212 protein-coding genes, 4 tRNA genes, 1 other RNA gene and 3 pseudogenes (1 of these 220 only partly in view) are annotated in these 225,753 nt (G+C 70.8%); 142 read left to right on the top strand and 78 right to left on the bottom strand.

Annotated elements, in window-relative coordinates; all coding sequences use genetic code 11:
- Positions 1 to 246 precede the first annotated feature (246 nt).
- Positions 247 to 1,446: a pyridoxal phosphate-dependent aminotransferase gene (locus tag M3667_RS13145; protein WP_251508629.1), complete on the bottom strand. Its 1,200-nt coding sequence runs from the start codon at positions 1,444 to 1,446 to the stop codon at positions 247 to 249.
- A 79-nt stretch (positions 1,447 to 1,525) separates the two neighbouring features.
- On the opposite strand from M3667_RS13145, the gene M3667_RS13150 reads away from it, so the two are divergent.
- From M3667_RS13150 to M3667_RS13185, 8 genes are read left to right on the top strand one after another with little or no spacing between them, the layout of a single operon-like run.
- Positions 1,526 to 2,821: a chloride channel protein gene (locus tag M3667_RS13150; RefSeq protein ID WP_251508630.1), complete on the top strand. Its 1,296-nt coding sequence runs from the start codon at positions 1,526 to 1,528 to the stop codon at positions 2,819 to 2,821.
- A gap of 25 nt (positions 2,822 to 2,846) precedes the next feature.
- Complete coding sequence (pnuC, locus tag M3667_RS13155) at positions 2,847 to 3,452, top strand: nicotinamide riboside transporter PnuC (protein WP_251508631.1); 606 nt, start codon at positions 2,847 to 2,849, stop codon at positions 3,450 to 3,452.
- A complete protein-coding gene (locus tag M3667_RS17060) occupies positions 3,445 to 4,515 on the top strand; it encodes an AAA family ATPase (RefSeq protein ID WP_251508634.1) in 1,071 nt (356 codons plus the stop codon). The genes pnuC and M3667_RS17060 overlap by 8 nt, the downstream gene beginning before the upstream one ends.
- A 9-nt stretch (positions 4,516 to 4,524) precedes the next feature.
- Positions 4,525 to 6,096 (top strand): MoxR family ATPase, encoded by a 1,572-nt coding sequence (locus M3667_RS13165; RefSeq protein ID WP_251508636.1) that lies wholly within the window; start codon positions 4,525 to 4,527, stop codon positions 6,094 to 6,096.
- Positions 6,093 to 6,734, top strand: a complete 642-nt coding sequence (locus M3667_RS13170; RefSeq protein WP_251508638.1) for a potassium transporter Kef — start codon at positions 6,093 to 6,095, stop codon at positions 6,732 to 6,734. The genes M3667_RS13165 and M3667_RS13170 overlap by 4 nt, the downstream gene beginning before the upstream one ends.
- A complete protein-coding gene (locus tag M3667_RS13175) occupies positions 6,731 to 8,548 on the top strand; it encodes a VWA domain-containing protein (protein WP_251508639.1) in 1,818 nt (605 codons plus the stop codon). The genes M3667_RS13170 and M3667_RS13175 overlap by 4 nt, the downstream gene beginning before the upstream one ends.
- Positions 8,541 to 9,149 (top strand): phosphohydrolase, encoded by a 609-nt coding sequence (locus M3667_RS13180; RefSeq protein WP_251508641.1) that lies wholly within the window; start codon positions 8,541 to 8,543, stop codon positions 9,147 to 9,149. Before M3667_RS13175 ends, M3667_RS13180 begins: the two co-directional genes overlap by 8 nt.
- Complete coding sequence (locus M3667_RS13185) at positions 9,142 to 10,488, top strand: AMP-binding protein (RefSeq protein WP_251508644.1); 1,347 nt, start codon at positions 9,142 to 9,144, stop codon at positions 10,486 to 10,488. The genes M3667_RS13180 and M3667_RS13185 overlap by 8 nt, the downstream gene beginning before the upstream one ends.
- A gap of 52 nt (positions 10,489 to 10,540) precedes the next feature.
- On the opposite strand, the gene aceB is transcribed toward M3667_RS13185, so the two are convergent.
- Both aceB and aceA read right to left on the bottom strand, forming a co-directional pair.
- Positions 10,541 to 12,238, bottom strand: a complete 1,698-nt coding sequence (gene aceB / locus M3667_RS13190; protein WP_251508646.1) for a malate synthase A — start codon at positions 12,236 to 12,238, stop codon at positions 10,541 to 10,543.
- 266 nt (positions 12,239 to 12,504) lie between these two features.
- Entirely contained in the window at positions 12,505 to 13,821 is a 1,317-nt protein-coding gene (gene aceA / locus M3667_RS13195) for an isocitrate lyase (protein ID WP_251508647.1), read from the bottom strand.
- Positions 13,822 to 13,950: 129 nt separating this feature from the next.
- Here aceA and M3667_RS13200 point away from each other — a divergent pair, with 129 nt between their 5' ends.
- A complete protein-coding gene (locus tag M3667_RS13200) occupies positions 13,951 to 15,429 on the top strand; it encodes an XRE family transcriptional regulator (RefSeq protein WP_251508648.1) in 1,479 nt (492 codons plus the stop codon).
- A 19-nt stretch (positions 15,430 to 15,448) separates the two neighbouring features.
- Here the strand turns inward: M3667_RS13200 and M3667_RS13205 are convergent, their stop codons facing one another.
- Positions 15,449 to 16,984: a PucR family transcriptional regulator gene (locus M3667_RS13205; protein WP_251508650.1), complete on the bottom strand. Its 1,536-nt coding sequence runs from the start codon at positions 16,982 to 16,984 to the stop codon at positions 15,449 to 15,451.
- 92 nt (positions 16,985 to 17,076) lie between these two features.
- Between M3667_RS13205 and gabT the strand changes: the two genes are divergently transcribed.
- From gabT to M3667_RS13275, 14 genes are all read left to right on the top strand, one after another.
- Positions 17,077 to 18,426 carry a 4-aminobutyrate--2-oxoglutarate transaminase gene (gene gabT / locus M3667_RS13210; protein ID WP_251508652.1) on the top strand — a complete coding sequence of 450 codons (1,350 nt, stop codon included), beginning with the start codon at positions 17,077 to 17,079 and terminating at the stop codon, positions 18,424 to 18,426.
- 91 nt (positions 18,427 to 18,517) lie between these two features.
- The gene (locus M3667_RS13215; RefSeq protein WP_251508654.1) at positions 18,518 to 19,978 is read left to right on the top strand and encodes an NAD(P)/FAD-dependent oxidoreductase; all 1,461 of its coding nucleotides are present in this window, start codon (positions 18,518 to 18,520) and stop codon (positions 19,976 to 19,978) included.
- On the top strand, positions 19,975 to 20,847 hold the full coding sequence (locus M3667_RS13220; RefSeq protein WP_251508656.1) for a universal stress protein: 873 nt from the start codon (positions 19,975 to 19,977) through the stop codon (positions 20,845 to 20,847). The genes M3667_RS13215 and M3667_RS13220 overlap by 4 nt, the downstream gene beginning before the upstream one ends.
- Positions 20,844 to 22,403, top strand: coding sequence for an APC family permease (locus tag M3667_RS13225; RefSeq protein WP_251508658.1), 1,560 nt, complete (start codon positions 20,844 to 20,846; stop codon positions 22,401 to 22,403). Before M3667_RS13220 ends, M3667_RS13225 begins: the two co-directional genes overlap by 4 nt.
- 22 nt (positions 22,404 to 22,425) lie before the next feature.
- Entirely contained in the window at positions 22,426 to 23,787 is a 1,362-nt protein-coding gene (locus tag M3667_RS13230) for an NAD-dependent succinate-semialdehyde dehydrogenase (RefSeq protein ID WP_251508660.1), read from the top strand.
- 240 nt (positions 23,788 to 24,027) lie between these two features.
- A tRNA-Trp gene (locus tag M3667_RS13235) sits at positions 24,028 to 24,100 on the top strand.
- Between the two features lie 42 nt (positions 24,101 to 24,142).
- Positions 24,143 to 24,418 carry a preprotein translocase subunit SecE gene (gene secE / locus M3667_RS13240; RefSeq protein ID WP_144832746.1) on the top strand — a complete coding sequence of 92 codons (276 nt, stop codon included), beginning with the start codon at positions 24,143 to 24,145 and terminating at the stop codon, positions 24,416 to 24,418.
- Between the two features lie 59 nt (positions 24,419 to 24,477).
- Entirely contained in the window at positions 24,478 to 25,599 is a 1,122-nt protein-coding gene (gene nusG / locus M3667_RS13245) for a transcription termination/antitermination protein NusG (RefSeq protein WP_251508662.1), read from the top strand.
- A 229-nt stretch (positions 25,600 to 25,828) separates the two neighbouring features.
- Positions 25,829 to 26,260, top strand: coding sequence for a 50S ribosomal protein L11 (gene rplK / locus M3667_RS13250; RefSeq protein WP_013585556.1), 432 nt, complete (start codon positions 25,829 to 25,831; stop codon positions 26,258 to 26,260).
- 11 nt (positions 26,261 to 26,271) lie between these two features.
- The gene (rplA, locus tag M3667_RS13255) at positions 26,272 to 26,964 is read left to right on the top strand and encodes a 50S ribosomal protein L1 (protein ID WP_144832750.1); all 693 of its coding nucleotides are present in this window, start codon (positions 26,272 to 26,274) and stop codon (positions 26,962 to 26,964) included.
- Between the two features lie 199 nt (positions 26,965 to 27,163).
- The gene (locus tag M3667_RS13260; RefSeq protein WP_251508665.1) at positions 27,164 to 27,967 is read left to right on the top strand and encodes an amino acid ABC transporter substrate-binding protein; all 804 of its coding nucleotides are present in this window, start codon (positions 27,164 to 27,166) and stop codon (positions 27,965 to 27,967) included.
- 112 nt (positions 27,968 to 28,079) lie between these two features.
- Complete coding sequence (locus M3667_RS13265; protein ID WP_251508667.1) at positions 28,080 to 28,745, top strand: amino acid ABC transporter permease; 666 nt, start codon at positions 28,080 to 28,082, stop codon at positions 28,743 to 28,745.
- Positions 28,732 to 29,508 (top strand): amino acid ABC transporter ATP-binding protein, encoded by a 777-nt coding sequence (locus M3667_RS13270; protein ID WP_251508669.1) that lies wholly within the window; start codon positions 28,732 to 28,734, stop codon positions 29,506 to 29,508. The genes M3667_RS13265 and M3667_RS13270 overlap by 14 nt, the downstream gene beginning before the upstream one ends.
- Positions 29,509 to 29,510: 2 nt before the next feature.
- Positions 29,511 to 30,554: a nitronate monooxygenase family protein gene (locus M3667_RS13275; RefSeq protein ID WP_251508671.1), complete on the top strand. Its 1,044-nt coding sequence runs from the start codon at positions 29,511 to 29,513 to the stop codon at positions 30,552 to 30,554.
- Here M3667_RS13275 and M3667_RS13280 read toward each other — a convergent pair.
- Together M3667_RS13280 and lysE are read right to left on the bottom strand one after the other, a co-directional pair.
- Entirely contained in the window at positions 30,551 to 30,826 is a 276-nt protein-coding gene (locus M3667_RS13280; protein ID WP_251508672.1) for an acylphosphatase, read from the bottom strand. The two genes, M3667_RS13275 and M3667_RS13280, sit on opposite strands and share 4 nt — an antisense overlap.
- A gap of 58 nt (positions 30,827 to 30,884) precedes the next feature.
- Positions 30,885 to 31,598, bottom strand: coding sequence for an L-lysine exporter (gene lysE, locus M3667_RS13285; RefSeq protein WP_251508674.1), 714 nt, complete (start codon positions 31,596 to 31,598; stop codon positions 30,885 to 30,887).
- Between the two features lie 28 nt (positions 31,599 to 31,626).
- Between lysE and M3667_RS13290 the strand changes: the two genes are divergently transcribed.
- On the top strand, positions 31,627 to 32,514 hold the full coding sequence (locus M3667_RS13290; protein ID WP_144832762.1) for a LysR family transcriptional regulator ArgP: 888 nt from the start codon (positions 31,627 to 31,629) through the stop codon (positions 32,512 to 32,514).
- 25 nt (positions 32,515 to 32,539) lie between these two features.
- Here M3667_RS13290 and M3667_RS13295 read toward each other — a convergent pair whose 3' ends face one another.
- The 4 genes from M3667_RS13295 to M3667_RS13310 form a co-directional block, all read right to left on the bottom strand.
- Positions 32,540 to 33,496 (bottom strand): NADP-dependent oxidoreductase, encoded by a 957-nt coding sequence (locus tag M3667_RS13295; RefSeq protein ID WP_230705189.1) that lies wholly within the window; start codon positions 33,494 to 33,496, stop codon positions 32,540 to 32,542.
- A 241-nt stretch (positions 33,497 to 33,737) separates the two neighbouring features.
- Positions 33,738 to 34,211, bottom strand: coding sequence for a MarR family winged helix-turn-helix transcriptional regulator (locus M3667_RS13300; RefSeq protein WP_144832766.1), 474 nt, complete (start codon positions 34,209 to 34,211; stop codon positions 33,738 to 33,740).
- Positions 34,204 to 35,898 carry an MDR family MFS transporter gene (locus M3667_RS13305; protein WP_251508676.1) on the bottom strand — a complete coding sequence of 565 codons (1,695 nt, stop codon included), beginning with the start codon at positions 35,896 to 35,898 and terminating at the stop codon, positions 34,204 to 34,206. Before M3667_RS13305 ends, M3667_RS13300 begins: the two co-directional genes overlap by 8 nt.
- A gap of 99 nt (positions 35,899 to 35,997) precedes the next feature.
- Positions 35,998 to 36,678: a YqaJ viral recombinase family protein gene (locus M3667_RS13310; protein ID WP_251508678.1), complete on the bottom strand. Its 681-nt coding sequence runs from the start codon at positions 36,676 to 36,678 to the stop codon at positions 35,998 to 36,000.
- A gap of 102 nt (positions 36,679 to 36,780) precedes the next feature.
- Between M3667_RS13310 and M3667_RS13315 the strand changes: the two genes are divergently transcribed.
- The 5 genes from M3667_RS13315 (at position 36,781) to M3667_RS13335 (ending at position 44,601) form a co-directional block, all read left to right on the top strand.
- On the top strand, positions 36,781 to 37,182 hold the full coding sequence (locus M3667_RS13315; protein WP_251508680.1) for a hypothetical protein: 402 nt from the start codon (positions 36,781 to 36,783) through the stop codon (positions 37,180 to 37,182).
- Positions 37,183 to 37,377: 195 nt separating this feature from the next.
- Positions 37,378 to 38,364, top strand: a complete 987-nt coding sequence (locus M3667_RS13320) for a hypothetical protein (RefSeq protein WP_251508682.1) — start codon at positions 37,378 to 37,380, stop codon at positions 38,362 to 38,364.
- 360 nt (positions 38,365 to 38,724) lie between these two features.
- Positions 38,725 to 39,240 (top strand): 50S ribosomal protein L10, encoded by a 516-nt coding sequence (gene rplJ / locus M3667_RS13325; RefSeq protein ID WP_094735742.1) that lies wholly within the window; start codon positions 38,725 to 38,727, stop codon positions 39,238 to 39,240.
- A gap of 39 nt (positions 39,241 to 39,279) precedes the next feature.
- Positions 39,280 to 39,666 (top strand): 50S ribosomal protein L7/L12, encoded by a 387-nt coding sequence (gene rplL / locus M3667_RS13330; protein WP_251508684.1) that lies wholly within the window; start codon positions 39,280 to 39,282, stop codon positions 39,664 to 39,666.
- 309 nt (positions 39,667 to 39,975) lie between these two features.
- Positions 39,976 to 44,601, top strand: a complete 4,626-nt coding sequence (locus tag M3667_RS13335; RefSeq protein ID WP_251508686.1) for an ExeM/NucH family extracellular endonuclease — start codon at positions 39,976 to 39,978, stop codon at positions 44,599 to 44,601.
- A gap of 82 nt (positions 44,602 to 44,683) precedes the next feature.
- On the opposite strand, the gene M3667_RS13340 is transcribed toward M3667_RS13335, so the two are convergent.
- Positions 44,684 to 45,694: a LacI family DNA-binding transcriptional regulator gene (locus M3667_RS13340; protein WP_251508688.1), complete on the bottom strand. Its 1,011-nt coding sequence runs from the start codon at positions 45,692 to 45,694 to the stop codon at positions 44,684 to 44,686.
- A gap of 237 nt (positions 45,695 to 45,931) precedes the next feature.
- Between M3667_RS13340 and M3667_RS13345 the strand changes: the two genes are divergently transcribed.
- From M3667_RS13345 to M3667_RS13355, 3 genes are all read left to right on the top strand, one after another.
- Positions 45,932 to 47,266, top strand: a complete 1,335-nt coding sequence (locus M3667_RS13345; protein WP_251508690.1) for an ABC transporter substrate-binding protein — start codon at positions 45,932 to 45,934, stop codon at positions 47,264 to 47,266.
- 280 nt (positions 47,267 to 47,546) lie between these two features.
- The gene (locus M3667_RS13350; RefSeq protein ID WP_251508972.1) at positions 47,547 to 48,743 is read left to right on the top strand and encodes a carbohydrate ABC transporter permease; all 1,197 of its coding nucleotides are present in this window, start codon (positions 47,547 to 47,549) and stop codon (positions 48,741 to 48,743) included.
- Positions 48,740 to 49,717, top strand: a complete 978-nt coding sequence (locus tag M3667_RS13355; protein ID WP_251508692.1) for a carbohydrate ABC transporter permease — start codon at positions 48,740 to 48,742, stop codon at positions 49,715 to 49,717. Before M3667_RS13350 ends, M3667_RS13355 begins: the two co-directional genes overlap by 4 nt.
- 268 nt (positions 49,718 to 49,985) lie before the next feature.
- Here the strand turns inward: M3667_RS13355 and M3667_RS13360 are convergent, their stop codons facing one another.
- Both M3667_RS13360 and M3667_RS13365 read right to left on the bottom strand, forming a co-directional pair.
- Positions 49,986 to 50,657, bottom strand: a complete 672-nt coding sequence (locus M3667_RS13360) for a DUF305 domain-containing protein (protein ID WP_251508694.1) — start codon at positions 50,655 to 50,657, stop codon at positions 49,986 to 49,988.
- Positions 50,657 to 51,364: a DUF3105 domain-containing protein gene (locus tag M3667_RS13365; protein ID WP_251508696.1), complete on the bottom strand. Its 708-nt coding sequence runs from the start codon at positions 51,362 to 51,364 to the stop codon at positions 50,657 to 50,659. The genes M3667_RS13360 and M3667_RS13365 overlap by 1 nt, the downstream gene beginning before the upstream one ends.
- 229 nt (positions 51,365 to 51,593) lie before the next feature.
- Between M3667_RS13365 and M3667_RS13370 the strand changes: the two genes are divergently transcribed.
- From M3667_RS13370 to M3667_RS13380, 3 genes are all read left to right on the top strand, one after another.
- Positions 51,594 to 52,931: a multidrug effflux MFS transporter gene (locus M3667_RS13370; protein WP_251508698.1), complete on the top strand. Its 1,338-nt coding sequence runs from the start codon at positions 51,594 to 51,596 to the stop codon at positions 52,929 to 52,931.
- Between the two features lie 103 nt (positions 52,932 to 53,034).
- The gene (locus tag M3667_RS13375; RefSeq protein WP_251508700.1) at positions 53,035 to 53,733 is read left to right on the top strand and encodes a phosphatase PAP2 family protein; all 699 of its coding nucleotides are present in this window, start codon (positions 53,035 to 53,037) and stop codon (positions 53,731 to 53,733) included.
- Positions 53,734 to 53,743: 10 nt separating this feature from the next.
- Positions 53,744 to 55,753, top strand: a complete 2,010-nt coding sequence (locus M3667_RS13380) for a helicase HerA-like domain-containing protein (protein ID WP_251508702.1) — start codon at positions 53,744 to 53,746, stop codon at positions 55,751 to 55,753.
- A 63-nt stretch (positions 55,754 to 55,816) separates the two neighbouring features.
- Here M3667_RS13380 and M3667_RS13385 read toward each other — a convergent pair whose 3' ends face one another.
- On the bottom strand, positions 55,817 to 57,286 hold the full coding sequence (locus tag M3667_RS13385) for an MFS transporter (protein WP_154097368.1): 1,470 nt from the start codon (positions 57,284 to 57,286) through the stop codon (positions 55,817 to 55,819).
- A gap of 141 nt (positions 57,287 to 57,427) precedes the next feature.
- Between M3667_RS13385 and M3667_RS13390 the strand changes: the two genes are divergently transcribed.
- From M3667_RS13390 to M3667_RS13400, 3 genes are read left to right on the top strand one after another with little or no spacing between them, the layout of a single operon-like run.
- Entirely contained in the window at positions 57,428 to 59,041 is a 1,614-nt protein-coding gene (locus M3667_RS13390; protein ID WP_251508703.1) for an SDR family oxidoreductase, read from the top strand.
- A gap of 10 nt (positions 59,042 to 59,051) precedes the next feature.
- Complete coding sequence (locus tag M3667_RS13395; RefSeq protein WP_251508705.1) at positions 59,052 to 59,534, top strand: MogA/MoaB family molybdenum cofactor biosynthesis protein; 483 nt, start codon at positions 59,052 to 59,054, stop codon at positions 59,532 to 59,534.
- Complete coding sequence (locus M3667_RS13400) at positions 59,531 to 59,959, top strand: molybdenum cofactor biosynthesis protein MoaE (RefSeq protein ID WP_251508706.1); 429 nt, start codon at positions 59,531 to 59,533, stop codon at positions 59,957 to 59,959. Before M3667_RS13395 ends, M3667_RS13400 begins: the two co-directional genes overlap by 4 nt.
- A 16-nt stretch (positions 59,960 to 59,975) precedes the next feature.
- Here M3667_RS13400 and M3667_RS13405 read toward each other — a convergent pair whose 3' ends face one another.
- The 6 genes from M3667_RS13405 to moaA all read right to left on the bottom strand — a co-directional run bounded on the left by M3667_RS13405 (position 59,976) and on the right by moaA (position 64,953).
- On the bottom strand, positions 59,976 to 60,974 hold the full coding sequence (locus M3667_RS13405) for an endonuclease/exonuclease/phosphatase family protein (protein WP_251508707.1): 999 nt from the start codon (positions 60,972 to 60,974) through the stop codon (positions 59,976 to 59,978).
- A 77-nt stretch (positions 60,975 to 61,051) separates the two neighbouring features.
- Positions 61,052 to 61,288 carry a MoaD/ThiS family protein gene (locus M3667_RS13410; protein ID WP_251508708.1) on the bottom strand — a complete coding sequence of 79 codons (237 nt, stop codon included), beginning with the start codon at positions 61,286 to 61,288 and terminating at the stop codon, positions 61,052 to 61,054.
- Positions 61,285 to 61,764, bottom strand: a complete 480-nt coding sequence (moaC, locus tag M3667_RS13415; protein WP_251508709.1) for a cyclic pyranopterin monophosphate synthase MoaC — start codon at positions 61,762 to 61,764, stop codon at positions 61,285 to 61,287. Before moaC ends, M3667_RS13410 begins: the two co-directional genes overlap by 4 nt.
- Complete coding sequence (gene glp / locus M3667_RS13420; protein ID WP_251508710.1) at positions 61,761 to 62,984, bottom strand: gephyrin-like molybdotransferase Glp; 1,224 nt, start codon at positions 62,982 to 62,984, stop codon at positions 61,761 to 61,763. Before glp ends, moaC begins: the two co-directional genes overlap by 4 nt.
- A gap of 14 nt (positions 62,985 to 62,998) precedes the next feature.
- Positions 62,999 to 63,781, bottom strand: coding sequence for a HesA/MoeB/ThiF family protein (locus tag M3667_RS13425; RefSeq protein WP_251508711.1), 783 nt, complete (start codon positions 63,779 to 63,781; stop codon positions 62,999 to 63,001).
- On the bottom strand, positions 63,778 to 64,953 hold the full coding sequence (gene moaA / locus M3667_RS13430; RefSeq protein WP_251508712.1) for a GTP 3',8-cyclase MoaA: 1,176 nt from the start codon (positions 64,951 to 64,953) through the stop codon (positions 63,778 to 63,780). Before moaA ends, M3667_RS13425 begins: the two co-directional genes overlap by 4 nt.
- 109 nt (positions 64,954 to 65,062) lie before the next feature.
- On the opposite strand from moaA, the gene M3667_RS13435 reads away from it, so the two are divergent.
- The 4 genes from M3667_RS13435 to M3667_RS13450 all read left to right on the top strand — a co-directional run bounded on the left by M3667_RS13435 (position 65,063) and on the right by M3667_RS13450 (position 68,237).
- A complete protein-coding gene (locus tag M3667_RS13435; protein WP_251508714.1) occupies positions 65,063 to 65,458 on the top strand; it encodes a molybdopterin-binding protein in 396 nt (131 codons plus the stop codon).
- Positions 65,459 to 65,662: 204 nt separating this feature from the next.
- Positions 65,663 to 66,436: a molybdate ABC transporter substrate-binding protein gene (gene modA / locus M3667_RS13440; RefSeq protein WP_251508716.1), complete on the top strand. Its 774-nt coding sequence runs from the start codon at positions 65,663 to 65,665 to the stop codon at positions 66,434 to 66,436.
- The gene (modB, locus tag M3667_RS13445) at positions 66,433 to 67,212 is read left to right on the top strand and encodes a molybdate ABC transporter permease subunit (protein WP_251508718.1); all 780 of its coding nucleotides are present in this window, start codon (positions 66,433 to 66,435) and stop codon (positions 67,210 to 67,212) included. Before modA ends, modB begins: the two co-directional genes overlap by 4 nt.
- Entirely contained in the window at positions 67,209 to 68,237 is a 1,029-nt protein-coding gene (locus tag M3667_RS13450) for a sulfate/molybdate ABC transporter ATP-binding protein (protein WP_251508720.1), read from the top strand. The genes modB and M3667_RS13450 overlap by 4 nt, the downstream gene beginning before the upstream one ends.
- Position 68,238: 1 nt before the next feature.
- Here M3667_RS13450 and cydC read toward each other — a convergent pair whose 3' ends face one another.
- The 4 genes from cydC to M3667_RS13470 are packed head-to-tail and all read right to left on the bottom strand — an operon-like array spanning position 68,239 to position 74,121.
- Positions 68,239 to 69,924, bottom strand: a complete 1,686-nt coding sequence (cydC, locus tag M3667_RS13455; RefSeq protein ID WP_251508722.1) for a thiol reductant ABC exporter subunit CydC — start codon at positions 69,922 to 69,924, stop codon at positions 68,239 to 68,241.
- Complete coding sequence (gene cydD, locus M3667_RS13460) at positions 69,921 to 71,630, bottom strand: thiol reductant ABC exporter subunit CydD (RefSeq protein WP_251508724.1); 1,710 nt, start codon at positions 71,628 to 71,630, stop codon at positions 69,921 to 69,923. Before cydD ends, cydC begins: the two co-directional genes overlap by 4 nt.
- Positions 71,631 to 71,640: 10 nt before the next feature.
- The gene (cydB, locus tag M3667_RS13465; protein ID WP_251508726.1) at positions 71,641 to 72,672 is read right to left on the bottom strand and encodes a cytochrome d ubiquinol oxidase subunit II; all 1,032 of its coding nucleotides are present in this window, start codon (positions 72,670 to 72,672) and stop codon (positions 71,641 to 71,643) included.
- 9 nt (positions 72,673 to 72,681) lie between these two features.
- Positions 72,682 to 74,121, bottom strand: coding sequence for a cytochrome ubiquinol oxidase subunit I (locus M3667_RS13470; RefSeq protein ID WP_154097377.1), 1,440 nt, complete (start codon positions 74,119 to 74,121; stop codon positions 72,682 to 72,684).
- Between the two features lie 155 nt (positions 74,122 to 74,276).
- On the opposite strand from M3667_RS13470, the gene M3667_RS13475 reads away from it, so the two are divergent.
- Together M3667_RS13475 and M3667_RS13480 are read left to right on the top strand one after the other, a co-directional pair.
- Positions 74,277 to 74,822, top strand: coding sequence for a PadR family transcriptional regulator (locus tag M3667_RS13475; RefSeq protein WP_251508728.1), 546 nt, complete (start codon positions 74,277 to 74,279; stop codon positions 74,820 to 74,822).
- Positions 74,823 to 74,920: 98 nt separating this feature from the next.
- Positions 74,921 to 75,265, top strand: a complete 345-nt coding sequence (locus tag M3667_RS13480) for a hypothetical protein (protein ID WP_251508730.1) — start codon at positions 74,921 to 74,923, stop codon at positions 75,263 to 75,265.
- Positions 75,266 to 75,287: 22 nt separating this feature from the next.
- Here M3667_RS13480 and M3667_RS13485 read toward each other — a convergent pair whose 3' ends face one another.
- Together M3667_RS13485 and M3667_RS13490 are read right to left on the bottom strand one after the other, a co-directional pair.
- Positions 75,288 to 75,617, bottom strand: a complete 330-nt coding sequence (locus M3667_RS13485; protein WP_251508732.1) for a heavy-metal-associated domain-containing protein — start codon at positions 75,615 to 75,617, stop codon at positions 75,288 to 75,290.
- Positions 75,618 to 75,627: 10 nt separating this feature from the next.
- The gene (locus tag M3667_RS13490; RefSeq protein WP_144832815.1) at positions 75,628 to 75,909 is read right to left on the bottom strand and encodes a metal-sensitive transcriptional regulator; all 282 of its coding nucleotides are present in this window, start codon (positions 75,907 to 75,909) and stop codon (positions 75,628 to 75,630) included.
- A gap of 230 nt (positions 75,910 to 76,139) precedes the next feature.
- Here M3667_RS13490 and M3667_RS13495 point away from each other — a divergent pair, with 230 nt between their 5' ends.
- Positions 76,140 to 76,502 carry a hypothetical protein gene (locus M3667_RS13495; RefSeq protein WP_251508734.1) on the top strand — a complete coding sequence of 121 codons (363 nt, stop codon included), beginning with the start codon at positions 76,140 to 76,142 and terminating at the stop codon, positions 76,500 to 76,502.
- On the opposite strand, the gene M3667_RS13500 is transcribed toward M3667_RS13495, so the two are convergent.
- Positions 76,483 to 77,178 (bottom strand): ABC transporter ATP-binding protein, encoded by a 696-nt coding sequence (locus M3667_RS13500; RefSeq protein WP_251508736.1) that lies wholly within the window; start codon positions 77,176 to 77,178, stop codon positions 76,483 to 76,485. The two genes, M3667_RS13495 and M3667_RS13500, sit on opposite strands and share 20 nt — an antisense overlap.
- Positions 77,175 to 78,236, bottom strand: coding sequence for an ABC transporter permease (locus M3667_RS13505; RefSeq protein ID WP_251508738.1), 1,062 nt, complete (start codon positions 78,234 to 78,236; stop codon positions 77,175 to 77,177). The genes M3667_RS13500 and M3667_RS13505 overlap by 4 nt, the downstream gene beginning before the upstream one ends.
- Positions 78,237 to 78,382: 146 nt before the next feature.
- Here M3667_RS13505 and M3667_RS13510 point away from each other — a divergent pair, with 146 nt between their 5' ends.
- From M3667_RS13510 to gnd, 4 genes are all read left to right on the top strand, one after another.
- Positions 78,383 to 79,546 carry a sensor histidine kinase gene (locus M3667_RS13510; protein WP_251508740.1) on the top strand — a complete coding sequence of 388 codons (1,164 nt, stop codon included), beginning with the start codon at positions 78,383 to 78,385 and terminating at the stop codon, positions 79,544 to 79,546.
- Positions 79,543 to 80,163: a response regulator transcription factor gene (locus M3667_RS13515; protein WP_144832821.1), complete on the top strand. Its 621-nt coding sequence runs from the start codon at positions 79,543 to 79,545 to the stop codon at positions 80,161 to 80,163. Before M3667_RS13510 ends, M3667_RS13515 begins: the two co-directional genes overlap by 4 nt.
- 34 nt (positions 80,164 to 80,197) lie before the next feature.
- Complete coding sequence (locus tag M3667_RS13520) at positions 80,198 to 80,698, top strand: bifunctional nuclease family protein (protein WP_251508742.1); 501 nt, start codon at positions 80,198 to 80,200, stop codon at positions 80,696 to 80,698.
- 85 nt (positions 80,699 to 80,783) lie between these two features.
- The gene (gene gnd / locus M3667_RS13525; RefSeq protein WP_230705118.1) at positions 80,784 to 81,845 is read left to right on the top strand and encodes a phosphogluconate dehydrogenase (NAD(+)-dependent, decarboxylating); all 1,062 of its coding nucleotides are present in this window, start codon (positions 80,784 to 80,786) and stop codon (positions 81,843 to 81,845) included.
- 27 nt (positions 81,846 to 81,872) lie between these two features.
- Here the strand turns inward: gnd and M3667_RS13530 are convergent, their stop codons facing one another.
- Positions 81,873 to 82,409 (bottom strand): hypothetical protein, encoded by a 537-nt coding sequence (locus M3667_RS13530; RefSeq protein WP_251508744.1) that lies wholly within the window; start codon positions 82,407 to 82,409, stop codon positions 81,873 to 81,875.
- 213 nt (positions 82,410 to 82,622) lie between these two features.
- Between M3667_RS13530 and M3667_RS13535 the strand changes: the two genes are divergently transcribed.
- Entirely contained in the window at positions 82,623 to 83,189 is a 567-nt protein-coding gene (locus M3667_RS13535; protein ID WP_251508746.1) for a ribonuclease H, read from the top strand.
- A gap of 13 nt (positions 83,190 to 83,202) precedes the next feature.
- Here the strand turns inward: M3667_RS13535 and M3667_RS13540 are convergent, their stop codons facing one another.
- Both M3667_RS13540 and M3667_RS13545 read right to left on the bottom strand, forming a co-directional pair.
- Complete coding sequence (locus M3667_RS13540) at positions 83,203 to 84,174, bottom strand: NAD-dependent epimerase/dehydratase family protein (protein WP_251508748.1); 972 nt, start codon at positions 84,172 to 84,174, stop codon at positions 83,203 to 83,205.
- A 250-nt stretch (positions 84,175 to 84,424) separates the two neighbouring features.
- Positions 84,425 to 85,717: pseudogene (locus M3667_RS13545) on the bottom strand (DUF222 domain-containing protein).
- 100 nt (positions 85,718 to 85,817) lie between these two features.
- Between M3667_RS13545 and M3667_RS13550 the strand changes: the two are divergent.
- Positions 85,818 to 86,108 carry a hypothetical protein gene (locus M3667_RS13550; protein WP_251508750.1) on the top strand — a complete coding sequence of 97 codons (291 nt, stop codon included), beginning with the start codon at positions 85,818 to 85,820 and terminating at the stop codon, positions 86,106 to 86,108.
- 137 nt (positions 86,109 to 86,245) lie between these two features.
- A complete protein-coding gene (gene yiaA / locus M3667_RS13555) occupies positions 86,246 to 86,713 on the top strand; it encodes an inner membrane protein YiaA (RefSeq protein WP_251508752.1) in 468 nt (155 codons plus the stop codon).
- A 4-nt stretch (positions 86,714 to 86,717) separates the two neighbouring features.
- Here the strand turns inward: yiaA and M3667_RS17065 are convergent, their stop codons facing one another.
- A complete protein-coding gene (locus M3667_RS17065) occupies positions 86,718 to 87,884 on the bottom strand; it encodes a GNAT family N-acetyltransferase (protein ID WP_308196464.1) in 1,167 nt (388 codons plus the stop codon).
- A gap of 189 nt (positions 87,885 to 88,073) precedes the next feature.
- On the opposite strand from M3667_RS17065, the gene M3667_RS13575 reads away from it, so the two are divergent.
- Entirely contained in the window at positions 88,074 to 88,358 is a 285-nt protein-coding gene (locus M3667_RS13575; RefSeq protein WP_251508754.1) for a hypothetical protein, read from the top strand.
- 52 nt (positions 88,359 to 88,410) lie between these two features.
- Here M3667_RS13575 and M3667_RS13580 read toward each other — a convergent pair whose 3' ends face one another.
- Together M3667_RS13580 and M3667_RS13585 are read right to left on the bottom strand one after the other, a co-directional pair.
- On the bottom strand, positions 88,411 to 88,881 hold the full coding sequence (locus M3667_RS13580; RefSeq protein WP_251508755.1) for a GNAT family N-acetyltransferase: 471 nt from the start codon (positions 88,879 to 88,881) through the stop codon (positions 88,411 to 88,413).
- A 71-nt stretch (positions 88,882 to 88,952) separates the two neighbouring features.
- Entirely contained in the window at positions 88,953 to 89,987 is a 1,035-nt protein-coding gene (locus M3667_RS13585; protein WP_251508758.1) for an LLM class flavin-dependent oxidoreductase, read from the bottom strand.
- An 89-nt stretch (positions 89,988 to 90,076) separates the two neighbouring features.
- Between M3667_RS13585 and M3667_RS13590 the strand changes: the two genes are divergently transcribed.
- Positions 90,077 to 90,922, top strand: coding sequence for a hypothetical protein (locus tag M3667_RS13590; protein ID WP_251508760.1), 846 nt, complete (start codon positions 90,077 to 90,079; stop codon positions 90,920 to 90,922).
- Between the two features lie 44 nt (positions 90,923 to 90,966).
- On the top strand, positions 90,967 to 93,498 hold the full coding sequence (locus tag M3667_RS13595) for a DEAD/DEAH box helicase (RefSeq protein WP_251508762.1): 2,532 nt from the start codon (positions 90,967 to 90,969) through the stop codon (positions 93,496 to 93,498).
- Here M3667_RS13595 and M3667_RS13600 read toward each other — a convergent pair.
- Positions 93,495 to 94,409, bottom strand: coding sequence for a hypothetical protein (locus M3667_RS13600; protein ID WP_251508764.1), 915 nt, complete (start codon positions 94,407 to 94,409; stop codon positions 93,495 to 93,497). The genes M3667_RS13595 and M3667_RS13600 overlap by 4 nt on opposite strands.
- Before the next feature lie 211 nt (positions 94,410 to 94,620).
- On the opposite strand from M3667_RS13600, the gene M3667_RS13605 reads away from it, so the two are divergent.
- Entirely contained in the window at positions 94,621 to 95,052 is a 432-nt protein-coding gene (locus M3667_RS13605; RefSeq protein ID WP_251508766.1) for a hypothetical protein, read from the top strand.
- An 81-nt stretch (positions 95,053 to 95,133) separates the two neighbouring features.
- On the opposite strand, the gene M3667_RS13610 is transcribed toward M3667_RS13605, so the two are convergent.
- Positions 95,134 to 95,694 carry a Dps family protein gene (locus M3667_RS13610; RefSeq protein WP_144832893.1) on the bottom strand — a complete coding sequence of 187 codons (561 nt, stop codon included), beginning with the start codon at positions 95,692 to 95,694 and terminating at the stop codon, positions 95,134 to 95,136.
- Between the two features lie 169 nt (positions 95,695 to 95,863).
- Between M3667_RS13610 and M3667_RS13615 the strand changes: the two are divergent.
- Positions 95,864 to 97,450 (top strand): annotated as a pseudogene (locus tag M3667_RS13615) (glycoside hydrolase family 15 protein); the annotation flags it as partial.
- Here the strand turns inward: M3667_RS13615 and M3667_RS17140 are convergent.
- A complete protein-coding gene (locus M3667_RS17140) occupies positions 97,396 to 97,524 on the bottom strand; it encodes a Vmc-like lipoprotein signal peptide domain-containing protein (RefSeq protein WP_368859157.1) in 129 nt (42 codons plus the stop codon). The pseudogene M3667_RS13615 and the gene M3667_RS17140 overlap by 55 nt on opposite strands.
- A gap of 201 nt (positions 97,525 to 97,725) precedes the next feature.
- Between M3667_RS17140 and M3667_RS13620 the strand changes: the two genes are divergently transcribed.
- Positions 97,726 to 98,619, top strand: coding sequence for an SDR family oxidoreductase (locus M3667_RS13620; protein WP_144785800.1), 894 nt, complete (start codon positions 97,726 to 97,728; stop codon positions 98,617 to 98,619).
- A 130-nt stretch (positions 98,620 to 98,749) separates the two neighbouring features.
- Here the strand turns inward: M3667_RS13620 and M3667_RS13625 are convergent, their stop codons facing one another.
- Positions 98,750 to 99,214 (bottom strand): GNAT family N-acetyltransferase, encoded by a 465-nt coding sequence (locus M3667_RS13625; RefSeq protein ID WP_251508770.1) that lies wholly within the window; start codon positions 99,212 to 99,214, stop codon positions 98,750 to 98,752.
- A gap of 88 nt (positions 99,215 to 99,302) precedes the next feature.
- Here M3667_RS13625 and M3667_RS13630 point away from each other — a divergent pair, with 88 nt between their 5' ends.
- On the top strand, positions 99,303 to 100,232 hold the full coding sequence (locus M3667_RS13630; protein WP_251508772.1) for an AraC family transcriptional regulator: 930 nt from the start codon (positions 99,303 to 99,305) through the stop codon (positions 100,230 to 100,232).
- A 4-nt stretch (positions 100,233 to 100,236) separates the two neighbouring features.
- On the opposite strand, the gene M3667_RS13635 is transcribed toward M3667_RS13630, so the two are convergent.
- Positions 100,237 to 100,533, bottom strand: a complete 297-nt coding sequence (locus M3667_RS13635) for a hypothetical protein (RefSeq protein WP_251508774.1) — start codon at positions 100,531 to 100,533, stop codon at positions 100,237 to 100,239.
- 141 nt (positions 100,534 to 100,674) lie between these two features.
- Between M3667_RS13635 and M3667_RS13640 the strand changes: the two genes are divergently transcribed.
- On the top strand, positions 100,675 to 100,833 hold the full coding sequence (locus tag M3667_RS13640) for a hypothetical protein (protein WP_251508776.1): 159 nt from the start codon (positions 100,675 to 100,677) through the stop codon (positions 100,831 to 100,833).
- A 61-nt stretch (positions 100,834 to 100,894) separates the two neighbouring features.
- On the opposite strand, the gene M3667_RS13645 is transcribed toward M3667_RS13640, so the two are convergent.
- The 4 genes from M3667_RS13645 to M3667_RS13660 are packed head-to-tail and all read right to left on the bottom strand — an operon-like array spanning position 100,895 to position 103,450.
- On the bottom strand, positions 100,895 to 101,917 hold the full coding sequence (locus M3667_RS13645; RefSeq protein WP_251508779.1) for an epimerase: 1,023 nt from the start codon (positions 101,915 to 101,917) through the stop codon (positions 100,895 to 100,897).
- Entirely contained in the window at positions 101,914 to 102,717 is an 804-nt protein-coding gene (locus M3667_RS13650) for a hypothetical protein (RefSeq protein ID WP_251508780.1), read from the bottom strand. Before M3667_RS13650 ends, M3667_RS13645 begins: the two co-directional genes overlap by 4 nt.
- Complete coding sequence (locus M3667_RS13655) at positions 102,714 to 103,046, bottom strand: hypothetical protein (protein ID WP_251508781.1); 333 nt, start codon at positions 103,044 to 103,046, stop codon at positions 102,714 to 102,716. The genes M3667_RS13650 and M3667_RS13655 overlap by 4 nt, the downstream gene beginning before the upstream one ends.
- Positions 103,043 to 103,450, bottom strand: coding sequence for a YbaB/EbfC family nucleoid-associated protein (locus M3667_RS13660; RefSeq protein WP_251508782.1), 408 nt, complete (start codon positions 103,448 to 103,450; stop codon positions 103,043 to 103,045). Before M3667_RS13660 ends, M3667_RS13655 begins: the two co-directional genes overlap by 4 nt.
- A gap of 97 nt (positions 103,451 to 103,547) precedes the next feature.
- On the opposite strand from M3667_RS13660, the gene M3667_RS13665 reads away from it, so the two are divergent.
- Positions 103,548 to 104,459 carry a hypothetical protein gene (locus tag M3667_RS13665; protein ID WP_251508783.1) on the top strand — a complete coding sequence of 304 codons (912 nt, stop codon included), beginning with the start codon at positions 103,548 to 103,550 and terminating at the stop codon, positions 104,457 to 104,459.
- A gap of 92 nt (positions 104,460 to 104,551) precedes the next feature.
- Positions 104,552 to 105,880, top strand: coding sequence for a Cpe/LpqF family protein (locus M3667_RS13670; protein ID WP_251508784.1), 1,329 nt, complete (start codon positions 104,552 to 104,554; stop codon positions 105,878 to 105,880).
- Positions 105,881 to 105,973: 93 nt separating this feature from the next.
- Here M3667_RS13670 and M3667_RS13675 read toward each other — a convergent pair whose 3' ends face one another.
- A complete protein-coding gene (locus M3667_RS13675; protein WP_251508785.1) occupies positions 105,974 to 106,438 on the bottom strand; it encodes a hypothetical protein in 465 nt (154 codons plus the stop codon).
- A 151-nt stretch (positions 106,439 to 106,589) separates the two neighbouring features.
- Between M3667_RS13675 and M3667_RS13680 the strand changes: the two genes are divergently transcribed.
- Positions 106,590 to 107,582, top strand: coding sequence for an aldo/keto reductase (locus M3667_RS13680; RefSeq protein ID WP_251508786.1), 993 nt, complete (start codon positions 106,590 to 106,592; stop codon positions 107,580 to 107,582).
- Positions 107,583 to 107,647: 65 nt separating this feature from the next.
- Here the strand turns inward: M3667_RS13680 and M3667_RS13685 are convergent, their stop codons facing one another.
- Both M3667_RS13685 and M3667_RS13690 read right to left on the bottom strand, forming a co-directional pair.
- Positions 107,648 to 108,100 (bottom strand): SRPBCC family protein, encoded by a 453-nt coding sequence (locus M3667_RS13685; RefSeq protein ID WP_251508787.1) that lies wholly within the window; start codon positions 108,098 to 108,100, stop codon positions 107,648 to 107,650.
- A gap of 115 nt (positions 108,101 to 108,215) precedes the next feature.
- Positions 108,216 to 109,436, bottom strand: coding sequence for an NAD(P)/FAD-dependent oxidoreductase (locus M3667_RS13690; protein WP_251508788.1), 1,221 nt, complete (start codon positions 109,434 to 109,436; stop codon positions 108,216 to 108,218).
- Positions 109,437 to 109,620: 184 nt separating this feature from the next.
- Between M3667_RS13690 and M3667_RS13695 the strand changes: the two genes are divergently transcribed.
- Positions 109,621 to 109,962 (top strand): sugar ABC transporter ATPase, encoded by a 342-nt coding sequence (locus tag M3667_RS13695; protein ID WP_251508790.1) that lies wholly within the window; start codon positions 109,621 to 109,623, stop codon positions 109,960 to 109,962.
- Between the two features lie 68 nt (positions 109,963 to 110,030).
- On the opposite strand, the gene M3667_RS13700 is transcribed toward M3667_RS13695, so the two are convergent.
- Entirely contained in the window at positions 110,031 to 110,486 is a 456-nt protein-coding gene (locus tag M3667_RS13700) for an Hsp20/alpha crystallin family protein (RefSeq protein WP_251508791.1), read from the bottom strand.
- Between the two features lie 262 nt (positions 110,487 to 110,748).
- Between M3667_RS13700 and M3667_RS13705 the strand changes: the two genes are divergently transcribed.
- Entirely contained in the window at positions 110,749 to 111,582 is an 834-nt protein-coding gene (locus M3667_RS13705) for a UbiA family prenyltransferase (RefSeq protein ID WP_251508792.1), read from the top strand.
- A gap of 10 nt (positions 111,583 to 111,592) precedes the next feature.
- Here the strand turns inward: M3667_RS13705 and M3667_RS13710 are convergent, their stop codons facing one another.
- The 5 genes from M3667_RS13710 to M3667_RS13730 form a co-directional block, all read right to left on the bottom strand.
- Entirely contained in the window at positions 111,593 to 112,705 is a 1,113-nt protein-coding gene (locus M3667_RS13710; RefSeq protein WP_251508793.1) for an NAD(P)/FAD-dependent oxidoreductase, read from the bottom strand.
- Complete coding sequence (locus M3667_RS13715; protein ID WP_251508976.1) at positions 112,698 to 113,363, bottom strand: methyltransferase domain-containing protein; 666 nt, start codon at positions 113,361 to 113,363, stop codon at positions 112,698 to 112,700. Before M3667_RS13715 ends, M3667_RS13710 begins: the two co-directional genes overlap by 8 nt.
- A 38-nt stretch (positions 113,364 to 113,401) precedes the next feature.
- The gene (locus tag M3667_RS13720; RefSeq protein ID WP_251508794.1) at positions 113,402 to 114,496 is read right to left on the bottom strand and encodes a type III polyketide synthase; all 1,095 of its coding nucleotides are present in this window, start codon (positions 114,494 to 114,496) and stop codon (positions 113,402 to 113,404) included.
- Between the two features lie 79 nt (positions 114,497 to 114,575).
- On the bottom strand, positions 114,576 to 115,772 hold the full coding sequence (locus tag M3667_RS13725; RefSeq protein ID WP_251508795.1) for a glycosyltransferase: 1,197 nt from the start codon (positions 115,770 to 115,772) through the stop codon (positions 114,576 to 114,578).
- Positions 115,773 to 115,970: 198 nt separating this feature from the next.
- Positions 115,971 to 116,171: a hypothetical protein gene (locus tag M3667_RS13730; RefSeq protein ID WP_251508796.1), complete on the bottom strand. Its 201-nt coding sequence runs from the start codon at positions 116,169 to 116,171 to the stop codon at positions 115,971 to 115,973.
- Between the two features lie 271 nt (positions 116,172 to 116,442).
- Here M3667_RS13730 and M3667_RS13735 point away from each other — a divergent pair, with 271 nt between their 5' ends.
- Positions 116,443 to 116,937: a MarR family transcriptional regulator gene (locus M3667_RS13735; RefSeq protein ID WP_251508797.1), complete on the top strand. Its 495-nt coding sequence runs from the start codon at positions 116,443 to 116,445 to the stop codon at positions 116,935 to 116,937.
- Here M3667_RS13735 and M3667_RS13740 read toward each other — a convergent pair.
- Complete coding sequence (locus M3667_RS13740) at positions 116,934 to 117,275, bottom strand: hypothetical protein (protein WP_251508798.1); 342 nt, start codon at positions 117,273 to 117,275, stop codon at positions 116,934 to 116,936. The genes M3667_RS13735 and M3667_RS13740 overlap by 4 nt on opposite strands.
- Positions 117,276 to 117,578: 303 nt before the next feature.
- Between M3667_RS13740 and M3667_RS17070 the strand changes: the two genes are divergently transcribed.
- Positions 117,579 to 118,514, top strand: a complete 936-nt coding sequence (locus tag M3667_RS17070) for an AraC family transcriptional regulator (RefSeq protein WP_251508799.1) — start codon at positions 117,579 to 117,581, stop codon at positions 118,512 to 118,514.
- Between the two features lie 42 nt (positions 118,515 to 118,556).
- Here M3667_RS17070 and M3667_RS13750 read toward each other — a convergent pair whose 3' ends face one another.
- On the bottom strand, positions 118,557 to 120,050 hold the full coding sequence (locus tag M3667_RS13750) for a SulP family inorganic anion transporter (RefSeq protein WP_251508800.1): 1,494 nt from the start codon (positions 120,048 to 120,050) through the stop codon (positions 118,557 to 118,559).
- A 136-nt stretch (positions 120,051 to 120,186) separates the two neighbouring features.
- Here M3667_RS13750 and M3667_RS13755 point away from each other — a divergent pair, with 136 nt between their 5' ends.
- Both M3667_RS13755 and M3667_RS13760 read left to right on the top strand, forming a co-directional pair.
- Positions 120,187 to 120,540, top strand: coding sequence for a MerR family transcriptional regulator (locus tag M3667_RS13755; RefSeq protein WP_251508801.1), 354 nt, complete (start codon positions 120,187 to 120,189; stop codon positions 120,538 to 120,540).
- Entirely contained in the window at positions 120,537 to 121,124 is a 588-nt protein-coding gene (locus tag M3667_RS13760) for a GNAT family N-acetyltransferase (RefSeq protein WP_251508802.1), read from the top strand. Before M3667_RS13755 ends, M3667_RS13760 begins: the two co-directional genes overlap by 4 nt.
- Before the next feature lie 175 nt (positions 121,125 to 121,299).
- Here the strand turns inward: M3667_RS13760 and M3667_RS13765 are convergent, their stop codons facing one another.
- Complete coding sequence (locus tag M3667_RS13765) at positions 121,300 to 122,043, bottom strand: FadR/GntR family transcriptional regulator (RefSeq protein WP_251508803.1); 744 nt, start codon at positions 122,041 to 122,043, stop codon at positions 121,300 to 121,302.
- 78 nt (positions 122,044 to 122,121) lie between these two features.
- Between M3667_RS13765 and M3667_RS13770 the strand changes: the two genes are divergently transcribed.
- The 4 genes from M3667_RS13770 (at position 122,122) to M3667_RS13785 (ending at position 125,655) form a co-directional block, all read left to right on the top strand.
- Complete coding sequence (locus M3667_RS13770; protein ID WP_251508804.1) at positions 122,122 to 123,024, top strand: proline iminopeptidase-family hydrolase; 903 nt, start codon at positions 122,122 to 122,124, stop codon at positions 123,022 to 123,024.
- A 34-nt stretch (positions 123,025 to 123,058) separates the two neighbouring features.
- Positions 123,059 to 124,483: an APC family permease gene (locus M3667_RS13775; RefSeq protein WP_251508805.1), complete on the top strand. Its 1,425-nt coding sequence runs from the start codon at positions 123,059 to 123,061 to the stop codon at positions 124,481 to 124,483.
- A complete protein-coding gene (locus M3667_RS13780) occupies positions 124,480 to 125,406 on the top strand; it encodes an acetamidase/formamidase family protein (protein WP_251508806.1) in 927 nt (308 codons plus the stop codon). The genes M3667_RS13775 and M3667_RS13780 overlap by 4 nt, the downstream gene beginning before the upstream one ends.
- A 157-nt stretch (positions 125,407 to 125,563) precedes the next feature.
- Positions 125,564 to 125,655 (top strand) — tRNA-Ser (locus M3667_RS13785).
- Between the two features lie 42 nt (positions 125,656 to 125,697).
- On the opposite strand, the gene M3667_RS13790 is transcribed toward M3667_RS13785, so the two are convergent.
- From M3667_RS13790 to M3667_RS13800, 3 genes are read right to left on the bottom strand one after another with little or no spacing between them, the layout of a single operon-like run.
- Positions 125,698 to 127,992: a DUF3488 and transglutaminase-like domain-containing protein gene (locus M3667_RS13790; RefSeq protein ID WP_251508807.1), complete on the bottom strand. Its 2,295-nt coding sequence runs from the start codon at positions 127,990 to 127,992 to the stop codon at positions 125,698 to 125,700.
- A complete protein-coding gene (locus tag M3667_RS13795) occupies positions 127,982 to 129,232 on the bottom strand; it encodes a DUF58 domain-containing protein (protein WP_251508808.1) in 1,251 nt (416 codons plus the stop codon). Before M3667_RS13795 ends, M3667_RS13790 begins: the two co-directional genes overlap by 11 nt.
- Positions 129,233 to 129,240: 8 nt before the next feature.
- Positions 129,241 to 130,284 (bottom strand): MoxR family ATPase, encoded by a 1,044-nt coding sequence (locus M3667_RS13800; RefSeq protein ID WP_251508809.1) that lies wholly within the window; start codon positions 130,282 to 130,284, stop codon positions 129,241 to 129,243.
- A 157-nt stretch (positions 130,285 to 130,441) separates the two neighbouring features.
- Between M3667_RS13800 and M3667_RS13805 the strand changes: the two genes are divergently transcribed.
- Complete coding sequence (locus M3667_RS13805) at positions 130,442 to 131,371, top strand: ROK family protein (RefSeq protein WP_251508810.1); 930 nt, start codon at positions 130,442 to 130,444, stop codon at positions 131,369 to 131,371.
- Positions 131,372 to 131,463: 92 nt separating this feature from the next.
- An RNA gene (ffs, locus tag M3667_RS13810) (signal recognition particle sRNA small type) lies at positions 131,464 to 131,560 on the top strand.
- Positions 131,561 to 131,612: 52 nt separating this feature from the next.
- Here ffs and M3667_RS13815 read toward each other — a convergent pair.
- Positions 131,613 to 132,281 carry an NUDIX domain-containing protein gene (locus tag M3667_RS13815; RefSeq protein ID WP_251508811.1) on the bottom strand — a complete coding sequence of 223 codons (669 nt, stop codon included), beginning with the start codon at positions 132,279 to 132,281 and terminating at the stop codon, positions 131,613 to 131,615.
- Positions 132,282 to 132,322: 41 nt separating this feature from the next.
- Here M3667_RS13815 and M3667_RS13820 point away from each other — a divergent pair, with 41 nt between their 5' ends.
- The 20 genes from M3667_RS13820 (at position 132,323) to M3667_RS13915 (ending at position 160,232) form a co-directional block, all read left to right on the top strand.
- A complete protein-coding gene (locus M3667_RS13820; protein ID WP_251508812.1) occupies positions 132,323 to 133,084 on the top strand; it encodes a DeoR/GlpR family DNA-binding transcription regulator in 762 nt (253 codons plus the stop codon).
- A 58-nt stretch (positions 133,085 to 133,142) separates the two neighbouring features.
- On the top strand, positions 133,143 to 135,287 hold the full coding sequence (pta, locus tag M3667_RS13825) for a phosphate acetyltransferase (protein WP_251508813.1): 2,145 nt from the start codon (positions 133,143 to 133,145) through the stop codon (positions 135,285 to 135,287).
- Entirely contained in the window at positions 135,284 to 136,534 is a 1,251-nt protein-coding gene (locus M3667_RS13830; RefSeq protein ID WP_251508814.1) for an acetate kinase, read from the top strand. The genes pta and M3667_RS13830 overlap by 4 nt, the downstream gene beginning before the upstream one ends.
- Before the next feature lie 68 nt (positions 136,535 to 136,602).
- On the top strand, positions 136,603 to 137,337 hold the full coding sequence (locus tag M3667_RS13835) for an HAD family phosphatase (protein WP_251508815.1): 735 nt from the start codon (positions 136,603 to 136,605) through the stop codon (positions 137,335 to 137,337).
- 73 nt (positions 137,338 to 137,410) lie between these two features.
- Positions 137,411 to 139,948, top strand: coding sequence for a glycoside hydrolase family 65 protein (locus M3667_RS13840; protein ID WP_251508816.1), 2,538 nt, complete (start codon positions 137,411 to 137,413; stop codon positions 139,946 to 139,948).
- A gap of 211 nt (positions 139,949 to 140,159) precedes the next feature.
- Entirely contained in the window at positions 140,160 to 143,258 is a 3,099-nt protein-coding gene (locus M3667_RS13845) for a DNA polymerase III subunit gamma and tau (RefSeq protein WP_308196466.1), read from the top strand.
- On the top strand, positions 143,258 to 143,851 hold the full coding sequence (gene recR, locus M3667_RS13850) for a recombination mediator RecR (RefSeq protein WP_013585718.1): 594 nt from the start codon (positions 143,258 to 143,260) through the stop codon (positions 143,849 to 143,851). The genes M3667_RS13845 and recR overlap by 1 nt, the downstream gene beginning before the upstream one ends.
- A 189-nt stretch (positions 143,852 to 144,040) precedes the next feature.
- Positions 144,041 to 144,583, top strand: a complete 543-nt coding sequence (locus tag M3667_RS13855; protein ID WP_251508817.1) for a hypothetical protein — start codon at positions 144,041 to 144,043, stop codon at positions 144,581 to 144,583.
- Positions 144,576 to 146,207: a serine/threonine-protein kinase gene (locus M3667_RS13860; protein WP_251508818.1), complete on the top strand. Its 1,632-nt coding sequence runs from the start codon at positions 144,576 to 144,578 to the stop codon at positions 146,205 to 146,207. The genes M3667_RS13855 and M3667_RS13860 overlap by 8 nt, the downstream gene beginning before the upstream one ends.
- 175 nt (positions 146,208 to 146,382) lie before the next feature.
- The gene (gene pstC / locus M3667_RS13865) at positions 146,383 to 147,450 is read left to right on the top strand and encodes a phosphate ABC transporter permease subunit PstC (protein ID WP_251508819.1); all 1,068 of its coding nucleotides are present in this window, start codon (positions 146,383 to 146,385) and stop codon (positions 147,448 to 147,450) included.
- A gap of 5 nt (positions 147,451 to 147,455) precedes the next feature.
- A complete protein-coding gene (gene pstA / locus M3667_RS13870; RefSeq protein ID WP_251508820.1) occupies positions 147,456 to 148,718 on the top strand; it encodes a phosphate ABC transporter permease PstA in 1,263 nt (420 codons plus the stop codon).
- Positions 148,715 to 150,367, top strand: coding sequence for a phosphate ABC transporter substrate-binding protein PstS (gene pstS, locus M3667_RS13875; RefSeq protein WP_251508821.1), 1,653 nt, complete (start codon positions 148,715 to 148,717; stop codon positions 150,365 to 150,367). Before pstA ends, pstS begins: the two co-directional genes overlap by 4 nt.
- Positions 150,368 to 150,564: 197 nt before the next feature.
- Positions 150,565 to 153,123 carry a hypothetical protein gene (locus M3667_RS13880; protein WP_251508822.1) on the top strand — a complete coding sequence of 853 codons (2,559 nt, stop codon included), beginning with the start codon at positions 150,565 to 150,567 and terminating at the stop codon, positions 153,121 to 153,123.
- A gap of 57 nt (positions 153,124 to 153,180) precedes the next feature.
- Complete coding sequence (locus M3667_RS13885) at positions 153,181 to 154,311, top strand: hypothetical protein (protein WP_251508823.1); 1,131 nt, start codon at positions 153,181 to 153,183, stop codon at positions 154,309 to 154,311.
- Positions 154,312 to 154,339: 28 nt separating this feature from the next.
- A complete protein-coding gene (locus M3667_RS13890; protein WP_251508824.1) occupies positions 154,340 to 155,395 on the top strand; it encodes a hypothetical protein in 1,056 nt (351 codons plus the stop codon).
- A gap of 111 nt (positions 155,396 to 155,506) precedes the next feature.
- Complete coding sequence (locus tag M3667_RS13895) at positions 155,507 to 156,604, top strand: DUF916 domain-containing protein (RefSeq protein WP_251508825.1); 1,098 nt, start codon at positions 155,507 to 155,509, stop codon at positions 156,602 to 156,604.
- 35 nt (positions 156,605 to 156,639) lie between these two features.
- A complete protein-coding gene (locus M3667_RS13900; protein ID WP_251508826.1) occupies positions 156,640 to 157,443 on the top strand; it encodes a hypothetical protein in 804 nt (267 codons plus the stop codon).
- Positions 157,444 to 157,550: 107 nt separating this feature from the next.
- Entirely contained in the window at positions 157,551 to 158,399 is an 849-nt protein-coding gene (locus M3667_RS13905; RefSeq protein WP_251508827.1) for a sortase, read from the top strand.
- Positions 158,400 to 158,628: 229 nt separating this feature from the next.
- On the top strand, positions 158,629 to 159,405 hold the full coding sequence (locus tag M3667_RS13910; protein ID WP_251508981.1) for a phosphate ABC transporter ATP-binding protein: 777 nt from the start codon (positions 158,629 to 158,631) through the stop codon (positions 159,403 to 159,405).
- A complete protein-coding gene (locus tag M3667_RS13915; RefSeq protein WP_251508828.1) occupies positions 159,402 to 160,232 on the top strand; it encodes a DUF2993 domain-containing protein in 831 nt (276 codons plus the stop codon). The genes M3667_RS13910 and M3667_RS13915 overlap by 4 nt, the downstream gene beginning before the upstream one ends.
- Positions 160,233 to 160,268: 36 nt before the next feature.
- Here the strand turns inward: M3667_RS13915 and M3667_RS13920 are convergent, their stop codons facing one another.
- Positions 160,269 to 161,669 (bottom strand): threonine/serine exporter ThrE family protein, encoded by a 1,401-nt coding sequence (locus tag M3667_RS13920; RefSeq protein ID WP_251508829.1) that lies wholly within the window; start codon positions 161,667 to 161,669, stop codon positions 160,269 to 160,271.
- Positions 161,670 to 161,851: 182 nt separating this feature from the next.
- Here M3667_RS13920 and M3667_RS13925 point away from each other — a divergent pair, with 182 nt between their 5' ends.
- The 7 genes from M3667_RS13925 (at position 161,852) to M3667_RS13955 (ending at position 169,475) form a co-directional block, all read left to right on the top strand.
- Complete coding sequence (locus tag M3667_RS13925; protein WP_251508984.1) at positions 161,852 to 163,138, top strand: aspartate kinase; 1,287 nt, start codon at positions 161,852 to 161,854, stop codon at positions 163,136 to 163,138.
- A gap of 266 nt (positions 163,139 to 163,404) precedes the next feature.
- The gene (locus tag M3667_RS13930; protein WP_251508830.1) at positions 163,405 to 164,475 is read left to right on the top strand and encodes an aspartate-semialdehyde dehydrogenase; all 1,071 of its coding nucleotides are present in this window, start codon (positions 163,405 to 163,407) and stop codon (positions 164,473 to 164,475) included.
- 141 nt (positions 164,476 to 164,616) lie between these two features.
- Positions 164,617 to 166,047, top strand: coding sequence for a malate dehydrogenase (quinone) (gene mqo, locus M3667_RS13935; RefSeq protein ID WP_308196472.1), 1,431 nt, complete (start codon positions 164,617 to 164,619; stop codon positions 166,045 to 166,047).
- A 7-nt stretch (positions 166,048 to 166,054) separates the two neighbouring features.
- The gene (locus M3667_RS13940; protein ID WP_251508831.1) at positions 166,055 to 166,660 is read left to right on the top strand and encodes a thymidine kinase; all 606 of its coding nucleotides are present in this window, start codon (positions 166,055 to 166,057) and stop codon (positions 166,658 to 166,660) included.
- Positions 166,661 to 166,719: 59 nt separating this feature from the next.
- Complete coding sequence (galE, locus tag M3667_RS13945) at positions 166,720 to 167,748, top strand: UDP-glucose 4-epimerase GalE (protein WP_251508832.1); 1,029 nt, start codon at positions 166,720 to 166,722, stop codon at positions 167,746 to 167,748.
- A 53-nt stretch (positions 167,749 to 167,801) separates the two neighbouring features.
- A complete protein-coding gene (locus M3667_RS13950) occupies positions 167,802 to 168,611 on the top strand; it encodes an FCD domain-containing protein (RefSeq protein ID WP_308196467.1) in 810 nt (269 codons plus the stop codon).
- A 42-nt stretch (positions 168,612 to 168,653) separates the two neighbouring features.
- Positions 168,654 to 169,475, top strand: a complete 822-nt coding sequence (locus M3667_RS13955) for a siderophore-interacting protein (protein ID WP_251508833.1) — start codon at positions 168,654 to 168,656, stop codon at positions 169,473 to 169,475.
- A 49-nt stretch (positions 169,476 to 169,524) separates the two neighbouring features.
- Here M3667_RS13955 and M3667_RS13960 read toward each other — a convergent pair whose 3' ends face one another.
- Complete coding sequence (locus M3667_RS13960) at positions 169,525 to 170,319, bottom strand: HAD-IIB family hydrolase (protein WP_251508835.1); 795 nt, start codon at positions 170,317 to 170,319, stop codon at positions 169,525 to 169,527.
- A 374-nt stretch (positions 170,320 to 170,693) separates the two neighbouring features.
- On the opposite strand from M3667_RS13960, the gene M3667_RS13965 reads away from it, so the two are divergent.
- The gene (locus M3667_RS13965; RefSeq protein WP_251508837.1) at positions 170,694 to 172,718 is read left to right on the top strand and encodes an Ig-like domain-containing protein; all 2,025 of its coding nucleotides are present in this window, start codon (positions 170,694 to 170,696) and stop codon (positions 172,716 to 172,718) included.
- 167 nt (positions 172,719 to 172,885) lie between these two features.
- Positions 172,886 to 174,490, top strand: coding sequence for a hypothetical protein (locus tag M3667_RS13970; protein WP_251508839.1), 1,605 nt, complete (start codon positions 172,886 to 172,888; stop codon positions 174,488 to 174,490).
- Positions 174,491 to 174,574: 84 nt separating this feature from the next.
- Here the strand turns inward: M3667_RS13970 and M3667_RS13975 are convergent.
- The 4 genes from M3667_RS13975 to M3667_RS13990 all read right to left on the bottom strand — a co-directional run bounded on the left by M3667_RS13975 (position 174,575) and on the right by M3667_RS13990 (position 180,005).
- Positions 174,575 to 174,651 (bottom strand) — tRNA-Pro (locus M3667_RS13975).
- A 90-nt stretch (positions 174,652 to 174,741) separates the two neighbouring features.
- Entirely contained in the window at positions 174,742 to 176,238 is a 1,497-nt protein-coding gene (locus M3667_RS13980; RefSeq protein ID WP_251508841.1) for a hypothetical protein, read from the bottom strand.
- Positions 176,239 to 176,352: 114 nt separating this feature from the next.
- A complete protein-coding gene (locus M3667_RS13985; RefSeq protein WP_251508843.1) occupies positions 176,353 to 177,276 on the bottom strand; it encodes a metallophosphoesterase in 924 nt (307 codons plus the stop codon).
- Complete coding sequence (locus M3667_RS13990) at positions 177,273 to 180,005, bottom strand: transglycosylase domain-containing protein (RefSeq protein WP_251508845.1); 2,733 nt, start codon at positions 180,003 to 180,005, stop codon at positions 177,273 to 177,275. Before M3667_RS13990 ends, M3667_RS13985 begins: the two co-directional genes overlap by 4 nt.
- Positions 180,006 to 180,121: 116 nt before the next feature.
- Between M3667_RS13990 and M3667_RS13995 the strand changes: the two genes are divergently transcribed.
- The 3 genes from M3667_RS13995 (at position 180,122) to M3667_RS14005 (ending at position 181,645) form a co-directional block, all read left to right on the top strand.
- Positions 180,122 to 180,340 (top strand): hypothetical protein, encoded by a 219-nt coding sequence (locus M3667_RS13995; protein WP_144833146.1) that lies wholly within the window; start codon positions 180,122 to 180,124, stop codon positions 180,338 to 180,340.
- On the top strand, positions 180,337 to 180,804 hold the full coding sequence (locus M3667_RS14000) for a RidA family protein (protein WP_251508848.1): 468 nt from the start codon (positions 180,337 to 180,339) through the stop codon (positions 180,802 to 180,804). Before M3667_RS13995 ends, M3667_RS14000 begins: the two co-directional genes overlap by 4 nt.
- Before the next feature lie 133 nt (positions 180,805 to 180,937).
- Positions 180,938 to 181,645: a phosphatase PAP2 family protein gene (locus M3667_RS14005; RefSeq protein ID WP_251508850.1), complete on the top strand. Its 708-nt coding sequence runs from the start codon at positions 180,938 to 180,940 to the stop codon at positions 181,643 to 181,645.
- A 57-nt stretch (positions 181,646 to 181,702) separates the two neighbouring features.
- Here the strand turns inward: M3667_RS14005 and acs are convergent, their stop codons facing one another.
- Positions 181,703 to 183,670 carry an acetate--CoA ligase gene (acs, locus tag M3667_RS14010; RefSeq protein WP_251508852.1) on the bottom strand — a complete coding sequence of 656 codons (1,968 nt, stop codon included), beginning with the start codon at positions 183,668 to 183,670 and terminating at the stop codon, positions 181,703 to 181,705.
- 433 nt (positions 183,671 to 184,103) lie between these two features.
- On the opposite strand from acs, the gene M3667_RS14015 reads away from it, so the two are divergent.
- The 14 genes from M3667_RS14015 (at position 184,104) to M3667_RS14080 (ending at position 197,746) form a co-directional block, all read left to right on the top strand.
- On the top strand, positions 184,104 to 185,087 hold the full coding sequence (locus tag M3667_RS14015; protein WP_251508854.1) for a TadA family conjugal transfer-associated ATPase: 984 nt from the start codon (positions 184,104 to 184,106) through the stop codon (positions 185,085 to 185,087).
- On the top strand, positions 185,084 to 185,974 hold the full coding sequence (locus M3667_RS14020; protein WP_251508856.1) for a pilus assembly protein TadB: 891 nt from the start codon (positions 185,084 to 185,086) through the stop codon (positions 185,972 to 185,974). The genes M3667_RS14015 and M3667_RS14020 overlap by 4 nt, the downstream gene beginning before the upstream one ends.
- A gap of 83 nt (positions 185,975 to 186,057) precedes the next feature.
- Positions 186,058 to 186,291: a DUF4244 domain-containing protein gene (locus M3667_RS14025; protein ID WP_251508858.1), complete on the top strand. Its 234-nt coding sequence runs from the start codon at positions 186,058 to 186,060 to the stop codon at positions 186,289 to 186,291.
- 38 nt (positions 186,292 to 186,329) lie between these two features.
- Positions 186,330 to 186,680: a TadE family type IV pilus minor pilin gene (locus M3667_RS14030; protein ID WP_251508860.1), complete on the top strand. Its 351-nt coding sequence runs from the start codon at positions 186,330 to 186,332 to the stop codon at positions 186,678 to 186,680.
- Entirely contained in the window at positions 186,680 to 187,000 is a 321-nt protein-coding gene (locus M3667_RS14035; RefSeq protein WP_251508862.1) for an Rv3654c family TadE-like protein, read from the top strand. Before M3667_RS14030 ends, M3667_RS14035 begins: the two co-directional genes overlap by 1 nt.
- A 68-nt stretch (positions 187,001 to 187,068) precedes the next feature.
- Positions 187,069 to 189,963 (top strand): type I DNA topoisomerase, encoded by a 2,895-nt coding sequence (gene topA / locus M3667_RS14040; protein WP_251508863.1) that lies wholly within the window; start codon positions 187,069 to 187,071, stop codon positions 189,961 to 189,963.
- On the top strand, positions 189,960 to 190,634 hold the full coding sequence (gene tmk, locus M3667_RS14045; protein ID WP_251508865.1) for a dTMP kinase: 675 nt from the start codon (positions 189,960 to 189,962) through the stop codon (positions 190,632 to 190,634). Before topA ends, tmk begins: the two co-directional genes overlap by 4 nt.
- Before the next feature lie 70 nt (positions 190,635 to 190,704).
- Positions 190,705 to 191,883: a DNA polymerase III subunit delta' gene (locus tag M3667_RS14050; RefSeq protein ID WP_251508868.1), complete on the top strand. Its 1,179-nt coding sequence runs from the start codon at positions 190,705 to 190,707 to the stop codon at positions 191,881 to 191,883.
- On the top strand, positions 191,880 to 193,421 hold the full coding sequence (locus M3667_RS14055; protein WP_251508869.1) for an alpha/beta hydrolase: 1,542 nt from the start codon (positions 191,880 to 191,882) through the stop codon (positions 193,419 to 193,421). Before M3667_RS14050 ends, M3667_RS14055 begins: the two co-directional genes overlap by 4 nt.
- A 62-nt stretch (positions 193,422 to 193,483) precedes the next feature.
- Positions 193,484 to 194,155, top strand: coding sequence for a deoxyribose-phosphate aldolase (gene deoC, locus M3667_RS14060; RefSeq protein ID WP_144833040.1), 672 nt, complete (start codon positions 193,484 to 193,486; stop codon positions 194,153 to 194,155).
- Between the two features lie 66 nt (positions 194,156 to 194,221).
- Positions 194,222 to 194,294: transfer RNA gene (locus tag M3667_RS14065), tRNA-Thr, on the top strand.
- Between the two features lie 153 nt (positions 194,295 to 194,447).
- Entirely contained in the window at positions 194,448 to 194,843 is a 396-nt protein-coding gene (locus M3667_RS14070; protein ID WP_251508872.1) for a hypothetical protein, read from the top strand.
- Between the two features lie 75 nt (positions 194,844 to 194,918).
- Complete coding sequence (locus tag M3667_RS14075; protein ID WP_251508874.1) at positions 194,919 to 197,171, top strand: efflux RND transporter permease subunit; 2,253 nt, start codon at positions 194,919 to 194,921, stop codon at positions 197,169 to 197,171.
- The gene (locus tag M3667_RS14080; RefSeq protein WP_251508876.1) at positions 197,168 to 197,746 is read left to right on the top strand and encodes an isochorismatase family protein; all 579 of its coding nucleotides are present in this window, start codon (positions 197,168 to 197,170) and stop codon (positions 197,744 to 197,746) included. Before M3667_RS14075 ends, M3667_RS14080 begins: the two co-directional genes overlap by 4 nt.
- A gap of 6 nt (positions 197,747 to 197,752) precedes the next feature.
- On the opposite strand, the gene M3667_RS14085 is transcribed toward M3667_RS14080, so the two are convergent.
- The 3 genes from M3667_RS14085 to M3667_RS14095 all read right to left on the bottom strand — a co-directional run bounded on the left by M3667_RS14085 (position 197,753) and on the right by M3667_RS14095 (position 201,548).
- Complete coding sequence (locus tag M3667_RS14085) at positions 197,753 to 198,859, bottom strand: PAS domain-containing sensor histidine kinase (RefSeq protein ID WP_251508878.1); 1,107 nt, start codon at positions 198,857 to 198,859, stop codon at positions 197,753 to 197,755.
- A gap of 121 nt (positions 198,860 to 198,980) precedes the next feature.
- Positions 198,981 to 200,567 carry a molybdopterin-dependent oxidoreductase gene (locus M3667_RS14090; RefSeq protein ID WP_251508880.1) on the bottom strand — a complete coding sequence of 529 codons (1,587 nt, stop codon included), beginning with the start codon at positions 200,565 to 200,567 and terminating at the stop codon, positions 198,981 to 198,983.
- Positions 200,568 to 200,609: 42 nt separating this feature from the next.
- Positions 200,610 to 201,548 (bottom strand): DMT family transporter, encoded by a 939-nt coding sequence (locus M3667_RS14095; RefSeq protein ID WP_251508883.1) that lies wholly within the window; start codon positions 201,546 to 201,548, stop codon positions 200,610 to 200,612.
- Between the two features lie 80 nt (positions 201,549 to 201,628).
- Here M3667_RS14095 and M3667_RS14100 point away from each other — a divergent pair, with 80 nt between their 5' ends.
- Positions 201,629 to 202,111: an Lrp/AsnC family transcriptional regulator gene (locus M3667_RS14100; protein ID WP_251508885.1), complete on the top strand. Its 483-nt coding sequence runs from the start codon at positions 201,629 to 201,631 to the stop codon at positions 202,109 to 202,111.
- A gap of 21 nt (positions 202,112 to 202,132) precedes the next feature.
- On the opposite strand, the gene M3667_RS14105 is transcribed toward M3667_RS14100, so the two are convergent.
- The 5 genes from M3667_RS14105 to M3667_RS14125 all read right to left on the bottom strand — a co-directional run bounded on the left by M3667_RS14105 (position 202,133) and on the right by M3667_RS14125 (position 206,439).
- The gene (locus M3667_RS14105; protein ID WP_251508887.1) at positions 202,133 to 202,972 is read right to left on the bottom strand and encodes a hypothetical protein; all 840 of its coding nucleotides are present in this window, start codon (positions 202,970 to 202,972) and stop codon (positions 202,133 to 202,135) included.
- Positions 202,973 to 203,025: 53 nt separating this feature from the next.
- Entirely contained in the window at positions 203,026 to 203,223 is a 198-nt protein-coding gene (locus M3667_RS14110) for a hypothetical protein (protein ID WP_251508889.1), read from the bottom strand.
- A gap of 95 nt (positions 203,224 to 203,318) precedes the next feature.
- Positions 203,319 to 204,359, bottom strand: coding sequence for an aldo/keto reductase (locus M3667_RS14115; RefSeq protein WP_251508891.1), 1,041 nt, complete (start codon positions 204,357 to 204,359; stop codon positions 203,319 to 203,321).
- A 35-nt stretch (positions 204,360 to 204,394) separates the two neighbouring features.
- A complete protein-coding gene (locus M3667_RS14120; protein WP_251508893.1) occupies positions 204,395 to 205,432 on the bottom strand; it encodes a methionine synthase in 1,038 nt (345 codons plus the stop codon).
- Positions 205,433 to 205,452: 20 nt separating this feature from the next.
- The gene (locus M3667_RS14125; RefSeq protein WP_251508895.1) at positions 205,453 to 206,439 is read right to left on the bottom strand and encodes a putative oxygenase MesX; all 987 of its coding nucleotides are present in this window, start codon (positions 206,437 to 206,439) and stop codon (positions 205,453 to 205,455) included.
- A 116-nt stretch (positions 206,440 to 206,555) separates the two neighbouring features.
- On the opposite strand from M3667_RS14125, the gene M3667_RS14130 reads away from it, so the two are divergent.
- From M3667_RS14130 to M3667_RS14170, 9 genes are all read left to right on the top strand, one after another.
- On the top strand, positions 206,556 to 207,497 hold the full coding sequence (locus M3667_RS14130) for a LysR family transcriptional regulator (protein WP_251508897.1): 942 nt from the start codon (positions 206,556 to 206,558) through the stop codon (positions 207,495 to 207,497).
- A gap of 218 nt (positions 207,498 to 207,715) precedes the next feature.
- A complete protein-coding gene (locus M3667_RS14135; RefSeq protein WP_251508899.1) occupies positions 207,716 to 209,020 on the top strand; it encodes an extracellular solute-binding protein in 1,305 nt (434 codons plus the stop codon).
- Between the two features lie 7 nt (positions 209,021 to 209,027).
- On the top strand, positions 209,028 to 209,948 hold the full coding sequence (locus M3667_RS14140; RefSeq protein ID WP_251508901.1) for a carbohydrate ABC transporter permease: 921 nt from the start codon (positions 209,028 to 209,030) through the stop codon (positions 209,946 to 209,948).
- On the top strand, positions 209,945 to 210,865 hold the full coding sequence (locus M3667_RS14145) for a carbohydrate ABC transporter permease (protein WP_251508903.1): 921 nt from the start codon (positions 209,945 to 209,947) through the stop codon (positions 210,863 to 210,865). The genes M3667_RS14140 and M3667_RS14145 overlap by 4 nt, the downstream gene beginning before the upstream one ends.
- Entirely contained in the window at positions 210,862 to 212,106 is a 1,245-nt protein-coding gene (locus tag M3667_RS14150) for an ROK family transcriptional regulator (protein WP_251508905.1), read from the top strand. The genes M3667_RS14145 and M3667_RS14150 overlap by 4 nt, the downstream gene beginning before the upstream one ends.
- A complete protein-coding gene (locus M3667_RS14155) occupies positions 212,103 to 213,632 on the top strand; it encodes a GMC oxidoreductase (RefSeq protein WP_251508908.1) in 1,530 nt (509 codons plus the stop codon). Before M3667_RS14150 ends, M3667_RS14155 begins: the two co-directional genes overlap by 4 nt.
- A gap of 32 nt (positions 213,633 to 213,664) precedes the next feature.
- Positions 213,665 to 214,279, top strand: coding sequence for a nucleoside deaminase (locus M3667_RS14160; protein WP_251508910.1), 615 nt, complete (start codon positions 213,665 to 213,667; stop codon positions 214,277 to 214,279).
- Positions 214,276 to 215,229 (top strand): sugar phosphate isomerase/epimerase, encoded by a 954-nt coding sequence (locus M3667_RS14165; protein WP_251508913.1) that lies wholly within the window; start codon positions 214,276 to 214,278, stop codon positions 215,227 to 215,229. The genes M3667_RS14160 and M3667_RS14165 overlap by 4 nt, the downstream gene beginning before the upstream one ends.
- Positions 215,230 to 215,341: 112 nt before the next feature.
- Complete coding sequence (locus M3667_RS14170) at positions 215,342 to 216,535, top strand: low temperature requirement protein A (RefSeq protein WP_251508915.1); 1,194 nt, start codon at positions 215,342 to 215,344, stop codon at positions 216,533 to 216,535.
- A 75-nt stretch (positions 216,536 to 216,610) separates the two neighbouring features.
- Here M3667_RS14170 and M3667_RS14175 read toward each other — a convergent pair whose 3' ends face one another.
- Together M3667_RS14175 and M3667_RS14180 are read right to left on the bottom strand one after the other, a co-directional pair.
- Positions 216,611 to 217,000 carry a type II toxin-antitoxin system PemK/MazF family toxin gene (locus M3667_RS14175; RefSeq protein WP_308196469.1) on the bottom strand — a complete coding sequence of 130 codons (390 nt, stop codon included), beginning with the start codon at positions 216,998 to 217,000 and terminating at the stop codon, positions 216,611 to 216,613.
- Positions 216,925 to 217,182 (bottom strand): hypothetical protein, encoded by a 258-nt coding sequence (locus tag M3667_RS14180; protein ID WP_251508917.1) that lies wholly within the window; start codon positions 217,180 to 217,182, stop codon positions 216,925 to 216,927. The genes M3667_RS14175 and M3667_RS14180 overlap by 76 nt, the downstream gene beginning before the upstream one ends.
- Before the next feature lie 42 nt (positions 217,183 to 217,224).
- On the opposite strand from M3667_RS14180, the gene M3667_RS14185 reads away from it, so the two are divergent.
- The gene (locus M3667_RS14185) at positions 217,225 to 217,596 is read left to right on the top strand and encodes a hypothetical protein (protein WP_251508919.1); all 372 of its coding nucleotides are present in this window, start codon (positions 217,225 to 217,227) and stop codon (positions 217,594 to 217,596) included.
- A 196-nt stretch (positions 217,597 to 217,792) separates the two neighbouring features.
- The gene (locus M3667_RS14190) at positions 217,793 to 218,035 is read left to right on the top strand and encodes a hypothetical protein (protein WP_251508922.1); all 243 of its coding nucleotides are present in this window, start codon (positions 217,793 to 217,795) and stop codon (positions 218,033 to 218,035) included.
- 105 nt (positions 218,036 to 218,140) lie between these two features.
- Here M3667_RS14190 and M3667_RS14195 read toward each other — a convergent pair whose 3' ends face one another.
- Entirely contained in the window at positions 218,141 to 218,332 is a 192-nt protein-coding gene (locus tag M3667_RS14195; protein ID WP_251508924.1) for a hypothetical protein, read from the bottom strand.
- Positions 218,333 to 218,532: 200 nt separating this feature from the next.
- Between M3667_RS14195 and M3667_RS14200 the strand changes: the two genes are divergently transcribed.
- The 7 genes and pseudogenes from M3667_RS14200 (at position 218,533) to M3667_RS14225 (ending at position 223,985) form a co-directional block, all read left to right on the top strand.
- Positions 218,533 to 218,766 carry a hypothetical protein gene (locus tag M3667_RS14200; RefSeq protein WP_251508926.1) on the top strand — a complete coding sequence of 78 codons (234 nt, stop codon included), beginning with the start codon at positions 218,533 to 218,535 and terminating at the stop codon, positions 218,764 to 218,766.
- The gene (locus M3667_RS14205) at positions 218,763 to 219,074 is read left to right on the top strand and encodes a hypothetical protein (RefSeq protein WP_251508928.1); all 312 of its coding nucleotides are present in this window, start codon (positions 218,763 to 218,765) and stop codon (positions 219,072 to 219,074) included. The genes M3667_RS14200 and M3667_RS14205 overlap by 4 nt, the downstream gene beginning before the upstream one ends.
- 13 nt (positions 219,075 to 219,087) lie before the next feature.
- A complete protein-coding gene (locus M3667_RS14210) occupies positions 219,088 to 219,690 on the top strand; it encodes a hypothetical protein (protein WP_251508929.1) in 603 nt (200 codons plus the stop codon).
- Positions 219,691 to 220,558: 868 nt separating this feature from the next.
- Positions 220,559 to 220,795 carry a hypothetical protein gene (locus tag M3667_RS14215; RefSeq protein ID WP_251508931.1) on the top strand — a complete coding sequence of 79 codons (237 nt, stop codon included), beginning with the start codon at positions 220,559 to 220,561 and terminating at the stop codon, positions 220,793 to 220,795.
- 99 nt (positions 220,796 to 220,894) lie between these two features.
- Entirely contained in the window at positions 220,895 to 223,045 is a 2,151-nt protein-coding gene (locus M3667_RS14220) for an AAA family ATPase (RefSeq protein ID WP_251508933.1), read from the top strand.
- Positions 223,046 to 223,214: 169 nt separating this feature from the next.
- Positions 223,215 to 223,331 (top strand): annotated as a pseudogene (locus tag M3667_RS17145) (HGGxSTG domain-containing protein); the annotation flags it as partial.
- A gap of 48 nt (positions 223,332 to 223,379) precedes the next feature.
- The gene (locus tag M3667_RS14225) at positions 223,380 to 223,985 is read left to right on the top strand and encodes a hypothetical protein (protein ID WP_251508935.1); all 606 of its coding nucleotides are present in this window, start codon (positions 223,380 to 223,382) and stop codon (positions 223,983 to 223,985) included.
- Between the two features lie 223 nt (positions 223,986 to 224,208).
- Here the strand turns inward: M3667_RS14225 and M3667_RS14230 are convergent, their stop codons facing one another.
- Complete coding sequence (locus M3667_RS14230) at positions 224,209 to 224,691, bottom strand: hypothetical protein (protein WP_251508937.1); 483 nt, start codon at positions 224,689 to 224,691, stop codon at positions 224,209 to 224,211.
- Between the two features lie 36 nt (positions 224,692 to 224,727).
- Here M3667_RS14230 and M3667_RS17075 point away from each other — a divergent pair, with 36 nt between their 5' ends.
- Positions 224,728 to 225,483 (top strand): recombinase family protein, encoded by a 756-nt coding sequence (locus M3667_RS17075; RefSeq protein ID WP_251508939.1) that lies wholly within the window; start codon positions 224,728 to 224,730, stop codon positions 225,481 to 225,483.
- Between the two features lie 159 nt (positions 225,484 to 225,642).
- On the top strand, positions 225,643 to 225,753 hold the 5' portion of the coding sequence (locus M3667_RS16895) for a hypothetical protein (protein ID WP_285837771.1). The gene runs 15 nt beyond the window's last position; 111 of the gene's 126 nt are visible here — the first part of the coding sequence; its start codon is at positions 225,643 to 225,645; the stop codon falls past the right edge of the window.

Below are 225,753 nucleotides of genomic sequence, written 5' to 3' on the forward strand. Positions count from 1 at the left end.
TCTATCCAAAAGGCACCGATTTCAATACCGTCACCGACGACGACCTCGCCGAAACCCAACGGCTCCTCAACATCCGCCCACGCGAAACCCTCAAGTTCCGCAGCCCACATGCCATGCTGACCGAACTAATCAACGGTGTTGCGCTAGCCACCTGAGACCACCAGAACCTGGGCGACAAGAACTGACCCCTCACGCGAAAAGACGCGGGGGATGGGGAGGAGGGACCGCCCCGACGGACGTGGAGGATCAGGCGAACAGGCGCTGGAGGCGCTGGATGCCCTCGAGCAGCTGGTCGTCGCCCAGGGCGTACGACAAGCGCAGGTATCCGCTCGGGCCGAAGGCCTCGCCGGGAACCACGGCGACCTCGGCCTGCTCGAGGATGAGGTCGGCGAGCTCGAGCGAGGTGGTGGGCGTGACGCCGCCCCAGGTGCGGTTCAGCAGGCCCTGCACGTCGGGGTAGACGTAGAACGCGCCGAGCGGGTTGGGCACCTCGACGCCGTCGATCTTCGACAGCTCCGACACGATCAGCTGACGGCGGCGGTCGAAGGCGAGGCGGAACTGCTCGGCCTCGTCCTGCGGGCCGTTGAGCGCCGCGGCGGCGGCGAGCTGCGCGACGTTGTTGACGTTGCTCGACAGGTGCGACTGCAGGTTGCCGGCGAGCTTCATGGCATCCGCCGGTCCGACCATCCAGCCCACGCGCCACCCGGTCATGGCGTAGGTCTTGGCCACGCCGTTGACCAGGATGGTCTGTCCGGCGAGCTCGGGCACGGCCTCGACGATCGAGACGGCGCGGACACCCTCGTAGGTGAGGTTCTGGTAGATCTCGTCGGTGATGACCCAGATGCCGTGCTCGAGGGCCCAGCGGCCGATCTCGGCGGTCTCTTCGGGCGTGTAGACCGAGCCGGTGGGGTTCGACGGCGAGACGAACACCAGCACCGTGGTCTTGTCGGTGCGCGCGGCCTCGAGCTGGGCGACCGTGACCTTGTAGTCCTGGTCGGCGCCGGCGAACACCTCGACAGGCGTGCCGTCGGCGAGGGCGATGGCCTCGGGGTAGGTCGTCCAGTACGGGGCGGGCAGCAGCACCTCGTCGCCGGGGTTCACCACCGTCTGGAACGCCTGGTACACCGACTGCTTGCCGCCGTTGGTCACGATGACCTGCGAGGGCGCGACCTCGAGGCCGGAGTCGCGGAGGGTCTTCGCGGCGATCGCCTCGCGCAGCACGGGAAGACCCGCGGCGGGGGTGTAGCGGTAGTTCTTCGGGTCGTGCAGCGCCTTCGCTGCAGCATCGACGATGAACGAGGGCGTGGCGAAGTCGGGCTCGCCGGCCGCGTACGAGATGACCGGTCGGCCGGCGGCCTGGAGGGCCTTGGCCTTGGCGTCGACCTTGAGGGTCGCGGACTCGGCGATGGCGGACAGCTTGCGGGAGAGCGGGGCGCGGGAAGTCACGGTTCCGAGCCTACTGTTCGCGCCCGCCCGAGCCGAGGGCCGTGACGACTCCGAAACACGGCTCCACTAGCGTGGCCGGGTGACCGCCGCTCCCGCCTCTCCCGTGCGCTCTCGCCGCGGGGGATTGGCAACGCTCCTCCGCCTCGGTATCGCCACCCTCATCACCGGTGTGGTCACGGGCCTCGCGGTGCTCCTGCTCGTCTGGATCGTGCACAGCCTCGAGCACCTCGTATGGGGGCACCAAGAGGGTCCGTTCCTCGACGGTCTGGCGTACCCGTCGGTGTGGTGGCTGCCCATCGTCACCGTCGGCGGCGCCGGTGTGGTCGCCGCCGTCGGGTGGTATCTGCTGCGCCGCTTCGGCCGCACGCTCGCCACGGTCGAGCAGGGGGTGGACGGGGCCCGGATGCCGTGGTGGGAGACCCTCGCCGACACCGTCATCCAGGTGGGATCGGTCGCCATGGGCGCGTCGATCGGCAAGGAGGTCGCCCCGCGCGAGCTGTCGGCCATGGCGAGCTCGAAGATCGTGCGGTGGTTCCGCCTGGATGCCCGGTGGAGCCGCATCTTGATCGCGTCGGCCGCGGGCGCGGGTCTCGCGGCGGTTTACAACGTCCCGCTGGCCGGTGCGCTGTTCGCCGTCGAGATCCTGCTCGCGCAGTTCAGCGTGGGTGCGGCCGTGGTCGCCCTGACCGTCAGCGCCGTCGCGACGCTCGTCGCGCGCCCTCTCGTCGGCGACGGCTCGCTGTATTCGGTGGGATCTCTCGAGGTGAACGCCTCGCTGATCGTCGCGGCGGTGCTCATCGGCCCCCTCATGGGATGGGGTGCCACGAGCTTCGCGACGATCACCAAGAAGCTGTCGCGCTTCCGCCCTCAGGGCTGGAAGCTGCTGGTCGTCCTGCCCCTGACCTTCACCGCGGTCGGCGCGCTCGGCGCCGCGTTCCCCCTCATCCTCGGCAACGGCCGCGCGCTGGCGACCGCCGGTTTCGACCTCTCGCAGCCGGCCCTGCTGCTCATCGCTCTCGCCGTGCTGAAGTACGTCGCGACGACCGTGTCGCTCGGTTCAGGCGCGATCGGCGGGACGCTGCAGCCGTCGGTCGCGATCGGTGCCGCGCTCGGTGCGGCCGCCGCGGCCGGTTGGGCATTCGTGTGGCCCGGTGCCGACGGCACGGCGCTCGCGATCGTCGCGGCATCCGCGTTCCTCGCCTCGAACATGCGCGCCCCCTTCACCGCGATCGCGCTCATCATCGAGTTCACGAACACCGGGTTCACGCTGCTGCTGCCGATCTTCCTCGCCGTGGCCGGGTCGCTCGTGGCCTCCAAGCTCACCTCGCGCGAGAGCCTGCGCCCGTTCGCGCCGATGGATCCCGCACGACCGTAGCGCCGACGGCCCCTAGGCTCGACGGGTGATCGAGTGGATCTTGGCCGAGTGGATGCAGATCCTGGGGTTCGCGACGGGCGCCGCGTGCGTGGTGCTCGCCGCGCGGCGCAACGTCTGGACCTATCCGATCGGCATCGCCAACAACGTCGTCTTCCTCGCGGTGTTCGTCCCCGCGGGCCTCTACGCCTCGGCCGCGCTGCAGGTGGTCTACCTCGTGCTCGGCGTGCACGGGTGGGTCCGGTGGACTCGTGGCGTCGAGCACGACCGCGGATACGTGGCCCGTACGCCACGTCGAGCGGTGCCCTGGTTGATCGCCGTGGCGATCGTCGGCACCGCCGTGCTGACGTGGGTGCTGGCGACGTTCACCGACTCCCAGGTGGCGGTGGCGGATGCCGCGACCACCTCGGCCAGCCTCGTCGCCCAGTACATGCTCAACCGCAAGTGGATCGAGAACTGGGGCGTGTGGATCGCGGTCGACGTCGCGTTCGTCGGCCTGTCGATCGCGACCGGCCTGTGGATCATCGCCGCGCTCTACGCCCTGTTCGTCGTGCTGTGCATCGGCGGGTGGCGGGGATGGACCCGTGTCCTGCGCGAGAGTCCCGCCGCCGCGCCCGCGGACGCGCGTGTCTGAGCGGCGGTTCCGCCACGGCGTGGTGGTCGGCAAGTTCTACCCCTTCCACGCCGGGCACGCTCATCTGATCCGCTCGGCGGCGCGGGCCTGCGACCGCGTCACGGTCGAGGTGATCGCGGCATCCGTCGAGAACATCCCGCTCGAGCGGAGGGTCGCGTGGATCCGCGAGGGGCACCCGAGCGTGCGCGTGGTCGACCTCGTCGACGACACCCCCGTCGACTTCGCCTCCGCGACCGCGTGGGACGCGCACACCGCGACCATCGCGGGACTGCTCGACGAGCCCGCCGACGTGGTGTTCACCTCCGACGACTACGGCGCGGAGCTCGCGCGGCGCCTGAAGGCCGAGTGGGTGCAGGTCGACCCCGGTCGCGTGATCAACCCCGTCTCGGGCACCGCGATCCGCGCGGATCTCGCGGCGCACTGGTCGGAGCTGTCGCCCGCCACACGGGCCGACCTCGCCGCGCGCATCGTCGTGCTGGGCGCCGAGTCGACGGGGTCGACCACCCTGGCCGAGGCGCTCGCCGCGGAGCTCGGCACGCTGTGGGTGCCGGAGTACGGACGCGAGCTCAGCGAGACGCGCGAGGGCGGGCTCGACGCCCCCTGGCGCAGCGACGAGTTCGACCTCGTCGTCGATCGGCAGATCGCCTGGGAGAACGAGGCGCTGCGGCGGGTCCCCATCCCGGTGCTCGTGTGCGACACCGACGTGCTGGCGACGGCCCTCTGGCACGAGCGGTACGTCGGGTTCGTCGCCGATCGACTGCACGCCCGCGCCGCCGCCCATCCGCCGGCGCTGTACGTGCTGACCGGTGATGAGATTCCCTTCGTACAGGACGGCATGCGCGACGGTGAGCACATCCGCGCCGACATGCAGGAGCGTTTCCGCGAGGTGCTCGCCGCGCAGTCCGTGCCCTGGCTCGAGGTGCGCGGGTCGGTCGCCGAACGGCTCGCCCAGGCCCTGCCCGCCGTCCGCGCCGCGGTGGCGCGGGCGACGTCGTTCACCGCTCCGCTGGAGGGTCGGCCGCTCGCCGAGCAGGAGGAACTCCGCCGCCGGGCCGGCCGTTAGGCTGGCGCGATGGTCGACCGCTGGCACAAGCTCTCCGAGTCACCCACGACATCGAACGCCGCGGACGGGGTCGCCCCGCTCACCGCGGCCGACCTCTTCCGCGAGGCACCCGCCCCGGCCGCGCCGCCGCTCGATGAGAAGCTCCGGCAGACGTACTACTGGATCGTCAATCGCGCAGTGATCTCGCCGTACTACGACGTGGAGTTCTCGTCGGGGCGGCCGCTCACCTTCGAGCTGGGCGATGCCGGTGCCGAGCTCACCCTGCCGAACGAACCGTCGTACTCCTCGAACGTGCTGCTGCCGCTGCTCAGCTTCGCGGTCGGCGGCAAGTGCCTGCTCATCGGCGGCCCGGGCCGCGGCAAGACCACGGTGGCGGTGCTCATGGGAGTGCTCGCCGGGTCGACGCCCGAGGAGGTGCGCCGCGGCGTGCAGCAGGGGCAGCCGCAGCTGTCGATCAGCGACCTCGTCGGCATCCCGCTGCCGCGAGACCTGATGAACGCGTCGAGCCTGGCCGAGATCGGCATCGCGTGGCGCGAGTGGTTGTCGCGTCCGGTCAAGATCGTCGACGAGTACAACCGCATCCCCACCAAGACCCAGTCGGCTCTGCTGACGATGGTGGCCGAGGGCTACGTCGAGAGCCACGATCAGATGCGTCGCACGGCCCCGGACTCGGGCGTGGAGAGCTGGTTCTTCACCGCCAACGACGACGCGGGCGGGGGCACCTTCCCCGTCATCCAGGCGCTGCGCGACCGCATGGATGTCACCGTGCCCGCCGCGGGCTTCAACAGCCGCTTCCTCGACGAGCTCGTCGCCCGGGTCGAAGCGGGCGAGAAGCCCGAGGAGCACGTGCCCGCCGAGCTCGTGTTCGCCCCCGACGAGCAGTCGGCGATGCGCGCGGCGATCCGTGCCGTGCCCGTTCCGGCCGAGGTGCGGCGGCGACTGGAGTTCTTCCTCGGCCACTTCGAGTTCGTGCAGGGCGGCGGACGCCGGTTCGAGTACCGCACGAAAGACACGGTGACCACGGCGGGCGGCCGGGTCGCCGAGGCGATCGAAGCGAACTCCGGCGCCGACCTCATGACGGATCCGGGCGCGCAGACCCTCAACGGCCTGTCGGTGCGGGCGCTGCAGACCCTCATCGTCTACGCCAAGGCCGTCGCCTGGTTCCGGGGCCGTGACGCCGTGTCGGTCGCCGACGTGGGTGCGATGCTGCCGTTCGTGCTGCGCGGCAAGCTGCTGCCCAACCCCACGCATCCGCGCTTCGACGTGGGCGCCGAGCGCGAGCTGAGCACCGACGTGATGAGCTGGCTCGCCGACCTGTTCGCGGAGTCGTGCCGGCAGTTCGACGCCCTCGGTCGCGGGACCGACGATCCCGTCGGCGATCTGCTCGCGCAGCTCGACGCGGGCCTCGACGGCGTCGGGTCGGTGGAGGCCGGTCGGCGCCTCACCGAGATCGAGGCTCGCCTGCGCACCGTCGCGGGAACCGGCAAGCTCTATGGGCGCGACTTCGACGACCTCATGGCGCTCAAGTACCTGCACCAGCGCTACACGGCCTACCTGCGCTGGCTCGAGGGGCGTTCGTGATCCGACGCCCGGGCCACCTCGCCGATCGCACCCCGCCGGTGGGCACTCCGGTGCCGGTCGAGGGGCTCGACCTGGCGCTGGCGGGGCGCAACGTCGAGGCGGCGGGCGGCTCGGCCGAGCGGTTCGCGGTGTCGTTCGCCGCGGGACACGCGGCCGGCGGGGGCTTCGACCCCATCGCCCTCGCGGGTATCGCGGGCTGGCGAGCCGGCGCGCTCGGGCTGCGCGACGACGCCCTGCGCAGCATCGAGCGGGCGCGGTCATCCGGCGAAGGCGCAGCCGCGGCGGCCGCCCTGGGGATGGATGCCGCCGACCTCGGCGCCTTCGTCGACCGGCAGCGCACCGACCGGTACTGGTGGCCCGGCCGCCGCGAGGCCAACGGCTACGTCTGCGCGGTCGGGGGGTTCCGTGGCCTCGGCGGGGCGTGGACGGCGCCTCCGGCCGACGGTCGACCGCTCGACGCCGACGGCGCGTTCGCCGTGCGCACCGGGGAGCGGTGGTGGCGCATCGACGCCGACGCGTGGGGGTCGCGCCTGAGTCCGCTCGACGACGAGCCCGTGCCGGGCGCCGCGGGTGCGGCATCCGTCCTCACCTTCGCCGACTCGTACCTGGCGTGGATCCATGTCGCGGAGCCCGCGTGAGCACGACGACCGCGCCGGTCGGCAGTGACCTGGAGGCGTGGGAGGCGGCGCAGCGGCTGTGGGGCGTGCGGCTGCACGAGGCCCGCATGGCTCCCGGCGCGGGGGAGGAGCAGGGCGCTCCCGCGTGGTTCACCTTTCCGCCGGTGGTCACGGTCGATCCGGTCATGGTCGCGCGGCTCGGGGGAGCCGACGAGATGGAGAGCGTGTTCGCGCACGAACTGGGGCACCACGTGCTCGCCCCCAGCACGCGCCTGGACGCCCTGAAGATCCGGCATCAGATGGCCCGGGCGCTGCAGGCCGCGGGTGCTCCCGCCCTGCGCGACGAGGATCTCGCGCTGATGTCGAACCTGTGGACCGACCTGCTCGTCAACACGCGCGTCGCCATCCTGCAGCGACGGCGCGACGGCGCGGGCGAGCCCGGCATCGTGCGGTTGTCGCGGGAGCTGTACCGCGCGTCGCGCTCGTCGGCGAGCCCGCTGTGGTGGGTCTACCTGCGCACGTACGAGCTGATGTGGAACCTGCCCGGCGGAACCCTCTGCGACCCCGAGCCGCCGGAGCCCGACCGACGCCCGCCGAAGCAGAAGCAGGACCTGCCGTGGACGCGCATCGCCGCGGAGCATCGCGCCGCCGAGAAGGCGCTACGGCAGGCGCGGAAGGCCGCCGAGCGCGTGTCCGACGAACTCGCCGAGGCGACGGTCACGCGTCCCGCCCTCGACGCCGACGTGCTCGCCTCGCTCGTGCGCACCTTCGCGGGCGACGCCGTGGCCGGAGCTCTGCGCTTCGGCGTCGTGGTCGCGCCCTACCTCATCGATCCGCGCACCGACGGCGCGGGCTCGCTCCCCGGCGGCACCTGCGCCGCCGACACCGCCGCCCCGACCCCCTCGGAGCTCGGTCGGGTGCTGTCGGACCGGCGATTGAGCGGCGCCGTCCCCTCCTCCGCGGGGGCCGCGGCCGCGTCGGCGGCGAAGGGCTCGTCCACCGGTCAGGCCCTCGGGATCGCGCAGACCCTCGAGCTGTACGCCGACGCCGACCCGGCCGCCGTGATCGCGGCCTGGTACCGCGCCGAGGCGACGCGGTGGGTGCGTCCGTTCACCCAGCGGTTGCCGCGCGCGGTCTCGGCCGACCTTCCGGGACCGTTCGAGAGCTGGGAGACCGGTGACGACCTCGCCGACCTCGACTGGCCCGCGACGTTGCAGGCGGGCGGGGTGGTCGTCCCGGGGGTGACGACCCTGCGGCGCTCGTACCTGGCCGATGACCCGCCGCCGGTGTCGTCGAGCATCGATCTCGACCTCTACATCGACAGCTCGGGCTCGATGCCGCAGCCGCAGACAGGCTCGCCCGCCGTGCTCGCGGGCACGATCCTCGCGCTGTCGGTGCTGCGCGGAGGGGGACGGGTCCGCGTGACCAGCTTCTCGGGGCCCGGCCAGGTCGCCGGCCACGAGGAGTACTCCCGCGACCCCGCCCGCACGATCGCCGACCTCGCCCACTTCTTCGCCGGTGGCACGACCTTCCCCCTCGACCTGCTCGACGAGAGGTACGCCGGACGGGGAACTCCGGATGCCGCGCACCGCCGTCACCTCGTCGTGCTCTCCGACGACGGGCTGACCTCGCTCTTCGGCGACGGCGACCCCGCCCGGGCCGATGTCGCGCCCCGGGTGCGCGAGACGCTGAGCACGGCGACCCTCGTCGTGCTCGATCGACAGCACCGGGTCGCGGAGCCGGCGCTGCGGGCGGGATACGACGTGATGTACATCGAACGGATGGATGACGCACCCGCGGTGTGCGCCCGACTGGCGGAGGTGCTCGGTGGCTGAGGCGGACGATCTGCTCAGCGCGTGGTCGGCGATCGCGCCGCCCGAAGACACGGCGTGGGCGAGCGCCCGGCCCGGCCCCGGGGTCGACGAGATCGCGGCGCGCCTGTCGAGCGTGCCGCGCCCGTTCCTCGACGACGACGTCTCGCTGCGTGCGCTCGCCGGTGACGTGCTGGGCCGCCCCCTGGCATCCGTCGATCACGCCGACCACGAGCGGGTGCGCACGGGCGCGGCGATCGGTCTGTGGGTGGTGGCGAGCGAAGACCTCGTGCAGCCGTTCGTCCCGTCACTGGCGGGCGGCGACGTGACGCGCGCCATCGACGCCCTCGCCCTGCGCCTCGCGCCCGTGGTCGATCCGCGCGACTGGCTCGCCGACGCCGAGCGGCGGGAAGAGGCGGCGCGCACCTTCCTGCTGTGGGCGGGCTTCCTGCCGGCCGGCGAAGACCGCGAGACCGCACGCGCCCTCCTCGACGCGCGCGACTCGCTGCGCCGAAACGCCGCGCTCGCCGAGGCCTACGCCGCGTACCGCCACCGCGAGGAGATCGCCCGCCGCCTCGCCGAAGCGCGAGCCCGGGAAGCCGCGGCGAGGTACTCGAGTGAGTGACGACGACCCGCTCGCCCTCGGCGAGTACCGGCCGGGGTCGGCGGCGGTGCTGACGGATGCCGAGCGGTGGCCGACCCTCGACGCCGACGGCGCCGCGCGGCTGCAGCGCTGGCGCACGCACCCCGCCGCCCCCGCGTGGGTGCACGCCACGGGGGACCGCCTTTCGGCCGAGGCCGTCGACCGCGCGCGCACGCCGCTGCCGGTCGACGGGTGGCTCGACGCGCACCTCGACACCGCGCGGCGACTTCCGTTCTATCGAGGCATGACCGGGCTGCGGACCCTCGACGATTTCCCGCTGATCGGGCGCGCCGATCTCGTCGCCGACGTCTCGGCATTCGTCCCCCTCGACGCCGACCTCGACCGCATGCTGCACGGCACGAGCTCGGGGTCGACGGGGGCAGCGCTGGTCATCCCCGACGACGTCGAGGAGGTGGCGCGCGGCTTCCACCTGCTCGTCCGCCTCGTCCGCGAGGCGGAAGTGGACTGGGAGCCGGATGCCGAGCGGCTCGCGCTCATGTGGGTGCTGCAGCAGCGCCAGGCCTTCACGTACGTATCGATCATCAGCGGCTTCGCCCAGCGCGCCATGGCGCGGGTCAACCTCGATCGGGGCGCCTGGCGGGCGGCATCCGATCGCTCGACGTTCGTGCGTGACGCTGATCCGCAGGTGATCTCGGGCAACCCCACGAGTCTGTCCGAACTGCTGACCCCCGAGCTGCGGGCCGTCGTGCGCCCGCTCGCCCTGTTCTCGGGGGCGATGGCCCTGTCGGCGCCGCTGCGGGCCGCGCTCGAGGCCGCCTTCTCGTGTCCCGTGTTCGACGTGTACGGCCTGCACGAGACCCGGCCGATCGCGGTGCGCACCGACGACGGACCGTTCCGCGTGCTCGACCGGCGCGTTCACGTGGAGGTGCTCGACGCCGCGGGCGAGCCGGTGTCCGACGGCGCGATGGGCGAGATCACGGTGACCGCGGGCGAGAACCCCCTGCTGCCCCTCGTGCGGTACCGCACCGGCGACTTCGGCCGGCTCGTCGACCTCCCCGGCGGAGGCGTCGGCATCGCCGACCTCGAGGGGCGCGAGCACACCGACTTCGTCAGCGCCGCGGGGGCGCGCGTGCCATCGGTCGACCTCACGCAGCAGCTGCAGAGCCACGGCGCGCACGGCTGGACGGTGGAGCAGAGAGCGGACGGCGGCCTCGAGGTGACGATCGCGGGCGGCGACGGGGCGGCGATCGCAGCGGCGCTGCGGGCCCTGCTCGATCAGCCCGTTCAGCTCGAGCGCGTCGAACGTCTCGCCGACCTCGGCGAGGGCAAGCCCCGACGCTTCCGGTCCGCCGCGCGCTGACGAATGCCGGAGAGGCGGGGCCCGTGGCCCTCGCCCCTCCGGCATGCGGTGATCAGTCCAGGTACCTCGCGTACGCCGGCAGGGTGAGGAACGCGGGGAACTCCTCGCGCAGCGCCACCTCGCGGAACACCGCGGCGGCGTCGTCGAAGCGGTCGCCCGCGAACCGGGGAGCGTCGGCGAGCACCTCGGCCATCAGTTCCTCCACGAAGCCGCGGGTGATCGCGATGCCCTCGGCCGTGGAGTGGTCCTGGTGGATCCACTGCCAGATCTGCGAGCGCGAGATCTCCGCGGTCGCGGCGTCTTCCATGAGGTCGTCGATCGCGACGGCGCCCAGGCCCCGCAACCACGCCTCGATGTAACGGATCGCCACCGAGACGTTGCCCCGCACACCCGCGGTGGTCACCGGCAGACCGATGCGCACGTCGAGCAGGTCGGCGGGGTCGACCGCCACCTCGTCGCGGGTGCGCCCGAGCTGGTTCGGCTCGTCGCCGAGCACCGCGTCGAATTCGGCGCGCGCCACCGGGATGAGGTCGGGATGGGCCACCCACGTGCCGTCGAAGCCGTCGCCGGCCTCGCGCCGCTTGTCGGCGGCCACCTTCTCGAACGCGGCCTCGGTGACCTCGGGGCGCCGACGGTTGGGGATGAACGCGCTCATGCCGCCGATCGCGTAGGCGCCGCGCTTGTGGCACGTCTGCACGAGCAGTTCGGTGTAGGCCCGCATGAACGGCACGGTCATCGTGACCTCGCTGCGGTCGGGGAGCACGAAGCGGGCGCCCCGGCCGCGGTAGGTCTTGATGATCGAGAAGATGTAGTCCCACCGTCCGGCGTTGAGCCCGGCGCAGTGGTCGCGCAGGGCGAAGAGGATCTCCTCCATCTCGAACGCCGCGGGCAGCGTCTCGATCAGCACGGTCGCGCGGATCGTGCCGTGTGCCAGGCCCAGGCGCTCCTCGGTGAACGAGAACACGTCGTCCCAGAGCCGTGCCTCTTCGGCCGACTCGATCTTCGGCAGGTAGAAGTACGGCCCCCGGCCCGCCGCGATCAGCGCGTGCGCGTTGTGGAACACGTACAGCCCGTAGTCGACGAGAGACCCGGATGCCGGGAGCTCCCGCCCCGCGCGATCGATGAAGCTCACGTGCTTCTCGGGCAGGTGCCAGCCGCGCGGGCGCATCACGATCGTGGGCGTGCGCTCGGCGGTGACCTCGTAGCGCTTGCCCTCGGGGCTCGTGAACGACAGCTGCCCGCGGATCGCGTCGAACAGCGACAGCTGCCCGCCGATGACGTTGCTCCAGGTGGGGCTCGTGGCGTCCTCTTGGTCGGCGAGCCACACCCGCGCGCCGGAGTTCAGCGCGTTGATCGTCATCTTCGGGTCGGTGGGACCGGTGATCTCGACGCGGCGGTCCTCCAGCCCCGGGCCGGCGCCCGCCACGCGCCACGACGGGTCGTCACGGATGTGCGCGGTGTCGGCGCGGAAGTGCGGGTCGTCGCCCGTGCCGATCTCGAACCGGCGGCGCAGGCGTGCGGCGAGCCGGTCGTGTCGGCGTCGGGCGAAGCGGTCGTGCAGCTCGGTGACGAAAGCGAGGGCCGCAGGGGTGAGGATCTCGCCCTCGCGCCCGTGCAGGGGCCGCTCGAGGCGCAGGTGCGGGGCGGATGCCGGGGTGCTCGGCATCCGGTGCCCTTCGGCGTTCGCGCGGGTCGTCGTGGTCGGCGGGGTCGCGGCGGTGGGCGGGGGAGAGGTGTCGATGAGGGTCATGATCGTGGCTTTCTGTGGCGCGTCCGCTTCTCGGACCATGTCCCGAAAGTGGCGGCCTGGGGGTGGCCCAAGCAGCCGAAAGGGGGACATGTTCTGCGAGAAGTGGGACGAGGGGTGGGAGGGGGCCCGCGGCGCGGGGTGCGCGCCGGGTCGGGCATCTCGGACCATGTCCCGAAAGTGGCGGCCTGGGGGTGGCCCAGGCAGCCAAAAGTGGGACATGCACAGCGAGAAGTGGGACGAGGGGGTGGGGCGGGAGCGGGCGAGGGTCAGTGGAACTGCGCGGTCTCGGTGGAGCCGGCCAGGGCGAGCGTGGCGCTGTCGGGGTTGAGCGCGGTCGAGACGACGTCGAAGTAGCCGGTGCCTGCTTCGCGCTGGTGGCGCGTGGCGGTGTAGCCGTTCGCTTCGGCGGCGAACTCGGCCTCCTGCAGCTCGACGTACGCGCTCATGGCGCGCTCGGCGTAACCGCGGGCGAGGTCGAACATCGAGTGGTTCACGGCGTGGAAGCCGGCCAGCGTGATGAACTGGAAGGCGTAGCCGAGGGCGGCCAGGTCGGCCTGGAACGTGGCGATCTGGTCGTCGTCGAGGTGGCGCTTCCAGTTGAAGCTCGGCGAGCAGTTGTAGGCGAGCTTCTTGCCCGGGTAGCGGGCGTGGATCGCCTCGGCGAAGCGGCGCGCGAGCTCGATGTCGGGCTCGCCCGTCTCGACCCAGATGAGGTCGGCGTAGGGCGCGAAGGCGAGTCCGCGGGCGATGACCGCGTCGAGGCCCGGGCGCACGCGGTAGAAGCCTTCGCTCGTGCGCTCGCCGGTGAGGAACTCCGCGTCGCGCGGATCGACGTCGCTGGTCAGCAGGTCGGCGGCCAGGGCGTCGGTGCGGGCGATGATGACGGTCGGCACCCCCGCGACGTCGGCGGCCAGGCGCGCGGCGTTGAGGGTGCGGATGTGCTGCTGGATCGGCACCAGCACTTTGCCGCCGAGGTGACCGCACTTCTTCTCGCTCGCGAGCTGGTCTTCCCAGTGGATGCCGGCGGCTCCGGCCGAAATCAGCGACTGGGCCAGTTCGTAGGCGTTGAGCGGACCGCCGAACCCGGCCTCGGCGTCGGCGACGATCGGGGCGAGCCAGTCCTGGGTGATCTCGCCCTCGGCGCGCTCGATCTGGTCCTGCCGCAGCAGCGCGTTGTTGATGCGGCGCACGACCGCGGGCACGCTGTTGGCGGGGTAGAGGCTCTGGTCGGGGTAGGTCTGTCCCGCGAGGTTGCCGTCGGCGGCGACCTGCCAGCCCGAGAGGTAGATGGCCTTCAGTCCCGCGCGCACCTGCTGCACGGCCTGCCCGCCGGTGTAGGCGCCGAGGGCACGGACGTACTCCTCGGTGTGGATGAGGTTCCAGAGGTTCTCGGCCCCGCGACGGGCGAGGGTCGACTCCTCACGGACGCTGCCGCGGAGACGGACGACGTCGTCGGCCGAGTACGTGCGCTCGATGCCGTCCCAGCGGGGGTCGTTCTCCCACGCGGCGCGGATCTCGTCGGCGGTCTCGGTCTGATCGCCGGGGCGCAGGGGCTGCTGGGCGGGGGTGGCCTGGATCGTCATGAGCGTTCTCCTTCGGATGCCGGGGCTGCGGTGCCCCGTGGACACCACTGTCGGCGAAGAACAAGCCCCTCCGAGAGGATTCCTCGTGTGAAGATCGCGCGATCTTCTGTTCCGGTGAGAACATGACGTATGGACACCGGCGTCTCCACCTCTTCGGCATCCCTCCCGTTCGACGATGACGAGGTGGACACCCTCACCATCGGCCGTCGCATCCGCCAGCTGCGCACCGCGCGCGGCCTCACGCTCGACGAGCTCGCCGCGGCGGTCGGTCGCGCGCCCAGCCAGATGTCGATGATCGAGAACGGTCGGCGCGAGCCGAAGCTCACCCTGCTGCAGGCGATCGCGCGGACGCTGAAGTGCAAGCTCGAGCAGATCCTCGACGCCGAGCCCCTCGACGCGCGCGCCGCGCTCGAGATCTCGGTCGAGCGCGCGATGCGCGGGCAGACCTTCCAGGCGCTCGGCATCGAGCCGTTCCGCGTCGGCCGATCGGTCCCCGACGAGGTGCTCTCGGCCATGCTCGCGCTGCAGGGAGAGATCGAGCGCCTCCGCGAGGAGCGCTCCGCGACCCCCGAAGAGGCGCGCCGGGCCAACGTGGCGCTGCGCCGGCTCATGCGCACGCAGGACAACCATTTCCCCGACCTCGAGCGCACGGCATCCGGGATCTTGACCGCGATCGAGCACCCCGGCGGTCCCCTCACCCAGCGCGGGGCGAGCGACATCGCCGCCCACCTCGGCTTCACGCTGCACTACGTGCCCGACCTGCCCTCGTCGACGCGGAGCATCGCCGACGTGAAGAACGGCCGACTGTACCTGTCGACGAAGGTCGCGAAGGGCGACCCCCGTGCGGCGGTGCTGCAGGCGCTGTCGAGCCGCATGCTCGGCCACGGCGAGCCGACGAGCTACGACGAGTTCCTTCGCCAGCGCGTCGAGACGAACTACCTCACCGGGGCCCTGCTCATGCCCGAGGCGCACGTCGTTCCGGCTCTGCGTGAGGCGAAGGAGCGGCGCACGATCAGCATCGAAGACCTGCGCGACGCCTACTCGGTGTCGTACGAGACGGCCGCGCACCGCTTCACGAACCTGGCGACCGTGCACCTCGGCATCCCGGTGCACTTCTTGAAGGTGCACGAGTCGGGCACCATCACGAAGGCCTACGAGAACGACGACGTGAACTTCCCCACCGATCGCCTCGGGTCGATCGAGGGACAGATGTGCTGCCGGCGCTGGACGAGCCGCGTGGTCTTCGACGAGGACGACCGGTTCAACCCGTATTACCAGTACACCGACACGGGTAACGGAACCTACTGGTGCACCGCGCGCGTGGAGCAGTCGAGCGAGGGCGCGCACTCGGTGAGCGTGGGGGTGCGCTTCGACGACACGCGGTGGTTCCGCGGCCGCGACACCCCCAATCGTGGGGTGTCCCGGCACGCCGTCGAGACGTGTTGCCGCCGGGCGCCCGCCTCGTTGGAGAACGCGTGGCGCGGTCAGGCCTGGCCCAACGTGCGCACGCCCCGCACCCTGCTGGCGACCCTGCCGACTGGGGCGTTCCCGGGCGTGGACACGACCGAGATGTACGAGTTCCTCGAGGCGCACGCCCCGCGCGGGTAAGGGGGCTACCCGCCCCGCCCTACTCGGCCAGCCGGAGCGCCGCCCACAGCTCGGCGCGCGCGCCGAACGACGACAGGTCGCGATCGAGCACGCGCTCGGCCTGGGCGACGCGGGCGCGCACGGTGTGACGGTGGATGCCGAGGGCCTGAGCGGTCGCCTCGTGCGAGCAGTCGTGGGCGAGCCAGGCGTCCAGGGTCTCGAGCAGCGCCGAGCCCTGCGCCTCGTCGTAGGTGCGCAACGGAACCAGTGCGCCGGCGGCGACGGCGCGCGCGGCCTCGGAGCCGAGGGCGGCGAGAAGTCCCGCTCGCGCCGTGTCGGCGAAGTCGGCGACGCCGGGCGTGGCCAGCCGGTCGCGCGCGGTGCGGGCCTGGGTCAGGGCGGCCGAGAAGGCGTCGTAGCCGGTGGGCGCCGAGCAGCCGACGACGATCTCGAACCGGTCGGCGACCTCGGCCAGCGTGTCGCGCGCGCCGGCGGGCACGACGATGACGAGGCCGTCGTCGCCGCGGCCGAAGAACACCTCGCCGCGGCGCTCCTGTGCGCGCAGCTCGAGCCACTCGGCGAGGGCGGTGGAGCGGGCGGATGCCGCGGGCGTCACCGCCACCACGACCGGCGCGGTCGGGAGCGGGCCGAACAGGTCGCGGCCCGCGCGTCGGGCCAGCGTGGGATCGTCGGTCGCGAGCGACTGCACGAGCCCGGCGCGGAAGGTGCCGATGGCCCGACCGAGTCCGTCCTGCTGCTCGAGGGCGAGGGCGGCCATCGCGACCACGGCGGTGACGACGCTGCGCGCCTCGTGGTCGAGGTCGTCGGCCGCGAGCGCGAGCACGCCGCGGAGGTGCCCGCCGCGGCCCAGGGTCTGCAGGGTCACCGAGGTGTCGCTCGGGCGCACGGTGGACGCGGCGCGCGTTCCCCGGCGGAGCATCGTGGTGACCTCGGCGGCGACGACGTCGAGGGCGGGGGAGGCGAGTCGCCCCGGAGGGTGCTCGGTGCTCAGGGTGCCGGCCGCGTCGAACAGTCCGACCCAGCAGTCCAGCTGCCGCGAGAGTTCGGCGAGGGTCGCCGACAGGCCGTCGGGGCGGAGGGCCGCGAGCGAGACCGCGCGCTGGGCCGACAGCGACCAGCTGCGCCGGGCGTACGACTCGGCGGCGATGGCCTCGGCGCCGGCGCGAGCCACCGCGATGAAGGGGGTGCGGTAGGGCACCTCGAACAGCGGCATCCCGCCGGCCAGGCACGCCGCCGACAGTCCCGCCGGAATGCCCTCGCGCACGACCTCGGTGCCGAAGCCCAGTCCGCGCACCCCGCGCGCGAGCAGGCGTCCGACGTAGGCGTCGTAGTCGGCGGGGGCGGCGTCGGCGAACTGGGTGCCCGTGGTCAGCAGCACGAGTCCCTCGCTGAGGAACGGCGTGGGATCGGCGAGGTCGCTGGAGTGCACCCACCGCACGGCCCGGTCGATGCTGCCGGCGGGCAGCTCGGCTTCGTCGACGACCAGGCGCAGGCGCAGGTCGGTACGGGCGAGCAGGGCGCGCAGGCTCGGCGGGGCGACGGCGCTGTCGGCCATGGATTCTCCTGTACGAGACGTATATGAGGGCGCATGCGACTGTACAGGCAGGAGAGTGCGGGCCGTGTGGCGGCGTCCGTAGCATCGCCGCCATGAGCCTCGACACCCTTCCCCTCGTCGGCGGTCCGACCCTTCCGCAGGAGCGCCGCCTCGTCACCGCCATCCCCGGCCCGCGCTCGCAGGAGCTCCTCGAGCGCAAGGCCGCCGCCGTGGCATCCGGAGTCGGCCACACCGTGCCGATCCAGGCCGTCGCAGCCGGCGGGGGAGTCGTCGTCGACGCCGACGGCAACTCGCTCATCGACCTCGGCTCGGGCATCGCCGTCACGAGCGTCGGCAACGCCCACCCCGCGGTCGTGAAGGCCGTGCAGGATCAGGTGGCCGCGTTCACCCACACGTGCTTCATGATCTCGCCGTACGACTCGTACGTCTCCGTCGCCGAGGCGCTGAACCGCCTCACCCCCGGTGACCACGCGAAGAAGAGCGCGCTGTTCAACTCCGGCGCCGAGGCGGTCGAGAATGCCGTCAAGATCGCCCGCAAGTTCACCGGTCGTCAGGCGGTCGTCGCGTTCGACCACGCGTACCACGGCCGCACCAACCTCACGATGGCGCTGACGGCGAAGAACATGCCGTACAAGAGCGGCTTCGGCCCCTTCGCCGCCGAGGTCTACCGCGCTCCGCTGTCGTACCCGTTCCGCGACGGGCTTTCGGGACCGGATGCCGCGGCCAAGGCCATCTCGCTGATCGAGAAGCAGGTCGGCGCCGAGAACCTCGCCGCGGTCATCATCGAGCCGATCCAGGGCGAGGGCGGGTTCATCGTCCCCGCCGACGGCTTCCTCAACGCGATCGTCGACTGGTGCCGCGACAACGACGTGGTCTTCATCGCCGACGAGGTGCAGTCGGGCTTCGCCCGCACCGGTGCGATGTTCGCCAGCGAGCACTTCGGCATCGTCCCCGACCTCGTCACCACGGCCAAGGGCATCGCCGGCGGTCTGCCACTGGCGGCGGTCACGGGCCGCGCCGAGATCATGGATGCCACGCACACCGGCGGACTCGGCGGCACCTACGGCGGAAACCCCATCGCCTGCGCCGCCGCCCTGGCCTCGATCGACGCCTTCGAGAACGAAGGGTTCGTCGAGCGCGCCCGCGAGATCGGCGAGGTGCTGCTCGGTCGCCTCCGCGAGATGCAGCAGAACGACCCGCGCATCGGCGACGTGCGCGGCCACGGCGCGATGATCGCGGCCGAGTTCGTCGACCCCGCCACCGGCGCCCCCGACGCCGCCCTCACCTCGGCGGTGGCCAAGGCCGCGATCGCCGAAGGCGTGATCGTGCTCACCTGCGGCACGTACGGCAACGTCATCCGGTTCCTGCCCCCGCTGTCGATCGGCGACGACCTGCTCACCGAGGGCCTCGACGTCGTCGCCGCGGCCCTCGCGCGCAGCTGACAGGCGTCCCGACGGCGGCGGAAGACCCGAGAGCCCGCCGCCGTCGGGGCCACACTTTCCGACTTCGAACGACAAACCTAAGGACGCTTTCATGGACGAGATCACCCGAGACGTGGTCGTCATCGGAGCCGGCGCGGCCGGCCTGACCGCCGCCAACGACCTGCGCACGGCCGGACTGTCGGTCGTCGTGCTCGAGGCGCGCGACCGCGTCGGCGGGCGCCTGTGGACCGACGTGGTCGACGGCGCGATGCTCGAGCTCGGCGGCCAGTGGGTCTCGCCCGACCAGACGGCGCTCATCGACACCGTCGCCGACCTGGGGCTCGAGACCTACAGCCGCTACCGCGAGGGCGACAGCGTCTACGTCGGGCCCGACGGCGAAACCAAGCGTTTCACCGGCGAGATGTTCCCCGTCGCGCCCGAGACCGAGAAGGTGATCGACGACATCACCGCCCGTCTCGATCAGATGGTCGCCGAGATCGACCCCGACAAGCCGTGGGAGCACCCGAACGCCGCCGAGTGGGACAAGATCTCGTGGGACGCGTGGCTGCGCGAGCAGACCGACGACGACGAGGCCGTGCGCAACCTCGCCTTCGCGACCGGCTCGGCGATGCTCACCAAGCCCACGCACACCTTCTCGCTGCTGCAGTCGCTGCTCATGGCGGCCTCCGCCGGCTCGTACTCGAACCTCGTCGACGCCGACTTCATCCTCGACAAGCGCGTCGCCGGCGGCCTCCAGCAGGTTCCCGAGCTGCTCGCCGAGCGCCTCGGCGACGACGTAATCCTCAACCAGCCCGTGCGCCGCATCGTCTGGGGCGCCGCGTCGGCGACCCCCGCGGGCCCCGCCGACGCGGCCACGGGTCAGCGCGTCGCCGACCTGCGCGCGCTGACCGCCCGCGTGGAGGCGGCGAAGTCCTCGACCGACGGGGTCACGGTGGTCGCCGACGGCGTCACGGTGCGTGCCCGCTTCGCGATCCTCGCGCTCGCGCCCGTGCTCTACTCGCGCATCTCGTTCGAGCCGCCCCTGCCGCGCGTGCAGCACCAGATGCATCAGCACATCTCGATGGGCTTCGTCATCAAGGTGCACGCCGTCTACGAGACGCCGTTCTGGCGTGACAAGGGTCTGTCGGGCACCGCGTTCAGCCCCTACGAGCTCGTGCATGAGGCCTACGACAACACCAACCACGGCGACGAGCGCGGCACCCTGGTCGGCTTCGTGTCCGACCAGAACGCCGACGACGTCTTCCGTCTCAGCGCCGAGGAGCGCCGCGAGCGCATCCTCGAGTCGCTGTCGCACTACTACGGACCCGAGGCGAAGAACCCCGTCGTCTACTACGAGAGCGACTGGGGCACCGAGGAGTGGACGCGCGGCGCCTACGCCGCGAGCTTCGACATGGGCGGTCTGCACCGCTACGGCGCCGACCTGCGCGAGCCCGTCGGCGCGATCCACCTCGCCTGCAGTGACATGGCCGGCGCGGGCTACCAGCACGTCGACGGAGCGATCCGTCAGGGTCACCGCGCTGCCGACGAGATCCTCGAGCGGACGCGCGGATGAGCGGCGACCGCGTCGTCGTCGGCTACACGGCGACCGACGCGGGCGCCGACGCCCTCGCCCTCGGGGCGCGACTGGGTGCCGCGCTCGACACCTCCGTCCACGTCGTGGTCGTGCTGCCCTCGGCCGAGAACAACGTGTCGATCCCGACGGATGCCGGCTACGAGCGGCTCGTGCAGGACACCGCCCGCGGCTGGCTGCGCGAAGCGCTGGCGCCGTATCCCGGCATCCGGGGTCACGTGCGTTTCGCGTCGTCCGTCTCCGGCGGCTTGGTCTCGGCGGCGGAGGAGTTCGGTGCGGCCGTGATCGTCGTCGGCACCGGCGGGGGAGGGCCGCGCGGCCGGCACCGCCTCGGCACGACGGCCGAAGAGCTCGTGCACTCCGCTCCCGTCCCCGTCGCCCTCGCGCCCGAGGGTGCGCGCGACGTCGATCCCGCCGGGGGGCTCCCGCGCATCACCGCCGCGATCGGCACCCGTCCCGGAGCCGACGTGCTGCTCGACACCGCGGCATCCGTCTCCCGTCGGGCGAACGTTCCGCTGCGACTCCTCTCGCTCGCGGGGGTCGACCTGCCGGGGCGCGTCGACGCGTCGCTGACCCGGTTGACCGGTCAGGCGCACGCCGAGAGCGTGCTCGAGTCGGTCCGCACGGCCCTCCCGGCCGAGATCGAGGCCGAGGCCGTCGTCGGCGCGGGCTCCGACATCGAAGACGCCGTGTCGCGCATTGAGTGGATGCCGGGCGAAGTCGCCCTCGTGGGCTCCAGCCGGCTGGCCCAGCCGCGCCGGCTGTTCCTCGGCTCCACCGCAGGGCGGATCCTCCGCGCCCTGCCCGTTCCCATGATCGTGGTGCCCCGCACCTCGGAGACCTCCTCATGACCACATCTCGCAACGAGGCGAGCCCCGCACCCGACAGCGCCGTCACCACCGGCATCTCCAACAAGGGGCTCCGGGTCGGCTCGATCGGCATGATCGGCGCCGTCGTCATCGGCATCTCGACCATCGCCCCCGCCTACACCCTCACCGGGGCCCTCGGTCCGACGGTCTCGGCCGTCGGGTTCCAGGTGCCCGCGATCATCCTCGTCGGGTTCATCCCGATGCTGCTGGTGGCCCTCGGCTATCGCGAACTGAATTCGCGGATGCCGGATGCCGGGACCTCGTTCACGTGGGCGACCCGCGCCTTCGGGCCCTGGGTCGGCTGGATGGCCGGATGGGGTCTGATCGCTGCGACCGTGATCGTGCTGTCGAACCTCGCCGGCATCGCGGTGGACTTCCTCTTCCTGCTCATCGCGCAGATCAGCGGCAACGCCGAGATCGCCGAGCTCACGCGGGTCGTGCCGATCAACATCGCCGTGTGCCTGCTGTTCATGCTGCTGGCCACGATCGTGTCGTACCGCGACCTGCAGACCACCCAGCGTCTGCAGTACGGCCTCGTCGGCTTCCAGATCCTCGTGCTGCTGGTGTTCGCCGGGGCCGCGGTCGTCGAGATGACGAACGGCAACGCGTTCGATGCGAGCCCCGTGCAGCTGTCGTGGTTCAACCCGTTCGAGGTCGACTCGTTCAGTGCATTCGCCGCCGGGCTCTCGCTGTCGATCTTCATCTTCTGGGGGTGGGACGTCATCCTCACGATGAACGAGGAGACGAAGGATCCCGACAAGACCCCCGGTCGCGCGGCCACCGTCACGGTGTTCCTGATCGTCGCGCTGTACCTGTTCATCGCCGTCGCGCTGCTGATGTTCGCCGGCAACGGCACGGGCGAACTGGGCCTGGGCAACGAAGACATCCAGGAGAACGTCTTCTTCCACCTCTCGGGTCCGATCCTCGGGCCCCTCGCCTTCCTCGTCTCGCTCGCCGTGCTCACCAGCTCCGCGTCATCGCTGCAGGCGACCTTCGTCGGCCCCGCCCGCACTCTGCTCGCGATGGCGCACTACGACGCTCTGCCGGCGAAGTTCGCGAAGGTCAGCCCGCGCTTCTTCACGCCCGGCTACGCCACCATCGTGTCGGCCATCGTGGCATCCGTGTTCTACGCCGTCATGCGCGTGCTCAGCGAGAACGTGCTCACCGACACCATCACGGCCCTCGGCGCGATGATCTGCTTCTACTACGGCCTCACGGCCTTCGCGTGCGTCTGGTACTTCCGCAAGCAATGGTTCGACTCGGTGCGCAACGTCTTCCTGACGCTGCTCGCGCCGCTGATCGGCGGAGTGATCCTCGCGGTGCTCTTCGTCACGACGCTGATCGACAGCGCGAGCCCCGACTACGGCTCGGGCTCCGAGATCGGGGGAGTGGGCCTGGTCTTCGTCATCACGGTGGTCATCATCGTGGTGGGGATCGTCCTCATGATCGCCCAGCGCGTGAAGAGCCCCGGCTTCTTCCGCGGTGAGACCCTGGGACGCGAGGCGCCCGCCAGCGCCCGCCGTCGCCGCACGACCTGACAACGAAACGAAAAGGAGCACCATGAGCGACTACGCCGTCGTCAATCCCGCCACCGGCGAGACCCTCGCCGAGTACGACACGCTGAGCGACTCCGGGGTCGAAGAGGCCATCGCCTCCGCCCACGAGGGCTACCGCGTGTGGGCGGCGACCGCCCCGGCCGAGCGCGCCACGGCCATCCGCCGCGTCGCCGAGCTGCACCGCGAGCGCCGCGACGAACTCGCCGCGATCATCGTGCGCGAGATGGGCAAGCCGCTGGAGGCCGCCCTCGGCGAGGTCGACTTCGCGGCCGACATCACCGAGTACTACGCCGACAACATCGACAAGATCACCGGCGACACCCCGCTCGACATCCTGGCCGAGGGCACCGCCGTGATCCGCCGCTCGCCGCTGGGCGTGCTGCTGGGCATCATGCCGTGGAACTTCCCCTACTACCAGGTCGCCCGTTTTGCGGCGCCCAACCTGGCGGTCGGCAACACGATCCTCCTCAAGCACGCTCCGCAGTGCCCCGAGTCGGCCGAGGCGCTCCAGGCGATCTACCGCGACGCCGGGCTGCCCGAGGGCGCGTACGTGAACATCCGCGCGACCAACGACCAGGCGGCGAACATCATCGCCGACCGTCGCGTGCAGGGCGTCTCGGTCACCGGTTCCGAGCGCGCCGGTGCCGCCGTCGCCGAGATCGCCGGCCGCAACCTCAAGAAGGTCGCGCTCGAGCTCGGCGGGTCCGACCCGTTCATTCTGCTGTCCACCGACGACCTCGACGCCGCGGTACAGGCGGCCGTCGACGCCCGTCTCGACAACAACGGCCAGTCGTGCAACGCGGCCAAGCGCTTCATCGTCGCCGACGACCTGTACGACGGCTTCCTGTCGAAGTTCACCGCCGCCCTCGGTGAGGCCAAGGTGGGCGACCCGTTCGCCGACGACACCGTGCTCGGGCCCCTCTCGTCGCTCACCGCGGCCGAGCGGCTCGACGAGCAGGTGCAGCGCGCGCAATCGCAGGGCGCCACCGTCGAGGTCGGCGGAAAGCGCGACGGGGCGTTCTACCCCGGCACCGTCCTCACCGGGGTGACCAAGGACATGGACGCCTACGGCGAGGAGTTCTTCGGCCCCGTGGGGGTGGTCTACCGGGTCTCGGGGGAAGATGAGGCCGTTGAACTGGCCAACGACACCGGCTACGGCCTGGGCTCGTACGTGTTCACCACGGATGCCGAGCAGGCCCAGCGCATCGCCGACAAGATCGAGGCCGGCATGGTCTACGTCAACCTCGTGCTCGCCGACTCGCCCGAGTTGCCCTTCGGCGGCGTCAAGCGCAGCGGCACCTCGCGCGAGATGGGCCTGCTGGCGGCCGACGAGTTCGTCAACAAGAAGCTCATCCGCTCGGCGTGACCCCCACCGCACCCCTCGGTCCGCGCGCTCGCATGCGCTGCGACCGAGGGGTGCGGCGCGCTCCGCGACATGCCCGGTGGGCCCGGCTCGGTTCGCCAGGTCCGACCTCATGACATAGACTGGGGAGTGCAGTCGAAATCTGCATTCTTTCGCCGTGCCCCCGGGCACGCGGCATCCCTCCCCGAGAGATTCCAGGCGGAACGCATGTCGGTTTCGAATCCTGGATCCCGTCGGGATCTTAGGGCGGTAGCTCAATTGGCAGAGCAGCGGTCTCCAAAACCGCAGGTTGCAGGTTCGATTCCTGTCCGCCCTGCGCACAGCGCACGCTGGCACACAGACAGACCTAGGTGGTTCGATGACGCAGGAAGAAGCGAAGGGCGAGATCGTCGCAGACCGCGGCGCGCCCCGCGAGAAGAAGCTGAACTTCTTCGCGCGGATCGCTCTCTTCATTCGTCAGGTCTTCGCAGAACTGCGCAAGGTCGTCACGCCGACGCGGCAGGAGCTCCTGAAGTTCACCGCCGTCGTCCTCGGGTTCGTCGTCGTCATGATGGCGATCGTCTACGGCCTCGACGTGCTGTTCGTGTGGATCACCACCGCCGTCTTCGGCGTCCCCGGTACCGCCGGCGCCTGACCGCGTCTGGACGGACGCGCGGCGCCTGGAGCGGCCGCCTCTGAACGGAAGAGATCACAGTGTCTGAAAGATATGTCGACGACGCCGACTGGGCGACGGCAGCCGAGCAGTCCAGCGAGGACGACGAGGCCCAAGAAGGCAACGTGCTCGAATCGCAGGAGCGCGCCTCCGACTCGGCCGAGCACTCCGCCGTGCACGTCGTCGACGAGACCGACACCGACGACGCCGACCTCGGCGACATCGACATCACCGACCCGGAGGCGGACGCGATCGTGAACGACGCTCTCGAGATCGACGAGACCAGCGAGGCCGAGGCCGCCGCCGAGGTGCTCACCGACGCCCTCGCCGAGGAGCAGGCCGAAGAGGCCGCCGAGGCCGCCGACGAGGTCACCCCCTACGACGGTCCCGACATCAACGGCGAGCCCGACGCGCCCGTGCTCGACGAGGACTTCGTCGACGAGGTCACCGCCGCGGCATCCGTCGTCGACGAGGCCGAGGCGTCCGAGTCGCCGGCCGACGCCGCGACCGATGTCGACGCCGAAGAGACCGACGAAGACGCCGACCCGTACGAGGCGTTCCGCGCCGAGTTGCGTTCGCTCCCCGGCAAGTGGTTCGTCATCCACTCCTACGCCGGTTTCGAGCGCAAGGTGAAGGCCAACATCGAGCAGCGCAAGTCGACGCTCGAGGTCGAGGACGACATCTACCAGGTCGAGGTCCCCATGGAGGACGTCGTCGAGATCAAGAACGGCCAGCGCAAGATGGTCAATCGCGTGCGCATCCCCGGCTACGTGCTGGTGCGCATGGACCTCAACGAAGACACCTGGTCGGTCGTGCGTCACACCCCCGGTGTCACGGGCTTCGTGGGCAACGCCCACAACCCGACGCCGCTGCGCTTCGAAGAGGCCTTCAACATGCTGAAGAGCCTCGTCGAGGTCAAAGAAACCGCTCCCGCGAAGGGCGGCGCCGTCAAGGGTGCTCCGACCGCGCAGCGCGTCATCCCGGCCGAGGTCGACTTCGAGACCGGCGAGACGATCACGATCAAGGAAGGCTCGTTCGCGGGTCTTCCCGGCACGATCAGCGAGATCAAGCCCGAGAGCGGCAAGCTCACGGTGCTGGTGTCGCTCTTCGAGCGCGAGACCCCGGTCGAGCTGTCGTTCGACCAGGTCACCAAGATGGTCTGACGCCCACCCGCGTCTTCGCGAACGCCCCGCCCGGCTCGTCCGGCGGGGCGTTCGCCGTTGCCGGCGGGCGCCGCGCTCGTCGCGTCGGGAGGGCGGGATGCCGACGGGCGTCACGTCGCGTATGATGGGTAGGTTGCGTGCGTCAGCGCGCGACGACCGCTGCCCGGAATCCGCCGGGTGTGCGGGAGAGAGGGAGCCGCCACGGCCCCGCTCGAGAGAGGAAAAGGATATGGCACCCAAGAAGAAGGTGACCGGCCTGATCAAGCTCCAGATCAAGGCGGGTGCGGCCAACCCCGCGCCCCCGATCGGTCCGGCGCTCGGTCAGCACGGCGTCAACATCATGGAGTTCTGCAAGGCGTACAACGCGGCGACCGAGGCCCAGCGCGGCAACGTCATCCCCGTCGAGATCACCGTCTACGAGGACCGCAGCTTCACGTTCATCCTGAAGACGCCCCCCGCCGCAGAGCTCATCAAGAAGGCCGCCGGTCTCGCCAAGGGCTCGTCGACGCCCCACACGGTCAAGGTGGGCAAGCTCACCAAGGACCAGGTTCGCGAGATCGCCACCACGAAGCAGCCCGACCTGAACGCGAACGACATCGAGGCCGCCTCGAAGATCATCGCCGGCACCGCCCGTTCCATGGGCATCACGGTCGAGGACTGAGGGAGATAACAATGGCTACCAAGTCCAAGGCATTCCGCGCCGCTGCTGAGAAGATCGCGGCCGACACGTTCTACACCCCGACCGAGGCCGTCGCCCTCGCGAAGGAGACCGGCTCGAAGAAGTTCGACTCGACCGTCGAGGTCGCGCTGAAGCTCGCCGTCGACCCCCGTAAGGCCGACCAGATGGTCCGCGGCACGGTCATCCTGCCCCACGGGACGGGTAAGACCGCGCGCGTCATCGTCTTCGCCAACGGCCCCGCGGCCGAGGCGGCTCTCGCCGCCGGCGCCGACGAGGTCGGTGGCACCGAGCTCATCGAGAAGGTCGCCGGCGGCTACACCGCGTTCGACGCGGCCGTCGCCACGCCCGAGCTCATGGGCCAGGTCGGTCGCCTCGGTAAGGTCCTCGGACCCCGCGGCCTCATGCCGAACCCCAAGACCGGCACCGTGACCCCCAACCCGGCCAAGGCCGTCGAGGAGATCAAGGGCGGAAAGATCGAGTTCCGCGTCGACAAGCACGCCAACGTGCACTTCGTCGTCGGCAAGGCATCGTTCACCGCTGAGCAGCTCGACGAGAACCTCGCCGCCGCTCTCGAGGAGATCGTCCGCCTCAAGCCGTCGAGCTCGAAGGGCCGTTACATCCAGAAGGGCGCCGTGTCGACCACATTCGGCCCCGGCATCCCGCTGGACGTCAACTCCATCATGTGACATCCGTCACTTCGGAAGCCCCGTCGCGCCTTTGCGCGGCGGGGCTTCTGCGTTCCCGGTGCGTGCACGATCGTGCAATACAGCGTCATCCGGGAAGACTCCGCCGCCGCGACGTGTTCTGCTGGAGGGTGCGCTCGCGCACCGACCACGTCCGGCGCCGCACCGCGCCACCCCCACACCACACATGTCTGGAACAGCTATGCCCCGTCGCCGTCTGACCGTCCTCGCCGCCACCCTGGGCCTGAGCGCCCTCGCGCTGACCGCCTGCAGCGGCGGCTCCTCCACGACCGACTCCGCCGCCGGCGCCGACCTCGGTCTGGTCTCGGGCGGCACGCTGACCGTCGCCACCGAGGGCACCTACCGCCCGTTCTCGTACCACGAGGGTGCCGGCGAGCTCACGGGCTTCGACGTCGAGATCGCCAAGGCCGTCGCCGACAAGCTCGGCCTGCAGGTGAAGTTCCAGGAGACCCAGTGGGACGCGATCTTCGCGGGCCTCGATGCGGGTCGCTTCGACGTCATCGCCAACCAGGTCTCGATCAACCCCGACCGTCAGGCGAAGTACGACTTCAGCTCGCCGTACACGGTGTCGCGCGGCGTGATCGTCACCACCGAAGACGACAACGCCATCTCGAGCTTCGCCGACCTGTCGGGCAAGACCACCGCGCAGTCGCTCACCAGCAACTGGTACGAGCTCGCGACCTCGAGCGGCGCTCAGGTCGAAGCCGTCGAGGGATGGGCGCAGGCCGTCGCGCTGCTCAAGCAGGGTCGCGTCGACGCCACGGTCAACGACCAGCTGACCTACCTCGACTACGAGAAGACCAACAGCCCCACGGGCCTGAAGATCGCCGCGCAGACCGACGACACCTCCGAGAGCGCGTTCGCGTTCAAGAAGGGCCAGGACAAGCTGGCGGATGCCGTGGACGGCGCCCTCGACGAGCTTCGCACCGACGGCACTCTCGCGCAGATCAGCGAGAAGTACTTCGGCGAAGACGTCACCCAGTAAGCCCGATGTAAAGCCCCGCGGATCATCTGCCACCCACCCGTAGCGTGGACGGCGGATGATCCGCTGTGGCGTCCGCCGCGGGTGATCCGCGCCCGCGCGAGGAAGGAAGTCCATGAACGACGTCTGGCCGCTCCTGGTCGAATCGTTCTGGCCCATGCTGCTGGCCGGCATCACGGGCACGATCCCCCTCTCGCTCGCCTCGTTCGCGATCGGTCTCGTGATCGCCCTGGCGATGGCGCTCATGCGCCTCTCGCGCAACATCGTGCTGTCGGGCATCGCCCGGTTCTACATCTCCGTCATCCGCGGAACGCCCCTGCTCGTTCAACTGTTCGTGATCTTCTTCGGCCTGCCGTCGGTGGGGCTCACGATCGATCCGTTCCCGGCGGCGGTCATCGCCTTCTCGCTGAACGTCGGCGGCTACGCCGCAGAGATCATCCGCGCTGCGATCCTCTCCGTCCCGCGCGGCCAGTGGGAGGCCGCGCACACCGTCGGCCTGTCGCCGACCAAGACGCTGACCCGCATCATCCTCCCGCAGGCGGCCCGGGTGTCGGTGCCGCCGTTGTCGAACACCTTCATCTCGCTGGTGAAGGACACGTCGCTGGCGTCGGTGATCCTCGTCACCGAGCTCCTTCGTCAGGCGCAGAACATCGCGGCGTTCTCGTACGAATTCCTGGCCGTCTACCTCGAGGCGGCGTTGATCTACTGGTTGTTCTGCCTGGTGCTGTCGTTCGGGCAGAACGCCCTCGAGAAGAGGCTGGACCGCCATGTCGCCCATTGACCCGTCCGCTCCGCTGCTCGCAGCGACCGGGCTGCAGAAGAGTTTCGGAACGAACCGCGTGCTCGACGGCGTCGATCTCGAGGTGCGCCGCGGCGACGTGCTCGTGCTGATCGGCCCATCGGGGTCGGGCAAGACGACGGTGCTGCGCTGCCTGAACGGACTCGAGACCCCGGATGCCGGAGTCGTGGCGTTCGACCAGGGTCCGGTGGTCGAGTTCGGCGGCAAGGTGTCGAAGGCCGACCGCACGGCGCTGCGCGACAAGTCGGCGATGGTCTTCCAGCACCACAACCTGTTCCCGCACCTGACGGTGCTGCAGAACGTGATCGAGGGGCCGACGCAGGCGCACGGCGTCGCGAAGGCCGAAGCCATCGCCCGCGCCGACACCTTGCTGACCCGCTTCGGCCTCGCCGAGAAGCGCGACGCCTATCCCTCTGAGCTCTCCGGTGGCCAGCAGCAACGCGTGGGGATCGTGCGCGCTCTCGCGCTGCAGCCTCAGCTGCTGCTCTTCGACGAGCCCACCAGTGCCCTCGACCCCGAACTCGTGGGCGAGGTGCTGACGGTGCTGCGCGAGCTCGCCGCCGAGGGCTGGACGATGGTCATCGTGACGCACGAGCTCGGTTTCGCCCGTGAAGTCGCCGACGAGGTGCTCTTCTTCGACGGGGGAGTGATCGTCGAGCGGGGCACTCCGTCCGAGATCCTGCGTCAGCCCAAGATGGAGCGCACCAAGCGCTTCCTCGACCGACTCCTGCGACCGATGGACTGATCATGTCGCGTCTGCGGGAGGTGCTCGGCGTCGAGGTGCCGATCGTGCTCGGCCCGTTCGGCGGTCTGTCGTCGGTGGAGCTGACCGCCGCGGTGAGCGAGGGAGGCGGGCTCGGGTCCTTCGGCCTTTACGGCTACGCGCCCGAGCGCATCCGCGACACCGTCGCTGCTCTGCGCGCGGCGACCCAGGGGCCGATCGCCGTCAACCTGTGGATGCCGCGGGGCGACGAGGTCACCCCCGACGACGTCGACGTCCGGCGATACGTCGACGCCGCGGGCGACCTCTTCGCGCGCGCAGGCGTCTCCCGCCCCGCGGCTCCGCGCGCCTTCATCCCGCCCGTGGCCGAGCAGCTCGAGGCCGTCTTCGACGCGCGCCCCGACGTGCTGAGCGTCGTGTTCGGGGTTCCGGATGCCACGACCCTCGCGACCGCGCGAGAGCTCGGCATCCGCGTGATCGGCACGGCCACCTCGGTGGCCGAGGCCCACGCGCTCGAAGCCGCGGGCGTCGACGCGATCGTGGCGACCGGAATGGAGGCGGGCGGTCACCGGGTCTCGTTCCTGCGCGACGCCTCGGCGTCGCTCGTCGGCACGTTCGCCCTCGTGCCCCAGGTCGTCGACGCCGTGGGGGTGCCGGTGATCGCGGCGGGGGGCATCGCCGACCGTCGCGGTGTCGCCGCGGCTTTCGCGCTGGGGGCCGAGGGCGTGCAGGTCGGCACCGCGTTCCTGCGCACGAGGCAGTCGGCGGCGACGCCGGCGCACCGTGAGGCGATCGTCTCGGCTTCCGACACCACCACCGTCCTGACGACGGCGATGAGCGGTCGGCTCGCGCGCGGAGTGCCCAACGAGGCGGTGCGGGCGATCGAGGAGTCCGGCGAGATCGCGCCCTTCCCGGCGCAGAACTGGCTCACGGGAGTGTTCCGTCAGGCCGCCGCGGCGAGCGGAGACGCCGAGTTGCTCTCGCTCTGGGCGGGCCAGGCTGCGGGCCTCGCGCGTCTGGATGATGCCGCCGACGTGCTCGCCGAGCTGCGGGCGGGTCTGTCCGTCTAGGCGGTCGCGCGGATCTCGAACCCGTCGCCGGGATCGGTCGTGCCCTCGATCACATCGACGTCGTCGACGCGGGCCGTCGACGGACCCTCGTGCGCCCAGGCGATGAGGGCTTCGACGGCATCGGGATCGCCGGCCACCTGCGCCTCGACCGAGCCGTCGCGGCGGTTGCGCACCCATCCGCGCACTCCGAGCCGTTGCGCCTCGTCGTGCAGTGCGTAGCGGAAGCCCACGCCCTGTACACGTCCGTTCACCGTGATCGTCGCCGTGCGCATAGGTCCATTCTCGTCGTCCCCGTGGGCCGCGGATGCCTCTCGGCCGGCGAATCGCCGCTCAGTGCGGCAGGACGAGCGAGATCGCGATCGCGAACATCACCACGGCGATCACCGCATCGAGGATGCGCCACGCGCGCGGGGTGTCGAGCCACCGTCCGAGCCAGCGGGCGCCGAAGCCGAGCGAGGTGAACCACAGGACGCTCGCCACGCAGGCGCCCAGAGCGAAGGCCCACCGATCGTCGCCGTGGGTCGAGGCGACCGAGCCCAGCAGGAACACCGTGTCGAGGTACACGTGGGGGTTCAGCCACGTCAGGGCGAGGCACGTCGCGAGGGCCGCGGCCAGGGTCGTTCGAGCCGGACGGGTGCGCACGGCCGTGCCGCCGGTGTCTTCCGTGCGGGGGGAGGGGGCGGATGCCGCGCCCCCGTCGACCCGCAGGGTCTCACCGCTCGGACGCAGGGCGCGCCGCGCGGCCAGCACGCCGTACCCCACGAGGAACGCCGCCCCCGCCCAGCGCACGACCGTGAGCAGCCACGGTGCGGCCTGCAGCACGAGCCCGACGCCCGAGACGCCGAGCACGATGAGGATCGCATCGGACAGAGCGCACACCGCGACCACGGCGAGCAGGTGCTCGCGCCGGATGCCCTGGCGCAGCACGAAGAGGTTCTGGGCGCCGATGGCGACGATGAGCGACAGGCCGAGGCCGAGACCGGCGAAGACGGAGGGGAGCACGACGACGACGCTACGGTCGCCCAGAAGAAAAGAACAGCTCATTATTCTGATGAACCATTAGCATCGCTTCATGCCGGTCCCGCTCGATCTCGCTCGCACCCTCGCCGCCGTCGTCGACGAGGGCACCCTTGACGCCGCCGCCCGACGCCTGCACATCACCCCGTCGGCGGTGAGCCAGCGGCTGCGCGCGCTTGAGGACCAACTCGGACGCGTCGTGCTCGTGCGGTCCAAGCCCGTACGCACGACCGAGGCCGGCGACGCCGTGGTGCGCCTCGCCCGCCAGCTCGCCCTGCTCGAACACGACGCCCTGGCCGCCCTGGGCGCGGAGGAGGGCTCGGTGGCATCCGTCGCCCTCGCCGTCAACGCGGACTCGCTCGCGACGTGGTTCCTGCCCCCGCTGGCGCGCGTGGCGGCGCGCCGCGCGGTGGTGTTCGACCTGCACCGCGACGACCAGGACTTCACGGCCGGGCTTCTCGAGAGCGGCACGGTCATGGCCGCCGTCACCTCGCGCGAGACCCCGGTGGCCGGGTGCCGGGTGCGCTCACTCGGGGTGCTGCGCTACGAAGCGGTGGCGACCGTGGGGTTCGCCGAGCGGTGGTTCGCTCGGGGGGTCGACGCCGACGCGCTCGCGGTGGCGCCGATCGTCGACTTCGACCGACGAGACGACCTGCAGACGCAGTGGCTCCTGCGGCGCGGGGTCTCGCCGGCGGATCCTCCGCGGCACCGCGTGCCCGCCTCGCAGGACTTCGCCGCAGCGGTCGGGCTCGGGCTCGGGTGGGGGCTTCTCCCCGGATTCCAGTCCGCCGAGGGGCTCGCCCAGGGTCGTCTCGTGCGGCTCGGTGCCGATCCGGTCGACGTGCCCCTGTTCTGGCAGCAGTGGAACCTCACCTCTCCCTTGCTCGACGAGGTGGCCGACGAGATCGTCGGCGAGGGGCGGCGGATGCTCGCAGCCGGGTGACCCCCGGCTCCGCGGCATCCGCCGGTCAGTCGTCGCTGACGCAGAGGACGATCTTGCCGCGCGTGTGCCCGCGCTCGAGTTCGACGTGCGCGTCGGCGGCATCGGCGAGGTCGAACACGTGCTCGACGTAGACCCGCACCGCACCCGAATCGAGCAGGCGGGCGATGGTCGCCAGGGCGCCGCCGTCGGGGATCGTCTTGTAGTCCGTCGAACGGATGCCGCGGGCCGCGGCCGCCTCGCGGAAGCCCGGCCATGCGCCGGTCGGCACCTCGATGAGCAGGCCCCCGGGGCGCAGCACCTCGAGGGAGCGCGTGCCGGTGTCGTCGGAGACGTCGCCGATGAGGTCGATGACCACGTCGACGTCGTGGACGACGTCTTCGAAGCGCGTCGCGGTGTAGTCGACGACCTCGGCGGCTCCGAGCTCGCGGAGCCATTCGAGGTTGCGCGTCGAGCCGGTCGCGATGACGTGCGCGCCGAAGTAGGCGGCGAACTGCACGGCGAAGTGCCCCACCCCGCCACTGCCGGCGTGGATGAGGATGCGCTGCCCCTGGTGCGCGAGGGCCGTCTCGACGACGAGTCCCCAGGCGGTCAGCGCGGCCAGGGGGACGGCGGCGGCCTCGACGTGCGAGAGCGAGGCGGGCTTGCGGGCGAGCGAAAGCGTGGGAACGACGGCGTACTCGGCCGAGGTCCCGGGGGTGCGGGGGAAGGCGGCCATGCCGTACACCTCGGTGCCGACGGGGAACGGGTGCGCGTCGAAGGGGGTGCGCACCACCACGCCGCTCACGTCGAACCCCGGCACGGCCGGCCACGCGTCGATGGCAGCCGACATGCCGCGTCCCGCGCGGGTCTTCGCGTCGATCGGGTTGACGCCGGCGGCGATCACCCGCACGAGGACCTCGCTGAGCACCGGAGTGGGGACCGCGACGTCGGCGACCCGGAGCACCTCGGCGGAACCGGGGGCATCGAACACCACCGCTCGCATCGTCTCGGGCAGCGCGGGGGCGGGCTGGAGGGCGGCCTCGGGACGCGTCGATCGGAATCTCATCGGGCGCTCTCTCTCGTGACGTCGCTACGCAGCGACTTCGCTGCGGTCCGCCCAGTCAATCGCGCCATTGTCTCGCCGGTGTTACGCGTCGGTCACCGTGTCGCGAAGCCCGTCGAGGGCCGGGATCCACGGCATCCGGGATCGCCCGATGCCCTCCGCGGTCGGCCCCCGCTGCCGGTCAGTCGCGCGAGGGGACTTCGCCGACGGCGAGGGCGTGCAGCAGCGTCGAGAGGTGACGGATGTCGCCGATGGTCCAATCGGCGATGGCGTCGTAGAGGCGGCTCTCGTGCGGGGCGCGGGCATCGGCCAAGCGGGTGTGCCCGAGCTCGGTGACGGCGATCAGGCGCGAACGACGATCGTTCGGGTCGGGCGTGCGGGTGACGAGTCCGAGATCCTCGAGCTCGCTGATCCCGCGACTGAGGAATCCCTTGTCGGCGGCGAGGCGCTCGGCCAGGGCCGAGAGGGTGAGCGGTCCGAAGCGGCTGACGACCGAGAGGGCCTTGAACGTCGCCGGCAGCATCCCCGGGCTCACGCGTTCCGCCGCTTCGGAGACGAAGCGGCGGAACACGGTCATGAGCTCCGAGAACGACGATTCCAGGGCCTGTACGGCCTCGCGGCGCTCGTCGTCCGTTTCGCTCTTCACGTCAGACATCCTCTCCCATCCCGGCGTCACGACGTGCGCGGCGCGGGGAGGCGGCATCCTGAGTCGGGATCGTTCCCGTGGCCGAGAGCGTCGCCATCGCCTCGGGGACCGAGACCGTGGCGAGGTCGGCTTCGCTCGCGGCGACGCGCTCCGTCGTCGTCATGCGGGTGAGGGGACGGTTCGGCAGGAACACGATCGCGATGAGGCTCACGATCGCCACGGGCACCGCGATGAGGAACGAGTGGGCGATCGACTGGGCGTAGATGTCCTCGACGATCACGCGCACGCTCTCGGGCAGGGTCGACACCTGGGGGATGGCTCCCGACTGCAGCGTCTGGGCGACGGCGGCGCCCTTCTCGCCCAGGCCCATGATCGCGGCCTGCAGGTCGGCCGCGCGGTCGGTGAACAGGCTCGTCGCCATGCTCGCCAGGGCCGCACCCATGACCGAGACGCCGATCGTGCCGCCGAGGCTGCGGAAGAACGTGACTCCCGAGCTGGCCGCACCCATCTGGCTGGGGTTGGCGGTGTTCTGCACGACGAGCACGAGGTTCTGCATCGTCATGCCGACACCGGCACCGAGCAGGGCCATGTACAGCGACACGAGCGCGAAGTTGGTGTCGTAGTGGATCGTCGACAGCAGGAACGTCCCCGCGATCAGCAGCACGCCGCCGGTGATGAGGAACGGCTTCCAGTGGCCGAAGCGCGAGATGAGCGCACCGACGACGATCGACGAGACCAGCAGGCCGCCGATCATCGGGATGGTCATGACGCCGGCCTCGGTGGGCGTGGCGCCGCGGGCCATCTGCATGTACTGGCTGAGGAACACCGAGGTGCCGAACATCGCCAGGCCGGTCGCGATCGAGGCGATCGTGGCGAGGGTGAAGGTGGCGTCGCGGAACAGGGTCAGCGGCACGAGGGGCTCGGAGGAGCGCAGCTCGACGACCACGAACAGGATCGCGGCGAGGACCGCTCCGCCGACCATCAGGATGGTCTCGGTGCTGGCCCACTCGAAGGTGCTGCCGGCGTTGGTCACCCAGACGAGCAGCAGCGAGACGGCGGCCGAGAGCAGCACGATGCCGAGGTAGTCGATCTTGACCTTGCGCGTCGCGCGGGCGGGCAGGTGCAGCGTGCGCTGCTGGATCAGCAGGGCGGCGACGGCGAAGGGAAGGGCGACGAAAAAGTTCCAGCGCCATCCGAAGGCGTCGGTGATGACACCGCCGAGCAGCGGGCCGCCGACGGTGGCGACGGCCATCACGGCGCCGAAGAGGCCCATGTACCGGCCACGCTCGCGCGGGCTGATGATGTCGGCCATGATCACCTGGCTGAGGGCGGCGAGACCGCCGGCGCCGAGGCCCTGCACCGCGCGGAAGCCGATCAGCATGTCGGTGTTCTGCGAGAACCCGGCGGCCGCGGTGGCGAGCACGAAGATCGCGATGGCGATCTGGATGAGCACCTTGCGGTTGAACAGGTCGGCGAGCTTGCCCCAGATCGGGGTCGAGATCGCGGTGGTGAGCAGGGTCGCGGTGATGACCCAGGTGTAGGCGTTCTGGTCGCCCGACAGGTCGTGGACGATGACCGGCAGCGACGTCGAGACGACGGTCGAGGCGAGCATCGACACGAAGGTGCCGAGCAGCAGGCCGATGAGGGCCGGGAGGACGCGCCGCTGTGCGGGCGCCTCGGGGGAAGAGGTTGTCATGCGGGAGCTCCACGAGAGGGGGACGGATGCCGCGACGACGATGGCGCGATTAGTTGACTGATGTCAACGATACGCCTGATGCTTGACTTCCGTCAACTATTAATCGAGGAGTGCGAGAGCGCGGTACCTCTCCGTGGGCTCGGGCCGGACCGGCTCGGGGCGCGGCTGACGCGCACTCGTCGTGCGGCGGTACAGCTCGTCGATCAAGGAGGTGGCGAGACCCACCAGCTTGGCGATCTCGCGCTCGTCGCGGTCGATCCACTGGCACCGCGGTTCGTCGTGCAGGGGCACGAAGCCGTCGTGCTGCTCCCAGGCGACGAGGGTGCGCTCGGCGCCGAGCACGTGCTGCTGCCACCAGATCTGACGCATATAAGTCTTGGGGATCGAGCGCCACGCCTTGTTGGTCGTCTTGATCTCGGCGAGCACGATGCGGCCCTCGCCGTCGACGACCACGCCGTCGGGCGTCGCCAGATGGCGCTTCTCGACGACCGCGTGGTACAGCGCGGAGGAGGGGCGGATGCCGTGAGTCGCCGCCACCCACGCGGCGATCTCGGGCTCGCGACGACGACCGTGCGCCGTGAAGGCGTTGCCCGAGAAGTTCGAGCCCATGAGCTTGGCATCCGCCGCCCGCGCGATGGCGTTGTGGCTGGTCAGCGTCGCGACATCGGTGGCGGTGATGCCCCGGCTGCGCGCGCGGATCCAGGCGACGCGATCCCGCGAGTCCGCGACGATGCGGGCGTCGAGGTCGGCGCTGCGCGATGCGACGAGCTCGGGGGACATGCGTTCGACCCTAACCCCGCTCGCCCGTGGAGCGCATGCGAGGCGCGGCGCGTCGGCATCCGAGGTCTTGTGCCGTAGGTAAGGGTGCCCTAAGTTGTCTGCATGTCTGCCGAACATCACGCCGCGAAGCGCCCCGACGGCGGCCGCTGGTGCGACATCGAGGGCGCCGTGCTGCTCGGGGGAGACGCGCAGAACGTCGCCGAGATGCGTCGGATCGCCGCCGCGCTCTCGCCCTCCGTGCACCTGACCGTCGTCGTCGAGGTGTGCGGCGCCGCCGAGGTCGGCGTCGTCGACGCGGGTGACGGTCGCGTCAGCTGGCTCGACCGCACGATCGACGGCGATCTGCGTCCGCGCGGCGAGAGGCTCGCGCAGGCGATCCACGCGTGGTGCGCGGAGTGGGCGTGCGGAGACGCGCCGGTGTGCACGGTGTGGCTGGGTGCGCGCACCCCGTCGCGCATCGTGCGCATGACCCGCGCTCTGCTGCCCGAGCCCCGCGTCTCCTGACGCGGGCGGATGGGCGCCGTCGCCGGCTGCGGTCGCCGAGGACGCATTCGTCTGCCGACGACGTACCGATCCGTCGCCCCACGGGTGCGTCCTGGGTGATCGGATGCGTCTTCGGTGGCGTGCGCCGCTTCTGCACAGGACCGGGCTTGTGGACAGCGAGCACGGGTGGGTCTTCGAGGGGGGCAGGGTGGGCGGATGCCCTGGGAGTCGAAGGTCGTCATCGCGCGACGATCGCTGTTCACGCGCGCCGAGCTGCGGGATCGTGGGGTGTCGGAGGCGGAGCTGAGGAAGGACGGCGACCGGGCGGCGTGGACGCGCATTCAGCCCGGCGTGTACGTCGCGCGCGACACGTGGGTGTCTGCGCGGCCCGTCGACCGCCATCGCCTCGCCGTGCTGGCGGCTGTCGACAGGGCACGGGGTGCGGAGGGCGTCGTCTCCCACCTCTCCGCTGCGGTGCTCCATGGTCTTCCCCTGTACCGATTCCGCGAGCAGCGCGTGCAGATGGTGGTCCCTCGCTCTGCGCACCCGCCCAGCGGGTCGTACGTCCGCCGGCACACGAGTGCGCTGAGCGAGGACGACGTCGTTGACGTCGACGGCATCCGGTGCACCTCGATCGAGCGGACGGTATTCGACGTCTCTCGGACCGAGGCGCGTGAGATGGCCCTGTCGTGTGTCGACGGGGCTCTTCGACGCGCCGCGGTGGAACGTCGGCGGTTCCGTGCCGATGTGCAGGACGACTGGCGTCAGCGACTGCGGGAGCGGGTCGCCCGTGCGCGGGGGCAGCGGGGTGTGCGCGACGCGAGTTGGGTCGTCGAGTTCGCCGACGGTCGTGCGGAGCTGCCCGGAGAGAGCGTGAGCCGGCTCCAGTTGTACCGGCTCGGCTTCCGTGACTTCGATCTGCAGGTGGTCGTCGCCGGGCCGCGAGGTTCGGACTACTTCGTGGATCTCGGGCTGCGTCAGGTCCGCACATTCTGGGAGTTCGACGGCGAGGTGAAGTACCGCGACGTCGCCATGAGGCAGGGGCGCTCGATCGAGGACGTGATGCTCGAGGAGAAACGGCGCGAAGACTGGATCCGGGGCGTCACGCAATGGCGGCTGTGCCGCGGGGGCTTCGCCGACATCGCCACCCCGGAGACTCTTGCTGCGCGCCTGTCCGCTTTCGGTGTGCATCCGCCGCCGTGACTCCACGACGGTCTGCGACGCCGCCGTCAGGGCGCACTCGTTTGACGGCGGTGCATTCGATTGCAGACGAACGGGTGCGGCCTCGACGATCGGGTGCGGTCACGGTGCGGGGTCGGGTCGGCGGGTTTGGCGTGGGCCTGGGGTATCGGGTAGAGTTGGGCCAAGCCAAAGACCGTCGGTTATCGGAGTGCTCGCATTCCGATCGAAGCGTCTGCCGAGAAGCAGAGGACCTACGCAGGTAAACGAAACTCTTCCGAGCTCCGTGCGCCTGCGCCGGAGCTCTTCTTTTTTGTCCAGACCCCGGTGTCTTCGGCCGGCGCCCCGCCATCGCGGAGCGCCTCGTTCACACAAGGAGTGGCCATGGCGCAGAAGGATGCATCGGTCGCCGAGCTCACGAAGAACTTCGAGAGCTCGACCGCCGTTCTGCTGACCGAGTACCGCGGTCTGACGGTTGCCCAGCTCAAGCAGCTGCGCAACGACATCCGTCAGGACGCGGATTACGCCGTGGTGAAGAACACGCTGACCAAGATCGCCGCGGCTAACGCGGGGGTCACGGGACTGGACGACGAGCTCAAGGGCCCGTCTGCCATCGCGTTCGTGCACGGTGACCCTGTCGCCGTCGCGAAGAGCCTGCGTGCCTTCGCCAAGGCTAACCCTCAGCTCGTGGTGAAGGGCGGCTACTTCGATGGCGCCGCTCTGACCGCGGATGAGGTCAACAAGCTCGCCGATCTCGAAAGCCGTGAAGTCCTGCTGGCGAAGCTCGCCGGTGCGATGAAGGCGACGATGACCAAGGCGGCATACGTCTTCCAGGCGCTTCCGTCGAAGGCCGTTCGCACGGTCGACGCGCTGCGCGAGAAGCAGGACACCGCGGCCTGACCCGGCCCCGGATGATTAACCCGATCAAGGAGATACAACATGGCTAAGCTCAGCACCGAAGAGCTGCTCGACGCGTTCAAGGAGCTCACCCTCATCGAGCTCTCCGAGTTCGTCAAGGCGTTCGAGGAGACCTTCGACGTCACCGCTGCCGCCCCCGTGGCCGTTGCCGGTCCCGCCGCCGGTGGCGCTGCCCCCGCCGAAGAGGTCGAGGAGAAGGACTCGTTCGACGTCGTCCTCGAGGCCGCCGGTGACAAGAAGATCCAGGTCATCAAGGTCGTCCGCGAGCTCACCTCGCTCGGCCTCGGCGAGGCCAAGGCCGTCGTCGATGGCGCTCCCAAGGCCGTGCTCGAGGGCGCGAACAAGGAGACCGCCGAGAAGGCCAAGGCTTCGCTCGAAGAGGCCGGCGCCACGGTGACCCTGAAGTAATAACGCTTCACGGTCGCGGTAACGCGATTCACACGAAGGCCCGGATGCCACGGCATCCGGGCCTTCGTCGTTTCGTCTGCAGGGCCCGAGTTGCCACGGCATCCGGGCCTTCGTCGTTTCATCTTCGGGGCCCGAGTTGCCACGGCATCCGGGGCTTGGCGGTTCCAGGTCGGGGCCTCGGAACGGAGTTCACGCAACCGAAACCTGTGAGTCTGGGAAAAGGGTACGCGGATCGTTTACGGTCGTTGAGAACCCCCGTCGATCCCCCCACGCGACGTCGTTCCGCCGTTCGTCGCTTTCTGGAGACCCATGCCTTCCGATGTGTCGCGCGTGCCCGCACGCCGTTTCACGACCGTCCTGAGTGCCGCCCTCGGCGCGGCTCTGCTCGGTTCCGCCCTCGCTCCGCTCCCCGCCTTCGCGGCCGACGGCCCCCGGGTGGTGATCAACGAGGCCTACCTGAAGGGCGGGAGCGCGAACGCGCCGTTCACGCAGAAGTTCGTCGAGCTCTACAACGCCGGCGACACCGCGCAAGACCTGAGTGGGTGGTCGCTGCAGTACCGCTCGGCTTCCAGTGAGAGCGCGCCGACCGGTGCGAACACGCAGAGCCTGACCGGCTCGATCGCCGCCGGCGGGTACTACCTCATCGCCCTCCCCGGCAACGGCGCCAACGGCGCGGCCCTGCCCGCCGCCGACCTCGCGAGCACGGGGCTGAACCCCTCGGGGACGAACGGCCAGCTGTTCCTCGCCGACGTGGCGGAGTCGCTCGCCCTTCCCGCCGGCTCGGTCGACGACGACCGCGTCGTCGACTTCCTCGGCTACGGCTCGGCGGTCGGCTTCGAGACGGCGGCGGCGACGGTCGACGGGGGCAACTCCGTGCCGAACTCGCTCGTGCGTTCGGGTTTCGTCGACACCGACGACAACTCCGCCGACTTCACCAACGCCACGACCGTCACGCCCCAGGGTTCTGCCGGCGGCACCCCCGCTCCCGAGCCCGAGCCCGACCCCGAGCCGACCGAGGAGCCCTCGGCTCCGGCTCCCGGTGTCGTCACGCCCATCCGCGAGATCCAGGGCACGGGCGCCACGACGCCGCTCGACGGCACGACCGTCACGACCCGCGGCATCGTCACCGCCGCCTACCCCACGGGCGGCTACAACGGGTTCTTCTTGCAGACCCCGGGGACCGGCGGAGCGGTCGACGCCGCGACCCACACGGCATCCGACGCGATCTTCGTCTACGGCTCGGCCGCGACGGCGCTCGTCGCGCAGGGTGACTACGTCGAGGTGACCGGGACGGCGGGCGAGTTCTCCGGACAGACCCAGATCACCGCGGATGCCGCTGCGGTCAGCGTCCTCACCGAGGACGCCGACGCCGTGTCGCCGGCCGAGATCGGCTGGCCCCAGACCGATGAGGAGCGCGAGCGCTTCGAGGGGATGCTGCTGGCGCCTCAGGGCGACTTCACCGTCACCAATTCCTACAGCACCAACCAGTACGCCGAGGTCGGTCTCGCCGCCGGGACCACGCCGCTGCGCACCCCCACAGACGTCGCGCGTCCCGCGACCCCCGAGTACGTGGCGGCGGTCGCCGACAACAACGCCCGCGCCGTGGTGCTCGACGACGGGGCGTCGATCAACTTCCTGAACGACGCGAACAAGGGCATTCCGCTGCCCTACGTCTCGCTCACCGACCCGGTGCGCGTGGGGGCGCCGGTGACGTTCACACAGCCGGTCGTCCTCGATTACCGCAACAACGCGTGGAAGTTCCAGCCGACCCAGCAGCTCACGGTCGACAACGCCTCGACGGTGCAGCCCGCGACCTTCGCGAACACCCGCACCTCGGCTCCCGAGCCGGTCGGCGGCAGCGTGAAGATCTCGAGCTTCAACGTGCTGAACTACTTCACCACCACCGCCGAGAGCGTCGGGTGCACCTCGACCTACGACGACCGCGACGGCAACCCCATCACGGCCGACACGTGCCCCGCCCCCGGTCCTCGCGGTGCCGCGAACGCCGAGAACCTCGAGCGTCAGCAGGCGAAGATCGTCGCTGCGATCAACGGTCTGGGCGCCGACGTCGTCTCGCTCGAGGAGATCGAGAACTCGGCCCAGTTCGGCAAGGACCGCGACGCCGCACTGTCGACGCTGGTCGACGCCCTCAACGACGCCCTCGGAGCCGACGACTGGGCCTTCGTGCCCTCGCCCGCCGCCGTGCCCGCGTCGGAGGACGTCATCCGCACGGCCTTCATCTACAAGAAGGCCGTGGTGACCACGGTGGGCGACAGCGTGATCCTCGACGACGCGGCCTTCGCCAACGCCCGCCAGCCGCTCGCCCAGGCCTTCGCGCCGGTCGACGACGAGGGCGCGAAGATGCTCGCGATCGTCAACCACTTCAAGTCGAAGGGCGACAGCCGCCCCGCCGCCACCGGCGACAACGCCAACGGCGTGCAGGGTGCCTTCAACGGCGACCGCGTGCGACAGGCCGAAGCGCTCGGCGCCTTCGCCGAGGAGCGCTCCGCCCAGGTCGACACCGACGAGGTGTTCCTGCTCGGAGACTTCAACTCCTACACGCAGGAGGACCCGATCGAGACGCTGCGCTCGTTCGGCTACGAGCCGCTGGAAGCGGGCACGGGCAAGTACTCGTACTCGTTCAGCGGGCAGTCCGGGTCGCTCGACCACGTGCTCGCGTCGCCCTCGGCGCGCGACCTCGTGACCGGCGTCGACGTGTGGAACATCAACGCCGTCGAGGCCCTCGCCCTGGAGTACAGCCGCTACAACTACAACGCGCTGAACTTCTACGACGCCTCGCCCTACCGGTCCAGTGACCACGACCCCGTCGTCGTGGGGGTCGACCTGTCGTCGACCACCGAGCTCAACCTTCTCAACATCAACGACTTCCACGGGCGCATCGACGCCAACACCGTGAAGTTCGCGGGCACGATCGAGCAGCTGCGTGCGGAGAGGGGTGACGACAAGACGCTGTTCCTCTCCAACGGCGACAACATCGGCGCCTCGCTGTTCGCGTCGTCGAACACCGGTGACAAGCCGACGATCGACGTGCTGAACGCGCTCGATCTCGCGGCATCCGGAGTCGGAAACCACGAATTCGACAAGGGCGCCGACGACCTGCTCGGGCGCGTCTCCGACCTCGCCGACTTCGAGTACCTCGGAGCGAACGTCTACCGCGACGGTCAGCCGATGCTCCCCGGCTACGAGATCCTCGAGGTCGACGGTCTGCGCGTCGGTGTGATCGGCGCCGTCACCGAGGAGACGGCTTCGCTCGTCACCCCGAGCGGCATCGAGGGCGTCGAATTCCGCGAGCCGGTGGCCGAGGTCAACCGCGTGGTCGACGAGATCCGCGACCAGGTCGACGTCATCGTCGCCGAGTACCACGAGGGTGCCAGCGCGAGCGCGTCGGCGGGCGAGTCTCTCGAGGAGGCCGTCGCCGAGGGCGGCGCCTTCGCGCGGATCGTGACCGAGACGGATGCCGATGTGGATGCGATCTTCACCGGTCACACCCACGAGGAGTACGTGTGGGAGGCACCGATCCCCGGTGGTGAGGGCACGCGTCCGATCCTCCAGACCGGCAGCTACGGCGCCAACATCGGCCAGATCGTGCTCGACGTCGACCGCGAGAGCGGCGAGGTCGTCGGCCACACCGCCCGTAACGTCCCGCGTCTGGCGGCCGAGGCCGTCGAGGACGACCCCGAGAAGACCGCCGAGAACAGCGCGGCGCTGGACGCCGAGCTGATCGCGACCTACCCGCGCGTCGCCGAGGTCGACGGCATCGTCGACGCCGCGCTGGCCGAGGCCGACCGCGTCGGTTCGCAGCCGGTCGGTTCGGTGACGGCCGACATCACCACCGCGTTCACCGGCGGCGCCTACGTCGACGGTGTGTACACCGGTGGCTCGCGCGACGACCGCTCGAGCGCCTCGGCGTTGGGCGGCCTGGTCGCCGATGCGCTGCGCACGACGCTCGCCGACCCCGACCGCGGCGGTGCCGACATCGCCCTGGTGAACCCGGGTGGGCTGCGCGCCGAGCTGCTGCGGGGCGACGACGGAGTGATCACGTTCGCCGAGGCCAACGCGGTCCTGCCGTTCGTGAACAACCTCGGCACGACGACGTTGACCGGCGACCAGCTGCGCCGCCTGCTCGAGCAGCAGTGGGGCGACGAGGCCGGCCGTGCCGCGACGCTCGCGCTCGGGGTGTCCGAGAACGTCCGCTACACCTACGACGCGTCGCTCCCCGCGGGCGAGCGCATCACGGGCATCTGGATCGACGGGGCGGCCGTCACCCCCGAGGCCGAGTACCGGGTGGGCACGTTCAGCTTCCTGCTGCAGGGCGGTGACGCCTTCTCGGTGTTCACCGAGGGCGCCGACACGCGCGACTCCGGCCTCATCGACCGCGACGGCTGGATCGCCTACCTGCAGGCCAACCCGGCGCTCACGCCCGACTTCGCCGCTCGTGCGGTGCAGGTGACGGGGGCTCCGGCCGAGGTGCAGCGCGGGGGTGAGATCAGCTTCGGCGTCTCGAAGCTCGACCTGACCTCGCTAGGCAGCCCCCTCACCACCGAGCTCACCGCGACCGTCGGCTCCGCGGCCCCGGTCACGGTGCCCGTGGTCGACGGCGCGGCTCAGGTGTCGTTGACCGTGCCGTCTGATGCGGGCGAGTCCCTCGAGGTGGTCCTCACCACCGCGACGGGGACGACGGTGACGGTGCCCGTGCGGGTGACGGACGCCGCGGTCGACCCGGGCACCCCGGGACAGCCCGGCACGCCCGGCGAGCCGGGGCAGCCCGCCGGTCCGGGAACCCCGGGACAGCCCGGCGCGCTGCCGCTGACCGGTACCGACACCGCCTGGATGGGTGCCGGCGTGCTCGCCGCGCTCGCTCTGCTGGGTCTCGGCATCGCCGTTCGCCGACGCGCGACGCGCAACGCCGACTGACCTCGAGTCGAACGAAGACCCCGGATGCCGCGGCATCCGGGGTCTTCGTCGTTGCGGGGCCGGTCGTTCGGGCCGGGGTGGCTCAGACCGGTCGCGGGGGAGCGGTGGAGGCGCGCACCACGAGACGGGTCTCGGCGGGCGTGCGCCACGGCGGCTGGCTGGTGCCCTCGATCATCGACAGCAGGAGGCGGGTTGCCTCGACGCCCTGGGCCTCGGGGAACTGCTCGACGGTGGTGAGCGAGAACATCTCGGCGTAGTCGTGGCCGTCGATGCCGACCACGCTCAATTCGGTCGGTACCGAGATGCCCATCCTGCGCGCGGCGATGATGACGCCGATCGCGACCTCGTCGCACGCGGCGACCACCCCGGTGGGACGCGTCGCCGTGTCGGCGAGGAACGACACCGCCGCCGCGTACGCGTCGGTGATGGTGAGCGTCGCGGGCACGCTGCGGATGCGCACGGCCAGGCCGTGGTCGTTCATGGTGTTGCGGTAGCCGATCGAGCGTTCGTCGACGTCTTTCGCGGGCGCATCGGTCGAGGGGGTGCTGCCGACGAAGGCGATGTCGGTGTGGCCGAGCGCGATCAGGTGCTCGGTGATGTTGCGCGTGATCGCGACGTTGTCGAGGCCGAGGGTGGGGACGCCCGTCAGCGGGTTGCCGATGCTGACGACGGGTTTGCCGATGTTGGCGAGACGTTCGAGATCGGCGTCGTCGGGCTCGAGGGCCGCGGCGATGATGCCGTCGAACCGCTTTCTGGCGAGGTAGGTCGAGTACAGCGTCTCGCGATCGTCCGACCCGGGCTCCGCGACGTACAGGGTGACGTCGTAGCCGAGGGGGATGAGGGTGCGTTCGACGCCCTCGACGATCGATCCGAAGTACCAGCGGTTGACCTTCGGCACGATCAGGGCGATCGTGCGCGTGCGTCCGGTGGCGAGGCTCACGGCGCTCGTCGAGGGCACGTAGCCGAGGGATTCCGCGGCGTCCGCGACGCGTCGGCGCGTGCTGTCGGAGACGTAGCCGCCGCCCGTGAGAGCACGGCTCGCGGTCGATTTCGACACCCCGGCGAGGCGTGCCACATCGGCGATTCCGCTCATGCGTGATCTTTCTTCCCGTGGTCGACGTCCGTGTCGACGTCGAAGAAGCGTATCCGAGATCGACCCAAACTGGAACCGGTTTCGCGTCTTCTCCCGGCCGCAATTCCGCGGATTCTCGGGAGTTATCTGTTCGTGATGTGGGACCGGTTGCAACTCTTCGGGTTTGCATCTACGGTTGCCTGGAATCGGTTCCTGACAGGATCCGATGCACCACTGAACTCAAAGAGGAGAGATCACATGGGTATGTCACAGCGGTATCGCCTGCTGGCTCCCGTCGGGCTGCTGGCGGTCGGAGCGATCGCCCTCGCAGGCTGCGCCGAAGGTGACAGCAGCGGCGGCAGCGGCAGCGGCTCGGGAGGCGACACGACCGTCCGCATCTCCGGCGGCATCACCGGTACCGAGGCCGACGCGCTGAACCAGAGCTTCGAGCAGTTCACCAAGGACACCGGCATCAAGGTCGTCTACACCGGCGACAAGAGCTTCGAGGGCAACATCGTCACGAAGGTGTCCGGTGGCGACGCCCCCGACATCGCGATCGTCCCGCAGCCCGGTCTGCTCAAGACCCTCATCGGCACCGGTGACGTCCAGAAGGCGTCCGACACCGTGTCGAAGAACGTCGACCAGTACTGGGGCGAGGACTGGAAGTCCTACGGCACCCAGGACGGCGAGTTCTACGCCGCCCCGATGCTCGCCAACCTCAAGGGCTACGTCTGGTACTCGCCGGCGAAGTTCAAGGAGTGGGGCGTCGAGGTTCCCAAGACCTTCGACGAGCTCATGACCCTGACGCAGACCATCCAGCAGAAGACCGGTGCCGCCCCGTGGTGCGCCGGCTTCGCCTCCGACGCCGCGTCGGGCTGGCCGGGCACCGACTGGATCGAGGACATGGTCCTGCGCCAGTCCGGCCCCGACGTCTACGACCAGTGGGTCGCCAACGAGGTCAAGTTCACCGACCCCCAGATCAAGGAAGCCTTCGACGCGGTCGGCAACATCCTGCTCAACCCCTCGTACGTCAACGCCGGTTTCGGTGACGTCAAGAGCATCAACTCGACCGCGTTCGCCGACGTGGCCGCGAAGGTCGCCGACGGCAGCTGCCCGATGACGCACCAGGCGTCGTTCCTCTCGGCCAACTTCCTCACCGTGAAGACCGCGGCCGGCGCGACCCCGACGATCGCCCCCGACGGCGACGTCTACGCGTTCCTGCTCCCGGGCGTCAAGGAAGGCGAGCTGGCGGTCGAGGGTGGCGGCGAGTTCGTCGCGACCTTCTCCGACAACGAGGCCGTCCAGAAGGTCGCCGAGTTCATGTCGACCCCCGACTTCGCCAACGCTCGCGTGAAGCTCGGCGGCGTCATCTCCGCGAACAAGGGTGCCGACCCGTCGCTCGCCTCCAGCGAGTTCCTCACCGAGGCGATGAAGACGCTGCAGGACCCGAACACCACGCTCCGCTTCGACGCGTCCGACCTCATGCCGGCCACCGTCGGCTCGGGCTCGTTCTGGAAGGGCATGGTCAGCTGGATCGACGGCACGCCCACCGACCAGGTGCTGAGCGACATCCAGGCCGGTTACGACAACTGACCCTGGACGATCAACCGGTGGGCCGTCCGCGACGCGGGCGGCCCACCGGGTCCATACTTCTCATCCGCCCTGTTGCTAACGGGCACTCATCGATGAGCACGAAGGCGTGTTCGGGAGGGACGTCATGACCGACATCAAGAACGCGGAGACGGCGCCGGCGGCGTCGCCACCGCCGCGTGGCGGAGAGGCCCGTGCATCGCGCGGAACTCCGGCCACGAGACGGACCACGACGATCGTGGTCCTCGTGGGCCTCATCCTCGCGGTGGCGCTCTTCCTGTTCATGGTGACGCGCGCTCCCGCCGACACCAAGCCGACCACTCTCGGCTTCTCCCTCAACAGCTTCTTCATCTGGCTGGGCGGCCTGAGCCCCCTCGTGCAGATCCCGCTCGTCATCGTCGTGTTCGGCGTGGTGGTGGCCCTCCTGCTGCTGCTCATCGAGTACGCCCCGCGCGCGGGCAAGGGATACTTCTGGCTCCGCCTGATCGCGTGCTTCGCGATCCCGGTGCTGGCCTTCATGCTGCTGCGCCCGTACCAGAACGCGGTCGTCTACGTGCTCGGCATCGCCGTGCTCCTGGGCGCGATCCTCTTCTACGCCGACTACCGCTCGCGCCAGGGCGCCGGCTACCTGTTCCAGCTCATCCTCTTCGCGGCACCGGCGGCGATCCTCCTGCTGATCGGCCTGGTCTACCCGGCCATCACGACGTTCTTCCAGTCGTTCTTCGACAAGACGGGCGACAACTTCGTCGGCCTCGACAACTACATCTGGACCTTCACGAACCCCGAGGGCTTCTGGTCGGTCATCAACACCCTCATCTGGGTGCTGCTGGCCCCGACCATCGCCACCGCCATCGGTCTCGCCTACGCCGTCTTCATCGACCGGGCCGCCGGCGAGAAGTACCTCAAGGTGCTCATCTTCATGCCGTTCGCGATCTCGTTCGTCGGCGCCGGAATCATCTGGAAGTTCGTCTACGACTTCCGCCAGGGCGACCAGCTCGGCGTCCTGAACGCGATCGTCACGGCGTTCGGCGGTCAGCCGATCTCGTGGCTGTCGGCGGCGCCGCTGGTGAACACCCTTCTGCTGGTCGTGGTCTTCATCTGGAGCCAGACGGGTCTGGCCATGGTGATCCTGTCCGCGGCCATCAAGGCCGTTCCGCCGGAGCAGAACGAGGCCGCCGAGCTCGACGGAGCGAGCGCCTGGGAGCGCTTCATCAACGTCACCGTCCCCGGCATCCGTTCGTCGCTCATCGTCGTGCTGACCACCATCGCGATCGGTGCGCTGAAGATCTACGACATCGTCGCCGTCATGACCGGTGGACGTAACGACTCGACCGTCCTCGCCTTCGAGATGGTCAACCAGCAGCAGCGATTCCAGAGCTACGGGCACTCCGCAGCCCTGGCCGTGGTGCTGTTCATCTTCGTGCTGCCGCTGATCATCTTCAACGTGCGCCAGATCCGGAAGCAGAGGGAAGTGCGATGACCACCTCCACCGTGGTGATCGAGCCCACCACCGACAACCGCTCGGCCCGTCAGGTCGCCCGCGACACGCGCAAGCACGAGGCCATGGCGCGCAAGCGCCTCACCTCGAAGGGCGCGACGATCGCGGCGATCGTGATCGCCTTCTTCTGGACGATCCCGACGTTCGGTCTGTTCATCACGTCGTTCCGTCCGGGTTCCGACACGCAGTCCACCGGCTGGTGGACCGTGTTCGTCGACCCGGCGTTCACACTCGACAACTACCGTCTCGCGCTGACCTCGGGCGGAACCGCCCTGACGCTGGCGCAGTCGTTCGTGAACTCGCTGGCGATCACGATCCCGGTCGTGCTGTTCGCTCTCGCGGTCGCCTCGCTCATCGCGTACGCGTTCGCGTGGATCGACTTCAAGGGTCGCAACTTCTTCTTCATCTTCATCTTCGCGCTGCAGATCGTGCCCCTGCAGATGGCCCTCGTGCCCCTGCTGAGCCTGTTCTCGCGCGGGCTGACGATCAACGAGGTCACGATCTTCCCGGGCTTCGACCTGCGCGGGGTGGAGCACAGCTTCGCCACCGTGTGGATCGCGCACGTGATCTTCGCGATGCCGCTGGCGATCTTCCTGCTGCACAACTTCATCGCCGAGATCCCGGCCGAGGTCATCGAGGCCGCACGCGTCGACGGCGCCGGTCACGGGCAGATCTTCTTCCGCTTGATCCTCCCGCTCGCGGCCCCCGCGCTCGCGTCGTTCGCGGTGCTGGAGTTCATCTGGGTGTGGAACGACCTGCTGGTGGCGACGATCTTCGCGCCATCGTCTTCTCTGCCGTTGACGCAATCGCTGAACTCGCTGTCGGGCACCTGGGGCGACCAGTGGTTCCTGCAGTCCGCGGGCACGTTCATCTCGATCCTCGTGCCGCTGATCGTGTTCTTCCTGCTGCAGCGCTTCTTCGTGCGCGGCCTGCTGGCCGGAGCGACGAAGGGCTGAGCCCGTCACGACCGAAGGGGCGCGGCATCCGCATGGGTGTCGCGCCCCTTCGTCGTTCGCGGCGGTCGGTGGGTGGCGGGGTGCGCCGGGTGGCGGGGTGCCCGGGTGGCGGGGCCGTTCGGCCGCGGGCGCGCGCATGAACGGCATCCGCTCGCATGAAGGCGAGGAGAGAGCGTCTACGTGAGTGGATCGCGTTCACGGGCGGAGTAGGGCGGATGCCGCGGGGCTCGGGCGGTCCGGATCGCGAGGCGCGGCGCGCCGGGGGCGGTCAGGCGCTGCAGCCGAGGCGCGACTGAATGTCGCGCATCGCGTCGAGCTCGGCCGATTGGCCGGTGACGATCGCGCCGGCGACCTCTTTGACGCGGGGGTCGCTGCCGAGCTCGATGACGGCCTGCGCCATGGGGATCGCCCCCTCGTGGTGGCGGATCATGAGCTGCAGGAACAGGCAGTCGGCGGGCTGGCCCTCGGCGCTGCGGAGCTCGTCGAGCTGCGCGTCGGTCGCCATGCCCATCTCATCGAGCAGCTGCTGCTCGGTGAGCGTGGCGGTGTCGCCGTGACTGTGCTCGCCCGACTTCTCCATCCACGTCATGAGCGGCTGCGACGACGACTGGGGGAGCCCCCATTCGACGAGCCACCCGTACATCTCGCCGCGCTGGCCCGACTGGGCGGTGGCGATGTCGTACGAGAGGCTGCGCAGCTCGTCGTCGGAGGTCTTGCGGTAGATCTCCATCGCCATGAGCACCGCCTGCGTGTGGTGCACCTGCATGTCGCGTGCGAAGCCGGCATCCGCCGACGTGTCGGAGGGATGCGCGGGCGTGGCGGTCGCGCCGAACGCCGTGAAGCGTCCGATCGCGAACGCCACGGCCACGATCGCCACGACGACCAGTGCGACGACGGCCCACCGGACGGCGGGGCGCGCGACCGGGGTGTCGTCGGTCATCAGGCCCGGCCCGGGCCGTTCACTCCACCGGAGCACGCGGCGTTCGGCTCGGGGGCGTTCTGGCTGCGCCAGAACTCGGTGAAGAACTCCGAGATGCGCGGGTCGGACGGGTCGTCGACCTTCAGCTGGTGGTTCCACGCGCTGACCGCGACGGGGGTGTCCATGCCGGGGTAGGGCGAGAGCAGGGCGTAGCTCGAGGGCATGACGGCCTTGAGGGCGTCGATGCCTGCCGCGTCGACGCGCTCGGGGTCGTAGGTGATCCAGATGGCGCCGTGCTCCATGGAGTGCACCGCGTTCTCGTTCTGCTGGGGCTCGGTGTAGACACCGCAGTTCAGCCAGATCGGGTTGTGGGGGCCACCCGCGGGAGGGGTCTGCTCGTAGGTGACGGTGCCCTGCACGTGATCGGAGCGGTTCTCGAACGTCTGCACGCCGTCGATCTCGCGGCCGGTGCTGTTGCCCGCCTGGTAGCTGGTGGGGGGAGCGGGGGCGAACGCGAACGAGGCGACGACCAGGCCGATCACCACGATGGCCGCGGTGGAGCCGACGACCCACCACACGAGCTTCCCGCGCTTGCGCTTCGCGACCTGCTTCTGGTACTCCGCGAGCTTCTCCTGGCGCTTCTGCTCGCGCTGCTGCTTCACGGTGAGGTCGATCTGCGCCTGTTTAGCCGGGTTTCCGCTGGCACGTTTGTCGGAGGAAGAGGTCATGCGCTGTGTCGTCTCTCTGGTGGGCGGGACGCATCGGCAGCCGCCGACGGGTCCATTTTATTCGGGTGAATGAGCTGACGGCCTGGGAGGAACCCGCGAGCCCGGATGGTGGCGCAGGGGGTCTGCGCGCTAGTATGAACGAAGTCGAATCGATTCGAGGTTCGATATTCCCCCAAACTTTCTCAGCCCGACCCGTTCGGGCTGTCCGTGCTGCGAAACGAAACCCCCCGTGCTCGATACTGCTTCCGTTCCCGTCGTCTCCTCCGACTCCCGCTCCGCGCAGACGCACACCGGCGCCATTCGCGCGCTCGGCAAGAACCCCGCCACCGCGCCGATCGTGCTGCACCCGGGAGACGCCATCCCGTCGTCGCGCCGCCTGCTCTACATCATCGTGCTCGGTGCGCTGACGGCCCTCGGGCCCTTCACGATCGACCTGTACCTGCCGGCGTTCCCCACCCTCGAGGCCGACTTCCAGACCACCGCGGCCGCGATCCAGCTCACGCTGACCGGCACGATGATCGGCTTCGCACTCGGCCAGCTGATCGTCGGCCCCCTCAGCGACAAGGTCGGTCGCCGCATCCCCCTGCTGTCGGTGACCGCCCTCCACGTCGTCGCGAGCGTGTTCGCCGCTCTCGCCCCGACGCTCGAGACTCTCTCGATCGCGCGCGTGCTCATGGGTGCCGGAGCCGCTGCGGGCGGCGTCGTCGCCGCGGCGATCATCCGCGACCTGTTCGGCGGAAAGCGTCTCGTCGTGATGCTCTCGCGCATGGCGATGGTGTCGGGCGTCGCCCCGGTGCTCGCCCCGCTCGCCGGCTCCGCCCTGCTGCTGGTCATGCCGTGGCGCGGCATCTTCGTGGTGCTCGCCGTCTACGGCGCGGTCATGCTGGTCTCGGCCATCCTGTTCATCCCCGAGACGCTTCCGGCCGCCCGTCGTGGGGGCCCTGGCTCGACCACCGTGTGGCAGCGCTACGGCAGCGTCTTCCGCGACCGCGTCTTCATCGGCGTGCTCGTCATCGGCGCGATGACCTTCTCGGGCCTGTTCTCGTACCTGTCGGCGTCGTCGTTCCTGTTCCAGGTGTCGTACGGCTTCAACGCCCAGCAGTACGGCGTGCTGTTCGCGGCCAACTCGATCGGCGTCGTCGTGGGCGTGCAGATCGCCTCGCGTCTGGCGGCGCGCTTCGGGCCGCAGTGGGTGCTGGCCGTCTCGACGTCGGTGCTCGTGGTCGCCGGTGGGGCGATCGTGCTGACCGACCAGCTGGGGCTCGGCCTGTGGGGCACGATCATTCCGCTGTTCTTCTTCATGACCGCCTGCGGATTCACCTTCCCCTGCGCCCAGGTGCTGGCCCTCGATCGACACGGCAAGGCGGCCGGCACGGCGCAGTCGATCATCGGCGCGGCGAACTTCGGCATCGCCGGCATCATCTCGCCGCTGGTCGGACTGCTGTCGGTCGGCTCGGGCATCACCGCCACGACCATGGCCTCGGTCATGCTGGGCTGCGCGGTCATCGGCGTGCTCTCGCTGTGGCTGCTGGTGCGCCCGCGCACCGTCGAGCGTCTCGCGCCGTAACTTTCGGCTCCGTGGGAGCGCACACAGTAGCAGAATGGCCCCCGCTCGCCCCGCGCCGACGGGGGCCATTCCCTCGGTGGCGCCGACCCGGCATCATGAGGCGATGGATGCCACAGCGACTCAGGACGTGCTCGACACGCGCCCGCAGCGCTTCCGCGCCACCGTCGGCATCGTGCTCGTCGCTCTGGCGTGCGGTCTGGGCGCGTGGGTGTTCTTCCGCGGCCCCAGCCCCTTCGCGATCGACACGTGGTGGAACCAGCTCTTCGCCGCGGCCCCGTCGCAGCCGGTGTACGTCTTCGCGATCTTCATGGACACCGTCGGCGGCCATCTCACGGCGGTGGTCATCGTTCCGCTGCTGGGCGCGGCCGCGTTGTTCCTGTCGCGACGACGATGGTCGGCGCTGTACTTCTTGAGCGCCTCGGTCGGCAGCGCACTGCTGGTGCAGGCGCTCAAGCACACGTTCGGGCGCGCGCGCCCGCAGGACATCCTCATCCTCAGCGACTTCGGCTCGTTCCCCTCGGGGCACGCGGCAAATGCGGCGACGATCGCCGTGGTGGCGGCGGTGCTGTTCCCGAAGGTGTGGGTGCGCATCGTCGGCGTCGCGTGGGTCGTGCTCATGGCGTTCAGCCGCACGTACCTGCACGCGCACTGGCTCTCCGACACCGTGGGCGGCGCCCTGGTCGGCGCCGGGGCCGCGCTGATCCTGGCCGCGGCGTTCTCGCGCCTGCGTGCCCGCGACGAGGACCGACTGGCCATCAGACGCGCGCGCAAGGCGGATGCCGAGGGCGCGACCTCGTCGTAGGCTGACGCGCATGAGCGAGCCCGGTGTCGTGCCCTCCGATCCGACCGCAGCCGATGCCGAGCTGGCGCGACTTCGCGCCGAGGCGGAGGCCGCCGAAGCCGAAGTGAGGCTCGCGCGGGCGCGCGCGGAACTCGCCGCGGCCGAAGCCGCCGCCGCACGGGCCCGATCCGCGTCGGAGCCCCAGTCGACGGATGCCGCGAACAGGGCCTCCGACACCGTGGCGGCATCCGACTCCGAGAACCCACCGGTGTCAACCGGCGGCGCGCCCACCGCGGCGACGCCCGCCGCCCCCGCGGAACCCGCGTTGCCCGCCGCGACCGAAACCGCCGCGGCGCCCCTGACCCCTGCGGCATCCGCACCCCCCGCGGCATCCGGAACCCTCTCGCCCGACGCACCCCTGAGCGAGGCGCAGGTCGCCGGCATCGCCGCCGGGTACGCCGGAACCGGCGCGGCGCTCGATCTCGGCGTGCTCGTGAACGGGGGACCGGTGCCCGCCGTTCCCGTGCGCATTCCGCTCGCCATGACGAACCGCCACGGCCTCGTCGCCGGCGCTACCGGCACGGGCAAGACCCGCACCCTGCAGCTGCTCGCCGAACAGCTGTCGGAGAACGGGGTGCCGGTGTTCGCCGCCGACATCAAGGGCGATCTGTCGGGGCTGGCCGCCGCGGGGACTCCGAGCGAGAAGCTCAGCGCGCGCACCGCCGCCCTCGGGCAGGACTGGTCGGCGCGGGCGTTCCCCGTGGAGTTCTTCGCGCTCGGCGACGACGTGGGTTCGGGCATCCCCGTGCGCGCCACGGTGTCGGGCTTCGGCCCGCTGCTGCTCAGCCGCGTGCTCGGACTCAACGCGACGCAGGAGTCGAGCCTGGGGCTCGTGTTCCACTACGCCGATCAGAAGGGGCTCGCCCTCGTCGACCTGTCCGACCTGCGGGCGGTGCTGACCTTCCTGACCGGCGACGAGGGAAAGGCTGAGCTGAAGGGCATCGGCGGCTTGTCGGCGGCGACCGCGGGCGTGATCCTGCGCGAGCTCGTCGCGTTCTCGGCCGCCGGGGCCGAGACCTTCTTCGGCGAGCCCGAGCTCGACGTGTCGATCTTCCTGCGCACCGACGCCTCGGGCGCGGGCATCGTGAGCCTGCTCGAGGTGCCGAACGTCGCCGCCCGCCCCGAGCTGTACTCCACGTTCCTGATGTACCTGCTCGCGGAGCTTTACGAGGTGCTGCCCGAGGTGGGCGACGTCGACAAGCCGAAGCTGGTGTTCTTCTTCGACGAGGCGCACCTGCTCTTCCGCGACGCGTCGAAGGCGTTCCTCGAGGCGATCACGCAGACCGTGCGGCTCATCCGCTCGAAGGGCGTGGGCGTCTTCTTCGTCACGCAGACGCCGAAGGATGTGCCCGGAGACGTGCTCGCGCAGCTCGGCTCGCGGGTGCAGCACGCCCTGCGCGCCTTCACCCCCGACGACGCCACCGCGCTGCGCGCCTCCGTGCGCACCTACCCCGACTCGGGCTACGACCTCGAGCGGGTGCTGCAGGAGCTCGGTACGGGCGAGGCCATCATCACCGTGATGAGCGAGCGGGGGGCACCCACCCCTGTCGCGTGGACGCGCATCTTCGCACCGCGAGCTTCGATGTCGCCGATCGCCGCGGAGGCGATGGCGGCGACCGTGACGGCATCCGCCCTCTTCTCGACCTACGGCACGCCCATCGACCGCGAGTCGGCTCGCGAGATCCTGGGCGCGCGCATGCAGGCGGCGGCCGAGGCGCGCGAGGCGGAGGAACGCGCCAAGAAGGAAGCAGCCGACGCCGCCGAATACGCCAAGCAGAAGGCCGCGATCGACAAGGCCAACGCCGAGGCGCAGAAGAAGGCGCAGCGGGAGTACGACCGCATCCTGAAGTCGACGGCCGCCCCGCGCAGCCGCACGAGCGCCCCCGCCGCGGGGCTCGACGGCCTGCTCGGTCGCGGGGCCACGAAGAGCATCGTGAACGGCGTCATCCGCGGCCTGTTCGGCAACAGTCGGAGGCGCTGACCCCGCGAACGTGGAAGGGGGCGGATGCCGAGATGTTCGGCATCCGCCCCCCTCACGTCACCGCTACGAACGGCGGATCGCCAGCGGCATGGTCGAGGTGTCGAGGAAGGGGTCTTCGTCCTGTCCCTCGACGAGGGCCTCGGCCTCGGCCGGCGTCTCGACCGTGGGCAGCGAGCCGAGAAGCGGACGCTTGGCCGTCTCGCTCATCGCCAGGAGCGCGACGAGCCCGAGTGCGGCGAAGAACATGATGTAGAACGCCGGCATGAGGGTGTTGCCGGTGAGGTCGATCAGCGCCTGGCTGAACAGCGGCGTCGTGCCGCCGAAGAGCGAGACGGCGATGTTGTAGGCCACGGCCATCGCCCCGAAGCGCGAGGCCGTGGGGAAGAGCGCCGGCAGCGCGGATGCCGAGATGGCGACGTAGAACGCCACCGGCACGGCCGCGAGGCACAGCGCGATCATGACGGCCCACAGCTCGCCGATCTGCATGATGAGGAACGCCGGCACCAGCAGTACCAGGGCCGAGCCCGCGGCGATCGCGTACACGGGCTTGCGGCCGATGCGGTCGCTCAACCGCCCGATGAGCGGGAGGGCGGCCGACATCACCAGCAGCACGGGAACCGTCGCCACCGCCGCCGTGATGTTCGAGACGCCGACCTCCTTCTCGAGGTAGGTGGGCATGTAACTCGTGAGGGCGTAGCCGGCGGTGTTGGTCGCGGCCACGAGCGCGATGCCGATCAGCAGCGCCTTCCAGTGGTGGCGGACGATGCCGACGAGGCCCTGCCGGGCCATGGGGTCGCTCGCATCGATCTCGGTCGATCCGCCCTGCTCGAAGGCGGGCGTCTCGGGGATGCGCAGGCGGAAGTAGATCGCCACGATGCCGAGCGGGATGGCGAGCAGGAACGGGATGCGCCAGCCGTAGTCGATCATCGCGTTCTCGCCCGAGATCGACGTGGTGATCGCGGTGGTGATCGCGACGGCCGAGGCGCCGGCGGCGAAGCCGACATAGGAGCCCACGTCGAGCCACGACGACCAGAAGCCGCGGCGCTTGTCGGGGGAGAACTCCGAGACGTAGGTCGTGGCCCCGGCGTACTCGCCGCCGGTGGAGAAGCCCTGGATCATCTTCAGCAGGTAGAGCGGGATGATCGCCCAGAGCCCGATCTGGGCCGAGGTGGGCAGGAGGCCGATCAGCGCGGTCGCCGACGCCATCATGGCCATCGTCAGGAACAGCACCTTCTGTCGGCCGATGCGGTCACCGAGGGGGCCGAGCACGAACCCGCCGAACGGGCGGACCAGGAACGAGATCGCGAAACCGAGGAGGGTGACGAGTAGGCCCCACGGGGCGGGGACGTCGGAGGCGAAGACCGCCGTCAGCGTCACGGCGAGGTAGCCGTAGATCCCGAAGTCGAACCACTCCATGAAGTTGCCGACCACGGTGCCGCCGATGGCGGTGCGGACGCGTTTGGTGTCGACGACGATGACGTCGTCGACCTCGAGCCGGGGGGCTCCGGATGCCGAGGGGGATTTCTCGTTCATCCTTCTACCGTTACCCCCATCGTGCTCGCGTTTCCAGTCCGGGCGTTGCGCCGGGCGATTTGCTAGCCGCCGGTTCCGAGGACTTCTCCGCGGGAGGTCAAGCCCCCGTCGATGTCGGAGGGGCGGCGTACCGTGACCGGCATGAGCGAGCTCTCCGCCCCCACCGGCCGCGAACCAGCCCTGGTCGCGCAGCCGCGGTCCGACGGGTCTGCACCCCTCGCCCTGGTCCTCGGGGCCACGGGCTATCTGGGCGGGCGGCTCGTGCCGCGGTTGCTCTCGGCGGGCTACCGGGTGAGGGTGCTCGCGCGCGACCCGCGCCGGGTAGGGGCCTTCCCCTGGGGCGACGACGTCGAGACGGCCGCGGGCGACGCGACCGACGCCCACGCCGTGCGCGCCGCGGTCGAGGGCGTCGACGTGCTCTACTACCTCATCCACTCCATGGGCAGCGCCCGCGACTTCGAGGCCACCGACCGGGTCGCGGCTCAGACCGTCGCCGACGCGGCCTCGGCGGCATCCGTCTCGCGCATCGTGTATCTCGGGGGGCTCCACCCCGATGACGCCACGCTCTCGGCCCACCTGCGCTCGCGCGTCGAGGTGGGGCAGATCCTGCTGCGTAGCGGCGTGCCCACCCTCGTGCTGCAGGCGGGTGTCGTGATCGGCTCGGGCTCGGCCTCGTTCGAGATGGTGCGCCACCTCACCGACGTGCTGCCCTACATGCCCGCGCCCAAGTGGGTGCGCAACCACATCCAGCCGATCGCGGTGCGCGACGTGCTGCACTACTTGCTCGGCGCTGCCCGCGTCGCCCCGAACGTCAACCGCGCCGTCGACATCGGCGGTCCCGACGTGCTGCGCTACGGCCAGATGATGAACGGCTACGCCATGGAGGCGGGGCTGCCGCAGCGCGCGATCGCGTCGCTGCCGGTGCTCACGCCGCGCCTCGCCTCGCACTGGGTGAATCTCGTCACCCCGATCCCGAAGGCGATTGCGCGTCCTCTCGTCGAGTCGCTGCAGAACGACTGCGTGGTCAAAGACCGCGCGATCGACGACCTCGTACCGCGCCCCGAGGGCGGGCTCATGCCCTACCGCGAGGCCGTGCGCCGCGCGCTCGGGCGCGTGAACGACGACGCGATCGAGACCAGCTGGCAGGATGCCGAGGTGTCGGGCGCCCCGAGCGACCCGCTGCCCAGCGACCCGGAGTGGTCGGGTCGGCTGGTGTACACCGACATCCGCTCGATGACGACGAAGGCGAGCTCGGCTCAGCTGTGGTCGGTGATCGAGGGGATCGGCGGCGAGAACGGGTGGTACTCCTCGCCGCTGCTGTGGGCGATCCGCGGCTGGATGGACCGCCTCGTCGGTGGCGTGGGCCTCGCCCGCGGCCGGCGCAGCCGCTCGGTCGTGACGGTGGGTGACGCGCTCGACTTCTGGCGCGTCGAAGCCATCGAGCCCGGTCACCTGCTGCGTCTGCGCGCCGAGATGAAGGTGCCGGGCGGGGCCTGGCTCGAGCTGCGCGCCACCCCCGAGGGCGAGGGGGCGCGCTTCGACCAGCGCGCTCTGTTCTTCCCGACCGGGCTCGCGGGGCGGCTCTACTGGCTGTCGGTGCTGCCGTTCCACGGGCTGATCTTCAGCGGCATGGCCCGGCGCATCACCGCCGCCGCCGAGCACGTGCAGCGCGAAGACCTCGAGCCGAAGTCGAAGGCCGGGCGAATCGCGCCGGAGATCGCCGAGGTCGAGACGACCGCGGCACCGTCGGCCTAGGCTGAGCCGCGTGCCTCATCACGCTCGCGTCCTGACCGTCTCGGACCGCTCCGCCGCAGGGCTACGTGAAGACCGCGGAGGACCACTCGCGGTGTCGTTGCTGCGTGAGGCGGGGTTCGACTGCGACGACGCGGTCGTCGTGCCCGATGGGGCCGACAGCGTCGAGACCGCGCTGCGTGCACTGGTGGCGGCGGGGCCGGGGCTCGTCGTCACGACCGGCGGCACGGGCATCGCCCCCACCGACCGCACGCCCGAGGGCACGGCACGCGTGGTCGACCGCGAGATCCCCGGCATCGCCGAGGAATTGCGCCGACGGGGCCTCGCCGACACCCCGATGGCCGTCATCTCGCGGGGTCTCGCGGGGATCGTCGACCCCGGCACCCTGATCGTCAACCTCCCCGGGTCGACCCGCGCCGTGGCATCCGGGATCGCCGTCATCGCCGAGCTCGCCCCCCACGTGCTCGACCAGCTCGCCGGAGGAGACCACGCATGAGCGCCGTCCGCATCGCCCGCCTGTCCGAGACGCCCCTCGACCTCGACGTCCACCTCGACGCGGTCGAGGACTCGTCGTCGGGAGCGGTCACCACCTTCGTCGGACGCGTGCGCGACATCGACCCCGACGCCTCTGGCGCGGTGGTCGCTCTCGAGTACAGCGCGCACCCCGACGCCGCGCAGACCCTGCACCGCATCGCCGAGAACGCGGCCGCCGGCACCGACGCGATCGTGGCCGTCAGCCACCGCGTGGGCCGGCTTGGGGTGGGGGAGGCCGCGGTCGTGATCGCCGTGGCATCCGGTCACCGCGCCGAGGCGTTCGAGGTGTGCCGCACCGTGATCGAGACGATCAAGACCGACCTGCCCGTGTGGAAACGACAGGTCGAGGCCGACGGGACGACGGAGTGGAAGGGCCTGGGCGGCTAGCTCGCCTCCGCGAACGTCAACGGCGCGAGAGCGTCGCGACGATCGGTCGGTGATCGCTCCCGGCGTCGTCGAAGTCGGTGCGGACCTCGAAGGAGCGCACCTCCCACGCCGACCCGACGAGCACGTGGTCGATCGGCGCGGCGAGACCCGTCGGCAGGCGCACGGGCCACGTGCCGAGCGCGGCCGCTCCCGCTTGGGCGGCGGCATCCCGGCATCCGCCCACCGTGCCCCCGCCTTCACCGAGGCCCGCGAGGTGGTCGAGGGTCGAGTTCAGGTCGCCCGCGACGATGACATCGGGGCCCGCGCACTGCGCCGCGACCCAGTCCATCCCCTCCGTCCACTCCGTCATGATGAGCGGCAACGGTGGCAGCGGATGCGCGGCGACGATCGTCGGCCCGTCTCCGCCGACGGGGCGGTACACCCCGCTCGGAACTCCCGGCGTCGAGCCGGCCGACTCGTCGAGGGCGTACGGCCCCATCGACGTGGCCAGCAGGAGCGATGTCGGAATGGGGTCGTCGCCCGGATCGGCTTCTCGCGTGACCGCTGTCATGGCGATGCCGTCGCCGGCCAGGATGTCGACGACGGCCGCCGCCGCCACGGCATCCGTCTCGGGGAGGACGACCACGTCGGCGCCCGTCTCGCGCACCAGCCGCGCGATGCCGTCGGGTGAGGCGCCGCCGCCGTAGGTGTTCCACGCGGCCACGACGACATCGCCGTCGGCAGTCGATCCGCCGAAGCCGCGAGTCAGCAGTACCGCGCCGTTGCCGAGGGATGCCGCCGCGAGCACGATCGCGAGCGCCGCAGACACGGCCCACCGACGTCGGAGCACGGCGACGAGCCCGGCGATGGCCGCGAGCACGGCGAACGCCAGCGCGAGAGGTCCGCGGAACGGGATGAGCTGCGCGACCACCTGCAGCCGCTGCGCACCGACGAGTTGCGGCCACACCGCGATCACGGCGAGAGCCGCACCGAGGACGAGCGTGACGAAGAAGGCCGTGCGGCGGGCGGTCGACATGCGGCCAGTAAAACAGGGCGCGGTGCCGCTTCCCTGCAAGGAAGGATGGCGGCGGGCGGGCGAGGGAGTCCGCGGGCTCAGCCGCCGGCGAAGGGCGGGAGCACGTCGACGTGCGTGACGCCCGCGAGCGGGGCGTCGTCGTCGTGGCGGGTGCCGTCGACGAGCACGGCGCAGCGATCCAGGATCTCGCCGAGAGCGGGGTGGTCGGCGACGACGGCTTCGCGCAGCGCTGTCAGAGACTGTTCGGCGCGGTCCTCGGCATCCGTTCCCGCCGCCTCCGCCGCGGCGGCGAAGTAGCGCACGCGGACGCTCATGCGTCTTCTCCCGGACGCATCCAGTCGCCCGACTTGCCGCCGGTCTTCGACACGATGCGCACGTTCTCGATGACCGTGGCCTTGTCCATGCCCTTCACCATGTCGACGATCGCGAGGGCGGCGACCGAGACGCTCGTGAGCGCCTCCATCTCGACGCCCGTGCGGTCGGCGGTGCCGACGGTGGCTTCGATCTCGACGCCGTCGTCGGTGATCTCGAGGTCGACCGAGGCGCGGTGCACCCCGATCACGTGCGCGAGGGGGAGGAGCGCGGGAGTGGACTTCGCGGCCTGGATGCCGGCGATGCGGGCCACCGCGAGCACATCGCCCTTCGGAGCCGTGCCGTCGCGGAGGGCGGCGACCACCTCGGGAGCGCAGCGCACGAATCCGCGCGCCGTGGCGGTGCGGACGGTGGGCTGCTTGAGGGTGACGTCGACCATGCGGGCGTGGCCCGCGGCATCCAGGTGGGTGAAGGTCATGGAATCAGCATGACATCGAGCGGGTCGCCCACCGACACGGTGGACACCTCGGCGGGGACGATCGCGAACGCTTCGGCGCGCGCGAGAGAGGCGGCCAGGTGCGAACCCGATCCGCCCGCGGTGGCCGGGCGCACGGTGCCGGCCACCAGGTCGATCACCGCGGGGAGGTACTGGCGACGGCCGGGCGGGGTGTTCCAGGTTTCGGATGCCGTGAGCCGGGCGATGCGCCGATCGATCGCGGTGCGGCCCTGCAGGGCGAGAAGGGCGGGGCGTACGAACACCTCGAACGACACCGCGACGCTCACCGGGTTGCCGGGGAGGCCGAAGACGAGCCGGCCGTCGTCGAGCGCGCCGAAGGCCTGCGGCTTGCCGGGCTGCATCGCGACCCTCTCGAAGGCGATGCGCCCCTCGAGAGCCTGGCGCACGGGCTCGTAGGCCCCCGCGCTCACGCCCCCGCTGAAGACGATCACGTCGACGTCGGCCGCGTGCTCGAGCAGGGCATGGATCGCGTTCGCGTCGTCCTGCAGCGACGAGACGACCGTCACGTCGGCGTCGGCGTCGGCGACCAGGCCGGCCAGCAGCGTCGAGTTGGAGTCGGGGGTCTGGCCGCGCCCCGGCACCACGCCGGGGGCGACGAGCTCGCTGCCGGTCGACACGACGGCGACCCGCGGGCGGCGGTGCACCTCGAGCTCGGCCACACCCGCCGCGGCGGCCGCGGCCAGCGCGAACGGCCCCAGGCGCTCGCCTGCCGACAGGACGACCTCTCCCGCGCGGGTGTCGCCGCCGCGGCGTCGGATGAAGGCTCCGGATGCCGCGGGGGCCCGCCGCACCTCGATGGTTCCCAGCGAGTCGGCGAGGCCCCCCGCGGTGTCTTCGAACGGCACGATCGCGTGGGCGTCGGTGGGGACGGGCGCGCCCGTCATGATGCGCACCGCCTCGCCCGCGCCGAACGATGGGTCGTCGGACGACCCGGCCGGCAGATCGGCGACGACGCGCAGGGTCACCGGGTTCTCGGCATCCGCCCCCTCGACGTCGGCGAGGCGCACCGCGAAACCGTCCATCGAGGAGTTGTCGAAGCCCGGCAGGTCGTGGGCGGCGCGCACGGGGGCGGCGAGCGTGCGGCCGGCCGCATCGGCGAGGCGCACGCTTTCGACGGGCAGCACGGTGACGGTGTCGAGCACGCGCGCGCGGTGCTCCTCGACGGTGAGCAGCGGGGTCATCGGGGCCTCCGGGGTCAGGACGAAACGGCGGGGCGGGCGGCGGGCGAGAGCGGGATCACATCGTGGCGGGCACGCAGGGCGTCGATCACGACGAGCCGGCCGAGCAAGGGGTCGCCCGCGCCGGTGACCAGCTTGATCGCCTCGGTGGCCAGCATGCCGCCGACCTGCACGCACAGCGATCCGAGCACGCCGACCTGGGCGCACGTGGGTGGTTCGCCCGCCGAGCCCGTCGGGAAGAGGTCGCCGAGCACGACCGGCGCGTGCCCCTCGGGCGGGGCCGACCAGAACACCGTCACCTGCGCGGCCCACTCCTGCACGGCACCCCAGACGAGGGGGATGCCGAGGCCCTCGGTCGCGGCGGCGACGGCCTCGCGCGTGTCGAAGGTGTCGCTGCCGTCGATGACGAGATGCGCGCCCGCGAAGAGCTCGGAGGCATTGTCGGAGGTCAGTCGTACCGTTCGTTCGTGGACGACGGTGAGGGGCGACAGATCACGCACGGCGCGCGCGGCGGAGGTCGTCTTGGCGGTGCCGATGTCGGTGATGCGGTGCGCCAGCTGGCGCTGCAGGTTGGTGCGCTCGACGGTGTCGTCGTCGATGATCACGAGTTCGCCGACGCCGGCCGCGGCCAGCGCGAGCAGCACGGGGGAGCCGAGACCGCCGGCTCCGACGACCGCGACGCGCGCTGCCGCGAGGCGGCGCTGGCCCTCTTCGCCGATGGCGGCGAGCACGGCGTGACGAGCGGTGCGGATGAGTTCTTCGGGGGCGAGCGAGGCCACCGGCTCGACCAGCGGCTTCATCCGCCGATCGCGCTCATCGTGCGCTCGGGCTGCACGAAGTCGGGGCGCGCGAGTCCCACGCGGTCGGAGCCGTGGGCGCGGGGCTTGGCCCACATGGCCTCCCGCCACACCTGCGCGATACCGGCATCGTCGGCGCCCGCGCGAAGGGTCGAGAGAAGGTCGGTCTCTTCGTGCGAGAAGAGGCACGAGCGCACCTTGCCGTCGGCGGTGACGCGGGTGCGCGTGCAGGCCGCGCAGAAGGGTTCGGTGACCGACGAGATGATGCCGATGTGTCCGGCGACGGCCGTTTCGCCGGGACGGCGGACCTCCCACCGTTCGGCGGGGGCGGCGCCGCGACCGCGCGGATCGGGGGCGAGCGAGAACGCCGTCTCGATCTCGGCGCGGATGTCGCGCGCGGCGATGACGTTCGTCGCCATCCACGAGCGGTCTCCGTCGAGGGGCATGTCTTCGATGAAGCGCATTTCGAAGCCGTTCGTCACGGCCCAGTCCACGAGCGAGACGATCTCGGTGTCGTTGATGCCGCGCAGGAGCACGGCGTTGATCTTGATGGGGCCGAGGCCGGCGGCGCGCGCGGCCTGGAGCCCCGCGAGCACCTTGTCGAGGTGCGGGCGGCGGGTGAGCTCGGCGAAGGTCTCGGGGTGCAGGGTGTCGAGCGAGACGTTGAGGCGGGTGAGTCCCGCGTCCTTCAGTGCCTGGGCACGGCGATCGAGACCCACGGCATTGGTCGTCATCGAGATCGGGAGGTCGGGGTTGTCTTCGCGGATGCCGGCGATGATGAACTCGAGGTCCTTGCGCACGAGGGGCTCACCGCCGGTGAGGCGCAGTTCCTCCGCACCGAGGGAGTGCACCGCGACGCGGACGATGCGCCGGATCTCGTCGGTCGACATCAACTGCGTCTGGGGGAGCCACGGCATCCCGTCGGCCGGCATGCAGTAGGTGCAACGCAGGTTGCACTTGTCGATGACCGAGACGCGCAGGTCGGTGGCGACGCGGCCGAAGCGGTCGAGCAGGCCGCCGTCTTGCGGGGCTCCGGTCGCGGCAAGGGCGGTGGCGCCTGGGGCGGAGGCCGGGGCTCCGGTCGAGGGGAGCGCGGTGGCCCCCGATGACGTCACGGTGGCGCCGAGGGCCACGGCCACCGGCCGTCGCGTCGGGGTCGCGTGCTCGGCATCCATGGGTCGAGCCTAGGTCAGTCCTGGTGGGGTCGGGCGGTGGGCCGGGAAGCCGCCACGGCGGACTGCACTCGCCGGGCGTCCCGGCCGGCGCGGGCGGTACGGTCGTCGCATGACCAACACCTTCCGCATCGCGCAGGCGGCGGGCCTGCTGGGGGTCAGCGACGACACCGTGCGCCGCTGGATCGACCTGGGGCTGCTGCCGACCACGGGCACGACGCCGGTGGAGATCCCCGGGGCCGCTCTCGCGGAGCGGGCCGTGGCGCTCGCCGCCGAGCCCGAAGACCCGACCGGTGTCGCCTCGAGCGCGCGCAATCGCTTCGTCGGGATCGTCACGCGTGTGCAGATCGACGGCGTGATGGCCCAGGTCGACCTGCAGTGCGGGCCGCATCGGGTGGTGTCGTTGATGTCGGCCGAGGCGGCGCGCGACCTCGCGCTCGAGCCGGGATCGCTGGCCGTCGCGTCGGTGAAGGCGACGGTCGTCACGGTCGAGAAGCCGCGCGGCTGACGATCCCGCGTGCGCGGGCCCGCGTCCGCGCCGTCCGCGCTCGCCGCGTCGAGACTGCAGCGCGCTGACAACCCGGTGACATGCTGCAGCGGGGATGTCAGCGAGATGCAGTCTCGCGCTATTTGCGGCTGATTTGACCCCTGTGAGTCCGCACATGCGGAATCATGGAGCGAGAGCGAGCCGCCGGGTCGCCGAAAGGACACCATGCGTCGCCCCCTCCGCCTTCTGACCGTCCTCGGCGCGGTCGCCCTGCTCGCCTCGGGCTGCGCGTCCGCGAGTCCGGCCGCAGACCCGGCCCCCTCGGCATCCGCCGACTCCCTCACCGGAACGGTCGAGGTGTACGCCGCCGCGTCGCTGCAGCGTTCGTTCGACGAGATCGCGACGGCGTTCGAGGCCGCCCACCCCGGAGTCACGGTGAGCGCGGTCTACGACGGGTCGAGCACGCTCGCGACGCAGATCGGTGAAGGCGCCCCCGCCGACGTGTTCGCCTCGGCCGACGAGAAGAACATGGCCAAGGTCGCCGACCAGGCGCCCGACCCGCAGCCGTTTGCGGGCAATACGCTCGTGATCGCCGTGCCGAAGGACAACCCCGGAAAGGTCGCGACGCTCGCCGACCTCGCGCGGGTCACGACGGTGCTGTGCGCCGCCGAGGTGCCGTGCGGTGCCGCCTCGCAGACTCTGCTGTCGAACGCCGGGGTCGCCGTCACTCCGGCGAGCAGCGAGCAGAACGTCACCGCCGTGCTGACCAAGGTCGCCGCCGGCGAGGCCGATGCGGGGCTCGTGTACGCGACCGATGCCAAGGGCAACGGCGACGTCGAGGCGATCGTGCCCGACGGCGCCGACACGGTGGTCAACACCTACCCGATCGCCACTCTCACCGACGCACCGAACCCCCAGGCGGCCGCGGCCTTCACGGCCTTCGTGCTGTCGGACGACGGGCAGAAGATCCTCGCCGACGCGGGATTCCGGGCTCCGTGACCGGCGGTGGCTTCGTTCCCCGCTGGCTGGTCGTGCCGGCGGGTATCGGTCTGCTGTTCCTGCTCGTTCCGCTGACCGCCCTCGTCGCGCGCGTGCAGTGGGCGACGCTGTGGAGCGACGTCACCTCGTCCGCCGCGCTGTCGGCCCTCGGTCTCTCGCTCGGAACGGGGGTGGTGGCCACCGCGGTGTGCGCGGTCGTCGGCATCCCCCTGGCTCTGCTGATCGCGCGCAGTCCCGCGCGCACGGCGGCGGTGCTGCGGGCCCTCGTGACCGTTCCCCTCGTGCTGCCGCCCATGGTCGGCGGCGTGGCGCTGCTGTACCTGTTCGGGCGTACGGGGCCCCTCGGCGCACTGGGCTTGCCCTTCACGACGCCCGCCGTCGTGCTCGCGCAGGTGTTCGTCGCCCTGCCGTTCCTGGTGCTCGCCGTCGAGGGCGCCCTGCGCAGCACCGGGGTGGGTTTCGAGCGCACCGCCGCCTCGCTCGGGGCGTCGCGCGCGACGATCCTGCGGCGCATCACGCTGCCGTTGGCGGCACCGGGCATCGTCGCCGGAGTCGTGCTGTGCTTCGCCCGCGCGATCGGCGAGTTCGGCGCGACGGCCCTGTTCGCCGGCAACCGCCCGGGGGTCACGCAGACGATGCCGCTCGCGATCTACACCGCCTTCAACGGCGCGGGGGTCTCGCAGGGCACCGCCGTGGCGCTATCGCTGCTGCTGCTCGTGACAGCCGTCGCCGTGCTGCTGCTCGTGCGCGGATGGCGGCCGGGGGTGGGGCGATGACGATCCTGGATGCCGCCGCGCTCAGCGCCCGCGTCGTCGTACGCCGACGCGACTTCGCGGTCGACATCGCCCTCGAGGTCGCTCCGGGCGAGACCGTCGCCGTGATGGGGCGGAGCGGAGCGGGCAAGTCGACGCTGCTCGGCGCGCTCGCCGGTCTCACCCCGCTCGACGCGGGGGAGATCTCGGTCGACGGGCGCGTCCTCGACCGCGCGCCACGCCTGCGGACGGCTCCGATGCAGCGCGGGATCGTGCTGCTCGGTCAGGACGCCCGGCTGTTCCCCCACCTCACCGCGCGCGAGAACGTCGCCTTCGGTCCGCGTTCGGCCGGGGTCGCGGCATCCGTCGCCCGTGCCGCCGCCGACGAGTGGATCGAGCGCGTCGGGCTCCCCGGCGCCGGGGATCGCCGCCCCGCCGAGCTGTCGGGCGGAGAGCAGCAGCGCGTCGCGGTGGCCCGCGCGCTCGCCGCCGAACCCCGGGTCGTGCTGCTCGACGAGCCCCTGGTCGCCCTCGACGCCGTCACGGCATCGGAGATCCGCGCGATGCTGCGCGAGCGCCTCGCGGGGGTGACGACGGTGGCCGTCACGCACGACGCGGTGGACGCGGCGGCCCTGGCGGATCGTCTCGTGATCGTCGAGCGGGGCCGCATCACGCAGCAGGGCTCCGTGCGCGAGGTGCTGTCAGCGCCGGCGACGGAGGTGGCGGCGAAGATCGCCGGTCTCGAGCGGCTCATCGGCGAGGCGCGGGGCGGTGCCTGGCAGCGGGGCGACCTGCGGCTCGAGTCGGCGGACGCTGCGCCCGTCGACGGGACGGCCCTGGCCGCGCTCTTCCGCGCGAGCGACGTGCGCCTCGGCGAGGGGCGGACGGCCACGGTGGTCGCCCTCGAACCGACGCCGTCGGGCGTACGTGTGCTCACCGACGAGGTCGTGGCCGAGGTCGCACCGGCCGAGGCGGCGGGCCTGCGCCCGGGAGACGTCGTGCGCTGGAGCCTCGCACCGTCGCGGGTGCGGTTCGCGCCGGCATCCTGACTCAGACCCCGACGACCCGTCCACCCTCCAGCCGCACCTCGCGGTCGACCAGCCCCGCGGGCACCTCGACGTGCGAGACCAGCACCACGGCGCGTTCGCGCCCGACCGCACCGAGAAGGTCGAGAAGAAGAGCATCGGATGCCGCGGGGTCGACGCCCGCGGTCGGCTCGTCGAGCACGATCACCGGGAAATCGTGCAGGAGCGCCCGCGCGAGGGCGAGGCGCTGCGCCTGACCGCCCGAGACGAGACCGCCGCGGTCGCCCACGCGGGCGTCGAGACCGCCGCGCTCGCGAGCCCACTCGGCCAGACCGACGCGGGCGAGCACGTCCCACAGATCGTCGTCGGTCGCGGTGTCGCGCGCGAACAGCAGGTTCTGACGGATCGACTCGTCGAACAGGTACGGCGCCTGGTCGATCAGGCCGATCGTCTGCCGCAGGTCGTCGCCCGACAGCTCCCGCGCCTCGACGCCGCCGAGGCGGAACGACCCCTCGTAGTCGAGGAAGCGCGCGAGCACGTGCGCGAGGGTCGTCTTGCCCGCACCACTGGGTCCCGTCACGAGCACGGTCTCGCCGGGTGCCACGCGCAGCGAGACGTCGGTGAGCCGGCCCGCATCACCGTCGGTCTCGGCCCGGGCAGGCCAGTGGGCGCGGATGCCGTGCAGCTCGAGGCCCGCGCCGAGCGCCGGGGCGGCGCCGGTCGGGGTCGGCTCGTCGCGCGGCAGGCCCGCGGGAACGGTGTCGGGCACGGCCTCGGCGAGGCGTTCCGCCGCGGCGCGCACCTGCCGCCACGACGCGAGGGCGAGGGGCACCGGGCCGAACACGTCGAACACGGCCATCGGCAGCAGCACGACGACCGCCAGGCCGGGGCCGGAGAGCGATCCGGCGGTGACCCCCGACGCCGCGACGATCAGAGCGAGGAGCGAGGCGACACCCGCCAGCACCGACACCGCCCCCGCGGTGAGGCCCTGCGCGCCGCCGCGCCGCACGACCGCCCGGCGCAGCGCCGCGTCGGCGTGCCGAACGCGTTCCCGTGCCGAATCGAGAGCCCCGTAGGCGGTGAGCACGTCGAGGTTCGCGAGCAGGTCGTGCACGGCGTCGGCGACGGCGGCGCGCAAGGGCGCGATCGAGCGTTCCGCCCGGGCTCCGGCGGCCCAGCCCACAGCGACGGCGACCGCGAAGGCCAGCGCGAGGCACAGCAGCAGCACGAGAGCCGCGGGCCACGATACGAACGCGGTGAAGACGACGGCGGCGAGGGCCGTGATCCCCGCGGTCACCAGCGGCAGCACCACGCGCAGGGGAAGGTTCTGCAGTTCTTCGACGTCGTCGACCACGCTCGAGAGCAGCCCGCCGCGGCGCGAGCGGGCGAGTCCGTCGGGCGCGAGGGGGACGAGGTCGCGCACGAGGTCGGCGCGGACCCCCGCGAGCTGGTGCAGCGCGGCGTCGTGACCGGTGAGGCGCTCGAGATAGCGGAACACCCCGCGCGACAGCGCGAACGCGCGCACCCCGACGACGGCGACCGACAGGTACATCACGAGAGGCTGCTCGGCCGCCCGCGTGATGAGCCACGCGCTCGCCGCGAGCAGCGCGACGGCGCTCGCCGCCGAGCCGAAGCCCGACAGGAGGGCGGGTGCGAGGCGGCGCGGGGTCGGCAGGGCCGAGCGCAGGATGCCGCGGACGCGATCGTTCATGAGCGCACCTCCGAACGGCGTGCGCGTGAGGGGTCGGAATCTGTCGCCTGTACCCCCGCTGAAGCGACAGATCTTGACCCCTCACGCGAAGGGCGCGGCGGCGAGAGCTCGATCACCCGATCTGCGATCGTGCGGGCCGACCGGCGGTGCGAGACCAGGAGCACGCCCCGGCCGGCATCGGCTTCGCGGCGCAGGGTGGCCCACAGGTGCGCCTCGGTATCGGCATCCAGAGCGCTCGAGGGCTCGTCGAGCACGAGCACCGGCGCTCCGACGACCCGGCCGCGATACAGGGCGCGCGCGACGGCGACGCGCTGCGCCTCGCCGCCCGACAGACCGGCACCGCCCGCGCCGAGCGGCGTGTCGGGCGAGATGTCGGTCGCCCCCGCATCGGCCAGGGCGACGGCGATCTCGGCGGGATCGGCGGGGGAGCCGAGCGCGACGTTCTCGGCGACGGTGCCCGACACGAGTCCCGGACGCTGGCCCGCCCAGGCGACGGCGGCGCGGGCGTGCGGCACGGCGACCCCGTCGACGCGCACCAGGCCGTCGTGCTCCGCGTAGCCGAGCAGAGCGGCGATCAGCGACGACTTGCCCACACCGCTCGGTCCCGTGACCAGCACCACCTCGCCCGGACCCACCGAGAGCGAGACCGTCGGCAGGGCGTGGCCCTCGCGATGCACCCGCATTCCGTCGAGGGCCACCGTCGATCCGAGCGCCGGGGTCGCGGCATCCGGAGCCTGCCCTTTCCCGGCGGAGCGCGCGGCGTCGAGGGCGTCGAAGATCTCCTCGGTCGCGGCGACTCCCTCGGAGGCCGCGTGGAACTGCACGCCCACCTGACGCAGCGGCAGGTACGCCTCGGGGGCGAGCAGCAGTACGAAGAGCCCCACGAGGAGGCTGAGATCGCCCGAGAGAAGACGGAAGCCGATGGTGACGGCCACGATCGCGACCGAGATCGAGGCCAGGAACTCCAGCGCGAACCCCGAGAGGAACGACACGCGCAGCACCGTCATCGTCTCGCGCTTGTAGTCGCGCGTGATGGTCTCGATCGCGTCGGCCGCGCGGTGTTGGCGTCCGAAGGCCTTCAGCGTGCCGAGCCCCTCGACGGTGTCGGCGAAGCGCGCGGCGAGGCGGCCGAGCGTGCGGTACTGCTTCTGCTGCACGCCGCGGGTGGCGAGACCGATGAGCACCATGAACACGGGGATGAGGGGGATCGTCAGCACGACGATGAGCCCCGAGAGCGGGTCGGTGAGGGTCATCGTGCCGATGAGGATCGGCATGGTGATCGCGGTGGCCACCAGCTGCGGCAGGTAGCGGCCGAAGTACGCATCCAGCGCCTCGAGACCGTGCCCCGCGGTCACGGCGAGACCGGCGGCGTTGCGGGCACCGAGCCATCGCGGGCCGAGGCGCGTCACGGCCGACACGAGGGCGTCGCGCAACTGCAGCGAGGCGGCCGCGGCGCCGCGGGCCGACACCCGCTCGGAGGCGGTGATCAGCGCTCCGCGCACGACGACGAGCGCGGCCGCCATCGCCACGAAGCCCCACACCTCGCTCAGCGCGCGCCCCTCGATCACCCCGACGAGCGCGCTCGTCAGTGCCCACGCGAAGCCCACGATGACCCCCGCCTGCGCGAGCACGATCGCCGCGGTCACGGCGAAGAAGCTCCGCGACGCGGTGGCGTACCGCAGCAGGCGGGGATCGACGGGTTTCATGGGCGGGGTCTCAGTGCGCGACGAGCGCGGCCTTCTCGATGCGGGCGCGGGTCACGCGCTTGCGGAACACCCAGTAGGTCCACCCCTGGTAGGCCAGGATCAGCGGCAGGAAGATCAGCGCTGCCCAGCTCATGATCGTGAGCGTGTAGTCGGTGCTCGAGGCGTTGTCGATCGTGAGGCTCGCGCCCCCGGCGAGGGTCGAGGGCATGACGTTGGGGAACAGGGCGAAGAAGAGCGCGGCGACGGCGGCGACGATCGTGACGGCCCCGAGGGTGAAGGCGGTGCCCTCGCGATCACGGAGGTTCGCGACCCACGACCCGATGAGGGTCAGGGCGGCGACCCCGGCGAGGGCGACGACACCGAGCAGCAGGGGTGCCTCGGCGTTCGCGGCGTTCACGATCGTCCAGACCAGGAAGAGCGCGGCCAGCGCGATCGTCAGCAGGCCCGCCTTCTTCGCGAGCGCCCGTGCGTCGGCCCGCACCTGCCCATCGGTCTTGAGGGCCACGAAGTAGACGCCGTGCAGGAAGAACAGGCTCAGGGTGGTGAGCCCGCCCAGAATGCCGTACGGGTTGAGCAGCGTCAGCACGGTGCCGGCGTACTCGTGGTCGGCATCCAGCGGCACGCCCTGCACGATGTTCGCGAACGCGACACCCCAGAGGAACGCGGGCACGGCCGAGCCGATGACGATCATGCGGTCGAACGAGCGCTTCCACGTGGCGGATTCGCGCTGGTGGCGGTATTCGAACGAGACGCCGCGGGCGATGAGGGCCAGCAGGATCGCCAGCAGCGGCAGGTAGAACCCGCTGAACAGCGTCGCGTACCACTCGGGGAACGACGCGAACAGGGCGGCGCCGGCCACGATGACCCACGTCTCGTTGAGGTCCCACACGGGACCGATGGTGTTGATGATCTGCCGACGGGCGATGTCGTCCTTGCCGAGGAAGGGGAGCGACATGCCGACGCCGAAGTCGAATCCGTCGAGCACGAAGTAGCCGACGAAGAGGAAGGCGACGATCCAGAACCAGAGCTGCGCGAGATCCATTTCCTGCTCCTAGTAGACCGTGGTGGGGGTGTTCTCGATGGAGTCGTCGTGGACGGCATCCGGATCCGGCAGGGGCTCGGGGCCCTTCTGCGCGAACTTCACGATGAGACCGAACTCGACGATCGCGAGGGTGAGGTAGACGAGGGTGAAGGCGACGAGCGAGATCAGCACGCTCCAGCCCGGCACGCTCGGCGAGACGCCGTCCTGCGTGAGCATGAGGCCGAACACGATCCAGGGCTGACGGCCCATCTCGGTGAACACCCACCCGACGAGGCTCGCGAGCATCGGCAGGGGAGCGGCCCAGATCGCGATGCGCCACATCCAGCCGGCGACGGGGCGCTTGGCGTTCTTGCGGGTGACCCACAGGCCCACGACGCTGACGAGCGCCGCGATGCCGCCGAGGGCGATCATCCAGCGGAACGCCCAGTAGGTGACCCACAGCACGGGGGCGAAGTTGCCGTCGACCTGGTCGGCGAACTGCGGGAACATCTGCTGGCTGTAGAGGGTGTTCAGGTCGTTGATGCCCTCGACGCAGCCGTCGAGCGAGTGCGTCGACAGGATGCTGAGCAGGAACGGCACGCGGATGCTGAACAGCTCGCTCGTTCCGTCGGGGGTGCCGAGCGTGAAGATCGAGAACGAGGCGTCCTGCCCGCAGACCGTGTTGAAAGTCGCTTCGGCGGCGGCCATCTTCATGGGCTGGGTCGCGACCATCACCAGGCTCAGCTGGTCGCCGACGATCGCGACGAGCACGAACGACACGAGCGTGCCCCAGAGCCCGAAGCGCAGCGTCTTGCGCATCATGTCGGTGTTGCGTCCGCGCGCCATGTGCCAGGCCGAGACGGCGACGACGACCATGGCCGCGAACATCCAGCCGGCGAAGATGGTGTGCGGGAAGGCCGCGAGGGCGACGGGGTTGGTGAGCATCGCCCAGAAGTCGACGAGCTCGGCGCGGTGCCCGTCGGCCGACATCTGGTAGCCCACCGGGTTCTGCATGAAGGCGTTCGCGGCGATGATGAAGTACGCCGAGAGGGTCGCACCGATGCCGGCCATCCAGATGCTCGCGAGGTGCGCGAGGCGGGGGAGCTTGTCCCACCCGAAGATCCACAGGCCGATGAAGGTCGCCTCGAGGAAGAAGGCGAGTAGCCCCTCGAAGGCGAGCGGGGCGCCGAAGACGTCGCCGACGAAGCGCGAGTAGGCCGACCAGTTCATGCCGAACTGGAACTCCTGCACGATGCCGGTGACCACCCCCATCGCGAAGTTGATGAGGAAGATCTTCCCGAAGAAGCGCGTGATGTGCAGCCAGCGTACGTCTCCCGTGCGGTACCAGACGGTCTGGAAGATCGCCACGATGAGCGACATCCCCAGCGTCAGGGGCACGAAGAGGAAGTGGTACAGCGTCGTCAACCCGAACTGCCAGCGGGCGAGGGCGAGGGGGTCGAGCCACTCCATCAGGAGCCTCCGATCGAACCGGATTATGTGGTCAGACCACATGCTACGCCGCGCCGCCGGAGCGCCGAAGGGCGATGATTCGGCGTCGAACCACCTCGCCGGTCTAGATTGGGGCTTACCGAGCAAGTCTTTTCCCGAACCCGTCCGGAGGCCGCATGTCGGTGCGTCAGAGCCTGCTCGCGATCCTCGATCGCGGCGCCTGCTACGGCTCGCAGCTGCGGGCCGAGTACGAGCGGCGCACGGGGGTCCGCGTGAACGTCGGCCAGGTGTACACGACGCTCGAGCGCCTCGAGCGCGACGGGCTGATTGAGAGCATCGGCGTCGACGACGAGGCCCACGTGCTCTGGCAGCCCACCGCCGCCGGTCGCGACGACGCGCGGTCCTGGCTCGCGGGTGCGTCGCTGGCCGAGGGGCGCGACGAAGTGGCGCTCAAGATCGCCCTCGCCGTCACTCTGCCGGGCGCCGACGTCGACGGCATCCTGTCGGCTCAGCGCGCGGCCGTGCGCGAAGCGCTCGCGCGGGTCGACGAGGAGGGGGCGGATGCCGTGCCGACGGCCATCGTGCGCGCGGCACGGCGGGCGCGGCTCGAGGCCGACCTGCGCTGGCTCGACGAGGTGGAGCAGCTCACGGTGGGAGCCGAGCCGTTCGGGCTGTCGGAGGAGCGTCCGCGGCGCGGTCGACCGGCCCGTTCCGCGGTCTGATCGCGGGTAACGCTGATCGTCGAATCCGTCAACCCCGGCGCCGCTCCGGGGTCTGCGGCGCACTGTGAGAGAACCCGAACGACCCAAGGAGTTCTCACATGGTCATGGAAGCACCGCTCAGTCGCTCGGGTTCTCCGAAAGCCGCCGCTCGCGCCGCCGCGAAGCTCGCCGCTCTCTCCGCGACGACCGTCCCGTCGACACCGGTGTCGGCCCCGTCACAGGTCGCGTCGTCCACGCTTGAGACGATCACCGAGATCCCCTGGACGCGCATCGACCTCGATCTGTACGAGGTCGCCCGCGGCGGATACATCGTCGGATACGTCGAGGTGGTCGGGGCGGTCTTCGTCGCCCTCGGCGGCCCGCGTTACGACCGCGCGGTCGAGGTGTCGCAGCACCTCACGTTCCACGCGGCCGTCGACGTACTCGTGCGCCGCGGCGCCTGACCGCGGCGTCGAAGAGCCGGGATCACGTCGCGAGCGTGTAGCCCGCTTCGTCGATCGCCCCGGCGAGGGCGGCCTCGTCGACCGCGCCGGTCGAGGCGATGCGCACGATCGACGCTCCTCCCACGTGAAGGTCGACGTCGAGCACCTCGACGCCGTTCAACGCGCTGAGCTCCTCGGTCACTGCGCGCACGCAGTGATCGCAGGTCATGCCCTCGACGCGGAGTTCATCTGTGGCGACTCGGTTCGAGGGGGCGGATGCCGCGGCGCCGTGGCCGCAGCCGCATGCGTCGCCGCAGCCGCCCGAGGTCGGGGTGGAGGCGCTCAGGCCGAGGTCGATGCGCTGCTCTGTCATGGGGGACTCCTTACGATCGGACCAGGCGGGCGATCGCCTGGTTGGCTTCTTTGAGCTTCTCTTCGGCCACGGGTCCGCCCTGAGCGGCCGCTTCGGCGACGCAGTGCGAGAGGTGGTCGTCGAGCAGCGAGAGGGCGACGTTCTCGAGGGCCTTGGTCACGGCGGAGACCTGCGTGAGGATGTCGATGCAGTACTTGTCGTCATCGACCATGCGGGCGATGCCGCGCACCTGGCCCTCGGCGCGGCGGAGGCGTTTGAGCAGGTCGTCCTTGTGGCCCTCGTATCCGTGCATGCGCTCAGCATACCCCCGAGGGGTATGGTTAGCACCGTCTTCGATCCTGTCAACCCCCTCGGCCTGACGCCTTCGCTAGCGGATCGTCGAAGCATCAGGAGGTCGACATGTTCGCTCGTCGTACCGGTGGTGGTCCGCGATGACCACCGAACCTTTCCCCACCGGCCCCCATCGCCCCGTGCGCATCCCGGCGATGCCCCCACTGCGCTCGCAGCGGAGACAATCGAAGGATGACGAGAACGCTGGCGGCTCTGCCGGGCGCCGCCCGGAGACTCTGCCTCAGCCGAAGAAACGGCGAGATCTGCACCCGTGAGAACGGCCACCGCGGGCTGCACCACCGCAAGGGCGGTCGCCTGCTGTGGAACGACCTCCAGGCCGACCCGCCCGCGTGCAGCGGGGCCGGAGTCGCGGCCGCCCCCGCGCCGACGCTCGGCGACGGCTTCCCCGACGGTCGGGCCGTGTGCCCGGTGTGCTGGGCGTTCGTCGCGCTGACCACCGAGGGCACGCTCTCGGCGCACGACTCGTGGCGGGGCGACGAGTCGCGCGCCGAGGCGGATCACCGGCGCGAGTGGTTCAACGCGTTCGGCTGGTGACCAGCGCCGCGCGCCCGTCGATCACCTCCACGGTCTCGTCGAGCGCCTCGCGGTGCACGAGGTCGTGCGTCACGAGAAGGGTGGCCGTCTGGCGCTCGTGCGTGAGCCGCGCGAGCAGGGCCATGATCTCGGCGCCGCGTGCGGTGTCGAGGGCGCTGGTGGGCTCGTCGACCAGCAGCACCGACGGCTCATGCACGAGGGCGCGGGCGATCGCCACGCGCTGACGCTGCCCGCCCGACAGCTGCGCCGGGCGGCGATCGGCGAAGGCGGCTAGCCCCACGGCATCCAGCAGCTCGTCGACGCGACCGCGGACGAGGACGCGACGCTCGCGTCGACCGGAACCCCCCAGCTCCGCCATGACGCGCAGCTGCTCGCGCGCGGTGAGGGCGGGCAGCAGCTGCGGTTGCTGGAACACGATGCCGATGCTCTCTCGACGCAGCGTCGTGGCCTGCGAGCGGCTCAGCCGCGTGGCATCCGTTCCCGCGATCATGACGCGGCCGGAGTCGGGCCGCACGAGGGTCGCGGCCAGCGCGAGCAGGCTCGATTTGCCCGAGCCCGACGGACCGGTGATGCCGGTGAGCACCCCGGGCCGCCCCTCGAGCGTGACGTGGTCGACCGCGGTGACGCGGGCGTCGCCGTCGGGGTAGGTGAGGGTGACGTCGTCGAGCAGGATCATCGGGTGCTCCCCAGGGCGGTGAGAGGGTCGGACGAGGTGACGGTGCGCAGCGACACGGCCGCGCCGGCGAGGCCGAGCGCGATCATGATCGCGGCGGGCGCGAGGGTGGTCAGGGGGTTCAGCACGAAGGGCAACGCGCCCCCGGCCAGCGCTCCGAGCAGGGCGGTCAGGCCGATTCCGACGCCGACGCCCAGCACCAGCACGACCAGGGCCTGACCCAGGGCGTCGCGCACGAGGGCCGGGGTGCTGGCGCCGAGCGCCTTGAGCACGGCGACGTCGCCGGCGCGCTGCATGCTCCACACGGTGAAGAACGCCCCCACCACCAGGGCCGAGACGCCGAACAGCATCGCGATCATGAGCGCGAGCGAGCCGATCTCGGAGCGGAACGTGGGCAGCGCCGTGAGGCTCGAGAGCGGGGCGGATGCCGTGGTGCCGGTCTCGGCGGCGACCTCGTCCCACGCGGGGGTGCCCGTGACGGCGAGCACGGTAGCGGCTCCCGTTCCGCCGAGCCGCTCGTCGAGGGCGCTCCACGCCCCGGGAGTCAGGGCGAGGACCGGGGTGTGGCTGTACGACAGGTCTGCGCCGATCGACGACACGCGGAACACGGATCCCGCCACGGTGACGCTGTCGCCGACCGCGGCTCCCAGAGCCGTCGCCGCGGCGGACGACAGGCCCACCTCGTCGTCGCCCGCCGCACTGACGCCGAACGCGGGGGAGTCGAGCCCGAACAGGGCGACGCCCGCCGAGCCGCCGGGACCCTCCGCGCGCGCCTGCGAGATGCCGACCGCGGTGACGCTCTCGACGCCCGGTGCTGCCCGCCAGGCGGCGACGGTGGAGTCGTCGATCGCCGACTCGGCGAACGTGGCCGCCGCGTCTCCCGCGGGCTGCAGCACGAGCCGGTCGCCGGGGAGGGCCAGCACCGCCGAGACGTTCTGCGCGGCGAGGCCGCCGGTGAGGCCGGAGAGGAATCCGACCAGCAGGGTGATGAGGGCGACGACCGCCCCGATGAGGGCGAATCGCCCGCGGGCGAACCGCAGATCGCGCCATGCGACGTACACGTCGCCTCCTTCCGCCGGCGGATCTCACCGGTACCCCTCCAGCGTCGTCAGAGGCCGCGTCCGCGTCATCGGGGCAACGGACGAACCCGCTCTCCACCTTTCGGATGATCCGTCGGGGGCGCGTCTTCCGTAGCCTTGACACCGACATGCCGCACCGCACCCTCGCCCCCGTCTTCGCGGGCCTGCGCGTCGGCCTGCACGTTCTGTTCTGCGGGCTGCTCGCGCTGGTCGTGGTGCGCGTGCTCGTCACGAACGGCTCGCTCGTGGCGCTGGTGCTCTCCGGTGTCCTGGGCCTGGTCTACCTCGCGGGCCTCGTCGTCGCACGGACGCGACGCCGCGCGTGGGGCACCGTGTGGATCGTGGCGCTGACGCTGGTGTGGGCGGCGCTCGTGTGGTTGGTGCCCGAGGCCGCCTACCTCGTCTTCCCGCTGTTCTTCCTCTCCCTGCACCTGCTGCCGCGGGGGGTGGGGCCGATCGCCGTGGTGCTGACCACGGCACTGACCATCGTGGCGTTCGCGGTGCACGGCGGTCTGAGCGTCGGCGGCGTCGTGGGGCCGATCGTGGGCGCCGGGGTGGCCCTGCTGATCGGCCTCGGCTACTCCGCGCTCGAGAAGCGGGCGGCCGAGCGCGAGGCCCTCATGGCCGAGCTGTTGGCCACCCGCGACCGTCTCGCCGCCGCCGAACGCGAGCAGGGCACCCTTGCCGAGCGTTCGCGCCTGGCGCGCGAACTGCACGACACCGTCGCGCAGGGCCTGTCGAGCATCCAGATGCTGCTGCACGCGGCGGAGCGGGCGGATGCCACGGGCCCGGGTATCGCCCACGTGCGCCTCGCCCGCCAGACCGCGGCCGACGGCCTGGCCGAGACCCGCCGGTTCATCCGCGAGCTCGCGCCTCCGAGCCTCGATCGCGGGCTCGCGTCGGCGCTCGAACGTCTCGCGGTCGGGTGGGGGAGCCGCGAGGGCGTGGAGGTCGTCCTCGACCTCGACGCGGAGGTCTCGATGCCGATGGACGCGCAGACGGCCCTGCTGCGCATCGCGCAGGGAGCGCTCGCGAACGTCGGACAGCACGCGCGAGCCCACCGCGTCGGCATCCGTCTCTCGCCCGTCGACGAGGGGGTGCAGCTGACCGTGACCGACGACGGCGTGGGGTTCGACGCTGTGCGGGCGGAGTCCGCGGCATCCGCCACCGATTCCTTCGGGCTGCGCGCCATGCGCGAGCGGGTCGACCAGCTCGACGGGCGCATCGAGGTCGACAGCGCCCCGCACGCGGGCACCACTCTGACCGTGACCCTGCCGGTGGGATCGTCGTGATCCGCGTCGTCATCGCCGACGATCACCCCGTCGTGCGCGCCGGGGTGCGGGCCCTTCTCGACGCCGAGCCCGACATCGCCGTGGTGGGCGAGGCCTCGACCCCCGACGAGGCGGTCGCGCTCGCCGCCGACCTCGCCCCGGAACTCGTGCTGATGGACCTGCAGTTCGGCGACCGTGCCGCGGGGGCCGACGCCACCCGTCGGGTGCGCGCGCTCGCCGCCCCGCCCTACGTGCTGGTGCTGACCAACTACGACACCGACGGCGACATCCTGGGCGCGGTCGAGGCGGGCGCCAGCGGATACCTGCTCAAAGACGCGCCGCCGCACGAGCTGCTCGCCGGCGTTCGCGCCGCCGCCGCCGGGCAGAGCGCCCTGGCCCCGGCCATCGCGGGGCGCCTGCTCGCGCGCCTGCGCGAACCGCGGGTGACGCTGTCGGTCCGCGAGATCGAGGTGCTGCGCCTCGTGTCGCGCGGGGCGTCGAACGCCGACGTCGCGCGGCGCCTGCACATCACCGACGCCACGGTGAAGTCGCACCTCGCGCACGTCTTCTCCAAGCTCGGCGTGACCTCCCGCACCGCGGCGGTGTCGGCGGCCCGATCGCTCGGCATCCTGCGCTGACGACCGGTCGCCGCGTGCCCGTACGATGGGCCCCATGATCCGGGTGCGCGTGGTCGGGGTGGCGCTCGATCCCGCCCAACAGCACGTGATCCTGCTCAAGCCCGTCGATGTCGAGACCCACGGCGACCGCGTCCTGCCGGTGTGGATCGGTCCTCAAGAGGCGATGTCGATCCTGGTCGCGATCGAGGGCTCGGGGTCGCCGCGGCCGCTCGCGCACGACCTGATGACCGCGATGCTCGGTGAGCTGTCGGCCTCGGTCGACCGAGTCGAGGTGACGCACCTCGACGAGGGCACGTTCCACGCGCGGGTGGTGCTGAACACCCCGGTCGGCCCCCGCACCTTCGATGCGCGACCCTCGGATGCCATCGCCCTGGCCGCCCGCGCCGATGCGGCGATCCTCGTGGCCGAGGCGGTCTTCGCCGAGGCCGGGGTTCCCGACGAGGCGGTCGAGCTCGAGGCCGCGGCCGACGAGGACCGGGTCGAGGAGTTCCGCCGCTTCCTCGACGACGTCGATCCCGAGGATTTCCAGGGCTAGCACCGATGCCCGGGGCCCTCGCGCGCTCCTAGACTCGCGGAGGGGCCGCTCGCGGCGGCCGTGATCCACGACGAACGGGGTACCAATGCAACTCGCCATGGTCGGACTCGGACGAATGGGCGCCAACATCGTCCGCAGACTCATGAGAGACGGTCACGACTGCGTCGTCTTCGACGTGAACCAGGACGCCGTGCAGGCCCTCGTGGCCGAGGGGGCCACGGGAGCGACCAGCATCGCCGACCTGGCCTCGAAGCTCGAGAAGCCGCGCGCGATCTGGCTCATGATCCCCGCCGGGCTCACCGGCACGGTCGTCGACGAGGTGGCCGCGGTGCTCGAGCCGGGCGACATCATCATCGACGGCGGCAACTCGAACTACCGCGACGACGTGCGCCGCGCGAAGAAGCTCGACGACAGCGGCATCCACTACGTCGATGTCGGCACCAGCGGCGGGGTCTTCGGTCTCGAGCGTGGCTACTGCCTCATGGTCGGCGGCCACGACGAGGCCGTCGCCCACCTGGAGCCGGTGCTGCGCACGATCGCCCCGGGGCCGGGCGAGGTCGAGCGCACGCCCGGCCGCACCGGCGACTACTCGACCGAGGAGCGCGGCTACCTGCACTGCGGTCCGTCGGGCTCGGGACACTTCGTGAAGATGGTGCACAACGGCATCGAGTACGGCATCATGGCCGCGCTCGCCGAGGGCCTGAACGTGCTCAACAGCGCCGACGCGGGCCTGCACCAGGGTGAGCACTCCGCCGAGGTCGCCCCGCTGGAGGAGCCCGAGTTCTACCAGTTCGACATCGACACCGCCCGGGTCACGGAGCTCTGGCGTCGCGGGTCGGTCATCTCGTCGTGGCTGCTCGACCTCACCGCCGCCGCCCTCTCGCAGAACCCCACGCTCGACGGCCTCGCCGGTCGCGTCTCGGACTCGGGTGAGGGCCGATGGACGGTGAAGGCCGCCGTCGACACCGGCGTGCCCGTGCCCGTGCTGGCAGCGTCGCTGTTCGAGCGCTTCGCCTCGCGCGGCGAGGACCACTTCGCCAACCAGGTGCTCTCGGCGATGCGTCTGCAGTTCGGGGGCCACCAGGAGCTGCCCGCGGGCGACGTGCTCGAGGCCGGCCAGAAGAAGGCCGAGAGCGGCCGCGACTGACGCCCGCCCCGCGGGTCTCGGGCTGCGTCAGCGCTCGAGCAGGATCTGACAGATGTACAGGCCCCCGCCGTCGTTCCACACCTCGACGGCGGGGGCCTCGCACGTGCCGTCTTCGGCGGTGAGCAGATGAATGCCGGCGTCGTCGACGAGCGCGTAGGGGCCGACGGTGCCGCGCACGGGCGCCGAGACCCCCTCGGGGAGCGGGCCCGTCGTCGCCAGTGCCTGCATCAGCGGGGCGCTGGCCTCTTCGGTGTAGAAGGTGTTGCCGTCGTAGTCGCGGCAGTTGGGGGTGCCTCCCGCGCCGACCGGGAAGCCGGTGCCGAGGCAGTACCCGCCGGCGGCGACGTCGGGCAGGCCGCCGTTCTCGTCGCGGTAGGTCTCGAAGACCTGTTGCCATTGCACGAGCTTGTCGGTCGCGGCGGCGTTGGGCGTCGTCTGCCCTGCCGTCAGCAGCCATACGAGGAACGCGATGGCGCCGAGGATGATCACCCCGCCCGTCGCGAGCGCGACGACCGCGGCGGGGTGGAGGCGGGCGCGGGTCGGGGCGGGGGACGACGTCGACATGGCGGGTCGCTTTCTCGAGGGGTGCGCAGGACGCGAGAGCGGACCGCGCAAGGTTCACACGGGCGCGCGGCGCACGGAGCACGTCGTCGCCCGTCGTCCCGGCGGGCCCCTCTCGCGTTCACCCGCCGTTTCGCACGCGTGTGGTGGGGTGCTCACCATGCGGGCCGGATCCCACGGGTGAAGGCGCTCCGTCCGGCAGGGGAGACTAGAGGGATGAGCAGTTCCTCCGCGACCGCACCCTCCGACCGCTACGTCGTCGCCACCGACGGCGCCTGCAAGGGCAATCCGGGGCCGGCGGGCTGGGCGTGGGTCGGCGAAGACGGACACTGGGCCGCGGGGTCGATCCCCGAGGGCACGAACAACATCGGCGAGCTGCTCGGGCTGCTGTACGCGATCACCGACCACTCCGACGTGCGCGAGCTCGTCGTGCAGGCCGACTCGAAGTACGCCATCGACACGTATTCGAAGTGGATGGACGGCCACCGCCGCCGCGGCTGGGTCACGAGCGCGAAGAAGCCGGTCGCCAACCAGGGCATCCTCGAGGCGCTCATCGCCGCGCGCGACGCGCGTCGGGCCGCGGGGCTCCCGGACGTCGTGCTCGAGCACGTGCGCGGCCACTCCGGCCACGTGCTGAACTCGTGGGCCGACGAGCGTGCGGTGCGGGCCTCGCAGCACGCCGCGAAGGGCGAAGAGCTGATCTGGACGTCGCTGCGCGGCCTCGACCGGCTCGAGGTCGCCTCGGCCCCGCCGCGGTCGGCCGCCGATCGGAACGGCCGCTGACCCGCGCGTAGCGCTAGCCCGCGAGCACCTCGACCTCCTCTGCGGGGGTCAGTCCGGCGCGTCTCGGGCGATCGATACCGCGCGCGCGTTCGTCGTCGAGCGTGCGACGCATCGTCTCGGCCAGCGGTCGTCGACGACCCCCGGATGCCACGAAGGCGGCGTCGCTGCGCCGCGAGAAGCCCCGCGCCTCGGCCGGGAGCCACAGCGGCAGCGACCGCGGCCCGGCCCAGTACTGCACCCCCCGCGCCGAGAGGGCCTCGTCGTCGAGCGGCATGCTCTCGCTCACCGGCGCATCGGTGTGCCGCTGGGCGGCCTCGCGAGCGGCGGCGAGCACCGCGGCGAGCGGCAGCTCTTCGCCGACCGCGTTGATCGGCCCCGTCACCCCCGTGCGCCCGGCGAGCTCGATCCACGCGGCGAGGTCGTCGACGTCGATGCCCTGCACGTGCCGACCGGCGGTCTCGGGCACGAGCACGCGGCCGCCGCGGGCGAACCGGGCGGGCCAGTAACCCCAGCGGTCGCTCGGGTCGCCCGGACCGACGATCAGTCCGGCCCGGACGAGCAGAGACCGATCGGGCAGTCGCGCCGCGGTGAGTCGTTCGGCGTGCACCTTGGCATCCGGATACGCGGTCAGATCCTGCGGCTCGACGAGGTCGGCGCTCTCGTCGGCGAACGGGAGGTCGGAGTGGGCGTATACCGAGACACTCGACACGAGGGTCCAGTGCGCGGCGTGGTCGGCCAGGGCGTCGAGGGCGGATGCCACGAACCCGGCGTCCCACGAGAGCTCGACGACGTCGTCCCAGTCACGCCGCACGTCGGCGTAGGCGAGGGGGTCGTTGCGGTCGGCGCGCACGAGCCGCGCACCCGGCGCGGGGTCGCCGGAGTCGCCGCGGGCGAGGCACGTGACCTCGGCGCCCTGCGCGAGGGCCTGGGCGGCGATGGCACGGCCCAGCCACGCCGTTCCGCCGAGGATGAGGAGACGTCGCATGCGGGCCAGCCAACCACCGTCGGGTGGCGAAGGGCGAGGGTGTTCGCGGTGGGCGGAGGACGCGGGGTCGGGCGGTGGTTCGCCTGCGACCTCCTCGATCCCGGCGCGATCCGGGAGCGCACCACGAACGTGGCCGATCGTGGTGGGTAGGCGTGAGCGCGCAACCGGGGACGCGCTCGGGCTCCTTCGGCGGCGGCTCGAGGCTGTCGCGCGTCGGGCGACACCCCGGACGACCCGAGGTGCTTTCGCGTCAGAACGGCGGCGGGTCGGGGTCGGGCGCGAAGGCGACTCGCCGCTCCGGCGGATCAGTGGTGCGACGACCCAGCGGGCTGGTCCACACGATGCTTCCGTCGGGTTGCTGCTCGGCTGTCCACGCGGTCTCGGTCTTGAGCACGTGATGGCGCTTGCACAGGCAGGCGAGATTGCAGAGGTGCGTCGCGCCGCCCTTCGCGTGATCCAGGTTGTGGTCGATCTCGCAGCGTCGGGCGGGCTGGCGGCATCCGGGGAATCGACAGTGCACATCGCGGACACGCACGAAGCGACGCATCGCGGGCGTCGGCCGGTAGCGATCGGCGGCGAGGGCGACGCCGGTCACGGGATCGGTGAGCAGGCGTTCCCACCCGGGTGCCGTCGCCATGAGCTGACGCGCCGTGTCGGCGTCGACGGGAGTGCAGCCGTCGAGCATCGCCGCCCGCTCGCTCGCGCCGACGGCGGTGAGCACCGGGATGACGACCGAGACCTCGGCGCGGATCGCCCCGAGCCCACCCGGGAGGTGCTCCTGGGTCGGATCGACGACGGGTCGGCCGCCCAGAACGAGGTCACACAGCAGGTCGGCGCGGGTCTGATCGATCGATCTCGTGTCGTCGACCCCACCGTCGTCGCCCGCGCGGTGCGCGACCTGGCGCACCGCTCGGGCCTGGCGCGTGAGGCGGTCGAACATCGCCCGGATCTTCGTCGCGCTGTCGAGCACCCCGAGCTGCGCCATACCGTCGACGTCGTCTTCGACCCACACGCGGCGCCGCTGGACGGCCTCGTCGTGGCGTTCGTCGATCGAGCGGGGCTACAGCTCGTCGACCACGGCGCGGGCGAATGCGCGCGTGCCGGCGACGGTGTCGCGTTCGGCCCGCGTGAGCACTCGACGCTCGTACTGCCGCCGGCTCGGCTCGTCGACGAGGCACGCCCCGATCTCGCGCACGACCTCGGCGTGCCGCGCCGAGATGCGCGCCTCGGCCAGAGCCTGGACCGTGGCCGGGAAGTCGTCGACCAGGCTCGCGGCCTCGGACAGACGTCGCTGCGCCGTACGGTCGTGCCACCGGAGCGCTGCGCCGATCTCGGCCGCCGCCGACCGCAGCGCGAGTTCGCGCTCCTGCACGGCCAGCGGCTTGTGACCGGTCCGTGCGGCGGCGATGTCGTAGGCCCGGCCGAGCAGGCGTGCGCGCTCGGCCTCGAGCTTCGCGATCGACGCGTCGACCCGCATCAACGCCTCGACGATCTCGTCGAGCGCGAGCTCGTCCGCATCGTCGGTGACGGGGCGGCTACTCATGTAAACATGCTCTCAACGACCTCCGACATCGACCCGAGACGTCGGCCCGAGACAGCGGCAAGGGCTTCCGCGCGAACCGACCAGCGCGATAGGAAGAGTCGTGCCCGACCAGCCGCAGACGCCGTCCCTCATCCAGCGCATGACCCTCTCGCGCGGTCTGGCGTACCCGATCGTCGCCATCGCCGTGACGGCGTTCAATCTGATGTTCCAGATCGTGCCCCTCGTGGAGTCCGGTGGCACCGTCGGCTGGCGGTGGATTGTCGTCGTCGGCTGGGTGATCCTGCTGACAGCGAGCATCGTGATGCTGGTCAGGGCGCGAGGCGCCATCGTCGCCTTCGAGCGCGAGCACGGCCGCGACGCGGGCAGGCAGAAGCCCGTCGGTCAGCCCTGACGACGCTTCTCCCCAGGCCCCGGCATCCGTAGCTGGTCCACATCGGAGCCGTGTATCCCCCTTTCGACATACAACGTCCGCTAGCTTCTCCGCCACGGCATATGTCCCCGCACGGGGATCGACGAAGGGGTGGAAAGATGACGGACACGCACACGCCGCAGGTGCTCGGTCGGCCGACCGGAGCCTTCGTGGGGGCCTCCTGGGTAGCACTAGGACTCGGCGCCTCGGTGTATTTCATCGGCCTGTACAACGCGCACATGACGCTGGCCGAGAAGGGCTTCTACCTCTCGGTCTTCCTGCTCGGGCTGTTCGCCGCGATTTCGGTGCAGAAGGCCGTGCGCGACCGTGCGGAAGAGATCCCGGTCACCGGCGCGTACCTCGGCGTCGCGTGGAGCATGCTGCTCGTCGCGCTCGCGCTCATGGCCGTCGGTCTGTGGAACGCCGAACTGCTGCTGTCGGAGAAGGGGTTCTACGGCATCGGATTCGCGATGAGCCTGTTCGCCGTCGTCGCCGTGCAGAAGAACGTGCGCGACCTCGCCGCGTTCCGCTCCGTGCACCCCGACCCCGCGCCGAAGGAGCACACGGCCTACCCGACGATGGGCTGAGGCCTCACTCGACCGGCGTCCCCTGGTGGAAGAGGCACCGCGGTGCGGGGTCGCACCGCCAGAGGGATGACCGGCGGCTAACGCGGTCTTCGAACCGCAGCAGGTATGTCAGCAGCACCGTGTCGGGTCCGAGCACCCGGTGCTCCATCTCGCTCAGCGACGGCGAGGGGTCGGTGCCCGGCTCCTCCTGCAGCGCGGCCACGATCTCGTCGCGCGTCCAGCGGCGGCCGGACTGCCCGAACTCGACGAACGAGGGATCGAGCAGTCGGCCCACCTCTTGCGGGTCGGAGCGCACAGACGGATCCAGCAGGTGCCGCTCGGCCACCCAGGCCGCGTCGACGAGGGCCTCGGCATCCCGAACCCGACCGCGGATCACGTACGACCGCTCGATCCCGGCGGTCTCCCGCCCCCAGGTGCTGGCGGCGACGCGTCGCTGATGGGCGTCGAACGCGGCCTCGTCGACGAAGCGCTCCGCCACCCGCCACACCATCTCGTCGTCGGTGGGGCTGACCTCGAACGCCAGGCATCCGAGCTCGGCGCGGGTGAGCGTGACGTGCTCGTCCAGATGGGCGCGCACGCGCTCTGCCTCGTCTGCGTCGGCGCAGCGCAGCTCGCCGGAGAGCGTGACCTCGGGTCCGCGCGGCACCGGCGTGATGGTGCCGGCGGCCCAGTCCCGACGCAGAACGCTGTAGGCGACGGATGCCATGGGCTCGGCGCCCGCGACCGGCCAGCCGTCGCGATAGCGGGCCTCTTGCACCCAGCCGCACCGTTCGAAGATCCGCCGCATCGCGACGTTGTCGACGCGGGTCTGCCCCTCGAATCGCACGACGGCGGGATGGTCGGAGAAGACCCGGTCGGTGGCGGCCGTCAAAGCGGCCGCACCGCGGCCGTGACCGCGTGCGCGCTCGGCGAGGCGCAGATCGACCATCGCCGTGGCATCCGTCACGTCGTCGAGACGGACGACGCCGATCCGGCCATCGTCATCGTCGTCGATCCAGAAGCTCTCGACCTCGTCGCCCGTCCAGACGCCCGCGCGCACGTCGTGCTCCACCTGTTCGATGGTGGGATGTGCACGCACGTGGAACGGGAAGCCGTTCGCGGTGAGGAACGCCGACAACTCCGCGCCGTCGTCGGGATCGCTTGCATCGAGGCGCGTCAGGGAAATGCCCACGAGCCCACCGTAGGCAGGAACGCCCAGCAGAGTCGTATCGCGGCGTCGCTACTCTGGAACCGCCGAGTCGCGTCACCGACTCGCGCGCACCCGAAGGAGACCCCCATCGCCGCTTCGCCCTCTTCGACGAGGATCCGCGCTCTGCGCACCGCCTCCCTCGCGATCGCCGGGATCGGCGCCGCGATCACCATGGGCGCCCTGGGGCCCTGGTTCACGCCGGTGATCCTGCTCGTCGCCACGGCCGGGGCGCTGCTGGTCATCTGGCGCAGCGACGGGGCCACGGTCGGAGCCCGCGCCACGGTGCCGGTGCTCATCGTCGTCGTCGCCCTCACGGTGGCGGCTCTGCTCGGTCTCGCCGGCGTCCTGCCCTCGGGATGGGTGTGGGCCTCGCTCGGTGCGTACGCCGTGGCGTGGGGCGAGTACCTCGTGTCGCAGACCATCGCGCGATCGCAGGGGCTGACGGGCTACCGGTGATCCCCGCGCCGGCGCGCTGACCGGCGAGGCGCGCTGACCGGCGCCGCTCGGATCACCGCAGCTCGAGGCAGACAAGATCGGGCCGCTCGTCCCACGAGGGGACGACCTCGAACCCGGCGCGCGCGTACAGCGAGAGCGCGGGCTCGCGCCATCTCCACACCGACAGGCGCACCGGTCGTGGCGCACCGTCGACGGCGGCCGCCAGCAGCGCTGAACCGACGCCGCGACCGCGGGCGGCCGGGGTGGTCCAGAAGCGGGAGATCTCGCCTCCGTCGGCTGAGTGCGCGACCACGACGACGCCGCAGTCCACATCGTCGACCGCGGCGATGAGCACGCGACGGTCGGCGAAGACGTCGGCCGGGTCGTCGATCTCGCGCGCGTAGCGGGCGGGCATCGCGGCATCCGCATCGATGAGTCCGTGCTCGGCTTTCTCGGCCTCGGTCCGGCGGAGGTAGTCGCCGACCAGCATCGAGACGGAGTCACCGTCGCGCGGGAATCGGGCGGGGCGAATGACGACGCTCACTGCCCCACCGTAAACGGAACGGGCCCGGATGCCGGGGAATCGGCATCCGGGCCCGTTCGGGCACTCACGGATCAGGCGGTGGCGAGAGTCGACTGCCAGCCGAGGGCGGGGGCCACGTGCTTCGCGAAGTTCTCCACGAGGCGGAGGTTGAAGTCGACGCCCATCTGCGAGGGGATCGTGAGCATGAGCGTGTCGGAGCTCATGACCGCGGCGTCGTTCTGCAGCTGCTCCACGAGCACCTCGGGAGGTGCGGCGTAGGTCTTGCCGAAGGTGGAGCGCATGCCGTCGATCACGCCGATCTGGTCGCTGCCGGCCGAACCGCCGAAGTACATCTCGTCTTCGGCTGTGACGATCGGGAAAATGCTGCGGCTGACCGAGGTGCGCGGCTCGCCGGCGTGTCCGGCTTCGCGCCACGCGGCGCGGAAGGCGTCGAGCTGCTGCGCCTGGAGGATGTCGAACGGCGTGCCGTCGGCCTCGGTGAGCAGGGTCGACGACATGAGGTTCACGCCCAGGCGTCCCGCCCACTCGGCGGTCGCGGTGGTGCCGGCGCCCCACCAGATGCGCTGACGCAGACCGGGGGAGTGCGGCTCGATGCGCTGGAGGCCCGTGCCGCCGCCGAAGGGGCTCATCGGGTCGCGCTCGGCGAGACCCTCGCCGTCGATCGCGCGCAGGAACAGGTCGAAGTGCTCGCGGGCGATGTCGCCGCCGCGTGGGTCTTGCGAGCCGGTGTAGCCGAACGCCTCGTAGCCGCGGACGACCGACTCGGGTGACCCACGGCTCACGCCGAGGGCGAGTCGATTGCCGCTGATGAGATCGACGGATGCCGCTTCCTCGGCGAGCATGAGCGGGTTCTCATACCGCATGTCGATGACGCCGGTGCCGACCTCGATGCGCGAGGTGCGGGCGGCGATCGCGGCGAGCAGGGGCATGGGGGCGGCCTGCTGGCGGGCGAAGTGGTGCACGCGGAACGAGACGCCGTTGACCCCGAGGTCGTCCATGCCCTGGGCGAGGTCGATCGCCTGGAGCATCGAGTCGCCGGCGGTCAGCTGACGCCCACCGCCGAGGGGGCCGTAGTGGCCGAAGGAGAGTGTGCCGAAGGAGCGCATGTGGGGTAGAACACCAAACCCGCTGATCTATTCCCGCGCATATACCGGGATCGGCCCCGGGGGCGTCCAGGTGTGGAACCATTCAGAGCATGGACGATGATGTGCTCCAGGAGTTGCACCTCCTGCGCGCACGGGCGTACGGACCCGACGCCGACATCGCCGAAGATCCCGCGGCCCAGCAGCGGCTCGCGCAGCTCGAAGAGCAGGAGCGTCTCGCTCGCGCGGCCCCGGCCCCCGCTCCGGTCGACCCGCCCCCGCTGCCGCCCCGGCCCGCCGTCGAGGCCGCCGCAGCGGCATCCGGAACATCCCGTCCCCTCGCTGCCGAAGGCGCCGAGGAGGCGCCCAGCGACGAAGACGAGGAGGAAACGCCCCGCGAACGCCGCCCGCTCGTGCGGTCGAAGCGCAGCTTCTGGGCGTGGGCCATCTCACTCGCCGCGGTCACCGCCCTCGCCAGCGCCGCCACGGCCTCGGGGCTCGCGCTGGTTCCGGTATCGACGGCGACGGGTGCGGCGCAGGTCGACGTGCTCGTGCCGGATCCCACGGCCACGGTCCCCTCGATCTTCGGAGACCGCGGCCTCGATTCCCGCGGATACCGCGACTACTTCGGCGTGACCGCCTTCGTCGGGTACGTGCAGATCGACGCGAGCGAGAACCGCAGCCCCTGCCTGTACCTTCTCGACACCGACGAGGTCGATCAGGGTGGTTCGCGCGGCTTCCGCGGCAACTTCGTCTACGGCGGGTGCGGCGCGGGAGTGTTTCCCGCGACCGTGCAGTTCGTCGTCGCCGATGGAATGCCCGCGGCCTTCGTCGAGCGCTTCCCCCTCGGCACGAGCGTGCAGTTCGTCTTCGACGGAGAGAATGTCGGGGTCTTCGCGGACCGCGACGGAGAGGACCGACCCGCCGTCGCGGCGGGCGGCATTCAGGGCGCTCCCTGAGCCTGTCGAAGGGTTCGCCCCACCGCGGATGAGAGGCTGGGGGAGTGACCCCCCTTCTCGAGCACGTTCCCGCCGGCGCCGATGCGGATGCCGCGTACCTGGGCTTCGTCGAGTGGGCGAACTCTCGAGGGCTCACGCTCTACCCCGCGCAAGACGAGGCGATCATCGAGATCGTCTCGGGCGCGAACGTGATCCTGTCGACACCGACCGGCACGGGCAAGTCGCTGGTGGCGGTCGCCGCGCACGCCGCCGCGCTCTCCCGCGGCGGGCGCACGTATTACACCGCGCCGATCAAGGCCCTCGTGAGCGAGAAGTTCTTCGCCCTCGTCGACGTCTTCGGCGCCGAGAACGTCGGCATGGTCACGGGTGATTCGTCGGTGAACTCCGACGCCCCGATCATCTGCTGCACCGCGGAGATCCTCGCCAACCTCGCCCTGCGGCAGGGGGCCGACGCGAACGTCGACCAGGTCGTCATGGATGAGTTCCACTACTACGGCGAGGCCGACCGCGGCTGGGCCTGGCAGGTGCCTCTGCTGCTGCTCACGCGTGCGCAGTTCATCCTCATGTCGGCGACCCTCGGTGACGTCACCGACATCGCCGAGGACCTCTCGCGCCGCACCGGTCGGCCCACCGCACGGGTGACCGGCGTCGAGCGCCCCGTGCCACTGCACTTCGAGTACGCGCGCACCCCCGTGCACGAGACGGTGCAGGAGCTGCTCGACACCAAGCAAGCGCCCATCTACGTCGTGCACTTCTCGCAGGCCGCCGCGATGGAGCGCGCCCAAGCGCTGTCGTCGATCCGCATCATCGGGCGCGAGCAGCGCGACGAGATCGCCGAGGCGATCGGCGGGTTCCGCTTCACGACCGGTTTCGGCAAGACGCTGTCGCGCTACGTGCGCGCGGGCATCGGCGTGCACCACGCCGGCATGCTGCCGCGCTACCGCCGCCTGGTCGAGACCCTCGCCCAGCGCGGTCTTCTGCGCGTGATCTGCGGCACCGACACCCTGGGCGTCGGCATCAACGTGCCGATCCGCACCGTGCTCATGACCGCGCTGACCAAGTACGACGGCACGCGCATGCGCCAGCTCTCGGCGCGCGAGTTTCACCAGATCGCCGGTCGCGCGGGGCGTGCGGGCTACGACACCGCCGGAACCGTCGTCGTCATGGCGCCCGATCACGAGATCGAGAACGCCGCTCAGATCCTCAAGGCCGGCGACGACCTCAAGAAGCAGAAGAAGATCGTGCGCAAGAAGGCGCCGCAGGGCTTCGTCAACTGGACCGAGCAGAGCTACGACCGCCTCGTCGCCGCCGAGCCCGAGCCGCTGCAGCCGCAGATGAAGCTGAGCGCGGCGATGCTCATCAACGTCATCGCTCGCGGGGGCGACGTCTTCGGCAACGTCCGCTCGCTCGTCTTCGACAACCACGAGCCGCGCGCCCGTCAGTACGAGCTCGCCCGCAGGGCCCTGGCGATCTTCCGCACCCTCGTGCAGGCCGGTGTCGTCGAGGCGGATGCCGACGGCATCCACCTGACCGTCGATCTGCAGCCGAACTTCGCGCTCAACCAACCCCTCTCGCCGTTCGCGCTCGCCGCGATCGAGATGCTCGACCCCGAGGTCGAGCTCGGGAGGGGTCCGGATGCCGTGCCAGCGGCGTCGTCGGTAGGAACGGGGCACTACGCGCTCGACGTCGTCAGTGTCATCGAGTCGACCCTCGACGACCCGCGCCCGATCCTGTCGCAGCAGCAGTTCCGCGCGCGCGGCGAAGCCGTGGCGGCGATGAAGCGCGAGGGCATCGAGTACGACGAGCGCATGGAGCTGCTCGAGGAGATCACCTGGCCGAAGCCCCTCGACGAGCTGCTCGCGCAGGCGTACGAGGTGTTCGCCTCGAGCCAGCCATGGATCCGCGACTTCGAACTGTCGCCCAAATCGGTCGTGCGTGACATGTACGAACGCGCGTGCTCGTTCGGCGAGTACGTCTCGCTGTACCAGCTCGCCCGCAGCGAGGGTCTCGTGCTGCGGTACCTGAGCGACGCGTTCCGTGCGATCCGCCAGACCGTGCCGGTCGATGCGCAGACCCCCGACCTGCTCGATCTCATCGCGTGGCTCGGCGAGGTCGTGCGTCAGGTCGACTCGAGCCTCGTCGACGAGTGGGAGCAGCTGATCAACCCGGCGGACGACCCCACGGCCCCGGTGGTTCCGCCGGCGCCGCCGTCGATCCTCACCAACCGGCGCGCGTTCGGCGTGCTCGTGCGCAACGAGATGTTCCGTCGCGTGCAGCTGGCCGCCCTGCAGCGCGACGAGGAGCTCGTCGAACTCGACCCCGACGTCGACTGGCCCGCAGCCCTCGACTCCTATTTCGACGAGCACGACGAGATCGGCACCGGGGGAGCGGCGCGCTCTTCGGCCCTCGTCGTCATCGACGAGTCGCCGGCGTCCGACGGCGTCTGGCGCGTCGAGCAGATCATCGACGACCCCGCCGGCGACCACGACTGGCGCATCCGTGCCGAGGTCGACCTCGCCGCCTCTGAGGAGGAGGGCACGGCGATCGTGCGCGTCACCGAGGTGCTGCGGCTTTAGCGCGCGGTTCTCCCCGCGCGGCGCCGACCGACGACGCGGCGGAGCACCAGACCGACCACGGCGATCACGACGGTCGTCACCAGCGGCGGCACGATGATCTCGGGCATGGTGGATGCCGAGACGAAGACGCGAGCACCGAAATCGGCCATACCCGGCAGATCACGGGCGAGCACTCGCGTCCCCGCTGCCGAGGAGAGCGCCGTCGTCAGTGCCGGAACGAGCCACACCAGCACGAGTCCCACGATGCCGGTCAGCACCCGTCCGACCGTCGAGACGCCCGTCCACACGATCGCGAGTCCGACGAGCACCGGCGCGACGTACGGCAGCACCGGCAGCAGGCCCTCGAACGGAGAGGTGTACGAGAACAGCGGGAAGAGGAACGCCGCGATCCACGACCCGCCCGCTGCGGCCCCCACGACGAGGCCGAGACCCGCGCCGGCGCGCGGTGCGGCGGCGAGGAGGACGCACGCGACCCACGCCGTGAGCGCGGCCAGCACGGCTACGGCCGTCAGCAGCACCAGGTAGAGCACCGACTCGTCGCGCTCCTGCAGCACCGAGCGGGTGGTCGCCGCCGTCTGCACGATCGCGACGACCTGCACGATCACGAGCCCGCCCAGCGCGGCGAACGGTCGCGCCAGGCCCGGACGCGATCCGCGCGCGCGGGCGATGATCCCGGCGAAGACGCCCCCGACGACGAGCAGCACGATGATCGTCGCGATCGTGTACTGGCTGTATGGCAGCATCACGACGGGCCCGTTCTTCGCGGGATCCTGGCCCTCGCCGAGGTTCTGCAGCGGCAGGAACGGCCCGGTCAGGAGCCAGGGCAGCAGACCCGCCACGCCACCCGCCGCTCCCAGCAGCACGAACCACGCCGTGCGCGATCGTCGGTGCACGTCGGTGTCGTCGTCCATGAGGCCCCCGTCTCGGTCGATGCTCCGACGCTATCGGAGCGACGCGCGCGCATCGTGTCGCCGAGCCGTCGTCGCCACCCGGCACGCGTGGCGACCACCTTCTTCACAGTGGGCGATCGGGTGAATTCGCGCACAGTCTCACGGCAGCGCCCGGCGGGCAGCCCGCGCCGTGATCTACAGTCGGGGCATCTCCTCGTGAAAGGACCGGCTCATGGAGACGATCCCCCTGCTGTCGACCGCGATCGGATTGCTCGTCACCGGCTCGGCGACGATCCTCGGAGGCACGAAGTGGATGCTCGGTCGTGTCGAGCACCGCACCGACGCACGTTTCGCCGACGTCAGCGCACGCTTCACCCAGATGGACGCACGCTTCACCCAGATGGACGCACGCTTCGACCGGATGGACACACGCTTCGACCGGATGGACGCGCGCTTCGACCGAATGGACGCGCGCATGGACGGGGCCGACGCCCGTTCCACGACCCTCGAGGAATCACTCGTCGGCCTCAAGCTCGACCTCGCGCGCTTCGAGGCGCGCACCGACGAGCGCTTCATCGCCGTCGGTGAAACCCTCGCCGACATCCGAACGACGGTGGCCCGCCTCGAGGGCCCCCACCCGCCGTTCCTCATCGCGCGCGGGTGAGCTGCGGAGCTGCGGGAACTCGCGCACGAACGACGGATGCCGAGGCCCTGAGGCCCCGGCATCCGGTGTGTTCTGCGCGTGTTACGACTTGCGGGCGACGCGGTTCTCGGCGCTGACCATCCACGACAGCTGCTCGAGACGCTCGAGCACACCGTGCAGGATGTCGGCGCTCGTGGGGTCTTCGTCGTCGACGTCGTCGTGCACCTCGCGGACGGTGCCGACCGTCGCGTCGAGACGCTGGGTGATGAGGTCGATGACCTCCGACGTGTCGACCTCGCCCTGGGGGAACTCCGGCAGGGTGGTGGTCTCGGCGATGGTGTCGCTGCGGCCATCAGGCAGGGCGTGCAGAGCCCGCATGCGCTCGGCGACCTCGTCGCTGAACTCACGAGCGGCGTCGATGATCTCATCGAGCTGAAGGTGGGTGTCGCGGAAGTTCTTGCCGACGACGTTCCAGTGGGCCTGCTTGCCCTGGATCGACAGCTCGATCAGGTCGACGAGCACGGCCTGCAGCGAGTCGGTCAGCTTCTCCGACGCCTGAAAGCCCTTCTCGGCGTTCTGCTCGTCGGTGGTCTCCGGACCGCTGCCTCCGCGCGCGGGGCGACGACGGTTCTTGGTGGGGGCGTCCTTGGTGGTGGTGGACATGCGCGTTCCTTTCACTCACGGTCGACATCGACGCTAAGCGCGATGCCCGCAGTCGCAGCGGGGGTTGCGGGGGCCGCGAAGCCGGGGTACCGCCGGTCACCCGTAGCCGTTCATCCGGGGATCGACAACCCCGGCTCCGTTCCGCCGCCGCGTTCCTAGCGTGAGCGTCGTGCCTTTGCATCCGCCCTCGCCTTCTCGCCCCCTCCGCGACTACGCCGCGATCGGCGACGGTCGCACGGTCGCCCTGATCGGCCTCGACGGATCGGTCGACTGGCTGCCGCTGCCCAACATCCACTCGCGGCCCGTCTTCGCGCGCCTCGTCGACGAGTCGGCCGGCGGCTGCATCGAGCTCGCCCCGGTCGGGGAGTACACCGTCACCCGTCGTTACATCCCGCGCACGAACGTGCTCGAGACGACGTTCACGACCGACACCGGGGTCGCCACGGTCACCGATGCGATGGTCACCGGCATTGCCGGTCGCCTGCCGTGGGCGGAGCTCGCCCGCCGCGTCGACGGGGTGAAAGGCGAGGTCGAGTTCGCCTGGTGCGTGCAGCCCGGCACCATGCTGCGCTCCGCCGCCCCGTGGACCGAGCGCATCGACGGCTTCTCGATCATGCGCATCGGACACGTCTCGCTCGCGGTGACGGGCCACGAGCACGGTCTTCACGGCGATCCGGATGCCGGCAACGAGAGCATCGACGGCGGTTTCACGACCGAGAAGGGGTCGCGTCACCTGCTGGTGATCGCCGCGACCGAGGGAGAGCCCCTGCGTGTTCCCGACGCGAAGAACGTCGACCGCGGGATCGACCGCACCATCGGCGGCTGGGAGATGTGGTCGGACGAGTTCTCGTACGACGGCCCCTGGGCCGACGACGTGCAGCGCAGCGCCCTCGCCCTCAAGCTCCTGCTGTTCAGCCCGACCGGTGCGATCGCGGCCGCGGCCACGACGTCGCTTCCCGAGAACCCGCGCGGCGGGAAGAACTGGGACTACCGCTACGCCTGGGTGCGCGACCTCGCCTACACCGCACACGCCTGGGTCGGCTTCGGCCTGCGCGAAGAGACGCACGCCGCGATCTCGTGGCTGCTGCGCACGATCCGCAAGAACGGCCCCGAAGTACAGGTGATGTACACCCTCGACGGCGACGCCGAGATCGGGCTCGAGAAGCACCAGGTGCCGGGATGGAACGGCAATCAGCCCGTCGTCACCGGCAACCCGGCGCAGGGGCAGCTGCAGCTCGGCGTCTACGGCGACCTCATCGCCCTCTGCCGCACCTACGTCGAGGCCGGCAACCGCCTCGACATCCAGACCGGGCGCCTGCTCGCCGACGTCGCCGACCGCACGTGCGACCTGTGGCGTCTCGAGGACTCGGGCATGTGGGAGCTCCCCGAGCTGCGGCACTACACCTCGTCGAAGATGGGCTGCTGGAAGGCGCTCGACGATGCGCAGTGGCTCGCCTCCGGCGGCCACATCCCCGACAACAGCGACCGCTGGCGCGCCGAGCGCGACCGCATCCATCACTGGGTCGACGAGCACTGCTGGTCGGAAGACCTGCAGACGTACACGCTCGCCCCCGGCAGTGAGGACCTCGACGCCTCGGTGCTGCTGCACGCTCCGACGGGCTTCGACCGGGGCGAGCGCATGTCGAAGACGGTGGATGCCATCACCGAGCGCCTCACGACCGAGAACCACCTCGTCTACCGCTATACCGGCATGGACCAGGAGGAGCAGACCTTCGTCGCGTGCGCCTTCTGGCGGGCGACCGCCCTGGCCTGCGTCGGCCGGCACGCCGAGGCGATCGAGGCGATGGACGCCCTCGTCGCCCAGGGCAACGACGTCGGCGTCTACTCCGAGATGATCGCCGAAGACGACGGGGCCTTCTGGGGCAACCTCCCTCAGGCGCTCAGCCACCTCGCCCTCATCAACGCCGCCCTCGTCATCCGCGAAGTCGTCGACCCCGCCGACCTCGGCGGCCACTGACCCTCCGCCGAGGCCCCCGGGTCTCGGCATCCACCCCCCTGAAAGGACTCGCCATGAGCACGCAGTACACGTTCACCGACCCGTCGAAGCTGTACGCCGACATCGACCCGCAGTCGCAGGACCAGAAGGAGCCCGGTCTCGACGCCGAGCTGACGCCCAAGGCCAAGTTGGGCGAGGACACCTACGTCGGCACCGAGCGGCTGAAGGGGCGCAAGGCCCTCATCACCGGCGCCGACTCGGGCATCGGTGCCGCCACCGCGATCGCCTTCGCCCGCGAGGGCGCCTCGGTCGCGATGTCGTACCTGCCGCAGGAGAAGGAGGATGCCGACCGCATCGCCGGAATCCTCCGCGAAGCCGGTGCCACGGTCGTGCAGATCCCCGGCGACCTGCGCGAGCGCGAGTACGCCCGCACGCTCGTGAAGGAAGCGGTCGAGGGCCTCGGCGGCCTCGACATCGTCGTCAACAACGGCGGCAAGCAGATCTTCAACGAAGACGTCACCACCCTGACCGACGAGCAGTTCGACGACACGTTCAAGACCAACGTCTACGCGATGTTCTGGATCTGCAAAGAGGCCGTGCCGCACCTGAAGCCCGGTTCGACCATCATCAACACGACCTCGATCCAGGCCTACTCGCCGGCTCCGATCCTCGTGGACTACGCCTCGACCAAGGCGACCATCAACACCTTCACCAAGGCGCTCGGTCAGCAGCTCGCGCCCAAGGGCATCCGCGTCAACGCCGTGGCTCCCGGCCCCATCTGGACCCCGCTCCAGGTGACCGACGGCCAGCCCGACGAGAAGGTCGACGAGTTCGGCGAGGAGACCCCTCTCGGTCGCATGGGCCAGCCGGCCGAGCTCGCCCCGGCGTACGTCTACCTCGCCTCGGCGGAGTCGAGCTACGTGATCGGTGAGACGCTCAACGTCAACGGCGGCATGCCCACGCCGTAAGCGTCGCGCGCGGGGAGGGCCGTCGTCCGGGGTTCGGACGGCGGCCCTCTGTCGTGCACGGAGCGGGGGTGGCTGAGCTCGTCGAAGCCTCCGGTCCCTTCGACGGGCTCAGGGACCTCGCTACGGCAGGTCAGTCGGTGAGCGACTTGCGGTAGAAGATCTCGCCGTCGGCGGTCTCTTCCGAGCGGTGGTAGCCCTCGCGCTCGTACAGGCGCTGGTTGGCCTCGCTGAGGCCGCCGGTGAAGAGTTCCGCGGTCGTCGCCCCCTCGTCGCGACCGCGCTGCTCGACGGCCGCCAGGAGCGCCGACCCGAGCCCCGCGCCCTGCTGATCGGGCGCGATCGCGAGGCGGCCGATCAGCAGCAGATCCGCGTCGCGGCGCGCGCGGACGGCTCCGACGAGGCGGTATCCGTCGACCGCGACGCACCCGAGATTCTCGACGAGCTCCGCCCGCAGCTCTTCGAGCGTCTGGGTGAGCGGGGGCATGTCGGGGTCGCCGTAGATGAGCGCCTCGCTCGCGAACGCGGCGCGTTGGATGGTCAGCACCTCTCCCGCGTCGTCGGTGGTGATCGGGCGGATGGTGGGCGAGTCGGCCATGGTCGTGTCCTTCTGGGGGGCGTGAGGCTGCGGGTTAACTATCATGGGCTTCAGTGCCGCGTCATTCAGGTGAACGGTATCTCGCACCATGAATGACTTCTACGACACCTCGGTCCGCACCGACGACATCGCCGCGACGGACGCGTGGCTGCGCGCGCAGTACGGTCACGTCGACCTGCAGGCCGACGACGCCGTCTACGCCGAGCGACTCGTCGGCGACGGCGCGTTCGCGCTGAGACGACTCGAGTGGGAGTCCCGCGTCGATCTGGCCTACGAATCCGACCGCTTCTACGTGTGCAGCTCGACTCCCGGGTACGCCTGGCGGATCGGTCGCTGGGACGGTGAGTACAGCGTCGCGCCGGGTGTCATCCAACCCGGTGACGAGCTGCGCGCGCTCGCCGACCACTGCCGTCTCGACGTCGTCTCGTTCGATGCCGAGCGACTGACGCAGACCGCGCGCACCGTCTACGGCGACGAGGAGCTCAGCGTGCGCTTCGCCGGGACCGACCCCGTCACTCCGCGCCTGCGCGATTACTGGCTGGCGACCCAGCGATGGGCCCTGACGCAGGTTCCGGTCCTCGCGGAACCGCTCGTGCGGGCTCACGTGTACCGCGCGCTGTCTGTCGCGGCACTCGAGAGCTTCGCCCTCGTCGGCGATCCGCGCGAGCGTCGCGCGTCGGCCGCTGCCCAGGCGTCGATCTACAACGCCGCCGCCGCGTGGATCGACGATCACGCCTCGCTGCCGGTCACGATCGACGATGCCGCGCGCGCCGCGGGCACCTCGATCGACGGGCTGCGTCGCGCGTTCGCCGCCAACGGGCAGGTGGTCGAGTCGCCCGAGGGCTATCTCGAACTCGCCCGTCTCAGCGCCGCGCACGCCGACCTGCTCGACGCGCACGCCGACGAGACGAGCACCGAGCAGATCGCCGCGCGATGGGGGTACGCCGATCCCGCCGTGTTCGCCACCGCGTACCGGGCGGCCTACGGCGTCTCTCCGCGCACGACGCTCGAACGCTGAGCGCTCAGCGATCGCGGTCGGTGTACTCGCCGGGGTCGCCCACGTCTTCGCCGTCGCGGTCGCCGCTGGGCAGCTGGACGTCGGTGTAGGAGCCCGCCTCGTCGGCACGCGGACGAGAGGTGCTGCCGTCGGCGTTCTCGCGGTCGACGTACTCACCGGGCTGGTCGGAGCTGCCGCGATCCGCGGTGCCGTCCGGCAGCTGCACGTCGGTGTACTCGCCCTCGCCGGGTCCGGTGCCGTGTGCGCCCGCATGTCCGTCGACGTGGTCGCCGTCATGGCCGGGAACGTGGTGATCAGCCATAGCCGCCTCCTCGGGGTCGTGGTGATTCGACGGTAGTCCCCGGATGCCGCGGGGCCGAGGCTCTTGACATGCGTTCTGCCGTGCGCCGTCGACGGTGTCAAGGGCGTGGGCCGGATCGCGGACGCCGGGCAGGGTGGAGACATGCCAGCTCTCGCCATCATCCTCGTCATCGTCGGTCTCGTGCTGCTGTTCCTCGGCGTCTTCGTCGAGGCGGTGAAGTTCCTGCTGTGGATCGGCATCATGATCCTGATCATCGGTGTGATCGCCGCCCTCATGCGCTTCATCCGCCGCAAGGCCTGACGCTCCGCGTCCACCACGCCGCCCCGCGCGACAGACGTCGCGGCGGGCGGCGTTCGTGCGTTCAGGCGAGGAACAGGTCGCGTGCCCGCGGCGGGCGCTGGGCTGCGACGGCCACGAGCGCCGGCCTCAGCGCCTCGTGCCGGAACACGTAGCCGGCCTCCTGCAGGACGCGCGGCACGGCCCAGCGGCTCTTGAGCACGAGTTCGGGCTCGTTGCGCAGCAACGCCATGGCGGGGTCGAGCATCCAGCGGAAGGCCGCGAGCCCGAAGGGCATCCGCGCGATGCGCCGCAGCTCGCGCATCAGCGTGCGGTTGTCGCTCACCTCCGGGGCCGACAGGTTGACGGGACCGGCGAGATCCTCGCGGTCGCGGAGGAACCGCACCGACCCCACGACGTCGTCGATGTGGATCCAACTGAACCGCTGCCGGCCCGAGGTGCGGTGCCACCCCGAGAGCGCCGGGCCCGTGGGGTGCGCGCCGATCCCGCGATAGCGGCGATGCGGGAACCACCAGCTGTCGATCTGCGGCCCGCCGAGCCCGAGGCGGGCCAGGGCGAACAGCATGCGGGTGGCGGGGCCGTCGCCGAGCACGATCGCCATGCGCAGGGCGACCCTCCGTGTGTCGGGGAGGTCGCCGTCGAAGAACGCGCGCTCCCAGCTGGTGGCGACATCCACCGAGAACCCGTCGCCGATCATGCCGTCGATCTCGTCGTTGCCGCTCTCGGTCTCGTGCCGGTAGATGGTCGCGGTGGAGGCGTTCATCCACACGCGGGGTGGTCGCCGCGCGGCGCTCACGGCGCGGTGCAGCGACCTCGTCGTGTCGACGCGCGAGCGCAGGATCTCGTCGCGGTTCGCGTCGGTGTACCGGCACGACACGATCTTTCCGGCGAGGTTCACGAGCACGTCGGCACCGTCGACCGCGCGGGCGATGGCCGCGGTGTCGCCCCAGACGATCGGCCCCGACCGACCGATCGTCACCACCTCGTAGCCCTCCTCCGCGAACGCCGCGCGAAGCGATCCGCCCACGAATCCGCCCGCCCCGGCGATGACGACGCGGGGCCGGTCGGGCGCCTCGTTCGGCGTCATGCGGTGCGCATGTGCGAGCTCAGCGATTCGCTCACGCCGTCATAGACGTCCTTCAGCGACTTCGTCAGGTCGACGTAGGTGCCGGCCGACCGGATGAGGTCTTTCACGAATTTCGCCAGCAGCGCGGCCCAGTCGGCGGCTTTGATCGCGACCTGGGCTGCCACCACGGGAGTCGCGGCGCCCAGCGTGGCCGCGATCTCGACCAGCGCCTGCACGACGTAGCCCACGAGGTCGCTGAGGGCGTCGCGCACCAGGTCGTGGACGGCCTTCACGATGGTGGAGAGCAACTCGACCGCGATGCCGACGCCCTTCGCCATCATCGAGGCCGTGTCGAGCGCCGACGCCATCGTCGTCAGGAACGCCCGGTAGGTGTCGATGGTGAAGCCGCTGAGGCTCTGCAGATCCGGGATGCTCGCCTCGAGGTCGGCACCTGCGGAATGCACGGCTTCGGCGACCCCGGCCCACGTGGCGGCGTAGCTGGTGACCATGTGGTGGTCGCCCGTCAACTGGTCGAGCCAGTCGCTGAGGGGGAACACGTGCTCGAGCACCCAGCCGGCCCCGAGCGAGACCAGCGTCGCGATCGGGTTCATGATGGCCGAGGCCACGTCGAGCGCGATCGAACCCATGTTGAGCGAGGCGCCGACCCAGTCGCCGGTGGACAGGCTCTCGGCGACGTTGAATCCGTCTTCGAACGGCCCCACTCCGTCCATCCACCCCGGCATCTCGGGGGCCACGATCAGCGAGTTCCCGGCGGCCGCCGCGTTCCCGGTGACGACACCGCCCCAGCCGACCGGGGTCATACCGCCACCCCTCCGCCCAGCTGGGCGTCCAGGGTGCGGATGCCGTCGATCGCGGTGGCCTCGCACTCGGCGAAGTCGCGCGTGATGAGCTTCACGATGCGACTCGATCGCTCGAGCAGTTCGCGCGTGGCGGCGAGTGAGGCCCCCGCGCCCACACCCATGAGCGTGGTCGGCGCCGCGGCCGCCGCGCACATGAGCCCGTAGGCGTCGGAGCCCAGGGTCATGTAGCCGATGGCGCCGATCGGGGCCTCGAGCCGCTGCGCGATGGCGCTCACCTTGGCGGCGTGGGCGTCGAGGATGTCGCAGTCGATCGCGATCTCGTGAGTCATGCGTCCCGCCCCTCGCCCTCGTGGGGGAGCGGTGGCATGCGGGTCTCCGCATCGGTGCGGATCTTGGTGACCGTGGGGGAGTCCTCACCGAGCACCTCGGCGGCGAGCTCGACGCTGCGCTCGGAGGCGGAGCGATAGGCCGCGCGCACCGTCGTCAGCAGCACCTCTGCCAGCCGTTCCCGGCCCAGATCGAGGGCCCGATCGCTGAAGGTCACGTCGAGAAGGCGGCCCGCCACATCGACGGTCACCGAAAGCTCGTCGTTGTGCGAGCGCTCGGTCGCGTCGACGGAGGCGATGCTCGCCGCGAGGATCTGCATCCGTTCCGCGTGCACCGCTGCCCCCGCCACCTGCGCATCGATCTTCCGGAGCGCGGCTTCGCGCGCCTCCACATCTGGTTCGATCAAGGTTCCCCACTTCCTTTCGCCGGGTCGATGTTAGTGAGGCGGACTCATCCGGGGTAGTCGCAGCCGAGGGAAAGGGTGCGGCGGGCATGATGTGACGGTGAATGCCCACGAGCAGGACAGCTGGATCGCCCTTCCCACCCCCGTCGCGTACGACGCCCTGGTCGATCCGCCCCATCGCGACCCGAAGCTCAAGCCCGACGCCCAGGCGGTGTCGGCCTTCGCAGCGGCCAACGGATGGCAGTACTTCGTCGGTGCGGGCTCGCAGCCCTTCCCGGGAGTGGTCTTCCGCGACGACCGCGGGCGCAGCCGTCAGCTGCAGCGAGCGGGCGACATCGTGCGCGTTCCCGGGCCGGCCGCCCTCGAGATCGGCAACAGCGCCTCCTCCTTCACGGTCAACCTCAACCAGTTCAGCGTCGAGTGGGGGTACGCAGCCGTGCGCCTGCCCTTCGCCACCCCCGGGCTCATCGTCGAGACGGCACGCGCGCGCGCCGAGACACCGCTGCCGGCGTTGCCCGGCGTCTCGCCGTCGCCGATCGCAGGCCGCCCTGATGCCGGGTCGGTGTACGTCGCGCCCGAGCATGCCGCGTGGGCCGCCGCGGTGGTGACGCCCGAACTGGGAGCCCTGCTCACCGACGACCTCGCGTTCGATCTCGAGATCGTCGACGGCTGGCTGTTCCTCTACCACCCGGGTCGCCTGTCCGTCCCCGATCCGGCTGTGTGGCAGCGCGTCTTCGCGGTGCTCGAGGTCGTCGGCCGTTCGCTCGCGACCGCGGCACCCGCGCTCCCCGCCCTACCCGCCGCCGCCTCACCGGCTGCGGGGGATGGTGTCGCGGCATCCGCCGTGCCGGCGGCGCCCGCACCGGAGCGGGGCGCGACGAGCGGAGCAGGTCTCCCCGTCCGAGACCGTTCCTCGGATGTCACGCGCACGACCAACTGGACCTACTACGGCATCGCCGGAGGCGTCTTCGTGGTGCTGGCGGCGACCGCCTTCCTGTTCGTGGGGCGGTGATCGAGCGCGGCTGATCTCCCTCGACAGGGGGAGGCGATGGGGCGTGGGCGATCCGTAGCGTGGAGGTATCCCCGCCCCCCGGAAGGATCACCGTGACTCTCGCCCGTCGCCTCGCCGCCGCCCTGTCCGTCCTCGCCGTCGCCGCGCTCACCGCGTGCACGAGCGCGGCCCCCGAGTCCCGTTCGAGTCGTGCGGCCTCCGTCGACATCCCTTCCACCGCGGTGGGGGAGCGGATGACGTGGGTTCTCGACCAGCTCGAGGCCGAAAACGACACGACCCCCGGAACCTGGGCCCGCGTCCTGGACGAGGACTTCCAGAAGCAGGTGTCGGCGGAGCAGGTCGCCGAACTGCTGAACGGGCAGATCCGGCCCGCGGCCCCCTTCACCGTCACCGCCTACCAGGGCACCGACACCCAGGCGGTCGCCACCGTCGCCGGGAGCCTGGGCGACCCCTTCGATCTGACGCTCATGATCGACGCGGACGACCGCATCACCGGCATGGTCTTCGGCCCGGTCGCCGCGCCCTGGGAGCCCTCCACCTCGCTCGACCAGGTCGAGGAGCGGCTGCGCGCCCTGCCGGGCGACGTCAGCGCGCTGGTGGTCCGCGGTGACGACGAGATGCTCGAGATCGACAGCGCACGACCGGCCCCGCTCGCTTCGGTGTTCAAGCTGTACGTGTTGCTCGCGGTGACGGATGCCGTGGCATCCGGCGATCTGTCGTGGGACGAGATGCTCGTGCTCGGCGACGCCGACCTCAGCCTCCCCTCCGGCGAGTTGCAGGACGAAGCGACCGGGACCGAGGTGACGGTGCGCGAGGCTGCGTCGGCGATGATCCGCATCAGCGACAACACCGCGACCGACCTCTTGATCGGCCGACTGGGCCGCGAGAGAGTCGAGGCGGCGGTCGCTCGCAGCGGACACGCCGACCCCGCGGTGCTGGTGCCGTTCGTCTCGACGAAGGAGCTGTTCACGCTCGGCTGGGGGGATCCGGCGCCCCGCGAGGAGTGGGCCGCCGCCGACGTCGCGGGCAAGCGTGCTCTGCTCGACCGCATCGACGCCGCGCCGCTCGCCGTCGACGGCGCGGCGGTCGTCGCGCCCATGTGGCAGGACGGCTTCGACTGGTTCGCCTCGGCCGCGGATGTCGCCGGGGTGCACCGAGCGCTGCAGCAGACGGGCGACGCCGAGGTGCTCGGCATCCTGAGCGAGAACCCCGGACAGGGCCTCGACGTGGGCACGTGGCCGTACGTGGCCTTCAAGGGTGGTTCGAGCCGGGGCGTCGTGACCGGCAGCTGGTTCGTGCGCGACGACGACGGCGAGGCGATCGTGGTGCTGATGATGTCGTCGGCGGATGCCGCGGCGGTCACCGGCGCGACGCGCGACTTCTTCCACCTCGCCGAAGACGCCCTGCGCCTCGCGCACTGAGCGCAGCGCCCCGCAGAGGGCCCCTGAGCCCGTCGAAGGGACCGCGCCGCACGCGCGGGGCGACCGGCTCTCCCGGCCGCCCCGCCGCGGTCGTCAGGCCCGGTCGGGGTCGGGCAGCGTCTGCGCGATGCGGCTCGAGGCCGCCGAATCGCGACCGACCCCCGGCTGGAACTTCGCGATCGGGTCGTCGGCGTCGACGTGCGGCTCGGGGCCGTCGTCGCCGGGCGCGGGCGAGGCCGGCGTCTTCTCAGCCGACTCGTCGACCGTGTGGTCGTCGGTGTCTGCGGTGTCGACGTCTTCGGTGTGACGCGAGGTCGAGCCGCCGTCGCCGCCGTGTTCGCGCTCTCCGTCGGCGCCGCGCGTGCCGACCCCCGGCAGGTCGTTCTGGCTGGAGATGCCCTGCACGCGCGCCTCGTCGTCGGGGTCGATGCGCGCGGCTCCCACGGCGCCCGTGTCGGCGCCGGCGGCGCCCGCGGGTACATCGGCGGCGAGACCGTCGGATTCGGGAACGAGGTTCTCCTCGTCGCTTCCGGGCAGGTGGTCGGCGGGGCTGTCCATGGTGTTCCTTCCGTCGGTGTGCCGCCACGCTAGGCGCCGATCCATCGGGGCGGACCGGGGTTGCGCGTCACCGGGTCGCGGCATCCGGAGCGTGCGTCCTGCCATGTCGGAGCCCCTGGGTAGGCTCGGAGCAGCTTCGAAAGGAACCGCAATGCAGCAGCGTCCCCTCTCCCGTACCGGCCGCGAGGTCTCGGCGATCGGCCTCGGCACCTGGCAGCTCGGCCCCGACTGGGGCGGGGTGAGCGAAGACGAGGCCCTGTCGGTGCTCGCGGCCTCGGCCGACGCCGGCGTCACGCTCTTCGACACCGCCGACGTCTACGGCGACGGCCGCAGCGAAGAGATCATCGGCAAATTCCTCCGGAGCACGGCTGCCACGGGCATCACCGTCGCGACGAAGATGGGCCGCCGTGAAGACCAGGTGCCCGAGAACTACACGATCGAGAACTTCCGCGGCTGGCTCGACCGCTCTCGGCGTCTGCTCGGCACCGACACCCTCGACCTCGTCCAGTTGCACTGCCCGCCGTCGGCGGTCATCGACGACGACGCGACCTGGGACGCCCTCGACCAGCTCGTCGCCGAAGGGGTCATCGCCGCGTACGGCGCTTCGGTCGAGACGATGGATCAGGCCCTGTCGGCCCTCCAGCGGCCGAACCTGACCAACCTGCAGATCATCTTCAACCCGTTCCGCCTCAAGCCGCTCGACGAGGTGCTGCCGCTCGCGGCCCAGAAGAACGTGGCCGTGCTCGCGCGCGTGCCCCTGGCGAGCGGTCTGCTGTCGGGCAAATACACGCACGACACCACGTTCGACAAGGACGACCACCGCACGTACAACCGCAACGGCGAGGCGTTCGACAAGGGCGAGACCTTCTCGGGCGTGCCCTTCGACGAGGGAGTGTCGGCCGCCGACGAGCTCAAGAACGCCCTGCCCGAGGGCGTGACGCTGCCGGCGGCGACGCTGGCCTGGATCGCGTCGCGCGAAGGCATCACCTCGGTGATCCCGGGAGCCCGGTCGGTGCAGCAGGCCACCGCGAACGCCGCCGCGGCCGATCTGATCGACGGGGGCTTCGACCTCGCGGCCTTCGACGCGCTCGTGCGCGACGTGTACGACCGGCGTCTGCGGGCGGAGATCCACCCGCAGTGGTGAGACCGGCATGACGAAAGCCGGGCCCGTCCGTGTGGACGAGCCCGGCTTTCGTTCGGAAGGTGACGTCAGCTGACGTCGCCGCGCCAGGCGCCCGACTCGTTTCCGCGCGACTCGATGTACTTCTTGAAGTTGTCGAGATCCTTCTTGACCGAGTGGTCATCGGCGCCGAAGGCGGCACCGAGCTTCTCGAGGACGCCGGTGGGAGCCCAGTCGATCTGCACCGTGACGCGCGTCTCGGTGTCGGACAGGCGGTGGAAGGTCACGACCCCGGCGTGGTTCTCGTCGCCGCCGACGCTGTTCCACGCGACGCGCTCGTCGGGGTGCTGCTCGGTGATCTCGGCGTCGAACTCGCGCTCGGCTCCGGCGATCTTGACCTTCCAGTGCGTGAGCGTGTCGGACTTCTGCGTGATGGACTCCACGAAGCTCATGAAGTGCGGGAACTCTTCGAACTGCGTCCACTGGTTGTAGGCGACGCGAACGGGAACGTCGACGTCGATGGTTTCGATGACCTGGGCCATGGTGTCCTCTTCCTGTGTGTCTTCCGGGGCTGCCCCCAGTCTTCGTGCGCCTCCCCGCCCACGGCCCGGGGGTTGAGGGATCGCGCATCGTGGCCTATACGCGGGGAGACGGCGGTCAGGCGCGGCCGCGCAGGATGAGGTGCCAGTAGACCCACGGCAGCACGCGGCGGTCGGCGATCCACGAGAGTCGCCGTTCGCGGTACAGGGAGCGCCAGAACGGGACGCTGGGCTGCAGGCGCCCCTGGCGGTCGAACTCCGCGAACACGACGGTGCCCCGCGACACCGTGAACGGCACTACGCTGTATCCGTTGTATTTCGCCGTGGGGGTGCGCCCGGCCAGGACGGCCTGCATGTTCTTCACCAGCGCCTGAGCCTGCCGGCGGATCGCCCCGCCCGACCGGCGCGTGGCGACGGTCGCGGCATCGCCGAGGGCCCAGATCTCCGGATGCCGGGTGTGCTGCAGCGTCTCGGGGTCGACGTCGACGAAGCCGTGCGGGTCGTCCGAGGCCGCCAGGCCGCTGCCGGCGATCCACTCGGGAGCCCGCTGCGGAGGCACGGCGTGCAGCAGGTCGTAGGCGATCGTCTCCTCGGCGTCGCCGTGACCGATCGTCGCCGTCCGTGCCGCGGCATCCACCGCTCGAAGCTCCCGGCTGTACCGCACCTCGATGCCGTACTCGTCGAGTTTGCGCTCAAGTTCGCGGTCGATGGCGGGGATGCCGAACGGCACGGGGTCGGGGCACACGAAGACCACCCGGATGGCGCCCCGCACGCCGATCGAGCGCCACCAGTCGCAGGCGAGGTACATCGGCTTCTGCGCCGCGGCTCCGCATGACGCAGGCTCGGGCGGTTGCGTGAACACCACGGTGCCGGCGCGGAAGTCGCGGAGCGCGGGGGAGGCCTTGGCTGCGAGGTCGTAGTCGTAGTTCGAGATGCCCGTGGCATCCGCCATCGCCTCGGGAAGGCCGGGGACCTGCTCCCACGCCATGCGGAGGCCCGCGCACACGACGAGCTGGTCGTAGTCGATACGACCGCCCGACACCAGGTGCACGCGTCGGGCGTCGGCGTCGACCGTGAACGCCTCGTCGCGCAGCCACCTCACCCCCGGCGGGATGACGTCGGCCTGGGGGCGGACGGCCTCCGAGGCGCGGGCGGCGCCCCCGGCGATGTGCGACTGCAGGGGAGCGAACACGTGTTGTTCGCGCGGTTCGATCACGGTGATGTCGCCGAGACGGGCGCGGTGCAGGCGCCCGGCGATCGACAGTCCGGCGTTGCCGCCGCCGATCACGACGATGCGCGGGGTCGCGCGCGCGGGCACGGTGGAACGGGGGTCGGGCATGGGGGATCCTCTCGTCTCCCCTCACCGTGCGTCCTCGACGACGACGGCGCCAGCGCCTTGACAGGGGCCGCGTGCGACGGCGACGGCGACCGCGGGGACCTGTCAAGGGGCACCGGCGGGCGACCGCAGCCCCGTTTGATGAGAGAACCGCCGCCACCCGCGGTCTGCGACGAAAGGATCCCCCATGAGCGACGCATCGATCGACCCCACGCCCTCTGACGCGGCCATGGCAGGCGTGCAGCCGCTGCGCGACGGCGACACCTCCATCGAGCCCGATCCGGCGCTCGACCCCGCCCAGGCGGAGTGGGACGCCACGACCGCCCTCGACGAGGGCGCCGATCCCGCCGACATCAACCCGGCCACCGCGACCGGGGCCGACCCGGCCGAGATCCCGGCCGACGACAGCGACATCCCGCTCGAGGACATCCACCCCGAGTCCACCGGCACCGACTCGCAGGGCATGGACCCGGGCGTGGTCGAGCTGGGTGAAGAGGGCCAGGGCGACCTCGCTCCCGAAGACCTCTGAGAGCTCTCCCGAACACCGCACGATGCCCCGACCCTCGATGAGGGGGTCGGGGCATCGTCGTGTGCGGATTACTGCTCGATGAGCTGAGGCGTGCTCTCGTACGCCTCGATGACACCGTCGCGGTCGTCGGTCGAGACGGCGATGCGGCGGGGCTTCGCCTTCTCGCTGACCGGGATCGTCACGCTCAGCACGCCGTTGCGGTACGACGCGCTGATGCCGTCGGTGTCGATGCCCTGTCCGAGGTTGAGCTGGCGGACGAACGACGCCGTCTCGCGCTCGCGCGTGATCCACTTGACGCCCTCGCCCGAGCCGAGGGTGCGCTCGGCGCGGATCGTGAGCAGCTGACCGTCGACGTCGATGTCGACCGAGCCGGGGTCGACGCCGGGGAGGTCCGCCGCGAGCACGTAGTGGTCGCCGTCGCGGTACAGGTCCATCGGCATCCGTCGCGGACCACCGCCGCGGCGGGCGTCGAGGAGTGTCGACGCGAGGCGGTCGAGGTCGCGGAAGGGGTCGTAGGTGGCCATGGTCGTTCTCCTTTTCGATCGGTCGGGACTCGGCATCCCGGATGTTCTGTGAAGTTGAGTCCATGTGGCTCAACTACGACCAGATTAGCACTCGACACAGGAGAGTGCCAAGACATTTCACGCGTGCACGACGGCGGGCCACCTGGTCGACACGCCGATTCCGGATGCCGGCTCCCGGCGCGTCGCGGAGGATCCCCGCCGTCGTTCACGAGCGGCACCGCCGCGGGCCGGCGGACCGCCGCAGCGCGGTAGCGTCGGACCCGTGACGGATGCCGCGACCACGAGGTCGCCCCTGCGGGCCCTGTGGGGCGCGACCCACCCCGGGCCGACGCTCGTCGTGACCGTCCTCTCCCTCGCGCTGGGCATCGCCGCGGGGCTCGAGCCGTGGCGCCTGGGTCTGCTGGTCGTGGCGGTGTTCGCGGGGCAGGTCTCGGTCGGACTGTCGAACGACGCGATCGACGGCGCTCGCGATGCCACGGTCGGGCGCACCGACAAGCCGATCGCGGGGGGAGCCCTCACGCCCGAGCGCGCCCTGGCCGTGGCCGTCGGAGCCCTCGTGCTCGCCGTGCTGCTGTCCGCGCCGCTGGGGGCTGCCCTCGTCGCGGCGCACGCGATCGCCCTCGCCTCGGCCTGGGCGTACAACGCCGGGCTGAAGTCGACCCCGGTCTCGATCGTGCCGTTCGTGCTGAGCTTCGGTCTCTTCCCCTCGTTCGCGACCCTCGCCGGCCCCGACCCGGAGCTTGCTGCGCCGTGGGCGGCGCTCGCGGGAGCCGCGCTGGGCGCCGCCGTGCACCTCACCAACGTCGTGCGCGACCTCGACGACGACCGCCGCACCGGCGTGCGCGGGCTGCCGCACCGCCTCGGTGCCCGCGCGTCGGTGCTGATCGCCGCGGCCGGGATCGTGGTCGGAGCACTCGCGGTGCTGCTCGGGCCTTCGGGCGGGGCGAATGCCGTCGGGACGGTGTTCTTCACGGCCGTCGTGGTGGTCGCGGTCGTCACCGCGGTGCTCGTGCTGGTGCGGCCTCCGGGCCGCGCGGTGTTCCAGCTGACGATGCTCGCGGCGCTGCTGCTGGCCGCGCAGCTCGTCGTCTCCTAGGAGCCGGTCCTCAGGTTCCGGATGCCGCCCGGTCGAGGCGCATCGCGTAGGCCCGGGTGAACAGCGCGCCACCCGGTCCGCGCAGGGCGGTGCGGAGCGCTGCGGAACGGGCCGCGTGCGCCCGCGGACCGGAGGCGCGGCCCAGCAGGGTGTTGAGGAAGGCGAGGCGCGCGGCGTGCCGGGCCGACGCGAGGCGGTCGCGCTCCCAGCGGTCGACGCCTTCGCCGTCGCCCCCGCGCGCCCACGGGGCGAGCAGCGGGGCGAGCGTCAGGGCGTCGAGCAGTCCGAGGTTCATGCCCTGACCGCCGATCGGGCTCACCTCGTGCGCGGCGTCGCCGACGACGATCACCCGGCCGCGACGGAGTGCGGGAGCCACCGCGCGGCGCACGCCGAAGCTCGACGCCCCGGTGGTGTCGACCTCGACCCCCGTGCGGCGCGCCACCGCCTGGTGCAGGAAGGCCGCGGCATCCGGAACCTCTTCCCGCCCGGCCCACGCGACGAGCCTCCTGCGTCCGTCGGGGAGGGGGAACGACTCGACCACGCCGTCGCGCTCGAGGTGCACGCGGGCGACCGGGCCGCCCGGCGCGGTGACGTCGGCCATGACGTAGCGATCGGGGTAGTGGTGGGAGCGCACGGCGCCGTCGCGGTAGACGAGCGAGCGTCCCGCCCATCCGGATGCCACGACCACGACCTTGGCGCGCAGGTCGTCGGCCCCCGCGATGCCGATCCGCACGCCGTCCGCCTCCTGCCGCAGCGACTCCACGGTCACCCCGCGCCGCACGGGCGGGGCGAGGGCGGTCAGCACCTCGATCGTGTCGGATTGCGGCAGCGCCGCCACGTACGGGTGCCGCGCCCGCAGGCGATCGAAGCGGATCGCGGCGATCAGCCGTCCGTCGGCTCGGGCCTCTCCGCGGGCGATCCGCACCGCTCGCTCGAGGATCCCGTGGGTGGCCCCCGAGGCCTCGAGCAGGGCGAGGGCGGGGGAGTGGATGCCGATCGCCCGCGTTCCCGCTCCGACCTCGGTGCGACGTTCGACGAGGGCCACGTCGACGCCCCGCGCGCGCAGGTCGGCGGCCAACGCCAGCCCGACGGGGCCGGCGCCGACCACGAGCACCTCAGTCATCGGCATCCGCCCGCCCTCGAGCCGCGGCGAGCACCCGGAACGGCGCGGGGGTCTCCACCTGCCAGGGCGAGCCGAGGGCCGCGGCCAGCTCGGGCGCGCGATAGCTCCGACGGATCGAGCGCAGCCCGTCGACCCGCAGGAAGGTGCCGGCGGCCAGAGGGGCGATCCCCGCGGCGTACAGGGCGTAGGCGAGGCGTCCGCGGGCGATGTCGGCGTGCAGCACGCGTCCGCGCGAGAGGGCGAGCGAGTCGTCGGCGAAGCGCCGCAGCCCGTCGGCGTCGAGATGGTGCAGCACGTGGTTCGAGATCACGAGGTCGAACCTCTCGCCCGCGGCCAGCAGGTCGTCCGACCCCTGCGCGACGAACCGCACGCCGGATCGTTCGCGCTCGCGCGCGGCCTCGAGGGCGCGCGGATCGGGGTCGGCTCCGACCCACTCCACCTCGAGTCCGTCTCGCGCGGCCAGCCCCGCGAGCCGCACCACGACGTCGCCGCCCCCGCATCCGAGATCGAGCACGCGCGCCGGCCGGCCCAGGGCCCGCAGCTCGGGGCGCACCCGCGTGCGGTACACGTGCCCCCACGCCGAGACGAGACGGTTCACCACGTCGAACCGCCGATACGTCGCGGCGAGGGCCCGGGGGTCGCAGTCGGGGTCGTCCATCAACTCGGTCAGCGCGGTGTCGCGCCGGGCGAGCGTGCTCACGCGCCGGTGCGGCGCATGGTCAGCCGCGCCGCCTCCACCGTGAGCCCCGGCCCGAACGCGAGGGCGGCCACCCTGTCGCCTTCGACGCGCTCCGCATCGGCCAGCAGGTCGCGCAGGATGAACAGCAGCGTCGCGCTCGACATGTTGCCGTGTCGGCGCAGCACCTCGCGCGAGGGGGCGAGGGCGGCGGCATCCAGACCCAGGGCGTTCTCGACGCGGTCGAGGATGCTGCGCCCGCCCGGGTGCACGGCCCACGCGTCGACGGCGGAGAGATCGCCCAGTACGTCGTCGGCGATGGCCGAGATCTCGCGCCCGATGATCCGGGGCACCTCGGGGGTCAGGGTCATCTCGAACCCCGAGTCGCCGACGGTCCAGGCCATGTCCTTCTCGCCGTCGTCGGTCACGTGGGTGGCGAATCCGTCGAGGTCGAGGCCGTCTCGAGAGGAGTCCCCGGATGCCACGACCGCCGCTCCCGCACCGTCGGCGAACACCGAGGCGGCGACGATCTGGTCGGGGTGCGAGGAGGTCTGCCAGTGCAGGGAGCACAGCTCGCAGCACGCGACGAGCACGACCGCCGCGGGGTCGTCGCCGACGATGCGGGCGGCGAGGCGGAGGGCGGGGATCGCCGCCGCGCAGCCGATGAAGCCGAGGTGGTAGCGCTCGACCGTGGGCGAGAGTCCGAGGTCGCGCACGAGGTGGTAGTCGGGCCCGGGGGCGAACATGCCGGTGCACGACACCGTCACGACGTGGGTCACCTCGTTTGCCCCGTACCCCGACCCCGACAGCGCTCGACCTGCGGCCGCGGCGAAGAGGTCGGGCGCGCGGCGGCGGTACTCGTCATTGCGCGCTCCGGTCGGGGGCATGAGCAGGGTGTCGCCGTCGCGCACCGGGAGCCCCTCGACCTCGGTGCCCGCCAGCTGCGGCAGCACGACGTGGCGGGTGTCGATGGCGGCCGCGTCGAACGCCGCGCCCACGAGGCGTTGACTCTTGCGGTCGAACCCGGGTTGCGCGGCGAACAGGTCGCGCAATGTCGTCTGGGAGACACGGGTATCGGGCAGGGCCGTGCCGATCGACACGATGCGGGCGGTCATGCCTCACCTTGACACGGTTTCACCCGACCGGGCGCGGATCGGGGACCGGTTGTCGTGCGCGGCTTCTCGTGCCAGCGCCTCAGGCGGCGACCAGATCCGGCAACAGCAACCCCGCGATGGCTCCACGGTAGTCGTCGATCATGCGCCGTCGGTCGAGGCGCCCGCGGGCGGCGACGGCCGCGGCGCGCAGGGCGGGCCGGTGGGCGAGGGCGTGGGTCCAGGCCGCCACGATCGACGACTCGTCGCGGGCGGTCACGAGGCCGAACCCGTCGATCATGCGCGCGGCGTCGCCGACGTCGGTGGTGACGGGCACGGCTCCGGATGCCGCTCCCTCGACGAGGCACAGCGGCGAGGCCTCCCCGAAGGCACTCGTGAGGGCGACGATGTCGGCGATCCGGTAGAGCTCGGGCATGTCTTCGCGCAGCCCGAGCGCGTGCAGGTTCACCGCCTCGCCCACCCCGCTTTCGGCCCGCAGGGCGGCGAAGGCCGGGTTGTCGGCCGTCATCCCCGAGCCGCACATGACGTAGTGCGCTCCGGGCGCGCGACGCGCGTGCGCAGCGACGGCGCGGAGGAAGAGCCCTGGGTCCTTCATCGCGTCGAACCGCGCGGCCAGCAGTACGACGGGGGCGGAGTCGGGGATGCCGAGGCCCGCGCGGATGCGTCGGCGCTGCACGCGCGTACCGGGGCGGAAGCGTCGCGTGTCGATGCCGTTGTCGATCACCCGCGCCTCGCGGGCGGCGACACCGGCGCGCGCGTAAGCGAGCGAGGTCGATTCGGCGCACGAGATCGTGGCGGTCACGGCGCCGCTGCCCGTGGCATCCGTCAACCACTCCAGGGCGGGGCCGGAGTGCGTCGGGTCGGAGCGGTGCAGGCACGCGGCGAGCGGGCGGTCGGGGAGCAGACCCGCCCGCTCCAGCGCGACGACGAGGCTGAGCGGCTGCTCCTTGAGCGAGAGCACGACATCGGCCTCGGTGAACAGGGCCGCGGCCCGAGCGAGCTCCGTCGCGGTGAACTCCTCGGGGGCGAGGGGACGATCGCCCGCGATCCGGTCGAACGTGTCGATCACGACGCCCGCCTGCTGCAGGCGGCGGAAGCGCGTGTCGTCGCGGGCGAACTGCAGGGAGGCATCGCGGCGCGCCGCGGAGGTGAGCGAGAGAACGCGGTGCTGCTGGGCCCCGCCCTGCGACAGGCCGGCGACCACATCGGAGTGGAGGATGCGCGCCCCACCGGCGAAGAAGCCCTCGTAGAGCGAGAGCACACGGATGGGTCGAGTCATCGTCAGTCGCCTTCGGGGCCGGGGGTGGGGCACCGCGGACGCGGTCGTCCCATGCTGAAGGCTCGACCCCGAGTGGTGGGTTACGTCCACGAGACCATCGCATGAACGCCGGGACACGACCCGGTTCGCCCCCGTGAACGAGCCGACGCGCCGGCTCCCGGGGGAAGGAACCGACGCGTCGGGTGAAGGGGCGGTCGATCACGCCTGGGGCGCGACCTCCTTCGCCTCACCGGCCTCGTGCGCGCGCGACCAGGGCCACCGCTTCGTCGCGGGCGTCGTCGCCGGCGGCTGGGGCGCCTCATCGATCGAGCGCGGGCCGATGCCGTTGCCCATGGCGGCGGTCATCGCGATGCTCCACACCGAGCCCGTCTGTCGTCCGCTCTGCTGTCCGTAGATCATGGTCGTTCTCCTCGCTCCGTCTCCCGACGGGGATGCCCGTCTCCCGACGGGGTCGTGACCTCAGTCGTAACCCCGCGGTCCGCGGTGCGATGCGCCCTTGACAGCGATGACACGGTGCGCATGCCCGGCGCGGATCGCGTGTTTCGCCACCGGCCCGACCCGCGGGGTGTTCACGAACCTGTGGCCAGCGTGTCCGGACAGCAGGTCACGATGACGGCGCGCGGGCGCAAGCGGGCGGCGCTCTGGGCTGCAGTGAGTACGATCGTGCCTCGTGCAGACGCCTACCGGTGCTTCGACGCCCCCCTCGCCGGGGTCGGACCTGAGCCGCGCACTGCTCGCCTACGGCGAGGCCCGCCGCACGGCGGCCGCAGAAGCGCGGCGCGTGCTCTCGCTCAACGAGCTCGACGCGCGCGCCCTGATGTTCGTCGCCGAGAACCCGGGCGCCCGTCCCTCGCACGTGCGCGACCACCTGGGCATCACCTCGGCGGGCGTCACGACCCTCATCGACCGCCTCGTGCAGCGCGGCGCCGTGCGCCGCGACCTCGACGACGAGGACCGCCGCGTCAACCACATCACCGCGACCGTCGATCTCGACGACGAGCCCTGGTGCCACCTGCGCGCGTTCGACGCGGGCATCGAGAAGGCCGTCGCCGATCTCGACCCCGCCGACGCGGCCGTCGCGGCCCGCGTGATCGACCACCTGCTCGGCGGCGCCGAGCAAGAGAGGTCGCCGACCGTTCCGGCCCCCGCCGAAGACGAGGGCTAGTCGGCGGCGATGAACGCTTCGGAGCGCGCCTGCAGGAACGAGCACAGGGCGCTGAGGGTTGCGAGTTCGCCCGACAGTGCCATCACGCGTCCGGCGGGCAGCGGTGCGGCGTCTTCGCGCGGCTCGAAGGTGACCGCCCACTCCGTGGACCCCTGCTCCGGACCGGGGGCGATGAAGAACGTCGTCGACACGCTGCGCAGCTGCGCAGCGATCAGTCCCGCGTCGGAGCCGTCGTCGCTGTCCTGCGGGATCACGCGCAGCATCTCGGCGTGGTCGTAGCCCATCGCCCGGAAGTCGTCGACCCACGCCTGCAGGGTCGTCATGGTGCGAAACGGCATGGGTGTCCCTTCGGCGGGTCGGGCGCCGGGCGGCGTCACTCCCAATTATGGCCTCGCGCGCGGCCGGTACCCGCTGGTCTAGGAGTACTCGCGCGAATGCGCATTCCGTATCGAGCGCTTCATTTTATGGCTGATCAAGTCGAAATGCGCATGAATGCTCGCGAGAAAGATACGGTGGAAAGCGGATGGGGGGCATCCGCGAGATTTCGCATTCGTCGTGTCGATTGCGTGGGAGCGTTCCCGCATTCACCTGCGCTATCGCGCCGGTAATCGCCGTCGATCCCGGACGAATGAGGACACTTCGTGGAGCATACGAACATCGAGACGCGAGACGCCGAGACCGTCGAGCACCTGTGGCAGACGGTCGTCCCCGGCGCACGCATCTCGCGGGCCGAGGCGATCCAGCCGGCGCTCACCTGGCACGCGGCATCCGAGCCGGGGTTCGCGTTCTGCGACTACACGATCGGCTCCACCATGCTCGTGGAATCCGACCCGCTCGACCAGGTCGTCGTCGGGCGCATCGCCGGGCCCCGGGTCTCGGCGACCTACCGCCGCGAGCGCATCGACGCCGCCGTGCCGTTCATGGTGGTCGATCGTCCCCTCGAGATCGCCTTCACGGGGAGGATCGCCGGCACCGCCGTCTCGTTCTCGCGCACCGACTTCGATGAGGCCGCGCGTCGCCTCTCGGGCGATGACACCCTGCGCGTGCGCGCCACGGGCTACGCCCCCGTGAGCGAGCAGCGCATGCGCTACTGGTCGCGCACGTGGGAGTACACGCGCGACGTGCTGCTGCGCTCGCCCGAGCGCACCCCGCTCATCGAGCAGCAGGCGCGCACCCTCATGCTCGAGGCGTCGCTCCTGGCCTTCCCGACCACTTTCACCGACGCCCTCGCGGCGGGTCGACCCTCGCGGCCGCTGCCCGCTCCCGTGCGCCGCGCCAAGGCGTACGTCGAAGCGCACGCCGCGGAGCCCGTGGTGCTCTCCGACATCGCCCAGGCGGCGCGTCTGTCGCCCCGCGGGCTGCAGTACGCCTTCCGCGCCGCGACGGGTCGTACGCCCATGCAGTACCTGCGTCGGGTGCGTCTCGACGCCGCGCGCGCCGAGCTGCGCAGCGCCGATCCGTCGGTCGACACCGTCGCCGCGATCGCCGCGCGCTGGGGCTTTTCGAACCTCGGCCGGTTCGCGGCGATGTACCGCGGGGAGTTCGGCGAGACGCCCTCCACGACGCTGCGCTCCTGACGCGGGGCGGTCGCTCGCGCCGGGGCGGTCGCCCGCGCCGGGTCAGTGCCCCGCGCCGAGCTCTCCGCTGAGGCGGTCGTGGAAGCGCGAGGCGTGGTCGTTCATGCCCACCAGCTCGACCGTGGTGCCCACGTGCGCGTACTTCGTGCGCACGGCGTCGAGGGCGGCGACCGTCGAGGCGTCCCACACGTGCGAGCGCGACAGGTCGATGACCACCCGCGAGGGGTCGTCGTGGTACGCGAACTTCGTCGTGAGGTCGTTGCTCGAGGCGAAGAACAGCTCGCCCTCCACGGTGTAGCGGGCGACGTCGGCGCCGACTTCGCGCGTGACGCGGGTGAGGCTCGCGACGCGGCGGGCGAAGAGCACGGCGGCGGCGATCACGCCGACACCGACGCCGATGGCGAGGTTGTGCGTCCACACCGTCACGGCGACGGTGAGCACCATGACGATCGTCTCGCTCACCGGCATCCGCCGCAGAGTCGCGGGGCGGATGCTGTGCCAGTCGAAGGTCGCGACCGAGACGACGATCATGACGGCCACGAGCACCGCCATCGGGATGATCGCGACGACATCGCCGAACGCGAGCACGAGGATCAGCAGGAAGACGCCCGCGAGGAAGGTCGAGATGCGCGTGCGGGCCCCCGACGCCTTGACGTTGATCATCGTCTGGCCGATCATCGCGCACCCGCCCATTCCGCCGAACAGGCCCGACAGCACGTTGGCCGCGCCCTGCCCGAGCGACTCGCGCGTCTTCGAGGAGGGGGTGTCGGTGATGTCGTCGACCAGCGCCGCGGTCATGAGCGACTCGAGCAGTCCGACGATGGCCATGGCGATCGCGAACGGGAAGATGATCGCGAGGGTCTCGCCCGTCAGCGGGACGTTCGGCACGAGCAGCGCGGGAAGGCTCTCGGGAAGGGCGCCCTGGTCGCCGACGGTGGGCACTGAGATGCCGAGGACGACGACGGCGCCGGTCAGCAGCACGATCGCCACGAGCGGGGCGGGCACGACCTTGGTCAGGCGCGGCAGCAGGTACATGATCGCGAGTCCCGCGGCGGCGATCGGATAGACCGCCCACGGCACGCCGATCAGCTGCGGCACCTGCGCCGTGAAGATGAGGATCGCGAGCGCATTGACGAAGCCGACCATGACGCTGCGCGGGATGTAGCGCATGAGCTTGGCCACCCCGAGCAGGCCGAGGATCACCTGCAGGATGCCGCCGAGGATCACCGTCGCGAGCAGGTAGTCGACCCCGTGCTCGCGGGCGACGGGGGCGATGACGAGGGCGATCGCGCCGGTGGCGGCCGAGATCATCGCGGGGCGTCCGCCGAGGAACGAGATGGCGACCGCCATGACGAACGACGAGAACAGGCCCAGGCGCGGGTCGACGCCGGCGATGATCGAGAACGCGATCGCCTCGGGGATGAGGGCGATGGCGACGACGAGCCCGGCCAGCACCTCGCGGGTGAGGAGGCGGGGGGAGCGCAGGGCCTGCAGGACGGTGGGCTCGGTGCGCGGGCGCGTAAGGGCAGAGGTCATGGAGAGTCTCCAGGAGGTGGGGGAGGGGACCCGCGTCGGCGCGGGGAAGAATAGGGGGGTCGCGATCGCGACGGAGTGAACTCTACCGTAACGAGAGGGTTGCGGGATCGGGGATGCGATGATCGAGGTGCGACCGATGCAGATCGGCGAGCTCGCCGAGCGGACGGGGCTGTCGATCCGCACGCTCCGTCACTACGACGAGATCGGCCTGTTGCGTCCCTCGGCCCGCAGCGAAGGCGGCTTCCGGCTGTACACCGCCGACGACGAGTCGCGCCTGCTCCTCATCCGCCGCATGAAGCCGCTCGGCTACTCCCTCGAGCAGATGGGGGAGCTGCTCTCGGTGGTCGACGGGCTCGAAGCCGATCCCTCCGACGAGGCGCTGCGTGCGCAGCTCGCCGACATCCGCGACGAGGCGCACCAGCGTCGCGAAGACCTCCGCCGCAAGGTCGCCGCCGCCGACGAGTTCGTGGCTCAGCTGGAGGCGCGATGACCGCGCACGACATCGTCCTGGAGGGCCATGGCATCCGTCTCTCTCCGGCTCGAGCCGACGACGCGGCCGAGGCGTGGCCGCTGACCGACCCGGAGCTGTGGAGTCGCATGACCACGCCCTGGGCGGACTCGGTCGAGGCCTATGCCGCGCGCGTCGAGCAGCAGCGTGCGACGCCCGGTCTGTACGCCTTCACGGTGCGGGATGCCGAGACCGACGAGGTCCGCGGCGCCACGACGTTCTACGAGTACGTGCCCGCGCAGGGGCGGGTCGAGATCGGGACGACCTGGTACGGCCGAGCCTTCCAGGGTGGACCGACCAACCCCGCCGCCAAGCTGCTGCTGCTCACCCACGCGTTCGAGGCGTGGGGCGTCAATCGCGTGGCGCTGCGATGCGATGCCCGCAACGAGCGCAGCGCTCGCGCCATCGAACGCCTCGGCGCAACGCGCGAGGGGCGCCTGCGACAGCACCGGATCGCTCCCGACGGCAGCGTGGCCGACACGCTGTACTTCTCGATCCTGCGCGACGAGTGGCCCACGGTGCGCGCCGGTCTCGAGGAGCGTCTCTCGGGTTCGCCTTCCCTCTGAGGGTTCGCAGCCCCGCTGAGGGTTCGCCTTCCCGCTCAGACTGCATCTCGCTGACAAGACGGCGACAGCCTGCTGCCGCCTCGTCAGCGAGATGCAGTCTCACGTGAGCCCTGCCGCGAGGGCCGGGGCGCGGGGCAGGGGCGCTGGGCAGGGGCGCGAGGCGCGGGGCGCGGGCTCAGCCTGCGGCGGCGTCGGCGGCGCGACGGCGGGCGAACTCGCGCGCCTCGGTGAACAGCTCGAGATCGATCTGCACGTGTCGGCGCGCGAGCTCGGCGGCCTCGTCGGGGACGGCCTGCACGATCGCATCGACGATCGCGTCGTGCTCGCGGGCGGCGCGCGTCTCCATACGGAGGTGACTTCCGCGGTCGCCCCAGGGGTGCGCCGGGGCCGACAGCGAGAGGTGCCGCTCGTGCTCGAGCAGGATGTCGCGTAGGGCGGTGTTGTGCGCGGCGTCGATGATGGCGAGGTGCAGCAGGCTGTCGGCGCGCTGCTTGGGGTCGCCCGACTCCGCTGAGTGGAAGTCGTCGAGGCGGCCCCGCATCGCGGCGATGTCGGCGTCGGTGCGCCGCTCGGCGGCCAGCCGGGCGAGCGAGGAGTGCAGCATCGAGCTCGCCGTGCATGCGTCGACGAGGTCGCTCCAGCGCTCCTCGAACCACCGGTCGACGCCGACCACGATCGAGGCGGGCCAGTCCTCGGCGACGAAGGTGCCGCCGCCCCGGCCGCGGCGCCGCTCGATCAGGCCGCGTGTCGACAGGTCGTCGAGGGCGGCGCGCACCGTGGTGCGTCCCACGCCCAGGAGGGGGGAGAGGTCGCGCTCGGCGGGAAGACGGGTGCCCGGGAGGAACTCGCCCACCGCCACGGCGGTGATCAGTCGCTCGGTCACGCGCTCCACCAGAGAGGCGTCGTCGGTGTCGGCCATGGGCTCCCGTCGTTTCTCCCATGTTAATTCCGCAGAAAAGGTTTGCCAACGCACCTTTAACGGGTCCACGATGACTGCATGCATCGCTCCACGCAACGCGAGATCTCCGTCCCCTTCCGCGACGGCTTCACCTGGGCCCGCCTGACCGAACCGGCCGAGCCCACCGGCGCCGCACCCCTGTTCGTGCTCCACGGGGGCCCCGGGATGGCCCACAACTACGTCTCGAACCTCGACGCCCTCGCCGAGCTGACCGGTCGCACCGTCGTGCACTACGACCAGATCGGCTGCGGCAGGAGCTCGCACCACCCCGACGCCCCGGCCTCCCAGTGGGTGCCGCAGCTGTTCGTCGACGAGTTCCACAACCTGCGCGAAGCGCTCGGCTTCGACGAGTACCACGTGCTCGGTCAGTCGTGGGGCGGCATGCTCGGCGCCGAGATCGCCGTGCGTCAGCCCGCGGGGCTGCGAAGCCTGGAGATCTGCAACTCCCCGGCATCCATGGCCCTCTGGCTCGCGGGCGCAGCGCGGCTGCGCGCCGAGCTCCCCGAAGACGCCCGCGACGCCCTCGACCGGCACGAGGCCGCCGGCACCCTCGACGACCCCGAGTACGCCGAGGCCACCCGCATCTTCTACGAGCGCCACGTGTGCCGCGTCACGCCGATGCCGCAGGACTTCGTCGACAGCGAGCAGCAGATGCTCGCCGACCCCACGGTCTACTTCACGATGAACGGGCCGAACGAGTTCCACGTCGTCGGCACGGGTCGCGACTGGACGATCATCGACCGCCTTCCCCAGGTCGCCGTGCCCACGCTGGTCGTCGCCGGCGAGTTCGACGAGGCCACCCCCGAGACGTGGGAGCCCTTCGTCGCGCACATCCCCGGCGCCCGCTCGCACGTGTTCCCCGGGGCGAGCCATTGCACCCACCTCGAGATGCCCGACGCCTTCCGCGCGGTCATCGCCGACTTCCTCGCGCCCCTTCCCTGACACCCGCCCCACCCCACCCGAACAAGGAGACCCGATGTCGCACCCCGCCCCCGAGGCTCAGCAGTCGCTGGAGTCGTTCGGCTACAAGCAGGAGCTCAAGCGCTCCATGTCCACCTTCGACCTCGTGGTCTACGGTCTCGTCTTCATGGTGCCCATCGCGCCCTGGGCGATCTTCGGCGTGGTGTTCAACGCCGCGAGCGGCATGGTGCCGCTGGTCTACCTCACCGGCGTGATCGCGATGATCTTCACCGCCCTCGCCTACGCGCAGATGTCGAAGGCGTTCCCGATCGCCGGTTCCGTCTTCTCGTACGTCGGTCGCGGTCTGCACCCCACGGTGGGCTTCTTCGCGGGGTGGGCGATCCTGCTCGACTACCTGCTCGTGCCGACGCTGCTGTACGTGTTCGCGGCCTCGTCGATGGCGGGCATCTTCCCCGACGTCCCGCAGTGGATCTGGGCCGTGTCGTTCGTCATCATCAACACCGTCATCAACGTGCTCGGCATCGGCTCGATCAAGATCGCGAACCGGGTCATGCTCGCGATCCAGCTCGCCTTCGTGGTGATCTTCGTCGTGATCGCGATGGTCGCCCTGTCGTCCGGCACGATCCCCGGCGCGGAGTTCACCATGGCTCCGCTGTGGGATGCCGAGAAGGTCAACCCCGCGCTCATCGCCACGGCCCTGTCGATCGCGGTGCTGAGCTTCCTCGGCTTCGACGGCATCTCGACCATGGCCGAGGAGTCCACGGGCGACCGCAGATCGGGCGGCCGCGCCATGATCATCGCGCTGCTCGTGGTCGCGGTGCTCTTCATCGCGCAGACCTGGTTCGCCAGCGCCCTCGCCGCCGGCACGATCGCCTTCGGTGACGACGAGGTCAACAACGCCTTCTTCCTGCTCGTGGCCCAGGCTGCCGGCAGCGGGTGGGCGACCGCCTTCCTCGCGGTCAACGTCATCGCGGTCGGCATCGCCAACGCGGTCGCGGCCCAGGCGGCGACCTCGCGCCTGCTCTACTCGATGAGCCGCGACCGGCGCCTTCCCGCCTTCCTGTCGAGGGTCACCTCGCGCCAGGTGCCGATGGCGGCGATCCTGCTGGTGAGCGCGATCTCGCTCGTGCTGGTGCTGTTCTTCGTCGGTCAGATCGCGGTGATCTCGTCGCTGGTGAACTTCGGTGCCCTGCTCGGCTTCATGCTGCTGCACGTGTCGGTCGCGGCGTACTACCTCGGCAAGAAGAAGTCGAAGAACTACCTGCTCCACCTCGTCGTGCCGCTGGTCGGCTTCCTGATCATCGGGTACGTGCTGCTCAACGCCGACATGACCGCCAAGATCGGCGGCATCCTGTGGCTGGTCGTCGGCGCGATCGTCTACGTGATCTTCGCCCGCAAGAGCGGCGGGGCTACCGGACCCCTGCCCGAGCACGCCACGGCGACCGCCGGAGAGGGCGGCGGAGAGGTGGCGTCCCGATGACCGTCGAGCACCGGCTCGGCAAGGAGCACGGTCGCCCGGGGTACGACGCGTCGGTGCCCCCGGTGCTGCGCATCCGTCCCGGCACCGGCGAGAGGATCGCGTTCGAGACCGACGACGCGGTGTACGCCGAGCTGCACGAGCACGGCGATCTCGCTGCCCTCGAGGCGCCGATCAACCCGGTGACGGGCCCCGTGTACGTCGAGGGGGCGAAGCCGGGCGACGCGCTCGCGGTGCACGTGCACGAGATCCGCCTGGGGGACTACGGCTGGTCGCAGAGCCTCCCCGGCGCCGGAGCGCTGCAGCACCGCATGCCCGATCACGTCGTCAGCCGGCGCATCCCGATCGATGCCGCCGGCGTGCACCTCACCGAGCGGCACGTGGTGCCCGCCCGCCCGATGATCGGGTGCATCGGAACGGCGCCGGCGACGGGGCAGAACTCCACCGTCATGCCCACGACCGCGCTCGGCGGCAACATGGACCTCACCGACGTCGCCCCGGGCGCGACGGTGTACCTGCCCGTGGAGGTCGAGGGGGCTCTGCTGTCGATCGGCGACATCCACGCCGTGATGGCCCGCGGCGAGTCGTCGTTCGTCGCGATCGAGGCGGCGGGGGTGGCCGTCGTCTCGGTCGAGGTGATCCCGGATGCCGCTCTGCGCGCGCCCCGTGTCGAGACCGACGAGGAGTGGATCTTCGTCGGCCTGGGCGACCCCGTGCAGGAGAGCGTCCGGCGCGGCTACGAGGACGTCTTCGACGACCTCGTCGACGAGCGCGGCTGGGACCGGATGGACGCGTACGCGGTCATGAGCGCCCTCGTGCACAGCGAGTTGGGCGGGCCGACGGGGTCGGAAACGCCCGATCCGCTGCATCCGTTCCGCGCCGTGGGTGCGGTGACCCTGCACCGCCTGCCCAAGAGCGTGCTCTGACCCCGGGCCGAATCCCGCTGAGACTGCACCTCGCTGACAAAACGTGCGCAGCCTGCAACCGGCTTGTCAGCGAGATGCAGTCTCGCGGCACCTGCGGGGATGCGGCGACCCGCCGCCGGTTCGAGCGGGGTCGGAGCGCCGTGTAACATCGTCCCTTGGAAGTGTGTCCGAGCGGCCTAAGGAGCATGGCTGGAATCCATGTAGGCGGGGTAACTCGCCTCGCAGGTTCAAATCCTGTCACTTCCGCCACACGAAGAGCGTCACCCCTCAGGGGGTGGCGCTCTTCGCTCGTCAGACGGCGGTGGTCTCGCGCTCCGGAGCCTCGGCCCCCGGCCGCACGATGAGTGAGCGCGGCGCGACGCGCGCCACGAGGCGCCGTGTGCGGGATGCCCCCGACGCCAACTGCGTGCGGACGCGCTCGACCGCGTCGGCGAGCGCGGGTCCCGCTGCGGCATCCGGCGCCGTTCCGGCGTAGCTGACCTCTTCGAGGGCACCGCGGAGCAGATCGACGTCGTCGGCGGCCACGCCGTGCTCGTCGACGAGCTGGGCGGCGTAGGCACGTGGCGACACGCTCGCGGGGGAGGGGATGCCGAGATCGACGGCGTCTTCGCGCATCGCCGTCCAGGCGGCCACCGGGTCTCCCGCCCGCGCGGCGGCGAGTCGACGGCGCCGGACGATGGTGCGCACGACAGATGGTGCGGCGGCCAGCAGCAGCAGTGCCAGCGCGATCACGACGGACGGGATCCACGCCGTGCCGGTGCGGGCGCCCACGCCCGCACCTCCCGCCTCCACCGCCCCGGTGTCTCCGCGATCCGCCGACGACGCCGCCGGCGACGGCGCCGTCGAGGGAACGGCCGCGTCCTCTTCGGGGGTCGTGGGGGCGGCCCCGCCGGTCGTGGAGCTGGAGGCGAAGTTCGTGGGAACGCCGAGGCTGTTGGTCGGCTCGAAGGGCACCCAGCCGATGCCCTGGAAGTACACCTCGGGCCAGGCGTGCAGTTGGCTGGAGGTGACCGTGTACTCGGTTCCCCCCTGCTGCGGGATGCTCGAGGCCGTGCCGGGGAGATACCCGATCACGATGCGCGAGGGCATGCCCAGCGAGCGCGCCATCACCGCGAACGCCGAGGCGTAGTGCACGCAGTAGCCCGCGCGCACCTGCAGGAAGTCGGCGACGGCATCCATCCCCGCCCCGTCGAAGCCCGCCTCGACGGGCGCATCGAGGGAGTAGCGGAACGCGCTGCTGCGGAACCACGTCTGCAGGTCGATCAGCGCGTCGTACGACGTGCTCGCGCCAGCGGTCACCTGCCGGGCGGTGTCGCCGATGACGGCGGGGACGTCGGGGGGCAGCGAGCTCAGCGCCGGGTCGAGGTCGGGACTGCCGACCTGACGGGCGCGGATCTGCTCGAGGGTCGGGCGGGGCACGTTCGCCTGCACCTCGTACACCTGGTTGCGCGTCGAGCCGGCGCGGGTGACGACGGTGCGGTTCTGCGGCATGCCCAGCCAATCGCCCGACAGTCCCGTGACGGTCGAGGCGGGGTAGGGCACGGGCAACCACGGGCTGTCGAGCTGATCGACGGTGACCGTGGTCGACCAGTCGGCCAGCGCGATGTCCTGGTCGACGCCCACACGGTCGAACACGGGCCCGTCGGGGGGCACGGGGACCGTGTCGGAGCTGTCGGGTTGCCACACGGCGCCGTCGAACCGCGAGAGCGTGACAGCACGCAGGTACGGGGCGGTCGGCCCGGTCGTGCGCACGGTCAGCACGTCGACCTCGCGCGGCTGGCGCAGGTCGTTGCCGAGTTCGAGGTTGGGGTTGATCGTCGTCCCGATACCGCCCGTTCCACCGGTCGCGAAGCGCAGGCCCGGCTGCGGCAGAAGCGGGGTGGCGACCACGGCGACGATGACGGCGACGGCGGCGACACCGAGCGCGGTCGAGGAGGCGCCCAGGCGACGCGGGGCAGGATCCCGGTCGGACGCCGCGATCGCCCGAGCACGCGTGTCGACGCGCAGGAGGAACAGCAGCGACGCCGCCAGCAGCACGAAGGCGACGATGTCGACGTCGGAGGGGATCGCGATGGTCGGGATCAACGAGACCGCGACGAGACCGACGCCGGCGAGCAACGGCATCCGGGCCGTGAGCACGACGTGGTCCAGCACCAGGGCGAGCCCGCCGATCGCTCCCACGAGCAGGAACGCCAGGCCGACGGCCGGTTCGACGGGGGCGACGCCGAGGCGGATCTCCTCCGACGCACCCGAGAGCAGACCCGGGACGCTCGCGAAGGTGGCGGGGGTGGGGATGAGCCCGAGGAGCGCCGTCGTGCGACCGAAGATCGCCGTCAGCAGCACGACCCACACGCCGAGCTCGATGGCGCTGGCGAGGATCGCGGGCAGGCGGGCGATGCGCACCAGCAGGCCCGCGCCCAGCACCCCGGCTGTCACGAGGACGGCACCGGCGACCCAGGGGCCCGGCGCGATGACCGAGAACACCGGCAGCATCGCCGAGACGATCGCGGCGAACAGCCCCAGCGTCAGCATCGTGGCGTCGCGACGTCGACGCGGGGTGCGCAGCACCGTGAGATCAGCCGACACGGGAGTACCCCTGTTCCATGGCGTCGTCCCAGGCCGCGGCGACCTCCCCGCCCGACCGCACGAGTGCCGCGCGCCATCCGCCGGCGCGCAGGCCGTCGAGGTCGGCATCGATTCCCTCGTCGGCGACCACGATCAGCACCGGCATCGCCGAGTGTCGAGCCACGGTTCCCAGCGACGCGCGATCGTCGGCCCCCAGTCGTCCGGTCACCACCACGACCGGGCCCAGCAGCGCGCCGGCCGAGGCGGGCACGATGCGGTGCGAGGGGTCGTCGGATCGCGCGCGCAGGCTCGCGAAGCCCGCCGCGGTCCGGCGGGCGTCGATGTCGTCACCGCCCTCGACGGGGTCGGTGAGCAGGGCCCCGTCGCTGTCGACCACGTCGACCGTGTAGCCCTCGTGCACGAGACGCGCGATGACCGACACGCACGCGCTCACGGCCGTCTCGAACGCCGCATCGGCGCCGGGGGCGTGCGCGGCGAGCGGCGACCAGCGCGACAGAGCGCGGTCGAAGACGACGGTCGCGGCCGGAGACGACTCCTGCTCCTCCTGGCGCACCATGAGCGTGTCGCGGTGCGCCGTCGCCCGCCAGTGGATGCGCCGCATCGAATCGCCCGGGGCGTAGGGCCGGGCGACGAGGTTGTCGGCGCCCTGGCCCAGCTGCATCGTCGTCGTCTGGCGCGAACCGCCGGCCTCGCCCGAGGCGGTGGGCAGGGGCGCGAGGTCGACCACGGCCGGACCCACGGTGACCGCGGTGGGGCGCCCAAGGGCGAGCCGCCGCCGCACGAGGCCGAAGGGATCCGTCGTGGTGACCTCGAACGGACCGAGGGAATGGATGCCGCGCGACGTGCCGACGACCTCGTAACGCACCTCGATCGTTCCGCCCGCGCCCGCGAGTGTCGACGAGAGGCCGGGAGAGGCGCCCTCCGCCCGACCCGAGAGGCCCGACGGCAGTGCGTCGCGCCACCGACCGGGACCCGTGGGCAGCGCGCTCTGCAGGCCCGCGCGCACGAGCACGCTCGCGCGGGCGCCAACCTCGGGAACCTCGGGGGTGATCGTGCGCGTCACCGAACCCGCCCCCCGCGTGAGCAGCAGAGCGATGCCGGAGGCCGCGAGAAGCGCCGCCAGCAGCGAGGCGAAATACAACAGCTCCGGGATGCCGGCGCGCTGGGCGATCACGAACGACGCCACGGCCAGCAGCACCGCGCCGGTGCCACGGACGGTGAACGGCCACCAGCGGCGCACGGCCGGCCTCACGGTCGCGGCGCGAGCGGCACGCGGACGCTCGCGGCGATCCGCTCGAGCGCGTCGGCGACCACGGCGGCCCCGGCGCGACCGCCGGCCGCCGACCGGTTGGCGATCAGACGGTGGGCGAACACCGGCGACAGCAGTGCCGTGATGTCGTCGGGGATGACGTAGGCGCGCCCGTCGAGGGCCGCGCGCACCTTCGCCGCGCGCACGAGCTGCAGGGTCGCGCGGGGGCTCGCGCCCAGGCGGATGTCGGGATGGCTGCGGGTCGCCTGCGCGAGGGCGACGACGTACTCCTCGAGCGCGGGCGCGACGTGCACGCCGCGAGCCCAGGCGGTCATTGCCGTCACCTGACGCGCGCTCACCACGGGGGTCAGCCCGTCGAGCGGGTTCACACTGTCGCGCTGGCGCAGCATGAGCGCCTCGGCCGCGGCATCCGGATACCCCATCGAGATGCGCAGCAGGAAGCGATCGCGCTGCGCCTCGGGCAGCGCGTAGGTGCCCTCCATCTCGAGGGGGTTCTGCGTCGCGACGACGAGGAACGGCGAGGGGAGCACGTGGGTCCGACCGTCGACGGTGACCTGGCGCTCCTCCATCGCCTCCAGCAGCGACGACTGCGTTTTGGGGGAGGAGCGGTTGATCTCGTCGGCGATCACGATGTTGGCGAACACGGCGCCGGGGGTGAACTCGAACTGCCGCTGCACCGGGTTGAAGACGGATACGCCCGTGATGTCGCCGGGGAGGAGGTCGGGCGTGAACTGGATGCGCCGCACGTCGGCGTCGACCGTGGCGGCCAGGGCCCGCGCGAGCATGGTCTTGCCGACGCCGGGGACGTCTTCGATTAACAGGTGTCCCTCGGCGAGCAACGCAATCAGGGCGCTGCGCACGGCATCGGGCTTGCCGTCGATCACCCGCGAGACGGATGCCACGATGTCGCCGGTCAGCTGAGCGAACGACGCGGCGTCCAGGCCGATGTCGACGCCCGGGCGCGGGCTCGTGTCGGTGCGGCGTGTCCGCGTGGTCGCCTCGGGCGTGACCGTCTCGTCCATGGCATCCCTTGTGTCGTGGAGGGCGGCGGCGCATCCTCGCCGCCGTGACCTGATCGTAACCCGCGTCATGGTGCGGCGGGCCGGAACGGAGCGGGTGCACAGGCGGCGCACGGCTGCCGCCCTAGGATCGGGGGCGTCGATCCGCCCGAGGAGCCCCATGCCCGACACCGCGACCACCCTCCCTTTCACCCACGTGCTCGCCGTCGACATCGGCGGGACCAAGGTCGACGCGGCCCTCGTGTCCGTCGACGGGGAGGTCGAGCGCGCGAGCGTGACCCGGCGTCCGACGGGGCGCGAGGCCGACCGCGCGCAGATCGCCCGCAACGTCCGCGAGGCTGCCGCCGCAGCGCTCGCCGCCGTCCCCACCGCCCGCGTGGGAGCGATCGGGGTGGGCAGCGCCGGTCCCGTCGACCTGCCGTCGCGGTCGGTGTCGCCGTTGAACCTGCCGCTGGCCGCGGGGTTGTCGATCGACGAGGTCCTCGGCGGACTGGTCGACGGTCCGATCCACCTGGCCCTCGACGGCACCTGCATCGCCCTCGCCGAGCACTGGCGCGGAGCACTGGTCGGCTGCGACGACGCGATGGCCATCGTCGTGTCGACGGGCGTGGGCGGCGGCTTCGTCATGGGCGGTCAGCCCGTGCGCGGCGCGAGCGGCAACGCCGGACACCTCGGTCAGATCTTCGTGCGCACCATCGAAGACGACCAGGTCGTGGCCTCGACCCTCGAGGCGGTCGCGGCCGGCCCCGGAACGGTCGCGTGGGCCCGCGCCCAGGGGTGGGAGGGACTGACGGGGCTCGACCTCGCCGCCTCGCACGCGGCGGGCGATGACATCGCCGTCCGCGCGGTGCGGCGATCGGCCACCGCCGTCGGACAGGCGATCGCGGCCGCGGCCATGCTGTGCGACCTCGAGGCCGTCGCCATCGCCGGCGGGTTCTCTCAGGTCGCTCCCGACTACATCGACCAGGTGCGTGCGGCGGCGCAGGCCGCGTCGCTGCACGCCTACGCCCGCCGCTGCCGCATCGTCGGGTCGGGACTCGACGGCGACGGACCGCTGTTGGGTGCCGCGGCGCTCGCGTTGCAGGCGTGAGGCGTCGCGTGGTCGAAGCGACCAGTCCCGACGACTCGCGCGGGCGGCTGCCCGCACGGCGTGAAGAGGCCGACGAGTCGGGTAAGCTAGTCGACGGCTCTCCGCGTGGCGGTATCCCGGCCAACTCCCCCAGGACGGAAACGTAGCAAGGGTAACCAGGCTCTACCGGGTGCGCGGAGGGTCTTTTTCTTTGCCCGGAGCCCGGAGCCCGGAGCCCAGAGCCCATTCCGGATGCCGTGCCTCAGCGCCGCGCGAAGGGCCCGTCGAGCACCGCCCACTGCAGCAGCATGATCGTCTTGGCATCCTGGATCGATCCGTCGCGGATCTTCGCCAGCGCGACGTCGATGTCGTACTCGAGGATCTCGATCTCCTCGTCCTCTTCGGCAAGGCCCCCGCGATCGCCCTCGCGCTCGGTGCCGTCGTAGGCCGCGGCGAAGAAGTGCAGGCGCTCGGTGACTGATCCCGGGCTCATGTAGACGTCGAACACGTGCTGCACCTCATCGACCCGCACCCGCGTCTCCTCCTCGGCCTCGCGACGGATCGCGGTGACCGGATCGTCGTCGTCGAGCAGGCCCGCGGCGGTCTCGATGAGCATGCCGTCGGGGTGGTCGTTGACGTACACGGGGTAGCGGAACTGCCGGGTGAGCAGCACGGTGCGCCGCGCGGGGTCGTACAACAGGATCGTCGCACCGTTGCCGCGGTCGTACGTCTCGCGCGTGAGGGTCGTCCACTCGCCGTCGTCGCCGCGATAGCGGAACGTCGTCGCCCGCAGGACGTGCCAGCCCGCGGCGAGGAGCTCGACGCGGGTGACCTCCACTCGCGGGTTGCGGTCGAGGTCTCGGCCGGTGAGGTGCAGACCGGTGCGGCCGCGGTGATCGGCGACGGTGGTGCCGGGGCGAGGGTCGATCATGATTCGGAACAATAGTGCAGAAACATGCAAGAATGTGAAGCATGCTCGCTGCCGCCCGCAAAGACGTCCTGCTCGACCGGCTCCGGCGTGACGGGCGTCTCGTCGTGAAGGACATCGCCGTCGAGCTGGGGCTCTCCGAAGACAGCATCCGCCGGGATCTCCGAGAGTTGGATGCCGCGGGCCAGGCGGTGCGCGTCTACGGCGGGGCGCTCCCGGCGTCGCCCGCCGTCGCCGACTACGCCGCTCGTCGCGAGGTCGCGCGGGGGAGTAAAGAGCGCGTGGCCGCCGCAGCGGTCGCCCTCATCGAGCCCGGCTCCACGGTGCTGCTCGACGGCGGCACGACGACCCTGGCGATGGTCGACCTGCTGCCGCGCTCGTTCGGCGGCACGGTCATCACCCACTCGCCGACGATCGCGGCCGCACTTCTCGACCACGACGCCGAGGTCATGATCCTCGGCGGGCGCCTCTTCAAGCACTCCGCCGTCGCCTGCGGGGCCGCGGCGGTGGAAGCGGCGCAGAACGTCAGCGCCGATCTCTTCTTCTTAGGAGTGACGGGGGTTCACCCCGAGACGGGGCTGTCGACGGGTGATGCCGAGGAGGCGGCCATGAAGCGCACTCTCGCCGCCCGCGCGGCAGAGACGTTCGTTCTCGCCAGCGAAGAGAAGCTCGGAGCGGCCTCGCGGTTCGGCATACTTCCACTCGACGGGGTCGCGGGGATCATCGCCGACCTCGATCCCTCCGCGCCCCTCGCCGCGGACCTCCGGAGGGCCGGCGCCCGGATCGTGCCGGTGGACCCCTCCTGATCACTCGACGCCGAAGCAACCCCGCGGCGGTGTCGGAGGCCCGCAATAGGCTGGCTCCGTGACGCAGAGCATCTACATCACGTCGGCCGAAGGTCATTCGGGCAAATCCTCGGTGGCTCTGGGCGTCCTCGACGCCCTCAGCCGCGTCACGCCGCGCGCGGGGGTGTTCCGTCCCATCGCGCGATCGACGGCCGAGCGCGACTACGTGCTCGAGATGCTGCTCGATCACGACAGCGTCGACCTCGCCTACGACGATTGCGTGGGCGTCACCTACGACGACGTGCGCGACGACGCCGACGCCGCTCTAGCTCGCATCGTCGAGCGGTACAAGGCGGTCGAGGCCCAGTGCGACGCGGTCGTCATCATCGGCAGCGACTACACCGATGTGGGCAGCCCCGCTGAGCTGGCATACAACGCCCGCATCGCCGCCAACCTGGGCGCCCCCGTGCTCCTCGTGCTCGGCGGTCGCGCGCAGCAGGGTCACAGCGAGACGCTGGGAATGTCGGTCGCGCGCACCCCGCACGAGGTCGGGCAGATCGCCTCGCTCGCCGTCTCCGAACTGCAGCACGAGCGGGCGGCGCTGTTCGCCGTGATCGCCAACCGCGCCGATCCCGACCACCTCGACGAGATCACGGCATCCGTGCGTCAGGTCGTCGACGCGCTTCCCATCGGCGCCGCCGCCGAACGCCGCAGCGTGCCCGTCTGGGCTCTCCCCGAAGACCGCTTCCTCATCGCCCCCTCGGTGCGCGGCGTGCTGCGCTCGGTCGAGGGCGAGCTCATCAAGGGCGACCCGGCGCTGCTGACCCGCGAGGTGCTCGACGTGGTCGTCGCGGGGATGTCGATGGTCAACGTGCTGCCGCGGCTCAAAGAGTCCGCGGTCGTGGTCATCCCGGCCGATCGCAGCGAGGTACTCATCGCCGCCCTGCTGGCCAACGCCTCGGGCACGTTCCCCTCGCTCGCCGGCATCGTGCTCAACGGCGGATTCGAGCTGCCCGATGCGATCGTGCGCCTGATCGACGGCCTCGGCTCGCCGCTGCCGATCATCGCGACCGACCTCGGCACCTACGACACCGCGGTGCGCATCATGAACACGCGCGGTCGCCTCGCCGCCGACTCGCAGCACCGCTACGACACCGCCCTCGCCCTGTTCGAACGCCACGTCGACACCGAACTGCTCACGCGCGAGCTCGGCGTCGCCCGCCCGAGCGTGGTCACCCCGCTCATGTTCGAATACGGCCTGGTCGACCGCGCTCGCAGCGACAAGCGCCGCATCGTGCTGCCCGAGGGCAACGACGACCGCGTGCTGCGGGCGGCGGCCACCGTGCTCTCGCGCGGCATCGCCGACCTGACGATCCTGGGCGAACCGATCGAGGTGCGCGGGCGCGCGATCGAGCTCGGCATCGACATCCGCGACGCCGAGGTGCTCAGCCCCTTCGACGCCGTGCACGTCGACAAGTTCGCGACCGAGTACGCCCGACTCCGTGCCCACAAGGGCGTCACCTACGCGCAGGCCGCCGACACCGTGACCGACGTGTCGTACTTCGGCACGCTCATGGTGCACCTGGGTCTCGCAGACGGCATGGTCTCGGGCGCCGCTCACACCACGGCGCACACGATCCGGCCCGCGTTCGAGATCATCAAGACCGCCCCCGGTGTCTCGGTCGTCTCGAGCGTCTTCCTCATGGCCCTCGCCGACCGCGTGCTCGTCTACGGCGACTGCGCCGTCATCCCCGACCCCACGAGCGAGCAGCTCGCCGACATCGCCGTGTCGTCGGCCGCCACCGCCGAGCAGTTCGGCATCGCACCGCGCGTGGCGATGCTGTCGTACTCGACGGGGGAGTCGGGCACGGGGGCCGACGTCGAGAAGGTCCGCACCGCCACCGCCCTGGTGCGCGAGCGCGCGCCCGAACTGCTGGTCGAGGGGCCCATCCAGTACGACGCCGCCGCCGACGCGGCCGTCGCGCGGGCCAAGATGCCCGACTCCGAGGTCGCCGGTCGCGCGACGGTGTTCGTCTTCCCCGACCTCAACACGGGCAACAACACCTATAAGGCCGTGCAGCGCTCGGCCGGCGCGGTGGCCATCGGTCCCGTGCTGCAGGGCCTGAACAAGCCCATCAACGACCTCTCGCGCGGCGCCCTCGTCGACGACATCGTGAACACCATCGCGATCACCGCGATCCAGGCCCAGGGGGGCACCCAGTGAGCGTCGTCCTCGTCGTCAACAGCGGTTCGTCGTCGTTCAAGTACCAGTTGCTCGACATGGCGCACGAGCAAGTGCTGGCATCCGGTCTCGTGGAGCGCATCGGAGACCCTTCGACAGGCTCAGGGACCGGGGGAACGGCAACCCACACGGTCGCTTCGGCCTCCCTCGCCGCTCCCGACGCTCCGGCGCCCACGGTGACGGATGCCACGTACACGATCGAGCGCGAGATCCCCGACCACACCGCGGGCTTCGCCGTCATGCTCGACGCTTTCGCGGCGCACGGACCGTCGCTCGAAGAGCACGCCCCCGTCGCGGTCGGGCACCGTGTCGTGCACGGCGGCGCGCGCTTCTTCGCCCCCACCGTCGTGACGCCGCTCGTCGAGATCAACATCGACGAGCTGTCCGTGCTGGCACCCCTCCACAACCCCGCGAACCTCGCCGGGATCGTCGCGGCGAAGAAGGCGTTCCCCGACGTCGCGCACGTGGCCGTGTTCGACACCGCGTTCCACCAGTCACTCGCTCCCGAGGCCTACACCTACGCCATCGACCGCGAAGTCGCCGAGGCCCATCGCATCCGCCGGTACGGCTTCCACGGCACGAGCCACAAGTTCGTCAGCGAGGCCGCGGCCGCCTTCGTGGGCCGCCCGCTCACCGAGCTGAAGCAGATCGTGTTCCACCTCGGCAACGGCGCCTCGGTCGCCGCGATCGAGGGCGGCCGTTCGGTCGACACCTCGATGGGCCTCACGCCCCTCGAGGGGCTCGTCATGGGCACGCGCTCGGGAGACCTCGACCCGGCGGTGCTGCTGCAGCTCGCGCGTCGCGCCGACATGTCGACCGCCGATCTCGACACGCTGCTCAACAAGCGCTCGGGCCTGCTCGGCATCGCGGGGGTGTCCGACATGCGCGACATCCAGCAGCGACGTGAGGCGGGAGACCCGGCGGCGCGCCTGGCCTTCGACGTCTACATCCATCGCCTGCGGGCGTACGCGGGCGCCTACCTCGCGCAGTTGGACGGCGTCGACGTGATCTCCTTCACCGCGGGGGTGGGCGAGAACGCCGCCGCCGTGCGGGCCGAGGCCCTGGCCACGCTCGGATTCGCCGGGGTCGAGATCGACGCCGAGCGCAATGCGACGCGCGGACGCGGCATCCGGCGCATCTCCACCGACGCCTCGCGCGTCGAGGTGCTCGTCGTGCCCACCGACGAAGAGCTCGAGATCGCGCGGCAGACCCTGTCGGTCACCCGCTGAGACACTTCGTCCCGCTACGCTGACCCCGCCCTGCTGGGGCGACCGTCTTCTTCGACCCGGAGTTCTCCATGACCCCCACCGCCGATCTGCCCGACCTGACGACGTTCGACGGGGTGCTGTTCGATCTCGACGGCGTGCTGACTCCCACCGCCGAGGTGCACATGCGGGCGTGGAAGACGATGTTCGACGAGCTGTTCGCCGCGTGGAAGATCGAGCCGGCCTACACCGACCGCGACTACTTCGAGTACGTCGACGGCAAGAAGCGCTACGACGGCGTGGCGAGTCTGCTGCGCAGCCGCGACGTCGAGGTGCCGTGGGGCGATCCCTCCGACGACCCGTCCGAAGACACCGTGTGCGGGGTCGGCAACCGCAAGAACGTGGTCTTCTCCGAGATCCTGCGCCGCGAGGGCATCGCCCCCTACCCGGGTTCGGTGGCCCTTCTCGACGTGCTGCAGGAGGCCGGGGTCCCCATCGCGGTCGTGTCGAGCTCGAAGAACGCCGTCGAGGTGCTCGAGGCCGCCGGCATCCGCGATCGCTTCCCCGTCGTCATGGACGGCGTCGTCGCCGAGCGCGACCATCTGTCGTCGAAGCCCGCTCCCGACGTGTTCGCCGAGGCGGCGCGCATGCTCGGGGTCGACCCGGCCCGATCCGTCGCCGTCGAAGACGCCCTGAGCGGCGTGAAGTCGGCGGTCGCTGCCGAATACGCGGTCGTCGTCGGCGTGGATCGCGGCGTCGGCGCCGAAGACCTCGCGTCCGCCGGGGCCACCGTGGTCGTCGACGACCTCGCGGCCTTCGTAGACTGAGCCGTCGCCTGCACGCGACCCACCCGACTCACCGCGGGCACGGGGTACGCCCCCTCGCCCTGGAAGGCACGTGATGATCGATCGCGATCGTTTCCCCATCGACGAATGGCGTCTCGTCGAAACCGAGTTCTCGCTCGATGACGTGGGGGTCACCGAGACCCTCTTCGCGGTCGGCAACGGCTATCTCGGACTGCGCGGCAACTCCATCGAGGGCCGGTTCGCCCTCGAGCAGGGCACGTTCATCAACGGCTTCCATGAGACGTTCCCGATCCGCCACGCCGAGCAGGCCTACGGCTTCGCCGAGGTCGGTCAGACGATCATCAACGCTCCGGATGCCAAGGTCATGCGCGTCTACGTCGACGACGAGCCGCTGTCGCTCGACGTGGCCGACGTGCGCGAGTACGAGCGCGTGCTCGACATGCGCCAGGGGATCCTGCGTCGCAACCTCCTCTGGGTCACGCCCTCGGGCAAGCGCGTGCGCATCGAGGACGAGCGCTTCGTCTCGTTCGACGAGAAGCACCTCGCGGTGCTGCGCCTGACCGTCACCGTGCTCGACGCCGACGCTCCCGTCACCGTGAGCAGCCAGCTGCTCAACCGTCAGGACGGCGAGGGCATCTACGGCGGCTCGCCCATGGCGTCGAAGCAGTCCGGTTTCGACCCGCGCAAGACCGAGAAACTCAGCGACCGCGTGCTGCAGCCGCGCGAGTACTGGCAGGACGGCAACCGCTCGGCCCTCAGTTACGAGGTCAGCGAGTCGAACATGACGCTCGCCGTCATCGCCGACCACCTCGTCGAGACCGAGAACGAGTACACCTCTCGTCAGCTCATCGAGCCTGACATCGCCAAGAACGTCTACCGGGTGCACGCCCGGGCCGGTGTGCCCACGACGATCACCAAGCTCGTGAGCTACCACACCTCTCGGGGCGTCCCGACGGGCGAGCTGCTCGACCGCTGCCGCCGCACGCTCGATCGCGCGGTCGAGACGGGTGTCGACCGGCTCGTCGAGAAGCAGATCGCCTGGTACGCCGACTTCTGGGATCGCTCCGACGTCCGCATCGGTGGTCACGGCGACCTGCAGCAGGCCACGCGCTGGTGCCTCTTCCAGCTCGCGCAGGCGGCCGCCCGCGCCGACGGGCAGGGCGTGCCGGCCAAGGGCGTCACGGGCTCGGGGTACAGCGGGCACTACTTCTGGGACACCGAGGTCTACGTGCTGCCGTTCCTGGCGTACACGTCGCCGCTGTGGGCCCGCAACGCGCTGCGCATGCGGTATCTCATGCTCCCCGCGGGTCGCAAGCGCGCGCACCAGCTCAACGAGGCCGGGGCGTTGTTCCCGTGGCGCACGATCAACGGCGAGGAGGCCTCGGCCTACTACGCCGCGGGTACCGCGCAGTACCACATCAACGCCGACGTGGCCTACGCGCTCGCGAAGTACGTGCGGGCGACCGGCGACGAGGAGTTCCTCGCCCGCGAGGGCGTCGACATCGCCGTCGACACGGCCCGCCTGTGGGCGACGCTGGGGTTCTGGCGCTCGAGCGACGGCTCCGACGACGGGGAGCGCGACTCCTTCCACATCCACGGCGTCACCGGGCCCGACGAGTACACCACCGTCGTCAACGACAACTTGTTCACCAACGTCATGGCGCGGTTCAACCTGCGCTTCGCCGCGCGCACGGTCCGCGATCTCGCCGAGAACGACCCCGATGCGTACGCGCACATGGCCGATCGCATGAACCTCGACCCGTCGGAGCCCGAGCGGTGGGACAAGGCCGCCGAGGCCATGCACATCCCGTTCAGCGAGGCCCTCGGCATCCACCCCCAAGACGCCGTGTTCCTCGAGCGCGAGATCTGGGACCTCGAGAACACCCCGCCCGATCAGCGTCCTCTGCTGCTGCACTTCCACCCGCTGGTGATCTACCGGTACCAGGTGCTCAAGCAGGCCGACGTGGTGCTCGCGCTGTTCCTGCAGGGCAATCACTTCACGGATGCCGAGAAGCTCGCCGACTTCGAGTACTACGACCCGCTGACCACGGGCGACTCGACGCTCTCGGCGGTCGTGCAGTCGATCCTCGCGGCGGAGGTCGGCTACCAGGATCTCGCCCTGGAGTACTTCCGCCAGGCCGCGTTCGTCGACCTCGGCGACCTGCATCACAACGCCTCCGACGGAGTGCACGTGGCCTCGGCCGGTGGCGTGTGGACGGCCCTCGTCAGCGGTTTCGGCGGCATGCGCGACCATTTCGGTCTGCTGACCTTCGACCCGCGTCTGCCCGCCGACTGGCCCGAGCTGTCATACGTGCTGCACTGGCACGGCACGCGCCTCGACATCACCCTCACCGCGTCGGCGCTGACCCTTCGCGCCGGGGGAGAGGGCGGCCCCGTCACCTTCGCCGTGCGCGGGGTGGATTACACCGTCGCTCCGGATGAGACGGTGCGCGTGGCCCTGCACGGTCAGGGTCCGGTGCGGCCCGGTCGTCCCTCGATCCGTCAGCTCGAGGGCTCCGTGCGCGAGGACGGCACGCTGCTGTCGGCGTCGGTGCCGATCGTCACCGCGACCATCCCGGTCGTCGGCGACGACGAGGCGCCCATCGCGGTCGGACTCGACGGCGGTTTCTGAGCTCTTCGAACGCGGCGGCACCCTGCGGGGGGTCGCCGCGTTCGGCGTTCGCGGGCGCCTTCTTCGCCCGCGGGAGGAGGATCGGGGAGGGGAGGATGCCACGGGTCGATCGCGTCCTCCGTCGACCGGATCCCCGCCATTCCGCGCGGCCCGAGGGGCGATCGCCCGAGGCCGCGGAGGCGATGTCGGAGGTACGCCGTAGGCTGGTGGAGTGACGACAGCCCTGTACCGCCGATACCGCCCCGAGGCGTTCGGCGAGATGATCGGGCAGTCGCAGGTGACCGAGCCGCTCATGACCGCCCTGCGCAGCGACCGCGTGGGTCACGCGTATTTGTTCTCGGGTCCGCGCGGCTGCGGAAAGACCACCTCGGCCCGCATTCTGGCGCGCTGCCTCAACTGCGCAGCGGGCCCCACCGACACCCCCTGCGGCACGTGCGACAGCTGCGTCGAGCTGGGGCGCGGCGGCGGCGGGTCGCTCGACGTGGTCGAGATCGACGCCGCCAGCCACAACGGCGTCGACGACGCGCGCGACCTGCGCGAGCGCGCGATCTTCGCCCCCGCACGCGACCGCTTCAAGATCTTCATCCTCGATGAGGCGCACATGGTGACGCAGCAGGGCTTCAACGCCCTGCTCAAGCTGGTCGAAGAGCCTCCGGCCCACGTGAAGTTCATCTTCGCCACCACCGAGCCCGAAAAGGTGCTCGGCACCATCCGCTCGCGCACGCACCACTACCCGTTCCGGCTGGTTCCGCCCGCCGCGATGCTCGAGTACGTCCAAGAGCTCTGCGAGACCGAGGGCGTGAGCGTCGAGGCCGGCGTGCTGCCCCTCGTCGTGCGCGCCGGCGGCGGGTCGCCCCGCGACACCCTCTCCCTTCTCGACCAGCTCATCGCCGGCAGCGACGCGGATTCCGCGGGCCACGTGCTGGTGCGCTACGAGCGCGCGGTCTCGCTGTTGGGCTATACGCACTCCGAGCTGCTCGACGAGGTCGTCGACGCCTTCGCCGCGAACGACGGCGGAGGAGCCTTCGCCGCCGTCGACCGCGTCGTGCAGACCGGCCAAGACCCCCGCCGCTTCGTCGACGACCTGCTCGAGCGCCTGCGCGACCTGATCATCGTGGCCGCCACGGGTGCGGGCGCCGCCGCGGTCCTGCGCGGGGTTCCCGACGACGAGCTCGAGCGCATGTCGCGCCAGGCCACCGCCTTCGGAACCACCCGTCTGTCCCGCACGGCCGACCTCGTGGTGGCCGCGCTCGACGAGATGACCGGCGCCACCTCTCCCCGCCTTCAGCTCGAGTTGCTGGTGGCGCGCGTGCTCACGCACGCGGGTGTCGCTCAGGGCGGCTCGCCCGCCACGGCGCACGATATCGAAGCAGGGCGCGCTCATGCCGCAGCCCCCGCGCAGGTCACCCCCGCGACGGGGCGTCCCGCGTCTCCCGCGGCCGACATCGCCGCACCGTCGACCCAGCCGGCGGTGTCGTCCGCTCCCGCGGCGGCCCCTCGCATCGCGTCGCCCGGTACCTCGGCAGGCGGTGCCTCGGCGGGCGGCGCCTCGTCGCCGGCCGTGGCCTCTCCGAAGATCGCTTCACCGGCGGTGGCCTCACCGACCGTGGCCTCGCCGGCCGTCGCTTCCCCTGGCATCGCGTCGCCCGGGGTCGCCTCCCCCCGCATCGCGTCGCCGGGCGCGGCAGCCCCCACGGTGGCGTCTCCGGGCGTCAGCGCCCCGCGGGTCGCGGCTCCCGGTCGCCCCGAGCCGACGTCGGCGGATGCCGAGAGGCCCGCGCCCGCGAACGCGACGAACCGCGTCGCCGCCCCGGCAGCGACGGCCGGCAGCGCCCCCTCCGACGATGACGCTCCGCCGCCCTTCACCGACGACGACGCTCCGCCGCCGTTCGACGACGGTGACGCTCCCGTGTTCGACGAGCCCGCGCCGACTCGCGCGGTCTCGCCCGCGGCGGCCGTCGAACCGGCTCTCGCCATGCCCGACGACGACGACGAAGCGCACCCCTTCGACAGGGCGCCCTCGGCGGCATCCGTCTCGAAGTCCGGAGACGGCCAGGCATCCGATCCTGTCGCGGACGCCGAGCCGGCCGCGAAGCCCGAGCCGGCCGCGAAGCCCGAGCCGGCCGCGAAGCCCGAGCCCGCCGCGAAGCCCGAGCCCGCCGCGAAGCCCGAGCCGGCCGCGAAGCCCGAGCCGGCCGCGAAGCCCGAACCGGCTCCGGCGTCCGAGCCGACGACGAAGGCCGCGCCGGCGTCAGAGCCCGAGCCGGCGTCCACGACCCCGCCCGCTGAAGCGGCCGTGGCAGCCGAGCCCGCAGAACGCGCCGAGCCCGCCGCTGCGGCTGAGCCGGCGCCACGCCCCGCACCCGGTGCGACAGCCGAGAACGACGCGGCGGCCGAACCCGCTGCTGCGGCTGAGTCCGCCGGTGCCGTTCCCGCAGCCGACGAAGCCTCCCCGCTCGAGCCGTCGGCCCCGACGCCGCCGGCGACCCCGGTCGGCCCGATCGACCTGGCGCACGTGCGCGACGCGTGGCCCGAGGTGCTGGGTCAGCTCGAGGTGGCCAGCCGTGCCTCGTGGCTGATCGTCTCGACCTCGACCGTCGTCGCCTACGACGACGACGTGCTCACCCTCGCGTTCCGCACGACGAACGATCTGTCGGCGTTCAAGACCCGCACGCCCGAGGGCGGCCCGAGCGAAGACCTTCGACAGGCGATCCAGGCCGTGCTCGGCGTCCGGGTGAAGTACCTCGCTCGCCTCGAAGGCGACCAGCCCGGCGGCCCCGGCGGGTCGGGCGGTGGCCCCGGCGGCCAGGGCGGCGCTCCGCGTGGACCGGCAGGCTCGGCGTCCGCCGGCCCCGAGGCCACGCGACGGAGCGGGCAGCAGCCCTCCGCGCCGCGCACCGCGACCTCGTCGGCGCCGTACGCCTCGTCGGTGACCGAGTGGGCCGTGGCGCCCATCCCGGCCTCCGACGGCGGTGCGCCGTCGGCGTTCCGCGCTCCGACCGCCCTGGCGGTCGACGACGAACCCGATGAGGCCTCCGCCGGCATCGCACCGGCCACACCCGTCCGCGAGGGCGTCGTGCTCCCGCCCCGCGACGTGGCCCGGTCGGTCCCGGCCCCCGAGGAGGTCGACGACGACGACGTGATCCCGCCCGCCGACGAGACCGAGGCTCCGCTGCCACCCGTCGTGGTTCCGCGCATGCCCCCGCTCGGCGGCGGCGTGCAGCGTTACGGCGAGGCGGTCGTGCGGCAGATGCTCGGTGCCACCTACGTGCGTGACGAACCCTACGAGCCCCCGACGAGGTTCAACTGATGTACGACGGAATCGTCCAAGACCTCATCGACGAGTTCGGCCGCCTGCCGGGCATCGGCCCGAAGTCGGCGCAGCGCATCGCGTTCCACATCCTGCAGTCGCCGTCGTTCGACGTGTCGCGCCTGTCGACCCTGCTCGGCGAGATCCGCGACAAGGTCAAGTTCTGCGAGATCTGCGGCAACGTCACCGAGCAGGAGCGCTGCTCGATCTGCCGCGACCCCCGCCGCAACGCCACGCTGATCTGCGTCGTCGAAGACGCCAAAGACGTGGCCGCGATCGAGCGCACCCGCGAGTTCCGCGGTCTGTACCACGTGCTCGGCGGGGCGATCAGCCCCATCGCCGGCATCGGACCCGACGACCTGCGCGTCACCCAGCTCATGCAGCGCCTCGCCGACGGCACCGTGCAGGAGGTCATCCTCGCGACCAACCCCAACCTCGAGGGCGAGGCGACCGCGACCTACCTCAGCCGGCTGCTGCACACGCTCGAGATCCGCGTCACCCGCCTGGCATCCGGACTCCCCGTCGGCGGAGACCTCGAGTACGCCGACGAGGTCACCCTGGGCCGCGCCTTCGAAGGTCGCCGCACGCTCTGACCCCGGCCTCGGGAAGATGAGGCCGTCGCGGCGAATCTCAGGATTCGCCGCGAGAAGTTGCACGTGGTGAACCGCTCGTTCACCCCCCGCTCCCGTGTTCGCCACAGACGGGGAGCACCTTCTCACCTGCGGAACATCGGAGTGTCACCCGAAGACACGGCGTACGGTCCGTCAGACAGGGGACCCTTCGTGAGCAATCCGCTCTCCGCGCCGTCCGGCGCGCTCGCACGCGTCGTCTTCGACACCTTCCGCTCGGCCGACGATCCGATGCTCGCGGCATGGCTCGCCTTCCGCGCCCGCGCCTTGCCGGCGGCATCCACCCCTCCCTTGCCGAGCGTCCGCACGCAGGACGCCCCCGGTAAGCGGGGGATGTTCGGGGTGTGGCGGCTGCTCGCCACGAACAACCGCGAGCTCGCCCGCGGCAGCTCGCTGCACGAGTCGCCCGATTCCGCGTGGGCCGAGGCGGAGGGACTGCGCGCCCGCTTCGCCGAACTCACGCCGTCGGTCATGCGCGGCTCTGCCGCGATGCGGCACGGCTGGGCGCTGCGACTGAGCGGGGAGCCGGTGCTGATCTGCTCGCGCTGGTACGAATCACCGGGCGAGGCCAATGCGGCCGCGCGCGCCGCGCGCGACAGCCTCGGGCGTTCGACCATCGTCCGCGCCTTCAACATCGGCACCCGGTCCGGGCGGCGCCACCGTCAGACCGGCCCCGCGGTCCAGCTCGTTGACTGACACCGACGAGGTCAACGCGAGATTCCGTATCCGAGCCCTCCTCGGTTCGGGGGCCACGGCATCCGTGTACGACGCCCTCGACACGACGACGGACAAACGGGTCGCGCTGAAGGTCCTGCACCCTCACCTCGCCGACGACCCCGCCCTCGCGCGGGCGTTCCTGCGGGAGTCCGAGATCGTGGCGGGCCTGTCGCACCCGGGTCTGAGCGCCTCGGTCGCCCGAGGTGACGGAGCGACCCCCTCCCGGTCGTGGACGGCGTGGGGCTTCGTCGAGGGGGTTTCGCTCACCGAGACCGTGCGGGGGTCCGGCGCCCTCGATCACGCGTCCGCGCTGACGGTGGCCGCCTCGCTTCTCGATGCCCTCCAGGTGCTGCATTCCGCGGGCATCGTGCACCGAGACATCTCGCCCGCCAACGTGCTGATCGCGCGCGGGGCCGACGCGCGCATCCTCGGCGTGCACCTCATCGACTACGGCCTGTCGGCCCCCGTGGGCGAGTCCGCCCGCGGAGCCGACGTGCTGCGCAGTGCGGCCGGCGAGGGTGTCGTCGGAAACGCGTCGTACGCCTCGCCGGAGCAACTCCGAGGAGACCCCGTCGGCGTGGCGGGAGATCTCTACCAGGTGGCGGGGGTGCTGTACTTCGCACTGGCGGGGACCCCGCCGTTCCCTCGCTCCTCGGTGGCGGACACGGTCCGCGCCCACCTCACGGCCCTCCCGCCCACGGCGTCCGTGGCGGCGCCGGGGGTGCCCGTCGCCGTCGACCGGCTGATCGTCCGGGCGCTGCTGAAGGAACCCGCGGAACGCTACCCGGACGCGCGTGCCATGCGCGCGGCGATCGACCCCCTCCTCTCCCGGGCGCACCGGGAGTCGGCCCTCCCCGAGGACCCCGCCCCCGCGCCCACCCGCGTCCTCACCGCCGCGCATCCGCTCGCTCCGGCGCCGATCGAACCCGAACCCCGTGCGACCTCGCCGTGGCTGTGGGTGCTCGCGGCGGCCGCCGTCACCGTGGTGGTCGCGGTGATCGCCGCCGCCGCACTGCCCACGGCATCCGGATCGGCTGCCGCCCCCGCGTCGGCAGCGCCCGCCGCGGTCGTGAGCGCCGACCCCGTCGTCGCCACTCCCCTTCCCACGCCCTCCGATCCGGTGCCGACCACTCCGGTCGCGCCGATCTCCGCGCCCATGCCGGAGGTGCGGGGCCTCGCCCTCGCCGACGCCGCCGAGGCGCTGCGGCGGGCGGGCCTGCTGCCCGGTGTCGTGACCGCCCACGACGGACCGTCCGCCGCCCAGACGGTGCTCGCGGCCGGGGCCGACGTCGGGTCCGAGCTTCCGATCGGGAGCGCCGTCGACCTCGCCGTGGCGAGCGGATGGACCGTCGTGCCCGAGGTCGCCTCGTTCGCCGAGCGCGACGCGGTCGGGCTCGTGTCGGCCGCGGGACTCGTGCCCCTGGTCGTGCGTGAACCTCGACCCGGCATCATCGGGGCGGTGGTCACCGTCGAACCCGCGGTCGCGACGCGGCAGGTGCTCGGCTCGACCGTCACGATCGTGGTCGCCACGGCGTCCGTCGCCTCTCCCACGGTGACCCCGCGGCCGTCCGCCACCGTCCCCAGCCCGGCGCCGTCGTCTTGACGTCTCCGGATGAGGATGCGGAAACACCTCCTTCGCAGAACCGTCGCCCCTCGTTCACCCTCGGCCCCGACGATGAACGACATCCGGCCGGAACCCGCCGCCGGTCCCTCCGCTCAGGAAGCCCCATGAGTCGAATCCCGCGCATCGTCGCGCCCTCGTGCCGGTGCGGTCGTCGATGAGCACCTCGACCTCCGACGACCTCACCGACCTGCTCTTCCCCGACGGCGACCCCGAGAAGGGTGCCGACGCCGTCCCCATCGACGGCGATCGACGCGCCGCCCGCGCGATGACCTCTCGTCCGTCGGTCGGCGATGCGGTCTTCCGGACCACCGCGTTCGCCGCCGGGGGGATCACCGTCGCGATCATGCTCGCGGTCGGCTTCTTCCTCACGCTGCGCGGCGGCGATGCGCTGTCGGTCGCGGGGTGGTCGTTCCTGACCACGCAGGAATGGTCGCCCGAGACGCACTCCTTCGGCATCGCGGCCGTGCTCTCGGGAACCGTCACGATCGCGCTCGTCGCGATGTTCTTCTCCGTCCCACTGGCCACGGGCACGGCGCTGCTCATCTCCGAGATCATCCCGCCCCGGCTCCGCTCGCTGCTCATCTCGCTCGTCGACCTGATGGCGGCCGTGCCCAGCGTCGTCTACGGGCTGTGGGGGCTGTTCTTCCTGCAGCAGAACGTCATCCCTGTCGCGCAGTGGATCTCGCACTACTTCGGGTGGATCCCGGTGTTCGCCGTCACCGACCCCGACGGGACGCCGATGACGGATGCCAGCCAGTTCACGTCATCCGCCTTCATCGCCGGCATCGTCGTCGCACTCATGGTCGCGCCCACCCAGACCTCGGTGATGCGCGAGGCCTTCTCGCAGGCGCCCGTCGGCGAACGCGAGGGCGCGCTCGCGTTGGGCTCGACGCGGTGGGGGATGATCCGCACCGTCGTGCTGCCCTTCGGGCGCGGCGGCATGATCGGCGGCACCATGCTCGGACTCGGTCGCGCGCTGGGCGAGACCATCGCCGTCTACCTGATCATCTCGCCGATCTTCACAATCAACTGGCAGGTGCTCAAGACCGGCAGCAACTCGGTCTCGGCCCTGATCGCGCTCCGGTACGGAGAGGCGAGCGAGTTCGGCCTGTCGGCCCTGATGGCCGCAGGTCTCGTCCTCTTCCTGATCACCCTGGCGATCAACTTCACCGCTTCCTCGATCGTGGCGCGGTCGCGGTCGGGCGCCCAGAGCGAAGGCTGACCCGCATGGACGACACCCTCACCGCCCCCGCGTCCGCGATCGACGGCCCCCGCCGCACGTTCCGCCCGGCGCCCGGAGACGAGCCCGTCGGCCCGCGCCGCCGCATGAGCGGAGCGACGGCCGAGGACACCTTCAACCTCACCGGCGCGCTGGGCGCGGCTCTGGCGGTGGCGACCCTCCTGTTCGGATGGTTCACGCCGATGACCGGCGCGGTCGGCTGGGCGGTCGTGACCTACCTGCTGTTCGTGGTCATCTACGCGCTGCTGGTCGCGCTGCGGGCCACGGGCCAAGAAGTCACCGATCGCGTCATGACCGCCCTGCTGTACAGCGCGGCATCCATCCTCATCGCCGCCCTCGTGTTCGTCGTGTGCTTCGCGGTGTTCCGCGGTCTGCCAGCGCTGGTGAACCTCAACTCCTTCGTGCAGACGATGGAGGCGGCGGGCCCGCTCGAGCCGCTGAGCGTCGGCGGTATCGCCCACGCGATCGTGGGAACTCTCATCCAGATCTCGATCGCGCTGGCGATCACGGTGCCCCTCGGGATCGCGACGGCGGTGTTCATGAACGAGATCGGGGGACCGTTCGCCCGGTTCGTGCGGACGATCTCGGATGCCATGACGGCGCTGCCCTCGATCGTCGCGGGACTGTTCGTCTACTCCGCCGTCATCCAGCTCATCACCCACGAGCGTTCGGGTTTCGCGGCATCCCTCGCGATCACCGTGATGATGCTCCCCATCGTGATCCGCGCCTCCGACGTGGTCCTGCGACTCGTGGCCGGCAACCTGCGGGAGGCGGCGTACGCCCTGGGCGCCTCGCGGTGGCGCACCGTGTGGCACGTCGTGCTGCCCACCGCCCGCTCGGGTCTGGTCACCGCGGTGATCCTCGGCACGGCGCGCGGCATCGGCGAGACCTCGCCCGTGCTGCTCACCTCGGGCGTCACCGCCTACATGAACCTGAACCCGTTCTCGGGGCCGATGATCTCGCTGCCGCTGCAGGTGTTCGACTTCGTCAAATCTCCCGAGCCGAACATGATCGCCCGTGGGTTCGGCGCGGCCGCGACCCTCATCCTGCTCGTGCTGCTGCTGTTCTTCGTCGCCCGTGTGATCGGCGGCCGCGGACCCGGTCAGCTCAGCGGCAGGCAGCGTCGCGCGCGGGCCGCCCACTCCCGCGCCGATCTCGAGCGCATCGAGCTCCGCCGCCGTCGGCTCGACGCGCTCGTGACGCCCCCTCTTGCTCCGCACGATTCGACCCCCTCGAAGGACACGCCGTGATCCGCCGCATCCGCTCACTCGTGGCGGCATCCGCCGTCGCCCTCCTCGTCGTCACGGGCCTGGTGTCGTCGTCGGTGCCGTCGGCGCGCGCCGACTCGTGGGCACCGATCTCGGGCACGGGCTCGACCTGGTCGCAGAATGCGCTCGACCAGTGGCGCCGCAACGTCGGCGAGAACTACGGCATGACGGTGAACTACTCGGGGGTCGGCTCATCGGCGGGTCGCCGTGACTTCATCAACGGCACCGTCGACTTCGCGATCAGCGAGATCCCGTTCCAGGCGCACCCCGAAGACAACTCTCAGCCGGAGGTTCCGCGTTCGGGGTACGCCTACATGCCGATCGTCGCCGGTGGTACCGCGTTCATGTACAACCTCAAGATCGGCGGCAAGCGCGTCACGAACCTGCGATTGTCGGGCGCCGTGGTCGCGAAGATCTTCGCCGGCGCGATCACGAAGTGGAACGACCCCGCCATCCAAGCGGACAACCCCGGCCTCGCGATGCCCGACCGGTCGATCGTCCCGATCGTGCGTTCCGACGGGTCGGGCTCGTCGGCGCAGTTCTCGCTGTGGATGTCGAAGCAGCACGGCGACATCTGGACCCACGGCATGACCTCGCAGTTCCCGACCCCGTCCAACGGCAAGGCGCAGAACGGCTCGCTCGGCGTCGCCGGTTACGTCAGCCAGGACTACGGCGAGGGGGCGATCACCTACGTCGAGTACTCGTATGCGGTGAAGTCGGGCTTCCCCGTCGCGAAAGTGCTCAACAGCGCGGGCTACTACATCGAGCCCACGGCGCCGTCGGTGGCCGTCGCGCTGCTGCAGGCACAGATCAACAACGACTCCGGCTCGGCCGACTACCTCACCCAGATCCTCGACGGGGTGTACAACAACGCCGACCCGCGTACGTATCCGCTGTCGAGCTACTCGTATCTGATCGTGCCCACCGAGGTCTCGGGCATCTTCACCGCCGAGAAGGGCCGCACCCTCGGGGGCTTCGCCGAATACGTCCTGTGCGAGGGACAGCAGTCGGCGACGGCGCTGGGATACTCTCCGCTGCCGATGAACCTGGTGATGGCGGGCTCGGAGCAGCTCAAGCGGATCCCCGGGGCGAACGCCAACGGCGTCGACATCAACAAGTGCAACAACCCGACCTTCAAGCCGGGCGACTCGCCGTCGAACAATCAGCTCGCCGTGTCCGCCCCCGCTCCGGCGGAGTGCGACAAGCAGGGGCCGAACCAGTGCACCTCGGGTACGGCGGGCTCCTCCGGCACCGACACGCCGGTCACCGGCTCGGGCTCGGGCGGATCGTCGGCCGAGGCCGGCGGGTCGCAGGGCGCGGCTCCGGCGGCGACGGGAGGCGGCGGCACCGGTGCCGCGGCCACCTCGGCCGACGCCGGCGCCGCCGCAGCCGCATCACCCGCGGGCGATGCCGTCTACGACGCGAGCGGCAATCTGGTCGGCGGCAGCGCCGCCACCGGGGGAGGGGGTGCCGTCGTCGCGGCGGTGTCGTCGCCGTTCACCCTCGCCGACGACGGGTGGAAGGCCCCGCAGTGGCTCATGCTGGCCGCCGCGGTCCTGCTGATCCTCGCGATCGTCGTGCCCCCCGTCACCCTCCGCAGGCTTCGTCCTCCCCGCGCCGGCAAGCGCTGACCGACCGCGCCGCACGCCTCTGCGGAGGCGGTGTCCAGCGCGCGCGAAAACGCCCTGGACCGGGGCTTTGCATTCATCCTCAAGACCGTGTGAATGTTCGATCCCTCGTTGGCGGATCGTTCACGCGGATGTCACAACCCGCCCATAGCTTCATCGCTGTCGCCACCCGAAGGCGACGCTCTCACCAGGAGAATCCCGTGCGCAGTGCTCTACCCGAAGGGCGCGCCGCACGACGCGCGCTGTCCGGCCTGGCCGGCGCCCTCGTCGGCGGCCTCGTCTTCGCCACCCTGACCGTGGGCGGCGTCGTGACCTCCGACGCCGCCCGCGCCGCCGACGCCACCTCGGCAACGGTGACCGCCAAGGGCTACGACGCCGATTGGCAGAACTCACCGTTCCCCGACCTGTCGGTGACGGTGTCGCAGACCAAGGGACTCGTGGCGCAGGGGCTGCAGGTGAGCTGGACCGGCGGCACGGAGTCGACTCCGCCGACTCAGCAGTCGGGCGGGCAGAACTTCCTGCAGATCGCGCAGTGCTGGGGCGATGACCCGAACCATCCGGGCCAGCCCGACCGCAGCACCTGCCAGTACGGCGCCTTCGGCACGCCCGGAGCCACCCGTGACGGCAACCGCGCCGACGGGAGCATCGCCGAGGCGGACCTGTCGAACACGGTGCCCGCGGCGAGCTTCCTCGACCCGGCGTACACCTCGATCCCGTTCCGGTCGGCGACTGGCGAGACGATCGCCTCGGTGAAGGACGGCGTCCGCGTGCCCGGGGTCGACGTCAACACGAACGCCTTCTTCACGCAGTACACCAGCAATGAGGTTCCCTGGGCGGGTACCGGTGCCGACGGCACCGGGAGCACCACCTTCGAAGTGCAGACGGTCACGCAGTCGCGGGGACTCGGTTGCGGGGCGCGCACCAGCGACGATGCGGCCGCCACCAGCGGCGCCGCGTGCTGGCTCGTGGTCATCCCGCGCGGCACGGCCGACACCGGCGAGTCGTCGAACGTCAGCTCCGGGTTGTTCTTCGACAACTGGAAGCATCACCTCGCCGTGAGGCTCGACTTCCGTCCCGTCGGTCTGCGCTGCGCCATCGGGGCGGCCGAGCGTCAGCTGGCCGGCAGCGAGCTCATCTCCCGGGCCGTGTCGTCGTGGCAGCCGTCGCTGTGCGCAGGGGCCAACGGCAACGTCTTCACGCTGCTGACGGGCACCGAGGGTGACGCGGTGACGGCCGCCAACGCCGCGACCGCCGACGCTCCGCTCGCGCTGACGTCGCTCCCGTACAGCGGCCCGGGGGAGGACAAGCTCGTGTACGCCCCGGTCGGCCTCACCTCGGTCACCGTGGCCTTCGCGATCGACCGCTTCCCCCGGCAGGACGGGTCGGTGCCGGCCGACGCGCTCGCCCGCGCCCGGCTTCCGCTGACCGACATGAAGCTCACTCCGCGCCTGATCGCCAAGCTGCTGACCTCGTCGTACCTCGACGCGCTGCCCTATCAGGCGGATCGGGCGCACCTCGGCGAGAACCCGCGCAACCTGCTCTTCGACCCCGACTTCCTCGAGATCAACGACCCGGAATGGTCGTACCAGGCGATCGCGAGCGTCGCCGTGGCCGACATGCTGCTCCCGCAGGGCCGCTCCGATGTGGCCACCGCGCTGTGGAGCTATGTCATGGCGGATGCCGACGCCCGGGCCTTCCTCGAAGGCGAACCCGACGGCTGGGGCATGGTCGTCAACCCCTACGCGTCGACGAACGCGGAGAAGAACCCGACCGGCACGGCCTTCTCGCTTCCGCGCGACAGCTTCCCCAAGCCCGATCCGGTCGAGGTGCCCGCCCAGGAGGGCGGTCCCGCGGCGATCAACTCCGTCACCTGGCGTCCGTACACGAACGACCTCGACGGCGCGGCGTACAACACGCTTCGCGGCGACGGCCTGGTGCTCAGCGCCTGGGATCCGCTCGGCAACCCGCCTCGCTACACCCGCAGCCCGCGCAACCTCCCCGGCGCACAGGCCGTCATGGCCCTGACAGACGGGGCCGCGGCCGACAAATACCAACTGGTGACGGCGTCGCTTCGCAACCCCGCGGGGGCTTTCGTCAGCCCGACCGACGACGCCTTGACCGCAGCCGCGGACGCCATGACGACCGTCGGCACCCAGACGCAGGTGCGCGCGTTCGTGCCGGACTCTCCCGAGGCCCAGCGCGCGACCACGGCCTACCCGCTCGCGATGCCGGTGTACGCCGCGGCGAGTCCTTTCGTCCCGGATGCCGCGGTGCGCACGGTCTACGCCGATTTCATGCGCTACGCCGCCGGGGCGGGCCAGGAGCCGGGCGTGCAGATCGGCCAGCTCCCCGCCGGGTACGCCCCCTTGCCCGACAGCTGGCGGGTGCAGGCGCGTGCCGCTGCGACCGCACTCGAGAACGGCCTCACCCCCTCGACCGCGACGCCCTCACCATCGTCGCCGCCGCCCACGGATGGGACGACGTCGTCGGGGTCGATCGGCGGTGGCAGTGGCGGCGCGGTCTCGTCGGGCTCCGCGGCATCCGGAACCTCCGCCGTGCCCGCCGGCGGGGGAGCCACGGCGGCGGACCCCGCGAACCCCTCCGCCTCCGGCGCGATCGCCGGAGCGCTCGCCGGGGCGAAGACCGCCGCCGACCCCGACTCCGGTGCCCTCCCCGCGGCGCTGCCGATCAGCCTGCTCGCTGCCCTCGTGGCCACGGCCATGTTCCTGCTGATCCCACGACTGCCTCGCAGAACGTGACCCTCGACCTGCCCTTCCCGAAGTTCCCACTCATCACACACAACAGATAGGTCATCAGTGAAGATCAAGAAGATCGCCGCCCTCGGTGCGGCCGTCGGCGTCGTCGTGTCGGGCCTCGCCTTCGCGGCCCCGGCCTCTGCCGAGCCGGTGTCGAACAGCTACGCGATCGTCGGTTCGGACACGCTCCAGGACTCGATGAACGCCCTCGCCAACGGCACGACCGTCTCGGGCGCATCGGTGCGCGTCCTCGCCGGTGGGCAGACCGTCGGCAACTTCGACGCCTTCGGCGCCCCCGCGATCCAGACCAAGCCCGGCGGCGTGTACTTCGCGCGTCCGAACGGCTCGGGCTCGGGCCGCGACGCCCTGCGCGCCTCGGTCAACGGAAACGATTGGGCGGTGACGAACAACACCACGCCCGCCAAGAAGATCACGGGCCAGGTCGACGTCGCGCGCAGCTCCAGCGGCCCCGGCACCAACGCCAACGCCGACGGCCGCCTGCTCTACGTGCCCTACGCCCGTGACGCCGTGGGTTACGCCTACAAGGGCGGCACCTCCGCGTGGGCCAACCTCACCGCCGCGCAGCTCAAGGCCGTCTACGACGGCACCCTCACCTCCATCGACGGCGTCTCGGTCACCCCGCGTCTGCCGCAGACCGGCTCGGGCACCCGCACGTTCTTCCTGAACGCGCTCGGCTACTCCGGCTCCGCCCCCACGGCTCCCGCCGTGAACGACACCGGCAACACCACCCCCGAGAACGACGCAACCGTGCTCGGCGACAACCAGATCATCCCCTTCTCGGTGGCGAACTGGGTCTCGCAGGCCAACAACGTCGCGGGCGTCAACACCATCGCCGCCGCTCCCTCGGTGTCGATGGGCTCGCCCGTCTCCGGCCAGGTGCCCTTCACCGGCACGGCTCCGAACCTCGTCCCCAACTCGGGCATGTACTCCAACACGACCTTCGGTCGCGACACCTACCTGATCGTCGAGCGCGCCAAGGTGCAGTCGTCGTTCACCTACAGCGGCGCCCCGGCCTTCGACGCCGTGCTCGCCGGTCTCGTCGACTCCACCAAGACGACGAGTTTCACGAACTTCAGCACGGCCCCGTTCGCCCCGGGTGCGGTCAAGCGCAAGTTCGGCTTCCTCGCCCCCAGCTCCACCACCCCCATCGCGGCCTACGCCGCCGGTTGATCCCTTCTCCGTGAAAGGCACGACGAACATGATCCGCATCTCCAAGGTGAAGGCCGCTCTCGCGGGCGCCCTCGCCGTCTCGCTCCTCGCCGGGGGCGCCGCCTCGGCCGCTCACGCCGACACCCCCACCACCTCGGCTCCGCCGTCGCTGGAGTCGATGTACCTCTGGAACAGCGACGAGACCCTCCTCACAAAGGACTCGACCATCGGTTGGGGCCAGCAGGTCCTCGGCTACCCGAAGAACACCGACTTCACGAACTACGACACCTACTTCCAGGCTCCGTCGCAGGCCGCTCAGCCGTACGTCTTCCTCTCGCCCCGTGGCAAGGAACTGCAGCCCCTCGAATGGGTGTCGAAGGCCATCAACGGCTTCGCCCCCGGCACCCAGACGGTGCTCACCCCCAACCTGGCCCCGGAGAACACCGCGGGTGTCAACCTCGCTGCGGCGAAGGCGAACGGCGGCGAGTTCTCGCTCGGTCTGGCCTTCACCGACCAGAACGCGGCGGCCGTCTACGGCGTCACGTTCGTGCACATCACCGTCAAGCCCGGCGGTGACTACACCTACGAGCCCACCACGTACCAGACGACCACGCCCCCGCCCGCCGGCGGCGAGTCCACGGACATCGCGGTCTCGGCCGACGTGCAGGAGCCGGCCGGCTCGCTCACCTTCACCGTGCCCACCACCTCGGTCGCGCTGGCCACGGCGATCAACACCACCACGCAGCAGTCCGAGTCCACCGGTTCGATCACCGGCATCAACGTGATCGACTCGCGCAGCACGGCCAACCGCAAGGGCTGGGACATGACCCAGAGCGTCGCCGACTTCGTCTCCGGCGCCAACACCATCGACAAGAAGAACCTCGGCGTCACGGTCACCAAGACCGGCGGTTCCGCCGCCGCCACGGCCGGCCTCGCGCAGGCCGCTGGTTCCGCGGTCTACCCGAGCCCCTTCGCAACGTCCGCCGTGGGTGTGTCGACGGAGCCCACCACCGAGCTGAAGGCCGACCTGAAGCTCGTCGCCCCCGCCGGCACCCCCGCCGGCACCTACACCTCGAAGATGACGCTCACGCTCGTCTCGAAGTGACCCCGGGAGGGGCGGTGCCACAGGCGCCGCCCCTCCTCTCCGACCGAGCTCGTTCAGCCCTCGTTTATGACGCCGCCCTGCGGCCGTAAGCCCATTTTGCGGAGATAGACCGTGCAGATCATCCGAACCGCGGTGCGCCCGAACGCCCGCCTTCTCGCAGCGACGGCGGCCGTTCTGGCCGGTGCGTTCGCTTTCGGCGCGACGCTCACCGCCGCGCCCGCCTTCGCCGACGAGGCGGCCCCCGTCGACGAGATCGGCATCTCCGCTCAGCCCGTCAGCGACGACGGCCCGTTGCGGACGCGCTTCGACTACAGCATCGCCCTCGGCCAGTCGCTCGAAGACGCGTACAGCGTCACCAACCGCAGCACCGGCGCGCAGACGTTCTCGGTCTACGCCACCGATGCCTACAACACCGACGACGGGGCGTTCGGCCTCCTCGAGAGCGGGGTCGCCCCCACCGATGCCGGGGGATGGATCAGCTTCAGCGGGGCGCCTTCGGTGCAGGTGACCCTGCAGCCCGACGAGACCACCACGATCCCCTTCACCGTGCGCGCGCCCGACGACGCCACCCCGGGCGATCACGCGGGCGGGCTCGTGGCATCCGTGCAATCTCCCGACGGGCAGGTGCTCGTCGACCGCCGCCTCGGCACGCGCGTGTACGTGCGCGTCGCGGGCGACCTGCAGCCGGGGCTCTCGATCGCGGGGATCTCGTCGTCGTACACCCCGAGCCTGAACCCGTTCGCGGGCGAGACGACCGTGACCTTCACCGTGCGCAACGCCGGCAACGTCGCTCTCTCCGGCCAGCTCAAGAGCGAGGTGCGTGGGCTCTTCGGCATCGGTCTGTCGACGCCGCTCGAGCAGGAGGTGTCGGAGATGCTGCCCGGCAGCACCCGCACCGTGACCACGACGATCGCCGGCGTCGGCCAGTGGGTCTACCTCAACCCGGTCGTCACGGTCTATCCGCGCGTCGATGAGACGGCGCCCAACCCGGGCCCGCTCACGAGCGTGTCGCGTGACACCGTGCTGTTCGTGGTGCCGTGGATGGCGCTGGGGCTGATCGCCCTCGTCCTGCTCGTCTGGGGCGGCGTCCGCTTCGCGCGCCGCCGCGACGACGCGCGCGCCAAGGAATGGATGGAGTACACCGAGGCCGTCGCACGGCGGAAGGCGGATGCCGAGCGCGAGCCCGAGTTCGCCGAGTCGGGCGCGTGAGGGTCGTGCGTCCTCGTGCGGGCGACGCGCGCCGGATGCTGGCTGCGGCCCTGCTGACGATGGCGCTGACCGTCGCCCCGGTCGCGGCGGCCCAGGCCGCCTCCCCGGCCCCGGTGCAGTGCCCCTCGCCGTCGCCGTCCGCCCCTGCGGCGAGCCCCGCGCCGAGCGGGGGAATGGGGATCACCGCCCTGGTGTGCGGGCCGAGCTCCTCCGCGGGCACGGGTTCCTCCGCGGGCGGCGGAATCACCGGCGGCAGTGGCTCCAGCGGGGCCGGGGGCTTCGGCACGTCCAGCGGAGCGGGACTCGGCACCGGGGGAGCAGGTGGGTCGTCGTCGGTGCAGTCGTCGACCCCGACCCCCGCGACGCTCGTCGACGCCGTCGACCTCGGCGGCATCCTGGCGATCAGTGGTCTGTCCACCGGCAGTACGCCTTCGATCAACCCGTTCGACGGGCGCGTGCAGATGTGGATCACGGTGCGCAACACCTCGAAGTCGTCGATCGATCTGACCGCGGATTTCTGGATGGAGAACGCGCTCGGCCTGCGTCTCGCGAACGTCGACGGGGTCGCTCTGTCGGGCGTGAAGCCGGGGGAGACGAGGACCCTCAGCGCCGAACTCACCGGTGCCGGGCAGTGGACGGTGCTGACCGCGCACGTCCGAGTCAACCCGCCCGCGCAGGTGGACGGCACCGAACTCGCGCCCCTCACCCGCGATGCCACCGTCTTCGTCGTGCCGTGGCTGATCCTCCTGCTCGCGGGAGCGGGAGCGGCGGCCGTGGTGGTCGTGATGATCGTGCGTCGAGCGACGCTCGCGGCGGTGCCTCAGGCGGTGAGCGCGTGACCGTCACGGAGGATCCCCCCGCCGCGGCGCCGTCGCGAGCCCGACGAGCGTCCTCGGCGCCGCGTCCGCCGCGTCGTCCGCCCCGGGTCACGCAGCCGGCACCGCCCTTGACGGCGACCGAGAGCATCGCGCGTGCGGTCGTCGCGATGGCCGCGATCCTGACGGTGATGTTCGTGCTGAACGTCACCGCCTTCAGTCACGTGCAGCACCTGGTGTCGCAGCAGCGCCTCGGAGACGAGTTCCGCGCGCAGCTGCTCGCGGGCACGGCGCCGGTGAGCGAGTACACCTTCGACGACGACCTGGTCGCCGACGGGGCGCCGGTGGGCATCATGGAGATCCCGAGCCTGGGACTGCACGAGGTGATCGTCGAGGGGTCGTCGTCGGTCGAGACCGCCCAGGGCATCGGTCATCAGCGTGACACCATCCTGCCCGGACAGGCGGGGGTCAGCACGCTGATGGCGCGCAACGGTGCCTTCGGCGGCCCGTTCTCGGGCATCCAGAGCCTCAGCCCGGGGGATGCCATCACGGTGCGCACCGGCCAGGGGCTCCAGGAGTTCTCCGTGGTCGGCGTGCGGTACGCGGGCGACCCGACCCTGCCCAACCTCAAGGCGGGGGAGAGCCGCCTCGTGCTCATGACCTCGCGCGGCGCACCCTACGTGCCGTCGGGGGTGGCCTACGTCGACGCGCGTCTGGTCGGCACGGCGCAGCCGCGCGGCGCGCGCGTCACCGCGACCGCCGCCCTGCCGCCCGAGCAACGCCCCTTGGCGACCGACACCACGACCGTGTGGGCGCTCGTGTTCGCCGTGCAGTTCCTCATCGCGGCCGAGCTCGCGGCCGTCTGGGCCTTCCGACGGTTCGGTGCCCAACGAACCTGGATCGTCTTCGTGCCCGTGCTCCTGCTGGCCGGCTTCCTCGTGACCCAGCAGATCACCCTCCTCCTTCCCAACCTCCTCTGACCCTCGAGAGGCCCGCATGTCCGACGACATCACCCGCGTCATCCCGGCGCACGGCGCAGCGACGCCGTCTGCACCCGCAGCGCCCGTCCACGACGACATCACCACCGTGGTCCCTCCCGCCGGCGACGTCCGCCGTCGCGACCGCGCTTCGTTGACCTTCGCGCCGATCGAGGGGGTCCCGTCGGTCAGCATCGCCCCCGCTCCGGCCCGGGTGTTCTCCTCGCCCGCTCTGCTCGCCACCCTCGAGGCGCGGGGGATCACGGCCTGGTTCGGCGACCATCAGGTCCTCGACCGCGTGTCGCTCACCATGCCCGCCGGCCAGGTCACGGCGCTGATCGGCCCCTCCGGCTGCGGCAAGTCGACCTTCCTGCGCATTCTGAACCGCATGCACGAGCTCGTACCCTCCGCCTCGCTCGCCGGCGAGGTGCTTCTCGACGGCGACGACATCTACGAGCAGACCCGTCGCCTCACCGACGCCCGCAAAGACATCGGCATGGTCTTCCAGAAGCCCAACCCCTTCCCTGCGATGTCGATCTACGACAACGTCGTGGCCGGGCTGAAGCTGACGGGCGTGCGCGCGAGCCGTGACGAGAAGGACCACCTCGTGGAGCGCTCGCTCACCTCGGCCGGGCTGTGGAAAGAGGTCAAAGACCGCCTCCGCGCCCCCGGCGGCGGATTGTCGGGCGGCCAGCAGCAGCGCCTGTGCATCGCCCGCTCGCTCGCCATCAAGCCGAAGGTGCTGCTCATGGACGAGCCCTGCTCGGCGCTGGATCCCACCTCGACCCGCGTGATCGAAGAGACCATGGGCGAGCTGCAGAAAGAGGTGACGATCGTGATCGTCACGCACAACATGCAGCAGGCGCAGCGCGTCTCGCAGCAGTGCGCCTTCTTCCTGGCATCCCAGGGTCAGCCCGGCCACATCGTCGAGCACGGCGACACCCGGGCGATGTTCGAGGCCCCGGCCGATCCCCGCACCTACGACTACGTCAACGGACGCTTCGGATGACCCTCTCCGACGAGCAGACCATCGTGCTCCCCGCGGCCCCGGAGCCGGCGGACGAGGGGGCGGATGCCGAGCGCCCGTCACCCGCGGGTCTGGTCGTCGTGCTCCTCGTCGTCCTGCTCGCCCTGGTCGCGGCGGCGTTCTGGACCGCCGACGGGATCGTCCGAGCGCAGGTCGAGCACACCGTGGCCGAGAAGTGGCGCGCGGCCTTCGGAGTTCCCGACAGCCAGCGCCTCGACGTCGAGGTGGCGGGACCCGTCGTTCCCCAGGCTCTCTTCGGGCGTCTCGACAGCGTCACGGTCACCGCGGCGAACATGGCGGTCGGCCCCACGACCGTCGAACTCACGACGGCCTTCGGCGGTGTTCAGCTGGCTGACGAGAAGCTGACCACCGAGACCGCCTCCGGCGAGATGCGGCTGGGTGCCGCCCAGGCGACGGCGCTGATTCTGCCCGCGGAATCAGCGCGGGCCGCGCAGGTGGGGTTCCGCGGAACGGACATGACCCTCGACGTCGTGGTGACGTCCGCAGGCAGGCGGGTACCCGTCAGCGTCGCGCTCTCCCCTCGACTCGAAGCGGGCGCGCTGCAGGTGGCTCCGGTGTCAGTGACGGCAGGCGGGAACACCGTCTCGGTCGCCGATCTGGCGACCACCGTGGGCACCCAGGGCGCGTCCGCGGTCCAGCCGCCCGCCGTGTGCCTCGCATCCCTCTTCCCGCGATCCGTGACCGTGAGGTCGGTCGAGGTCCGCGATCACCATCTGACCGTGGGCTTCGACGTCGACATGCCCTTGTCGCACTCGATCGCCGCGCAGCCGCCCGGCGCCTGCTCCTGAACGCCACGGCGCCGGCACCCGAAGATCGGCGCCCGACTACCGCCGCACGCGCGCCCGTACCCGCGTCACGCTGGTCAGCGTCGCGCGCACCGGCTGGCCGAGGTAGATGCCGAGCGAGGCGCCGACGGCCAGCGCGATGCCGATGGTCGCCGCTCCCGCGAGGGTGGTGACGCCGGTCATGAGCACGGCGGGGTCGTCGCCCGACTCGACGACGCCGAGCAGTCCGCGGAAGACCGCGGCACCGGGCACGAGCGGCAGGATCGCCGCGGTCGTGATCGCGACTGACGGCACGTGCAGGCGGTAGGCGACGACGATGCCGGCGAAGCTGCCGACGAAGGCGCCCACTCCGCTCGCGGCCGCGACCTCGAAGCCGACTCCGGTCGCTGCGACGTAGCCTGCCCAGGCGACCAGGCTCAGCGCCGCGCTGACCACGACGATGCGTGCGCCGGCGCCGTTGTACACCGCCACCGCGACGGCGATCACGGCGGCGCCCACGAACTGCAGGGCGACGGGTCCGAGGGGCAGCGCCGTCGACGGCGGCGACATGCCGAGCCCGATCACGCGCACGGTCTCGAGGCCGGCGAGGATTCCGAGCACCACGCCGAGCGTCTGCGTCGTCAGTTCGAGGATGCGGCCCGTGGCGGTGAGGGCGAAGCCGTCGATCGCGTCTTGGGCCGCGCCGACGACGGTGAGTCCCGCGAGCATCAGCACGATCCCGGATGCCACGATCACCGACGGTCTGATCGCCGCGGCCGCGTCGAGGCCCGTGTAGCGCAGCAGGGGAGAGAGGGCCGCGACGACGGTGAGCACGAAGCCGCCGGCGATCTGGGCGAAGAAGTAGGGGACGCGGGCCCGGGCCATGATGTGCTGCGTGGTCGCCGCGAGCGCCGCGGCGATGAACGACAGCACGAGGGCGAGCCAGTTCGCGCCGAACATGATGGCGACCCCGGCCGCGAGCGAGGCCTGCGACACGATGACGATCGCGGGGCGGTAGCGGAACGGCAGGCGCCGGATGGCGCGGCAGCGCGAGATGGCGTCGTCGAGGGCCAGGCCGTTCGCGATCTCCTCGACGAGGGCCTGCAGGCGCTGCAGCTTCGCGTGATCGGGTACCGAGCCGCGCACCACGCGCAGCAGCGTCGTCGGATGCGTCGCCCCGGGGCGACTGTGCGCGATCGTGATGGAGTTGTACGTCACGTCGACGTGCACGGGGTCGAGCCCGTACGCCCCGCACACGCGCACGATCGTGAGCGTGACCTCGTTGGCGGGCGCGCCGACGACGAGCATCGTCTCGCCGACGCGGATCGCGAGGTCGAGGATGCGCGTCGACAGCGCCTCGTCGATGACGGGCAGCAGGGTCGTGTCGGGCGACGATGACGCGTCGTCGGTGTGCACGAGGCGGCGCAGCGATGACAGCCAGTGGCCGGGGGTGAGCGGCATCCGATCGCTCCAGGGGGGAGGGGGTGGAACCCGTCGATCCTATCCGCGGGCGGCTGGGCGCTTGCATGACAGCACGTGCATGACGGGGGCGGTATGCGCGCGGCTTTAGGATGATCCTCGGGCGCGGCACCAGCGCCGGCGTCGTGGCATCCCGACGCACGACCCCTCCGGGAGTTCTCCTCATGGCTCTGATCGTCCAGAAGTACGGCGGCTCGTCCGTCGCCGACGCCGAGAGCATCAAGCGGGTCGCCAAGCGCATCGTCGACACGCGTCGCGCCGGCCACGAGGTCGTCGTCGCCGTCAGCGCCATGGGCGACACCACCGACGAGCTCCTCGACCTCGCCGGTCAGGTCGCGCCGATCCCCGCGCCGCGCGAGCTCGACATGCTGCTGTCCAGCGGAGAGCGCATCTCGATGGCCCTGCTGGCCATGGCCATCCACTCGATGGGCTTCGAGGCGCGCTCGTTCACCGGCAGCCAGGCGGGCATGATCACGGATGCCACGCACGGCGCGGCCCGCATCGTCGACGTCACGCCCATCCGACTCCGCGAGGCGCTCGACGAGGGCGCGATCGTCATCGTCGCCGGCTTCCAGGGCTTCAACCGCGACACCCGCGACATCACCACGCTCGGCCGCGGCGGATCCGACACGACCGCCGTCGCGCTCGCCGCGGCGCTGAAGGCCGACGTCTGCGAGATCTACAGCGACGTCGACGGCATCTTCACCGCCGACCCGCGCGTCGTGCCCCTCGCGCGCAAGCTCGACCGCGTCGGCAGCGAAGAGATGCTCGAGCTCGCCGCCAACGGTGCGAAGGTCCTTTACATCCGCGCGGTCGAGTACGCGCGGCGCCACGGCGTGCTGATCCACGCCCGGTCCACGTTCAGCCCGAACGAGGGCACCTGGGTGCTCGACCCGTCGAAGAAGTCCCCGCTCGTCCCCGAGGGAGCCACCATGGAAGAGCCCATCGTCGCCGGCGTCGCCACCGACCTCAGCCAGGCCAAGATCACCGTCATCGGTGTGCCCGACGTGCCCGGCAAGGCCGCCGACATCTTCAAGATCGTCGCCAAGTCCGGTGCCAACGTCGACATGATCGTGCAGAACGTCTCGGCGGCGGCGACCGGTCGCACCGACATCTCGTTCACGCTGCCCAAGACCGACGCCTCCGTCGCGCTGAAGGCGCTCGCCGGCGAGCAGTCCGAGGTCGGGTTCCAGAGCCTGGTGCACGACGATCAGATCGGCAAGCTCTCGGTCGTCGGCGCCGGCATGCGCACGCACTCGGGCGTCTCGGCGACGCTGTTCGAGGCGCTGAGCCTGGCCGGCGTCAACATCGAGATGATCTCGACCTCCGAGATCCGCATCTCGGTCGTGGTGCGCGGCGTCGACCTCGCCGAGGCCGCACGTCTCGTGCACACCGCGTACGGTCTCGACGGCGACGCCGAGGCCACGGTCCACGCCGGCACCGGTCGCTGACTTCGTCCTCGCCTGCCGGGGTCCGACTTCTGCCCGGGGCCCACTCGACGCCGCACCGTCGCGCGGGTCGTCCACGGCGCGGACACGGCGCAGGAGTTCCCTTGCCGAGGCCGCGCGCGACAGCGGATCCCCGTCGATCTGCGGCGGGGGAGTGACAGTTGTCCTGCATTGTGTCGCCCCGGTCGTCGCCGGCGCACCGCTCGCGCTACCCTGACCCGAACGCCGTGCTCGCGGCCTCCACCACCCGAACCCCAGAGGTACCTCGCATGACCCGCATCTCCGATTCCGGAATCTCCCTCGCCGTCGTCGGCGCCACCGGCCAGGTCGGCACCGTCATGCTCGAGATCCTCGCCGAGCGCTCGTTCCCGATCCGCGAGCTGCGGCTGTTCGCCACCGCTCGCTCCGCCGGCACCTCGATCGACTTCGGCGGTCACTCCGTCGTCGTCGAAGACGTCGCCACGGCCGATCCCGCGGGGGTGGAGGTCGCCCTCTTCTCCGCCGGCGCCACCGGTTCGCGGGCCCACGCGCCGCGCTTCGCCGAGGCGGGCGCGCTCGTCATCGACAACTCCAGCGCCTGGCGCATGGACCCCGAGGTCCCGCTGGTCGTCAGCGAGGTCAACCCGCACGCGATCGACGAGGCCGTCAAGGGCATCGTCGCCAACCCCAACTGCACGACCATGGCCGCCATGCCGGTGCTGAAGGTCCTCGACACCGAGGCGGGCCTCGAGCGCCTCATCGTCAGCACCTACCAGGCTGTCTCGGGCTCCGGCCTCGCCGGCGCCCAGGAGCTCCTGGGTCAGGTCGAGGGAGTGCTCGCCCAGGGCGGCGTCGAGCGACTCGTGCGCGACGGTTCGGCCCTCGACTTCCCCGCGCCCGAGAAGTACGTCGCCCCGATCGCGTTCGACGTCATCCCCTTCGCGGGCAACCTGGTCGACGACGGCCTCAACGAGACCGACGAAGAGAAGAAGCTGCGCAACGAGAGCCGCAAGATCCTCGAGCTGCCCGACCTGCGCGTCGCCGGCACCTGCGTGCGCGTCCCCGTCTTCACGGGCCACTCGCTCAGCATCAACGCCGAGTTCGCGCGCGACCTCTCGCCCGAGCGCGCGCGCGAGCTGCTCGCCGACGCCCCCGGCGTGCGCCTCGAAGAGGTGCCCACCCCGCTCCAGGCCGCGGGCACCGACCCCAGCTACGTCGGTCGCATCCGCGCCGACCAGTCCGCACCCGAGGGCAAGGGCCTCGTGCTGTTCATCAGCAACGACAACCTGCGCAAGGGCGCGGCGCTGAACGCGGTGCAGATCGCCGAGCTCGTCGCCCAGAAGCGCCTCGCGACCGCCTGAGGACACGGCATCCGGATGCCGGGTGTCAGGTGTCTCGACATCGAACCGACCGATCTCTCGATGTCGAGACACCTCACGGCCCGCACCTAGAATCGACGGGTGACTGAAAACGTCGATGTTCTCCTCATCGGTGGCGGCATCATGTCCGCCACTCTCGGCACGCTGCTCAAAGACCTCCAGCCCGATCTGAAGATCGCGGTCCTGGAGCGCCTCAGCGACGTCGCGCAGGAGAGCTCCAACGCCTGGAACAACGCCGGCACGGGCCACGCGGCGCTGTGCGAGCTCAACTACATGCCCGACAGCAAAGACGGAGCGCTCGACCCGTCGAAGGCCGTCGCCATCAACGAGCAGTTCCAGCAGAGCCGTCAGCTGTGGTCGACGCTCGTCGCCGAGGGCGTGCTCGACGAGCCGTCGACGTTCATCAACGCGACCCCGCACATGACGTTCGTGCGCGGTGAGAAAGACGTGGCGTACCTGCGACGCCGTTACGAGGTGCTCAAGCAGCAGCCGCTGTTCGCCGGCATCGAATACAGCGAGGACTCCCGCGTCATCAACCAGTGGGCTCCGCTGCTGATGCAGAAGCGTCGCAAGGGTGAGCCCTTCGCCGCCACCCGCGTGCCCGCCGGCACCGACGTCGACTTCGGCTCGCTCACGCGTCAGCTCTTCGCGAATCTGAGCGAGAAGGGCGTCGAGGTCGCCACCAACCACGACGTGAAGAAGCTGAAGAAGAAGAAGGACGGCACCTGGGAGGTTTCGTACCGCCACGTCATCGGCGGCACCCCGGGCTCCATCAACGCGAAGTTCGTCTTCGTGGGTGCGGGCGGATGGGCGTTGAAGCTCCTCCAGCGCTCGGGCATCCCCGAGATCAAGGGCTACGGCGTCTTCCCGATCGGCGGCCAGTGGCTGAAGACCTCGAACCCCGACATCGTCTCGAAGCACCGCGCCAAGGTCTACTCGCAGGCCTCGGTGGGCGCGCCTCCGATGTCGGTGCCGCACCTCGACACGCGCGTCGTCGACGGAGAGTCGGCTCTGCTGTTCGGACCGTTCGCGACGTTCAGCCCGAAGTTCCTCAAGAACGGCTCGATGCTCGACATCGTCACGCAGGTGCGTCCGCACAACATCGGACCCATGCTCAAGGTCGCCGTCGACAACCCGGGTCTGATCAAGTACCTCGTGAGCGAGCTGCTCAAGACGCACGCGAAGAAGGTCGACAGCCTCCGCGAGTTCATGCCCACCGCGAAGGACGACGACTGGGAGCTGCTCGACGCCGGTCAGCGCGCCCAGGTGATGAAGCGCGACAAGGACAAGGGTGGCGTCCTGCAGTTCGGCACCGAGGTCGTCACCTCGGCCGACCACTCCATCGCGGGTCTCCTCGGCGCCTCGCCGGGCGCCTCGACGGCCGTGTCGATCATGCTCGGGCTGATCAAGACGTGCTTCCCCGAGCGCATGGCCGAGTGGGAGCCGCGCCTGCGCGAGCTCATCCCCAGCTACGGGGAGTCGCTGAACACGCGGCCCGACGTCGCCCGTCGAGAGCTGGACGCCACGGCGCAGGCCCTCTCGATCAACCCCTGAGGCGCTCGTGGCGAAGCTGTACTTCCGCTACGGGGCGATGAACTCCGGCAAGTCGACGGCCCTGCTGCAGGCGGCGTACAACTACGAGGAGCGCGGGCAGCGCGTGCTGCTGGCCAAGCCCGAGATCGACACCAAGGGCGCCGACCAGATCGACAGCCGACTCGGTGTGAAGCGCGCGGTCGACTTCCTCGTGGCGCCCGCCGACGACCTGCGCGAGGTGTTCCACGCCGCGGCGGGACACGCCCCGGTGGCGTGCCTGCTCGTCGACGAGGCGCAGTTCTTCACCCCGGCGCAGGTCGACGACCTGCTGCGCATCGCGGTGCTCGACGGCATCCCCGTGCTCGCGTACGGCATCCGCACCGATTTCCGCACCGAGGCCTTCCCGGGATCGGCCCGTTTGATGGAGATCGCCCACAGCCTCGAAGAGCTCAAGACCATCTGCCGCTGCGGCCGCAAGGCGATCTTCAACGCGCGTCTCGTCGGCGGCCGGTTCGTCTTCGACGGCGACCAGGTCGCGATCGACGAGGGCCAGATCGCAGGCGAGGTCACCTACGAGTCGATGTGCGCAGCGTGCTACCTGCGCGAGTCCGGCGGGCGGCTCGACGGCCGCTGAGAGCCGCCGCGGGCACGTGCGCGACGATCGACGTCGGCGTCGACCGATAGCCTGGAGGCATGCGCGTACTCCTGGCCGGCGGTGCCGGTTACATCGGAACCCACACGGCCGTCGCCCTGCTCGAAGCCGGCCACGACGTCGTCCTGCTCGACGACCTGTCGGGCACGCACGCCGTCGCCGCCGAGCGGGTCGAGAAGATCACGGGCAAGCCCGCGCCGCTGATCGTCGGCGACGCCGCCGACGAAGCAGTCGTCGCCTCGGCGTTCGACGAGCACGGACCGATCGACGCCGTCATCCACCTCGCCGCGTTCAAGGCGGTGGGCGAATCGACGCAGAAGCCCCTCGAGTACTACTCCAACAACCTCGACACCACGTTCGCGCTGCTGCGGGTCGGTATCGCCCGCGGCATCCGGAGCTTCGTCTTCTCGAGCACCGGCACGGTGTACTCCGACCCGGCCGACCTGCCCTTCACCGAGGAGTCGACCACGAGCGTCGACCTCTCCAACGCCTACAGCAAGTCGAAGCGCATGAACGAAGTCGTGCTCGCCGACGTCGCGCGCGTGAACCCCAATCTCAACGTGACGGTGCTGCGTTACTTCAACCCGGTCGGCGCGCACCCCTCGGGCCTCATCGGCGAAGACCCCGCCGGCATCCCCAACAACCTCATGCCGTACGTCTCGCGCGTGGCGATCGGCTCGCTCGATGAGATCGGCGTCTTCGGCTCCGACTACGACACCCCCGACGGCACGGGTCTGCGCGACTACATCCACGTCGTCGACCTCGCCGAGGGTCACGTCGCGGCTCTCGAGCAGGCGCAGCCGGGTCACGCGGTGTTCAACCTGGGCACCGGTCGTCCGGTCAGCGTGCTCGAGCTCATCGCCTCGTTCGAGAAGGCCGTCGGTCACGAACTTCCGAAGAAGATCCTCGACCGCCGCCCGGGGGATGTCGCCGCGACCTACTGCGACCCCACGAAGGCCGGGGAGGTGCTCGGTTGGCGCACGCGACTCGAGATCGACGATGCGTGCCGCGATTACTGGAACTGGCAGACGACGAACCCCGAGGGGTACCGCACGACCGCCGACGCCTGAACCCCCTGTCGCCGCGCGGACACGCGCGTAGGGTGATGTGGTCGGGTCACACCGTGAGGCCCGCTCAGACGGGGGATGCCATGCCGAACAGCGCTCCACGCGCGTGGCAGGTGGTGCTCGAACGGATCGAGGGCGACCTCCGCGAGGGTCGGCTCGCCCCGGGCGACCGGCTGACACCCGAGCGGGAGCTCGCGACGCAGCTGGGCGTCGGGCGCTCGAGCGTGCGTGAAGCGGTGCGCGTGCTCGAGGTGCTCGGCGTCGTGCGCACGGCGACGGGATCCGGTCCGACGGCGGGCGCCATGATCGTCACGACTCCGCGCGGGGGCCTCGCCGCCTTCCTGCGCCTGCAGGTCGCCGCCAACGGCTTCCCGCTCGGCGACGTGGTGCGCACGCGCATCGTGCTCGAGTGCGACGTCGCCGAACGCCTCGCCGGCGCGGAGGCCGACCTGACCGACACCGTCGAGGTGCTCGACGCGATGGATGCCGACGACCTGGCATCCGACGAGTTCCTCGCCCTCGACGCGCGGTTCCATCAGGCCCTCGCCGAGGCCTCGGGCAACGCCGTCGTCTCCGCCATGATGTCCGGACTCCGCAGCTCGATCGAGGCCTACACGCGAGCCGGGGCGCTGCGACTGGACGACTGGGGGAGCACCGCGCAGCGGCTGAGGCACGAGCATCGGCGGATCGTCGAGGCCGTCGAACGCGGAGACGCCGCCGAGGCGAGGGACTGCATCCGTCGGCACATCGCCGACTACTACACCGAGGTTGCGCAGGCTCTGAGCCCGTCCGACCCCGCCGACCCGGCGGTCGCCGATGCGGCGCGCGTCGCCGTGACCGCCGACGGTCGGTCCACACCCGTCTGAGCCATTCACGGGCCGTCCATGCCCGTGTCGAGAAGGAGAACCGTGTCCGATCGCCCCGCGCGCCCGCCGCGTCCGCAGCACGTGCTGTCCGTCGTCTCCCGCGAGCGGCTGAGCCCGCACCTCGTGCGCATCCGTGCGCGCGGTGCCGACCTCACCGCGTTCCGCGAGAGCCCGTACACCGACGCCTACGTCAAGATCACCTTCGCCAAGCCCGAGTTGGGCCTGGAGCCGCCGTACGACCTGGCGGCGCTGCGCGAGACGTTGGCCCCCGCAGACCTCCCCGTCACGCGCACGTACACGGTGCGGGCGGTCGACGGCGACGAACTCACGATCGACTTCGTCGTGCACGGAGATGAGGGACTCGCCGGCCCCTGGGCCGCCCGTGCCGAGCCGGGGGAGCGCCTGGTCGTCTCCTCGCCCGGTGGGGGATACGCCCCCGACCCGACGGCGGACTGGCACCTCCTGGTCGGCGACGAGTCGGCCCTGCCGGCGATCGGGGCGGCGTTGGAGGCTCTGGCTCCGGATGCCGTGGGGGCGGCGTTCCTCGAGATTCAGAGCCCCGACGAGCAGCTGACCCTGCGGGCGCCGGAGGGCATCGCCATCACGTGGGTGCACCGGGGAGACGCTCCTGCCGGCGCGACGCCGGTGCTCGCGGAGGCTGTGGCGCGGTGGCATCCGCTCCCCGGACGCGGGCAGGTGTTCGCCCACGGGGAGCGCGAGGCCATGAAGGCTCTGCGCGACATCGTGTTCGGGCAGTGGGGCCTCGAGCGGACGCAGGTGTCGTTGTCGGGGTACTGGGCCTACGGGCGCACCGAAGACCGGTTCCAGGCCGAGAAGCGGGAGCCCATCGGTCAGATCCTCTGACGGTCTGGCCGCGCCCGCGCTCGAGCGCGGATGGCGCGGCCCTTGGGGCTCAGCTCGCGGCGCGCTCCGGCAGCGTGGGGACGAGCTCGTCGAGGAACGCCGCGGTGTCCTCCCAGCCGTGCACGGCCTGGCACTCGACGCCCATGGCGAGCACGGGGTAGTCGTTGCCGTCGGGGTCGAGGCGGTCGCCGACGAACAGCATGTCGTCGAGGGAGATGCCGGTGGCCTCGGAGAGCTTTCCCATGCCGTAGGCCTTGTCGATCCCGCGGTGGGTGATGTCGACCGAGGTCGAGCCACCTGAGCGCACCTCGAGGTCGGGAATGCGGGCGGCGACGGCCTCGCGCAGGCTGTTCTTCTTCTCTCCCGTGGGATCCCACGCCATCTTCGCCTCGAGCGGCGCCGACTGGCCGAGAGCCGAGAAGGTGATCTGCGAACCGCGGTCCTCGAGGATGTCGCCCCAGGGCTCGGCCTCCCACAGACCCAGGCGTTCGGCCTCTTCGCGCACTGCGGCGAGGGCGCGCTGCTTCTCGTCGTCGGTGAGCGAGTGCGCGTAGACCGTCTCGATGCCGTCGGCGTTCAGGCGGTAGTACTGCGTTCCGCAGGTCGGCATGAGGTGGAAGTGCGACAGGAGCGCCGCGTCGGCCTGCGGCAGACGCTCGACTACCTGGGTGCGGAACTGCTGGAGCTGGCCTCCGGAGATGATCGCCACCTCGACGCGCGCGGCGAGGGCGAGCAGGAGCTCGCCGATGCGGGGGTCGATCTGCGACTTCGACGGGGCGAGGGTGTCATCGAGATCGAACGCGACGAGGCGGGGCGTGGTGTCGGGCACGGGTGCTCCTGGCATCAGTGGTCGTTGCGCGCACGCCTACAGATGCGGCGCGAGGTCGTGTCGATTCTAGGCGGGAGGCTGCGGGGATTCAGACGGCCCCTCGGGCGAGGCTGCGGGTGAAGCAGCGGCATACCGCATCCCACGTCTTCCGCCGGGAGAGGTTTCCGCTCCCGGATGTTTCGTGACGTCGAGGAGGGACGGGAGACGCACCGTCGAAATCCCGGGTGCGCATGAGAGTCTTCTCATGGACGACGGAAAGCGAAAAGGTCTTCATAACGAACGTTCAGGTTGTCGTAGGGTTGGCGCGACGCTGAGAGGTGGGTGGGGGCCCGATCGCGGTTCCCGTCCTGCTCGCCGCGCGTCTTCCGACGAGACACTTGAGAGAGACGATGACACGAAACATGAAGCGCTTGGGGTGGGCCGGTGCGTCCGCCGCTCTGGCGCTCACCGCCTCCGGACTCCTGGCCCCGGCTGTCGCCTTCGCCGGCGAGGCGGAGTCCACCGCCCCGACCTCGGGACCCCAGTTCGACTCCACGGCGAAGAAGCTGATGACCGAGAACCACCAGGTCGAGGGCGTCGCGAAAGACGGTTCCGGCAACGTCGTGATCTTCACCTCGACCGACGAGGCCGGGCTCGAGGGCACGGCCAAGGCCTTCGTCGACTCCACCTCGAACGTCGTGGTGAAGAACATCGGCAAGATCTCGGCTCTTGCCGCCACCGACGTCGTCGGCGGTGCGGGCTACATCTCGCCCATCGACGCCACCTCGGGCGCGCTGTGCTCGGTCGGCTTCAGCGGGTGGACCCCCGAGGGTGACCCCGCGGTCATCACCGCCGGCCACTGCAACGCCGACGGCACTCTGACGCAGAGCTTCCTCACCGTCCCCTCCCGCGACCAGGCCGCCGGCGGTACCCAGCCCGCGATCGCTGCTCCGCTCGGAACCCTCGGCTTCTCGCAGTTCGGCGGCCCGGGAAACAGCGAGGGTGCCAACGGCAACGCCTCGTCGGTCGACATCGCGACCATCGACGTGACCAACGTCACACTCGATCTGCTCCCCGAGATCACCGACTGGACGACGACGAGCGATCTGTCGAAGTCGACCACCGACGTGCGCGCCGTGGGCAAGGCCCAGCTGAACACGTCCGCGTCGAAGTCGGGGCGTACGACCGGTCTCACCAGCGGTACGGTCACGGCCGAGGGGTGGATGCAGGTCCAGGAAGAGGACGAGGTCCGTTGGGTCTACGGGTTCGCGGTCGAGGGTGCCCCTGGCACCGTCGCCGGCGGTGACTCAGGCGGCGCCGTGTTCCAGGGCGACACCGCCGTGGGCGTTGTCTCGGGTGGAGACCCCGCGACGGGCTCCTTCATGTGGGCCGCCGACCTCCAGGCCGGCCTCGAGCGCACCGGTGGCTACTCCGTCGCGCTGAAGATCGACGCTCCCGTTCTCACGACCCCCGCCGACGGCGGATCGGTCGCCGTGGGCGGCACGATCTCGGGCACCGCGCCCGCCGGCTCGACCGTGAAGGTCACCCCCGCCGCGGGCGACGCCTTCGAGGCGACCACCGACGGTTCCGGCAACTGGAGCTTCCCCGCCCCCGACAAGCTGGGCGATTACGACTTCTCGCTGCAGGCCGTCAACGGCTACAACACCTCGGCCAAGGTCGACGCGTCGGTCGTCGTCAAGGCGGAGGCCCCGGTCATCGTCTCGCCCGTCGACGGATCGATCGTCGAGAACGAGCTCACCGCCATCTCGGGCACCGGCCTCGCCGGCGCCACGGTGACGCTGAGCGGCGACGCCACCGGCACTGCGAAGGTCTCGGCCAGCGGGCAGTGGTCGGTCAAGACCGACCTCGGCATCGGCACCTACTCCGTCACCGCCGTTCAGGCGCGTGACGGGCAGACCTCGGCCGAGGCCACCTCGTCGTTCACGGTCGCTCCGTCGGCTCCCACCATCTCGGGCATCCAGGACGGCGCCACCTACAGCGGCGCGGCCGTTCCCACCTCGGTTTCGGGCACCGGTGTCGCCGGTGCGAAGGTCGTCGTGACGATCAACGACGCCAAGGTCGGCGAGACCACTGTCGACGAAGACGGCACCTGGTCGATCGTGCTGCCTGCCGCCCTCGGTGAGGGCCCCTACGCGGTCGTCGCGACCCAGACCGTCGAGGGTGTCTCCAGCAGCGCCACGGTCAGCTTCGCCGTCGCAGCAGTTCCGGCTCCCTCGCCCTCCTCGAGCGGCACCCCCGCTCCGGGCGGCAACGGTGGCGCCGGTAACGGTGGCGCCGGCAACGGCGGCAACGGTGGCAGCCTCGCCGTGACCGGTATGGGCGACGTGGCTCCGTTCGCATGGGGTGCCGCGGCACTCCTGCTCGCGGGCTTCGGTGCCCTCGGCTACCGCAAGGTGCGCCGCTCGACCCGCTGAGGTCGATGAGCCAGCGCCCCCGGCGCCTTCCCGTTTCGGAAGGTGTCGGGGGCGCTTTCGTTCTCGCGACTGCGCGGCCGGTGCGCGGCCGCGTGGGGACGGCGCCGACTCGTCGCGCGATTACGATGAGCTGACGTGCCCGACGGAGCCCGCGAAGGATGCAACGGATGAGAACCCGACGCGCAGCGTGGGCGACCACGATCGTTCTCGTCGTGGCGGCCGTGGTCGTCGCCGCGCTCGTCCTCACGTTCGCAGTCCAGCGCGTGAGCTCGTCGTCGCGTCTCGTCCTCGAGAACCCGACGCTCATCTTCTCCGACCCGGGGGCGGTGTCGTTCGCCGTGTCGGGGGCCAGCGCGAGCGTGACGTGGAGGGTGGCCGACGAGGGCGGTCACGAGGTGGTCTCCGGCACCGCCGAGCCCGACAACGGCTCCCTCACCATCGACGTCGCGCAGCGGGTGCCGACCGGCTACTACACGGTCACCCTCTCCTCGCCGTCCGATGGAGACGTCACCGCCGCGTTCGGGGTCACCGGCCCCGCCCCCGCGGTGGATCGCTACTACAGCGTGCAGACGCTGAGCGCGCACCCGAACAGCGTCTACAGCGTCAACATGGACCGCCTGATCCCGCTGCTGAAGGGGCTCGGCTTCTCGTCGCGGCGCGATTCGGTGTACTGGAGCCAGTTCGAGCTGTCGGCCGGCGAATACTCGACACCGCCGTCGATCCAGCGCACGCTCGATGAGGACGATCAGAACGACATGTCGCTCGTCTGGACGGCCGGTAGCGGCAATCCGCTGTACGACGGGGGCCGCCTGCCTTCGTCGCCTGACGCGATCCGCGCCTACGCGAAGTACATCGACGCGTTCCTCACCGCGCATCCCCACGTCACCACCGTCGAGATGCTCAACGAATTCAACGGCACGAACAACAGCGCCTGTGGCGCGACGGCGGCGTGCTATCTCGACATCGCCAAGGTCGTCTATCCGTTCGTGAAGTCACGGCATCCTGACGTCGTCATCGTCGCGGGGGGACTCGCGGGCGTCAGCCTCGACTGGTGGCGCGACTTCTTCTCGGCGGGGGGAGTCGCCTACGGCGACGCCTTCTCGTACCACCCCTACGGCCTCACCCCGCAGCGCCTGGGTGAGGTCGCCGACGAGATCACGCGGTTGATCAGGAAGAACAATCGAGGTGCCGGTAAGCCGCTGTACATGACGGAGGTCGGGTGGTCGATCTCCACCGAGCAGAAGGGCAACCCCGCGAAGGTCGGGACCGAGGAACAGCAGGCCGACCGGCTCGTCTACAGTTTCATCGCGCCGCAGGCGAGCCCGCAGATCGCTCTCGTCAACTGGTACCAGGCGCTCGATTACGGCCCGACCGAGACGGAGTACAACTTCGGCCTGTTCCGCCAGGCGACGGACAACGTCAAGGGGTTCCAGCCGAAGAAGGCCGCGATCGCGTTCTACGTCTTGCGGTCGCAACTCGACGGCTTCCATTACCTGCGCACGGACACGCTCTCCGGCGACGTGCAGTCGTACGTGTTCACGAACGACAAGGGGGTCACCACCCGCGTGATGTGGCGCACGACCCGGTCGTCGGCGGACACCTCGACGACGTCGGTGACGCTCCCGGCGACGGGCAAGGCATACCTGACGGTCACCAGCGTCGACGGGGCGCGCCTGGCCGCGGTCACCGGTACCGCGGCGTCGTCGACGCAGGAGGTCTCGACGTCGCCGATCTTCGTGACCACGAGCGATTCGCCGCCCCCTGCGCGGTGACGCGCGAGCCGACGACGCGAAGTGCATCCGCACGCCGGACAGCAAGAAGGCCCCCCGCGATCCCGCGGAGGGCCTTCTCTGTTGTGGTCGGGGTGACAGGATTTGAACCTGCGGCCTCGTCGTCCCGAACGACGCGCGCTACCAAGCTGCGCCACACCCCGTTGCAACTTGAAAAGTCTACCCTGTCGAAGCGGATGCTCCGAACCACGGCAGGACCCGGGCGCGTCATGATCGAGGCCGTTCGTGCGGGATCAGGTGCGCGGAGTGCCTCGCCGCCGGGCGATCCAGTACGCGGCGGCCCCCATCGCCAGGACGACGGCGGCAAGGCCTCCGGTGCCGCCGATCGTCGCCGCCGACATCCCGGTCGCGGCCAGGGCGGCGGGGACCGATGCCGTCGGACTCGGAGTCGCAGGAGGCGGCGTGCTCGGCGCGGGGGTCGGGACCACCCGCACCGGGGGAGGAACGGCCAACTGCGCCGTCTGAGAGGGGGAGGCGAACCTCTCGACGAAGACGAAGCCGGGAGCCAGGTGAGGCATGGTCTCGGCATCCTGCGTGCTGCGGTCGATGCGCCAGACCGCGGTGTACACGCCAGGGCCGGGAAGGGCGTCGCTCTGCACCCGGTAGACGCCGCCCCCCGTGTCCGGATCGGTGCGGAGCTCGAGGTGGCCGACGGGGTCCAGCCCCTCGGGGATCTCGTCGGATTCGGCCGGGAACGAGCTGGTCGCGAAGACGTCGGCCGTCGCCGTGATGACGACGAACGAGCCGTCCTCATGACGCGGCCACGGCCCGTCGCTCGACACGGTGACCTCGTCGACGAATCGTCCGTCCTGCAGGTGCGCGGAGGTGGAGATGTGCGGCACGAAGCGCACGGGGCGCGTCGTGTCGTCTTCGGCGGTCAGCTCGAAAGTCGTGGGGCGTGCGGGCCCGGCCGATTCCTGCTGACCGGGGGTGCTGTAGGAGCGGATGGCCGCGGTCTCGACCGAGAACGTCCCCCTTGCACGGACCGTGTAGGGGTGCCCGTCGATGGAGGCGGAAACCGGGGCGGAGATCGGATACGCGATGCCGCCCACGGCGCCGGATCGCTCCGCCGCGCCCGTGTCGGCGAACACGGCGTTCTCGAGACGGAGGGTGCCGGATGCCGTGGGGTCGACGTCGGCGATCACCGTACCGCGCGTGGGATCGTCGGCCTGCGTCGTGAGGGTCAGCGTTCCGCCGACGCGGGGGACCGCCATCGCCTCGGCCTCGGCGAGGTAGGTCAGAGCGAGGTCCTGGACCGCGACGTTGTTCTCGGGGCTGGCCCGCCGCATGATGTGGTCGATGGCGCCGCGCAGATCGTCACCGGTGTAGCCCCACGAATGCAGGGTGGTGTCGCGGTCGACGATCGCCTTGACCGCCCAGCCGACACTCGCCGCCTGCACCGGGTCGTCAGTCTGACCGTAGGTGCCGACGAGGTGGTTGATCGAGACCAGCTGTTGGGGGCTCAGGCCGTTGACGTCGGAAGATTCGCCGTGGTCGGTCGTGTCACCGGTCGCCACCGGCAGCCCCGGGTGGATGCAGTACGTGTGCACGTCGCCGACGCGCATCGATCCGTGCCAACCCGTGGACGACAACGGCGCCCAGGTGCCGAAACCGGTGCCCTGGTCGGCGGCGTGCGCGGCGGGCGCGAGGCCGACCGCGCCGAGGAGCACGGCGACGGCGGCGGCGAACGCCGCTCGACGTCGCCGAGACGGAGGTGGTGAGTGCTGCATGCGAGTCCCTTCGGTTGGAAGAGACTCGATCTTGCGTGAAACGTGATCGCCGCCGATGCGAGAACGGACCGATCCGTGGAGGGATCGATCCGTTGTCGGGTTGTGCAGAAGCGGTCAGCGAGGCAGCAGCGTCAGCAGCGTGGCCTCCGGCCGGCACGCGAAGCGCACGGGGGCGTAGATGGAGTGCCCGAGACCGGCGCTGACGTTCAACGGCACCGTTCGCCCGTCGTGCGTCCACTCGCTCAGTCCGCGCGCCTGGTCGAGAGGGAGGTCGCAATTCGACACCAGCGCCTTGCTGCTGAAGGGGATGCGAACCTGTCCGCCGTGGGTGTGACCGGCCAGGAGCACGTCCGCTCCGAACGAGGTGAAGGCGTCGAGGGTGCGCCGGTAGGGGGCGTGCATCACTCCGAGGGTGAGGTCGCCGGCATCCAGTCTCGAGACGACCGGGGGGATGAGCTCGGGCCGATCCCAGTCGCGGTGCGCGTCGTTCACGCCGAAGGCCGTGATCCGCGTGCCCTTCACCTCGAGCGAGACAGCCGTGTCGTCGAGCACCTTCCACCCGAGGTCGTCGGTGAAGAACCGATCGAGGGCATCGATGTCGAGGTGCTTGTGAGCCGGAACGTGCCCCGACGGTCCCAGGAAGTAGCGCAGCGGGTTGCGTGGCGCGGGTTCCTGGTAGTCGTTCGAGCCGTGCACGACGAGTCCGGGGACGCCGCGCAGGGAAGCGAAGGCGGTCCGGATGCCGGTGAGCCCGTCGCGATGACCGAGATTGTCTCCCGTGTTCACGACGAGGTCGGGGGAGAGGTCGGCCAGGCGCGCCATCCACTCCTGCTTGCGGTGCTGCCAGGGCGCCATGTGCGCGTCGGAGACGTGCAACACGCGGATCGGCTCGGCGCCCTTCGGAAGCACGCGCAGGGCGTGGTACCGCACCGTGAACAGGTAGCGCTCGATGCCCATGCCCCACACGGCCGCCCCGACAGCGGCCGCCCCCGCAACCCCGAGGGGTGCGAGGGCGGCGACGCGGGAGGCGCGGCTCACGGGCAGTCCTTCGCGCTGACGTTCAGCACGACCGGGGTGTCCTTGTTCGCCGCCGTTCTGGCGGCCGGGTTGCTTGCGGTGACCTGCCCGCCGTCGGGCGCCTTGTCGCTCTCCTTGCAGTCGCCGATCGAGAAGTTCGTGAAGCCGGCGGCCTTCAGATCGTTCTGCGCGGCGTTGATGCTGCGACCGACCACGTCGGGGACGGTGCCGCCCTTTCCGTTGCCGGGGCTCAACGTGATCTGCGAACCGGCGGGGGCGGAGCCGCCACCGGGGTTCTGCGCGGCCACGCGGTCGTTGCCGAGCTCGGAATCGATCGGGTCTCCGACCGTCACGCGGAAGCCGGCGTTCTGCAACGTCGAGGTCGCGCTGTCGATGCTCTGGCCGACCACGTTCGGGAGGTCGCGCTGCTGGGTGCGCAGCAGGTTGCTCGCCGGGTCGGGGAAGCGGTCGCCGCCGTAGACGTCGTCGGCCGCGCGCTGCACGTCGCGTGCCAGTCGGTAGCGCATGTCGCTGAGCTGCAGGCCGTTGGCGAACTTCTGGAAGAGGCTGACAGTGCCGCCGTCCCAGTTGCCGACCCAGACGGCGGTCGTGACGTTGGTCGACGACTCGATCATCCAGGTCTCGTGGGCCTCGTGCGTACCGGTCTTACCGAGCACAGGGGTGCCGTCGCCGGGGTTGGCCTGCGAACCCGTTCCGCCACCCTGCATGACGCCCTGGAGGGCGTACGCTGCGGTCGCCGCGATCTCAGGCGTCAGTGCGGTCTCGCACTTCAGGTCGGGGGCGGGACGCTCGGACCCGTCGGCCGCGGTCACCTTGTCGATGACCTTCGCGGGGCAGCGCGTGCCGCCGTTGGCGACCGTCGAGAAGGCGCCGGCCATGGCGATCGGCGAGATGTTGTCGCTACCGATGACCTCGTTGGCGTTCGCCATCAAGATCTCCTTGCCGTCGCCCGTCTTCACGCCCATCTTCTTCACGACGTTGGCGATGTCGCAGAGGTCGAGCTCGGCGGCCATGGCGAGGTAGCCGGTGTTCAGCGAGTCGCGCGTGAACATCATCGGCGTTCCCACGTAGCCGCGGCTCTCGTTGAAGTTGTTGATCGTGTACTTCGTGGTGTTGACCCACGGACCCTGGCACGAGTTCTTCATGTTGGGGACGGGCTGCAGACGACCGTTCAGCGTCTCGTTGAGCGAGTGACCCTTCTCGAGCCAGTCGATGAGGGTGAAGAGCTTGAACGTCGATCCGGCGCTGAAACCGATCGATCCGCCGTTGTCGGAATCGCCGGCGAAGACGATCGAACTGTACGAAGGGTCGGAGTCGGCGAGGGTCGGATCCTGCGTGAACTTCGTGTTCTGGGCGAGGGCGAGAACGCGGCCGGTCTTGGCCTCGAGGCTCACCGCCGTGGCACCGAACTTCAGGTTGTCGTAGCGCGCGGGGTCGAGGTTGGTCGGCGCGTTCTCGCTCATGGTCTCTTGAGCGGCGTTCTGCACGTTCCAGTCGAGCGTCGTCTGGATCGTCAGACCGTCCTGTCGCAGCGCGTTGACACGGTCGTCGGTTCCCTCGCCGAACGCGTCGGAGTTGAGAATCGTCGAGACGACGTACTGGCAGAAGTACGGGGCGGCCGAGGCGGAGCAGCCCTGGGTCGTCGGAGTGATCGCCGGGGTGATCGGCTCGACCGCGGACGCCACGTACTGCTCGTGAGTGATCTTGCCGTCGGCCTCCATGCGGCTCAGCACGTAGAGCTGGCGGCCCTTGGTCTCGCTGTAGCCGTCGGCGGCGGCGACGAGCTGGTCCTGCGTGATCTCGCCGTTGTCGCGCAGCGTGTAGAGCGCCTGGATGGTGCCCTGGTCGACGTCGTCGATCGAGCCGTCGGGAGCCTTGTTGTAGGCGGTCTCACCGTCGCTGATGCTGCCGGTGGGCAGGTCGATGCGGAAGCGGTTGGGGTTCTGCACCATGCCGGCGAGGATCGCGGACTGCCCGACGGTCAGGTTCGCGGCGGGAGTGTTGAAGTAGTACCGCGCGGCGGCGTCGATTCCGTACGTGGTTCCGCCGAAGTTGGCGATGTTGAGGTACCCGAGGAGGATCTGATCCTTCGTGTACTCCTTCTCGAGCTGCACCGCATAGCGCATCTCCTGGAGCTTGCGCTGGTAGCCCGCGGCACCGTCCGACTGGATGGCCTCGAGCGCGCACGCCTGCAGAACCTCGTCGCGGCTCTTGGCTTCGACCGCCGGGGTGCTGTCCGTCGCCTCCACGGCGGGGATCGCACGGGCGTCGCGCTCGCAGCGCTGCACGAGCACGTTCTTGACGTACTGCTGGCTGATCGAGGATCCACCCTGCGTCTCGCCGCCCGAGGCGTTGCTGAGCAGTGCACGGGTCGTACCGATGAGGTCGACACCACCGTGCTGGTAGTAGCGCGGGTCCTCGGAGGAGAGGATCGCGTCGTACATGACCGGGTTGACCTGATCGAAGGTGACCGGGGAGCGGTTCTGGTCGTAGAACTTGGCCAGCACCTGGTCGCCGGCCATCAGCGTCGTCGGCTGCATCAGCTCGTCGGGCTGCAGGTAGCTCGGCATGTTGTCGAAGATCGTGATGGCGCTGGAGGCCGCCGCGCCGGAGACGGCGATGGCGGGCGTCACGGCAGCGGTGACGAGGAGTCCGGCGACCGCGCTCAGGCCGACGAGGCCGACGATGCCGCCGAGGGCACCGCTAGCCGTTCGTTTGTTCTCGGGCATAGGCTTGAGGATAAGCGACGTTGCTGGGCGATGCCTCGAAGGTGCGCCCTGCGCGCGTACGCGTCCGCCCCCGCGCGCAGATGCTGCGCGCTCCGAGCAACCTCCGGGAGCCCGAGATGATCACGTGGGAGTACCTCACCACGCCGCTGCTGATCCACAACACCGCCGCGATCCTCAACAACTGGGGCAAGCAGGGCTGGGAACTCGTGCAGGTGGTGACCGGCCCCGAGGGCGGACTCGTCGCCTATTTGAAGCGCCCCACCGGCGGAGGTGCCGCGAACGCGGGCCTCGGCGCTGCCGAGACCGCCGCCAAGCAGTTCGAGGGGCAGCAGTGAGCGTCTCCGAGCGTCTGGCCGCTCTGGGCGTCGAGGTGCCGGCCGTCGTCCCGCCCGTGGCCTCGTACATCCCCGCGAAGCGTCACGGCGACCTCATCTACACCTCGGGCCAGCTTCCGATGATGCAGGGGGCACTCCCCGCCACCGGCAAGGTCGGCGAGACCGACGGGCTCGTCAGCCCCGCGGATGCCAAGACCTACGCCCGTCAGTGCGCGCTGAACGCGATCGCGGCGGCCGCAGCGCTCGTCGGGGGCGTCGACAACCTCACCGGAGTGCTGAAGCTGACCGGTTTCGTGGCATCCGTGCCCGAATTCACGGGGCAGCCGGGCGTCATCAACGGTGCGAGCGAGTTCCTCGGCGAGGTGTTCGGCGAGGCCGGAGCGCACGCACGCTCCGCCGTGGGCGTGCCGGTGCTCCCGCTCGACAGCCCCGTCGAGGTCGAGGTGGTCTTCTCGGTCGCGTGACCGGATCTCCGGATGCCGACTCCTCGGCATCCGGATCGAAGGGGGCGTCCCGCGTGTCGGGGCGTCCCCTTCGTCGTCCCGCCGTCGCCGGTCACGGCGGATTCTGAAGTGGCGGGGAGGATCATTCGTGCTCATGACCACCTCCGTCGTGCCGGGCGCGTCGTCCGCCGCCGCCTCGAACCCCTTCCTGGCCCCCGCCGCGCACCCGCGGCGGCTGGTGCTCACCGCCGTGGCGACCGTGCTTGTGCTCGTCGCGGTCGGCTTCCTCCTGCGGCTCGTGCCGCTCGATGTCGCGCTCTCCCGTGCCGTGCACCGCTCGCACCTCGGTGCCCTCGGTGCGATCGCGGAGGGGTTCTATCGTGCGGTCAAACCGGTCTCGGCGGCGGGGATCATGGTCGTGGCGACGGCGGTCGTCGGCTTCGCCACGCGTCGCTGGCAGGTGGCCCTTGCGTTCGTCGGGACGATCGCGCTCACCTGGGGCTCGGCCGAAGCGATCAAGCTCGTCGTCGAGCGGCCCCGCCCCGGCCTGTCGGAGCAGGTGGTGAACGCCGTCGGGACGACGGCCGACCCGTCGTTCCCCAGCGGCCATGTCGCGTTCGTCGCCGCTTTCGCCGCGGCGCTGATCTGCGTGGCGTGGGCGACCCGCTGGCGCGCCCTGGCGATCGGAGTGGGCGTCGTGCTGGTCGCGGCGATGATGCTGTCGGTGGTGTACATCGGCGTGCACTACGCCGGCGACGCGGTGGCATCCGTCATCTGGGTCGCGGGCATCTTCCCGGCCGTGCGCGCCCTCTTGGCGTTCGTCGTCGCCCGTGTCGACCGCCGGCTCGTTCGCCGCGCCTGATCCGCGTCGGAAAGAGAAGATCCCGGATGCCAGGGGTCACGGCATCCGGGATCTTCCTCACTTCACCTGGGCGCTGATCACGCTCATGACGGCGGTGTCGGCCAGGGTCGTGGTGTCGCCGACCTCGCGGCCCTCGGCGACGTCGCGGAGGAGGCGGCGCATGATCTTGCCCGAGCGCGTCTTGGGCAGTTCTCCCACGATGTAGACGTCGCGCGGCCGGGCGATCGGGCCGATCTGCTGGCCGACCCACTTGCGCAGCTCGTCGCCGAGTCCCTCGACGGGGTTCTGCGTGAGGTAGCGGCTCTTGATGATGACGAAGGCCACGACCGCCTGCCCCGTGGTCTCGTCGCTCGCGCCGACCACGGCCGCCTCGGCGACGCCCTCGTGGCCGACCAGGGCCGACTCGATCTCGGCGGTCGAGAGGCGGTGGCCCGAGACGTTCATGACGTCGTCGACGCGGCCGAGCAGCCACACGTCGCCGTCGTCGTCGAGGCGGGCGCCGTCGCCGGCGAAGTAGTAGCCCTTGTCGGCGAACTTCTCCCAGTAGGTCTCGCGGTAGCGGTCGGGGTCGCCCCAGATGCCGCGCAGCATGCTCGGCCAGGGTTCGGTGACCACGAGGAGTCCTCCGCTGCCGTTGCCGACGGGTTCGCCCGCATCGTCGACGACGGCGATCGAGATGCCGGGCACGGGCACCTGCGCCGAGCCCGGCTTCGTCTCGGTGACGCCCGGCAGCGCGGAGATCATGATGGCGCCGGTCTCGGTCTGCCACCAGGTGTCGACGATCGGCGTCTCGTCGGCGCCGATGATCTCGCGGTACCAGACCCACGCTTCGGGATTGATCGGTTCACCGACCGATCCGAGCAGGCGCAGGGACGACAGGTCGAATTTCTGCGGAATGTCGCGTCCGATCTTCATGAAGGACCGGATCGCGGTCGGCGCGGTGTAGAAGATCGACACCTTGTGCTTCTCGATGAGCTCCCACCAGCGTCCGGGGTGCGGTGCGTCGGGGGTGCCTTCGTAGAGGAGCTGAGTGGCGCCGTTGGCGAGGGGGCCGTAGGTGACATAGGTGTGCCCGGTGATCCAGCCGATGTCGGCGGTGCACCAGTACACGTCGGTCTCGGGGTGCACGTCGTGGACGACCCGGTTCGTGAAGGCCGCCTGCGTCAGGTATCCGCCCGAGGTGTGCAGGATGCCCTTCGGCTTCCCCGTCGTGCCGGAGGTGTAGAGGATGAACAGCGGCGTCTCGGCGGGAAAGGCCTCGGCCTCGTGCTCGCCCGACGCCTGGGGGACGACGTCATGCCACCAGAGGTCGCGGTCGTCGGTCCATTCGACCTCGTTGCCGCCGCGCTTGACCACGACGACGTGCTCGACCGTCTCTTGGACGCCCGACCCATTGCGATCGGCCAGGGCCTGGTCGACGGCGGGCTTCAGCGGCGACACCTTTCCTTTCCGCCAGCCGCCGTCGGCCGTGATCACGACCTTCGCTCCGGCGTCGTCGATGCGCGCGCGCAGGCTGTCGGCCGAGAACCCGCCGAAGACGACGGAGTGCACCGCACCGATGCGGGCCACCGCGAGCATCGACGAGATCGCCTCGGGGATCATCGGCAGGTACAGCGCGACGCGGTCGCCTTTCTCGACGCCGAGGTCGGTCAGCACGTTCGACAGACGCTTCACCTCGTCGGTGAGCTCGGCGTACGTCACGTTGCGGGTGTCACCCGGCTCGCCCTCCCAGCGCAGGGCGATGCGATCGCCGTTGCCGGCCTCGACGTGGCGGTCGAGGCAGTTGTAGGCGACGTTGAGCTCGCCGTCGGCGAACCACTCGGCGAAGGGCGGGTTCGACCAGTCGAGCACCTTCGTGAAGGGGGTGTGCCAATGCAGCTCCCGTGCCTGGTCGGCCCAGAAGCCCTCGCGGTCGGCTGCGGCGCGCTCGTAGAGCTCGCGGTCGCCGATCGCGGCGTCGGCGAATGCGGCCGACGGGGCGAAACGGCGGGTCTCGTTGAGGAGGTGGTCGATCTGGCTGCTCATCGCGGCGCTCCTTCGCGTTCACGGACGCCGGCGCCCATGCGCAGCGTCGTCACGACGGTCACGCTAGCGACACCCTCCGACACGGGCCACCTCCGATAGTTGGCATCGCGGTGATCGGTCGGCGCAGCAGGGAAACAACTGATATATCGCGATGCATCGGTCCGGAAAGTTGGTGGCGCCCTCCGGCGCGCGTACGCTGTCTACCGCCCGAACATCGCTTCCGGCACCGCGTCGGGGGAGCCCCCCAATTTTCCCCGGCGCGTGGCGGCATCCCTCGCCCCCCACTGTAGGGATGCCGCCCCCTTCCTTTTCGGACGGTCCTCCCGCGCGACGCGGCGCGGGGTTCCTCCCCAGATGACTCATCGCTCCGTCTGTCCACCGATCGACCGATCCGGTCGGCGGACGCGGTCCATCGGTCCCTACGGTCGTCGTCATGTCGACTCCCTCCCTCCCCGCTCCGTCCGTCGTCGACGCGACGGACGCGGATCGCGACGACGCTGCGCTGGCGTTCCTCCGTCCGTTCCTCGACGACCCCACGGTCACCGATCTCTTCGTCAACGGCGATCGCGGCCTCTTCGTCGACCGCGGAGACGGCATCGTCCGCGTGCCGTCGTGGCGGGCGAGCGAGGCCGAGGTGCGACGACTCGCCGTCCGCCTCATCGCGCGCGGAGGGCGCCACCTCGACGACGCATCTCCGTGCGTCGACGTGAGGTGGACGCGAGGGGTGCGCGTGCACGCGGTGCTCTCGCCCGTCGCCGCAAGCGGGACGTCCATCTCGGTGCGCGTGCCGGTGTGGTCCGTGCCCGACATGGCGAGCCTTGAAGGCGCCGGCATGTTCGACGCCGCGCAAAGGGCCCGGCTCGAGGGTCTCGTCGCGCGGCGCGACAACCTGTTGATCGTCGGCGCGACGGGGGCCGGGAAAACCACTCTCCTCGCCGCTCTCCTGGGCTGCGTCGCCGACACCGAACGGATCGTGACGATCGAGGAGGTCGCCGAGCTACGACCCGCTCACCCCCACCACGTCGCGCTCGAAGCGCGCCAGGCCAACATCGAAGGCGTCGGAGCCATCCCCGTGTCGCGGCTCGTGCGCGAGGCGCTGCGCATGAGGCCGGACCGGCTCGTGATCGGCGAGGTGCGCGGCGAAGAGGTGCGCGAGCTGCTGCTCGCGTTGAACACCGGCCACGACGGGGGAGCCGGGACGCTCCATGCCAACAGCCTGGTCGACGTCGCGCCTCGGCTCGAGGCCCTGGGCGCTCTCGCGGGGATGGATGCCGTGGCGGTGGCGCGGCAGACGGCGGGGGCGATCACGGCGATCGTGCACGTGGAGCGTGTCGCCGGACGCCGCCGTGTCGCGGCATGGGGGCGACCCACGCTACGCGACGGTCGACTGCTGATCGAGGCGCGGGCGTGGGAGTGACGCGGTCCTCCGTCCGTCCGGCCGCGGACGACGCGATCGAGACCATCGCGCGGTTGGCGACCCTCATGGCCGGGGGGTCCGCGCCGGCGGCGGCGTGGTCGCATCTCGCGGCCGGAGGCGGTGCCGTCGTGAACGCCGCGGCGGCGGCCGCGCGACGTGGCGTCGACGTCGGACCCGTACTGGTCGCCGCGGGTGGCTCCTGGGTCGGGGTCGGGGCGATCTGGAGCGTCGCGGTCGAGACCGGAGCTCCCCTCGCGGAGACGCTGCGCGGTGCTGTCGTGGCGCTGCGCGATGTCTCGGAGGTGTCGGCCGATGTGGCCGTCGCGCTGGCCGAGCCCACCTCGACCGCCCGGCTGCTCGGATGGCTGCCCGTGCTCGGGGTGCCGCTGGGATACGCGATGGGGTTCGCTCCCGTGGGCATCCTCTTCACCGATCCCCTCGGACCGCCCTGCCTGGTCATCGGGGGCGTCCTCATGGTCGGGGCGCGACTGTGGACGAGAGCGCTCGCGCGCCGAGCTCGCCCGCCCGCACGGATCCCGGGTCTGGAGCCGGAGCTGTGGGCCGTCGCGCTGTCGGCGGGAGTGTCGGTCGACCGCGCGAGCACGCTCGTGGGCGGTTTCGCCGACGTCGGGAAAGAGCACCAGGCGACGGCCGCCGTGCAGCGGACCCTCGATCTGGCGACCCGGGCGGGTGTCCCCGCCGTCGAACTGCTGCGCGGCGACGCGTGGCTCGCCCGCCACCGCGCCCGCACCGAGGGGCGGACGGCCGCGGCGCGGCTGTCGACACGGCTGCTGCTTCCGCTCGCCGTCTGCACCCTTCCCGCGTTCCTACTTCTCGCCGTCATCCCGCTGGTGCTCGGCATCATCCGATCGAACGCCTTCCCCTGACCCGCGGTCCAGCGCGACCGCGCCCTCCGCTCGCCGTCGGCCCGTGGAGTCATCCCTCCTCACCTCTACCCCTGGAGAACGACATGCCTTTCTTCCCCCACCGCGCCTCGGGTTCGTCGACGCCCCCTCTTCCCTTCCTCACGTCCGCGCGGGCGGGTGCGCTCTTCCTCGATGAACGGGGGGCGGCGACGGCCGAGTACGCGGTCGCCACGATGGCCGCCGTCGCCTTCGCGGGATTGCTCGTCATCATCATGCGCAGCGACGAGGTGCGCGGCATCCTCACCGACCTGGTGCGCCGCGCCCTGACGGTGCAATGACGAGGCCCTGGTCGCGCAGCGGGTGTCCTCGCATCGCGGTGGCGGGCGCATCGAGAGGTGAGACCGGCCGACGGCTCGGTGAACGGGGGTCGGTCACGGCCGAGTTCGCCGTCGCCCTGCCCGCCGTGCTGGTCGTGCTCGCCCTGGCGGTCGGTGCGCTGGGCACGGCGGCGGCGACCATCCGCGTGCAGCACGCCACCACCGAGGCGGCGCGGCTCCTCGGCCGCGGCGACGAGAGCGGGCTCGCTCGGGTCGCCGAGGTCGGGGCCACCGCAACGGTGCAGCGTTCGGACCACCTGGTGTGCGTCGAGGCCTCGGCCCCCGTGCCGCTGCACCTGCCTCTCCCTCCCGTCGCCGCCCGGGCGTGCGCCCTGGATGGGGGGCACTGATGGCCGGAGCGACGGCGACGGTGGGGGTGATCGCCGCCGTGGCGGCCCTGGCCGTCGGCCTGGGCTCCGTCGGCGGAGCCGCGATCACCGCGTCGCGCCTGGCGGGGACGGCCGATGCGGCCGCGCTCGCCGCGGCGGACGCGGCGAGCGGAGCGGTGACGGGCACCCCGTGCGACGAAGCGGGACGCATCGCCGCGGCCGGCGGAGCGACCCTGCGAGAGTGCGATGTGGCGGGCCTCGTCGCCACCGTCACCGTCGGCGGGGCGTACGGTGGAATCTCCCTCGATGCGCGCTCGCGAGCCGGACCCCCAATCCGGTGAGCCCCTGAGACCTCCCGGAACCCGAACAGGGAGGCGTGTGTATGGTGTGCATCGAAGAAAGGACCCCAGTGGCAAACGGAAAGAAGCTCGTCATCGTCGAGTCCCCGACGAAGATGAAGTCGATCCAGGGATACCTCGGCGACGACTACGAGGTGCTCAGCTCGGTCGGTCACATCCGCGACCTCGCGTCGAAGAAGGAGATCCCGGCCGACAAGAAGGCGGCGTACGGCAAGTACTCCATCGACGTCGAGAACGACTTCGACCCCTTCTACGTGGTCAACGATCGCAAGACGAAGACCGTCGCCGAGCTCAAGCGCGCGCTCAAGACGGCCGACGAAGTCCTGCTCGCCACTGATGGTGACCGCGAAGGCGAAGCCATCGCGTGGCACCTGCTGGAGGTCCTCAAGCCCAAGGTCCCCGTGCGTCGCATGATCTTCCACGAGATCACCAAAGACGCCATCAAAGAAGCGGCCGAACACACGCGCGAGCTCGACGTCTCGCTCGTCGACGCGCAGGAGACCCGCCGCGTCCTCGACCGCCTCTACGGCTGGGACGTCTCGCCGGTCCTGTGGCGCAAGGTCGGCTCGGGTCGCGAGGGCACCGCCCTCAGCGCCGGCCGCGTGCAGTCCGCCGCCACCCGCATGGTCGTCGAGCGCGAGCGCGAGCGCATGGCGTTCGTGTCGGCCTCGTACTGGGACGTCGAAGCACTCGCCTCGCAGGCGGGGTCGTCGTTCCGCACGCGCCTGAACCGTCTCGACGGTGCCCCCATCGCCCGCGGTGGCGACTACGACGACAACGGACAGCTGAAGAAGGCCGTCGTCGTGCTGGGTGAAGAGCAGGCCCGAGGACTGGCCGAGGCCATCACCGCCGCAGGTCGCGCGACGGTCGCCAAGGTCGAGGCGAAGCCCGGCACCCGCAGCCCGCGCGCCCCGTTCACCACCTCCACGATGCAGCAGGAGGCCGGTCGCAAGCTCTCGATGAGCGCCAAGCACGCCATGGGCGTCGCGCAGCGGCTCTACGAGAAGGGCTTCATCACTTATATGCGTACCGACTCGGTCGCGCTGTCGGGCCAGGCCATCTCGGCCGCCCGTGCGCAGGCCGTGGCGCTCTACGGCGACAAGGCCGTTCCCGCCAACCCCCGCCTGTACAAGAGCAAGTCGAAGAACGCGCAGGAGGCGCACGAGGCGATCCGTCCCTCGGGTGAGACCTTCCGCACGCCCGCCTCGCTCGCCTCGTCGCTCGACCGCGACGAGCAGAAGCTCTACGACCTCATCTGGAAGCGCACCGTCGCCAGCCAGATGGCGGATGCCAAGTACGAGACGACCACCGTCACGCTCACCGTGCAGGCGGGCGCGCAGACCGCCGAGTTCACGGCATCCGGCACCGTCTACACCTTCAAGGGCTTCCTCGAGGCGTACGAAGAGGGCGCCGACGAGAAGCGCAACGACGACGACGCCGACCAGTCGCTGCCCGCGGTGGCCGTCGGCGACGAGCTCGCCGTCAGCGACGTAGAGCCCAAGGGGCACAGCACCTCGCCGAAGCCGCGCTACACCGAGGCGAGCCTGGTGAAGGCCCTCGAAGAGAAGGGGATCGGCCGCCCGTCGACCTTCGCCAGCATCATCGGCGTCATCCTCGACCGCGGGTACGTCACCAAGCGGGGCCAGGCGCTCGTGCCGAGCTGGCTCGCGTTCAGCGTCGTGCGACTGCTCGAGGAGCACTTCGCCGACCTCGTCGACTACGACTTCACCGCCGCCCTCGAAGACGACCTCGACGCCATCGCCCGCGGGGAGCAGCGCCGCACCGAGTGGCTGAAGTCGTTCTACTTCGGCTCCGACAAGCAGGTGGGTCTGCGTCACATCGTCGACAACCTCGGCGAGATCGACGCGCGCGAGCTCAACTCCACGCGCATCACCGACACCGCGACCCTGCGCTTCGGCAAGTACGGCCCCTACCTCGAGGTCACCGACCCGACGGCCGACGCCGAGGCCAAGCCGCGCATCGTCAACATCCCCGAAGACCTCGCTCCCGACGAGCTCACGCCCCAGAAGGCGCAGGAGCTCATCGACGCTCCGGTCGCGGGCGACCGCGTGCTGGGGGAGAACCCCGAGAACGGCAAGCTCGTCGTCGTCAAGGACGGCCGCTTCGGTCCCTACGTGCAGGAGGTCGACGCCGAGGAGCCCGAGGAGGTCGACCAGGCCACGGGTGAGGTCGTCGAGCAGCCGAAGAAGCGCACGGCGAAGAAGGACGCGGCCCCCAAGCCCCGCACCGCCTCGCTGTTCCGCTCGATGTCGGTCGACACGATCGAGCTGGACACCGCCCTGCAGTTGCTCTCGCTGCCGCGCGTCGTGGGCGCCGACCCGACGTCGGGCGAGGAGATCACCGCGCAGAACGGTCGGTTCGGTCCGTATCTGAAAAAGGGCACCGACTCGCGGTCGCTCGACGACGAGAAGCAGATCTTCGACATCACCCTCGAGGAGGCGCTGGCCAAGTACGCCGAGCCCAAGTACGGCGCTCGCCGTGCCTCGAGCGCCTTGAAGGAGTTCGACGCCGACCCGGTCAGCGGCAAGCCGCTCAAGCTCAAGGACGGCCGCTTCGGTCCGTACGTCACCGACGGCGAGACCAACGCCACGGTGCCGCGCGGCGAGAACGCGATGGAGATCACCTTCGAGCGCGCCGTCGAGCTCATCGCCGACAAGCGGGCGAAGGGCCCGGCGCCCAAGCGGGCGACCGCTGCGCGCAAGGCCCCGGCCGCCAAGACCGCCGCGGCCAAGACCACGGCCGCGAAGACGACCGCGGCGAAGAAGACCACGGCGACCAAGACGACGGCGGCGAAGACCACGGCGGCCAAGTCCACCGCGGCGAAGACCACGGCGGCCAAGTCCAGCGCGGTCAAGACGACGGCGGCGAAGACGACCGCCGCCACGGCGACGACCACGCGCAAGGCGCCGGCGAAGACGTCGTGACCGGCGACTCCACCCGGCCGCTGCAGGTCCCTCGGGCCGCGGCGGCCGGTGGGCCCGGCCTGTTCGTGACGTTCGAGGGCGGCGACGGTGCGGGCAAGACCACGCAGGCGTCGCTACTCGAGGAGTGGCTCACCGATCAGGGCCGACAGGTCGTGCGCACGCGCGAGCCCGGGGGGACCGAGGTAGGGGTCCGCATCCGCGACATCGTGCTGCATCACCGCGGTCACGTCGCCTCCCGTGCCGAAGCCCTGCTGTACGCCGCCGACCGCGCGCACCACGTCGAGACCCTCGTGCGGCCCGCGATCGCGAGGGGCGACGTGGTCATTCAAGACCGCTACCTCGACTCCTCGGTCGCCTACCAGGGCGCGGGGCGGGTGCTCGACGCCGACGACGTCCGCGCTCTGTCGCTGTGGGCGGCCGAAGGGCTGCTCCCCGACCTGACCGTGCTCCTCGACCTCGACCCCGCGGCGGCACGGGCGCGCCTCGACGCCGACGACAAGCCGTTCGACCGCCTCGAGGCCGAGAAGAGCGAGTTCCACGCCCGCGTGCGAGCGGGGTTCCTCGCGCTCGCCGCAGACGAGCCCGAGCGCTTCCTGGTGCTCGACGCCGCGCGCCCGGCCGACGAACTGGCGGCGCGCGTGCGCGAGGCCGTCGGCCGACGACTGGGCTGACCGCGGGTCAGCAGGGGATGCACAGCCGCGCACCGACGGCGGTGTCCGACCCCCCGGATAGGCTGGGCGCATGTCCGTCGTGATCGAGCCGTCGCCCCGGACCGCCGGTCCGGCGCCCTTCCCGTGGGACGCCGTGTGGGGGCAAGACGAAGCGGTCGCGAGCTTGCGCACCGCGGCATCCGATCCCTCCGCCCTCGCCCACGCGTGGCTCATCACCGGTCCGCCCGGGTCGGGTCGCTCGACCCTCGCCTACGCCTTCGCCGCCGCGCTGATCGCCGACCCCGGTGACGAGCAGGCCCAGCGGCAGGTGCTTGCGCGCACCCATCCCGACCTCACCGCGCTGCGCACCGAGCAGGTCGTGATCCGCATCGACGAGGCCCGCCGTCTCGTCGAGCGCGCCTCGTTCGCCCCCTCGCTCGGGCGACACCGCGTGATCGTCGTCGAAGACGCCGACCGCATGTCGGAGCGCACCTCGAACGTGCTGTTGAAGGCGCTCGAGGAACCACCCGAGAAGACCGTCTGGGTACTGTGCGCGCCCAGCGACGCCGACCTGCTGCCGACCATCCGCTCGCGCGTCCGCGTGCTGCGACTGGCCGAGCCCAGCGTCGCCGATGTCGCGGCGCTCATCGTCGAACGCACCGGAGTGACCCCCGAGGTCGCAGAGGAGTCCGCTCGGCACGCGCAACGCCACATCGGCATGGCGCAGCGCCTGGCCACCGACGACGACGCCCGCGCCCGGCGGGCGGAGACGCTCGCCGCGGTGCTCGCGGTGCGGGGCATCGGCGACGCCGTCGACGTGGCGAGCCGCATCGTGCGACTGGCGACAGACGACGCCAAGGCGCTCACCGCGACCCGCGACGAAGAAGAGCGCCGCTCTCTGTTGCGCATGCTCGGCGTGGCCGAGGGTGCCGCCGTGCCGCCCTCGGTGCGCGGTCAGGTCAACGCGCTCGAAGACGATCAGAAGCGTCGCGCCACGCGCAGCCTGCGTGACGGGATCGACCGCGTGCTCACCGACCTGCAGTCGTTGTTCCGCGACGTCGTGATGATCCAGTACGGGCGCGACGGCGACCTCGTCAACAGCGAGCGCATCGACGCGCTCCGCGCCCTCGCGACCGAGTGGTCGCCCGCCCGCACCCTCGGGGTGCTCGACCGCATCTCGGTCACCCGCCGCAACCTCGAGCAGAACGCCGCCCCGGTGCTGGCGTTGGAGAGTCTCATGATCACCGTCGCCAACGGATCGACCCCGTGAGCCTGCGCAGGCGCATCACCGCCGCCGCGGCGGGTCTCGCCGGCCTCGCCCTCGTTCTCAGCGGGTGCCTCTACGCACAGATCCCGCCCACGGCCCCCGTCGACGGTCCGTCGCCCACGCCTCAGACCGAGGGCATCGACTCCTCGTTGCTGCCGTACTACGGTCAGACGCTCGACTGGCAACCCTGCGGATCCGCCGGTTTCGACTGCACGAGCGTCACGGCGCCGCGCGACTACGCCGACCCCTCTGCGGGCGAGCTGCAGTTGGCCGTCATCCGCCACCGCGCGACGTCGGGCCAACCGCTCGGGTCGCTCCTGACGAACCCGGGCGGCCCGGGTGTGAGCGGCGTCGACACCGTGCGCGACTCCCTCTCGCTCGTGGCGGACGAGACGCTGACGCGCGACTACGACGTCATCGGGTTCGACCCGCGCGGAGTCGGGCAGTCCGCGCCCGTCACCTGCTTCGACGCGGCCGGCATGGACGCCTTCCTGTACGACATCCCGCCCGGTGAGCGGGGGAGCGACGAGCGCAACGCCGCCCTCGAGAAGCGGCAGGCCGACTTCGCCCAGGCGTGCGCCGACAACAGCGACGGCATCCTGCCGTACGTCTCGACCGCGAACGCCGCGCGCGACATGGACCTGCTGCGGGCGGTGCTCGGCGATGAGAAGCTCAACTACCTCGGGTTCTCGTACGGCTCGTTCCTCGGTACCACGTACGCGGGACTCTTCCCCGAGCGGGTCGGACGCATGGTGCTCGACGGCGGGATCGACCCGAGCCTTCCGTCGAGCGCGAGCGGAATCGCCCAGGCGGTCGGGTTCGAGAACGCCCTGCGCGCCTTCATGGCCGACTGTCTCACCTCGTCGGAGTGCCCGTTCACCGGCTCGGTCGACGACGCGATGAACGACCTGTCGTCGCTGCTGTCCCGTGTCGATGCGCGCCCCCTCGCCGCCGGTGACGGACGGCAGCTGGGGGCCGACACGCTCGTGACCTCGATCGTCGCGGCACTCTACAGCGACCAGAACTGGCCCTACCTGCGGCAGGCGCTGGCCGATGTGCAGAACGGCGACGCCACGGTGGCCTTCCAGCTCGCCGACTTCTACAACGGACGCGTCGACGGCACCTATCAGGACAACACCATGCAGGCGCTGCGCGCCTACAACTGCGTCGACTACCCCGACGAAGGTGACGAAGACGACCCGCAGCTGTTGGCCGAGCTCGAGCAGAAGGCCCCCGTCGTCGCTCCCTACTGGATCGGACCCGACGCGTGCGCCGCCTGGCCGGCGCCGCCGACCGGCGTCCGCGAGAAGATCACGGCGCCGGGTTCCCCGCCCATCGTGGTGCTGGGCACCACCGGTGACCCGGCCACGCCGTACACCGAGGCGCAGGCGCTCGCGGAGCAGCTCGAGCAGGGCGTCCTCGTCACCTACGTGGGCGAGGGCCACCTCGCCTACAACAAGGGCAACGACTGCGTGAACTCGGCCGTCGACGACTACCTCGTCGATGGCACCGTCCCCGCGGCGGGGCTCCGCTGCGAGTAGCGGCGCAGCGTCGCGACCCCCACCCGCCTAGGCTTGTCACGTCACATCTCGAGGAGACCCCTATGACCGCGCCCATCGCCGACCTGGCGAGCTACATCGACCACACCCTGCTCAAGCCCGAGGCCACCCGCGCCGACGTCGAGCGCCTCATCGCCGAGGGCGCCGAGCTCGGAACCTACAGCGTGTGCATCTCGCCCTCGTTCCTGCCCGTCGACCTGCCGGCGGGACTCAAGCTCGCCGTCGTCTGCGGCTTCCCGAGCGGCAAGCACCACGCCGAGGTCAAGGCCGCCGAGGCCGCCCTCTCGGTCGCCCAGGGCGCCGACGAGATCGACATGGTCATCGACGTGGGTGCGGCCATCGCGGGCTCCTACGACGTGGTCGAGGCCGAGATCCGCGCCGTGCGCACGGCAGCTCCGGCGCCCACGGTGCTGAAGGTCATCATCGAGTCCGCCGCGCTCAGCGACGAGGCCATCGTCGCCGTGTGCGAGGCGGCGGTCGCCGCCGGTGCCGATTTCGTCAAGACCTCCACCGGGTTCCACCCCGCCGGCGGCGCCAGCGTCCACGCCGTGGAGCTCATGAAGCGCACCGTCGGCGATCGCGCCGAGGTCAAGGCATCCGGCGGGGTGCGCACCCGCGCCGCCGCCGAAGAGATGATCGCGGCGGGAGCCACGCGCCTCGGTCTGTCGTCGAGCCGCGACATCCTCGCGGACCGCTCGGCGACCGGCGACTACTGACCCGCGTACCGCGAGGCCCGCTGGAGCATGTAAGATCGATGATCGTGCACGCGACAGCGCGCACGTGCCGCCTTAGCTCAGACGGCAGAGCGATTCACTCGTAATGAATAGGTCAAGGGTTCGATTCCCTTAGGCGGCTCCGAAGGCCCTCACCCGCTTCCACCGGGTGGGGGCCTTTTTGCATCGCGCGCGACGAGCAGGGGGTCGGTGGCGGCGGCCGATAGGCTGAGGAGCGCCTCGTTCCGCGCTCGCGCGACGGCGTCTTTCCGCCCGCTACCCCGCAGGAGCCCCCGTGTCGAACGCCCTCGATGCCGTCATCGAGATCTTCACGTGGGTGGGCCTCGGCGGTGGTCTGCTCCTCGCTTTCGCGGCGGTGTTCCTCTTCCTCGCCGACGGCACGTGGCTGCCCGCACGCGCCGTCGTGGAGCACGTCGAGGGTGGGCGCGTCGTGCGGTGGTTCGACGACGACGGCGGGGTCAACGAGGCGCCGCTGTCCGCGCACGACGACACCAAGGTCGGGGCCGCGGACATGACCGACATCTTCTATCGCCGGGGGAGTGCGCATCGCATGCGCCTGACGAAGTCGTCGCCGCTCGTGCGGTTCGTCTCGTTGCTGGCGGCCGGGGTGCTCTCGCTCGGGACCATCGCGTTCGTGATCTCGATCGTGCTGCTTTTCGCGCGCGGGTGATCCGTCGCCGGCTCACGCGCGGCGTGGGGAGATCGGACTTGACGAGCAGACCATATCGCTAGATAAGCTAGCGATATGCCCGACGCTCCCGCGCCCACTCGCCGCCGTTCACGCCGACTCGACGATCGACCGACGGTGTCGCGCTGGCTCCGCGTCGGCATCCCGAGCCTTCTCGTGCTCCTCTGGGTGGTGGGCGGCTCGATCGGCGGACCGTTCTTCGGCAAGGTCGACCAGGTCGCCACCAACGACCAGTCGTCGTTCCTTCCCCAGTCGGCGGATGCCACCCGGGTCAGCGAGCGCCTGACCGACTTCGTCGGCAGCGACACGATTCCGGCCATCGTCGTGGCCGCGTCCGCCGACGGCAGCGCCCTGACCGACGCCCAGGTGACCGACCTGCAGACCCTCGCCACCGACATCGCGGGTCTCGACGGCGTCAGCGGAGAGGCGTCGCCACCTGTGGTCTCGGACGACGGGCAGGCCGCGCAGATCTTCGTGGCCATCGACAGCTCCGGTGAGGTGCGCGACGTCGTCGAGCAGGTGCGCGAGAAGGTGTCCGCCGAGGCGCCCGCCGGTGTCGACGCGTGGGTCACGGGCCCCGCCGGCTTCACCGCCGATCTCGCCAAGGGCTTCCTCGGCATCGACGGACTGCTGCTCGGTGTCGCGTTGATGGCGGTGTTCGTCATCCTCGTGATCGTCTACCGGTCGCCGCTGCTGCCGGTGCTCGTGCTGCTGACCTCGGTGTTCGCCCTGTGCGTGGCGCTGCTGACCGTCTGGTGGCTCGCCTACGCGGGCATCGTGGTGCTCAACGGCCAGGTCCAGGGCATTTTGTTCATCCTCGTGATCGGTGCCGCGACCGACTACGCACTGCTTTACACCGCACGGTTCCGCGAGGCGATCGGCGAAGGTCGCAGGAGATGGGATGCCACGACCCGGGCCTGGCGCGGAGCGTTCGAACCCATCCTGGCCTCGGGTGGCACGGTCATCGCGGGCCTGCTCTGCCTGCTCCTGTCGGATCTGGCGACCAACCGGGCGCTCGGCCCGATCGCCTCGATCGGCATCGCCTTCGCGGTGCTGTCGGCGCTGACCTTCCTTCCGGCCCTGCTCGCCCTGGTGGGTCGTGCGGCGTTCTGGCCCTTCCTGCCCAAGCCGGGCACCACCGCCCTGCCCGACGACCTCACGCAGCCCGCCAAGGGCCTGTGGCCGCGGCAGGCACGTTTCGTCGCGCGCCGGGCCCGCCCGGTCTGGATCGTGTGCACGCTCGTGCTCCTGGCCGCGTGCGTCGGGGTGACGCAGCTCCGGGCCGACGGCGTGCCCGCGAGCGACCTGGTGCTGGGGGCGTCCGAGGCGCGCGACGGCCAGGCCGCGCTCGCCGAGCACTTCCCGGGCGGGTCGGGAAGCCCCGCGTACGTGCTGGTCCCCGAAGCGCAGGCGGCTCAGGCCGTCGAGGTGCTCGACGGAGCGACGGGGGTCGACGCCTTGGCCGTGCTCAGCGGCGACGCGCCCGGCGGCCAGTCGCCGGTGAGCGTCGTCGACGGCGCCCTGCAGACCACGGCGTTCGGCCCTCCCGGCACGCCGGCCCCCGCGCCCACCGTCTCGAGCGGCGACGTGCTGCTCGCGGCGACGCTTTCGGACACCGCGGATTCGCCCGCCGCCGACGAGGCCGTGCGGCAGCTGCGCGTCGATCTCACCGACCGGCTCGGTGAGGGCACGGCCCTGGTCGGCGGCGTCACGGCCACCGACATCGACTCCATCGACACGTCCATCCGCGACCGTTCGCTGATCATTCCGATCGTCCTCGTGGTGATCCTGCTCATCCTGATGGCGCTGCTGCGCTCGATCGTGGCTCCGCTGCTGCTGATGGGAACGGTGGTGGTGTCGTTCGGGGCCGCTCTCGGCGTCAGCGCGCTGGTCTTCGACGGCGTCTTCGGCTTCCCGGGCGCCGATCCCGCCGTCCCCCTGTACGGCTTCGTCTTCCTCGTCGCGCTCGGGGTGGATTACAACATCTTCCTGATGTCGCGCGTGCGGGAGGAGTCGCTCGCGCACGGCACCCGCGCGGGCATTCTGCGCGGTCTGGTCGCCACCGGCGGCGTCATCACCTCGGCGGGGCTCGTGCTGGCGGCCACGTTCGCGGCCCTCGGCGTCATCCCGATCCTCTTCCTCGCGCAGATCGCCTTCATCGTCGCCTTCGGCGTGCTGCTCGACACCTTCGTGGTGCGCTCGTTGCTCGTGCCCGCCCTCGCGTACGACCTCGGTCGACGCATCTGGTGGCCCTCGAAGCTCGGCCGGCAGGAGCGGGCGGATGCCGACGCGCCTAGGCTCGAGGCATGACCCGGGCCCTGTTCATCGTCGACGTCCAGAACGACTTCACCGAGCACGGCGCCCTGGGCGTCGAGGGAGGCGACGCGGTCGCCGAGCGCGTCTCGCGCTTCCTCGAGCGTCATGCGGGGGAGTACTCCGTGATCGTCGCCTCGCGCGACTGGCATCACGGCGACGACGACAACGGCGGGCACTTCTCGTCGACCCCCGATTTCGTCGACTCGTGGCCCGTGCACTGCGTCGGTGGCACCCCTGGCGCCGACTACGACGAGTTCTTCGACACCTCGCGCGTCACGCACCACCTCAAGAAAGGGCAGGGCAAGCCCGCCTACTCTCTCTTCGAGGGAGTGTCCGACCAGGGCGAGACCGCCGCGCAGATCCTCGAGGCCCACGGCATCCGCGACATCGATCTCGCGGGCATCGCGACCGACTACTGCGTGCGCGCCTCGGCCCTCGACGCGCTGGCGGCCGGTCGCGGGGTGCGGGTGTTCACCGACCTGATCGCGGGGGTGCACCCCGACTCGAGCGCTGCAGCTCTCGCCGAGCTCGAGGCGGCCGGTGCGCGGCTGACCCGCTCGGCGGAGTGAGTTCGACTACACGCACCCGGTCGGGTCGTCGTCGTCGACGCGGGGGATCGAGAGGGTCACCGTGGTGCCCTCGCTGGATGCGCTGACGATGCGCAGCCGGCCGCCGTGGGCGTTGGCCACGCGTTGCACGCTGGCGAGTCCGATGCCCTGACCGCCGTCGCCCTTCGCGGCGTAGCGGCCGCGTTCGCCGTCGTCGGTGATCACGGAAAGGTCGTCGGGGTGGATGCCGCGGCCGGTGTCGCGCACGCGTACGGTGGCCCCTTCGTCGGTCTCGAACACCGCCACTTCGATCTGGTCGTCGGAGTACTTGGCCGCGTTCTCGAGCACGTTCGCGACGGCGCGGCGCAGGCCCAGAACGTCGCCGCAGATCGGGACGGGATCCATCTGCGCGTAGACGACGCGCTCGGAGGCGGCTCCGGGGAGCACGAGGGCGACGGCACCGCGGGCCACGAGATCCAAGGTGGCGCGGTGGCGACCACGCGCCGACTCCGGGTTAACGTTGGCCATAAGCGCCTCGGCCATCGCGACGATGTGGTCGCTGGCCTCGCCCGCCAGCTGCAAGAGACGGTTGTCGTCGCCGACCTGCTCACCGATGAGGTCGAGGTATCCGCGCAGCGCCGTCACGGGGGAGAGCAGGTCGTGGGCGAAGGTGCGCTGCAGCGCGACCCGCTCATCGGCCGCCTTCTTCTCGCCGGTCAGGTCGCGCACGATCTTGACGAATCCGAGCACCTGGCCCTGGTCGCTGCGGATCGCCGAGATCGTGACGCGGGCCCAGAACTCGGAGCCGTCGCTGCGCACGCGCCAGCCGGTGTCTTCGACGTGGCCGTCGCGCTGTGCGGCGGCGAGCAGGGAGTCGGGCACCCCGCGTCGGCGGTCTTCTTCACGGTAGAAGCGCGAGAAGTGCGATCCGAGGATCTCGTCTTCGCGGTAGCCTTTGATGCGCTCCGCACCGAGGTTCCAGCCGCGGACGAACCCGCCGCTGTCGAGTTTGACGATTGCGAAGAGGTCGACCTGCTCGTCCCAGTCCTGCGGGATCGCGCGTCGGATGCTCGTCAACGGGTGCGCCGGATCGACTCCGGGCGCGACGGGCGGAGTCGGGGGTTCTTCGGGCACGCTGCTCATCGGACGGCGCGGGCGCGGGTCGGGATACTCGCTGAAGCCATGCCTCGATCATGGCCCTCGGGAGGGGCGGACCGACAGCGATTGACATTCGCCGAACCGGTCCGCTCCCTTGTCACGAGACGGTGACGAGGGTGCGCTGCCAGCCGCTCGAGCCGTCGGGGGCGATGGGCGCCTGGTCCTGGATCTGCACGTTGCCCTGCGAGTCGGTCGCCCGAACCGCGATGTAGTGCGCGCCGGCCTCGGCGGTCCAGTCGAACTTCCACTGCACCCACGACTGGGCGTTGATGGGCGTCGAGAGCTGCGTCTCCTGCCATTCGCCGTTGTCGATGCTGACCTCGACCTTCTCCACGCCGACCGGCTGGGCCCAGGCCATGCCGGCCACGACCACGGGTCCTGCGGCGATCGGCGTGCCGATCTTGGGAGTGTCCACGCGCGACGACATCTTGATCGGCGCCTGCGCGGCGTACCCGCGAGGGGTCCAGTAGGCCTCGTCCTTGTCGAAGCGCGTGACGGTGAGCTTGGTGACCCATTTCGTCGCCGAGACGTAGCCGTACAGTCCCGGAACGACCATGCGCACGGGGAACCCGTGCTCGAAGGGCAGCGGTTCGCCGTTCATGGCCACCGCGAAGATCGCGTCGAGGTTGTCGTCGGTGAGCGAAGACAGGGGAGTGGATGCCGTGAAGCCGTCCACGCTCTCGGAGAGCACCATGTCGGCATCCGCCTGCACGCCCGCCATCCGCAGCACGTCGCGGATCGGCAGGCCCGTCCAGATCGCGTTGCCGACGAGGTCTCCGCCGACCTCGTTCGACACGCACGTGAGGGTCACGCCGTACTCGTCGAGGCCCATGCCCACGAGGTCGTCGAAGCTGAGCTCGATGGGGTTGTCGACCATGCCCTCGATCGACAGGCGCCACGTGGTGGGGTCGACGTTGGGAACACTGAGCGCGGTGTCGACGCGGTAGAAGTCGCTGTTGGGGGTGATGATCGGGCTGAGGCCGTCGATCTCCCAGTTGGCGCCCTCGGGGACGGTGACGGTCGATCGCGCGGCCGGCAGACGCAGGGCGTCGCGAGCGGCGGCGACCGACGAGGTCGCTGCGTTCAGCACACGCGCGCCCACTCCGACGACGACGGCGCCGACGGCGGTGAGGCCGGTGAAGAGGAGGAAGTGGCGGCGGTCGGTGCCCGTGGCCTCGATGTTCTGAGCGGTGGCGGCCGACACCCAGCGACGCAGGCGGACCATGGCGAGCATCAGTACGAGGACGCCGGCGATGGTGCCGACGATCGGGGGCAGCCAGCTGAGGGCGCCGGCTCCGGTGCGCGTGACGATGGCGGCGGTGGCGAGGATTCCGCCGATGCCGAGCAGCACGACCCCGACGAAGCGGAAGCGGTATTCGAGGACACCGGCGACGGCGGCCGCCACGGCGGCGCCGAGCCCGACGCCGGCGAGGAGGGCGATCTTGTCGCTTTCGCCGAACAGGGTGATCGCGAGCTCTTTCAGGGGGCGCGGGACGATGTCGACGATGAACGAGCCGACCGCGAGGATCGGGCTCGCCGAGCGGGCGACCAGTGCCGCGAGGGCCTCCGCGACGGCGAGCAGGGCCGCCGCCGATACGATTCCGGCGAGGGCGGCCCAGATCCAGGCGTGGGGGCGGCGCAGCGACGTCTTCCGGTCGGTCTTCGCCGTGGTGTCGGTGGTCATGGCATCCCTCATTCCTGGCCGTCGCGCACGCGTGACGAGGCCTCACACCTCATTCGGAGCGGAAGGGGAAACGGATGCCGTGGGGGTGAGTGCGAAGAGGGCGACGCCCGACACGATGAGGGCCAGGGCGAGGGCGAGACCCGCGGTGATCGGCTCCCCGAGCAGGGGGACCGCCACGACCGCCGTGAGCACGGGGCTGAGCGCGCCGGCGGCCGCGGGGATGCTGCTGCCGAGGTTCTTCACCGCCACGACGTAGCAGGCGGTCGAGAGCAGGCCTGTGCCGATGCCCTGCACGAGGGCGTAGCCGCCGAGGGCGCGCAGGTCGATGAAGCCCGAGAACAGGTGCGACGGCAGGGCGCCGGTCGCGGCGAGCACGGCGGCGCCGATCAGCGAACTGAGCGAGACGACGACGATCACCCCGATGGGGTCGAGGCGCGTGCGAGCGAGCCCCACCGTGTACGCCGCCCACACGAACCCCGCGGCCAGCAACACGACGATGCCTCCGGGGCCGGCCGACCCGCCCGTGAAGACCGCGCTGGCGGCGACGCCCGCGACGATGGCAGCGAGGGCGAGGGCCCGACGGCGGGGGATGCCGCGCCGGCTGCGCGCGAAGAGCAGGAGCGTGACGAACAGGGGCACCGTCCCGGGCACCAGCAGGCCGGTCAGCGCGGCGGAGGTGAGGTGGGCGCCCCACGCGAACAGCAGGTAGTGGGGGAGGCCGGCGAGCACGACCAGTGCGACGACGAGCGCCCGCTCCCGGCGGAGAACGCGGAGGGTGCGGGGGATCCAGGGCGACAGGACGAGCGCGGGCACCGCGAAACGCACGATCGCGGCATCCGCCATCGTCAGTCCTGCTCCCTCGAGGGCCCGAGCCGACAGGGCGAACGACGACCAGAGCGCGACGACCGCGGCCACGGCCGCGAGGCCGATCACGGTGGTGCGAGCGAGCGCGGAGCGGCGCGGGAGGGCGAACGTGGTCACTCGCCGAGCGTAGGGATTCGCCGGTGGCAGGCGCTTGCGAAAGTTGCCCGAGAATCGTCGATGTTGGCAGAATCTGCCCTATGGCGGCTCTCGATGGCATCGACAAGCGAATCTTGCACGAACTGCAGCAGAACGGCCGTCTCACGAACCAGGAGCTGGCGGATCGCGTCGGCCTCTCGCCCTCGCCGTGCCTGCGGCGCGTGCGCCACCTCGAACAGCAAGGGGTGATCGAGGGCTATCGCGCCGTCGTCGCCCCGAAGGTCGTCGGGCTGAGCATCACCGCGTTCGTGCGACTGCGCCTGGCGACGCACGAGGGCGCGACGGTGGATGCCGTGGAGCAGCGCCTGCGCGCGATCCCGCACATCGTCGAGGCGCACCTGCTGGCCGGTGACTGGGACTACCTCGTGCGGATCGTCACGCCGAGCTTCGCGGAGTACGAGCGCCTGCTGCGCGAGCACCTGCGGGCGATCCCGTCGCTGGCCTCGATCGACACGACCTTCGCCTTCGCCGAGACGAAGCCTCTCTCGCCGCTTCCGCTCGGCGAGGAGACCGCGCGCCGCTGAGCGGATCGACCGGACGCTCGATCAGGAGAGGAACGCCACCGGCAGGTCGGCGATCGGGAGACCCGAGGCGGCGATCTCGCGTTCGATCGCCGCGTGGTGTTCGACGGGGGCGGCGAGCTGCACCTTCTCGATCCCGTCGGTGGGCGTCCCGCCCCCGCCGAGGAAGAGCGCCGTGGCTCCATGGGTGTCGATGAGCCGGGTGAGCAGGTCGTGGTAGCGCTGTGCCTCGCCGGGGCCGACGACCACGCCCAGCTGCGGGCCGCTCACCTCCACGGGAGTGCCGGGGTCGACGCCCGCGGCCGTCCGCAGCGCGTCAGCACCGGCGACGAGAGGGAGAAGGCGGTCCGCCGTCTCGCGGCCGTCGATCGTCGAGACGGCGAAGCGTGCGTCGTCCCAGATCGCGGCCTGCACGGCTTCACCGGGAGCCAGTCGGCCGATCTCGGTCACGACCGGGGCGGGATCGAACCCGACGTCAGGACACCCGCTCTCGGCCTCGCCCGCGAACGAGACGTGCGTGTCGGCGACGGTGACGATGTCGAAACCCCACGACACGGCATCCGGATACTCCGACGAGCACGCGAGGCGCCACACCTCGTCGAGGTCGTCATCGGAGACGGTCACCGAGAGGTACGCGTGCGGGTGGACGAACAACGGCGCCTCGACCCAGCGTTCGCTCTGCACGTCGGTCACCCCGGGGATCGACGCGACCTGCGCGCTGAGTGCGTCGAAGGCGGGGTCGGAGCGCGGGAAGCGCGTCTCGTCGGCCATCAGGCCGAACATCATCACGCCCCCGCCGAGAACGGCGATCGCCGCCGTCGCAGCGGCGACGACGGCGATGCGGGACCGCAGGCTCCTCGGCATCCGTCGACCTCCTCACCCGGAGGGTACGAGGGTCGCGTGAACGCTGGGAGAACTCAGCGCGTGTTCGTGCGGTTGCCGCGCTGCTTGCTCATCTTCGCGATCACCTTGCGGCGGATCTTCTGCACCTTCGGGTCTTTCCAGACCCGGTAGGCGACCGTCCCCGCGGCGGCGGCGCGCCCGATGGCCGTGCGGGCGATGACGGCCCCCGCGAGGGCGACCGCTCCGGTCCCGATCCAACGTCCGACTCCCATGGTGACTCCTCTGCTCGCGTCGTGAGGTGTCCACCCCACACGATCGAGCAGCGGATGCCGTGCCGCTTGCGTCACCGCGGGCGATGTGCCTGCGCTCAGCGGACGGCGGCGCCCACGGGGGCGGCGAACGGCTCCAGGGCGGCGATGACGTCGTCGGAGAGCGTGGCCTTGCTCGCGTGCACCGCGTCGTCGACCTGGCTCGGACGCGAGGCGCCGATGATCGCGGTGGTGACCACGGGGTCGCGCAGCACCCACGCCACCGCCAGTTGCGGGATCGACAGTCCCGCCTCGCGGGCGACGCCCTCGATGCCGCGGATGCGCTCGAGGTAGTCGTCGGTGAGGGCGCTGCCGTCGAGGAAGCGGCTGTCGGCGGCGCGCGAGTCGGCCGGCACGGTGCCGTCGAGGTACTTGGCCGTCAGCAGCCCCTGAGCGAGGGGTGAGAACACCGCGCTGCCGACGCCGAGGTCGCGCAGCGTGGGGAACAGGTCGGCCTCGGGTGTGCGGTCGAAGAGCGAGTACCGCGGCTGGTGCACGAACAGGCGCACGCCCTCGGCGGCGAGCAGCTCATGCGCGCGGCGGGTGAGCTCGGCGGGGTAGTTCGAGATGCCGACGTAGAGCGCCTTGCCGCTGCGCACGATGTCTGCGAGGGCGGTGACCGTCTCTTCGATGGGCGTCTCGGGGTCGACGCGGTGCGAGTAGAACACGTCGACGTAGTCGGTGCGCATGCGGGTCAGGCTCTGCTCGAGCGAGCGCATCAGGTACTTGCGGGATCCGCCGTCGCCGTAGGGGCCGGGCCACATGTCGTAGCCGGCCTTCGTCGAGAGGAACAGCTCGTCGCGGTAGGGGCGCAGGTGGCTGTCGAGCACGGTGCCGAAGGTCGACTCGGCGGCGCCGTAGGGCGGGCCGTAGTTGTTGGCGAGGTCGACGTGCACGACCCCGCGGTCGAACGCGTGCAGGAGGATCTCGCGCTGCGAGTCGAGCGTGCGGCCGCTGCCGAAGTTCTGCCACAGACCGAGCGAGATGCGGGGCAGACGGATGCCGCTGGCACCCGCCCGCGCGAACGGGACGTCGTCGTAGCGTGCGGTCGACGCGGAGAAGGCGGAGGTCAGGCGGGGGTCATCGGCAGCGATGGGCATGGACCGACTCTGCCACGGATGACCCCGCTCGCGCGTCAGGCCGGGACGCGCGCCCGTTCGTCGCGCAGGACGCGGGCGCCGGCGGACAGCGCGCTCATCTTGTCGAACGCGACCTGGCGCGGCAGGGGGGCCATGCCGCAGTTCGAGCTCGCGATCAGCTTGTCGGCGTCGACGAACTCCAGGGCGCGGCGCAGGGTGTCGGCGACCTCGTCGGGCGTCTCGATGTCGTGGCCGGCCACGTCGACGGCGCCGAGCATGACCTTCTTGCCGCGGATGAGCTCGATCACATCGATCGGCACGTGCGAGTTGTGGCTCTCGAGCGACACGATGTCGATGCTCGAGCTCTGCAGCAACGGGAACGACTGCTCGTACTGGCGCCATTCCGCTCCGAGCGTGGCCTTCCAGTCGGTGTTGGCCTTGATGCCGTAGCCGTAGCAGATGTGCACGGCCGTCTCGGCGCGCAGGCCCTCGACCGCGCGCTCGAGGGCGGCGATACCCCAGTCCTTCGTCTCGTCGAAGAAGACGTTGAACGCCGGCTCGTCGAACTGGATGATGTCGACGCCCACCGCCTCGAGCTCCTTGGCCTCCTGGTTGAGGATGGTCGCGAACTCCCAGGCGAGCTTCTCGCGGCTGCGGTAGTGGCGATCGGCGAGGGTGTCGATCATGGTCATCGGGCCGGGGAGGGCCCACTTGATCGGGCGATCCGTCTGTTGCCGCAGGAAAGCGGCATCCGCGACGAACACCGGCTGGCGACGGCTGACCGCGCCGACCACGGTGGGCACGCTCGCGTCGTAGCGGTCGCGGATGCGCACCGTCTCGCGGTTCTCGAAGTCGACGCCCTCGAGGTGCTCGATGAAGGTCGTGACGAAGTGCTGACGCGTCTGCTCGCCGTCGCTGACGATGTCGAGGCCGCGGCGCTCCTGCTCCTGGACGGCGGCGCGCAGGGCGTCGCGCTTGCCCTCGGCGAGGGTGTCGCCCTCGAGCTCCCAGGGCGACCACAGCACCTCGGGGCGGGCGAGCCACGAGGGCTTGGGGAGGCTGCCGACGAGGGCGGTGGGGATCAACGAGTTCACGGTGGGGGTCTCCGGGGGAGTCATCGGGTCGGGAGGGCGTCGGCGACGAGCCAGGCGTCGAGCACGGCGCGGTGCGGGGTCACGAAGTGCTCCTCGGTGTACCGCCCCTGCGTGATGCCCAGGCGGCTGCGCTCCTCGCGGTCGTAGGCGATGTCGGTGCGCGTGAAGTCGTCGTGCTCGAGGGTCGGGCGGAAGACCTCGCCGGCGGGGGAGTGGGCGTTGTAGATCTCGGGCCGGTAGATCTTCTGGAACGTCTCCATCGTGGCGATCGTGCCGGCCAGCTGCAGGTCGGAGTAGTCGGCGAGCAGGTCGCCCTCGAAGTAGAAGGCCAGGGGAGCGACGCTGCCGTGCGGCATGAAGTAGCGCACCTGCAGGCCCATCTTGCCGAAGTACTCGTCGGTGAGGCTGAAGCTGTCCTGCTCGTATTCGAAGCCGAGCACGGGGTGCTCGACGCCGGTGCGGCGGTAGGTGCGGCTCGTCGAGACGCTGATGCACACGACGGGCGACTGCGTGTAGCGCTCGCGGTAGGCGGTGGAGCCCAGGAAGTGCTGGAAGAGCTTGCCGTGCAGGATGCCGAAGTCCTCGGGCAGGGTGAAGGGTCCGCCGTCCGCGTTGGCCGCCGGCAGCAGCACGCTGAAGTCGTAGTCGCGCAGGTACGACGAGAAGTTGTTGCCGACGATGCCCTGGTGGCGCTCGCCGGTGGCGGTGTCGATGACGTGGATGTCGAGCACCTCGAGCAGGGGGAACTCGCGGTCAGCCCCGGCGTCGTCGTCGAACTGCAGGTGGGCCGAAACGATGTCGAGCTCGACGCGGTACGTGTCCGCGCCGCCGCCGACGAGGTCGTTCACGCGGCGGTCGATCATCGCGAGGGCGTTGCGCAGGTTCTGCTGACGGTGCTCGCCCCGGGCGAGGTTGGCGAAGTTGGTGGTGATCCGCGAGCTGCTCGACGGCGCGTAGTCCTCGTCGAAGCGGGTGGTGGAGATGCGGAACGTGATGCCGTTCGCCATGACAAGCCAATCGAGAAGGGCCGGGTGGGCCGTGCGGTGATCGTTCCTTCATGGTGCGCTTCGACTGGAGTCATCGGGTAATTCCATTCAACTATGCGGAGGTATAGCCTTCGACTATGGCAAGGCGGTCGAGCGGCATCACCCTGCAGCAGTTGCAGTACTTCATCGAGGTCGCGGCCGAGGGCTCGATCAGCGCGGCAGCCGATCTGCTGTTCGTCGCGCAACCCACGATGTCGGCGGCGATGCGCGACCTCGAGACGCGCGTCGGTCGCGACCTGCTCACCCGCTCCGCGCGCGGGGTCACGCTGACCGTCGACGGTGTGGAGTTCCTCGGCTACGCCCGTCAGGTCGTCGAGCAGGCCGAGCTGCTCGAGCAGCGCTACCTCGGTCGCCCGCCCTCGCGCCGCCTGCTCGGCGTCTCGGCGCAGCACTACTCGTTCGTCGTGGACGCGTTCGTGCGCATGGTGAAGGCGACGGATGCCGCGGAGTACGAGTTCTCCCTGCGCGAGACCCGCACCTTCGACATCATCGAAGACGTGCGCACCCTGCGCAGTGAGATCGGCGTGCTCTTCCGCAACGACTTCAACCGCAACGTGCTCGACAAGCTGCTGCGGGATTCGGGGCTCGCCTTCCATCCGCTCTTCCGCGCCGAACCGCACATCTTCGTCTCGCGGCGCAATCCCCTCGCCGGTCGCGAGCGTGCGAGTCTCGACGACCTCGCCGACCTACCGCGCCTGACCTTCGACCAGGGCGCGAACAACTCGTTCTACTTCGCCGAGGAGATCCTCTCGACCCTGTCGAGCCGCCAGGAGATCCGCGTCTCGGATCGCGCCACGATCTTCAACCTCATGATCGGCCTCGACGGCTACACGATCTCGACCGGCATCATCAGCGACGACCTCGACCCCGAGATCGTCGCCGTGCCCCTCGAGGTCGACGAGCGCATCGAGATCGGCTGGATCGGTCGCACGGCCATCCCCCTCACCGAGCAGGCGCAGCGCTACCTCGCCGAGATGCGCGCCGTGGTGGCGGAGTTCGGGGTCGAGCTGATCGGCTGAGGGCCGTGTCCTGCGGGTCGAGAGGGGCGACCGGATGCCGAGGTCGGTGGCGTCCGAATATCGCTACATCCGCCGAAATTATCCTTCACGGTCGTGTCACGCTGCGGAAACGCCTCGTCCCTACTTTCGAGTCGAGCACCTCCACCCTATTTCGCTACTTCTACGCATTAATCGGCCTCCCCGAAGCGGCTGAGCGTACGAATCAGATCGGAGCCACCGTGTCCTTCCTCCCCTCACCCACCGCGCGCAAAGCCGTCGTCGGCCTCGCCGTCGTGGCATCCGCCACCGTCCTGCTGGCGGGGTGCGGTCGCGCCGACACCGCCGCCCCCGCCGCCTCGGCGGTCTCGATCGACGACGGGCCGGCCACCGGCACCGTGCAGCTGTGGGCCCCCGACGGAGACGCCAAGGCGCTGTCGACGGTGCTCGCCCCGTTCGAGGCGGCGAACCCCGATCTCGACGTCGAGATCACCCTGATCCCCTCGAGCGACTACAACACCAAACTGCAGGCGGCGCTCGCCTCGGGCACCGGCCCCGACATCGCGCAGGTCTACACCGAGGCGCAGACGCAGTTCACCGACGGGGGAGACTTCGCGCCCGTTCCCGACGGCCTCGTGGACCCGGCCGCGTTCTTCCCCGGATCGTGGGAGGCCGGGGTCATCGACGGCGTCGCCTATTCGGTGCCGTGGTACGCCTACACCTACGCCCTCGTCTACCGCGCCGACCTCGCGAAGGCGGCGGGCGTGACCGCTCCGACCCAGTGGAGCGAGCTGTCGGGGTTCCTCAAGGGCCTGCAGAGCGCGGGTGCGGTCAAGGGCCTCGGCGCCGACGTCGGCTGGGACAGCTACAACGGCCAGGACCTCGCGCAGTACGTCTGGCAGGCGGGCGGAGACCTGCTCTCGGCCGACGGCAGCGCCTGGACGCTCGACACCCCCGAGATGATCGACGCGATCCGCTACAACGCCTCGTTCTTCACCGAGGGCACGGCCGACACCTCGGGTCCCGGATTCCTCGACGCACAGCCCTCCTTCGTCGAGGGCAAGACCGCGTCGATGTTCACCGGCCCCTGGGTCATCGGCCAGCTCGACGCCGTCGCCGGCACCGACGGGTGGACCGCGGCCAACGTCGCCACCGCGCCCGTCCCCGGCGGTGCGAGCGGCAGCATCGGAGCCGTCGCCGGCGGAAGCTGGGGCGTCCTCGCCAACAGCGACAACGCCGACGCGTCGTGGAAGGTCATCCGCGATCTGGCGGCCCCCGAGACGCAGGTCGCGCAGTTCAGCGCCATCGCCTCGCTCCCGGCCGTGCAGGCGGCGTGGAAGGACCCGGCGATCGCGAGCCAGCCGCTCCTCGACGCCTTCTTCACGCAGCTGCAGACCGCGCGCAACTACCCGCAGAACAGCACGTGGCCGCAGATCGCGACGCACATGGGCACGGTCATGGAGTCGGTCGCCAAGGGTGCCGAGACGCCCGAGGCCGCGGCATCCGACATCCAGGCCTTCGCCGAGAACCTCGGCACGGGGAAGTGAGACGCCCATGACCTCGTCGTCGACCCTGGGGACGCCGCGCGCGACGCGGCGGCCCCGGGGGCGGCGCCAGACCGGCGCCGCCTGGCTCTTCCTCGCTCCCTTCGCGGTGCTGTTCGTCCTGTTCACCGCGATCCCCGCCATCTCCGCCCTGGCCTTCAGCCTGACCGACATGCACGGCCGCGACCTTCGCGACCCGTTCTCGGTCAACCTCGTCTTCTTCGACAACTACCTCCGCCTCTTCGCCGACGAGCGCTTCGTCCGCGACATCGGCAACACCGTGCTCTTCGTGGTCGTGGGAGTCCCGCTCACCATGGCCGTGGGCTTCGTGCTCGCGCTCGCCCTGAACACCGGCATCCGGCACCTGCGGGGAACCTTCCGCGCCGTCTTCTTCGCGCCGGTCGTGACGAACATCGTCGCCGTCGCGCTCATCTGGCAGTACGCCTTCAACGCCAACGGCACCGTGAACGAGGTGCTCGCGGCGATCGGCTTCGCCGGGCCCAACTGGCTCGACGACCCGAACCTCGCCATGCCGGTCGTGATCCTGCTGGGTGTCTGGCGCAACTTCGGCACCGCGATGATCCTCTTCCTCGCGGGTCTTCAGGCCGTGCCCGAAGACGTGCACGAGGCGGCCGCGCTCGACGGGGCGAACGGGTGGCGGCGACTGCGCCTGATCACCGTGCCGCTGCTCATGCCGACCATCCTGCTCGTGTCGGTGCTGCTGACCGTCTTCTACCTGCAGGTGTTCGACGAGCCGTATCTGCTCACGAACGGCGGACCGCTCGGATCGACCGAGTCGCTCGCGCTGTACACGTTCAACCAATTCGGGTTCGGCAACTTCGGCACCTCGTCGGCCGCCTCCGTCATCATCCTGCTGCTCGTCGCGATCGTCAGCGTCGTGCAATTCCGTCTGCTGAGGCCCCGCACATGACACTCCTGCGCACCCCCGAACGCTCCTCGCTCGCGCCGTCGGCGGAGTCCGGCACCGCTCCCGTGCCCGCGACGCCCGAGTCGCCGCGCCGCGCCCCGCGCCGCCTCCCCGCGATCGCCCTGTACGGCGCCCTCGCGCTCGCCGCAGTGCTGACGCTGCTGCCGTTCGCGTGGGTCGTCAGCGGATCGTTGCGCTCGCTCGACGAGATCCGCTCCGACCCAGGTGCCTGGCTGCCCAGTGCTCCGACGCTCGACAACTTCGTGCGCCTGTTCACCGGCGAGGGGTTCGCGGTCTACCTCGTGAACAGCCTGGTGGTCGCGGCGATCGTCGTGGTGGGCAACATCGTCACCGCCTCGCTCGCGGGCTACGCCCTGTCGAAGTTCGAGTTCCGCGGCAAGAAGCTCGCGTTCGGTGCGGTACTGGCGGCGCTCATGGTGCCCTACACCGCGGTGTTCGTGCCGCAGTTCGTCGTCACCGTGAACCTCGGTCTGATCGACACGCTGGCCGGCATCGCGGGGCCGAGCATCACCCTTCCCCTGTCGATCTTCATCATGCGCCAGTACGCCTCGTCGGTGCCCGACGAGCTGCTCGAGGCCGCCCGGCTCGACGGGGCGGGCGAATTCCGCACGTTCTTCCGCGTGTTCCTCCCGCTCGCGGGGCCCGCGGTCGCGACGATCACGATCATGTCCTTCCTCAATTCGTGGAACAACTTCATCTGGCCGCTCATCGTCGCCCAGAGCACGCGCACCTACACGCTGCCGGTGGGGCTCGCCGCCACCAACAAGGCGGCCGCGAACCTCACCGACTACGGGCTCAGCCTGGCCGGTGCGCTCGTGGTCATGCTGCCGGTGCTGGTGCTGTTCCTCTTCCTGCAGCGCTACTTCGTGCAGGGCATCGCCGCGACGGGCATCCGGTGAGCGGCCGCGTCCCCGCCGCCGCGGGCCGTTCGACGCGGCGGATGCCGATGCGCGGCGTCGATCCGAGCGCGCTGCGCCGGCTGAACACCTCGGTGACGCTGCGCGCGCTGGCCATCGAGTCCGACCCCGTGTCGATGTCGGCCCTCGCCGAGGTGACGGGCCTGTCGCGCCGGACGATCGAGCTGATCCTCGACGACCTCGTGTCGGCGGGGTGGGTCGTAGAACTCGAGCGCGTTCCGACCAGCGGAGGGGCGGGCCGGCCGCCGCGCCGGTTCGAACTGCGGGCCGAGCACTCGGTGCTGGTCGCGGTGCGCGTGACGACGCTCGACGCCACCGCCGTGATCGCCGACGCGCGCGGACGCATCCTCGGCCGTGCGCACGACGCCCTCACCGACTACCTCGACCCCGCGGAGAGCCTCGACCTCACCGCACGCCTCGTCCATGATGCGCTCGCCGACGCCGGAGTCCCGGCCGACCGACTGCGAGCGGGAGCGATCGCCGCCGGTGGAGCCATCGACGAGAACGGCGTGATCCGCCGCCTCGTGCACGCCGAACCGTGGGTGGGCGTCGACCTTCCGGCCGAGCTCGCCCGCCGCGTGCCGGTGGCGTGGTTCGCCGACAACGACGCCAACCTCGGCGCCCTGGCGGAGCAGTGGCGGGGAGCCGCGCGCGATCACCGCGACATCGTGTGGGCGATCCTCGGCAACCGCACCGGTCTCGGCACGCTCATCCGCGGCGCCGTGCACCGCGGCTTCCGCGGAGCGGCGGGCGAGATCGTCGAGGCTGCGCAGCTCGACGCCCAGTCGTTCGCCGACCGGCCGATCGGCTACCTCACCTCGCCCCACGACGAGGAACGCCTCCTCGCGGCCGACGTACTCGACCGGGCGCGCGCGGGCGCCGACGATGCGGTCGCGGAGGTCGACGCTTTCGTTCAGCACGTCGCAGCGATCCTCACGACCCTGTCGTGGACGATCGCCCCCTCTCTCATCGTGCTCGGCGGGGGCCTCGAGGCCGGTGCCGACCTGCTGCTGCCGCGCCTGCGCGCCGCGCTCGCCGAGGCACGCGCCCCCGACATCGAACTGCGCGCAAGCACCATCGGCCCCGACGGCCCGCTGATCGGTGCCCTGCGCTTCGTGCTCGACCGCATGGACACCGAACTCTTCGGCCCCGTCCTCCCCGCGGCATCCGACCATCAGACGTCGTCCGCCGCACCCCGCACCCCCCAGGAGCAGAACGCATGACCCCCACCAGCCACCCCGACGTCCTCATCGTGGGCAGCGGCATCATGGGCGCCATCGTCGCCCGTCTGCTGCGGCAGCACGACGCCGGAGCGCGCATCGTCATGATCGACGGCGGCAGTCCCATCGGCGACACCCCGGGCCTGCACCTTCACGACGTCGCCGATCCCGAGCTGTGGGACCGCTACAACGAGCGGGTGTCCTCCGGCATCCAGGGCATGTACACCGGCGCGGAGGTCGTGCGCGAGGTGGCTCCGGATGCCGCCGACCTGACGCCCGGCATGTTCCACGCCCTGGCGCTCGGCGAAGACGCCGACGCCATGCCCGCGAGCGCCCTCGCGTGGAACGCCGGGGGAATGGGCATCCACTGGACGGCGGCGACTCCCTGGCCCTCCGGGTTCGAGACGTTCGCCGGGGAAGGGGACGACGCGTGGGCGGCGGATCTCGCGACCGCGCGCGAGGCGCTGGGGGTCGCCCCCGTCGCGTTCCCGCCGACGGCGCCCGGCGCGATCGTGCTCGACGTGCTGCGCGGTCTCTTCGCGGGGGTCGGATCCGACGACCGACGCCCGCAGCCGATGCCGATGGCCGTGCACCGCGCGGCGAACGGCTCGCTCGCGCGTACCGGGCCGGCGACGATCTTCCCGCCGATCGGCGGGGTGGACGATGCGGACTTCTCGCTGATGACCGGGAGCCTGGCGACGCGTCTGCTCCTCGACGACGACTCCCGACGCGTCCTGGGCGCACGCGTGCGCGACGTCGCCACCGGCATCGAGAGCGACCTCTTCGCCCACGCCGTTATCGTCTGCGCCGACGCCGTGCGCACCCCGCAGTTGCTCTTCGCCTCCGGCATCCGCCCCGATGCCCTGGGCCGCTACCTCAACGAGCACGCCTTCCTGACCGGTCGCGTACTCCTGGACCTCGACGCGTTCGGCCTCGAGCTGGCCGACCTGCCGCCGCTGCAGCCGGGGGAGTTCTGCACAGACTCGCTGTGGCTGCCGCACAACGGTGCAGACCAGCCGCTGCACGGCCAGATCATGAACACCACATACGCGGATGCCGCGGGCGAACCCCTCGCCTACTCGGTGGGCGTCTCGCTCTACACGCCCGTGGAATCGCGGCCCGAGAACCGGCTGGCGTTCTCGGACACCGAGGTCGACGTGTTCGGCATGCCGCGGGTCACGTTCGACTTCTCGTACTCCGAGCGCGATCTCGCCCACATCGACGGCGCTCGGGCGCAGCTGCAACGCATCGCCGAGAAGCTCGGCCCCTTCGACCCCGCCACGGAGTCGGCCCTGCTCGAGCCCGGATCGTCCCTGCACCTGACCGGGACCGTCCGCTCGGGCGAGACCGACGACGGCGCGAGTGTGTGCGACCCCGAGGGGCGCGTGTGGGGCTGGCAGAACCTCTTCGTCGCCGGGAACGGGGCCATCCCCACCCCCGTCGTGGCCAATGCCACGTTGACCGGCGCGATCACGGCCGTCCGCGCCGCCCGCGCGCTCAGCCGTCTCACGGCGCCCGCTTCGCTCTGACACCCGCCTCACCCTCCCGAAAGAAGGACTCCATGCACCTCGCCACCCGTGCGACCTCGTATCGCATCGACCTGCCCGCGTGGATCGACGACGAGCTCGCCGACGTCCCCGACGTCATCCCTGACCGCGCCGACCGCATGCGCCTCGTGCACCGCCTGGCCGCGCGGAACTTCCGTGAGGGCAACGGCGGTCCGTTCGCAGCCCTCGTCGCCGAGACCGCCACGGGGCGGATCGTCTCGGTGGGGGTCAACGTCGTGCTGGCCAGCAACGTCTCGAGCGGTCACGCCGAGGTCACCGCGCTGGGCCTCGCGCAGACCGCGCTGGCGTCGTGGGACCTCGGGGGAGAGGGGATGCCGAGACACGAGCTGGTCGTCAACTGGCGCCCCTGCATCCAGTGCTACGGCGCCACGATGTGGTCGGGCGTGCGGACGCTCGTCGTGGCCGGCGACGGACCCGAGCTCGAGCAGATCACGACGTTCGACGAGGGGCCGCTGACGGCCGACTGGGCAGCGGAGTTCGAGGCGCGCGGGATCGAGGTCGTTCAGGACGTGCTGCGCGACGAGGCCCTCCAGGTCTTCCGCGACTACCGAGCAATGGTGGACGCCGGCGGGGCCCTGGTCTACAACGCCCGGGGCGGTGCCGAATGAGCGTCCGTGCCGACCGCATCGCGCTCAACCCGATCCAGTGGGCGAACGTCAAGGCCGACCCGAGCGACCCCGACAGCGACGATCTGTGGTTGTTCGCGGATCCCGCATTCCGCTCCGACTATCCCGGCATCCTGCGCGCGATCCGCGAGGCCGGCTTCGCGGCGGTGATGATGGAGGTGCTCGACACCCAGACCCTGCAGGACTACGCGCGCATGGTCGCGGATGCCGGGCTCACCCTGGCCCCCGGCTACGCGAGCATCGCCGTGCCCGAGGACCACGGCGTCACCCTCGCTGCGGGGAGTGCCGAGGAGGTGCGCTGGTTCGACGGCATCCGTCGCAAGGCCGAGGAGTCGAACTTCTTCGGCCTCGACACCGTCTTCCTCGCCCCCGAGATGTCGTGGGGCGACACCGCGGTGCGGAACAACGTGAGCGTCGCCGTCGGAGCGGGCTTCGATGCGGGCCGCCTCGACCGCGTGATCGACATGATCGGTCGTTCCGCCGAGGTGCTGCGGGCCGAGGGTGTGCGCGCCGGTCTGCACAACCACATCGGAACGTGGATCGAGACCGAGCACGAGATCGAGCGCACCCTCGCGGCGATCCCCGCCGATCTGCTCGGAGCGTCGTTCGATATCGGGCACCTGGCCTGGGCCGGCATCGACCCGGTCGAGATGGTGCGCCGCCATGCCGATCGCGTGCTCGACCTGCACCTGAAAGACCTCGACCTGTCGGTCGCCGAACGCTCGCGCCTGACTCCCACGCCGTATCGAGCGGCGACCGATGCCGGGATCTTCCTCGAACCCGGTCTCGGCGATCTCGACCTGGATGCCGTGCTGGCGGCGCTCCCCGCGGAGTGGGCGGGCTGGACGATCATCGAGGTCGACCGCGCGAGCATGGACCCGATCGCGAGCGCCGCGGTCAGCTGGGAGTGGACGGCGGCGCGCTTGCGGTGAGACGCGTGTCGCGCCCTCGGTCGCGCTGACGGCGAGGATCGCGGTCTCGAGCCCACCGGACGCAACTGTCGGAGATCCGTCGGTGCGCGACGCGTCGGTGCCAGGATGAGGCATGGCATTCGGGATGGCCCGCGACGTGTTGCGCCCCACGGACTCCTCGCGCGCGGACCGGGTGACGTACGTCGAGCTGTTCTTCGACTTGATGTTCGTTTTCGCGCTGACGCAGTTGTCCGCCTACCTCTTCGAGAACCAGACTCCGCTCGGCGCTTTCGAGGGCGTCATCATGGTGTGCGCGCTGTGGTGGGCGTGGGTGTCGACCACCTGGGTGACCAATTGGCTCGACCCCGTGAAGCTTCCCGTGCGCGGAGCGGTCGTCGCTCTGGGCTTCGTCGCGCTCGTGATGAGCGTCTCGATCGCGGAGGCGTTCGGTGATCGAGCGTGGGCGTTCGCTGTGGCGTACGTCGTCCTGCAGATCGGGCGTACGGGATTCATCGTGTGGGCGACCGTTCGTCACGACCGGCGGGTGGCGCATGATTTCGCTCTGATCCTCGGGTGGACCGTCGTCGGCGGTGCCCTCTGGATCGTCGGTGCCGTGCTGCCGCCCGGCGGGCAGTTGCCGTTGTGGACCGCGGCTCTCGCTCTCGAACTGCTCGGCACGATCCTGGGGTACCCGATACCGGGTCGAGGAAAAGTGCTGTTGCAATCGTGGGACCTGTCCGGTCCCCACATCGCGGAGCGGACGGCGCTGTTCGTCCTCATCGCCGTCGGCGAGGGGTTGCTCGTCACCGGCCTCGCGTTCGTCGAGAAGGAGTCGTCCGCGTCTTCGGTGGCGTCGCTGGTGACGGCGTTCGTCGCCGCCGCGGCGGCGTGGTGGATCTACTTCGATCACGGCGAGCGCGTCGGCGCGGAGGCAATCGAGGCGTCGGACGAACCTGGGCGACTGGCGCGCACGGCCTACACCTGGGTGCATCTTCCGATCATCGGCGGGATCGTGTTGCTGAGTGTGGGCGATAAGGAGATGCTGTCGCACCCCGACCAGCGAAGTGCCGCCGCGACGATCGTCATCGTCGGCGGGCCCCTCCTCTTTCTCGCCGGAACCGTGCTGTTCCGGCGGACCCTTGAGCGGCGGTGGCCGCGAGCTCAGCTTCTCGGACTCGTGGGTCTGGCCGTGCTGGCGGGGGCGGCCCTCTTCCTCCCGTTCTTCGACGCGCTCGGGCTGTCGATCGCGGCCGCGGTTCTCCTCGCCGGTGTGGCGGCGGCCGAGACTGTCGAGCGAATGCGTCGTGGGCGCAGAGCGGGGGGCTGATCGGGCGTCCGCCGCTGTCGTCGGCGCGTACGGTCGCGGCGGCACGGTGCGCTGAGCTGGCCGGCGATTCTCGGGTTAGAGCTCGATGTCGTAGTAGCGGACGATGACGGCCATCAGTGCGCGATAGTCGTCGCGGGGGAGCAGTTCCACGAGCTCGCCGACGTAGTTCTCGTCGATCGACCGGATCTGATCGATCAGCAGGCGTGTGGTGTCGCCGAGAATCTCGACCTCTGGGCGCACGACAGATGACTGTGCGCTTTTCGAGGTGGGGACGACCGTAACCACCGGGAGGCCGATGTCGGAGGGTGAGATGACGACGCCGTACCGTTTGCCGCCCTGCTCATGTCCGCGCGGTTGGCCGAGGTCGATCTGATAGATCCCTCCGCGAATCACCAGGCGTCGTCTTCGTCGTTCAGATCTTCGTCGGTCAGCGTCGCAGCCTCGCGGCGCAGCTGGTCTTCCCACTGCTCCTGTTGGACGCGCCGGATCCCACGCCGGAGCACGTCGGTGACGCCCGATCGACTGTCTTTCATCAGCTCGACCAGGATGCGGGCGTCTTCGGCGTTGACTCTCATGGTCACGCCGGCGCTTTGCGACTTGCCCTCGATGACATCGAGGAGTCGCTGCTCAGGGGTGACGGTGGCCATGGAGCAAGTGTAGTACGTATGTAATACGGAGGTTATCTCGCGATGGGCACAGAGGAGACCGCGATTCCTGTCTCCGCATCGGACGCGATCAAGTGGCGGATTCTGGAAGCGTTCTTCAATAACCCCCGGGTCGAGGACGAGTCTCACCGGGTCAGCGCTCGCGGTGAGCTTCAGGAACTTATCGGTCTCATTCAGAAGGCTGCCGCCGAATGGGTGGCGACCAAAGCAAAGAGCGTCAGCATTGTCGCTGACGCTCTGGACTCCGCCCCGATCAATCTTTGCCTCTGGGCAGCTTGTTCGAGTAAGGCAAGTTTGGTGGGCCCGGAGGGGCTCGAACCCTCGACCCGCGGATTAAAAGACGGCCGGGAACGAAATTATGTTCGCCCCACGATGGCCCGTGTTGCCCCGCTGTGACCATACGGCACACCGCCGAGCGCCCCACGTCTAGAACGTCTGGGCGGGGTGCCGGAGTTCACCGTGGGGCATAGGGGTCCCGGCGCGGGGCGACGGGATCTCGCCGGGTTTTCGGCCCTGTTTGTGGACCCCTGAGGTCTCGTCGCATCCTCGGTGCACTGGCCCGCAACGAGAGGCCCAATCGATGGAGAACGACATGCCCACCACCACTCAGAACCAGACGCAGACCGACGGATGGATCACACCCGAGGACGTAGACGCGTGGGATGACGCCTACGACGTGACCGAACACCTCATCCTGGCGGTTGAAGAGGCCCGCAGGGCGGTGCGCGAGTACTACGCCGAGATGATCGGCCAGCGCCCCGCTCGCCTTGACTTCGAGCAGCAAGTCGCTCGCCTCTATCGGCAGTTCGTGAAAGACCAGCTCCAAGGGCTCTGACCCGCCCCGGTATACGCCGGTGTAAGCCAACGGAACGGCCCACCCTCCCGCTGTAGGGAGTCTGGGCCGTTCTCTTGTTGTAGTGAGCGCAGGCGACGCGCAGGGCTAACCGACCCGCTCGCCCATCTCGAACGGCTCGCCCGGAGAAGGCTCGATGGCGTCGCGGATGCCAGATCGCCGCAGGAGCCGCGCTCGCTCGCTGACGTCGAGGTCGCGCTCGACGCCGTCGGGCGTGCGGTATTGGTTGCGGCCCCCGCCGAACTCGCTCGGATCGGCGTATCGGGGTGTCGTTGTCATGGTCGCTTCCTTTCCTTTCTCTCTATTGAACCTCGCCATGGTCCACCCGCGCGCAAATTTCTCCAGAGGAAACATGCAAACTCTCGATCTAATTCATGCACTCGGAATTGTCATTTCAGAACGCCCCCCTCAGATCAGGGTGGATAGAATCGCGGTAGCTTTAACGGAGCCGATAAAGAACGCGGCAACAGGAGAGGCTAATGGCAATCAAGCGCGGAAGACCGGCAGTAATTCAGGACGGCGTGTACGTGAAGACGTTCATTCCTGCCAATGTTGACGATGCTATTAATTCGCTTGTAGCGACTTCGGGTGGGGTGTCGAAGAGCACGCTGCTCCGGCAAGCGCTGTTGCTGGGGCTTCACGCCCTGGACGTCATCCCGGCCCAAGCCGTTGCCTCGATCCCCACAATTCCGTATGAGAGGAAAACCCAATGAGCATGTTCCATTCCCAGCAGGCGCGGGAAACGCGCGCTCGCCAGCGGGCTCGTGAGGAAGCGCTGGCCGCGAGCCTCACGCCCTACCCGCGCGACGGCCGCAGCGCGCACTTTGAGCAGAAACTCAACGAGCGCCACGACGAACTCTTCACCGGGCTCGAGTCGCTTGACCGAGCGCTCGGAGAGGTCGCAGATGAGTTCGCCGAGGCTTTCGCGCGCGACGACGCGCGGGCCGCCGTGCACAGCCGGATTGACGCCGCCTCCCCGTCCAGCCGCGCCCAGGCCGCGCGCACCCTCCGCCGAGGCTGAAGGAGTACAGATCATGGGAACTATCAAGAAGGCCAGCACTTCGACCGAACCGAACGATGCTCGCACTGAAGAGCACGAAGCCAGTCCGCTTCCGGCGAGTGTGCGAATCTCGTCGAGCTACATGCCGAGCTACATCCCCGAAGGCATCTTCGACCGCATTCGCGCCGAGGCGCGCACGGCTAAGTACGACAACACCGTGCAGGAGCGCGAGACCATCGCTGCCGTGGACCAGGCGATCTTCGACCGCGTGCGCCCGCTAGAGATGCTCGCGATTGATCGGGCCAAGGCTCTCATCGAGGACACCGAGCCCGGGCAACGCAACGCCAACGGCCAACCGGTCGGCAACCCCGTGCAGGTGATCGAGGGCCACCTGGCGGAACTCGACGCCATTCGATTCGCCTTGCGCGAGGGCAAGGCATCCACCGCCGAGCTGGCCGAGAGGTACAAGAAGGTGCAGCGGGCGGTTCAGCACGGCGACGGACATGCGATCGTCGCCCGCGCCCGAGAAGCCAAGAGTCTGTCGGGACGCCTGTCTGACCCCTTGGGTCATGTGCAGAAGGTTCTCCACAAAATGCCCCTCGGCAATTGGCGCCCGCTCGGAATTCGGAACTGGTGAAAGCCGATAGTCAGCAGATAGGTCGGGCTCTCGTCACACCAATAACGAGAGCCCGACCAACCGAAGGGAAGGGAATTGCCGTGAGCATAACAACTACCATTCGAAGCCTACCCGTTCAAGCAATGCGGCCGCTAGGCGGACCGTTGGCGCACTATCTCGCCCAAGCTCCAGATTTGCCTAAGGAACCCGAATTCGGGATCAGCGGCGACACGCCTATGCTGCGGCTGCCAATGGTTTCGCTGGCCACGCTTCGCTACGAGGCTGCATCGGTGGCCAGCATGCACCCGCAGACGCGCGGAGTCGTTACAGAGGCATCGATCAGGCTGGCGCATTGGCGCTGGCAGGGCCGGAAGCGCACAGCCTGGTACATAGCCGAGGAGCTCCAGGAGATCTATTTCAGCGGACGGACCGCTGGCCACGGACGCTCTTTGGACCCGTACCGGCGCGTTCCTCGCAAAGGTCTAGACCTTATTAGAGCCGTGGACGAGCTCGGCTGCGGGGGTATCGGGTGGTACTGCGACGTCCCGAGCGCTGTGGACTGGCGCAGGTTTCAGACCGTCCGCCTGACAGATGCACTCGCTCAGATTGCTTCATCGACAGCGGGGCATGCCGGGGCAGTTGAGTAGCGCGCGGGGCTTACTCAGGGTAAGTTTCTCTCGCCGGGCGATCCGGCACCACAACTTAGCTCGTGACGGTCTCTCAATGACGCGGGATCGATACGACAAATAGCGCGGCCAGTGCATAGAACTGGCAAGTCGGAGAAAGGACCTCCGGCGAGTCCATTACCAATTCGGGTGGTGGCCTTGCCGTAGAGGTCCTTTGTGGTCTCCGGGGTTCGGTCACTCCCGGCACCCCAGGAGGTCCGCAAATGTCCAGCAAGTCCAGCCGTGAGCAGCACCCCGCCTCGCGTTCTCTCTTCACCTACGAGACCGCCCCAGATCGCATTCGTGAGCGCCACGGCATCGCCGTCATCAGTACAAAGATGCTCAAGCGCCGCGTCGAGGCGGGCCGCATTGAACACCTGAAAATCGGCGTCCGCGTCTTCTTCACCGACGAACAGCTTGACGCTCTCGTGGAGTCCTTCACTGTGCGGGCCATCAGGTGAGCGTCCGTTCTTTTCCCCGGGCCTAGCGCCGTCCACATTCGCAAGCCGAGCGTCACACCAAGGCCTCGACGCGCTCACCCGACTTTGAAGGAACTTTTCGTGAGCAACAACTCCAAATCAATCAGGGCCGATGTCGAGGGCCTGCGGGCTTCCCTCGACGCGGCTGGCTATATTCACGGCCAGCCGTCCGGCACCGAACAGCGCTTGTACTGTCCCGCCTGCGAGAGCCCGCACACCAGCCGCAGCCCCAGCGGGATGCTCAATCTGGATACGGGTCAGTACAACTGCCTGAAATCAGACGGCGAGCACGGCGGTTCCATCGCCAAGCTGCGCCGCCTGATGACGGCGAGGGGCATCACGGCCGCGCCTCTCTCGGACGCCGCCATGCGAGCTGTGCGCAATCCTGTGCCGAAACCGCGGGCCAAGCCTCGGGAGGTTGACAAAGCCACACGCCTGCGAGTGGACCGCGCGGAGCTTCGGCTATGGGAAGAAGACGGTGTGTCCGACGACTACCTTCGGTTTCTCACGGATCGGCGCGGGCTGAGCCTCGACACCATCGAGGAGGCTCGGCTCGGCCTGGAGTTCAACGAACGCGACAACGAGTGGCGAATCCTGATTCCCGTTATCCAGGACGGGACGATCATCAACGTCCGCCGATATCTCGTCGATGCGCCCAACGCCGCCAACAAAATCATTTCGATCCAGGGGCACGGCACAGGTTCGTTCCTCTACGGCGTCGATGACCTTGCTGCGCACCCGGACCTGCCGGTGTTCGTGACGGAGGGCGAGTTCGACCGTCTACTCGCGCAGCAGGAGTCAGACGGGCGATACGTCGCGGTGTCGGGGACGGGTGGAGCGAAGAACGTCCCTGCGGACCTCGACGTTCTCGTGGGCCGCGAGGTTTACATCGGGTACGACTGCGACGAGGCAGGGCGGGAGGGCGCCGCGAAGGTCAGCAAGCAGCTACGGGAGTTGGGCGGTTCTGCGAGCATCGTGGACCTGACCTCGCTCGGCCTCAGCCCGGACAGCGGCGAGGACGTGACGGACTTGCTGCTCTGGCACGCGACAGCCGATGACCTCGCGGAGGCGTTCGACGCCGCGGCGTCAGCAAGCGACCAGATCGCCGACGAGCGCACCGCCAAGATCAACGAGCAGGCCGAGTGGCTCCGCATCCAGCGCGAAGCGCGCGCCGTGCTTTCGGCAGAGGGCTGGGAGCCGCCCGGTGATCAGGGTTCCTGGGCCGTGCAGAAAGACGAGCCCGACCAAGAGATCGCCTGGCTCATCCCCGAGCTCGCATTCCAAGGGGCCAATGTGGTTGTCAACGCGCAGGCCAAGTCGGGTAAGACCTCACTAATCCTCAACGTCGCGCACTCGCTGCTGTCGGGTGATCCACTCTTCGGTCACTTCAGTGTGGAGCCGATCCCGCAGGGACGCAGCGTCGCTTGGTGGAACGCCGAACTATTCGACCGTCAGGCGCGGGCATGGCTCCGAGATTTTGACATGCCTCGCGCCGAGGCGTTCTTCCCCGAACACCTGCGCGGGTACGCCGTCCCATTCGACGTGGCCGAGGTCGAATCCTGGGCGGTGTCGTGGCTGCGCGAGCGCAATGTTTCGGTGTGGCTGCTGGACCCGATGTCTGCGCTTTACACCGGCGACGAGAACTCCAATACGGAGATGAGCGCGTGGCTCGCTGCTGTGGACCGCATCAAACGCCGCGCAGGCGTCGACACCGTATTTCTTGTTCACCACGTCGCAGAGTCGGCCCCCGAGGAGTCGGACGACCCCAATGCTGGCCGGCTGCTGAAGGGTCGGGGTGCTTCTCGATTGACGGGCTGGGCGGACGTGCTCTGGTCGTATTCGGGCCGCTTCAGCGAGCCGCGCTATCTGGCGGCGCTAGGCCGCGACGTGGACATGGCCCCGTTTGGTGGGCTGACGATGAACCCCGGGTCGCGGATGCTCCGCTGGAACGGGAAGCGGATGACCCCAACCCAGGACCGCCGACACACATCCGCGCTCGAGGCTTTTGACGCTGTCAAGGCCGCGTCGGAGGCGGGACCGCTCAAGGCGGGCGAGCTCCAAGACAGGCTCCCCGGCAAAAAGCCCGACCCGAAGCGCCGCGCGATTGCGTATGCCGTTGAGCAGCGCTGGCTGGTTGCCGAAGACGGCCCGCGCAATTCGGTTTTGTACTCGGTCGGACCGGTTGATCCGCGTCGGCTTTCGCTGACGACCGAGGGGAGTGAGAACCAGTGAGAACTAGTGCGAACCGACGCCCGGGGTTCTCACTCCCGAGTAGTAGCCCCTCTCCCGTAGGGAGGGTACTCACTCGGATGGGACGGACTGAACCAGTGAGTACAAACCCCCAGGCAAACAGGTCCATGAACGACTACCGCTCAGAGAGCATGAACAGAGAGGCAAGGCCATGAGTCAAACGTGGAAGGACGGGCGGTCGCCCAAGGTGACGTGCTCGGCTCGGACCGTTAGCGGTGTCCCTTGCAAGAGACCACCCATACAAGGCAGCAACGTCTGCAGAGCGCACGGCGGCGCAGCCCCTCAGGTTCGCGCGAAGGCTCAGACGCGCATCCTTATGTCGGCGGATGCGGCAGCGGCGAAGCTGATCGAGATGATCCACTCCAAGAAAGTGGATGACCGGACCAAGCTGCTCGCCGTGAAGGACCTGCTCGACCGAGCCAACCTCGGCGGTAAGCAGACCATTGAGGTCGGCGTGGTGGCGCCGCGGTCGTTTGAGGACTTCGTCGGGGACGCGATCGTGGACCTCGACGTTATCTACCCGGACGACGAGCAGGCCGCGCTCGAAGCGGCCCCCGCAGACGCCGACGTGGTGGACGCCGACCTGGTGGACGAGCCGCCCCTGATGAACCGCCACGACCGCCTGGCGTTCGCGGAGGTTGAGCGGGAGAGGCGCCGTGCGCCGGTCGGGCTCACGCGGAACGCCGAGGCGCAGGCCGCGCAAGACGCGATCCTGGCGGAGCAGGAGACCGAGGCTCTCTCCCGCGCGGGCATGTTCGACAAGGAACGCCGCTACCGCGAGGCCTACGCGCGGATGATGGGTCGGGGCATCGCTCGCGAGGTCATGGAGGCCGAAGCGCAGCGCTACGCCGACGCACCGCCCGAACCCGAGCGTCCTCGCCGACGCCGCGCCGGAACCCGCCCGGCGCGATTCGACCGGTAGTAGCCGGAGCGTCGCTACAAGCCCTTACATCGGAGCGGAACCGGTCCCCGGGTAGACCGGGAGCCCCCGGGCCGATCCACTCCGATGTAGGGCCAGCAAATCGGATCCTCCGAGTGGAGTAGTGATTTGCCGCATCTCAGGGTTCGCTTCCCTCTCGTCACCTGCCGCCAGTTCTACGGAATCGGCGGCAACCCCGAGAAACCAAGGAGAAGGACATGCGCTGTCAACTGATGCGGACCGTCCCGGTCCATGTACGCACTTTGTGGGTCTTGGGCAGGTACCGGTACCGCACCCGAACGCGATACACCCCGGGGAGCTTCTCGCCGTCGCAGAGAAGCACACGAACGAGCCCCATACGGCCGACGGTCATCGGGTCTGCGATGGCGTGCTCGACAGTCCAACTTCCGTCGGGAGGCCGAACCTGGGTTGTGATGGATTCCGCCACGCCAGCGCCGTGCTGCCTCACGTCGACGACCCACTTCTTCTTCTTGCCCCAAAAAGGCCTGCCCGTCTCGTTGTCGTACGTCGACCGGTCGCGGACCTCGATAACTAGCGGCTCGTCGGCTTGCCAGTGCGGCTTCGGGCTGCTTGATCGGACGAGGGCGACGACGGACACTGCGACGGCTGCGGCGGAAAGCAGCGCTGTCGCGATAGCTGGCCCGTCGAACGACGCGAAGAAGGACCCAAGTACTTCCCACACAGGCATGCACGCTAGCAGGCGACGACAGCCAGGGGTCGTCGCGTGAACGCCGTCGTCTACCTCCGCGTGTCCACGCTGGGCCAGCTCGACGGGTTCGGGCTGGACGTGCAGGAGCAAGCCTGTCTCGCCTATGCAAAGGCCAACGGCCTCCAGGTCGCCGCCACCTTCCGGGACGAGGGCGTGTCCGGCACGTTGGAGGCCACCGACCGCGACGGACTCATGTCGGCTCTGGCTCGCCTTCGCGACGGCGACGCAGACGCGCTGCTGGTGGCTCGCCTGGACCGCCTCGCCCGCTCGCTCACGGTGCAGGAGGCCGTACTCGCGCAGGTCTGGAAGCACCACCGCGCCGTCCATTCGGTGGATGTCGGAGAGGTCATGCGAGACGACCCCGACGACCCGATGCGGACAGCGATGCGGCAGATGGCCGGGGTCTTCGCGCAGCTAGACCGCGGGATGGTCGTCAAGCGCATGCGCGATGGGCGCCGAGCCAAAGCCGCCCACGGCGGGAGGGCTGTCGGCCCCGCGCCCTACGGCTATCGCGCGCGATCCGGGATGCTCCACCCCATCCCCGCCGAGCAAGAAGCCCTCACCCTCATGCGGGACCTACGCGCCGCGGGGCAGACCTGCGCCTTCATCGCGGCGGCGCTCTCCCACGAGGGCTACCCGACCAAGCGTGGAGGGCGATGGACGAGCCCTGTCGTGTCGCGCATTCTGTCGCGCCCGCCCGTCCCCTCCGCGCAGATCGCCCGAGACCCCGCGCCGGAGCCCGCGCTGGCCGTGGCCGGCTCGGAGGGCTGATCCGTGGGACGCGCCGGGCGACCCCTGCCCCGACACAAGACCCTCGGGACGCCCTACAACCTCCGGCCCGAGACCGACGCCGTCCCGGTTCGGAGCGTGCGCGCGGGCGATGTCGTTCTCGAAGGCCCAGACCACCCCGCCCGCGTGGTCGAGAGCCACATGAGTAGCTTCGGCTGGCTCATCCGCGCCCGGTACATCTGGCAGGCCGACCACGAGCAGCCCTGGCTCATGGGCAGATACGACAAGAACCACCTCATCGAACGCGCACGG

The organism is Microbacterium sp. P26, assembly GCF_023712585.1.
GTDB lineage: Bacteria > Actinomycetota > Actinomycetes > Actinomycetales > Microbacteriaceae > Microbacterium > Microbacterium algihabitans_A.

Excerpts from the sequence above, each read along its gene's own strand:
- M3667_RS13495 (WP_251508734.1), top strand. The coding sequence starts at position 76,140 with ATGACGAGAACGCTGGCGGCTCTGCCGGGCGCCGCCCGGAGACTCTGC.
- M3667_RS14205 (WP_251508928.1), top strand. The coding sequence starts at position 218,763 with ATGAGCATGTTCCATTCCCAGCAGGCGCGGGAAACGCGCGCTCGCCAG.
- M3667_RS14185 (WP_251508919.1), top strand. The coding sequence starts at position 217,225 with ATGGGCACAGAGGAGACCGCGATTCCTGTCTCCGCATCGGACGCGATC.
- M3667_RS13690 (WP_251508788.1), bottom strand. The coding sequence starts at position 109,436 with ATGCCCGACCCCCGTTCCACCGTGCCCGCGCGCGCGACCCCGCGCATC.
- M3667_RS13775 (WP_251508805.1), top strand. The coding sequence starts at position 123,059 with ATGTCGCACCCCGCCCCCGAGGCTCAGCAGTCGCTGGAGTCGTTCGGC.
- mqo (WP_308196472.1), top strand. The coding sequence starts at position 164,617 with ATGTCCGCCACTCTCGGCACGCTGCTCAAAGACCTCCAGCCCGATCTG.
- M3667_RS13990 (WP_251508845.1), bottom strand. The coding sequence starts at position 180,005 with ATGCCCGAGAACAAACGAACGGCTAGCGGTGCCCTCGGCGGCATCGTC.
- rplA (WP_144832750.1), top strand. The coding sequence starts at position 26,272 with ATGGCTACCAAGTCCAAGGCATTCCGCGCCGCTGCTGAGAAGATCGCG.
- modA (WP_251508716.1), top strand. The coding sequence starts at position 65,663 with ATGCGTCGCCCCCTCCGCCTTCTGACCGTCCTCGGCGCGGTCGCCCTG.
- M3667_RS13980 (WP_251508841.1), bottom strand. The coding sequence starts at position 176,238 with ATGCAGCACTCACCACCTCCGTCTCGGCGACGTCGAGCGGCGTTCGCC.
- M3667_RS13470 (WP_154097377.1), bottom strand. The coding sequence starts at position 74,121 with ATGGAGTGGCTCGACCCCCTCGCCCTCGCCCGCTGGCAGTTCGGGTTG.
- rplJ (WP_094735742.1), top strand. The coding sequence starts at position 38,725 with ATGGCGCAGAAGGATGCATCGGTCGCCGAGCTCACGAAGAACTTCGAG.
- M3667_RS14125 (WP_251508895.1), bottom strand. The coding sequence starts at position 206,439 with ATGGCGAACGGCATCACGTTCCGCATCTCCACCACCCGCTTCGACGAG.
- M3667_RS13265 (WP_251508667.1), top strand. The coding sequence starts at position 28,080 with ATGAACGACGTCTGGCCGCTCCTGGTCGAATCGTTCTGGCCCATGCTG.
- acs (WP_251508852.1), bottom strand. The coding sequence starts at position 183,670 with ATGAGCAGCCAGATCGACCACCTCCTCAACGAGACCCGCCGTTTCGCC.
- M3667_RS13815 (WP_251508811.1), bottom strand. The coding sequence starts at position 132,281 with ATGATCGACCCTCGCCCCGGCACCACCGTCGCCGATCACCGCGGCCGC.
- M3667_RS13365 (WP_251508696.1), bottom strand. The coding sequence starts at position 51,364 with ATGACCTCTTCCTCCGACAAACGTGCCAGCGGAAACCCGGCTAAACAG.
- M3667_RS13295 (WP_230705189.1), bottom strand. The coding sequence starts at position 33,496 with ATGCGAGCGGTGGTGTTCGATGCCCCCGGTTCCGCCGAGGTGCTCCGG.
- M3667_RS13275 (WP_251508671.1), top strand. The coding sequence starts at position 29,511 with ATGTCGCGTCTGCGGGAGGTGCTCGGCGTCGAGGTGCCGATCGTGCTC.
- M3667_RS13930 (WP_251508830.1), top strand. The coding sequence starts at position 163,405 with ATGACCCGCATCTCCGATTCCGGAATCTCCCTCGCCGTCGTCGGCGCC.
- M3667_RS13405 (WP_251508707.1), bottom strand. The coding sequence starts at position 60,974 with ATGTCGACCGCCCGCCGCACGGCCTTCTTCGTCACGCTCGTCCTCGGT.
- pstA (WP_251508820.1), top strand. The coding sequence starts at position 147,456 with ATGGACGACACCCTCACCGCCCCCGCGTCCGCGATCGACGGCCCCCGC.
- M3667_RS13335 (WP_251508686.1), top strand. The coding sequence starts at position 39,976 with ATGCCTTCCGATGTGTCGCGCGTGCCCGCACGCCGTTTCACGACCGTC.
- M3667_RS13225 (WP_251508658.1), top strand. The coding sequence starts at position 20,844 with ATGACCACATCTCGCAACGAGGCGAGCCCCGCACCCGACAGCGCCGTC.
- M3667_RS13290 (WP_144832762.1), top strand. The coding sequence starts at position 31,627 with ATGCCGGTCCCGCTCGATCTCGCTCGCACCCTCGCCGCCGTCGTCGAC.
- M3667_RS14180 (WP_251508917.1), bottom strand. The coding sequence starts at position 217,182 with ATGGCCACCGTCACCCCTGAGCAGCGACTCCTCGATGTCATCGAGGGC.
- M3667_RS13965 (WP_251508837.1), top strand. The coding sequence starts at position 170,694 with ATGACACGAAACATGAAGCGCTTGGGGTGGGCCGGTGCGTCCGCCGCT.
- M3667_RS13200 (WP_251508648.1), top strand. The coding sequence starts at position 13,951 with ATGGACACCGGCGTCTCCACCTCTTCGGCATCCCTCCCGTTCGACGAT.
- M3667_RS13535 (WP_251508746.1), top strand. The coding sequence starts at position 82,623 with ATGAGCAGTTCCTCCGCGACCGCACCCTCCGACCGCTACGTCGTCGCC.
- cydC (WP_251508722.1), bottom strand. The coding sequence starts at position 69,924 with ATGAACGATCGCGTCCGCGGCATCCTGCGCTCGGCCCTGCCGACCCCG.
- M3667_RS14035 (WP_251508862.1), top strand. The coding sequence starts at position 186,680 with ATGGCCGGAGCGACGGCGACGGTGGGGGTGATCGCCGCCGTGGCGGCC.
- M3667_RS14215 (WP_251508931.1), top strand. The coding sequence starts at position 220,559 with ATGTCCAGCAAGTCCAGCCGTGAGCAGCACCCCGCCTCGCGTTCTCTC.
- M3667_RS13640 (WP_251508776.1), top strand. The coding sequence starts at position 100,675 with ATGCCAGCTCTCGCCATCATCCTCGTCATCGTCGGTCTCGTGCTGCTG.
- M3667_RS13715 (WP_251508976.1), bottom strand. The coding sequence starts at position 113,363 with ATGGACGACCCCGACTGCGACCCCCGGGCCCTCGCCGCGACGTATCGG.
- secE (WP_144832746.1), top strand. The coding sequence starts at position 24,143 with ATGACGCAGGAAGAAGCGAAGGGCGAGATCGTCGCAGACCGCGGCGCG.
- M3667_RS13740 (WP_251508798.1), bottom strand. The coding sequence starts at position 117,275 with ATGCCGTTTCGCACCATGACGACCCTGCAGGCGTGGGTCGACGACTTC.
- M3667_RS14195 (WP_251508924.1), bottom strand. The coding sequence starts at position 218,332 with ATGACAACGACACCCCGATACGCCGATCCGAGCGAGTTCGGCGGGGGC.
- M3667_RS13755 (WP_251508801.1), top strand. The coding sequence starts at position 120,187 with ATGCAGATCGGCGAGCTCGCCGAGCGGACGGGGCTGTCGATCCGCACG.
- M3667_RS13300 (WP_144832766.1), bottom strand. The coding sequence starts at position 34,211 with ATGTCTGACGTGAAGAGCGAAACGGACGACGAGCGCCGCGAGGCCGTA.
- M3667_RS13890 (WP_251508824.1), top strand. The coding sequence starts at position 154,340 with ATGATCCGCATCTCCAAGGTGAAGGCCGCTCTCGCGGGCGCCCTCGCC.
- M3667_RS13800 (WP_251508809.1), bottom strand. The coding sequence starts at position 130,284 with ATGGACGAGACGGTCACGCCCGAGGCGACCACGCGGACACGCCGCACC.
- M3667_RS14015 (WP_251508854.1), top strand. The coding sequence starts at position 184,104 with ATGTCGACTCCCTCCCTCCCCGCTCCGTCCGTCGTCGACGCGACGGAC.
- M3667_RS13305 (WP_251508676.1), bottom strand. The coding sequence starts at position 35,898 with ATGACAACCTCTTCCCCCGAGGCGCCCGCACAGCGGCGCGTCCTCCCG.
- M3667_RS13520 (WP_251508742.1), top strand. The coding sequence starts at position 80,198 with ATGATCCGGGTGCGCGTGGTCGGGGTGGCGCTCGATCCCGCCCAACAG.
- M3667_RS14115 (WP_251508891.1), bottom strand. The coding sequence starts at position 204,359 with ATGCCCATCGCTGCCGATGACCCCCGCCTGACCTCCGCCTTCTCCGCG.
- M3667_RS13575 (WP_251508754.1), top strand. The coding sequence starts at position 88,074 with ATGGGCGCCCTGGGGCCCTGGTTCACGCCGGTGATCCTGCTCGTCGCC.
- M3667_RS13695 (WP_251508790.1), top strand. The coding sequence starts at position 109,621 with ATGAGCGACGCATCGATCGACCCCACGCCCTCTGACGCGGCCATGGCA.
- M3667_RS13590 (WP_251508760.1), top strand. The coding sequence starts at position 90,077 with ATGGACGATGATGTGCTCCAGGAGTTGCACCTCCTGCGCGCACGGGCG.
- M3667_RS13230 (WP_251508660.1), top strand. The coding sequence starts at position 22,426 with ATGAGCGACTACGCCGTCGTCAATCCCGCCACCGGCGAGACCCTCGCC.
- M3667_RS13490 (WP_144832815.1), bottom strand. The coding sequence starts at position 75,909 with ATGCACGGATACGAGGGCCACAAGGACGACCTGCTCAAACGCCTCCGC.
- galE (WP_251508832.1), top strand. The coding sequence starts at position 166,720 with ATGCGCGTACTCCTGGCCGGCGGTGCCGGTTACATCGGAACCCACACG.
- M3667_RS14160 (WP_251508910.1), top strand. The coding sequence starts at position 213,665 with ATGCACCTCGCCACCCGTGCGACCTCGTATCGCATCGACCTGCCCGCG.
- M3667_RS13340 (WP_251508688.1), bottom strand. The coding sequence starts at position 45,694 with ATGAGCGGAATCGCCGATGTGGCACGCCTCGCCGGGGTGTCGAAATCG.
- M3667_RS13320 (WP_251508682.1), top strand. The coding sequence starts at position 37,378 with ATGCCCTGGGAGTCGAAGGTCGTCATCGCGCGACGATCGCTGTTCACG.
- M3667_RS13355 (WP_251508692.1), top strand. The coding sequence starts at position 48,740 with ATGACCACCTCCACCGTGGTGATCGAGCCCACCACCGACAACCGCTCG.
- M3667_RS14080 (WP_251508876.1), top strand. The coding sequence starts at position 197,168 with ATGACCCGGGCCCTGTTCATCGTCGACGTCCAGAACGACTTCACCGAG.
- M3667_RS13260 (WP_251508665.1), top strand. The coding sequence starts at position 27,164 with ATGCCCCGTCGCCGTCTGACCGTCCTCGCCGCCACCCTGGGCCTGAGC.
- M3667_RS14050 (WP_251508868.1), top strand. The coding sequence starts at position 190,705 with ATGTCCGTCGTGATCGAGCCGTCGCCCCGGACCGCCGGTCCGGCGCCC.
- M3667_RS14110 (WP_251508889.1), bottom strand. The coding sequence starts at position 203,223 with ATGGGAGTCGGACGTTGGATCGGGACCGGAGCGGTCGCCCTCGCGGGG.
- M3667_RS13540 (WP_251508748.1), bottom strand. The coding sequence starts at position 84,174 with ATGCGACGTCTCCTCATCCTCGGCGGAACGGCGTGGCTGGGCCGTGCC.
- cydD (WP_251508724.1), bottom strand. The coding sequence starts at position 71,630 with ATGAAACCCGTCGATCCCCGCCTGCTGCGGTACGCCACCGCGTCGCGG.
- M3667_RS13630 (WP_251508772.1), top strand. The coding sequence starts at position 99,303 with ATGAATGACTTCTACGACACCTCGGTCCGCACCGACGACATCGCCGCG.
- M3667_RS13500 (WP_251508736.1), bottom strand. The coding sequence starts at position 77,178 with ATGATCCTGCTCGACGACGTCACCCTCACCTACCCCGACGGCGACGCC.
- M3667_RS14225 (WP_251508935.1), top strand. The coding sequence starts at position 223,380 with ATGTCGGCGGATGCGGCAGCGGCGAAGCTGATCGAGATGATCCACTCC.
- M3667_RS14075 (WP_251508874.1), top strand. The coding sequence starts at position 194,919 with ATGCCCGACGCTCCCGCGCCCACTCGCCGCCGTTCACGCCGACTCGAC.
- M3667_RS13750 (WP_251508800.1), bottom strand. The coding sequence starts at position 120,050 with ATGACCTCTGCCCTTACGCGCCCGCGCACCGAGCCCACCGTCCTGCAG.
- M3667_RS13510 (WP_251508740.1), top strand. The coding sequence starts at position 78,383 with ATGCCGCACCGCACCCTCGCCCCCGTCTTCGCGGGCCTGCGCGTCGGC.
- M3667_RS13710 (WP_251508793.1), bottom strand. The coding sequence starts at position 112,705 with ATGACTGAGGTGCTCGTGGTCGGCGCCGGCCCCGTCGGGCTGGCGTTG.
- M3667_RS13780 (WP_251508806.1), top strand. The coding sequence starts at position 124,480 with ATGACCGTCGAGCACCGGCTCGGCAAGGAGCACGGTCGCCCGGGGTAC.
- M3667_RS14090 (WP_251508880.1), bottom strand. The coding sequence starts at position 200,567 with ATGACCACCGACACCACGGCGAAGACCGACCGGAAGACGTCGCTGCGC.
- M3667_RS13480 (WP_251508730.1), top strand. The coding sequence starts at position 74,921 with ATGGTCATGGAAGCACCGCTCAGTCGCTCGGGTTCTCCGAAAGCCGCC.
- gnd (WP_230705118.1), top strand. The coding sequence starts at position 80,784 with ATGCAACTCGCCATGGTCGGACTCGGACGAATGGGCGCCAACATCGTC.
- M3667_RS14105 (WP_251508887.1), bottom strand. The coding sequence starts at position 202,972 with ATGCCGAGGAGCCTGCGGTCCCGCATCGCCGTCGTCGCCGCTGCGACG.
- M3667_RS13390 (WP_251508703.1), top strand. The coding sequence starts at position 57,428 with ATGAGCGAGCTCTCCGCCCCCACCGGCCGCGAACCAGCCCTGGTCGCG.
- M3667_RS13425 (WP_251508711.1), bottom strand. The coding sequence starts at position 63,781 with ATGAAGCCGCTGGTCGAGCCGGTGGCCTCGCTCGCCCCCGAAGAACTC.
- M3667_RS13770 (WP_251508804.1), top strand. The coding sequence starts at position 122,122 with ATGCATCGCTCCACGCAACGCGAGATCTCCGTCCCCTTCCGCGACGGC.
- M3667_RS14170 (WP_251508915.1), top strand. The coding sequence starts at position 215,342 with ATGGCATTCGGGATGGCCCGCGACGTGTTGCGCCCCACGGACTCCTCG.
- M3667_RS13685 (WP_251508787.1), bottom strand. The coding sequence starts at position 108,100 with ATGGCCCAGGTCATCGAAACCATCGACGTCGACGTTCCCGTTCGCGTC.
- M3667_RS13205 (WP_251508650.1), bottom strand. The coding sequence starts at position 16,984 with ATGGCCGACAGCGCCGTCGCCCCGCCGAGCCTGCGCGCCCTGCTCGCC.
- M3667_RS13385 (WP_154097368.1), bottom strand. The coding sequence starts at position 57,286 with ATGAACGAGAAATCCCCCTCGGCATCCGGAGCCCCCCGGCTCGAGGTC.
- M3667_RS13345 (WP_251508690.1), top strand. The coding sequence starts at position 45,932 with ATGGGTATGTCACAGCGGTATCGCCTGCTGGCTCCCGTCGGGCTGCTG.
- M3667_RS13435 (WP_251508714.1), top strand. The coding sequence starts at position 65,063 with ATGACCAACACCTTCCGCATCGCGCAGGCGGCGGGCCTGCTGGGGGTC.
- M3667_RS14005 (WP_251508850.1), top strand. The coding sequence starts at position 180,938 with ATGACCACCTCCGTCGTGCCGGGCGCGTCGTCCGCCGCCGCCTCGAAC.
- M3667_RS13585 (WP_251508758.1), bottom strand. The coding sequence starts at position 89,987 with ATGCGCTCCTTCGGCACACTCTCCTTCGGCCACTACGGCCCCCTCGGC.
- M3667_RS13165 (WP_251508636.1), top strand. The coding sequence starts at position 4,525 with ATGGTCGACCGCTGGCACAAGCTCTCCGAGTCACCCACGACATCGAAC.
- M3667_RS13410 (WP_251508708.1), bottom strand. The coding sequence starts at position 61,288 with ATGAGCGTCCGCGTGCGCTACTTCGCCGCCGCGGCGGAGGCGGCGGGA.
- cydB (WP_251508726.1), bottom strand. The coding sequence starts at position 72,672 with ATGGATCTCGCGCAGCTCTGGTTCTGGATCGTCGCCTTCCTCTTCGTC.
- M3667_RS13680 (WP_251508786.1), top strand. The coding sequence starts at position 106,590 with ATGCAGCAGCGTCCCCTCTCCCGTACCGGCCGCGAGGTCTCGGCGATC.
- M3667_RS13530 (WP_251508744.1), bottom strand. The coding sequence starts at position 82,409 with ATGTCGACGTCGTCCCCCGCCCCGACCCGCGCCCGCCTCCACCCCGCC.
- recR (WP_013585718.1), top strand. The coding sequence starts at position 143,258 with ATGTACGACGGAATCGTCCAAGACCTCATCGACGAGTTCGGCCGCCTG.
- M3667_RS13635 (WP_251508774.1), bottom strand. The coding sequence starts at position 100,533 with ATGGCTGATCACCACGTTCCCGGCCATGACGGCGACCACGTCGACGGA.
- M3667_RS14025 (WP_251508858.1), top strand. The coding sequence starts at position 186,058 with ATGCCTTTCTTCCCCCACCGCGCCTCGGGTTCGTCGACGCCCCCTCTT.
- rplK (WP_013585556.1), top strand. The coding sequence starts at position 25,829 with ATGGCACCCAAGAAGAAGGTGACCGGCCTGATCAAGCTCCAGATCAAG.
- M3667_RS13675 (WP_251508785.1), bottom strand. The coding sequence starts at position 106,438 with ATGGACAGCCCCGCCGACCACCTGCCCGGAAGCGACGAGGAGAACCTC.
- M3667_RS14145 (WP_251508903.1), top strand. The coding sequence starts at position 209,945 with ATGACACTCCTGCGCACCCCCGAACGCTCCTCGCTCGCGCCGTCGGCG.
- M3667_RS13220 (WP_251508656.1), top strand. The coding sequence starts at position 19,975 with ATGAGCGGCGACCGCGTCGTCGTCGGCTACACGGCGACCGACGCGGGC.
- moaC (WP_251508709.1), bottom strand. The coding sequence starts at position 61,764 with ATGACCTTCACCCACCTGGATGCCGCGGGCCACGCCCGCATGGTCGAC.
- M3667_RS13620 (WP_144785800.1), top strand. The coding sequence starts at position 97,726 with ATGAGCACGCAGTACACGTTCACCGACCCGTCGAAGCTGTACGCCGAC.
- M3667_RS13720 (WP_251508794.1), bottom strand. The coding sequence starts at position 114,496 with ATGACCGCCCGCATCGTGTCGATCGGCACGGCCCTGCCCGATACCCGT.
- M3667_RS13730 (WP_251508796.1), bottom strand. The coding sequence starts at position 116,171 with ATGATCTACGGACAGCAGAGCGGACGACAGACGGGCTCGGTGTGGAGC.
- rplL (WP_251508684.1), top strand. The coding sequence starts at position 39,280 with ATGGCTAAGCTCAGCACCGAAGAGCTGCTCGACGCGTTCAAGGAGCTC.
- M3667_RS13400 (WP_251508706.1), top strand. The coding sequence starts at position 59,531 with ATGAGCGCCGTCCGCATCGCCCGCCTGTCCGAGACGCCCCTCGACCTC.
- M3667_RS13915 (WP_251508828.1), top strand. The coding sequence starts at position 159,402 with ATGACCCTCTCCGACGAGCAGACCATCGTGCTCCCCGCGGCCCCGGAG.
- M3667_RS13605 (WP_251508766.1), top strand. The coding sequence starts at position 94,621 with ATGGAGACGATCCCCCTGCTGTCGACCGCGATCGGATTGCTCGTCACC.
- M3667_RS14130 (WP_251508897.1), top strand. The coding sequence starts at position 206,556 with ATGGCAAGGCGGTCGAGCGGCATCACCCTGCAGCAGTTGCAGTACTTC.
- M3667_RS13960 (WP_251508835.1), bottom strand. The coding sequence starts at position 170,319 with ATGCCAGGAGCACCCGTGCCCGACACCACGCCCCGCCTCGTCGCGTTC.
- M3667_RS13765 (WP_251508803.1), bottom strand. The coding sequence starts at position 122,043 with ATGGCCGACACCGACGACGCCTCTCTGGTGGAGCGCGTGACCGAGCGA.
- yiaA (WP_251508752.1), top strand. The coding sequence starts at position 86,246 with ATGACGGACACGCACACGCCGCAGGTGCTCGGTCGGCCGACCGGAGCC.
- M3667_RS13315 (WP_251508680.1), top strand. The coding sequence starts at position 36,781 with ATGTCTGCCGAACATCACGCCGCGAAGCGCCCCGACGGCGGCCGCTGG.
- M3667_RS13760 (WP_251508802.1), top strand. The coding sequence starts at position 120,537 with ATGACCGCGCACGACATCGTCCTGGAGGGCCATGGCATCCGTCTCTCT.
- glp (WP_251508710.1), bottom strand. The coding sequence starts at position 62,984 with ATGACCCCGCTGCTCACCGTCGAGGAGCACCGCGCGCGCGTGCTCGAC.
- M3667_RS14230 (WP_251508937.1), bottom strand. The coding sequence starts at position 224,691 with ATGCCTGTGTGGGAAGTACTTGGGTCCTTCTTCGCGTCGTTCGACGGG.
- gabT (WP_251508652.1), top strand. The coding sequence starts at position 17,077 with ATGAGCCTCGACACCCTTCCCCTCGTCGGCGGTCCGACCCTTCCGCAG.
- M3667_RS13840 (WP_251508816.1), top strand. The coding sequence starts at position 137,411 with ATGATCGATCGCGATCGTTTCCCCATCGACGAATGGCGTCTCGTCGAA.
- aceA (WP_251508647.1), bottom strand. The coding sequence starts at position 13,821 with ATGACGATCCAGGCCACCCCCGCCCAGCAGCCCCTGCGCCCCGGCGAT.
- M3667_RS13625 (WP_251508770.1), bottom strand. The coding sequence starts at position 99,214 with ATGGCCGACTCGCCCACCATCCGCCCGATCACCACCGACGACGCGGGA.
- M3667_RS13820 (WP_251508812.1), top strand. The coding sequence starts at position 132,323 with ATGCTCGCTGCCGCCCGCAAAGACGTCCTGCTCGACCGGCTCCGGCGT.
- M3667_RS14210 (WP_251508929.1), top strand. The coding sequence starts at position 219,088 with ATGGGAACTATCAAGAAGGCCAGCACTTCGACCGAACCGAACGATGCT.
- M3667_RS13970 (WP_251508839.1), top strand. The coding sequence starts at position 172,886 with ATGAGAACCCGACGCGCAGCGTGGGCGACCACGATCGTTCTCGTCGTG.
- M3667_RS13805 (WP_251508810.1), top strand. The coding sequence starts at position 130,442 with ATGCCCGACACCGCGACCACCCTCCCTTTCACCCACGTGCTCGCCGTC.
- M3667_RS13900 (WP_251508826.1), top strand. The coding sequence starts at position 156,640 with ATGCTGGCTGCGGCCCTGCTGACGATGGCGCTGACCGTCGCCCCGGTC.
- pstC (WP_251508819.1), top strand. The coding sequence starts at position 146,383 with ATGAGCACCTCGACCTCCGACGACCTCACCGACCTGCTCTTCCCCGAC.
- M3667_RS14200 (WP_251508926.1), top strand. The coding sequence starts at position 218,533 with ATGGCAATCAAGCGCGGAAGACCGGCAGTAATTCAGGACGGCGTGTAC.
- M3667_RS13725 (WP_251508795.1), bottom strand. The coding sequence starts at position 115,772 with ATGACTCGACCCATCCGTGTGCTCTCGCTCTACGAGGGCTTCTTCGCC.
- moaA (WP_251508712.1), bottom strand. The coding sequence starts at position 64,953 with ATGGATGCCGAGCACGCGACCCCGACGCGACGGCCGGTGGCCGTGGCC.
- M3667_RS13600 (WP_251508764.1), bottom strand. The coding sequence starts at position 94,409 with ATGGACGACGACACCGACGTGCACCGACGATCGCGCACGGCGTGGTTC.
- M3667_RS13995 (WP_144833146.1), top strand. The coding sequence starts at position 180,122 with ATGATCACGTGGGAGTACCTCACCACGCCGCTGCTGATCCACAACACC.
- lysE (WP_251508674.1), bottom strand. The coding sequence starts at position 31,598 with ATGAGCTGTTCTTTTCTTCTGGGCGACCGTAGCGTCGTCGTCGTGCTC.
- M3667_RS14140 (WP_251508901.1), top strand. The coding sequence starts at position 209,028 with ATGACCTCGTCGTCGACCCTGGGGACGCCGCGCGCGACGCGGCGGCCC.
- M3667_RS14155 (WP_251508908.1), top strand. The coding sequence starts at position 212,103 with ATGACCCCCACCAGCCACCCCGACGTCCTCATCGTGGGCAGCGGCATC.
- M3667_RS13485 (WP_251508732.1), bottom strand. The coding sequence starts at position 75,617 with ATGACAGAGCAGCGCATCGACCTCGGCCTGAGCGCCTCCACCCCGACC.
- M3667_RS13920 (WP_251508829.1), bottom strand. The coding sequence starts at position 161,669 with ATGCCGCTCACCCCCGGCCACTGGCTGTCATCGCTGCGCCGCCTCGTG.
- M3667_RS13280 (WP_251508672.1), bottom strand. The coding sequence starts at position 30,826 with ATGCGCACGGCGACGATCACGGTGAACGGACGTGTACAGGGCGTGGGC.
- M3667_RS13835 (WP_251508815.1), top strand. The coding sequence starts at position 136,603 with ATGACCCCCACCGCCGATCTGCCCGACCTGACGACGTTCGACGGGGTG.
- M3667_RS13270 (WP_251508669.1), top strand. The coding sequence starts at position 28,732 with ATGTCGCCCATTGACCCGTCCGCTCCGCTGCTCGCAGCGACCGGGCTG.
- M3667_RS13375 (WP_251508700.1), top strand. The coding sequence starts at position 53,035 with ATGGATGCCACAGCGACTCAGGACGTGCTCGACACGCGCCCGCAGCGC.
- M3667_RS14165 (WP_251508913.1), top strand. The coding sequence starts at position 214,276 with ATGAGCGTCCGTGCCGACCGCATCGCGCTCAACCCGATCCAGTGGGCG.
- deoC (WP_144833040.1), top strand. The coding sequence starts at position 193,484 with ATGACCGCGCCCATCGCCGACCTGGCGAGCTACATCGACCACACCCTG.
- M3667_RS13610 (WP_144832893.1), bottom strand. The coding sequence starts at position 95,694 with ATGTCCACCACCACCAAGGACGCCCCCACCAAGAACCGTCGTCGCCCC.
- M3667_RS13925 (WP_251508984.1), top strand. The coding sequence starts at position 161,852 with ATGGCTCTGATCGTCCAGAAGTACGGCGGCTCGTCCGTCGCCGACGCC.
- M3667_RS13310 (WP_251508678.1), bottom strand. The coding sequence starts at position 36,678 with ATGTCCCCCGAGCTCGTCGCATCGCGCAGCGCCGACCTCGACGCCCGC.
- M3667_RS14190 (WP_251508922.1), top strand. The coding sequence starts at position 217,793 with ATGCCCACCACCACTCAGAACCAGACGCAGACCGACGGATGGATCACA.
- M3667_RS13650 (WP_251508780.1), bottom strand. The coding sequence starts at position 102,717 with ATGACCCCGGTCGGCTGGGGCGGTGTCGTCACCGGGAACGCGGCGGCC.
- aceB (WP_251508646.1), bottom strand. The coding sequence starts at position 12,238 with ATGACCCTCATCGACACCTCTCCCCCGCCCACCGCCGCGACCCCGCCG.
- M3667_RS13380 (WP_251508702.1), top strand. The coding sequence starts at position 53,744 with ATGAGCGAGCCCGGTGTCGTGCCCTCCGATCCGACCGCAGCCGATGCC.
- M3667_RS13655 (WP_251508781.1), bottom strand. The coding sequence starts at position 103,046 with ATGACTCACGAGATCGCGATCGACTGCGACATCCTCGACGCCCACGCC.
- M3667_RS13360 (WP_251508694.1), bottom strand. The coding sequence starts at position 50,657 with ATGACCGACGACACCCCGGTCGCGCGCCCCGCCGTCCGGTGGGCCGTC.
- M3667_RS13215 (WP_251508654.1), top strand. The coding sequence starts at position 18,518 with ATGGACGAGATCACCCGAGACGTGGTCGTCATCGGAGCCGGCGCGGCC.
- M3667_RS14100 (WP_251508885.1), top strand. The coding sequence starts at position 201,629 with ATGGCGGCTCTCGATGGCATCGACAAGCGAATCTTGCACGAACTGCAG.
- M3667_RS13645 (WP_251508779.1), bottom strand. The coding sequence starts at position 101,917 with ATGACGCCGAACGAGGCGCCCGACCGGCCCCGCGTCGTCATCGCCGGG.
- M3667_RS13475 (WP_251508728.1), top strand. The coding sequence starts at position 74,277 with ATGTCGGTGCGTCAGAGCCTGCTCGCGATCCTCGATCGCGGCGCCTGC.
- M3667_RS13450 (WP_251508720.1), top strand. The coding sequence starts at position 67,209 with ATGACGATCCTGGATGCCGCCGCGCTCAGCGCCCGCGTCGTCGTACGC.
- M3667_RS13700 (WP_251508791.1), bottom strand. The coding sequence starts at position 110,486 with ATGGCCACCTACGACCCCTTCCGCGACCTCGACCGCCTCGCGTCGACA.
- M3667_RS13350 (WP_251508972.1), top strand. The coding sequence starts at position 47,547 with ATGGTGACGCGCGCTCCCGCCGACACCAAGCCGACCACTCTCGGCTTC.